The following is a 163,005-nucleotide window of genomic DNA, read 5'->3' on the forward strand; positions in this document are numbered from 1 at the left end:
ACGTCAAGAATTCACAGAAGGATATTAAAAGACTATTCCTGCTCAGTGCACGACAGGAAATTGCTATCAAATCACTTGATAATAAGGTTGAAGTCAGCCAACAAGAAAATCGTGATCGTTTCGACCAGGTTGATCGCCGATTAGATCAGGTTGATAGCCGGTTAGATCTGGTTGACAGTCGGTTAGACCAGGTTGACAGTCGGTTTGACCAACTTGAACTTCTCATCCGCCAACTTATCCCCGATGCCAACAACTGACACGCTACCTGACAATTCGCTCAGCCAGACACCTTGCGGCGTTGGTTAGCTTGAGGTTAGGTGAGACGCTTTTGTTGAAACAATCCAACCAAAACTCGCTGGCTGATTACCTGCATCATTATCATTGATTTTCAAGGGATTAGGTTGCTGTCACACTCCCACTCCCAGATAGACCTGCTTCTTGTCGCCGTCAACAGGTCTGATTCATCCCTCCCTCCTCGTTAAGCCGCTGCATTTTCTATAATGTGCTCATCCATTCCGGCAGGGGTCGCCGATCTCGGCGTCAGGTCAGGGGCTTCTTTCGGTCGCGCCCGAGCTGTCGCTTAAGCTGCCTGCTTCACGGAGTATGGGCCATGTCTTTGTCGAGGGGTGTCGCGGGTGCCATGGCGTTATCGCTTGTTGTCGGTGCGGCAAACCCGGGTCATGCCGATAGCCAGTCCGGAAAACAAACATCACTGGATTCGAACGCGATGAAGCCCGGACTGCGGCAACGTTCCGCAGTCCGGCAACAGGACCTGTTGACGATTGGCCTGGCGCAGGTTGCGCCGGTCTGGCTGGACAGGGCGGCGACCTTAAAAAAGGTCATAGCCCGTGTGTATGAAGCCCGTGACCGGTCGGTGGACCTGCTGGTGTTCGGCGAAGCCCTGGTGCCCGGTTACCCGTTCTGGCTTGAATTAACCGGCGGCGCGCGGTTTAACCATCCCGACCAGAAGCGGATGTTCGCGCACTATTCCCGGGAAGCGGTCAGCATTGAAGACGGCCACCTGGCCCCGCTGAGCGAGGCCATTCGCAAGGCGCAGGTGGCGGTTTACCTGGGCGTCGTGGAGAAAGCGGCGGACCGGAGTCGGCACAGCCTCTATTGCAGCCTGCTGTATTTTGATCAAACCGGCGTCCTGCGCACTGTTCACCGCAAGTTGATGCCAACCTACGAGGAACGGCTGGTCTGGTCGCCGGGGGACGGGCACGGCCTGCGTGTCCATGCTCTCGGGCCGTTCCGGGTTGGCGGCCTCAACTGCTGGGAAAACTGGATGCCCCTGCCGCGGGCGGCGCTGTACGCCCAGGGCGAAGACCTGCACATATCGACCTGGCCCGGCGGTGACCATAACACCCGGGAGTTGCCGGTGTTCCTGGCGAAGGAAGGGCGTTCCTACGTGGCGGCGGTGTCCGGCCTGCTCAGGCCCGCTGACATCCCGGACGATTCGCCACTGTCCGACACCCTCAGGGCCGCCGTCACGGGGACGCACCTGGCCAATGGCGGCTCATGCCTGGCGGCGCCGGACGGCAGCTGGGTGATTCCCCCGCAGGTCGGAGAAGAAGGGCTCTATATTGCCAGGATATCCCATCAGAAGGTACGGATGGAAAGGCAGAACTTTGATCCGGCAGGCCATTATTCCCGCCCTGATATCACGCACCTGACGGTCAACCGCCGTCGTCAGGGCACAGTCACCTTCCACGATGACCAGGAACCGGCGAGTGAGGTTGTTTCGCCGGTAGCGGGTTCAGTGAACGAGTAGGGGGCGTGATGGCGACAGGAACCTGCGATCCGGAACGATGAAGTGCGGGTGGTTTTTTCCGGGTCCCGGTCTGCCGGTTTTCACGTCCGTCTTTCACGGGTTCCCCGGTGAATGAATGTCACATTGCCAGGAAAGGCTGAACAGCCGTGCGGCAACAAGCATCGCTTAAACTGAAATGGAGGGGCATCTTCTGACAGAGACGCATGGTTTGTGGATCACTGATTGAACATCAATATGAAAACCTGTTCGTCAACTGAGCGGGAATAATCTTTTTTAAAACCGCTGATGAAAAAACGCCTGCACGCCGGTTTTCTGGGGTGTTTAGGACTGCCGGTAAGCGCTGCTGAATACCGGCGTAAGTATCACTAACAAAAATGCGCGGAATGTACGTGTTTCGTTGTCGCGAAGTTTTCTGTGGGGCATACTTCGGGGGTCTTCCTCTTGGTAGAGGCGCGGTGCTTAAGAGTAACAGGAAGTAGGGTGACGCCCGAGATCTCCTGTGAAAGGAATCACCGCCGAAGCCGGTCAAGCGAGTCAGCGCCATCGGCTGGTGTGTCGTTTAAGAGACGCCACACTGTCACGGTGTATTCCGCAGACAATCGTCTGCGGTACACATGCCATCAGGTGTAATCCGTTATCGTCTGCTTGTCGCGATGAGAACGGATGGATGCCGGATCCGTGGAGTGCTACCGCTGTGGGAAAAGTGAATGTACTGACTTTTCGGGTGCAGGCCTTTTTTCATCATCAATCGCGCTCCTGATCGTCTATCACCAGGGTGACTGTTTTGGACTACAGTTGTACCTGCTTAAGAGATCAGAAGTTATGGAATTAGCGAGTTTCGAGTTTTCGTCCCTGTCTCTGGCGGCGCCCGCCGTCGCCATTGGTCTGGCAGTGATTACCCGCAAGGTATTGCTGTCATTGGGCGCCGGTATTCTTTGCGGCGCCTTGTTGCTGACAGGTTTTGACCCTGCCCTCTTTGTTAAATACCTTTCTTCCGCCTTTTTGAAAGTGTTCTGGGACGATGGCCTGAACAAGTGGAATGTATTCATTCTGCTGTTTCTGATCCTTCTTGGCGTCATGACCAGTTTCATTACGCTGGCCGGGGGAACCCGTGCTTTTGGAGAATGGGCACGTAAGCGCATACAGACCCGCAAAGGCTCTCAGCTGCTGACGGTTATGCTGGGAATTATCATTTTTATTGATGATTATTTTAACAGCCTTGCTGTTGGTAGCATCAGTCGGCCATTGTCTGACCGTCACCGGATTTCCCGGGCGAAACTGGCGTATCTGCTGGACTCCACTGCAGCGCCAGTCTGTGTCATCACACCAATCTCCAGCTGGGGCGCGTATATCATTGCTTTGATCGGTTCTGTCATGCTGACCCATGGCGTGACGGACATTACCCCGTTTGCCGCTTTTCTCACCATGGTGCCGATGAATCTGTATGCTGTCTTTGCGCTGGCGCTGGTGGTGCTTGCCGCCTGGATGGATCTCAATGTCGGGCCCATGAAGCAGCATGAGCTGTTAGCCCAGGAAGGGCAGCTCTATGATCCTTCCAAGGGCGAACCCCCCGGTGCGACTGAAATCACCGAGTGCGACAAGGGGCATGTGGGTGACCTGGTGATTCCTATTATTGTGCTGGTTGTCGCGACCGTCGGTGCGATTATCTGGACGGGTGCCCAGGCTCAGGCAGAAGCGGGTCAGGCGTTTACGGTAATGGGTGCATTCGAGCATACCGATGTTGCGACTTCGCTGGTTATGGGTGGAACCATAGGTTTGCTGTTTTCTGTCCTGATGTTACTACGTCACCGACTGCCGTCAGGTATGGTGGGACAGGCGTTTGTCGATGGTGCAAAGTCCATGCTGGATGCTATCTATATCCTGGTGCTGGCCTGGGTATTGATTGATGTAATCAGCAACCTGGAAACCGGTAAGTATCTGGCTGGCCTGGTAAGTGGCTCGATTGATGCCTCAATGATTCCGGCCTTGCTGTTTGTGATTTCCGGTATCATGGCTTTTGCCACGGGTACCAGCTGGGGCACCTTCGGCATTATGTTGCCGATTGCAGGCGATATGGCTGCCGGTACAGAGATTGCCCAACTATTGCCGATCATGTCAGCCGTGCTGGCGGGGGCGGTGTTTGGTGATCATTGTTCACCGATCTCAGATACCACCATCTTGTCATCCACAGGGGCATCCTGCCATCATATTGATCACGTAATGACGCAGCTGCCTTACAGTGGTGGAGTCGCACTGGTCGCTTTACTGGGATATCTCGCCATGGGTATGGCCGACTCCATGACGGTGGGCTTCCTGACCTCATTGGTTGCATTCATTGCCCTGATTTTCAGTTTTAAAAAACTGTCCGCAGATATCATGCCCAACGGTGTTCGCCAGTACGCCTGATATTGATATGGATAACCGATGAAAAACCGATCCCGGTGGATCGGTTTTTTTGTTTTGAAGCCGGATAACAGGCTCTTGCTAGACTGTTATAAATATCGAGAAATTTTATACCGCCACATGTGACAGGGATCGTCGCCATGAGTCTGACAGCATTGATGGATGAGTTAAGCAAGGTCAATCAGCTTGACCCGATAACGCCGGAAGAAGGTCGTTATACCCTGAAAATGAATGGGTTTGATGTTCTTTGTTATACCCGGGCCGGACGTATTTATCTTGAGGCGCAGCTCGCGGCTCTGCCGGAAGGGGATGACAAGCGTCGAGAGCTGGCAATGAAGCTGGCGGAAAAAAGCCTGCCCCTGATTCGCGCCCAGCGCGCCTGCCTGAGTATTAATGAAGAAGATGATCATTATTGGCTGCATCGCCGGTTGCCTGAGCCCGGGCTGCAGTTGGATCAATTCCAGCAAGCGGTTGAGAGTTTTGGCAGCTGTTTCTTGTATGTGCGTGACATCATTAATGAACCTGTCGGTGGTGGCGGTATTAACCCCATGATGATGCCGTAACGCCGGTATGGCGAAAAAAGAGATACAGCGTTTTGCAACCATTCTGTCTCCGGCGGAATCGGGCGGGGATGATTACCAGAATGGTTTGCGCGTGGCCAATACCGGCTTTTTGCAGGCGCTGGTTCGATACAGTGAATTCACTGTGTTCCATCTTTTTGTGGTGGCAGACGATTGTCTAACGGTTGAAGCCTATTGGTCTCACTATCAGATGTTGCGTGGTTTGGACAAAGAAATCCGGGTTTATCCCTTGCATCTTCTGCCTGTCTGTTTGTCACAGTATGATTATTCCGTTTTCCATTGTGGTGATCACTATATTGCGCCGCTGTTGGAGTTGCGGGAGTCCTATGCTTCCCGTTTGTTTCCTGTTACCGGGCGAGTTCATTCGCTCTGCCAGGATGTTTCTCTTTCCAGCACCCGGAATCTATGTTTGGCGCCGCAGAAGTACTGTGACGCCCTGCTTTGCGCCAGTGATGCCGCTCAGACGGCTATGGAAAAGCTGTTTCAGACTGTAAGAGAACAGCTCACTGAGCGGCATGGCGTAGCCTTCCGGAAAGGCTGTCGTATCGAGAGGGTGCCGCTGGGAATTGAGCCAGACGATTTTCCGGCCACAGATAAAATGTTCGCACGACAAGCATTAGGGCTTCCGGAAGAAGCGATCATTATTCTGTATCTTGGCAGGATTGATGCCGGTAATAAGATGGATCTGCATCCTTTACTACAGGCATTGAACGATGTTGTTAGCGATGAAACGGCTGGCGCTGCTCAGGATATCGTACTGTATATCTGTGGTCAGTCATCAGCGAGTGATGATTATGTGGTCTCTTTAGCGCGATCTGCTGGTCAGCTGGCTATCGAAGACCGGGTGTTATTCAAGTTTGATCTTGCCCCCGATGAGCGCAGCACTGTTTATGCGGCAGCGGACCTGTTTGTTTCTATTGCCGATAATCCCCAGGAAACGTTTGGTCTTGCCCCGCTGGAAGCCATGGCTGCGGGTTTGCCGGTGATATTGTCAGACTGGGACGGCTATCGCGACCTGGTAGAAGATGGTCATTCGGGTTATCTCATTCCGACGGTTTGGGGTGATGTCAACACCCTGGTCACACCAACAGCCTTTTATGAACCGGAACGCAATCTGCTCGCGTCAGCACAGAGCGTAGCAGTTGATGTTTCAGTCTTGTCCCAACTATTAATCAATCTGATTAATGACAATCAGAAAAGAAAGAAGGTGGGGGCAGCAGGACAACAGCGTGTCGAAGCGTGCTTTACCTGGAATGAATCTGTGTCTCGCTATATGTTGCTGGTCAAAATGCTGAAGCAGCAGGCTGACGCTATCGGGTTTCAGCCGTCTGGTCGTTATCCGGGTTTGCCGGTGGCCTCTGTTTTTAATCATTATGCGTCGGGTCTGCTGGATGATGCTGTGGTTGTTAAAACCCTGCCACGTGGACGTCGGGTGCTGACAGGCTCTGAAACGGCGGTCTGTTTTGACGGGATAAACCACCTGGTTGATGCGCAGCTTCAAACGGCGGTTCTGGAAGGGGCGCTGTTGGGGGCTTCAATCAGCCAATTATGTGAGCATATCTCTCTGGCGAAGCCTCTGGTGCTTTTCAATATCCTGTGGGGATTGAAGCATCATATGTTGGCGATAACGAAAGAAGATCCGGGAATCCGTCCAAGACGCTATGTACGGATCCCAAATGTTCCTGTATCGGAAAAGAAGCATTCTGATAATGAAGTTTGGCAGACGCTGCAGCTGACAGAATACCCTGATGACTGGACTGCAGAACTTATTCAGCCCGTCATGAATCGGTATCTGTATCCGTTATTGAACAGAATGCTGAGTACTGACCTGTACCAGGCTGAAGGTGCGGTATCCGCGTTAACCGTCCCTCTTGTTGATCTTTTATCCCGGAAGCTGGATGCGCTTAAAACCATCTGTTTGAAATCGGCAGTCAATATTGATTTAAGGACTCTCCCTGCGCAGGCGCTGTTGGATCATTTTCCACTGTGGGGGCGGCAGGTTAAAGTTGAACTGGTTGCCTATCTTCAGGCCGTTAAAACGTTACTTCGGCGATTAAACAAGGATAGTCAGTGGCTTGTTCAACAGCTGTTGCATGCAGACTCACAGGATGAATTACGCATAGCAGGACTGGAGCCACTCACCGATCAGCATTATTGGGGAGTCGTTCTTGTCAGGTTTAGCAACGGTGAAACGATTCTCTATAAGCCCAGGGATATGCGTCTTGAAGCCAGGCTGGTGAATCAATCCCGGGATAATGAACCTTATAGCCTGACTGAGCTTTTTAACCAGTGGGTCAATGAGCCAATACTGGGTTGCCTGCGACAAGTCTCAAGAGCCGAAAATCTTGGTATCCGGGAATGCTTTTACGGTTATTCCGAGTATCTGCCTGGTAATACGCCACGGGCTGAATGGACGGATAAGACTTACAGGAGTTTGGGGCTGCTGTCAGCCTTTCTGCTGATAACCGGGCAGGGAGATGCCCATTATAAAAATATCCTTATTCACAATGAGATACCTTATCTCGTGGATGCCAAACGGTCATTATCACAAGGCGTTGTCACCGGTCTGGTGGCGGATCTGGAAGACTCAACAGGTCTGACATGGGAAACATCCGCCCTGTCAAAAACCCGGATCAATGTCTTCTGGGAAGATTCTGAAGACATAGACGATGATCCTGATCGACATGCTCAATATGCTTCTGTAGTTGCAGAAGGGTTTCAGCAGGGGTTGAAGCTAATGGCTGCAAAGACTGACTTTGTGGCCAGTTTTCTACAGGAGCTGGCTGAATTACCCGCTTATTGCTCACTGTTGACCCACCATCAGCACCGCCAGCAGATACAGGATATCGCGAGATACCATGTATTCTGCGAGGCTTCCATTGGCACTTTATTTAAAACGACGAGAACGATGGTCGACCGTTTTATCCGGGAACAGGCACATGTGGAGCGTAGCCATCAACCGGTGATGTGTTGTCGTGATGGCATTATGCGTGCTTGGGTGAGGGGGAATTTTCCTTGTTTTTACCGGTTGCCAGAGGCTACCGCATTGAGAGTTGCCGTCAATGACCGGCCAGACAGGCATGAAAGAGTGAGAATTGATTATTTTCCAATAGCCGTGCTGCCTGAACTGGTTAAGTGTATTGGACATCTGGATCAGGCTACGATCGACAAATGGATGGAAGTTTATGAAAACGGGTTGTTGAATCTAGCGGCTGATGAGCCGCTGGAAGAGAATCTTTTGCAATGGCTGGGAGAGAATCAATAAAGCCCCGCTACTGCTTAATGCGGGGCTTTAGGCGGTGTGCTTTTCTTGTCGGCGTGGTGCTTGAGTTCCTGCAGCAGGTTCTCTGCCAGGTTGGCAGCCAGCGGATCATCGGATTCTGTCAGCGGTGTCAGGAATTTTTCACTTTCGCTGTTGCGGCCCATCAACATCAGTGCCATACCAATAAAGGCACGAACAGTAGGATTGTCTGGCTCGATCTTCAGGGCTTTCTTTTCAAGCACATCCAGCGCATCCTGAAACTGGTTCAGGTTGAGATGGTTCAGCGCCATGCCGATGTGTGGCAGAACACTGTTGGGGCGAATGTGACCGATGGCCTTGAAGATAGACTTGGCCTGGGCTGACATCCCATTGCTGGTAGCCATAAACCCGATATCGGCCAGCAGTCGTAAGGTTTCTACGGTGACCATGTCCCTGGTTCCCCCCTGAATCCCTGGATCAGTTGATCTTCTGAATAATGCCCTGCGCGGTATCCTTGACGGCTTTGACGACCGAGCTGTCGACGCTATAGAGCATGGTGAGTTTATTCACATCCTGCTGCAGTTTGATCATGTCGGCCAGGTTACTGGGATCAAGATCCTGCATCGATGTTTCGAGCTTGCTTTCAAATTCAGACAGCTTGTTGGACAAGCGGTCAGTTGCCTGATCAAAGCTGATGCTGTTGGTGCCGTTATTCAAAACTGACATAAGAACTTCTCCCTGTTCCCAGTGCCTCTTTTAAGTCTAGTCCACAGATATGCCAGTATTCGGTCTGACCGCCGTGGATAAACCCGGTCTTAATGCGTGCCAGAGGCCTTGTGGTATTTGAGCCAGGTCAGTTCGATCACCTTGACGGCGTCATCCAGCGCCTTGATCAGGGCGTCGGTCTGCTCAAATTCTTCGGGAGACAGCCCGCCCTGCTTGCGGCTCTTGAGCTGAGCGGCCTCAGCATTCAGGCTGTCGATCAGTTCCTGTCTGTACTGACCGTCCGTATCGGTACTGAGACGGTCCTCTGTCAGTGACAGGGAGACGTTATCAGCTTCCGCCATGGTTGCCTCCTATGTAGTATTTTATTCTTTCCTGGCCTAGCCGAAGCGTCAGATATTCCAGGGTGATACTTTCAAGTATATATCCGTTTTTCAGCCTGGCGCCTTTCAGGTACTTCTCACCGTTATCGAGGATCACAAAGGGCTCCTTGCCGATGGTGACGCTCTTGATATTGATGATGGGCTGCAGGGTGGCCAGATCGGCGGATGGCAGGGTGACATCAATCACCAGCTCTGGACGCTTGCCGTATTTTTCACGGAAGTTTCGGACCACTTCCTTCAGGTGATACCCCTGAGAGATATCCATGAGACGCCCTTTCATAATCACCTTGCCGGGTTGGTCCAGCAGCTTGATACGCTGACTCAGCGCCTTTTCTTTGAGCATTGAGCGGAGCGTCTTGATGCGGGTATTCTGGAATTCAAGCTGGTCAATGATGGTCTGCAGGCCATGCACTTCCTGATGCAGTAATTCACGGATTTTCGTCAAATCTCTGACGGTGTGCAGGTAACCTCTGAGAATCAGTGTGCCCGGTAGCGTGTCCAGTGCAACGGTCAGTGACTTGTAACCGTGCATTTTCAGCACCGCCATGGCATTTTCCTGCATCTCATCCAGGGCGATGATCTGGTTGTTGAAAAGGACAGATTTCTCGGTGAGCGCATCCAGATAGGCTTGCTTGGTCGTGCCATCGACAATGTAGCCTGTCAGTAACACGGAGCCGTCAGGTAGAGTTTTCAGTGTGACATCTTCAAGGTTTTGCAGGACCCGTAGATTTTCCGCTTCAAGAATATGAGAAATAGGCTTTTCTGCTTCCGCCAGGGCAGGATCAGTGAGTTGCCATAACCAGGAAAAAACGCTGATAAAGCCGACCAACAGTGCAGCTGCGGCACCCACAATAACGATTTTTTTTCCCGATGATGGCAGGAAAGCACGCAGTCTCTGCGTAAAGCTGGGGCTGGAGGAATACTGTTCTTCGAGTTCCGTCAGCTCATCATCGGAGAGTCTGTCGTCCAGAACAGGGATGTTTTCGTCATCATGGTGTTCCTGAGCAGTATCCGAATGAGCGGGTTCTTCTGGTGACGGTGTAGGTGCTGTTGGCGCCGGCGTCGTCAGGTCTGGCATGGTCAGTTCGGGCCATGTTGCTCCTTCCGGTGCCATGGCAAAATGCAGGTTTCCTGCCGTCACGATCACAAAGGGCTGAAGCGTAAACTGGTTTTCCTGAGCCTGACCGTTCAGGTAGACACCCTGACCTTCGGCCAGGTTCCGAATATCAACGCTATCCTCAGAAACCAGAATTTCCAGCTGATAATCGGCGAGGGTGTTATCGGTGAGCACCAGGTCGCACTCTTCGTGCCGGCCCAGTGAGTACTGGCCTGCATCCAGAGTGATTTCTGCGCCGACATGGGGGCCGGACAGAATCTTTAAAACCCAGACCTGGTCTGCCATAAATTGTTGTCCATTACCTGCAGTGGCAGAGCGTCGCCATATTCATTGAAAGAGATGCCTGATGGGGCCTTTCGCCCGCACATGATCCAATCCCTGGAGCGCGGCTGAAAATGGCGTAAACATTGAAACGCTGACTACTAAAAAAAGCGTATGTGATGGTGGGGGATATTTCCACCGGATAGCCTGAGCTGCCCGAAAAAACAATGGGTTATCGTATTTTTAACGGGGGCTTGCGTAATTATTTGACAGATTCGAGCATGCCCGCTTCCGACAGCAGTCAGAAGCGTACTTTTCCGGCACGTATTTTTTCCAGTTCATGGGGTTGCAGAGGCTGATACTGTTGGTTTCCGGGCAGTAATGCCAGCACCGGATCGTCGAATTGGCTGGTATCAAATCCTTCTTTTTTTAATGTGGTCTTTTGGTATTTGAAGGTTGTCGTCATCTGCTGAGAATCGCAGATTCTGAGAAACAGTGGGATGGCATAACCGGGTAGCTGTCTGCGGACATGTTGGGTCAGCGCTTCCAGATTGAGGGTTTCTTTGGCTTCTGAGACGACCAGGGCCGTCATGCCAGCCCGGCCATCCGTTCCTGGCAGGCTTATGCCATATGTGACCGCATGCTCAACAGCAGGAAAGTTGGTAAAGGCCGCTTCAACTTCAGATGTGGCGACATTTTCCCCTTTCCAACGAAAGGTATCCCCAATCCGGTCAGAAAATGCAATGTGCCGCCAGCCTTGGCGGACAACGAGGTCGCCGGTATTGATGTAACAATCCCCCGACCGGAAAACGTCCCGATACAACTTTTTCTGTGATGCATCTTTATCGGTATAACCATCAAACGGCATACGACGGGTAACCTTTGTCAGTAAAAGACCGCTTTCTCCTTTATTGACTTTCTCCATGAAACCCTTGGGCGTTCGAACAGGGCGGTCGTTCTGAACATCGTAACGGACAACCGCATAAGCCATCGGACAGGTGCCTGCTGTCTTGTCCAGATTCAGGGCATTGGTAAACACCAGGTTGACTTCACTGGCGCCATAAAACTCACTGATGGATGGAATCCTGAAGCGTTCCTTGAAGGCTTCCCAGATATCCGGTCGCAGTCCGTTACCGATGATGGTTCTTACCGGGTTATCGGCATCATTGGGTCTGGCGGGGTGATTAAGCAGGTAACGGCAGAATTCACCGATATAACAGAAGCTGGTGGCGCCATAATGGCGGATATCGTCCCAGAACCGGTTAACACTGAATTTCCGGGCAATTGCTAACGATGCTCCGTTTCCCATGACGGCACTCAATGAAACGGTTAGTGCGTTGTTGTGGTAGAGCGGAAGCGCACAATAGAGAATATCGGTTGGTTTGAGTCGCAGGGACATCATGCCAATGCCAGCCATGGCTTTGAACCAGCGATAATGTGACATCACTGAGGCTTTGGGCAGACCGGTTGTGCCGGATGTGAAGATATACAGTGCCGGAGAAGAGAGCTTCAGAGTACGGGTGATATCAGGATTCGTATCTGGCATGTTTGCCGAGACTTCAACGAAATTTTCGTAGTCATCAGGTGTGGGATTATTGCTGTTATCGTTAACGAAGTAATGGGGATGTTCTGACCGTTCGGACAACGTGTGCTTGATACCGTCAAAGGCTTCAATTAATTCTTCACCCACAATACATAACGCTGGTTTTGTAATCGTGAGGCTGTGCAATAAAGCGTTATTACGCTGACTGGTATTAAGCATGGTCGCAATGGCGCCAAGCTTTAAGGCGGCCAGAGTGACCAGCAGTGTTTCAGGACGGTTTTCCATCAGGATCGCAATGCGATCACCCGGTTGAATGCCTCCCTGTGCCAGCGCATGGCTGAAGCGGTTGACCTGTCGATTGGCTGCGTCATATGACCAGACTTTATCCTGATATTTAAGAAATGGACGTTTGCCGTATCGTTGTGCCTGTTTTTCCAGTAATCGCCCAATGGATAACCGTCGTTCCGGATGCAGTGATACCAGCTTCAGCAGACCGGTGGTAATTTGTGGAAGCTCTGGCGTCAGGGCAAGGCCAGAGCGTAGGATATTGGCAAAGCTGACTGTTCGTGTTGGCATTATTGTTATTATTGTGTGGTTGTTACTTCAATTCTGCAGACGATTTATTGAATAGTCGTCGAGCAATAATCAATTGCTGAATCTGCTGGGTACCTTCAAAAATATCAAGGATTTTCGAATCCCGGGACCATTTCTCCAGTAACTCATCTTCGGTGTAGCCGCGTACGGTGCAGAGTTCAGCACACTTCAGGGTTATAGCATTGGCCGTACGACCTGCCTTGGCTTTGGCCATGGAGGCTTCCCTGGAATTGGGTTGGCCGTTATCAGCCATCCATGCAGCCCTGAGCGTAAGCAACCGGGCAGATTCCAGCTCGGCTTCCATGACCAGAAGTTCCTTCTCCAGCGCTGGTCGCTGATAAAGCCCCCCCTTGCAGGAGGGTTCAATACCTTGTGCTTTGAGTAATTCCTGCGTGCGTTCGAGAGCTGCGCGGGCAAGGCCAACGGCCATGGCGGCAACGACGGGGCGGGTATTGTCAAAGGTTTGCATAACGCCACCAAACCCTCGTTGTACGTCAATATTCGGATTACCCAGCAGGTGTGAAGTAGGCACACGACAATTGGTAAAGGTAATCGCCGCAGTATCGGACGCTTTGATGCCAAGTTTTTTCTCCAGCCTTACCACTTCCATGCCGGGTGTGCCTTTTTCAACGACAAAGGATTTAATCGCTGCACGGCCGAGGCTGGGATCAAGACTTGCCCATACCACTACAGCATCAGCCCGCTCACCACTGGTTACATAGATCTTTTCACCATTGATGATGTAGTCGTCGCCATCTTGTTTGGCTGTCGCCCGGATCGCCGCTGAATCAGAACCAGCCCCGGGTTCAGTAATGGCCATGGCGGCCCACAGATGGCCGAATTTTTTCATCTGCTCGTCGTCTGCAACAGCTGCAATAGCGGCATTGCCAAGCCCTTGCCTGGGAAGACTCAGGGATAGACCGACATCTCCCCAACACAGTTCAGTAAGACCCAACACGGTAGAGAGGTTGCTGCCATTAACAACCGTGTGACTGTCGCCTTTAGCAGTATTCAGGCGACCTGCTCCGGTGCCGCTGTCCGCGCCATCATTCATGGCGTCCAGCAGGGATGCCAGCATGTCGAGCTCAACAGGATACTCATGTTCCCTGCGGTCATATTTGCGGGAAATAGGACGAAGAACGGCCTTGGCGACCTGATTGGCCTGGCTCACCAGACCTTTGAATTTTTTGGGTGTTTCCAGATACATACCGTGTCCCTTATACCAGTAGCGAACCGGTGAGGAGCGAAATAGCACGTAAATCACGATACCAACGCTCGACGGGATACTCTTTGACAAAACCGTGGCCGCCGAGCAACTGTACACCATGAGTACCAATCATCATGCCCTTGTCACTGCACTGGGTGTGCGCCAGCCAGGCTTCCCTGTCAAAAGAAAGCTGATGATCACAACGACTGGCGGCTCGCCAGTTCATCAGTCGCATGCCTTCCAGTTCCGTGGCCATGTCTGCCAGCAGGAAGGCGACACCTTGTCGATGACTGATGGGTTCTCCAAATGCCTGACGTTCATTACAGTAGGGAATGGTGAAATCAACGACAGCCTGGGAGGTGCCGCAGGCGAGTGCGGAGGCCGCAATTTGGGAGCGTGAGAGCCAGTCCTCCACTTGAAAATTGCAATCAAGACGGGCGTCTGGGCTGACTTGCACATTAGACAGTGTCAGCGTGCCTAATCCGGCCGACTTCAGACCCATCGCAGGCGCAGCGTCAATTTGAATGCCAGGGTTGTTTCGCTCAACCAGAAACAGGGTTGGCGTATTTTTGTTGGTCTTGGCGCTAACAAGAAAGAATTCTGCCGTTTGCGCCAATGGAACCAGCGTTTTTTGACCGTTCAGACGGTAGCCTTTGCGGTGACGGCTTGCCGTACAGCGACACAGCTCTGGGGAAAAGTCGATCTTATTTTCATGAATGGCCATGGCAGCAGGAAGAAACTGTCCTTCCGCAAAACGGGGTAGCCATTTCTCCTGTAAAGAGGCATTTCCCCAGCGGCTGATTGCCGATAGGCAGGCGGTTGGTGCAAGCAGTGCCAACGCCTGACCCATGTCACCCCATGCCAGTTGCTCAGTGATCAGGGTCATGGTTTCAGCAGGTGCATCAGAGCTAATACCACCCCAGGCTTCAGGAAGTACAAACAGATTGAGGCCCAGGGCTTCTGATTCGGCTAAGACGTCTTTGGTTGGATAACCGGCAATTTCTGCCTGATCGGCCTGTTCTCTCAGCGTGTTGGCAAGTCTTTGCGTGTTTTCAATTATCAGGCGCTGTTCTTCTGAAAGAGAGAGATCGAACAGTTTACGATGGTTGTTGCCTGTTGCTGAAGCTGTGGTGTGACGTTTTTTGGAAAGCGTCTGCTGGCCGGATGACACCAGTCGAAAACCGGTTCTAGTTACGTGGTAGGCCAGTCGTTCCGCGGGTTTGCGCAGTTTGTAGCGGCTGGCAAGTGCCGAGCCTGCGAACCGGTTGACCAGGGAAAGGGCGATCCCTGTGGCGTTCAGTGTCATGGTGTACTCCCCCGGGAAGCTGCCTGCCGTGATAGCGGTTTCTTCAGCCCGCATTCACGAAATACAACAACTTACCCATGAACTGTGTCGCAAATCAGGCTATGATAGGCCGTCGTTGTCTGATTCATCAGGCTGACAAAGAGTCAGGGGACAACCAATGGCTGTCGAACTCGGGGGAGTCGGCAGATATGTCAATGCCGTGACATGTCTGGTCAGAGACAGTAATGTCAGGTTGTCGCATAACTACATAACAAAAAAGTGATAAGAATATGGAAGCGAGTTTCTGGCATGGTAAGCGCGCACCCGGTGTGCCCGATATCATCAACCCGGACGAGTACGGTTCCATACTGGCAGTCTTTGAAGAATCCGTCAGTAAGTATGCCCAACGACCTGCATTCACCGGTATCGGCCATACCCTGACCTTTCAGGATATCGACGACTACAGTACCCGTTTCGCCACCTATCTTCAGACCCAGACCGACCTTAAGCCCGGTGACCGCATCGCGATCCAGATGCCAAACCTTCTGCAGTTTCCCATTGCCGTATATGGCGCGCTCAAGGCTGGTCTGGTTATTGTTAATACCAACCCACTCTACACCGCCCGTGAAATGCATCATCAGTTCAATGATTCCGGTGCCCGTGCACTGGTCTTCATGGATGTGTTCGGGCACCTGGTGGAAGAGATCATCAGCGATACGCCGGTTGAACACCTGATTGTCACCAGTATTGCCGATATGCTGCCGGCACCAAAGCGTCAGTTGATCAATGTGGCAGCCAAATACGTTAAGAAAATGGTACAGCCCTATAAACTGTCTGGTGTCGTTCGTTTCCGGCAGGCGCTGGCAAAAGGGGACGCCGGCAAGTACCGGAAGCCGCCTGCACCGCGACCGGATGATGTGGCTATCCTGCAATACACCGGTGGTACGACAGGTGTTGCCAAAGGCGCGATGCTGACCCATCGGAATATGGTTTCCAACATGCTGCAGGCGCAGGCTATGCTGAGCCAGCAGGATGAGTCAGGCCAGCCCATGCATGAAGCTGGCAAGGAAACCATCGTTGCACCGCTGCCGCTCTACCATATATACGCCTTCACAGTGCATTTGATGGCGATGGTGGAAATGGGGAATCACAGTATCCTCATTGCCAATCCGCGTGATACCGCCATGTTTATCAAGATGATCAAGCCCTGGCGCTTTACGGCGTTCATTGGTTTGAACACCTTGTTTGTCAGCCTGCTGAATCATCCGGAATTCGCCAAGTGTGATTTCAGTGGACTGAAGCTGACCCTCTCTGGTGGTACCGCTCTGCAGGCGGATACAGGACGCCGCTGGAAAGAGTTTACCGGTTGCGGGGTGTCTGAAGCGTATGGGCTGACAGAGTGCTCGCCGGCTGTTTGTATGAACCCGGCAGGCGATCTTGCACAGCCTGGCACAGTTGGATTGCCCGTGCCTAATACCCTGTTGAAGACTGTTGGGGATGATGGCGCCGAAATGGCGGTGGGTGAACGCGGTGAACTTTGTGTGAAAGGTCCTCAGGTCATGAAGGGTTACTGGAAGCGTCCTGATGCCACGGCGGAAATCTTTGATGAAGATGGCTGGCTCAAGACCGGCGATGTTGCTGTCATCAATGAAGACGGTTTTGTGGCCATTGTTGACCGGATCAAGGACATGGTGCTGGTATCAGGTTTCAACGTGTATCCCAATGAGATTGAGGATGTTGTGGCTCAGCATGAGAAGGTTGAGAACTGTGCAGTCATCGGTGTGCCAGACAGTAAAACCGGCGAGGCGGTGAAGCTGTTTGTCATTCCCAGTGACAGCTCCCTGAGTCAGGATGAGATGAAAGAATACTGCCGTATGAACCTGACCGCCTATAAGGTGCCCAAGCAGATTGAGTTCCGTGAAGAACTGCCTATGACGCCTGTTGGCAAAATTCTGCGTAAGGACCTGCGGGCTGAAGAACTGGAAAAGCGCGAAGCCGTTAGCTGATACCTTCCGGATTTACTATCGAAATCAATGCCACCGTACCGGTTACCGGGCGGTGGTATTTTTTTTGTGTTGTCACTGGGCTGGCTGAAAAGTACTTGCTGAGTGACGTTGCAGCCAATCTCAGTGCCTTTCCCTTTCGACAGAATGCTCAGCGTCTAACCACGTTCTCATCAGGAGATGGTCTATGCCTGAGTACAAGGCGCCTGTCAGGGATATGAAATTTCTGGCAGAAGATGTTCTGGATATGCAGGCCCATTATCAAATGCTGCCCAATGGTGAAGAAGCGACGCCTGATCTGGTCGATGCCATTATCAGCGAAGGGGCGAAGTTTGCTGAAAATGTGCTGGCCCCGCTGAACCGCTCGGGTGATGAGGAAGGGTGTCATTTGCAGGATGGCGAAGTTATAACGCCAAAAGGCTTCAAGGCGGCCTATCAGCAATATGTTGCGGGTGGCTGGCAGTCACTTTCCCATCCTCCTGAGTATGGTGGTCAGGGGTTGCCGATGTCTCTGGGAGTCATGATTTCGGAAATGGTCGGTACGGCCAACTGGTCCTGGGGTATGTACCCTGGATTGACGCTTGGCGCCATGAATACCCTGTTTTTACATGGCACCGAAGCGCAGAAACAGACCTGGCTGACGCGTATGACCAGCGGTGAGTGGAGTGGCACCATGTGTCTTACTGAGCCGCAGTGCGGCACGGATTTAGGGCAGGTCAAAACCCGCGCAACACCGAATGGTGATGGGGCTTACCGCCTTTCCGGCACCAAGATTTTTATTTCTGCCGGAGAGCATGATCTTACCGAGAATATTATCCACATTGTTCTCGCCAGACTTCCGGACGCACCTGAAGGCACGCGGGGGATCTCGTTGTTTATTGTGCCCAAGTTCAGGGTGAATCCGGATGGTTCACTGGGTGAACGCAATGGTGTTAGCTGCGGTTCCCTGGAGCACAAGATGGGAATCAAGGCCTCTGCGACCTGTGTTATGAATTTTGATGAGGCGGAGGGCTACCTGATCGGGCCTGAAAATAAAGGTTTGCAGTGCATGTTCACCTTTATGAATACCGCACGGATTGGTACGGGAATACAGGGGCTGGCTTCCGCGGAGCTGGCTTACCAGGGGGCGCTTCCCTATGCACGTGAACGGTTATCCATGCGATCGCTGTCGGGTACCAAGCAGCCTGACAAAGTGGCGGATTCGTTGATCGTCCATCCGGATGTACGTCGTATGTTGTTGACCATGAAAGCGTTTGCTGAGGGCGGCCGTGCCATGCTGTACGATGCGGCCAAGCTGGCTGACCGGATGATTACGGCGGAAACCGAAGCGGAGCGTAACCGGCTTGATGAGGAGTTGGGGATGCTGACGCCAATCCTCAAAGGCTTCCTGACAGAAGCGGGCCTCGAATCAGCGAACCTTGGTGTCCAGGTCTTTGGTGGGCATGGTTATATCCGTGAACATGGTATGGAGCAGATCATTCGGGATGCCCGGATATCTACCCTGTATGAAGGTACAACCGGTATTCAATCGCTGGATTTGTTAGGGCGTAAGGTGTTGCTGTCCAAAGGGAAGGACCTGAATCGACTGGCGGGACAAATACTCGGATATTGTAAGTCGGTATTGACCGATAACAGTGTACCTCGCCTGAAAGTCCTGCCGTTTGTTGGCAAGGTTTCTGCGTTGACGCTGAGATGGCAATACTTGAGTTATCGCCTGGCTTTGAGGGCTGCCCGTAATCGTGATGTGGTGGGTTCGGCGTCAGTCGATTATTTGATGTTTTCCGGTTATGTCGTAATGGCGTATTACTGGTTGAAAATGCTGGTAGCCGCGCAGCGTAAGTTGGCTGAAGGTACCAGTGAGCAGGCTTTTTACAAAGCCAAGGTGCAAACGGCAGAATTCTATTTTTCCCGTATTCTTCCACGCGCTGAAACGCACGCAAAAACAATGCTTGCCTGCCCGCGTACATTGACGCGTATGAAAGAAGAGAGTTTTGCGTTTCTATAGTTTTTGACTTAAACGGTCAGGGGTTCCTGATAGGCGTGAGCCCGGCGGTCTGTCCGGATGGTACGGTTGCAGTAGAAGTTTATCTTGTTGAAATCCTGAGTTTCATCAAGATCTGGAACCGTTCCGCACTCCCGGCTGGAAAAACGCTGATACGGTGGGAAATCAAACGCCTTGATGCGAGAGTCGGCGACCAGTACTTCGGAGGCCATTGAGTGGAATTGTTCCAATAGTGGCAGGTTGTTTCTGTCGTACAGGACGTCGGCTGCGATCAGCAGGTCGAGTGGCTCATCAAAACTGAACAGGTCGTCATGGAGCCGGAAGTTAACCTGGTTGATGTGTGCGTTGAACTGGCAGGCAAGCAGTGCATCCGGATCAATATCGCAGGCAATTACCTCACGTGCTCCTGCGAGACAGGCGGCAATCGCAACAACTCCGGAACCTGCGCCAAAATCCATTACTGTCTTGCCCGCCACCAGTTCTGGCGTATCCAGTATTTGGGCCGTCAGGGCCTGGCCGCTGCCCCAGCAAAATGCCCAGTAAGCCGGATATTCCTGGATAGTTTTGATTTCTTCTTCCGTGAATGGGCGATGCTTCATCGGTGTTGGATCAAGCAACGCCAGCTTTATTTGGGGACAGTCTGGTAGCGGCTGAACCAGCACCCGTGCTTCAGGGTGCATTTTGGTAAGGTTGCGATTGAGCTGGGAGGTGTCGAGCGTTTGTTTCATGCTTCTTTAAAGATGCTCTCGGCATTGAATTGTGTAAGCAGGTTTTGTGCGGCCTGCTTTATGCGCTCTTTGTGCTGTTGTTCCAGTCGTTCACGTTCTGTATCAAGACGGTTGCGTTCGCTCAGTTTCATGGTTTTTCGTGCTTCACCAATCGGCATATGCGTTGTTGCGTCATAGATAGTTGTGAATATCTGGTATTCCTTAGTTTTTCCCAGGGCAGGATCCAGCATATCCAGAATCGTTTTGATCCGGATGCAGCCTTCGGTTGGATTGACCTGCTCATGCACGAGACTCCTGGCCAGAATGGTCAGGCTGGAACAAAGGAACTGGCGGTGTTGTTCATTGGATTTTCGAAGGCTGGCACGGTTTCGAAACACTTCCATCCAGAGTTTGATTGCCCACGCGGACAGGCCGGCAATCGCAAGAATGGCGGCAGCCAGTAAGATCAGAGTTATATCCATTCCGTTGTTTCCTCTGTGGGTACAGCGACATAGCGTCCGCTAAAATTGGCGACACATTCGCCGTCTGCGTGCAGTGACACCGTCAGGTCAAGGCGCGCCCGGCGGCCTGCCTGCAGGCGGCTGGTGAACGTTTCAGGTGTCGTGCACTCACAGATTGCGGTCAGTTCGCTGCGGGCAGGTGTCAGGAATTGCAGGTTTTGCTCAGCAATAACGGCATCGCAATTGACGCCGGCTTCCAGCGCTTTCAGGCTGGTCATGGTCCAGCCGCAGATGGTAGCCAGTGCGCTGATGCTGCCACCAAAGAAGGTGCCTTTGTCATTGATGTTGGGTGACAGTGGGCAGGTAAGCTGCAGCTGTTTGCCATCGTAAAGCCGGTAGTCAACTTCCATGGCGCGAAGCATTGGAATCTTGCGGAGTTTTTCCTGAAGTACGTGAGGGAATGGCGATGTCATCTGTTTTTAGGGTTTTTACTGCTGTCGTGAGGGTAACTATCCGCATTGGTTGTTAGTCTGTCAATTTTATCGCGAAAGGTTGTTGGAAGGGGCGAGTGGATGCCGTGGTGTGCGTGTAGTAAGCGTGAATCGTTGTGGGAGAGCAGCTCCTTTAAGTTCCCCCCTCTCTACTTGCTTCCAGTATTGCTGCTTAGTTGTTGTTGGCAAGCGCAGCTGCGGTGTCGGAAAAAATACCCAGAAAGTCTGTAGCTTCTCGTTCGGTTTGGCCACCGGATTTTAGAAAGGCTTTGATAATTGTTTGTGTTTTTTCTTCTTTGGCGCGTTCGAGAAAGTGCCTTAATTCAAGCTCTACTCCCGCATTTTCATCAATGATTGATGCTGCAATGATCTCTTTATACATTTCTATATCGCGAAGGGAGAGGTTTTGAATAGAGGGAAATAAGTGGCTTGCAAGAAAGTTATCCATTTCTGATTTCGGGACATATTTTGTGATGATATTTAATGCCTCTGCTTCTTGAGCGGTAAAGTCAGAGCCAAGCAGTAATGCCTGAAGTGCTTTGCTCTTGCCCATTCGTCGTCCGTATTGAACGCCACCCTGACCACCAGTGGGTATGTTTACACCAATTTCCGGTTGGGCAAAAAACGCGTTTTCTGTGCCGTAAGCCAGGTCGCAGGCCATCACAAACTCATCACCGCCTCCCCTGGCGTAGCCATCGACAATAGCAATGGAAAGCTGTCTGAGATTTTTAAGGTTTTTGATCATCTGGCTAAATTCACGGCAGGCTGTCTGACCTTCAGGCGTACCGTTAATAACGTTCAGGTCCAGATGTGCTGAAAAAAAGAGAGGGTTCTTTGATGTGAACAGAACGGCTTTGGTATTGCTGTCGTCTGCCAGAGAGGCAAGGTATCTATTGATCTCGTTGATTAAGTCAATGGTCAGAATGTTGGCAGGAGGGTTGTCAATGACTGCTGTTGCGATAGCGTTTTCTGTAGTGACTGCGAACAAGGTCATGATGCTTACATCTCAATGGATGGAATAAAGACAATGAGCTTCTGTCAGGCAGGTGGTAGCGAGTATAGCGTATGGAAGGAAGCGAGGTGCCAGCCTGGGCTGACACCTTTGGAAGGAAATTAGCTTTTTTCTTCGCGACAGGTGCCTGCTTCGTCTTCATCCATGGCTTCCAGTGCCGCTTCAATGGAGACGGGGTTGATTTCAGTATGCACCAGCTTCATGTTCTTGATCTGGGCGTGATACCAGAACCAATGGTTATCTTCTGTCTGGCACAGTGCCTTGATGTCATGGTCAAGAGAAGGAAAGAGAGGCATAAACACGTGCCCAATGTGCTTTTTGCGATGAATGAGTGAGCTTTTGCCGTAGTAGGTTTTGCCGTTGCGGGTTTCAGAAATCTGGTCAAAGGCTTCCCCGGCCATGCGATCGGCGATTTGATCCTGATAACGGTCAAGCCAGTAGAGGGCAGTTGCGCCGGTCAGTAGCCAAACAAGTTCCATAGATACCTCTTTTATTGTTGTTTGCCTTGTGCGTGTTGTGAGATATATCGGCTTGTCATTACTATTTTTTATACGGTGCCAATAAGCCGGTTGCAAGTGCTTTCAGAGCGCCCAGTGGGCGACCATGGCCGTGGCGAGTTCCCGGAAAACGATTTCTCCATACAGTATCTTGGTCAGATTCAGTGAAAAATACATGGCAGTGCCCGGCCCCTGGCTGGTGATGATTTTAGTCTCTTCGTCAATAACCAGTGGTTCGTTGATGGCTATGGCGCCGGTTAATTGTGACTGAAAACTGGGGTGGGCTGTTGCCCGGATACCGTCCAGCAGGCCATGATGCGACAGAACTACGGCGGGCGACGCGCAGATCGCTGCGATCCAGTGCCCCATCTGTTTCTGGCTGATCAGTAAATCGGTGAGGGTCTGGCAGTCTCTCAGATGTTCCGCGCCGGGCATGCCGCCGGGGAGGGCGATAATATCGTAGTGGCTATCAACGCATTCTGTGATAGGGCAGTCCGCCAGCAGACGCACTCCCCTGGAGGCCTCGACATTGATGGAGCCGTCCGCATTGCAGCTCGCGACCGTGACCGTGGCGCCTGCACGGCGAAGGGTATCAATAATGGTGACGGCTTCTATTTCTTCGATGCTGTGTGCGATGGGCACCAGAACACTCTTGGACATGGTGGGACTCAATCGTTCAATCAGGCAGTGACAGACATTTTAGCCGCAAAAAAGTGGTGGATAGCCGCAATTGACCGTTGGCAGGGTTTTTTTCCTGTTCGAACTGGCTATAATACCGCTCCCGTTTCCCATAATGAGTGCCCAATGTTTGAACCGCGGTGGTTTTAAAAGCCCTTGCATTGGTTCGTGGGCTGGCTAAACAGCCGTGATGTTTGAATTCAACTCGCGAAAGCGAGCATTGAGGCGGATAGATAGATGAAAACCTTTAGCGCTAAACCAGAAACCGCTAAGCGCGACTGGTATGTTGTAGACGCTTCCGGGCTGACGCTCGGTCGTTTGGCTACAGAAATTGCCCGTCGTCTGCGTGGTAAGCACAAGCCTGAGTACACTCCTCACGTTGATACCGGCGATTACATCGTTGTCATCAACGCCGAGCAAGTGCGTGTGACCGGTCGCAAGACATCTGACAAGATGTACCACCGCCACACCGGCTTCCCGGGTGGACTGAAGTCAATGAGCTTTGAAAAGCTGATTGCTCACAAGCCTGAGCGTGTCATCGAGCTGGCTGTTAAAGGCATGATGCCCCGTAACCCGCTGGGTCGCGCTATGCAGCGTAAGCTGAAAGTGTATGCCGGATCTGCGCATCCGCATACCGCGCAGCAACCTCAGCAACTGACTATTTAATCGGGGGTCAACATGTCAGTAAGTCAGAACTACGGCACAGGTCGCCGCAAAACCTCTACCGCTCGTGTTTTCCTGCGCAAGGGAACTGGCAGCATTTCCATCAATGGCCGTACGCTTCAGGACTACTTTGGTCGTGAAACGTCCCGCATGATCGTTATGCAGCCGCTTGAGCTGGTTGAGATGACCGACAAGTTTGATCTCATGATCACCGTAAAAGGTGGTGGTGCTAACGGTCAGGCCGGTGCGATCCGTCACGGTATCACCCGCGCCCTGATGGAGTACGATGAAACTTTACGTCCTGCTCTGCGCAAGGCTGGCTACGTCACCCGTGATGCCCGTATGGTTGAGCGGAAGAAAGTTGGTCTGCACAAGGCTCGTAAGCGTCCTCAGTTCTCCAAGCGTTAATTCGTTTTTTGGATTACTGCGAAAGCGTCGATCTTCGGATCGGCGCTTTTTTTATGCCTGCTGTTTTTGTGTTGCAAAACAGGGCGTTTTTTCATCGCAAATTCCAGGAAAGTGCGCCAGTATGATCTCATCCATTTAATTTAGGGGCTAAACCCTATATCATTGCGGTTTGTAGGTGGGGTGCTAAGGGGAATTGCGGTTGCTTGTCAGTAATTCCGAGTTTAACGAATATGCCCACCGCTTTGCCTGGCATGCAGAATAAATGAGCTGATGCTCTGATGGGGAGAAAGCCGAATGAGTCAAGACGGCGTAAATGTGGGCCGGCGCCGCTTTCTGGTTGCAGCTACTTCGGTAGTTGGTGCAGTGGGGGCTGCGGGAGTTGCGACACCGTTTATCAAATCCTGGAATCCAAGCGCCAAGGCCAAGGCGGCGGGCGCACCTGTTAAAGTCAATATATCCAAACTAGAACCCGGGCAGCAGGTCATCGTCGAATGGCGGGGCAAGCCGGTATTTGTCGTGCGTCGTTCAAAGGACATGCTGGATAATATCCGCAAGTTGGATGGCAAGGTCAGGGATCCTCAGTCGAACGAATCAGAACAGCCGGATTATGCTCAAAATGAGTTCCGCTCTACCCGGGAAGACATCCTGGTGCTGGTGGGGCTTTGCACGCACCTGGGCTGCTCGCCGAAATACATTCCCGAAGTCAAGCCGATGGACTTTGACGCCAACTGGGTAGGTGGTTATCACTGTCCGTGTCACGGTTCCAAGTTTGACCTGGCGGGACGGGTGTATAAGGGGGTTCCGGCGCCAACCAACCTGGAAGTGCCGCCTTACTCCTTTGAGGGGGACGACATTCTGACTGTCGGTGTCGATGAGGAGGCTGCCTGATGGGAAATAAATTACTGTCTTGGGTGGATGATCGCTTTCCGCTGACAAAGATGTGGGAAGAGCATCTCAGCAAATACTACGCGCCCAAGAATTTCAATTTCTGGTATTTCTTTGGTTCCCTGGCGCTGCTGGTGCTGGTTAACCAGCTCCTGACCGGGATCTGGCTGACCATGAGCTATGTGCCCAGTGCTGAAGCGGCGTTTGCTTCCGTTGAGTACATCATGCGGGATGTGGAATATGGCTGGTTGATTCGCTACCTCCATTCTACGGGCGCGTCAGCGTTTTTTGTGGTTGTTTACTGTCACATGTTCCGTGCCCTGCTGTATGGGTCATACCGAAAGCCCCGTGAGCTGGTCTGGATTTTCGGAATGGCGATCTACCTGGCGTTGATGGCGGAAGCCTTCATGGGTTATCTGCTGCCTTGGGGACAGATGTCTTACTGGGGCGCACAGGTTATTATTGCCCTGTTTGGTGCGATCCCGGTGATCGGCCCTGATCTGCAGCAGTGGATCCGTGGTGACTACCTGATTTCCGGTATTACCCTGAACCGCTTCTTTGCCCTGCATGTGGTGGCCCTGCCGATTGTTATTCTCGGCCTGGTGGTCATGCATATCATTGCGCTGCACGAAGTGGGTTCCAACAACCCGGACGGTGTGGAGATCAAGAAGAACAAGAATGCGGACGGCGTGCCGGTTGATGGTATTCCTTTCCACCCTTATTACACCGTGAAGGATATCGTCGGTGTCGTGGTATTCCTGTTTGTCTTCTGTGGCGTGGTGTTCTTCTTCCCGGAAATGGGTGGCTTCTTCCTTGAGCATGCGAATTTTGAGCAGGCGAACAGTCTCAAGACGCCGGAGCATATCGCGCCTGTCTGGTACTTTGGTGCGTTCTACGCTATTTTGCGGGCGGTTCCGGACAAGTTGCTGGGCGTCATTGCCATGGGAGCCGCGATTGCGATCCTGTTTGTCCTGCCGTGGCTGGATAGAAGCCCTGTGAAGTCCTGGCGTTACAAGGGGTTGATCAGCAAGACCTGTATCGTTGCCTTTGGTCTGAATTACATTCTGCTGACCTGGCTCGGAACGCAGCCGGCGACGGACTTGCTGACCAATATTGCGCGACTGGCAACAGTGTTCTACTTCGCGTTCTTCCTGCTGATGCCTTTTTACACCCGTATCGAGAAGACTAAAACTGTACCGGAGAGGGTGACCGGCTAATGAAAAAGATACTCATCACATGGCTGTTTGTGTTGCTGCCGGTCACTGCGTTTGCCGCCGGCGGTGGGGGCTATCCGCTGGATCATATCGAAACTGATGTCAGTGATCAGGCGTCACTTCAGCGGGGCGCCAAGTTCTATATGAACTATTGTGCCGGCTGTCACGCGACCCAGTTCCAGCGTTATGAACGGGTTGCCGATGATCTCGGTATTCCTCATGACCTTATGATGGATAATCTGGTTTTTACGGATGCCAAAATTGGTAATCTGATGAAAAACGGTATGGTCGAGAGTGAGGCCAAGCAGTGGTTTGGTGCGGCGCCGCCGGATCTGACCATGGTGGCCAGGGTTCGCGGTACCGACTGGCTTTATACCTATCTGCGGACGTTTTACCTGGATCCCAAGCGACCCTGGGGTGTTAACAATAAAGTCTTCCCGGATGTGGCCATGCCGCATGTGCTGCTTGAATTGCAGGGTGGCTTGATTGATACCTGTGCTGGCGACACAGAGGGTCAGATTGATACGCTGACCGGTGAAAAGCTGTGTGGCCTGGTGCCGGATCCGGAATATAAAGGCAGTATGAGTCCGGAAGAGTATGACCAGGCGATGTATGATCTGGTCAACTTCCTCGATTATAGTGGTGAGCCGATGCAGCTTGATCGCCAGAGAATTGGTGTCTATGTGCTGCTGTTCCTGGCCTTTTTCTTCGTAATCGCTTATTTGCTTAAGCGGGAGTACTGGAAGGACGTTCACTAACTTCTATAATCTGGTAAAATTCGTAATCTGGCGCGTAGTCACTCTTGTGGCTGCGCGCATTTTTGGTTTCATGTATGACCTCAGGTGGGGGTAGATCAATGGGCGTAGTCGCCAAAAGATCCTCAATGACATTTTTTTCTGACCCGGCTGATCACTACTGCCATCGTGTTCGTATTGTGTTGGCGGAAAAAGGCGTCGCTGTCGATATTCAGGATGTCAATCCAGATTCCAGACCGCAGGAACTGGCTGATATCAATCCCTACAATACGCTGCCGACCCTGCTGGATCGTGATCTGGTGCTTTATGAGCCCAATGTCATGATGGAGTATCTGGATGAGCGTTTCCCGCATCCGCCGCTGCTGCCTGTTTACCCGGTGACCCGGGCCCAGAGTCGCCTGATGATGCACCGTATTCAGAAAGACTGGTGTGCACTGGCGGATGTAATTCTGGATCCCAAGACCAAGGATACGGTTGCAGCCAAGGCGCGCAAGGAATTGCGCGAGAGCCTGATCAGTATTGCGCCCATCTTTGCTGAAAAGCCCTTCTTCATGAGTGAAGAATTTACGCTGGTGGATTGCTGTGTTGCCCCGATTCTCTGGCGTCTGGAGGCGATGGATATCCAGCTGCCGCCTCAGGCCAAGGCAATCACGGAGTATGCTGAGCGTTTGTTTGAGCGCGAATCTTTCCGCGAAAGCCTGTCTGATGTTGAGAAGGAAATGCGTATCTGATCGCTGAGATTGGCATACACTAAAGGGGGCAAGCCCCCTTTTTTTACGTGTTTGGAAATGAAGCTGGAGCCCTTCAATGAGTATGACCAGCAGTCGCCCTTATATTGTCAGGGCACTGTATGAATGGATTGTTGATAACGACTGCACCCCTTATCTGCTAGTCGATACGACGGTTCCCGGTGTCGATGTTCCGGATCAGTTTGCCGGTGAGGAACAGGTTGTGCTTAATCTGGCGCCAATGGCTATCCGGGATCTGGATGTCTCTAATGAGGCGGTCATGTTTCTGGCGCGTTTCGGTGGCAGGACGTTCCAGGTGTGTGTGCCTGTGGGGGCTGTCATGGCAATCTATGCCAAGGAAAATGGCCAGGGCATGGTCTTTGAGGTTGAAGCTCAGCCAGAAGGTGTGCACCTGGTAGATTCTGAGGTGAATGAAGAAGAGCCTTCGCCGGAGCCTGATCCCAAAGGGCCGGGCAGGCCGCCAAAAGGGCGTCCCAGTCTCAAAGTGGTCAAGTAGTGACTGCATCATAAAAAAACCGCCATTTCGGCGGTTTTTTTTATGAGAAAGGCTCAGCGTTATATGTATTCAAAAACCTTCACGATTTTTTGCACGCCATAAGACTGCTTTACGATGTTGACCGCTGTGGTTGCCTGCTCCGGTGTCACAAGTCCCATTAGGTATACCGTACCATTTTCGGTAATGACTTTGACATTGCCTGAGGGGAAGTCTTTTTCAGAGACCATTCGCGCTTTGATTTTCGAGGTGATCCAGCTGTCACCCGAGCGAACCAGCATGGTGGTTGGGCCTGAGACCTCCAGTTCGTTATAAACTTTACGAACTTTTTGTACGTTTCTGACGGTATTTCCTGCCAATTCCTTGAGGGCTGTTGAGCCGGTTTGTCCTACCAGAAGCACAATGCCGTTGTGACTGATCACGACAATATGGCTGTTGGCAAACGCGGGATCGGCTTTCTTTATGTTAACGCCGGCCACGGTTTCGATGGTTTGATCGTCAATCCAGGCGCCCCATGAGCGTGAGGATGGGTCCTGTTTAATGGGCTCGCTATTGATTGCTGTCAGCGTGGTGGTGCAGCCTGCCAGGAGTGCGGTCAGCAGAATGGAGATTGTGAAAACTCGCAATCCACGAGCCCTTGTTCTTTGCATGGTCAGGATCCCTTGTGTTTGTACGATGACGCGTCAGGGTGAAGCAGTTAGTTGATAGTGAATAATCGGCAGTTTATTCGACGGCTCCAAAGAGGCATTCGTCAATCAGGTCGCACAGGCAGTGAACAACCAAGAGGTGAACCTCCTGAATGCGTGCCGTGACGGTGCTGGGAGCGCGAATTTCGATATCTTCAGGGTGCAGTAACCTGGCCATGTTGCCGCCGTCTTTTCCGGTTAGTGCGATGACGGTCATTTCGCGGTCATGGGCAGCCTGTACCGCCTGCACGATATTGGGTGATTTGCCGCTGGTAGAGATGGCTAATAGTACATCGCCTGCCTGACCCAGTGCGCGTATCTGTTTGGCAAAAACTTCGTTATAGCTGTAGTCGTTGGCGATGGAGGTGAGGGTTGATGAGTCTGTTGTCAGGGCGATGGCTGGCAGTGAGGGTCTTTCCCGCTCAAAGCGATTCAGCAATTCGGAGGAAAAGTGCTGGGCATCGGCTGCGGAGCCTCCATTGCCACAGGTCAGGATTTTCCCTTCATTGATCAGGGCGTTAACGATCAGTTCTGCAGCCTGGGCGATCAGCGGTGGCAGTGTTTCCGCAGCACGGATTTTGGCATCAATGCTGTCGGAGAAGTGTGAGGTGATGCGTTCAAGCATGGGTTAGTCCTGTCAGGCGCTGAAAGCGTTTTTGATCCACCCGATTTGCAGTGTCCCTTGACGGGATGAATCAGGTTTTGCGGTGATTATATCAAAGCGACAGGCTGACTTGTCAGTTAGTCTGTGCTGTTGAAGAAAATGTTGTGCTGTTCTGATGAGCTTCTGTTGCTTTTGCCAGGTAATGCTTTCGGCTGAGCAGCCAAATGCATCCTGGCTCCGGTAGCGAACTTCAATGAAAACCAGGGTTTCGCTGTCTTTCATGACAAGATCCAGTTCGCCGCCGCACCAGGCGTAATTCCTGGCGACCAGGGTTAATCCCTGTTTCGTCAGGAAACGCTGGGCAGCCTGCTCCGCCCGGTTACCCTTTCGGTTCCTGATCGTTGCTGTCCAGGACGTGTATGGCATGTGTCTTTCTCGCGCTGTATTCCCGGGTGAGTGGTCTGGGGCGGCCATTATCAAAATATTGCCAGGTCAGGCGTCGTTCTACATAGCCCTGTGTATTGATGCTCAATGTGCCGGTGGCGCCGAACATCTGGGCGCCGGCTGAGCGACTCATTTGTTCCATTCTGGGGTACAGGCGCCAGACGTCTGCGCCCAGAGCGTACAGGCTGCCGTATTGTCCCGTGCTTGAGGGCCATTCCCGGGTGATGACATCTTTCAGGGCGGAATCCCGGTTGAGGTACCAGGGCATGACCGGGAAACGGATACCGCTCAGGTCTCGATCTTTCGCGGGATCCTGATGACCGCTGTAGATGCCGGATGTTGTGTAAACCGGCAGGTCGTAGGCGAAGTAAAAGTCCAGTGCAGGTTTTAACTGCCGTCCATTGGCTGCTGAAGCGGCCATGAAAATCATATCGACGTCTTGGCGGCGACGAGGGGTGAAATCCAGTTTTTTACCAAGAATGCGTCGAAGATTATTGGCTCGCTGTTGGCTCTCGTTGACCAGCAATAGTTTGGATGCTGCCTGGTTGAAGTCACCGTTACCGGTGTAGCGAACCGTTGTGAGCACTTCGCCGCCCAGTTCCTGCCACGCCTGAAGGAAGGCATTGGCCACTCGCTGGCCCCAATCGCTGTCAGGGATCAGGATGACAGGGTGTCGGAATCCATCTTTCCAGGCTCTGTCAGCCCCCTGTCTGGCTTCGTCTTCGGCGGCCAGACCGATCTGGTAGATAGGGGAAAGGCTCTCTGATGTATCTGCATAATTCAGTGTCAGTTGCGGGATGGTCAGCTGGCTATTGGACGTTGCACTTTCTACAGCGTTTCGGCCCAGAGGGCCGATCACGAGTCCGGCACCGTCATTTTCAGCAGTTTGTGCCAGCTCTACAGGGTTGCCGGAGGCGGAATTGTAGAATTGGATTTCCGGCACCTGAAGTTTCTTTTTGGCTGCTTCATAGTAAGCTGCCATGAAACCTTCCCTGACGGCTTCACCAGCCTGTGCAAGTGGACCGCTCAACGGTAAAAGTAGGGCTATCTTTTCGGGCTGGTAGGGTTTGGCATTTTTCAGGTCAGTGATGCTTTGTGGTAAATGGCGTACGGCATCGCTGGCAGGCCAGCGCTGTTCCCAGCTTTGCAGTTCAGTCAGCTGGTTTTCCAGTTCGCCAGGGGTGCGATAGATCACTGCAAGCTCAATCCAGGGTTTGAGCGTATCGGGAGGTGTTGCCATCAGGAGATCCAGCAGCTGACTTTCATTCAGCATCAGCAGGTTGTTCCATAATGTCTGGTACAGTGCCGGGTGATCTTCTTTGGGCAGGTGTTTTAAGACTTGTCCCAGTTGTTCAATGTTCTGGCTGAAATTGCCATCCAGTTCAAAGGCTCTGGCTTTGATTTGGTGATATTTAACCCGTTGGGCGCGCTTCAGGTTATAGGTGCTGACGGTTGACAGCCATTCCAGTGCTGAGCGGCTGTCATGGGTCAGGACGGCGTAATCCGCTTCCAGAAGGCTGTAGTTATTCCGATTGTTGCCATCCAGGCGGCCGGGTTCGATGCGGTCAAGCGTATTTCTTGCTCGTTCGAGGTTGTCTTCATCCAGTAGCGTGCCTGCAGCCAAAAGCAAGAGTTTCCCCTTGGCCGGATAAGTGGATTTCTGAGCCTTTAACAGCATGCCGTCTACCGTCATGCGGGAGGTGTCCGGCAGGGTGTCATCATAAGTCGTCTGGCGAGGAGCGGTTGAACAGGCTGCCAGTATCAGGGTCAGTGCAAGTACGCCAATGGATAATCCTGGCCGGGATATGAAACTCACTTATGGGCCACCTTCTGGCAAAAATAGACAGATTGAACGCGTCACGATTTTTTGGGTTGGCAGGCTATCGTTGTCACCTGTACCCTTCGTGGATTTTAACCAAGTGCCGGACGCATCTCTAGCGATCCCGGTTAATAGTTTGAGTAAACCCGATGAATGAAGCCTGTCTGTACATAGTATCCACGCCCATTGGTAATCTGGGGGATATTACCGCCAGGGCTGTCGAGGTGCTGGGTTCGGTCGATGTTATCGCGGCGGAGGATACCCGGCATACGGCGCGGTTGCTCAATCACCTGGGGATCCGCAAGCCCTTGCTGGCCTGTCATGAGCATAATGAGCGTGATCGCAGTGCGCAGATTGTTGCGAAAATGGCAGCCGGTGAGTCGGTAGCGCTGGTCTCAGATGCCGGGACGCCTTTGATCTCTGACCCGGGGTATTTTCTGGTAGCTACAGTGCGAGAGGCCGGGTATCGCGTTGTGCCGGTGCCAGGAGCCTGTGCCTTGATTGCTGCGTTGAGTGTATCGGGTCTGCCTTCTGACCGGTTTTTCTTTGAAGGGTTTCTTCCCGCAAAATCCGTTGCGCGCCGAAAGCGGTTACAGGCATTGTCCGGTTTTGAGCATACCTGGATCTTCTATGAATCAACGCACCGGATTGAAGAATGCCTGGCTGATATGTCGGAGGTTCTGGGGGCTGAACGCAATATCGTTATTGCCCGTGAGTTGACGAAGACATTTGAAACAGTTCTGGCCGGGCAGGTTGATGAATGTTTGTCACGACTAAGAGCAGATGCCAATCAGAAAAAAGGTGAGTTTGTTGTATTGGTGCGTGGTGCTGAATCATCAAAGGAGGGTGGTATTGATGAAAGTAGCGCGAATCTCATGGGGATTTTGCTGGAAGAATTGTCGCTGAAGCAGGCCAGCCAGCTGGCATCAAAAATTACAGGCGTTAAGAAAAAAACACTCTACGAATACGGGTTAACCCTCAAAAGTGATGGCCGCGAATAGTAATTGATGAATGACTGATGAAATTCGCTTGAGTGTCCGGGAGGTTTTGATTATTCTGCGCCGTCGCGAGCTGGCCGGGCAGTCGCTGTCTCATTTCTCTGGAATGAGGTGGAGGAAAGTCCGGGCTCCACAGGGTAAGGCGCCAGGTAACGCCTGGGGGGCGTGAGCCTACGGAAAGTGCAGCAGAGAGTAGACCGCCTAAGTCAACTCCGGCAACGGAGCAGACCGGTAAGGGTGAAAGGGTGCGGTAAGAGCGCACCGCGTGACTGGTAACAGTTCACGGCACGGTAAACCCCGCCTGGAGCAAGGCCAAATAGGGATTCGATGGTGTGACCCGCACTGAATCCGGGTAGGCTGCTAGAGGTGCATGGTGACATGCATCCCAGATGAATGACTGTCAGACCTGTTCGCAGGTGCTACAGAACCCGGCTTACAGGCCAGCTCGCCACTTATACTGAAAATCCTCTCGTCGAACGCTCGACGGGAGGATTTTTTTTGGCGCGTGATTTTTGTATCAGTGCATTTTGCTGGGTGCTGCTATCTTTTCTGGCCGTATGTTTGTGTTGAACGGGCTGTTTCCCCACTTTTTGATCGGAGAGTCAAACTCTGGATTGTCGTCTAACGTGTTCATATTTATAGGTTTTCTAGGTAGTTCCCTGCCTTGACCCGGATTTTGGGGGTTCCTATAGTGTGGCACTGTGGGATAAAGTGGCTAAAAGTGGGATAATCTGGTATTCGGTCCAGGGAAGAAAAGAGGACAGCTGAGTGTTCCGGGGCGTCAACGCGATCAATATGGATGCGAAAGGGCGGTTGGCCATTCCAACACGCTACCGCTCCGTATTGTCGATGCGTTGTGAAGGGCGCCTGGTCGCCACCATTGATACGGAAGAGCGTTGCCTGCTGATCTATCCCGTTGATGAATGGGAGATCATCCAGGCCAAGATTGAGTCCCTGCCCAGTTTTCATCCCTTGAGCCGACGGATTCAGCGGCTCCTGATTGGTCATGCGACGGATCTGGAAATGGATGGCAGCGGCAGGATTTTGATTCCCCCCCTGCTGCGTGATTATGCCGGGCTTGGCAAGAAAACCGTCTTGCTGGGGCAGGGGAAAAAATTTGAACTCTGGGATGAGGTCTGCTGGAACGAACGCCGTGATGCCTATTTGGAGGAAACCGGCGGCGCAGACCAGGTCCCGGAGGAATTGCAGACACTGTCGTTGTGAGTCCTTTGGAAAGTATGAACGAACAATACAGGCATCAGACCGTTTTACTGTCTGAAGCCGTTGAGGCGCTGGTCAGTTCGCCGGAAGGACTGTATGTCGACGGTACCTTTGGTCGTGGCGGTCACAGTCGCGCGGTTCTGGAAAAGTTGTCCTGCGATGGTCGGCTGATTGGTATCGACAAGGACCCGGAAGCGGTTGTCGTGGGTCATGCGTTGACGCAGGCCGATAGCAGGTTCCAGATCTGTCACGGTTCGTTTGCCGAGCTAGAGCAGTTTGTCGGTCAACAGCAGGTTGACGGTGTGTTGCTCGATCTTGGGGTTTCATCCCCGCAGCTTGACAATCCTGAACGAGGTTTCAGCTTCCTTCAGGATGGTCCGCTGGATATGCGCATGAACACCGAACATGGCATCAGCGCGGCTGACTGGATTGCCGAAGCGGATGAAGTTGAAATTGCCGATGTCCTGAAGCGGTTTGGCGAAGAACGTTTTTCCCGACGGATGGCGCGTGCCATCGTGCAGGCGAGGGAGATTGAGCCGATTGTGACCACCGGACGGCTGGCGCATATCATCTCGGAAGCCAATCCGTCCTGGGAAAAAGGCAAGCACCCGGCGACCCGTGCTTTTCAGGGTATCCGGATTTTTGTCAACAGCGAGCTGGATGATCTGAACCGTGTACTGGAGCAGGCGCTTGAGGCGTTGAAGCCCGGCGGCAAGCTGGTTGTTATCAGCTTCCATTCGCTGGAAGACCGGATCGTGAAGCGCTTCATCCGCAAGCATGAGAAGGGTGACACGGATATCCCCAGCTGGGTGCCGCTGACGGAAGACCAGCTGAATGCCTCGCGTCGTCTGAAAAGCTGCGGCAAGGCGGTCAAGTCAGGCAAGGATGAGCTGGATGTTAATCCGCGGGCGCGCAGTGCGGTCATGCGTGTGGCAGTGAAGCTGGGATAAGCGGTATGGACTGGTTACCGCTGAAAGCTGTACTGGCGAGTATCCGACCAGGGCTGATGGCTCTGGTTTTGGCCGTATTTTGTTCAGCGGTAGCCGTAGCTTATGTGGCGCATTTGAACCGTCAGGCGTTTAACCAGTACCAGGCGGAATTGAATCGGAAAAACAAGACGCAGGAGGAGTGGGGACAGCTACTGTTGCAGTACAGCACCTTGACTGCCCATGGCCAGATCGAACGGCAGGCGGTTAAGCAGCTGGGAATGGAGATGCCTCACAAGGACAAGGTGATCCTGGTAGAACCATGAACCGGCGCAGGAAAACAACCCCATACAAAGGGCGCTTCCGTTTTGTTGAAGGCCTGATCGTGCTGCTGATTACCGTCACCATCTGGCGGGTCGCCGAGCTGCAGGTGGTGGATCGTCCTTTTCTCCAGAATGAGGGCGACAAGCGTAGTGTGCGTCATGAAACCATTCCCGCACATCGGGGTATTATTTTTGACCGGAATGGCAAGCCCATTGCCGTCAGTACGCCGGTGGTTTCCATTTGGGCCAATCCTGAAGAGCTGATTACTGCGGGTGCCGATGTGTCCGGGCTTGCGACCGCTCTGGATGTGAAAGCCAAGGATCTGCGCAAAAAACTCAGGGCCAACGCGAAGCGTGAGTTTATCTATCTTAAGCGTCAAATTGAGCCGGCAGAAGCCAAAAAGATCATGGCGTTGAAAGTGCCGGGTGTCTATTCCATTGATGAATACCGTCGTTACTATCCGGCAGGCTCCGTCGCCGCCCAGCTGGTGGGGCTGACCAATATCGATGATCAGGGTCAGGAAGGGATTGAATTAGCCTTCGATGGCTGGTTGTCGGGCGAGCCGGGTAAGTGGCGTGTCCTGAAAGACCGCAGGGGTCACTTGATTCGCGAAGCTGAGGTGGTCAGCAGCGCCAGTCCGGGCAAAGAGCTGATGTTGAGCATTGACCTGAGGCTGCAATACCTTGCCAACAAAGAACTGCAAAAAGCGGTACAGAGCCTGAAGGCCCGTGCCGCTTCCCTCGTTATGCTGGATGTCAAAACCGGTGAAATTCTGGCCATGGCCAACCAGCCGACGTTCAATCCGAATAATCGCAGCCGGCTGAACCCTGCAGGTGTGCGGAACCGTGCAATCACCGACCAGTTTGAGCCCGGATCAGTGATTAAACCCCTGACGGTTGCGGCAGCACTGGAGTCCGGCCGCTATAGTCCACACACCCCGATTGATACCACGCCGGGGAAGATGCGTATCGGGCAAGATACCGTCAGTGATGTCAGGAACTATGGCAAGCTGGATGTGACGAGCGTGATTACCAAGTCCAGCAATATCGGTGTCAGCAAGATTGCGCTGGACCTGGGGCCGGAAACGATTCTCTCCCTGTTTCAGAAGGTCGGGTTCGGGCAATCCACAGGCGTGGCTTTCCCCGGGGAAAGTACTGGCCTGTTGCCTTACCGCATGCAATGGCGACCGATTGAAATCGCGACACTCTCCTATGGTTATGGTCTGACCGTTTCCCCGCTGCAGCTGGCGCAGGCTTACATGGTGCTGGCAAACGGTGGTGTTTTTCGGCCGGTTACCCTGTTGAAGCGTGATATCGCACCGGAAGGAACCAGGGTTATGAGTGCTGATGTGGCCCATCAGGTACTGACCATGATGGAAACCGTGGTTGCCAAAGGGGGGACCGGAACGCGAGCGCAGCTTGATGGTTACGCGGTTGCAGGCAAGACGGGCACGGTGCGGAAGCTGGGGAAAGAAGGTTACACCGATTCGCGGCATATCGGTTCGTTTGTCGGCATAGCGCCGGCGGATGCACCGCGAATCGTCATGGTGGTAGTGATTGACAGCCCTGCCAACGGTAAATATTACGGCGGCCTGGTCGCAGCGCCGGTATTTTCCCGTGTGGCAGGCGAGTCGCTCCGGGTGTTGGGCGTTGCGCCAGATGAGTCGGGTGTAAAGACGCTGGCTGACGTTCAGAAGTACTCCAGGATCAAAGGTTGATGAACAGTATGCAGCATGAGCAGATGACACTGAATCGATTGCTGGAATGGCTGGATCTGCCGCCGGTGGCGGCGGATGTTGCTGTCCGTGATTTGGTGCTAGATAGTCGCAAGGTGGCGGCGGGAGATCTGTTCCTGGCGCTGCCGGGACTGAGTAGTGATGGTCGCCAATATATCGGGCAGGCTGTAGCGGCCGGTGCCTGCGCTGTGCTTGCAGAAGCAGGTGAGGCTTTGCCTGCCACTACTGTGCCGCTTGTAACGGTCGCCAATCTAAAAGATCAGCTCAGTGGACTGGTGAGTCGTTTCTACCGGAATCCCTCTGAGCATGTAAAAGTTATTGGTGTCACAGGCACCAATGGAAAAAGCAGCTGCTGTCATTTTATTGCGCAGTTACTGAGTCGTCTTGATGCATCATGTGGCGTGATGGGCACTCTGGGTCATGGTGTCTTTCCTGACTTGGTGCCTGCCGGAAATACCACGTCCGATAATTTGTCGGTGCAACGGTTTATGGCTGGGCTGGTGGATAAGTCAGTGCCCTGGTTGACGATGGAAGTGTCGTCTCACGGTCTTCATCAAGGTCGAGTTAGCGGTATTGCCTTCAATACGGCTGTGTATACCAACCTGAGTCGCGATCATCTGGATTATCACCAGACGATGGAAGCCTACGCTGCAGCCAAGGCAATGCTTTTCCGTTCGCCAGATTTGCAGCATGCCGTGATCAACCTTGATGATGAGTGGGCAGACCTGATGCTGAGCACGGCGGCAGAGAGTCAGGTGAATTACATCACATATTCCATTGGCTCAGATAAAGCGGATATCTGTCTGTCAGATATTGTATTTTCGCCTGAAGGGATGGAAGCCAATCTCCACACACCGTGGGGAGAAGGACGTTTATGTACCGCTCTGCTGGGTAAATTCAACCTGAGTAACCTGTTGGCGGTCATTGGCGCCTTGTGTCTGCAGGGCTTTGCGCTGGATCGTATTCTGACGCTCATTCCCGGGCTGGATAATGTGCCAGGACGTTTGGAAACGCTCGGTGGTACGGCTCAACCCACTGTCGTCGTGGATTATGCCCACACCCCTGATGCACTTCGCAGTGTGCTGGGGGCGCTTCGTGATCATGGTGGCCAGACGGTGACCTGTGTCTTTGGTTGCGGTGGTGATCGTGACAGTGGTAAGCGACCACTGATGACAGAGGCAGCATTGGCGGGCGCTGATCGTGTTGTGCTGACCAGCGACAACCCCCGTACCGAAGATCCTCTGAAAATCATTGAAGATGCCATGGCGGGCATCCCGACAGAGCTTCGAGATCACAAATTACAAGTTGTGCCAGATCGGGCTGAGGCGATTGCTGTCGCCGTGGCTGAGGCCGGTAATGACGATATCATCCTCGTCGCGGGTAAGGGGCATGAGGATTATCAGGAAATTCACGGTGTTCGTTATCCGTTCAGTGATATGCGTGAAGTCAGGCAGGCGTTGGACAGGAGGGTAATCTGATGATCAATGCAACATTATCAGATCTGGTTCAGCCGCTGGACGCTGAGCTGATCGGAGGTGATGCCTCATTCTCAGATATCAGTATTGATACACGTACCCTTAAGCCGGGGCAGTTGTTTGTAGCTTTAACCGGGCCGAACTTCGATGGCCATGATTATGTTGAAGCGGCGTTGAATGGCGGAGCTGCGGGCGTTGTGGTATCCCGTGTGCTGGAAGGCGTAAAAGGGCCGTTGTTGCTGGTTTCCGATACCCGTCTCGCGTTAGGGCAGGCTGGTGCGTTTAATCGCCAGCGTTTCCATGGCACCGTGATTGGCGTTACGGGCAGCAGTGGCAAGACCTCGACCCGCGAAATGATTGCCGCTATCTGTCGGGAAGCCGGTGAGACGCTGGCTTCGGAAGGGAATCTGAATAATGATCTCGGCGTGCCGGTGATTCTCAGCCGTATTGATGAAACGCATCAGTACGCCGTGATTGAAATGGGAACGAACCAGCCGGGTGATATTGAGTATGTCGCTCAACTCGGTGCGCCGCAGATTGCCCTGATAACCAATGCTTCGGAGGCGCATCTTTCCGGACTGGGTAGCCTTGCCGGTGTTGTGGCTGAAAAAGGTGCGATTTATGACTGTCTGCCGGATGACGGCACTGCAATTCTTAATCTTGATGACCCCGCCTATGGCGAATGGTTGGATCGGGTTCTCCGCAAGCCTGGAAGAAAGACGCTGAGTTTCAGTCTCTTCAATGCGTCGACCGACTGTTACGCGAGTGATATTCAGTCTCTGGAAGATGGCATGCACTTCCATCTGCATATGGCCGGTCAATCCTCGCCAGTGCACCTTCATTTCTGGGGAGAGCATCAAGTCGCCAATGCATGTGCTGCTGCGGCTGTGGCAATGGCGGCAGGTTTGTCGCTGGCGATAGTGGTTCGTGGTTTGGAAAATGCACAACCGTATCTGCGACGTGGTCAGCGCTTCCGGGGCGTCGGTGGCGCATTGGTCATTGATGAAAGCTACAATGGCAACCCTTCATCCACCCGTGCAGCGATTGATGTGCTGGCAGCCTGTCCGGGAGAAAAAATTCTGGTGATGGGCGATATGGTGGAGCTGGGTGACCGGTCAGAGGCCGGGCACCAGGCAATGGGGCAGTATGCCCGAGAGGCCGGTGTGGATATTGTGCTGACCTACGGTGAGCAAACCCAGCTAACACAAGAGTTCTGGAAAGGTGCCGGGGCTCATTTTACGGATAAAACATTACTTATCGAAGATCTGTTGCCTCGCCTGGGGCCGGATTGTGCTGTTTTGGTGAAAGGATCCATGTCCATGGGAATGAATGAAGTGGTCAGGGCTTGTAAAAAGCCGGAAGAGGGGAATCGCTGATGCTGCTATGGCTGGCGGACTATCTCACGCAGTTTTACAGTGGGTTTTCAGTCTTTAAATACCTGACCCTGCGGGGCATCCTGGGAGTTCTCACGGCGCTGGGGATTTCCCTGTACCTCGGCCCTGTGATGATTCGCAAGCTGAGCTTTTACCAGATTGGTCAGGCCGTGCGTGATGATGGACCGCAGTCGCATCTGAGCAAGGCGGGCACCCCGACCATGGGTGGGGCGCTGATCCTGATTGCGATTGCGATCAGTACACTGCTATGGAGTAACCTGCAGAACCAGTATGTTTGGCTGGTGCTGGCGGTCACGCTGGGTTTTGGTGTGATCGGCTGGGTGGATGATTATCGCAAGGTTGTGGAAAAGAACTCACGCGGATTGCCGGCGCGCTGGAAATACTTCTGGCAGTCAGTGCTGGGTGCGGGTGCAGCCATCTATCTCTATTCCCTTGCATCTACACCGCTGGAAACTGCGTTGATTGTCCCTTTCTTCAAGACCGTTGCCTTGAATATGGGACCGTTCTTCATTTTGTTTGCCTACCTGGTCATTGTTGGAACCAGTAATGCCGTCAACCTCACCGATGGCCTTGATGGCCTGGCCATCATGCCGACGGTGCTTGTTGGCTCTGCACTGGGCATCTTTGCTTACCTCAGTGGTCATGCTGAATTCGCCCGTTACCTGCATATTCCCTATATCAGTGGCGCCGGTGAGCTGGTGATCTTTACAGGCGCCCTGGCGGGCGCCGGACTGGGTTTCCTCTGGTTTAACACCTATCCGGCACAGGTGTTTATGGGGGATGTCGGTGCCCTGGCGCTGGGAGCCGCGCTGGGTATTATCGCCGTCATTGTTCGGCAGGAGATTGTGCTGTTCATCATGGGCGGCGTGTTTGTGATGGAAACCGTCTCGGTCATTCTGCAAGTGGCTTCTTACAAGCTTACGGGGCGTCGTATCTTCCGCATGGCGCCTTTACACCACCACTATGAACTGAAGGGCTGGCCAGAGCCCCGGGTCATTGTCCGTTTCTGGATTATTACCCTGATTCTGGTGTTGATTGGTCTTGCAACTCTGAAAATTCGTTAAGGATAGTGCGTTGAACGGGCAGCTGATTGGCAGTGACAAGCGTCGGATCATCATAGGTCTTGGAAAGACCGGGGTAGCCTGTGCCCGCTACCTGGCTGCCAGGCAGTTGCCGTTCTGTGTGGTGGATTCCCGTGAATCACCTCCGGGTCTTGATGCGTTTCGTCAGCAGTTCCCCGATGTAACAGTTGTCACCGGTTCGTTTGATGCAGAACTGCTGGCCTGTGCAGATGAGCTGATTGTCAGTCCGGGTGTTTCCCTTAAGGAACCGGCGATTGCAGCGGCCATTGCCGCCGGTGTTGAAGTCGTCGGTGATATTGAGCTGTTTTGCCGGGATGTCGCTGCACCGGTGATAGCGATCACCGGCTCCAATGGCAAGAGCACGGTAACGACGCTGGTGGGTTTGATGGCTGAAGCGGCAGGTATCAATGTCGGTGTCGGCGGCAACATCGGCGTGCCTGTCCTGGAACTGCTGGAGAATGGGGGGAAATCACTCTATGTGCTTGAGCTCTCCAGTTTCCAGTTGGAAACCACGCACTCATTGCGTGCGCAGGTAGCGGTAATGTTGAACCTGACGCCGGATCATATGGATCGCTACAGCACCGTAGCGGACTATCATCAGGCCAAGCAGGTGATATACCGAGGTTGCCAGTCTGCGGTGTATAACCGCGATGATGCCCTGAGTTATCCACTGGTGCCTGACTCTGTGCCGCAAATCGCTTTCACACTGAAAGAGCCGGATTTGAACCAGTTTGGGCTGCGTCATGAGCAGGGCCGGACTTGGCTGGCTCGTGGTTTTGAATGCCTGATGCCGGTTAGTGAAATCCGTATTCGTGGCCGACATAACCATGCCAATGCGCTGGCTGCACTGGCGATCGGGCGTCAGGCTGGTTTTCCTTTGCCCGCAATGCTGGAGGTGCTTCGCACTTTTCCCGGCTTACCTCATCGGTGCCAATGGGTGTCAGAAAAGGATGGCGTCAGCTGGTTTAATGATTCCAAGGCCACTAATACCGGCGCAGCAATTGCTGCCATTGAAGGGTTGGGTGCGGATATTGAAGGCAGGCTGGTTTTGATTGCCGGAGGCGACGGAAAAGGCGCTGACTTTTCAGAATTACGTGATCCGGTCAATCAATACGTCAAAGCTGTGATTGCGATCGGAGCTGATGGTCCCAGGCTTGCAGAATGCTTGAATGGCTGCGCGACACTGTATTCTGCCTCATCCATGGATGAGGCTGTGACGATGTCCGGTCAAGTGGCAGCAGCGGGAGACGCGGTACTGCTGGCACCCGCCTGCGCCAGCTTCGATATGTTCCGAAGCTTTGAAGAGCGCGGTGAAGTCTTCGCGCACCTGGTGGGGGCTGCCCATGGCTGAGTGGCTTCAGGGTGGCTGGATCAAGCGTCTGCGCTTTCCGCAGCTGGAGCCGTCCTTTCTGGTGGCCGGCAGGGATCGGCAGGTGCTGGATTATCCCTTGATTGCCTGTGTTCTGACATTGTTGCTGATTGGTCTGGTGATGGTCGGATCGGCATCTACGGGTATCTCCAGTGCGCATTACGGTTCAGCGTTTCACTTTTTTCTGAGGCAATGCGTGTTCATGGCTGGCGCCATTGGCGTGATGGCGGCAGTACAGGTTTTCCCGATAGAACTCTGGCAGCGCTGGAGTGTGTTGCTGTTGGCGTTGGGTTTCTCCCTTTTGGTGCTGGTGTTGTTTGTTGGTCGGGAGATCAACGGCAGTGTTCGGTGGATTCCCCTGGGATTCTTTAATTTGCAGGCCTCAGAAGTCGCCAAGCTTTGCATTGTGATTTATATGGCATCGTACTTGTCCCGCCGTCAGGATGAAGTGCGTGATGGCTGGTGGGGGTTTCTCAAGCCGCTGATTATTTTGCTCTTCGCCATGGTGTTACTGCTGGCCGAGCCTGACTTTGGTGCGGTTGTTGTGCTCATGGGGGCTGTGCTGGGTATGGTCTTTTTGGCGGGCGCAAAATTAAGGCAGTACTTTGTTTTGATCCTCGCTTCCCTGGCTGGTATTGCGCTTATCGCAATCAGTCAGCCATACCGGATGCGCCGGTTGACGACGTATATGGATCCCTGGGCCTACCAGTTTGAAAGTGGCTACCAGTTGACGCAATCACTGATTGCCTTTGGCCGCGGTGGTTGGTTTGGTGAAGGTCTCGGCAACAGTATCCAGAAACAGTTTTACCTGCCGGAGGCCCATACCGACTTTATTTTTGCAGTGATTGCGGAAGAGTTCGGATTGCTGGGCAGTGTCTTAGTGATTATGCTGCTCGCTTTTGTCAGCTGGCGGGCCATGCGCATAGGTTTCCTGGCGGAAAAGGCCGGGCAGGTGTTTTCGGGATATATGGCTTACGGTATCGGGTTGTTGCTCGGTATCCAGGTCTTTATCAATATTGGTGTAAGCACCGGGCTATTGCCGACCAAGGGGCTGGCATTACCGTTTTTGAGTTATGGCGGCAGCAGCCTGTTGATCAGTTGTCTGGCCGTGGGGTTGCTGGTGCGGATTGATTATGAACGACGGATCTTCGCCTCCGGGGCAGTCAAGGAGGCCAAACATGACTGAGCAGCGTAAACCGGTTTTTGTCATTATGGCCGGCGGCACCGGTGGCCATATTTTCCCTGCGCTGGCTGTGGCAGAAGAGCTACAGGCTCAGGGTTATGGTATTCACTGGCTGGGAACGCGTGATGGTATGGAGTCCGCTCTCGTTCCTGCCCATGGCTTTGATATTTCCTATATGCCGGTAAAAGGAGTTATGGGGAATGGGATGCGTGCCATGCTGCAGGCGCCTTTTAGAGTCACGGCTTCTGTCCTGAAAGCCATCAAAGTTATGCGTAGCATGAATGTGGTCGGTGTTCTGGGTATGGGCGGTTTTGCGTCGGGACCGGGTGGTGTCGCGGCAAAATTACTGGGTATCCCGCTGGTTATTCATGAGCAGAATGCGGTTCCCGGTTTTACCAATCGTATTGCTTCGCGGTTTGCCTCGCGGGTGCTGGAAGCGTTTCCGGGTACCTTTGATGCCAATGACAAGGCCATTTTTACTGGTAACCCAGTGCGTAATACGATTCTGGCTGAATCTGGAGATGATTCCGAAGCTGGATCATTAAAACTGCTGGTATTAGGGGGGAGTCGTGGCGCGCTGGCGATCAACGAATGTATCCCTGCAGCGCTGGCATTATCCAAGGCGCCGGTAGAGGTCTGGCATCAGACGGGGGCCGGCAAGGTGGATGAAACCCAGGCTATTTATGAACGTTGTGGTGTGACCGGGCGTGTTGAACCCTTTATCGACGATATGGGGGCGGCTTATCGTTGGGCGGACCTTATTGTCTGCCGTTCCGGTGCACTGACTGTGGCTGAGCTGGCCAATGCCGGCAAACCAGCCATCCTGGTGCCATATCCCTGGCACAAAGATCAACAGCAGCTGCGTAATGCCCGTTACCTGGTGGACAGGGGCGCGGCCGTCCTGCTGGAACAAAGCGAATTAAGTGACGTGAAGTTGGCAGAATTACTGGATAAATATGCGCAGGAGCGTGAACTCCTGCGGGACATGCGTCAGGCAGCCCTGGGTTGTGCACGCCCTGAAGCGACCGCTACCGTGGCACAGCAATGTCGGGAGGTGGCTCTTGGCTGATCTTAACGGCCGGTCAGTACCGGTGTTTGCTATTCCCGAGATGCGTCGCATTCGCCGTATTCATTTTATCGGTATTGGCGGTGTCGGTATGTGCGGCATTGCGGAAGTATTGAAAAATCAGGGGTACGACATCTCAGGCTCTGATTTGCGGGAGTCTCGTGTGACGGCGCGCCTGCGTGACCTTGGTATTGAGGTCTTTATCGGCCACGAGCGCGAGCATGTGCAGAAGGCGGATGTCGTAGTGGTGTCGTCAGCGGTGCAGGAAGATAATCCTGAGTTGGTGACTGCCCGTGAACTCCGTATTCCGGTGGTGCCCAGGGCGGAAATGCTCTCTGAGTTGATGCGCTATCGCCATGGTATTGCCGTCGCCGGTACCCATGGAAAGACAACAACAACCAGCCTGATTGCTTCGGTATTGGGGCAGGGCGGACTGGATCCAACCTTTATTATCGGCGGAAAGTTGAACTCAGCCGGTACCAATGCACGGTTGGGTGGTAGTCGTTACCTGGTAGCTGAGGCTGATGAAAGTGATGCATCGTTTCTGCATCTGCAGCCGATGGTAGCGGTTGTCACCAATATCGATGCCGATCATATGATGACTTACGACGGTGACTTCAGTCGCCTGAAGAAGACCTTTGTCGATTTTCTGCATAACCTGCCGTTTTATGGGCTGGCGGTCATGTGTATTGACGACCCGGTCATCCGTGAATTGCTTCCGGAGATCAAGCGACAGGTAATCACTTACGGATTGTCTGAAGATGCAGATTTCCGGGCCATTGATATCGATCAGAACGGGATGGAAAACCGTTTTCGCCTGGTGCGTAAGGATCGTGACGATGTGCTCGATATCCATCTGAATATCCCCGGTGAGCACAATGTGCTGAATGCGCTGGCAACTATTGCTGTGGCCAGTGAAGAGGGCGTCGGTGATGAACAGATCCGTGATGGCCTGATGCAGTTCCAGGGTGTAGGCCGTCGCTTCCAGGTGTATGGGCACTATGAGACCGGTGTCGGCAATGTCATGTTTGTCGATGACTACGGCCATCATCCCCGCGAAGTAGCCGCCACTATCGCGGCGATTCGCAAGGGGTGGCCCGATAAACGACTGGTCATGGTGTACCAGCCGCATCGCTTCTCCAGAACCCGTGATCTGTATGATGACTTCGTCGAAGTGCTCTCACAGGTGGATGTGCTGCTGTTGATGGATGTTTATCCTGCCGGTGAAGAGCCGGTGCCGGGTGCCGATGGTAGAAGTCTGTGTCGCAGTATCCGACAGCGGGGACGTGTTGATCCGGTGTTTATCCCCAGAGGCGAACCCGTAGAGCCGGTTTTGGCTGATTTGTTGCGCGATGATGACCTGCTGATCACCCAGGGGGCGGGTGATATCGGTGTGTTGGCGGCTGACCTTGCGGAGAACGCATTAAAACTGAAGGCGTGAAACTGAATGAGTGAACAATTTGGCAGGGATGAACAAGGGGGCGGTATGGATGCACTGGGGCGTGTGGCCGTTCTTTATGGCGGTACGTCGGCTGAAAGGCAGGTATCGTTGCATTCCGGTGGTCGGATTCATGCAGCGCTTCAGAGTCGTGGTGTCGACAGTATTCTTATCGATACTGAGGACGGGCTTATCAGTCAGTTGCAAACGATCAAGCCTGATCGCGTGTTTCTGGCGCTGCATGGCGGTGATGGCGAAGATGGTACGGTGCAGGGTGTGCTGGAGTATATGGGGATTCCGTATACCGGCAGTGGCGTGAAAGCGTCTGCATTGGCCATGGATAAATACCGCAGCAAGTTGATCTGGCAGAGTATTGGTCTGCCGACCCCGGAATACAAGCTGGTGACCGGGGATGTCGACATGGATGATCTGCCGGTTCCCTGTTTTGTCAAGCCGAACCAGGAAGGCTCCAGTATCGGAATGACCCGGGTAAATACCCGTGATCAACTGGCCGATGCGATTCGCAAAGCGGCAGACCATGGTGAACAGGTGCTGGTTGAGCGTCTCATTGAAGGGGCTGAATTTACCGTTGCCATTCTTAACGGTAGCGCTTTGCCAGCCATACGGCTTGAGACTGACAACGTGTTCTATGACTACGAGGCCAAGTACCTCTCGGATGGAACCCGTTATCATCTCCCTTGCGGCCTCAGTGAGGAAAAGGAGCGCGAATTGCAGGCGCTGGCGCTCCGGGCGTTCAACAGCCTCGGCTGTCATGGATGGGGTCGTGTAGACGTGATGCAGGATGGCGATGGACAGTTCTGGCTGCTGGAAGTGAATACGATCCCTGGCATGACGGACCATAGCCTGGTACCCATGGCGGCCCGTGCGTCAGGGCTGGAGTTTGAAGATCTGGTGCTGGCCTTGTTGCAGGCATCCGGTCAGCAGGAGAACGGGACATGGAAACCCGGTTATACGCCCCGGACCGAGATGGCCGTGACCGACTGAAAAGTCGGGTAGCGGGCAGACCGGCCAGGAAAATCCATGGTGCCAGCCGGTTGGAAGACCGGCAGGCGTCTGTCAGACGCTGGACTCAGCGAGGCGCACAGGCCGCCAAGCTGTTGCTGGCCGGGATGGTGATTGGTGCGTTTGTCTGGTCGTTGCCCTGGCTCTGGAATTGGCTCGACAGACCGATAGTAAGTGTGAAAGTAGAAGGCGAATTTCGCTATCTACCGAAAGAGACGGTACAGGAGCAGGTCACACCATTTTTGGCAGAGCGGTTTTTCCGCCTGGATGTGGCGGGCCTGCAAACCGCTTTGCAGAGCGTGCCGTGGATTAGCCGGGCCAAAGTCCGGAAAGTCTGGCCGGAGACCCTGAACATCCGGATTCAGGAGCAGGTACCGGTAGCTCGCTGGAAGCGGGGCGGTGTTTTGAATGGCGATGGTGAAGTGTTTCGGGTGAATGATCTGAGCCGCTTCAGTGATTTGCCATTGCTCTATGGTAAGGAAGCTGCTGCACCACAGGTGATGCAGCAGTATATGACATTGAACCAGCAGATTCGTCCTTTAGGTCTGGCAATGACAGCCCTGGGGCAGCGAGAGACGGGGAGCTGGTGGTTCCGGGTCGGTGATGTTGAGGTCAACCTTGGGCATCGCGATCTGGTAAAGCGAATGCAACGATTTGTGCGTCTTTATCATGTATTGCTGCAGAAACAGTGGCAAGATGTGCGACGCGTGGACTTGCGCTATCGCGATGGTATAGCGGTTTCCTGGAACACGAATGACGGAAGCAGAGTAAATCGCAGTAACTGATGAACAGGTAAACGTTGAAGCAACAGGCAGGTTACGCATGACGGCGACGGGAAATGGAAGGATGATTGTCGGTCTGGATATCGGGACTTCCAAGGTGGTGGCGCTCGTGGGCGAAATCACGGATAACGGTGATATCGAGGTGATCGGCATTGGCTCGCACCCTTCTCGGGGGTTGCGGCGAGGCGTCGTGGTCAATATTGAGTCAACAGTACAATCTATCCAGCGCGCCATTGAAGAGGCGGAGCTGATGGCGGGCTGCCAGATTCACTCTGTTTATGCCGGTATTGCGGGCAGTCATATCCGTAGCCTCAATTCTCACGGGATTGTAGCCATTCGTGAGCGTGAGGTGACCCGTGCGGATATGGATCGGGTGATTGATGCAGCACAGGCCGTGGCTATCCCGGCCGATCAGCGCATTCTGCATATCCTGCCTCAAGAGTATGTGATCGATACGCAGGAAGGGGTCAAGGAGCCTCTGGGCATGTCTGGGGTGCGGCTGGAGGCCAAGGTGCATCTGGTCACCTGTGCGGTGAACGCTGCGCAGAATATTGAGAAGTGTATCCGTCGCTGTGGCCTGGAAGTCGAGGATATTATTCTTGAGCAGCTGGCTTCAAGTTACTCGGTTCTGACTGAAGACGAGAAAGAGCTGGGCGTCTGCATGGTGGATATCGGTGGTGGCACCACCGATATCGCGATCTTCACGGAAGGTGCGATCCGTCATACGGCGGTGATTCCCATAGCGGGTGACCAGGTCACCAATGATATCGCCATGGCGCTGCGTACCCCGACGCAATTTGCTGAAGAGATCAAAATCAAGTACGCCTGCGCTCTCACCCAGCTCGCGGGTGCCGATGAAACTATTAATGTACCCAGCGTGGGTGAGCGCCCGCCGAGGGAATTGTCACGTCAAGCCCTGGCTGAAGTGGTTGAGCCTCGTTATGACGAACTCTTTACCCTGATTCAGGCGGAGCTGCGTCGCAGCGGTTTTGAAGAGTTAATTGCAGCCGGCATCGTGTTGACCGGCGGCACCTCGAAGATGGAAGGTGTGGTCGAGCTGGCCGAGGAAATCTTCCATATGCCGGTCAGGCTGGGCGTTCCCCAGAGTGTTCGGGGGATGTCTGATGTTGTGCGCAATCCGATTTATGCCACAGGCGTTGGTCTTCTTCACTATGGTCTGAAAATGCAGGGTGAAGGGGATATGGCCTTTGGTTCAAAGAAGCAGGAAGAGCCCATTCTGGCGAAGATAAAACGCTGGTTTCAGGGGAACTTCTGATTGTTTTAGGGAAGTAATTCTATAAAAATGGACAGTTAAGAGAGAAGGAGATTTGTCATGTTCGAACTGGTCGATAATGTGCCGCAAAATGCGGTCATAAAAGTGGTCGGTGTCGGCGGTGGCGGCGGCAATGCCGTTAATCACATGCTCAACAGTCAGGTTGAGGGTGTGGACTTTATTGTAGCCAATACAGATGCCCAGGCGCTGAAGCATCTCAATGCCAGAACCTTGCTGCAGCTGGGTACAGGTATTACAAAAGGTCTCGGTGCTGGCGCAAACCCCGAAATCGGGCGGCAGGCCGCATTGGAGGATCGTGAGCGTCTGGCAGAAGTGCTGTCAGGTGCGGATATGGTTTTCATTACTGCCGGTATGGGTGGTGGTACAGGCACCGGCGCTGCGCCAGTTGTGGCGGAAGTGGCCCGGGAGCTTGGTATTCTGACAGTGGCCGTAGTTACGCGTCCCTTTCCCTTCGAAGGCAGAAAGCGGATGTCTATTGCCGATCAGGGGTTGAAGGAATTGGCTGAGCATGTCGATTCCCTGATCACCATTCCGAATGAAAAGCTGCTGCCAGTACTGGGTAAGGATGCAAGTCTGCTGTCTGCATTCTGTGCCGCGAACGACGTGCTTCAGGGTGCGGTTCAGGGTATTGCGGACCTGATCATTCGCCCCGGTATGATCAATGTCGACTTTGCAGACGTACGGACGGTTATGTCTGAGATGGGCATGGCGATGATGGGTACCGGTAACGCGACGGGTTCCAACCGTGCAGTAGAAGCCGCGGAAGCAGCGATTCGCAGTCCTCTGCTGGAAGATGTGGATCTGCAGGGCGCGCGGGGTATTCTCGTTAACATTACTGCAGGTCTGGATTTCTCCATCGGTGAATTCACAGAAGTGGGCAGTACCGTTGAGCAATTTGCGTCTGATGATGCTACGGTGGTAGTGGGTACTGTTATTGATCCGGAAATGTCGGATGAAATCCGTGTCACGGTAGTGGCGACTGGTCTTGGTAAGCCGGAGCAGAAAGTCAAGAAGGTGGTTGATAATGCTGCCAAGAGTGCTGATGGTAATGTGAACTACAGCGAGCTTGATCGTCCTACCATCCTTCGTAAGAAAGCGGTTGCGGGCAGTGATGTTGATGCAGCGCCCAGCGCTAAGACGGATACGGACTATCTGGATATTCCGGCATTTTTACGCCGCCAGGCTGATTAAAGCCTGCGCGGTCAAGATGTAACACTTTGTAAGGCGAGATTACTCTGCTAGAATGGCCGTTTATTGACTATTTTGTGCAGATGCAAGCTAACGGCTGGGTCATGATTAGACAGCGAACGCTCAAAAATATTATTCGTGCTACAGGAGTAGGGCTTCATTCCGGCGAGAAGGTTTACCTGACGCTGAAGCCTGCGCCTGTCGATACCGGCATTGTATTCTGTCGTACCGATCTGGATCCTGTAGTTGAAATTCCGGCGCGTGCCGAGAACGTAGGGCAGACGACACTCTGCACATCACTGGAAAAAGATGGTGTGCGAGTTGATACCGTTGAACACCTTTTGTCTGCAATGGCAGGTTTGGGTATTGATAACGCTTACGTTGAAGTGACAGCGCATGAAGTGCCTATCATGGATGGCAGTGCGGGTCCCTTCGTCTTTCTGATTCAGTCTGCGGGTATTGAAGAGCAGGCCGCAGCGAAGAAATTTATTCGCATCAAGAAGAAAGTCACCGTAGAAGAAGACGGCAAGACGGCTACCTTTGTTCCCTTTGACGGTTTCAAGGTGACGTTCAGTATTGATTTTGACCATCCTGTCTTCAAGGGCCTGGTGCAGCGTTCCAGTATCGACTTCTCCAGTACGTCCTTTGTTAAGGAAGTGAGTCGGGCTCGTACATTTGGCTTCATGAAAGATATTGAGTATCTGCGTTCGCAAAATCTGGCGCTTGGCGGTAGCGTTGATAACGCCATCGTGGTTGATGAGTACCGCATTCTCAATGAAGACGGTCTTCGCTATGACGATGAGTTTGTGAAACACAAGATGTTGGATGCGATTGGTGACCTGTATCTTCTCGGTACCAGTTTGATCGGTGAATTCATTGGTCATAAGTCTGGCCATTCGCTGAACAACAAGTTATTGCGTGCATTGATTGCTGATGAGTCCGCCTGGGAAATGGTGACATTTGAAGATGCGACCAGTGCACCTATTTCGTATGCTCGGCCAACGTTGGTTGTGGCCTGATACTGTTTTACTTCTCTCTTTTTAAGCCACCTCTTCAGGTGGCTTTTCTTTTTTCTGCCATTGTGGATGACGCTGTTTGAGGTGGCGGAAGTCGGCCAGGGTGTTCTAGATTTAAGTCGTAGTACTCGGTTTTAGTAAGCAATGTTGTGCTCTCGCATTTGAGGTAGACGGTTAGCTTAATGCTTGTGGAGATTGTTTGCCTGTGGTCGTGAGTCCACAATGTGCTGCAGTTGCGGGGGGGGATGGCTAATGCTAGAGTTGGCCGGCTTGATTTTTTATTTGGTACGGTTCCACCGGTTTGGCTGTATACAGGGCTGGGCAGAACTGAACAACATAACTGTATAACAGGTATAGACCCGGTTAATGTGACAATGAAGATAATTGTTGTCAGCCAGCAGCATGGCAAGAGCCAGACTATCAATTTAAAACCACGAAAGCTGGTGTTTTTCGGCTGTCTGGTTGCAGCAGCTCTTTTGTTTTGTGGCTATTTTTTGGCCTGGTCGATGGTCAATGTCAATGTTGGTGGTTCCCTGACGGCCAGAGAGTTGTCGCAATGGCAACAGACCATTGCACGTCAGCAGGATGATATTGATGCAATTCGCGGTAATGCCAGTCTTGAAATTGATGCGCTGGCAGTGCAGTTAGCGCAGATTCAGGGACAAATCCTTCGTCTGGATGCTTTGGGTGAACGCCTGACCGCGATGGCAAAGCTGGATGCAGGTGAATTTGATTTCAGCTCCCCGGCTGCACAGGGGGGGCCTGATGAAATGGTGGAATCAGGCATTAGTTATCAGCCGCCGAATTTTGTTTCGTTAATTGATCAGCTTGCGATGCAGGTTGATAAGCGTGAAGAGCAGCTTAACGTTCTTGAAAACCTGCTGCTGGACCGCAAATTACAGGATGATGTCTATATAGCCGGACGCCCTATCAAAAAAGGGTGGATGTCATCTCCTTTTGGTCGTAGAACCGATCCGTTCAGTGGACGCCCTGCGTGGCACAAAGGGGTTGATTTCGCCGGTAAGGATGGCTCGGATGTTATAGCTGTCGGTTCTGGTGTGGTGACCTGGGCAGGTAAGCGAAGTGGTTATGGCAACCTGGTTGAGATCAATCATGGTAATGGGTATGTCACCCGTTATGGCCATAACAAAGACATTCTGGTGAGTGTTGGCGATATTATCAGCAAGGGACAGACCATAAGCCTGATGGGTAGCACTGGGCGTTCAACCGGCCCGCATGTGCATTTTGAAGTGCTGGTGAATGGTCGTCAGGTAAACCCGGCCCGTTATATATACCGTGCCAGCCGATAATTCATTATTTTTTTCGGGATTCGATCAGTTTAGGCATTACTGAAATTATGTTGGCACCCCTAATTAAGAAAGTTTTTGGTAGTAAAAACGACCGACAACTCAAAAAAATGGGCAAGGTGGTTAAGGCCATCAACGCCCTGGAAGACGGAATTTCCCAGCTGACAGATGAGCAGCTGCAGGCGAAAACCGGTGAGTTCAAGGCGCGCCTTGAAAAAGGGGAAACCCTTGATCAGATCATGTCAGAGGCGTTTGCTGTTTGTCGTGAGGCCAGCAAGCGCATCATGGGTATGCGTCACTTTGATGTGCAGATGATTGGTGGTATCACGCTGCATGAAGGTCGTATTGCTGAGATGCGAACCGGTGAAGGTAAGACACTGGTTGCAACATTACCGGCTTATCTTAATGCGCTGTCTGGCAAAGGTGTTCATGTCGTTACAGTCAACGACTATCTGGCTACCCGTGATGCCAACTGGATGCGACCTCTCTATGAATTCCTTGGGATGACCGTCGGTGTAGTTGTGCCAATGCAGGGGCCGGAAGACAAGCGTGCTGCTTACCAGGCGGATATCACCTACGGAACCAACAACGAATTTGGTTTTGACTTCCTGCGAGACAACATGGCTTTCAGTGCCGAGGACAAGTTCCAGCGCCCACTGAATTTCGCCATCGTGGATGAGGTTGACTCCATCCTGATTGATGAGGCGAGAACGCCGCTTATTATTTCAGGTCCTGCTGAAGACAGTTCTGAACTCTATAAGCGCATAAATCGTTTGATTCCAAAGTTGACGCGCCACTATGAAGAGGGTGAAGAGCAGGGCCACTATCAGGTCGACGAGAAAACCCGGCAGGTAGAGTTAACGGAAGAAGGGCATCAGTTCATTGAGGAGCTGCTGACTCAGGAAGGATTGTTGCCTGAAGGTGAGAGCCTCTATGCATCTAATAACCTGAACCTTCTGCATCATGTTAATGCCGCGTTGAAAGCGCATGTCCTCTTTCACAAGAACGTAGATTATATTGTCAACGGCAACGATATCCTGCTGGTTGACGAGCACACAGGCAGAACCATGCATGGTCGGCGCCTGTCAGAAGGTCTGCATCAGGCCCTGGAAGCTAAAGAAGGTGTCGCTATTCAGGCGGAAAGTCAGACACTGGCTTCTACCACCTTCCAGAATTACTTCCGTTTATATGAAACGCTTTCCGGTATGACGGGTACGGCGGATACCGAAGCGTATGAGTTCCGTCAGATTTATGGACTGGATGTGGTTGTTATTCCGACTAACAAGCCCATGTCTCGTAATGATCTCAATGACCTCGTATTCCTGACGATTCAGGAAAAATACGACGCAATCATTGAAGATATCAAGACTGCAATGAACGAAGGACGACCGATTCTGGTCGGTACTGCGTCCATCGAGTCTTCTGAATTGCTGTCTGCGGCACTGAAAAAAGCCAAGATCAATCATCAGGTTCTGAACGCCAAATACCACGAAAAGGAAGCGGAAATTATTGCCCAGGCAGGGCGTCCTGGTACCGTGACTATCGCTACGAACATGGCTGGCCGTGGCACGGACATTATCCTTGGTGGTAACTGGGAAGCTGAGGTGGCCGCACTCGATAATGCCACTCAGGATGATATAGACGGAATTAAGGCTGAATGGCAAAAGCGCCATCAGCAGGTGCTGGACTCAGGTGGCCTCCATATTATCGGTACCGAGCGTCACGAATCCCGCCGTATTGATAACCAGTTGCGCGGCCGTGCGGGTCGTCAGGGTGATCCCGGTATTTCCCGTTTTTACCTGTCGCTTGAAGATAACCTGATGCGTATTTTCGCTTCAGACAGAGTTAAGAACTTCATGAAAGCGATGGGGATGGAGAAAGGCGAAGCGATTGAACATCGCATGGTCACCAATGCTATTGAAAAGGCCCAGAGAAAGGTCGAGGGCCGTAACTTCGATATTCGTAAGCAGCTGCTGGAATATGATGATGTGGCCAATGACCAACGTAAGGTTGTTTATGCCCAGCGTGATGAGCTGCTTGAAGCGGAAAATGTGGCAGATAGCATTGCCAATATCCGTGAAGAAGTGATTGAAGAAATCATTAATGAATATATTCCGCCGCAAACGTTGGAAGAGCAGTGGGATATTCCTGGTCTGGAAACCCGGATTGCTTCCGAATTTGCTGAAAAGCTGCCGATTGCAGAGTGGTTAGAAGCAGAAGACCACCTGGAAGAGGAAGGCCTGCGTCAGCGGATTCTTGAAAAAGTCGTTGCCTCTTACCAGCAAAAAGAAGAAATGGCTGGTGCCGAAGCGCTGAGAGCGTTTGAGAAGCATATTCTTCTGCGAATTCTGGATGATAAGTGGAAGGAGCATCTGGCGACGATGGACCACCTGCGCCAGGGGATTCATTTGCGTGGCTTTGCGGCCAAGAATCCGAAGCAGGAATACAAGCGTGAAGCCTTCGAGCTGTTCCAGCAAATGCTCAGTGATATCAAGCACGAAGTGATTCGTATCCTGTCCCACGTTCAGGTTCAGGACAACGATCGTACAGAAGAGATGGAACGCCAGCGTCGTGAGGAATTGGCTCGTAGAATGCAATTCCAGCATGAACAGGCCGCCGCTATGGATACACCCGCCGGTGAGCCGCAGCCAGCTGAACAGCCCTCTGCTCAGCCGTTTGTCCGGGATGGCAAGAAGGTCGGGCGTAATGAGCCTTGCCCTTGTGGTTCCGGCAAAAAGTACAAGCAGTGTCATGGCAAGATTGTCTAAATAGAACCTGCTTGAGCGGTGGATTGCAATGCCTCCCTGATGGGGGGCATTGTTTTATTGGGCCGGATGTCCAGGAATAATAATCATTAATTTATCTTTGTTGCCAGATGGTACAAGGCAGTTTTACGAGGAACCTCTGTGATGACGTCAGAACATACCCTTCTTCAGGTAATGTACCCGGTCAAGGGTTTTCGTTTGGGTACAGTGGAAGCGGGTATTCGATACCCGGGGCGCAAAGATCTTGTAGTCATGAAGTGGTCTGAAGATGCTTCGGTTGCTGGTGTTTTTACCCAAAATCGTTTCTGTGCTGCCCCTGTTGATCTGTCACGTCGACGGTTAAAAAATCATCCCTGTGCGTTGGTTGTAAATACCGGGAATGCCAATGCCGGCACAGGTATGCGAGGTTTTAATGATGCTGAAACCTGCACCGCGCGTTTGGCTGAAGAGCTGGGTTGTTTGCCAGATCAGGTATTGTCGTTTTCAACAGGTGTTATTGGTGAATACCTGCCTGTTCCTACGCTACTCGCCGGATTGCCTGGATGTGCTGCCAGGTTGGATGAGGGGGAAGCTGCCTGGCGAGAAGCGGCTGAAGGGATCATGACGACAGATACTCGTCCCAAAGGGGACTCTGTCCAATTTGAGTACGATGGGGCTGTCTATACACTAACAGGTATTGCCAAGGGCGCGGGCATGATAAGGCCAGATATGGCAACCATGTTAGCCTTCATTGCAACGGATGTGTCGATTGATACTGCCTGTCTTCAGCAGATCCTTAACGATGCGGTCAATCAATCTTTCAACCGTATTTCCGTGGATGGTGATACATCAACCAATGATGCATGTTTGTTGGTGGCGACGGGGGCGGCAGGCAATGAAATGATTGCCAGCGCTGATCATCCACTTTACTCCGTATTGAGCTGCCATTTGGTAGAGCTATGCAAGCAATTGGCTCAATCACTGATTCGGGATGCCGAAGGTGCGACCAAGTTCGTCAGTATTGTGGTTGAGCAGGCAGGATCATCCGGCGAAGCATTGGAAGTGGCTTATACCATAGCGCACTCTCCATTAGTGAAAACGGCATGTTTTGCCAGTGATCCGAACTGGGGCCGTATATTGGCGGCTGTTGGGCGTGCCTCTGTGGAAGGGCTCGATATTAATAAGATTGCAATATACCTGGGCGATGTCTGTATTGTATCGGATGGTGGGCTGAGCGCTGGTTATAAGGAGTCAGAAGGCCAGGCCATCATGGATCAGGATGAATTCACTATTCGAATTGTTTTGGGGCGGGGACGCTTTTCTGAAACTGTCTGGACTTCTGATCTTTCACATGAATATGTCAAGATTAATGCCGAATACCGAACGTAATTCGGTTGTTGTCAACTTGTACCATAATATTTGTCATGTCTCAGGCCATATATGTGCAACTTAAAAAGTCTTTGATTTAACGCTCTATGTCATGGGTTTCTGAGCTTGTTCTAGCTATTACGAGCTACAGGTCACTATCTTTATCAAGGGCGTAAGGCACATTTAAATCTGCGTATGGAGTGGTTATCGAAATGAATCACGGTGTTGTACATGTTGCCGCTGCAGTGATTGGACGAGAGGATGGTGCAGTATTGCTCGCGTTACGTCCGACAAATAAGCATCAGGGTGGTTTGTGGGAGTTTCCTGGCGGGAAGGTAGAGCCTGGTGAAAATGTCAGGGATGCCCTTTGTCGTGAGCTTGCCGAAGAGTTAGGTATTCAGGTATTGGAAGCTGCTCCTTTGATCTCTGTTCGACATGATTACGATGACAAATCTGTAAAGCTGGATGTCTGGCGAGTCACAAAATTTTCAGGTGAAGCTAGAGGGTGCGAAGGTCAGGAGGTTCGTTGGGTTCCCCTTTGTGATTTAGGTGCTTATCAGTTTCCTGCGGCTAATCTTCCGATAGTCACGGCTGCAACATTGCCGGATCGCTATTTAATTACAGGCGCTTTTCAGGATCATGCTGAGTTTCTTATGCGCTTGGAGAAGAATCTAAATTCAGGTATTAAGTTGGTGCAGTTCCGAGCCCCCTGGTTGGAAAATGATCAGTATCTAAAGCTGGCAGAAGATGCATCTGAGCTTTGTCGTGCTCATTCTTGCCGGTTTCTGATTAAGGGGGATTTAGTGCTATTGAATGAAGACTGGGTGGACGGTATTCATCTGACGTCAGCTGAGTTATCAATGTGTTACCAGTCTGATTGGCGCCATTCTGGTTCGCCAAAACTGCTTTCAGCTTCCTGTCACAATGAGCGTGAGCTGGCTATGGCCTTAACCATTGGTTGTCAGTTCGCTACTCTCTCGCCTGTATTACCGACTACCAGCCATCCTGATGCCACCCCTTTAGGATGGGAAGAATCGAGTACGCTGACTGAACAAGCCAAGTTGCCCCTGTTTTGGTTAGGTGGGATGGAAACAGACCATATTCCTAACATTAAGGCTAGTGGTGGTCAGGGTGCTGCTGCGCTTTCAGCCTGGTGGTAGGTTTCGTATTCCCTGCAGCTGATTGTGAACTTAATTGAGATTTTTTTGTCTTACTATTTGTAGTTCAACATTGAGCCTTGCGGGGAAATCTATGCCTGAGCTTGTTATCAGCCATCTTCAACGTGCTTTCCCAGGCTTTATAGATCCTCGTAAAAATCGAGATGTTGGGGAAGGTATTAGAGAAAAAGCCAGAAAAAATGGTAAATCTGAAGCTGAAGCAGAAATAGACGCTGAAGCGGAAAAGATGCGTGCCTTTGATAATGTGACGTCTGCGTTTAAGAATATCGGTTGCATGGGCTATCCGACTTGTACAGATTGTAAGAATTTGCATGAAAGGGGGGTTGCGCAATTACAGTTTGAAGGGCCGGAGAAAGGCCGGAGAATTATTGCTGAAATTATTGATGAGGAAACCCATCAAGACCCCTCAATAGGTGTTGATAAAATTCTTGAAGGGATTAATGGCGTTGATGAAAGTGAAGTAGGTCAACGGATTCATAAAAAGTATCATGAAAAAGTGGTGGTGGAATCTCAAAAAGATTGCCCTGAATTCCATCCTGGTAGGTTTGATGCAAAAGAAGTCTTTCGTGGGAAAGTTGTCTCCGATCGGGTTAGGGAGACACAGGACTCATTTACAGACCTTTATATTGACATTGATCGACTTGTAGGAAAAGTGCTGGATGAACTGAGACAAGAAACGGCAGAGATTGCAGCGCTTGATCAGGAGTACGGCTTTCGGTTTTGCTCAGAAGATACCCAGAAAGCATTTGAAGACAAGTTCGAGGAGGAGCTGGGGAATAGCGGTATGTTTGATCGTTTATCCTTTACGGTGCTGGGTGAATCCTCAAGTCCAGAAATTAAAAGAGTCGAATACAACAAGTTAGATCATATTAAGACGGGAAGAGAAAATCTCAATAAGTTTAGACGCGAGCGGGCCATGGGTTTGTTACTTTTTCGTGCCAGATTGGCTCTTCATGCCCGTCTTTTGTGTAAGGGTGAGGACTACAGTTTACAGCGGTCAGAAAATGGCAATCAAGCGGTTGTTAAACTTAAGCTAGCAGAGGCAGCAGGGTCAGAGGCAGAGGTAGAAAACAAGCGTGAGCTTCCAGATGAGCGTTTTTGTGATGGTCTTCATCAGGCCATTGAAGCTAAAGAACGACGTTTGAATGATGGTGCGTCTGTCATTATTCATTCTGAAAAATCTTATATTGTTAAAGATGCTCGTTCGAAAGTGGGTCAAAGTACGGTTTCTATTCTGACGGGACATAAAATAGATCAGCGGGAAGGTGTGAAAAGTAATAAATGCCCTGATGAGAGTGGTGATTTTTATACTAATAAAAATAAGGGCAGTTGGGTTGTGAAATCTGTTGAAGGTGTGTCGTGGCTGGAGAAGATTAAACGTTTTATGCAAATGGTTGTTTATGCAATTGTTTGGCTTGTGTTTTATTTGGTCGGAGATAGAAGTAGGGCAGATTTTTATTGGGGGGTATTGGTTTACTTCTTACGGAAGGATAGGTTAGCTCAACGGGAAGTGGCTTTTTCTAATTTAATGCGCCTTGTTGCAAATCCGGATTTTAAAAACTCGAAAGCTGAAATGCGCATGCACTCTGAATATCTGGAAGATATTTATATTGATAAAAATGGAAAAAAGCATGAGCGGTATTGTATCGCCTCTCGGCATTTGGGTTCTACCTGTGCTGAGGGTGAAGCATGTTTTGATTTGTCGTTTGAAAGCATTAAATCTCATATCGAAGATTATAAGACAAGACATGGCGGCAAAAAGGTTTTGTGGAAAGAGTGTTTTGCGGATGATGGTAATCCGGCGGAAACATTTTTTGAGCGCCGTTTATTGGGTGACAAAGACTGCCTGAAGCTGGACAACTATTTATGGGTTGCAAAGGTAAAGCCTGATGAAGAGGCCAACGTTCTGAATAGTGATCATAAGATAAGCTGTTGTGCAATCGACACAGGGTTGTGTGGTCATTTTGAGGGTGTAGAGTTTGAGTTTGCGGATACGATAGAAGAATTGTTAGAAATGTTGCTTAAACGCACCTGGGAGCATGCAGCGCAATATTTTGGTCGTCCGACGATGCTTGATGTGTTGGCGCTGGCAGATCCCAAATCCTTGTATGCTGCACTTTACAATGTGCTTGAACGCATGGCGCAGGTGAAGAATCGCCAGATACTGGATGCCCTCGCTGTTGTGGCAGATCCTCATGAGCGGGATAGGCTTTACAGGCTGACACATCTCAGGAAAACCCACGCGATCAGATTGTTGAATACCCCTTACGATCCGCCTGCCAAGGGGTGTTGGAAACGTTCCATTGAAGCAATGAAAAACTTCTGTTTTCGTTGGTCGCCAACAGGTGTTCAGCCAAATATGATGCCAGGACACTATGTCGCTATGTGTAGGGAGAATGTAGAGAATGCCACGCCTGAGTTAAGGTTAAGACGAGCGATTAACTGCAACCAGGTGGATCGTGTATACAGTGACGATGAAAAAGAGCAGAAACGTAAGGAGGCAGTTATTTATATGCCTGAAAATACTGTCGATACTGGAGATGTTCCAGGCAATGTGCCGGTAGAGCGGCTTTGGCATTGTGGGGTTATCAGGATGAATTTTGATGACGAATCTCTTTCTTCTGATGACGAATCTCTTTCTTCTGACGGTGAATTTCATTCTGCTAATGAGAATTTGGTTGCAGGCGAAGGTGGTGACGTACCCTGAGTTTGGTTACGTTGGGAGTTATGAGGATAACTCCTGTTTGGTATTCAGCTAAAAGCGCTCATCATAATCGACAGATATATCCAGATCTCCTTCCATCACATCGTCAAACTGGCTATTGCCCGGAATCTTGTGCTCTTCCTTGGCCCAGGCGCCAAGATCAATCAATCGGCAACGTTCGCAGCAGAATGGACGAAATTTATTCTCGGGTTTCCAGATCACTTTTTTGCCGCATGTTGGGCATTTTACTGCAGTAGTCATAGTCATCATTTCTTGCATTGATATAAAGAGAAGGGCCCGCTTATGCGAGCCCTGTTCGTGTTCAGCTGAACTTATTGGCCGGTGGACTGCTCTGGCGGTTTCGGGGCGGTTGCCTCATTGCCGCTGTCGCCCAGCAGGCCGAAGGTGATCACGTTCAACCAGGAGCGGCTTCTGGGAGTGTAAGGATCGGGCTTGATCTCGTCAGCCGGTTTGCCGTCAACCAGGCCGAAAGTGATGATGTTCCAGATGGACGGATCAACATCGGCATAGACCTTGTAACCCGTAAATTCACCGTTCTCGCCAATCAGCTTGCTATCAGGGAAGTTGGTTGTTAAAACTTCCAGTGCTTCGTTAGCCGGCTGTTCCAGGTTCAGATGCTGATAGCCTTCCACCATCATTCCCAGCGCTTCTTCGACGACTGGCGTGCCCTGCATGTGCTCGACAATGTAGCGTCCACGGTTGATGGCGGCGACATAGGCCTTGCGCTTCATATAGTAGTTGGCGACATGCAGCTCGTAGTATGACAGGCGGTTACGCAGGGCGATCATCCGCTGACGGGCGTCGCTGGCGTAAGGGCTGTCCGGGAAGCGTTGCAGCAGCTCAGAGAATTCGTTGAAAGACAGGCGTGCCTGGCCGGGGTCTCGCTTGGACATATCAACCGGTACATACCGCTCAATCAAGCCAAGGTCTGCGGTGTTAGACGCCAGACCACGCATGTAGTAGGCGTAATCCACGTTCGGATGCTGTGGATGCAGTCGGATGAACCGCTCAGCCGAGGCCCGTGCGGCTTCCGGCTCCATGTTCTTGTAGTAGGCATAGACCAGATCCAGCTGCGCCTGTTCGGCGAATGGGCCGAACGGATAGCGGGATTCCAGTGCCCGGAGTTTGTCAACGGCCTGGCTGTAGTTGCTGTTCTCCAGCGATTGCTGGGCCTGACGGTACAACTCGGCTTCAGACAGGTTCTCGGGAACCTTCTCTTTCTCGCTGCTGGCGCAGGCTGTCAGGAATGTGACCAGGGCCAGAATAAAAAATCGTTTGCTCAGTAACATGTTTGCTCAATATCCCTGAGGTTTCCGTCCCCCGGAACCGGACGTGGTGTGATAAACTGCGTGACGTTAATTCTTCGTATTTAAACATAGGTCATAACCTAATCCCAAACGCTAAAATTGTGGATTTTTCTGCAACGCCCAGGCTTGCTGATACAGCGTTTGTGGCGGTTGCCTGTGTTTTCTGAAACCTGTTGATATTTACTGTTCGGCAACTCAATGACAGAACGGATAGAACTCGAAGCCTGCATCCCTGAAGAACTCGGCGGCAAGCGCCTCGACCAGATCGCTGCGGCGGTATTTCCTGATTACTCTCGCTCCAGCCTGCAGTCCTGGATTCGCTCGGGTGATCTGAAGGTGGACGGCAAGGTCTGCAAACCGAAAGAGAAGTTTTTCGGGGGTGAGCTGCTGACACTGGCCACTGAAGTGGAAAATGATGAACGCTGGGAGCCGGAAGCTATCCCGCTGGATGTGATCTATGAAGATGACGCGATAGCGGTGATCAACAAGCCTGCCGGGCTGGTGGTGCATCCGGCGGCGGGTAATTACAGCGGTACACTGCTGAATGCCTTGCTTTACCGGTATCCGGATATTGCCAGTGTGCCTCGGGCGGGTATCGTTCATCGGTTGGACAAGGACACCAGTGGTCTCATGGTGGTGGCGAAAACCCTCGCTGCCCATGCCGATCTGGTGGATCAGCTGCAGGAGCGTACCGTCAGCCGTGAATATGAGGCGGTGGCGATCGGTACGATGACGACCGGCGGTGAAGTTGAGGCGCCGATTGGTCGTAACCCGGCCACCCGATTGAAAATGGCGGTGACCGAGAGCGGCAAGTATGCCCTCACGCACTATCGCATTATCGACAGATACCGTGCCCATACGCATATCCGCCTGCAGCTGGAAACGGGGCGTACCCATCAGATTCGGGTGCATATGGCGCATATCGGTTATCCCCTGGTGGGTGACCCCTTGTACGCGGGGCGTCTGAAGCTGCCCAAAGGTGCGACGCCTGAGCTGGTGGAAATGCTGAGAACATTTGGCCGTCAGGCGTTGCATGCCCGTCGCCTGGGGCTGGTACACCCGGTTTCGGGGGAGTATATGGAGTGGGAGTCCGACTTGCCTGCGGATTTCGTGGAATTGCTCGAAGTGCTGGAGGGGGATCAGCAGGCCTATGTCGACACCACAGAACCCGTCTTCTGACGGTCGTTATCTGCAACCTGACTGGCCAGCGCCCGCCTCGGTGAAAGCCTTTGTGACCACCCGAAGTGGTGGTGTTAGTGACGGTCCCTGGCGAAGTCTGAATCTCGGGCTTCGCTCGGGGGATGACACTGATAAGGTTTTACACAATCGCGCAGTGCTGATGCATGACTGGTCACTCGATCAAATCCAGTGGTTGAAACAGGTGCATGGTGCTGATGTCGTTCAGGCGGATCGGGACTGTGAGGAAAAAGAGGCGGATGCCTGCTGGTCAGCGGTGTCAGAACGCGCCTGTGCCGTGCTGACAGCGGATTGCCTGCCTGTCCTGTTCTGCAACCGCTCCGGTACCCGTGTGGCGGCAGCGCATGCCGGTTGGCGTGGGCTGGCCGGTGGTGTGCTGGAGAATACGGCTGCAGTCTTTGATGATTCGCCGGATGCACTGATGGCATGGCTTGGGCCTGCCATCAGTCAGCCGTGTTTTGAAGTGGGGCCGGAGGTTCGGCAGGCATTCCTGGCGCACGACCCTGAAGCAGAAAGTGCCTTCGTGGCCGGCCAGGGCGATCGCTGGTTTGCCGATATCTACACGCTGGCCCGGCAGCGCCTTGCGACGCTGGGCATCCATGATGTGTATGGCGGGGGCTATTGCACAGTTCGCCAGGAAGACCTGTTTTTTTCTTACCGGCGTGATGGTGCAAAGTCCGGCCGCTTGGCTTCAGTGATCTGGCTGGCCGGAACTGACGCATAACCCTGCCTTGAAAAGGGGTTAGGTCGGCATCATATAGTTCTCATCGAAAGTCAAACGAATCATGCCCGAGGCGTTGTCTCGGGCATTTTGTCGGAGGTAATGATGAGAGCGGATCGACTGACCAGTAAACTCCAGTCAGCCCTTGCCGACGCCCAGTCGCTGGCGATCGGTCGGGATAATAACCAGATTGAACCGGTCCACCTGCTGCAGGCCATGCTGTCCCAGCAGGGGGGCTCCGTCAAACCGCTGCTGATGCAGGTCGGGTTTGATATCGAAGGCCTTCGGGCCGAACTGGAACAGTTGATTGACGAATTGCCGGTGGTGAAAAATCCCACCGGTGATATCCAGCCTTCCCAAAGCCTGCTGCGGATTCTGAATCTTGCAGATAAGCAGGCCCAGCAGAATAAAGACCAGTTTATTGCCAGTGAAATCGTCCTGTTGGCCATGATGGACGACAGTGGACCGTTGGGCAAAGCGCTTAATGGTCAGGGCGTCAGCAAGAAAGCCCTGGAAACCGCCATCAAAAATATTCGTGGTGGTGAATCGGTCAATGACGCCAATGCGGAAGACAGCCGAAATGCGCTGGCGAAGTACACATTGGATCTGACCGAACGGGCCGAACAGGGCAAGCTCGATCCCGTGATTGGGCGTGATGATGAAATTCGTCGCACCATTCAGGTGTTGCAGCGTCGTACTAAAAACAATCCCGTACTGATTGGTGAGCCCGGTGTTGGTAAGACGGCCATTGTCGAAGGTCTGGCGCTGCGCATTGTGAATGGTGAAGTGCCGGAAGGGATTCGGGACAAGCGGGTATTGTCGCTGGATCTGGGCGCCCTGCTGGCGGGTGCCAAATACCGGGGTGAGTTTGAAGAGCGCCTGAAGGCGGTGTTGAATGACCTGGCCAAACAGGAAGGTCGAATTATCCTGTTCATTGATGAGCTCCATACCATGGTGGGCGCTGGTAAGGCGGATGGCGCCATGGATGCCGGTAACATGCTCAAGCCGGCTTTGGCCCGGGGTGAGTTGCACTGTGTTGGCGCTACGACACTGGATGAATACCGTCAGTACATTGAGAAGGATGCCGCGCTTGAACGTCGTTTCCAGAAGGTGCTGGTGGATGAGCCCACGGTGGAAGACACCATCGCGATTCTGCGTGGTCTGAAAGAGAAATATGAAGTTCACCACCATGTGGACATCACTGACCCGGCAATCATTGCGGCTGCCAAGCTCTCCCATCGTTACATTACTGACCGACAGCTGCCTGATAAGGCCATTGACCTGGTTGATGAGGCCGCCAGTCGTATACGCATGGAAATGGATTCCAAGCCTGAATCCATGGATAAACTGGAACGTCGCCTGATTCAGCTGAAGATAGAGCAGCAGGCGCTGAGCAAGGAAGAAGATGCGGCTTCCCGTGAACGGCTGACAGTGCTTGAAGAACAGATCGGCAAGCTGGAGAAAGAGTACTCTGACCTGGAAGATGTCTGGAAGAGTGAGAAAGCCGTTGTTCAGGGTGTCCATAAGCTGAAGGAAGAAAAAGAGCAGCTGTTGTTGGAGCTGGAAGCGGCGAGTCGGAATGGCGATCTCGCGAAAATGTCTGAGATCCAGTATGGCCAGTTGCCTGAAATCGAAAAACGCATGCAGCAGGCGGAAGCGGCTGAAGATGGCCCGATGAAGCTGTTGCGTAACAAGGTCACAGACGAGGAGATTGCCGATGTTGTCTCCCGCTGGACCGGAATACCCGTTTCCCGCATGTTGGAAGGTGAGCGCGACAAACTGCTGAGAATGGAGCAGGCGCTGTACAGTCGTGTAGTGGGTCAGGATGAAGCGGTTGTAGCAGTCGCCAACGCGGTAAGGCGTTCCCGTGCAGGTTTGTCAGATCCCGACAAGCCGAACGGTTCGTTCATGTTTCTTGGTCCCACCGGCGTCGGTAAGACAGAGTTGTGTAAGGCGCTGGCCGAATTCCTGTTTGATACCGAAGATGCCGTGGTTCGGATTGATATGTCCGAATTTATGGAGAAGCATTCTGTTGCCAGGCTGCTGGGTGCGCCTCCGGGGTATGTTGGCTATGAAGAAGGGGGTTATCTGACCGAAGCCATACGTCGCAAACCCTATTCTGTCGTGCTGCTCGATGAGGTGGAAAAAGCACATCCAGATGTCTTCAATATCCTGCTGCAGGTATTGGATGATGGTCGTCTGACCGATGGGCAGGGGCGTACGGTCGATTTCAGAAACACGGTTGTGGTGATGACGTCTAACCTTGGGTCGGACATGATTCAGACTCTCAAGGATGACGATTTCGAAACCCTGAAAAATGCCCTGGTTGAAGTCGTCGGTAACCATTTCAGACCGGAGTTTGTAAACCGGATTGATGAACTGGTCGTATTCCACCCGTTGGCAAAACAACAGATTGCCGGTATTGCCAAGATTCAGCTGGAACAGCTTCGCAAGCGGTTGCATGAGAATGATCTGTCACTGGATCTGGATCAGGCGGCATTGGATAAACTGGTTGAGGCCGGTTTTGACCCTGTCTATGGTGCACGACCACTTAAGCGGTCTATCCAGCGTTACCTGGAAAATCCGTTGGCGCAGGAAATTCTTGCCGGACGGTTCCCTCCGGGGCATACCATCAAGGCATCTGTGGAAGACGATCAGATCGTGTTTGTTTGATCTGACGTCGTCTGATTGCTGGTGTGGGATAGCTTGAGGTTGGTGCTCAATGTTTTTGGTCAAAGACATTGTGCCAGCCAATCTCAAGCCCACCGGCTTCCGCCACTCCGACAGGGCTCCTGCCCTGCGTCGCTACCGCGGCATCCCTGCCGCTGCTGCAGCCGGTGGGCTTGAGATCGGCAACAAACCGCTGAGTATCTGTTGGTTTTCGTGTTGTTTTATGGCTTCGGGTTATACCTTTATGTCTTTCTGGCGATGAAAAGGCTTGACTCTTTCCGGAAAGTTATTATTATTCGCCGCCGTTGAGTGATGCACATCACGGCATCCGAAACGCTGTTCCCCGATAGCTCAGTTGGTAGAGCAAATGACTGTTAATCATTGGGTCGCTGGTTCGAGTCCAGCTCGGGGAGCCAGAATTTAAGATGATCGAAGATCATCGCATGTTGGGTCGTTAGCTCAGTCGGTAGAGCAGTTGGCTTTTAACCAATTGGTCGTAGGTTCGAATCCTACACGACCCACCATTTTCTATTTGTGCGTTGGCACAGGTAGTTCCCCGATAGCTCAGTTGGTAGAGCAAATGACTGTTAATCATTGGGTCGCTGGTTCGAGTCCAGCTCGGGGAGCCAATTTAAAAGTGATGATCGAGCGTTGTCACTTGTTGGGTCGTTAGCTCAGTTGGTAGAGCAGTTGGCTTTTAACCAATTGGTCGTAGGTTCGAATCCTACACGACCCACCATTTTCTAGTGTGCATTGGCACATGCTGTTCCCTGATAGCTCAGTTGGTAGAGCAAATGACTGTTAATCATTGGGTCGCTGGTTCGAGTCCAGCTCGGGGAGCCAATTTAAAGTGATGATCGAGTGTTGTCACTTGTTGGGTCGTTAGCTCAGTTGGTAGAGCAGTTGGCTTTTAACCAATTGGTCGTAGGTTCGAATCCTACACGACCCACCATCTTCCTCTTAAGGCGGGATAGAGTCCGTCGTCCGGTATGGGTCGTTAGCTCAGTCGGTAGAGCAGTTGGCTTTTAACCAATTGGTCGTAGGTTCGAATCCTACACGACCCACCATTTCCTCTTTTATCTCTCTTCGCTATTCGGGCTTCCTTGCCTTCTTTCTCCCTTTAATGCAGTTTCAGTCTTGGCCGTGTCGTGCGCTCAAGCAGATCCTTCACCATGATCAGGCCGGTCCGCCACTTGCCGTAGACGGCCATCTGATGCAGGCGGTAGAGCGAGATATAAAACATTCTTGCCAGAAAACCTTCCAGCATGATGTTTCCGGTGAGGTTGCCCATCAGGTTGCCAACGGCAGTATGGGTGCTCAGTGAAATGAGTGAGCCGTGGTCTTTGTAGCTGAAAGTGCCGGGCGCCTTCCCCTTGAGGCTGTCAATGATGGATCGGGCGACGAGGCTGGCCTGCTGATGTGCCGCCTGAGCGCGAGGGGGGACGGTGTAGTTTTCTCCCTGCTTGTTCTTCAGGGTACATGACGCGCAGTCACCAATGGCAAAAATATTGTCGTCGAGCGTCGTTTGAAGGGTCGGTTTGACGATCAACTGGTTGATTCGGTTGGTTTCCAGCCCATCCAGATGGTTCAGAAAATTGGGTGCTTTAATACCGGCTGCCCAGATTTTCAGTTCCGCTTTAACAAACTCCCCTTGATTGGTTGCCAGTCCATCTTCTGTGACCTCTTTGACGATATGTCCGGTCAGTGTGCGGATGTTTAGTTTGTCGAGTTGCTTTTGCACGCCGACACTGATTCGCATAGGAAGAACTGGCAATACACGATCACTGCCTTCAATAATCGTGATGTTGACGTTTTCCGGTTTGATGGCATCCATACCATAGCGCGCCATGACTTTCGCTGCATAATGCAGTTCTGCGGCCAGCTCAACGCCGGTGGCGCCAGCACCGACAATGGCGATGTTCATCTTTTCGCTGGGATCGTCGGCGGCCTGTGCCCTGAGGTACTCGCTGATGAAGCGGGTGTGCACCTGCTCGGCCTGTTCCCTGCAGTCGAGGGTGAGGCAGTGCTCCTGAACGCCAGGAGTGCCAAAGTCATTCGAATGACTCCCGACGGCAATGACTAGTGTGTCGTATGTCAGTGTGCGCTCAGGCAGCAGTTGCTTGCCATTGGTGTCCACCGTTGCGGCTAAGGTGATTGCCTGTTTCTGGCGATCCAGCTGGATCATTCGGCCGGGCTGGAAGTGGAAATGATTCCAGTTGGCCTGGGCGACATAGTTCAGTTCATCGCTGTAGGAGTTGAGGGAGCCTGCCGCGACTTCATGCAGAAGTGGTTTCCAGATATGCGTCATGCGGGTATCAACCAGCGTGACATGGGCTTGTTTGCGCGCACCGAGTTTTCTGCCAAGGCGGGTTGCCAGTTCCAGGCCAGCGGCACCACCACCGACGACAACGACCTTGTGCAGTTCGTTCTCACTGTTGTTCATGTTGTTTCAGTTCCGGGCTGGCCATTCAATGAGTGGTTGGGTGATCACGGCAGGTACAGCTTGCCGAGGTATCGGGCAATTACGCCGAAGACGACAATCACAACCGCCAGCCACAGCATCATGCGCCATGGGTGGAAGGGTTCCCGTTCGACACTGTTGATACCGGTTGAGGTGACCTCGTCGACGCGACGCTGGTCGGCGTCTGACAGTTTTTTTTGCTCTGTCTGCATAGGGTGTAATCCGCTCAAAAGGCCTGTTTATTATGGTTATAGCGCCACTGTGTGGCGAATGGGTATGGATCATGTGTAAAAAATACTTTACGGGCAAGCTCATGGGCTTGCCAGCTCAGCAGTAATAGGCAGTGTACACTGGTATTCATAATTTTTATGCAACGTGTGTCGTGAGCGTTCAAAGCTGCAGCAGCGCATGATGCCTTGTGTATCAGGATTGCCGGTACAGCTTTCGGTATCAATTGAGAACAGCAGGGGTGAAGGTTCGCTGGCTGTGGCATTAATCTGCAGATGGGTCTGGCGGGTATCTTTGTTGAATTGGTAGTTGAGCTTGAACGGAATGGCGCCCAGGTGTTCTGCAATGAAGGTGAAATCGCCGGAAGGTCCGTGCATGCTGCTTTTGACTGTGCCAACGTAGAGAGTTGTGTGAGGATCAGCGACGCTGGGCTCTTTGACAGTGCAGCGGCTTTTTTTGCCTTCGACAGGATTGCAGCCCGTGAATAGCAGCGTGAACTGGGAGTTGTTGGTGATTGTGATATTGGCCTCGTATTGATCGAGCAGCGCGCGCTCTACGCTTTCCATCTGATCAATGGTGTTGTTGGTTTCAGGGGATGCTGGATTGCCATTGGCTTGGCTATTGATGCTGATCACTGCCGTCAGCAAACATAAAAACAGGGTGTTGATCTTGAGTGGTTTCATGGGATACCTCCTTTTTATTACTCAAATGTGTGGTTTGTGAGTACGTGCTGACCATAGGGATACAGCTAAACTCCATTTAGGAAACGGATTGGCAGTCACAGGTTTTGATTCTTTAGACCTGAGAGGTGCCTTGAGGTTCCGAGTGTTTGTCTGGCTACAGATTTATAGACGATCAGCGGTATTGATGAGGTAAAAAACACCATCCGGGAGAAGGCATGGAAGGCCTACAAGGCAGGCAGATGACATTTTTGGAGCGAGTGAGACTGTTGCCGCTCTCAATACTGGTTTCAGTGCGAGAGGTGCGTCTGGCCCTGCAGGCTCTGCCGTTTGTGATTAACAGGGATTTCCTGCGAGCAGAATTCTGGCGCCGGTTGCTGTTTTCGGGGCGCGATGCCTGGCGATTGAGCCGGGATTATTATTCTGAGCAAGCGACATCAGATGTACATTGCTTTGGTGAAACCCCGCTGCTGACGCTGGCTAGAATCCAAAGACGGGCAGGGATTAATGCTGGCGATGAAGTGCTCGAAGTGGGTGCTGCGACCGGGCGTAATTGTTTCTGGTTGGCAACAGTGATTGGTTGCCGTGTTGTTGGCCTTGAACATATTCCGGAATTTGTCAGTCGGGCTGACAGTGTGGTTAGACGAACTGGCAGTCAGGAAAAGGTGCGCTTCGTTTGTGGTGATATGGGGGAATCACTGCCTGGTGAGCCTGATGTCATTTATCTCTATGGCTCGAACTTGGATGATGACCTGATTACTCGGTTTGCCCAGCGTTGCTGTGAAAAGGGAGAAGGTGTAAGGATCATCACGGTAAGTTATCCCCTGGCAAACTATTTGCGTGGGGCGTTTGAGCTTATTGATGCATTTCCCGCGGTGTTCACCTGGGGGGTGACAACCGTTTATGTACAGAAGGTTGTCCAGGCAGTATAGGCTTGGACAACCCTGTATCTTTCCTAGAGTACTTCAACAGCGACAGCCGTCGCTTCTCCACCGCCAATGCAGAGGCTGGCAATACCTTTCTTCTTACCGTATTGCTTCAGTGCATAGATCAGTGAGAGCAGGATTCTTGAGCCGGTCGAGCCGATGGGGTGACCTTGGGCGCAAGCACCGCCATGCACGTTGACCTTGTTATGATCGAGACCGTGCTCCTGCATGGCAATCATGGTGACCATGGCAAAGGCTTCATTGATCTCGAACAGGTCAACGTCATCTTTGCTCCAGCCGGTTTTGGCTAGCACCTTAGTTAGTGCGCCGACCGGGGCGATGGTGAACTCTGACGGATGCTGGGAGTGGGTGCTGTGCGCGACAATACGGGCCAGTGGTTGCAGGCCGCGCTTCGCAGCTTCGCTTTCCGTCATCAGCAGCAGGGCAGAGGCGCCATCGGAAATGGAGCTGGCGTTGGCGGCGGTGATGGTGCCGTCCTTGCTGAACGCCGGACGCAGGCTGGGGATTTTCTCAATGTTAGCGTTAAAAGGTTGTTCATCCTGGCTAACGGTCTGCTCACCTTTGCGAGTGGTATAGGTGACAGGAATAATCTCAGCCTCCAGTAAACCGTCGTTAGTGGCTTTCTGGGCCCGCTTCAGGGATTCGATGGCAAAGGCGTCCATCGCTTCGCGGGAGAGTTCGTATTTATCTGCGACTTCCTGGGCGAAAGAACCCATCAGTCGACCGGTTTCAGCGTCTTCCAGCCCATCCAGGAACATGTGGTCCATCACCTTGCCGTGCCCCATGCGATAGCCGCTGCGAGCCTTGTCAAGCAGGTAAGGGGCGTTACTCATGCTTTCCATGCCGCCGGCAATCATTATCTGGTTGGTGCCAGCGCGAATCAGGTCGTGTGCCAGCATCACGGCTTTCATGCCGGAGCCGCAGAGTTTGTTGATAGTGGTACAGCCGGTAGCGTCCGGAAGACCGGCTTTGCGGGAAGCCTGTCGGGCGGGGCCCTGTCCAAGGCCTGCAGGCAGGACGCAGCCCATGATCACTTCATCGACTTCTTCAGGGCGGATATTGGCGCGGCTGACGGTCTCTTTGATGGCGATGCTGCCAAGCTCCGGTGCTGTCAGGCTGGACAGCGAGCCTTGCAGGCCGCCCATCGGTGTGCGGGCGCCGCTGACAATTACGATCGATTCCTGGGTCATGTTCGTACCTGTGTAATGGTTGTTGTGTGGTCAGCGGGGAAAAAGTGTAACAGGAAATGACATGCAGGTGCGTATTGCGCAATAAAAGCCTCGGCAGGTGGCGTGACGTGCCGTTTTTGTCTGTTTTTCGGGTTGTATTTATGGGTTTGATTGGGGAATACGACGTTTGTGCGTGGTTCTCTCTTGCATTGTTTTTTTGTCAGGTGGGCGGTCTGCCTGGTTGATGATGTCAGGTGGATGGATGGCGCATGCTTTGATTGTTGTTTTTTTGCAATAATTTGGGAGGGAGTATGAGACGTTGTTTAGGTGCGGTTGGACAAGCTGGTAGATTGTCAGAGGGTTTGCGGTTAAGGGGGTTGGTTGAGAGTCGCACGGATCATGATTCGGCGCATTATCTGAATAGAAAGCTTGCCCGAAATTTATCGGGTGATCAGGGTGTTTTAAAAGATGCCCTGGAATATGATTTGCCCCTGCCAGTTGCTTTGTTCAACAGGAAAATTCTGGTTTTTGTCATTGATAGTTATTTGTGTGGTAAAAGCAGCGATGGCCTGAAACACGATTTTAAAAATAAATTAAAATCCCTGACGGCATGTTTGACCCAGATAACCGATCCTATGAGTGATGCAATTAACGTCAGGTTGCTGGAAGAGAATATGAGAAATCACCCTTTAATGGGGAATGGTGTTCAGTTCAAGGCGTTGTTGAAGCGAGTGATTGACGAGGTTTTTGAAAAAAACAAAGAAATATATGCTGACGCCTATAGCAACTGGCTTCGGATTTTGGCTACCCAGATAGACGAAATGCCAGGCCAGTTTTTTTCCGTCTATCTGTGTAAGCTGTTGGAGCCGGATTCTCATAAGCCTGACCCTTCCTGCTGGGTGGTTGATCCGAAAATTGTGCAGAAATACCCTTCAATTTACCGGCTTCAACGTTTGGGTGCAGTGCTGGGCGTTGTCATTTATGGCTTTTTGACTGTTCTTGTGGGCGCTTATAACGGGAGTACACGAGGTGCATGTGTGATGGATAAGGGGGATGCAAGTAGCATGATCGCCCGACTCTTCTCTGTTGCCGTCACTAAATATAACTATTCAATCGAGCAGGCTTATTCTGAAATTACCCAAAATGCGTCGTTTGTGACGGAGTTGGGGTACGGTTTGGAACCCAAATTTGAGGGGGATGTGCTCGGTACCTTTGAATCAGCCTCAGCCATTTACATGACCCCCCTGGCTTTGTGTGTCCGCAATCATATACCCGAATATATTGGTATATTTTTTGTGATGGCATTGGCGATGGTGTTTAACCTGTTGTTGACCATGCCCTCTCGCATCAGTAACGCCTGCGGTAAAAGAACGCCCGCTGTGGTTCGCTGTGAAGAGGCGCGTCAATTGGTGGGAGTTGCAGCTGCAACCGGTGCCGCCAGTTCTGGAGCGACTGGCAGGGTCGGGCCGGCGCCACTGGCTCAGGCTGAAGAGAGCAGCAGTTAAAAGCGCCTGATAAGCTCATTTCAGACATTTCATGCAGGCACTTTATTATCTGCTGTGTAAAAGCAACGCCAGGGGGCGTGGCTAAGTGAAAAACGGCTATTGACACAGCGCCCCAATATCACCAAAATGCGCCGCATCTCGTCGGGGCTAGGTAGCTCAGTTGGTTAGAGCACAGCACTCATAATGCTGGGGTCGGCAGTTCGAATCTGCCCCTAGCTACCACCGAGGGGATGAACTTTCAGGGGTTGATTTTCAGAACGGAAACGTTACTATACCGGCCTCGATGTCGCCGGGTCTTCTCCGGTGCTTCAAGTTCTCAGTTGGGGTGTCGCCAAGCGGTAAGGCAACGGGTTTTGATCCCGTCATGCGCAGGTTCGAATCCTGCCACCCCAGCCATGTCCTTCCAGGAATGATGGCTAGGTAGCTCAGTTGGTTAGAGCACAGCACTCATAATGCTGGGGTCGGCAGTTCGAATCTGCCCCTAGCTACCACGTTCCTCTGTTGGGGTGTCGCCAAGCGGTAAGGCAACGGGTTTTGATCCCGTCATGCGTAGGTTCGAATCCTGCCACCCCAGCCATCTCCCTTTGTCTTCTGGTTCATTCTGTTTTTTTCTCTTCAAGCGGATCTTCCCTGTTTTCCGTTGTCGCTGTTTCGCATCCTTTTATGCTGTAGTACAGAATGTAGCCATAACAGAGTGCAGATACCCAGAATGCACCCCTGATACCAAAGTGATCGGCAACAATTGCGGCGGTCAGTGGTACGATGCCACCGCCCACTCCGGCGGAGCTGAGAAGTCCCGATGCCTGGGTGGCTGCCATGGGGCTGAGATTCTGCATGGAAAGGCTGTATATCAACGGGTACATCACCGAGTTACACAGTCCTGTCAGTGTGATGGCGATCAGTGCGATGTAGCCATCCGCAAAAATCCCGCATAACACCATCAATAGTGATAGCCACGCGCTGACACCCAGCATGACGCGAGGGCGAACTTCGTGAAGAAACCATGGAGCAAGGAATCGCCCAATTGCAATGCCAAGCCAGTAATAGCCAATAAAGCGAGCCATGGCGGCGGATGTCATGGGCAATGAGAGATCTTTAATAAAGCTCACCATAAAACTGCCCAGCAACACTTCGGTACCGACGTACATGAAAATGGCGATGGTGCCGAGCAGGGTGTGGCGATGGTGCCAGGCTGAATGATTGCCAGTGTGTTGTTTGGAGTCAGTCCCACGTTCTCGTTCATTCTGCAGGATGTCGGGAAGATGCTGTTTTGCGGTCATCATGGCAATGATGCTCAGGCAGATTGCTAACAGCAGGTAGGGCATAACGACGGTGTTAGCGAGAGAAAGGCGATAGGCTGTTGTTACCTGTGTCTCACTGGTGATGGATGGGTAGGATAGAATGGCCGGGCCAGCCATCCAGGGAGTAACGGTCATACCTATTGCGAAAAAACCATGCAGTACCATCAGGCGGCGATGGATGGTTCGGTTATCGCCCAGTGCCGAGGCATAGGGGTTGCTGACCACCACTAAAAAGCACACGCCGGTTCCGATGACAAACAGGGCAATCAGAAAGAGTGGATAGCTTTGTGTCCAGGCGGCGGGTAAAAAGAAAAAGCATCCGGCTGAGGTAAAGCCGTAGCCAATTGTCATCCCTGTTTGGTAAGACGTCCTCCGAATGACCAGGCTGGCGGGGGTTGCAAGCAACAGGAAGACCGAAAACCAGGTGAGTTGGATTAAGAGTGCTCCCTGGTAATTCAGGCTGAAGACTTCTTTCAGGTGGGGAATCAAAACATCATTCAAAGACACTAATACCCCCATGCATGTGAATAGCAGGGCAATGGATAGCAGTGCTCTTGTCTGTGATGTCGGAGACGAATGCCTCTGAGGTGGGTTATTGCCTGTTTTCATCATTTCTGCTCCCTGCAGCCATAGGCTTGGAGTCAGTGGGTGTTGAAATGTTCCAGTACCGAGCCAGAAATTTTCGCCTTGTCGTTCGGGCGACCGTTGAGATGCACTATCGTTTAAGGTGTGAGGTGGGTCGGATGGCCGTATTAGGCGTTGGGTTGGTCGATTTTGGCGGTTTTTCGCGCGATTTTAATGATAAATACATATATCTGTTGCGCTCTTAAGACCAAAAACGCATGTATTCATATATAATGTGCTCCGACAAAGCCTCCATGGACAGGTGAAGGCTCAAGAACAAGGGATAAGAAGAGAGTGGTCGCTAACAAAAATGATTGCTTGCTCCCATCGGGGGGCTGATGAACAGGATTTGTGTCAGAGAGCAGCAACTATGACAGTAAAGAGTTACGATGTACTGATCGTCGGTGGTGGTGTCTCGGGGACTGCCCTTCTGTATGAGCTGGCCCGTTACACGGATCTCGGCCGTGTAGGTCTGGTGGAAAAGTACAGTGATTTTGCCACCGTGAACTCCAAGGGCACCAATAACAGCCAAACCATCCATTGTGGCGATATAGAAACCAATTACACCCTGGAAAAGGCCATCAAGGTCAAGCGTACGGCCAGCATGCTGGTGAATTTTGCCAAGGCGCTGCCAGCGGAGGAGCGTGACGGCATTATCTTCAAATACCCGAAAATGGTGCTGGGGGTTGGTGAGAAAGAAAGCCAGTTTATCCGTGACCGTTTCAAGGTTTTCCGCGAGCACTACCCTGAAATGCAGCTGCTGGATAAAGAGGGTATTGCTGAAATAGAGCCTGCAGTCGCCAAGGTTGGCGATGAATACCGGCCCGAAGAGCTGGCGGCGATTGCTATCACGGATGAGTATACGGCGGTCGATTACAAGGCGCTCTCGGTGGCTTTTGTGAAAAAGGCCAAAGAGGTTGAGGGTAAGACGATCGATGTCCACCTGAATACCCAGGTGCAAAACATAGAGACGTCCGGTGACTTGCACCGTGTTGTGACAGATAACGGTGTCTATGAGGCCAAATTCGTTGTGGTGTGTGCGGGCGGACACAGTCTCCTGCTGGCCCAGCAGATGGGTTACGGTCTCAACTTCTCCTGCTTACCGATGGCAGGTAGCTTTTATTTCACCCCTCGGGTATTAAACGGCAAGGTGTATACCGTTCAGAACGATAAACTGCCGTTTGCCGCGATCCATGGTGATCCTGACGTGCTGGTGGAGGGAAAAACCCGTTTTGGGCCGACTGCACTGATTCTGCCCATGCTGGAGCGCTACAATCCCCGGACCATTCCCGAGTTCTTCAAGGTGCTCAAGCTGGATGGTGCGGTCTTCAAAGTGTTCTGGGACCTGTTCAAGGTGAAGGATATCCGGAACTATATTTTCAAGAACTTCCTGTTTGAGATTCCCTGGGTGCGAAGGCGCCTGTTCCTTAAGGATGCCCGAAAGATTGTGCCATCGCTGCAGCTGAGTGATGTCACCTTTGCGTCTGGTTTCGGGGGGATTCGTCCGCAGTTGATCGATAAAACCAACAAGGAGCTGATGCTGGGTGAAGCCCGGATTAATCCCGGTACCGGCATTATCTTTAATATGACGCCATCACCGGGCGGCACCAGCTGTCTGGGTAACGCAGAAAATGACCTGCGTGAAATCGTGCGTCATCTGGGTTGTCAGTTTGATGAAGCGGCTTTCAATGCAGAAATGCATAATGAGTAAATGAAAATGCCCGCTTATCGTTAGAGGCCGCATTTGCGGCCTCTTTTGTTATTTGGTCGTGTTGTTCATGGCGACCACCTCTCCACCTTCCAGTTTCCAGCCCCTCAGTCCAGCGCTGAAGTGGCGGATGTTCTTAAAGCCTTCTGATGCGGCCCAGTCAGCGGCGCTATGCCAGGCAATGCAGTGGGTACCGCCGCAATAGACAACAACAGTCATGTTTTTGGGATCTTTAAGGTGGGCTTTCAGGCTGGCTTTGTCATTAAAGGAAATGGCGCCGGGAATATGTCCGCTGGCGTATGTTTCAGGGCGGTTGGCATCAACCAGCAGCACTTTGCCTGTAGGTAGCTCTTGTCGCAGTTCCTGATAAGTCATATCCGGATACTGCTGTTGATACTTGGCCAGTGTGGCGATGGTTTGGTTTTCGCTGTCAGGGCAGGGTGCGCTGTTCTTCGCTGTTGTACCTTCGCAGGCCGACAGATGCGCGTTGACTAGCAGGCTGAAGCAGCCGAGTAGTAATGCGTGCTTGATGGATCGATACGGCATGGCTTGAAAATGCGTCTGTAGAAAGAATGAGCTGACAGTATAGGTGTTCCGGTGAAGTTTGCCGGGTGGGGGGGGCGGGATACCCTGCAGGCAGTGCGTCCCGCGCGATGTGGGTCAGGAGATGCTTATTGTCTGTAGAGCCTTCAGGTAGTCGGCGGATTGTTTATGCTGTTTGATCAGGTCGGCAATGGTGCCCTGATCGGGGCCGGGTGCTTGAAGGTTTTTGCCTTCTTCAACAAAAAACTGGAGGAAGCGCTCGAAGTTCTCTGCCGTTAGCGCGCGGTAAGCCCGCAACAGGATGTGGTAATCCGGATGGGTGTGGTCGGCAGGCTCAAGCGCCAGAAAGGTTTTCAGCTGCTCATCGCTCAGGATTTCACCGATGACTTTCTGCTTGTCTTTTTTGTTCATGGGTAGGACTGCCATTGCTTGTGGTATTTATGGTGATCGATTGTATGGCGAAGGAAAAAAACTGCAACCGCGGCATTAAACAGAAAAAACAGTCGTGAAAACCGTTTAAAAACTGCCCTGTGGCTATACTGGACTCATGTCTGCACAAGATTCCCCATCATCAAGTACAGCCTGTTCTGATGAGTCAAAGCGTGAGGTGCTGCGCTGGTCTGGCCGGGATACCGGCTGGTTGTCCAATCTGTTTGGTACGGCGGTAGGGGCGGGTGTCTTGTATCTGCCTATTAATGCCGGGCGTGTCGGGTTTATTCCCCTGGTTGTGATTGCGCTGCTTGCCGGGCCTATGATTTGGTTTGCTCACCGGAATCTGACGCGCTTCTGCCTGGTGGCTGAACGGCCGGATGCGGATATTACCTCGACCATGAGTGATCATTTTGGGCAGCGGTGGGGTAGTCTGTTAACGCTAGCCTACTTTTTGAGTATTTATCCGATCCTCCTGTTGTATGCCATTGGGTTGACCAATGTGACCGAGCAATTCTTCCGCTATCAACTGGAATGGCCAGCGCCTCATCGCAGTGTGATCAGTTTTGTTTTGCTTGCCGTGTTGGTCATTGTTATCAATAAAGGCGAGCGTTGGGTGTTGTCGGCGGTGGAGTCGCTGGTGATGCCGCTGGTGGTTATTCTTGTTGGTATTTCGTTGTATTTGATACCGCAGTGGCATCTGGATCATCTTTTTCTGATGCCTGCACCGACTGAACTGGTCATGTCGGCGTTCGTCGTTATTCCCATGCTGATTTTTTCCTTTAATCATTCGCCGGCCTGTTCAGCTTTTGCACAGGCATATCGCATGGCTTTTCGGGATACAGCATTGTGTGCGCGAAAGACGGATCGAATCCTGGCGGTGAATGCCGGTTTGCTCCTGCTTGTGGTGATGTTGTTTGTGTTTTCCTGTGTCTTGTCGCTGACCCCTGCTGAAATTCAGGTTGCCTTGCAGGAAAACGTCCCTGTCTTGAGTGTGTTTGCCAGCCGTGAAGGCGCAGGTTTTTTCGCGTTAATTGCTTCGGTGATTGCGTTTCTGGCAATCACCAGTTCTTTCTTTGGTGTCTATATGGGGTCTATTGAGGGTGTCGGTGGGTTGTTCTGTTTGCTGGCTAAACGGTTCACGTCCATTCCTGTACACAGTGATGTCAGTACGCGGATTGCCAAGGTGTTGATCTTTTTGAGTTGCTGGTTGGCGGCGTGTATTAATCTTAGTGTGATTGGTGTGATTGAAGGGCTATTGGCACCCCTGCTGGCGGTAATTTTGTTCTTTATGCCGGTCTACGGTTACTACACAATTCCGGCATTGAAGCACTATCGTAATCCGGTGTTTGATGTGTTTACGGTGGCGTCGGGTGTGATAGCGATCAGTGGCTTTATTGTTTCGAAATGGTTTTAGTGTCGGAAAATCGGACATAAAAAAGCCTGCATCAGCAGGCTTTTTTATTGGCGGGTAATTTATGCACCCTTGAGGGCAAAGATGCCCGGCGCATTGCGCCAGTAACCCTGGTAATCCATGCCATAGCCGAACAGGTAGCGGTCTTCGGCATCCAGCCCGGTGAAGTCGCTCTTCATGTTTTCCTGTGCCTTGCGGTCGTGGAGTTTATCGACCAGAACGGCGGTCAGGACTTGCTCAACGCCCTGAGCTTTGCAGAAGTCGACAATGGCGGCGAGGGTGTGACCTTCATCCAGAATGTCATCGATGATCAGCACGGTCCGGCCTTTCATATCCTGTGCAGGTGGGACTTTCCAGTCCAGTTCTCCGCCGCTGGTGGTATTGCGGTAGCGGGTCGCGTGCAGGTAGGACGATTCCAGCGGGAAGTTCAAACGGGTCAGCAGTTTGCCTGCAAACACCAGGCCGCCATTCATGACGGTGTAGACCAGTGGGTTGGTGTCGGCCAGTGTCTCGGTGATTTCGGTGGCAACGCGATCAATCGCGGCTTCCACCTGGGCTTCCGGGAACAGGCAGTCTGCTTCAGCATAGACCGTTTGAATGTGATCCAGGTCGACGGACATGGGAAAAAGAACCTCTATACCGTGTATCAGGCGGCAGCCGCCGCAGGAAAACAGGGAACGATACCGTTGAAGGTTCGGTCATGCAACTGTGGCAAAGGCATATCCTGACACGCAAAAAGTACGAAAACCACGACATTCCCTATGGATATTAGCAGTTTCACTGATCACTGAGAGTCGATAAAATTACCGGTTAACTCACGTCTGGTGAGCGCAGACACTTTCAGGGGTTAAGCATGCGTGTTCATGAAATAAAACATCCACTGGTACAGCACAAACTGGGTCTGATGCGGGTCGAAGGGATCAGTACTAAGGGCTTCAGAACGCTGGCCAGCGAGGTCGGCACTCTGCTGACCTATGAGGCGACCAAGGATCTGGCGCTGGAAGATCACACCATCAAGGGTTGGGCGGGTGACGTCACGGTGCAGCGCCTCAAGGGCAAGAAGATTACCATCGTACCGATCCTGCGTGCCGGTCTGGGTATGCTGGATGGCGTTATGGAGCTGATTCCCAGCGCCCGGATCAGTGTGGTCGGTCTCTACCGCGATGAAGAGACTCTCGAGCCGGTTCCCTATTTCCAAAAGCTGGCCAAAAACATGGATGAGCGTATGGCGCTGGTGGTTGATCCTATGCTGGCGACCGGTGGTTCCATGCTTGCAACCATCGATATGCTCAAGGCGGCGGGTTGTCAGAATATTCGGGTACTGGTGCTGGTGGCTGCACCGGAAGGTCTGAAGAAAGTGACCGATGCCCATCCTGATGTTGAGATCTTCACTGCATCCATTGATGAAGGTCTGAATGACAAGGGTTACATCATGCCGGGTCTGGGCGATGCCGGTGACAAGATTTTTGGAACCACCTGATTTTCAATAGAGCACAAAGGCGCTGCTGGCAGTGGCAGTGCCTGATAATCCTTATAAAAACGACAACGATCCATTAGAGAGTATTTATGACACACGGGACACCGAGTGGCGGATCGCCGGTGCGGACCGCGCTGGCTGGCGGCCAGATGTTATTTGTCGCCTTTGGGGCACTGGTGCTGGTGCCAGTGTTAACGGGGCTTGATCCCAGTGTTGCACTTTTCACCGCCGGTATCGGCACTCTTATTTTCCAGTTCTGCACGGGCAGACAGATTCCCATCTTTCTTGCTTCTTCCTTTGCCTTTATTGCCCCGATTATTTACGGCGTAGAAACCTGGGGTGTACCGGCCACCATGGGCGGGCTGATGGTGGCCGGTGTGTTCTACATGGTGCTGAGCCTGATGGTGCGCCTGTGGGGGACGGGATTCCTTTACCGACTGTTTCCGCCAGTAGTGGTGGGGCCTGTAATCATGGTGATCGGTCTGATTTTGGCGCCGGCTGCGGTGAATATGGCGCTGGGTAAAACCGGGGATGGCGGCATGCAGTTAATTGCCCGTGACAAGGCCATTATTGTTTCTGCTGTCTCGCTGCTTTCGACACTGCTGGTGGCAACCCTGGCTAAAGGGGTTTTCAAGCTGATTCCGATCATGTTCGGGGTGTTGTCAGGCTGTCTTGCGGCCTGGATTGTCGGGGTGACGGATTTCTCTGCCGTGGGAGATGTCGGCTGGTTTCATGTGCCGGCCTTCACGTTGCCGGAATGGAACTGGAATGCGGTGTTGTTCATGGTGCCAGTGGCCATTGCGCCGGCGATTGAGCATATTGGCGATATGCTGGCCATCAGTTCAGTGACAGGTAAGGACTACCTCAAAAAACCAGGCTTGCACCGGACGTTGCTGGGAGACGGTCTGGCAACCTCGACGGCGGCTCTCTTTGGCGGGCCACCCAATACCACCTATTCCGAGGTGACCGGTGCGGTCATGCTGACGAAAGCCTTCAATCCGGCCATCATGACCTGGTCTGCGGTGTTTGCCATCTTGCTGGCATTTGTCGCGAAGCTTGGAGCCGTGCTGCAATCCATCCCGTTACCGGTTATGGGTGGCATTATGATGTTGCTGTTTGGCTCTATCGCAGTGGTGGGGCTTAACACGCTGATCAAGGCGCAGGTGGATTTGAGTCAGCCCAAAAACCTGGCGATTGTTGCGCTGGTGCTGGTCAGTGGTATTGGTAACCTGAGTCTTACCCTGGGCAGTGTGCAGCTGTCGGGTGTGGGGTTGTGTGCGGTGATTGCCATTGTGTTGAACCTGGTGCTTCCTCGTGGAAAGCCTGATGGCTATCCCTCTTCAGAGAATCAGGCCAAGACACGTTAACAGGTTATTGCAGCCATGGATAACGGGGTAGTTTTGCTGCCCCGTTATCCTGCTGTATGGTGCTCTTCTGTCCAATCCAGATCGAGATGGCCGATCTCATTCCGAATGGTTTTCATGGCTGTGTCGCGGCTTTCAACGCAGGGCAGGTAGTGCCCCAGACCGCTGATATCCAGCAAGCCCCTGATGCGTCGGTTGGCATTACACAGGACGATTTTGCCGTTAGGGGGTAGTTCCAGAAACAGGTCGTATAACACGGCCAGACCATCGCTGTTGATGGATTTCAGCTGAGTACAATCGAGAACAAAACGGGAATAACCGTCCCGGGTCAGGGCGTTCAGGCTGTTATGCAGAAAATCGGCGTTATCCGGCTGGACAATGCCATCAAGCGTGATGACCACGATGTCCTGGTACTCTTCCAGTGCTAGCTCCAATGACATCAGTCTACCTCCCTGTAATACCACAAAAACGTTGTGTACATCCTTACTATGCAGACAATGATACCGGGGAAAAGTTCGCATGACCGTTAGACCATGGTCTTTTTGACCATGGTCTAAGAAGGAGGAAGGGTAGAAAAAGGGCCGGTTCACGTCAGCGAGCCGGCCCCTTGGCACAGGGTATGTGTAATTCGGTTACTGACGGGGCTTTTTGGCCTCGCTTTCCAGTTGTATCCCGATCACGGCCAGTTTCAGCAGTTTTACCGGGCTCTTGGTGAACAGGGCATCAATCAGGCGCTGAAACAGGGTGAATTTCTTCTGGGTATAAGGGTACCAGTTTGGTTCCAGCTTATCGCTCTGCTTGTCAATCAGGATGGCCTTGGAGCGGGTGAAGGCGAGCAGGCCTTCCGCGCCCTTTGCCCGACCGAACCCGCTGCTACGCGTGCCGCCAAAAGGCAGTGCCGGATTGCCTTCCGTGAGCATGACATTATTGATGGATACGGCGCCGCAGACCAATGCGCGGGCGACCCGGTCAGCCCGGTCAAGATCCTTGCTCCAGACACTGGCAGACAGGCCAAACTCACTCTGGTTGGAGGTTTCAATGACCTCTTTTTCCGTCGAAAAACGGAATACGGGCAGCGTGGGGCCAAAGGTTTCCTCGTTGGCGAGGAGCATGTCGTCGGTCACATCCGTGATCAGGGTCGGCAGGTAGAACTTGCCCTGGTCGCCAGTCACCATGCCGCCAGTATGGATGGTGGCACCTTTGCTGCGGGCATCCTCAACATGGCGTTTGATGATATCGAGCTGAAAGTCAGCAGTAATGGCGCCAATGTCAGCATCACCCTTGTCACCCGCATTCACCACCAGTGCGTCGAATTGAGCTTTGAGTTCAGTGACAAATTCGTCATAGATGCTGTCATGCACATAGAGGCGTTCGACGGAGGTGCAGGATTGACCGGCATTGGTTAGCGCTCCCCAGACAGCACCGGCGGTGGTGCGTTTGATGTTGACGTCTTCAAAGGCAATCATCTGGTCCTTGCCGCCCAGTTCCACATCAACGGGAATCAGCATATCGGCCGCCTGCTTCAACAGCTTACGACCGGTTGCGCAGGAGCCGGTGAAGAAAATCTTGTCGGGACGTGCGGCTACCAGACGCTGTGCGGTAACACCGGTGCCATAAACCACCTTGACGCTGTTTCTGATGAGCGGAGAGGCTTCAAGAATCTCTTCCAGCAGCCCTTGCATGGGCGTTAGTTCCGACGGTTTGAAGACTACGCTGTTGCCGGCGATAAACGCACTCATCATGAACGTCATGGCAATGTGGAACGGATAGTTCCAGGGTGCAATCACCAGTACTGTTCCGAGACCCTCATGGTAAACGCGGGATTTCTTGCCCATCAGGGTGATGGGTGTGTGAACGGTTTGATCCTTCAGGATTTTCGGGGCGTTATCAATATTCCATTCCAGGTTGTCCAATACGCCGAGAATTTCGGAAACGACTGCGTCAGTCAGGGTTTTACCGGTTTCTTCACAAATGCGTGAAGCAATGCGATCACGGTTCTGTAAGACGTAATCAAGCACCTTGTGCACTTCATGGCAGCGCTCGGCCACTGTGTATTTGCGCAGATCCTGATGGGCGCTGCGACAGGCGGTAAACAGCGCATTTACCTGTTCTTCAGACGTTTCCTGCAGGTTATAGAGCGGACTTTCGGTGATGGCGTCATTGACGTTGATAGCTACGGCCTGGTTCATGGGGATTCCCTTGTTCTTTTATCGCTGTTTATTCGGTCATCGTCGATGGGGAGGTCAGGCGTCTGGCGCGCAATGAACCTGGTAATCCATCACGGTATAAACGCCGCTGTCAGGTTTGTAGACGCTGCCTTTGCCGGAATAATAAAGACTGAAAACAATGCCGCGTAATCCGAACTCCAGCAGTTTGAGCTGGCTGCCCAGAATTTTCGGAAGTCGCTCGCCATAACCCAGCAGGGTCAGAAACCCTTTAAGCAGTGGTATGGGTAGAGTGCCTAGCAGCGACAGTACCATCTTCAGATCCTTGATATCCTGCGGATGTGAAGGCGCGAGTACGGTATCGATATGGGACAGGCAACCCGTTTCAGAGAATGCCGGGAAATCACCATTGCGCGGCAGCAGGATGTCGCCAATGCGTTCAACGGCTGTCAGCTGACGCTGATTCAGAACTCGGGATGTGGCGTACGTCATACAACCTCCTGCAGTCGGGGGGCGGCAATCGATTGCGCGGTTTCCTGGGAGATGGAGCGCTCACCAAATTCGTTAAGGATAGATTCCGCTGCGCGATGGCTCTGGGCCATGATGGTCAGTGACGGGTTGATGCCCGGTGCCATGGGGTAGATGGCGCCATCAGCAATCATCAGGTTCTCAAACCCGTGGACCTGAAACTGTTCATTGACCACCGAGTTCGCAGCGTGCTGACCGATGCTGCAGCCACCCATCAGGTGAAGGGCGATCACCAGCGGGGATTCCATGACTTCCCTGGCGCCAACCGCTGCAAAAATATCCCGGATTTGCTGCAGGCCGGCTTCGGCACGCTGTTTGTCCACATCATCCAGTTTCTTGTCGATTACCAGTCGGCCATTACGGCTATTGCGTAGGGTACCCGGCACTTCATCTCGAACAGCCACTTCGATGCAGGCCATGCGACGGTATTGCTGCATAAAGTTCTGATGCTGTTCTCCGAAGCCCGACTTGAGCAGGGAAACAGCTATAGGACCGGCAAAAACATTTTCCAGCTTAAAGCCTTGTGCGCGGAAGCGGGGATCATCCGACTTGAGGGATTGGAACGCACCTTTATGGGAATCGACAATCTCATCCATCAGGGCTATAGACATGAACTGTGGATGGCAGTGGAAACCCTGTCCCAGTGCGGGCAGTTGATCACCGTAGCCGGAGCGTAGCAGGAGGTCGGTCGATCCAAGCGCGCCTGCAGCGACAATACACTTTCGCGCATACAATGTCTGGCGTTGATTTCCCTGTTGGCCGTGTACGGCAACATGACTTTTACCGTGTACTACCTGGTGCACCTGAAACTGGTCAACCAGTGTCAGTCCTTCTTTCAGGGCTTTGGGAATAAAGGAAACTGCCATGCTTTGCTTGGATTCCCTGGGGCAACCGCCCAGACAGACGATGCAGTCGTTGCGATCATTTTGGCAGTTATGCTGGCCGCGGCGGAGTGGCGCGCGTTTCAGGCCGAGTTTGTCAAAACCTTCTGCGTAAAGTTTGGCGTTGCCGTTCCAGTCGGATGCCTGAATGGTTTCCAGGGAAAGTTGCTGTTCGATGGCGCTGTAGTGGCGATCCATAGTGCCACGCTGGTAAAAATCGACACCGGACTTGTGGCGGAAATCGTCGAGGGCGATGTCGTCGAACCGATCCAGCAGGCAGTTGTTGATGATGGTGCCGCCACCGACAACCTTGCCCCGCAGTAACACCATGCCGGCGTCGCGGGTGGAATCCATGCCGCCGTTCCACATCAGGTTGGCATTGGCTTCCAGTTCATTGTCGGGCCAGGTGTCGGCCTGCCAGGATTTGCCAGCTTCAACCAGACAGACGCTGGCGCCCGCTTTACTCAGGTAATACGACAGAACACTGCCTGATGCGCCTGAGCCGATAACGATAAAGTCGTAGAATTTGCCCATGGACTGACCCTGTTTCAGGAGCTGTATTGTTTTTATGTGGTACTATGGTACTTCTTTGGTGCCTGAATAAGCAACTGTCCTATATAGCAGGGTTGTCGAACTTTTTGAATGGCAATAAAAAAGCGTCGAGAGTATCCCGACGCTTTTTTTCAATCGTTTGTTGTGAGTGGGCGCTTTAACTGGTTCTGGAAACCGCCAGACGGGCAAGTGCTTCCATCGCGTCACGGTGAGGTGAGCTTGGCAGGCTGGCGAGCATGCTGATGGCTCTGTCTGCTTCTGCGCGTGCTTTCTGCTCGGTGTATTCGAGTGCGCCGGATGCTCTTACAATCGCAAGAATTTCTTCGAGTTGATCAAGGCCACCTTTCTGAATGGCTTTGCGAATCAATGCAGCGTCTTCGGCAGAGCCTTCACGCATGGCATAGATCAGTGGCAGGGTAGGTTTGCCTTCGGCCAGGTCGTCGCCAACATTCTTGCCCATTTCGGCGCTGTCGCCGTTGTAATCGAGCAGGTCGTCGATCAACTGGAAGGCCATGCCCAGATGATTACCATAGGCTTGCAGCGCTTGTTCCGTTTTTTCGTCAGCGCCGGCCAGAATGGCTGCGGTGTGACTGGACGCTTCGAACAGCATGGCGGTCTTGCAGCGGATGACATCCATGTATTTGGCTTCAGAAATGGACGCATCACGCACATTCATCAGCTGCATGACTTCCCCTTCCGCGATGACGTTGGTGGCATCGGCCAGCACGTTCATCACCTGCAAATCGCCAATATTGACCATGCATTGAAAGGCGCGGGAATAAAGGAAATCGCCCACCAGGATGCTGGGCGCATTGCCCCACTTGGCGTTCGCGGTGGAGCGTCCGCGGCGCAAATCCGAAGAATCCACGACATCATCATGTAGCAGCGTTGCAGTGTGCAGAAACTCAATAATGGTCGCGAGTTCCACGTGGCGCTCACCGTTATAACCGCAGGCACGGGCAGCCAACAGAACCAGGAGCGGACGCAAACGCTTGCCACCGGCCTCGATAATGTAGTGTCCGATCTTCTCAACCAGCGGTACATCTGACTGCAGTTGCTGGAGGATGCAGGCATTAACGGCCGTGAAGTCGTCTTTGACCGTATCGTAGATGGTGCTGACTGCAGGGTTTTGAGTCATTGAGGCGGGCGCTTATAACTAAAGGTAAATTCCCGCGAATCCTATGGGGTGGCGGGTAGCCTGTCAAGCAAAGGCGGAGAGATTGGGGAAGATCAGGCTTGTGCACTTATTGGACATTCCTTACAATGGCCGCCCCAATCTGGAGATCCCGCCCGTTGCTACTTTGTTATGGTGTGCCGGTTTACCGGAAAGCATCATGCAGCACAGGCACAGGAAACAGTGTTGGTTAACAGAAAATTCCATCCGTCCGGGTGGATGCCTTTAACAAAAAGGCCCAGGATTTTCGGAGACTAAAATGTACGCAGTTATCAAAACTGGTGGCAAGCAGTACCGTGTTGCTGAAGGCGACACACTGAAGATCGAGAAGCTCGATATTGCCACAGGTGAAACCGTTGAATTTGACCAGGTGCTGATGATCGGCAACGGCGACGACGTAAAACTCGGCGCACCCGTTGTTGAAGGCGCTAAAGTAGCCGCTGAAGTGGTTGCTCAGGGCCGTGGCAAGAAAGTCATGATCATCAAGTTCCACCGCCGGAAGCACCATCGCAAGCAGATGGGTCACCGTCAGTGGTTCACCGAAGTGAAGATCACCGGTATCAGCGGCTAATATCAGGAGATTGATCAATGGCACATAAAAAGGCAGGCGGTAGTACTCGTAACGGCCGCGACTCGGAAAGTAAACGCCTTGGTGTGAAGCGCTTTGGTGGTCAGGCCGTTGCTGCGGGTAACATCCTGGTACGTCAGCGCGGCACCCGTTTCCACGCCGGTGAAAACGTAGGTGTTGGCAAGGATCACACTCTGTTTGCTAAGGCAGACGGCAAGGTGGTCTTCGAGGTGAAAGGTCCCAAGAATCGCAAGTACGTGCGAATCGAAGCGGCCTGATCCCGTTGTGAGATAAGCCGTGAGGATTGCGGTGTTTTCACACAGGTGAAGTCAGCGCGTTTTCATGGTTGAAAAGCCCCGCCTACGGTCGGGGCTTTTCTTTTATGTCCGGGTGGTTCGGACCGTTGGGGAAAACGGGGCGCGGATGGCCCGGCAGGTGGAGAGAGAGTTATGAAGTTTGTCGATGAAGCACCGGTCTTCGTGGAAGCGGGCAAAGGCGGCAATGGGTGTGTGAGCTTCCGCCGGGAAAAGTTTATCCCCAAGGGCGGTCCTGACGGCGGCAATGGCGGCAAGGGCGGTCACGTTTATGTCGTGGCGGATAATGACCTGAATACCCTGGTGGATTACCGCTACCAGCGTAAATTCAAGGCGGAAAACGGTGAGCAGGGCCGTGGTAGCAACTGTACCGGCAAGCAGGGTGAAGACCTGGTGCTGAAGGTGCCAGTGGGTACCACTGTCATTGATGAAGATATCGAAGAGGTCATCTGCGACCTGACCCATGCCGGCCAGAAATTCATGGTGGCCAAGGGCGGTCATAATGGCATTGGTAATAGCTGCTTTAAATCCAGTACCAACCGTGCGCCGCGCGAGTCCACGCCGGGTAAGCCGGGTGAAGCGCGTAACATTCGTCTGGAATTGAAGGTGATTGCGGACGTCGGTCTGCTGGGTATGCCGAATGCGGGTAAGTCGACCTTTATCCGTTCCGTATCTCATGCCAAACCGAAAGTGGCGGATTATCCCTTTACGACTCTGGTACCCAACCTGGGCGTGGTAAGCGTCAAGCAACACCAGAGTTTTGTGATTGCGGATATCCCCGGGTTGATCGAAGGCGCGGCGGAAGGTGCCGGTCTGGGTATTCGCTTCCTGAAGCATCTGTCCCGTTGCCGGATTCTGCTGCACCTGGTGGATGTGGCGCCGTTTGATGAGTCTGATCCGGTAGAATCGGCGAAAGCCATTATTCATGAGCTGGAAAGCTTCAGTCCTGCCGTGGCGCAACGCGACCGCTGGCTGGTGCTGAACAAGGTTGACCTGTTGCCAGAGTCCGAGCGTGATGCGATCTGCGATCGTATCGTCAGCGAGATGGGCTGGGAAGGGCCGGTATACCGGACTGCTGCGATCAGCGGACAAGGTACCGAACGTCTCTGTCAGGACATCATGCGTTTCATTGAAGAGAAAAACCTGCAGGAAGCGGAAGACGAAACCTTCGCCCAGGCGGAAGCCGAGCACCGTGCCCGCATGGAAGAGGAAGGCCGTATTCGGATTCACGAGCAGGCTGAACAGCGTCGACTCAAGCGTCGGGCGATGAAAGAAGCGCAGCTGGATGAAGACGACGATGACGGCGAGGTAGAAGTCATTTACGCCCCTTAAGTCTTAGGAGCAAGGAACTAATGTCGAACCGGGAGATGCTGGCCGACACCCGTCGCTGGGTGGTCAAGATTGGCAGCGCATTGCTGACCAATGACGGCCGTGGCCTGAATGCTGAGGGTATTTCCCATTGGGTGGCCCAGATGGCGGCGTTGCGTCGCCATGGCGTGGAAGTGGTGTTAGTGTCGTCCGGTGCGGTGGCAGCGGGTATGTCGCGGCTGGGTTGGAAAGAGCGACCGGCTGCGATGCATGAGTTGCAGGTCGCTGCAGCCGTGGGGCAGATGGAGCTGGCGCAGACCTGGCAGTCGGCGTTTGAAAAGCATGGGATTCAAACCGCACAGGTTCTGCTAACCCATGCTGACCTGTCCAACCGGCAGCGTTATCTGAATGCTCGTAGTGCGTTGGTGACAATGCTGGATCTAGGGGTCATTCCGGTCATCAATGAAAACGATACCGTGGTGACCGATGAGATCCGGTTCGGTGATAACGATACCCTGGGTGCGTTGGTTGCTAACCTGGTGGAAGCGGATGTGCTGACCTTGCTGACGGATCAGAAGGGGATGTTTACGGCAGATCCGCGTACGGATCCTGACGCTGAGTTGATTGATGAAGCCTATGCCTCGGATCGAAAGCTGGATGCCCTAGCGGGGTCTGGTGGCGGCAAGCTGGGTCGTGGTGGTATGGCTACCAAGTTGCGTGCGGCAAGACTGGCGGCCCGCTCAGGTGCGAAAACCGTGATTGTCGGCGGCAGAATCGAGAATGTGCTGGAGCGTCTCTATGGCAGCGAGTCGCTGGGAACCCTGATGTTGCCGGACCATGCGCCGGAAGCGGCACGTAAGCGCTGGCTGGCTGGCCAGCTGCGGGTTCAGGGGCGTCTGGTCATTGATGCCGGGGCGATTAGAGCTCTGCGAGATTCGGGGCGGAGTTTGTTACCGGTCGGTGTGCGTTCTGTTGAAGGCCAATTCCAGCGTGGTGAGATGGTGGCCTGTGTGGATGAATCAGGTAATGAAGTTGCCCGTGGTCTGGTTAATTATGGCAGCGAAGATGCCGTTAAGCTGGCTGGTCATCCGTCACACCAGATTGCCTCGATACTGGGATATATTGATGAGCCGGAGTTGTTGCACCGGGATAACCTGGTGTTGGTCTGAGTCGATCCAGGTCATTGTGCAGATAAAGAAAAAGCCGGCGATTGCCGGCTTTTCTATGAACGGGTATCGGATCAGGCAGTCGCCAGAGCCTTAACCTTGTCGTTCAGACGGCTCTTATGACGAGCAGCCTTGTTCTTGTGGATGATGCCCTTGTCGGCCATGCGGTCGATAACCGGAACAGCAGCGGCGTAAGCGGCCTTGGCGGCTTCTGCATCCTTGCTTTCAACGGCTGCAATCACTTTCTTGATGGATGTGCGAACCATGGAACGCAGGCTTGCATTGTGCTTGCGGCTCTGTTCGGCCTGACGGGCGCGTTTCTTGGCAGAAGGAGAGTTAGCCAACTTTAAGTGCTCCTGAAACTTCGGACTGTATTTTCAAACGCGGAACTATGAAGGCAGAGCCAGTTATTGTCAACAGGGATTTCTCGGTGCCGCGCCGTGCGTGGCCTGCCTTCGCGCGCCATGCGTACTTTTTTCACTGGTCGCTGGTGGCCGTGATTGGGTACACTCAGGGAAAACTCTGCTAATGCACCGTATTCATGTCATCACCCATTGAAGATCCAGGTTCCGGCAAGCCGGAACGGGGGCTGTTGCGCTCCAGTGTTACCGTTGGCTTTATGACCCTGCTGTCCCGCGTGTTGGGGCTGGCCCGTGATGTGGTCATCGCCGTTTATTTCGGTTCCAAGGCGGAAGCCGATGCGTTTTTTGTCGCATTCAAAATTCCGAATTTCCTCCGTCGTTTATTTGCGGAAGGGGCTTTTTCCCAGGCGTTTGTGCCGGTGTTGTCGGAATACCGCACCAAGCGACCTAAGGAGCAGGTGCAGGCACTGGTGAACCATGTGGCAGGTACGCTCGGCTTGACGCTGGTTGGGGTGACCTCTCTGTGTATGCTTGCCTCACCGTTACTGATCATGGTGTTTGCGCCGGGTTTCTATCAGGATACAGCCAAGATGGAACTGGCCGGCAGTATGCTGCGTATTACCTTTCCGTATTTGCTGCTGGTTTCTCTGACAGCGTTTGCCGGTTCGATTCTCAACAGCTATGGACGCTTTGCAGTACCGGCGTTCACACCAGTACTGCTTAATGCCAGTTTGATTGGCGCCACCATCGTGATGAGTCCCTGGTTTGAACAACCGGTCATGGCGCTGGCCTGGGGCGTGGTGATTGCCGGTATTTCCCAGTTGCTGCTGCAGATCCCCTTCCTCTGGCGGATTGATATGCTGCCGACCCCGAAATGGGGCTGGCAGGATGACGGTGTACGCCGCATTTTGACCCTGATGATCCCGGCGCTGTTCAGTGTGTCTGTCAGCCAGATCAACCTGCTGCTGGATACGGTGCTGGCATCCTTCCTGCAAACCGGCAGTGTGTCCTGGCTGTATTATTCTGATCGCCTGTCTGAATTGCCCTTGGGTATTTTTGGTATCGCCATTGCCACGGTGATTTTGCCAAGCCTGTCCCGTAACCATGCCAAGGAGTCTCCGGAAGCGTTTTCAGCGACATTGGACTGGGCGCTGCGTATGGTGCTGCTCATCGGTATTCCTGCCGGTGTTGCTTTGTTTATTCTGGCGGAGCCGTTGATAGCAACGCTGTTCCATCATGGGCAAATGACCGGACGTGATGTCATGATGTCCGCCATGAGCCTGCGCGCCTATGCGTTTGGTTTGACGGCGTTTATGTTGATCAAGGTGTTGGCGCCCGGTTATTTCGCTCGTCAGGATACCAAGACGCCAGTGAAAATCGGTGTCACAGCTATGGTGGCCAATATGGTGTTTAACCTGATTCTGGTTTGGCCGTTAGATCATGTCGGGTTGGCGCTGGCGACGTCCATGTCGGCCTTGTTGAATGCGGGTTTACTGTTCACCGGTTTGCGAAAAGCAGGCGTATTCAAGCCGGCTGCGGGTTGGTCGGTTTATGGATTCCGCCTGATTATGGCGAATGTCGCCATGGGGGCCGTGCTGGTGTGGCTATGTGCAGCCCCTGAACAATGGCTGGATTGGGGCTTGTGGGCGCGTGTTGAGAATATGGTGATTCTCGTAGTCAGCGGTGTGCTGGTTTACGCCATCGGACTACTGATGATGGGTGTGCGTATTCGTCATTTCAGGCATTAATGAAAAGGGCTTTGTTTCGGAAAAGCCCTTCAGCTAAATAAATTATTGATTGAAATGCCTGTGATGGAAGTCCAGGTGTTCCTCTATAAATGAGGCGATGAAGTAATAGCTGTGATCATAACCCTGCTGGTAACGGATTTCGGCAGGGTACTGTTTTCTCTTGCAGGCTGAGATTAGGTTCTCAGTCAGTAACTGCTGTTCGAGAAAGTTGTCTTCAGAGCCTTGGTCGATGAGTACCGGTAATTGGCTCGCTCCTGATGTAATCAGTTCTGTTGTGTCCCAGGTTTTCCAGTATTCCCTGTCATCGCCCAGGTAGTGGCTGAAAGCTTTTTCGCCCCAGGGGCACTGTGTCGGATTGACGATGGGGGCAAAGGCGGTTGCTGAGACATATCTGTCCGGGTTCTTCAGGGCTATCATCAAGGCGCCATGGCCACCCATGGAGTGACCTGAGATTGCGCGCTGTTCCGTTACTGGGAATGTTTGCTCGATCAGTTCCGGCAATTCTTTCGTGATGTAGTCATACATCTGGTAATGGCGGTTCCAGGGCGCCTGAGTGGCATTGATGTAAAACCCTGCGCCGAGACCCAGATCATAAGCCTGGTCTTCAGCATCGGGCACGCCTTCGCCACGGGGGCTGGTATCCGGGATCACCAGCGCCAGACCGAGTTTGGCAGCAATCCGCTGGGCGCCAGCCTTGGTAGAAAAGTTTTCATCGGTACAGGTCAGGCCTGATAACCAATAAACGACAGGCACCTTTTCACCGCCGTTGGTCTGGGGAGGCAGGTAGACAGAAAAGGTCATTGGACAGTGCAGGGTTTTGGATGCATGGCGATACTGTTTCTGCCATCCCTCGAAGGCGCGGCAGCTTGTGAGTAATTCGCGTGGTTCCGGCATGGGGGTCACCTGTGCCGGGATGCATAACATCCCGGCTCTTTCGGTTTATTGATCGAAATGAATTACGCTGCGGATGGACTTGCCTTCGTGCATCAGATCGAAGGCGGTGTTGATATCGTCCAGTCCCATGGTGTGGGTAATGAACGTATCCAGTTCGAACTCGCCATCCATATAACGCTGTACGTAATCCGGTAGTTCAGAGCGCCCTTTAACACCACCGAAGGCAGAGCCTTTCCAGACCCGACCGGTGACCAGCTGGAACGGACGAGTGGAAATCTCTTCGCCGGCGCCAGCCACACCGATAATGACTGATTCGCCCCAGCCCTTATGGCAGCATTCAAGCGCGGAGCGCATCAGGTGGACATTGCCGACACATTCAAAGGAATAGTCCACACCGCCATCAGTCATTTCGACGATAACCTCCTGAATCGGCTTGTCGTAATCCTTGGGGTTTACGACGTCGGTAGCGCCCAGCTGTCGTGCAATCTCAAACTTGCCTTCATTGATATCAATGGCAATGATCCGTCCGGCTTTTGCCATGGTGGCACCAATGATGGCGGACAGGCCGATTCCCCCCAGTCCGAAGATGGCAACGGTATCGCCTTCCTGAACCTTGGCCGTATTCATAACCGCACCCATACCGGTCGTGACACCGCAACCCAGCAGGCAGACTTTCTCCAGCGGGGCATCTTTACGGATTTTTGCCAGTGCGATTTCCGGCACTACGGTGTACTCGGAAAATGTTGATGTACCCATGTAGTGGTAGATGGGTTTGCCGTCTTTATAGAAGCGGGTCGTGCCATCGGGCATCAGGCCTTTACCCTGGGTGGCGCGTATGGCCTGGCAAAGATTGGTCTTGCCGGATTTGCAGAATTTGCATTCGCCGCATTCAGGGGTGTACAGGGGAATAACGTGATCGCCGACGGTCAGGCCGGTAACGCCTTCGCCAACCGCTTCAACGACGCCGCCGCCTTCGTGGCCAAGAATGGCGGGAAAAACGCCTTCCGGGTCGCTGCCTGAGAGCGTGTAGGCATCCGTATGGCAAACACCGGATGCGACAATACGCACCAGCACTTCGCCTTTTTGTGGTGGCATCAAATCGACTTCTTCGATTTTCAGTGGTTCTCCGGGGCCCCAGGCAACGGCGGCGCGTGTCTTGATCATTTCCATTCTGTCATACCCTGTTTGTGAGGTGGGTCGGTCGTGTTGATGCACGTATTGTATTTGTTTCTGATGAAACAATAATTGTCGTTTCAGGTAAATCACTATTACCAGGTGGTAACAATGGAGCGCTGGCAGGGCGTGACAGAATTTGTCGCAGTGGCGGATGCAGGTAGTTTTACGGGCGCTGCCAAGCAGCTGGATGTGTCGGTGGCGCATATCAGCCGCAAGGTGAATGCGCTGGAGAAGCGGCTGGGCGCCAAGCTGTTCTATCGATCCACCCGGAAGGTGACACTGACGGAATCCGGCAACCTGTACTTTCAGCATTGCCGACAGTTGCTGGTGGGGCTGGAGGAGGCTGACAGGGCCGTGGCGGATCTCAACGGTGAACCGCGCGGCTTGCTGAAAATGACGGCGCCGGTTTTCTATGGTGAGCATTTCGTTGCGCCGCTGGTGAACCGGTTTCTCTGTGATCACCCGGAACTGCGGCTGGAGTTTACCCTGACCAATGAAAAGCTGGAGCTGATCAGCCAGGGCTATGACCTCGCCATTCGGCTGGGAAAGTTGGAAGACAGCTCCCTGGTTGCCAGAAAAATAGGTCGTCGTACCCAGTATGTCTGTGGTTCACCCGATTATTTTCATCGTTATGGACAACCGCATACGCTTGCTGAACTCAGTCAGCATCACTGTTTGCATGGTTCTGTGGATGTCTGGCGCTTTCTGGAAAATGGTCAGGAGAAATATTTCCGGGTGCATGGGCAGTGGCGCTGTAATAGTGGCCTCGCGCTAAAAGATGCCGCTTTGCGCGGATTGGGGCTTGTCCAGTTGCCTGATTATTATGTTGAGAAACATTTGAAGCGGGGTGAGTTAGTGTCTGTGCTGGATCAATACCGGTTACCTGATGATGGTATCTGGGCGGTGTATCCCCAGAATCGCCATCTGTCGCCAAAAGTCAGATTACTGGTGGAATTCTTTCTACTTTCTTTTTCCTGACATTGGCGCTTTTATTTTCTCTGCGTCTCGAATATCTTTTTCAATAGAATTGCGAACGGCTTCAGGAATTCGAGCACCTTGACCTTCCAGTCGAGCGATAAGTGTTCTGATTGTATCTATTGCTGCAGGGATCTCTGCTATTCCTTCAGGATTTCGTTTAGCATTCTTCCAAAGGTTGTGCAGCACTGTATGCATCTCTGCGAGTGGTGTTGAATTTTGTATATACACAGCATCGCTAAAGTCTGTGGAAATCTGGCTGGATAATTCTTTTGGGATATCTATATTCATATTGTTGAGCTTTCGCATGAGGTCTCTGATTGTCTTTACCGTTGTCCGGATGTTATCTATTTCTGGATTTGTTTTATTGCACAATTCCTGCAGTTCTCTTTGTTTGTCTTCTAAAGAGCAAACAATGGTTGTTGTTTCATCAAGCCCTGACAAGACTGCTTCAATCTTGTTTTTCAGGTCGGGCGGAATTTCTGTATTGGTTGCTTTCATTGTGTGCATGAGTTCACTAATGTTGTTTGCTATCTGAGTGATTTCTGTTGTTTGATGTGGCTTGGCTTTTTCACGCAGGTCGCGCAGTTTTGTTTGCATATCTGTGAGTAGTGCGATGTTTCTGGTTTTCTCAGAAGTTTGTGAAACTTCTTCAAGCTGCTTGTTTAATGTTTCTGGTATTTTTTCACCTTTTTCAGCAAGTTGTTGGGTTAACGCATGGATATCGTTTACTGTTTCAGTGATTGTTGTTTCTGATGGCATGATGTTACCCATGCACAGGCTATTTAGTATGTTTTGCTTCTCTCTGATTTTTGTCAGTAGGGCTTCTGCAGATTGGGGAACTTCTGGTTCTTTTGAAATGTCTGACCTCAATTGTTTCGTTTGTTTTTCGGTTTCATATTTTGGCTTTTGAGAGGGGTGCTGTGGTTTTTTTGCTCCGGTTTTTATTGCCAGTGATTTTTTCTTGGGTGCTATTGTTGAGGAGCTCTTTTTTATTGTTGTATCTTTTTTCTTTAAAGTTTTTAGCGTGTCGAAGTCTATATGATGAGCGCTACCCCTTTGAAGTCCGCCACGATTTTCAAGTAGAAAATCAACTGTCATGTTTCCTGCTACTGGGGGCGTACTAGGTAGATTGAGTTTTCCCCGTGTTTCTTTGGGTAGCATTTGCCGTGTTTTTGGTTCTCTGTTGAATTGCTGAACTAATAAAGTATTGATTTCCTGCTCAGTGAGGTTTTCAAAAAGGTCGGGTGAGGTGAACTTTTTTGGTTTTCTATCTGAAGTGCATATGGCGATAAGGTGCATATCTCTATCGCTGTGGTGTCTTCTTTGATAATTTAAGTGGTTTCTGAATATTACGATGTCACCTTTTTTTATTCTTTGGCTTGTGCTCGCTTTTAAGATGGTATTAAGAGGGTTTTCATTTTGTTTTTTGGGGGATACTAGTCGAAAAGTGCTTTTCGAATCCAATCCCTGTGTGTATAGAACATTAAAAACTCGAGGTGTTAAATAGTCATGAGCTGCCTGAAAGAGAGCAAGCATTAATGCCTGATAATTGTTAATGAAATTAAATTCCATCTTGAAGCTTAAGAGGGCTTTTGAGGGTTCTGTATTTGGAGTGATTGTGTAATCAAAGTCGTTATCATGGATGATGTCCCCAAATGTATTGACCATGAAGTGTTTTTTTGCTGCTCTATTTTGAGGAGGGTGTCCGTAGTGCCAAGAGCCACTATTAACGAGTGCTTTACGCCGTATCTCAAACATTGCTTTAGCTTTAGATGGTGTCTTCTCTGCTAAACTCAAAAAGTCGTAAAGTTTTTCAGGATTCCACGAGCCTTGATCAATAATCTCAAGTACTTTTTTCTGTGTCTCAGGGTTGTCAGGGTTGTCAAGATAAGCCTGGGTTATGCGGTCTTGTTGTTTACAGACTAATCGCCTGTCTTCGACACATTTCAGGACATAATCAGTAAAACCATCTCGGGTCATGGCTTCAAACATTGTGCTGTCAGCTTCCGCTAAGGGCGTGGATGGCGTTTCAGGATGCCCTGTTTTTGCACTCGAATCCGTTGAGGTGTCTGGCTCGATTGGTTGGTCGATTGAACGCGTTTGGGGTGAATCAGATCTTGTTGATGAGGCTTTATCTGGTAGTTCTCTGTACCCTATTGACTCGCTTGCATCTGGTGTTATGGGAGCAGGTTCTTGCTGTTGCTGAATGCCTTGTTGTGATGCTTTTGGCTTCTCTCTTATTTGGCTGCCTTTGGGAGGCTCCATAGCGCTTGGCGATGTTGGCTCTTTCGTTTTGGAAGTACGTTGGCGCTTTGCCATTTGTTTGGCTTTGAAATCTGCAAGTTGGTCGAAATCGAAATAAGCCGGAGTATTACGCTGTAGCCCTCCTCCATCGTCTGCCAATTGTTCGAGCGACACTCTTGATATGGGTTTGTAGCCGGGTTTTGGAGTAAGTTTAGGGTTGAACTTTGCCCAATCTTCCTGGGTCATTATTAGATTTGTTATTGGCTTTCTATTGTATAGCTTTACAACTTCTGTGTTGACTTCCCTCTGGTTGTATCCTGAAAAGCGTCCGGGTGCGGTATATCTGGCTTGTTCTCTATCGGATATGCAAATCAATAGCATAGAAAATTCTTGCTTGCTTGAGTGTCTGTTAAAGAAATCGCTATGGTTTGATACGTACAATACATAACCACATTTTGGAGGGGCAGCTTTGTTTTCTGTGAGTAGGTAACCTGTAATCAAAGCCCCGCAATCATACATTCGAGAGACTGAGCCAACAAAAAAATTAGGGATAACATCCATTGTCGGGCTGATTGTGTCCTTGAAGAGATTGTCAAAAACAGGTGCGGTAAGATAGTCGAGCATTGCTTGATATAAAGCAAGAAGTGTTGCGCTACTACTATCAATGATATTGAAGTTCGTAAAGAAGCTTCTCAGTGCTGTTGATGGTTGAATGCCTGGTTGAAGGTGAAACTCAATGAATCCGTCAGGTATACGAACAGATTTATTGATCATAAAGGTGCTTTTAGAATCGGGGTTGTACGGTGCGTGACCCAGGTAAAATGCATTGATAGTGATAAGCCAGTTTAGTCTTGAGCGAAAAACATTGTTCTGCCCGGGCGTTTTTTCTGCCGCTTCTGTTAATAGCTCATAAAGATTAGTGCTAATCCATGAACCTTCAAAAATAACCTGCTTTGCTTGATGGAATGCGGATATGTTTTTGGGGTCGCGAATATAGGCCCTGAGAAAGTTTTCCTTTTTTTCATACATGGCGTGAAGTCCATCAGCGCACCGTGCCAGGTGATAACAAAACTCTTCTGAATTCGTAATACGCAAAACCGCCTCTGGCGTATCTAACCACGGGAACGGAAATATGCTCTGACGTTGTTCAGGTATGACATGCTCAAACGCTTCAGTTGCTAATGCGGATGCTCCAGGCATTTTTTCTGGTTCTTTGGTTGTGAGAGGTTTGCGTGAGCCAGGTTCTGGCAAGGGTTTGGTCTTGGGTCTGACATCTGGTGCCTGTGAGGGTAAAGAGTGATCCGTTGTTTCTGATAATGGCGCGGGTACGACTATCGCTGCCTGGCTTGCTGGTGAAGTTTTCTTTTCTGTTGCTGGCGAGGATGGCTCATCTGACAAGGGCTCGGTTACCTCTGACTCTTGCGGAAGTGCTGCCTCAGTGCTGCTCACTGTTAATGCTGCCTTGTCTTCACCCAGCTCCTTAGCTTCTGACATCAATGCCAATACTTCTTGAGCTTGGTCTGAAACCAGGCGTGCTTTTTCGTATAATAGCAAAATGTTCTGGACAGCCGTTTCCTGTTCTTGCACATAGTTTTTCAATTCTGTTTGGGCACGGCTTTCTGGCTCTACGGTGACAGCGGTAACATTTTCCCAATTACATTCAGACCATATCTCATTTAATGTATGTAGAATACTGCAACAGTGAGCCTTTCTTTCACGCTCTTCTGGAGAATCACTTGAGGCGATTATTTTTGACAGAACCTCATCATATCTTTCTTTCAGCATTTCATTTGTAGCACTATCCTCAATCTCCAGGCATTGGCATGTGATACGTTTTGTTAAGGGCAAAATCCGATGTTGAACGGCGGAGTCTAAAGAATAGGAGTGTAATTGATGCACATTATTAATGTTAACGCAGTCGATTAGAACATCGCTTGCATGTTTTGCAAGTATCTGTGATGTTCCTCTTTTTAAGGTGTCAGTAAAAGAATAGGTGATGTGCTCAAAAGGCTTGGTGTTTTCTTTATCCAGCATGGTGGCCAGATTAAGAATGTCGCTAAATTTTATGTTTTCATCTGATATAGTGCGTTTGTACAACCCTATTCTATAAACGCATCGAAGATTATTTCTTAATATTTCTCCTGTGGCCCTTCTTCTCAGGCTGGCTAATTTACTGCTGTCTTCTTTCAGTAGGCATAAAGTGTGACCAAAAATCCATACGTTATTGTCTGGCTTCAGGACAACTGATTTTTCAAAATCCTGTATGCCGAGGATGTCGAATTTTAGACCGTGTGTGTTGAACTTTTGGGTTTCCATGGATAAATACTGTTACTGCATAAGCGTTTTTTATGTTTAAAGTAAACGCGGTTGAATAGTTAAGTGCATCACCTTGGATTCTGCTGGGTTGCATAGGTTCAAGTATGGTATTTAAGTTTTTCTATTTGTTAGTCAAAAAAATACAGCTTGTTAGTCTGGCGTTGGAATGTGATGGTTCTTTTCATGTATCATCGCCATCTAAACTATGCATTTATTGCATGAGTCTAATTCAGGCGGTTCAGCTGAATGGATGCCTTGAGGTGTAGTAATGGTAATTTCAGGTATCTCTCCAGACTATTTCACTTTGCCGTAAGCGCCACTGACCTTTATCATAACCCGGCTTTATAACGCTTCACGAACAGGGTCGGACTACTTTTCAATGCAGTTGATACGGGGCTTTCAGAACATTCAGCCACTGCCGCAAGGCTGTGTCGCGACCATCGGCAATTTTGACGGGATTCACCTGGGGCATCAGGATATCCTGGCCCAGGTCAGGGAGAAGGCGTCTGCGCTGAACCTGCCAGCCTGTGTGGTGCTTTTTGAGCCACAGCCCAGGGAGTTTTTTACCGGGGATAAAGCACCTGCCCGGGTTTATACCTTGCGCGACAAGCTTGACGTGCTGGCCGCTGAAGGTGTCGATACCGTTTTGTGCCTGCCTTTTAATGAAGCCTTTCGATCCCTGACGGCGGATGAATTTATTCAGAAAGTTCTGGTCGATATTCTTGCCGTCCGTCACCTGGTGGTGGGTGATGATTTCCGCTTTGGTTGTGATCGTGCCGGTAACTTTTCCCGGTTGGAAGCGGCTGGTCAGACATATGGGTTCACTGTTGATCATACCCGAACCGTTATGCTGGATAACGAACGTGTCAGCAGTACGCGTATCCGTCAGGCGTTAGTGGCGAGTGACTTTGCTGACGTCAACACGCTGCTGGGACGTACCTGGCTGATTTCCGGTAAAGTCAGCCACGGCCAGCGCCTGGGGCGTTCCATGGGCGTGCCGACCGCCAATATTGTACTCAAGCGCAAGTCGCTGCCGGTTCGAGGCGTCTTTGCCGTCAGGGTGTATGGCCTGGATCAGGTGTACAACGGCGTGGCCAATGTTGGCACCCGACCAACCGTTGCGGGACAGGGCGCCCGACTGGAGGTACACTTGCTCGATTATCAGGGTGATCTCTATGGTCGGCGGATTCAGGTGGAATTTCTTCATAAAATCCGCGATGAGCAGTCCTTCCCGTCCATCGCCGACCTGAAAGCGGCGATCGCAGATGATATAGTTCGGGCTCGGGCGCTTTTGAACGGCTGACAGCCAATCGCCCCAAGTAATACATTCTCGGGAACCTTGCCTGAATGTGAGGTTCCACAATGACGGGGATTGTACTTTTTATGGTGCAATCCCCATTGCTGTTTTTGAACGGCTGCATTCCGCTTAATGTGAACACGGACTCTGTTGCAGTCAGAGCGTGCCGGAGTCCTGTACCGGACTGCCTGTGACCGATGTGATGATGTCAATGCTGGTAGATAACAGATGAGTGACTATAAACAGACGTTAAACCTGCCCCAAACCGGCTTTCCCATGAAAGCCAACCTGCCGCAGCGCGAGCCGCAGATGCTCAAGCGCTGGTACGACATGGATCTGTACGGTGAGATCCGCAAGGCATCTGCCGGCCGGGACAAGTTTATTCTGCACGACGGCCCTCCGTATGCGAACGGCGACATTCACATTGGTCACGCGGTTAACAAGATTCTCAAGGACATCATCGTCAAGTCCCGTACCATGAGCGGTTATGACGCGCCTTATGTCCCGGGCTGGGACTGTCATGGTCTGCCGATTGAGCACAAGGTTGAGCAGAAGGTCGGCAAGGCGGGCGTGAAGGTGGACGTCAAGACCTTCCGCAAGAAGTGCCGTGAGTACGCGGCCAAGCAGGTCAACGGCCAGCGTGAGGATTTCAAACGTCTGGGCGTACTGGGCGAGTGGGACAATCCCTACCTGACCATGGACTACCGGTTCGAAGCGGACATCATCCGTGCCCTGGGCAAGGTGGCGGAGAACGGCCATCTGCACAAAGGTTACAAGCCGGTCTACTGGAGTGTAGTAGGCGCATCCGCACTGGCGGAAGCGGAAGTGGAATACCAGGACAAGACGTCCCTGGCTATTGATGTCCGTTATTCTGTCAGCAATGAAGCTGATTTCCTGACCGCGTTTGGTGGCGACAAGGGTGAAGGCACGATCTCTGTTGTGATCTGGACCACCACACCCTGGACATTGCCTTCCAGCCAGGCAGTTACCCTGGGCGCCGAGCTGGATTATGCGCTGGTTCAGTGTGATGCCGGACAGGGCGCTGAGCGTCTGATCGTTGCACAAGGACTGCTTGAGTCCATCATGCAGCGCTATAGCGTGGAAGATTACACCGTACTGGCAACCACTACCGGCCAGACGCTGGAAAACCTGACCGTTAACCACCCGTTCTATGACAAACAATTGCCGATCCTGCTGGGTGATCACGTCACGCTTGATGCCGGTACCGGCTGTGTTCATACCGCGCCAGACCACGGTGTTGACGACTTTAACGTAGGCCGCAAGTATGGCCTGGGCACCCTGAACTACGTTGACGACAACGGTAACTTCCGCAGTAATGTTGAGCTGTTTGCCGGTGAGCACGTCTACAAGGTCGATCGTCACGTAGTAGAAGTGCTGATGGAAAAAGGCCGTCTGCTGCACGAGAAATCCTTCCAGCACAGCTATCCACACTGCTGGCGGACCAAGACACCGCTGATCTTCCGGGCGACACCGCAATGGTTTGTCAGCATGACCAAGAATGGTTTGCTGGAGCGTGCCAAAAAAGCCATCAAGGATGTTAACTTCACACCGGAATGGGGCCGCAACCGTATGGAAGCGATGCTGGAAGGCAGCCCGGACTGGTGTATCTCCCGTCAGCGGACCTGGGGTGTGCCAATTGCCCTGTTCATCCATAAAGAAACCGAAGAACTGCATCCGGATACGCCGGCGCTGATCGAACAGGTGGCTCTGCGGGTTGAGAAAGAGGGGATGGACGCCTGGTTCGACCTGGAGCCCTCTGATTTGCTCTCCGAAGAAGATGCTGAAAACTACGTCAAAGTGACTGATACGCTGGATGTCTGGTTCGATTCCGGTGTGACACACATGGCTGTATTGGATGCGCGGGATTACCTACAGTTCCCGGCGGATCTCTATCTGGAAGGTTCTGACCAGCATCGTGGCTGGTTCCAGTCTTCACTGAAGACCGGTATTGCTATCAAGAATGTACCGCCTTACAAAACCCTGCTGACACACGGTTTCACGGTGGATGGTCAGGGACGCAAGATGTCCAAGTCTATTGGTAACGTCATTGCACCTCAGTCGGTCATGAATACGCTGGGCGCTGATGTACTGCGTCTGTGGGTTGCCGCGACCGACTACAGCGCCGAGATGACCGTTTCTGACGAGATTCTCAAGCGGAGCTCTGATACCTATCGCCGTATCCGGAATACCGCTCGCTTCCTGCTGTCCAACCTGAACGGCTTTGATCCGGCAACCGATTGCGTGCCTGCATCCGAGATGCTGCCGCTCGATAGCTGGGCCGTTGATCGCGCCCTGCAGTTGCAACAGGAGATCGTCAGCAGCTACCAGAAGTACAACTTCCTGAATGTTTACCAGAAGGTGCAGAACTTCTGTGCGCTGGATCTGGGCAGTTTCTATCTGGATATCATCAAGGATCGCCAGTACACCACCCAGGCGAACAGCCTGGCGCGTCGCAGCTGCCAGACCGCGATGTATCACATCGTTGAGGCGCTGGCACGCTGGATCGCGCCGATCCTGAGCTTCACTGCCGATGAAATCTGGCAGCAGCTGCCGGGTGAGCGCAGTGCATCCATTCATACCGAAACCTGGTATGAAGGCTTGCACGCGCTGGAGCATCCGACCATGGATCGTGAATTCTGGCAGCGGATCATGACGGCGAAAACCGCAGTCAACAAAGCCCTGGAAGAAGCACGTAATGCCGGCGTAATCGGCAGTGGTCTGGAAGCCGAAGTGACCTTGTTTGCTGATGAAGCGCTGATGAAGGATCTGGCTGCGCTGAGTGATGAATTGCGCTTCGTGCTGATCACCTCCCGCGCTGACCTTAAGCCGCTGGCAGACGCAACCGATGCTTATGCAACGGAACTTGAATGTCTCAAGGTGGCGGTTAAGGCTTCCACTTTTGAGAAGTGTGTCCGTTGCTGGCATCGTCGCGAAGATGTGGGTACCAGTGAAGCACATCCTGAGCTGTGTGGCCGTTGTATCGAGAATGTTGAGGGTGAAGGTGAGGTTAGGCATTTTGCCTGATCGTTACTGAACCGGTCTCGTAAGCCGTTCGTACAAAGTAAGCCCCGCTTTATAGCGGGGTTTTTTCTTTCTGTTGTTTGAACAGGTATGGCCTTAGATCACGTCAATGAGTTCTGTTGTTCTGTTTGCGTGCTGTTATCTGGAAATGTGATCTAAAAAATAATGTCGGGTCAGGTACAATATCGCATCTGGCCTCACGGCCTTGTTCGTTACCCTGCTTCCAGGGGATCTACTACAGGATATTGATTCATCAATGGCATCATCAACGAACCCCTCTAAACAGCGCTCTATGCTGCATTGGTTATGGCTGTCTGTGATAGTGATAGTGTTGGATCAGTGCACCAAGTTTTATTTTAATAACCACTTTTCTCTGTATGAGCAGCTGCCCGTTACGCCTTTTTTCAGCTTTACGCTGGCGTATAACACGGGCGCTGCCTTCAGTTTCCTGAGCGATGCATCGGGCTGGCAGCGCTGGTTCTTTATATCGATAGCACTGGTTGTCAGTGTGGTGCTTGTCGTTTGGATTCGAAGACTGAAGTCAGATGAAAAGCTTCAGGCCGTGGCCCTGGCGCTGATTCTGGGGGGAGCGCTTGGCAATGTCTGGGATCGCATTGCCCTGGGCCATGTTGTTGATTTCCTGCTGTTTTATTACGATCGCTACTATTTTCCGGCCTTTAACCTGGCAGATTCTGCCATTACACTGGGCGCGGGCTTACTGATCCTGGATATGTTTATCCATCCCCAGACGACTGATACCGATAAGGACAGGCAGAACTCATGACAATCCCGGTAATTACAGCGGGCAGCAAGGTAACCATGCACTTTGCGCTGCGGCTTGAGAGTGGTGAAGTGGTTGACAGCACCTTTACGGGTAAGCCGGCTTCGTTTGTCGTAGGTGACGGCAATCTGCCTGATGCCTTTGAGGCCTTGCTCCATGGTATGAAGGAAGGTGACGCAGAAACGTTCACGGTATTGCCGGAACAGTCATTCGGTCAACCGAACCCTCAAAATGTTCAGGAACTGCCACGGAGTCAGTTTGATTCGGAAATGGCGCTGTCCGAAGGACTGGTGGTTTCGTTTGCTGACAAGTCTGGCTCGGAACTGCCGGGCGTTGTCACCGCTTTTGACGATGAACGCGTCACGATTGATTTCAATCACCCGCTGGCGGGTAAGGATCTGCTGTTCCAGGTGGAGATCATAGAGATTCTTGACGGTGCTTAATTGGCCTGATCGCCTGAAACCTTTTTCAGGCGATCATTCCAACAGGTAGTCGCAGTTGTCATTTTTATGACACATTCTGTTTTCCTTCTCTTATTCATACCACTTATCTGACTTCTTATAGCGTTAATCTCGTTATTCGGCCGTTTTGATTCTATTCCTTTCTGGTCGTTCTAGATTATGGGAGAGGAATAATGGTCAGGGACCGCTTTGGGCAATAGTTTATGGATGACTGTTGCTGTTAGTGACATCAAGGACGATACATGCCTGAAATGACTTCTCGCCCGCTATCGGCAATGGCAGGTTTCAGCCTCATTGAAAACCTGGTTACGCTCTTCATCCTGACGGTAGGCTTGCTTGGGCTTGCCGGCTTGCAGGCAACATCGTTGCGTATCAACCATCAGGCTTTTTCGCAGCATAAGGCCGTTAGCCTGGCCCTGAATATTGCTGACAGAATGCGGGCGAATCCTGAAGGGGTTGATGGGGGATTTTATTCACTGATCGTCGGTAGTAGTGCGGTGCCCCCCTGTTATACATCCAGTGGATGTTCTCCACAGTTGATGGCGCAAAATGACATTTGGGAATGGAATCAACTGATTCAAAGTCATCTGCCGGGAGGATACGGCATTGTTTGTGCCGATGACACGCCTGCTGATGGCGGTACCGGGTTTGCCAGTTCGACGGCAACCTCTATTGCCAGCCAGGTCGTCAATCTGGCCTCGACGCAAACAGGAACGACACCTGCCATCCAGGCCCAGGCTGCCGATGCCCAGGCCCTTGCCCAGCAGGCCGAGGCCGCTTCTTTAGCAGGGAATGCGGCAGATGCTGCGGACCTGGCGAAACAATCTGCAGAGAAATCCCAGGAGGTTCTGGATGCCCTGTTTCCAATGGGGATGGACTCCGACCCTGTTGCACAAACGGCATCTAATCAGGCACAGCGAGCGATTAGCAGTGCGAATACTGCGAGTAGTGTTGCCAGCGCGTCAGATGCTCAAACCGCTATTTCCGCATCCTGTAGCAATAATGGCTCGGTCTATACCATATGGATTGTCTGGGACACCAATAATGATGGAGTACTGGATAACCCGTTCTCTTTCGATATCAACGGGGATTTAAGTTACATGATGACCTTTGAGCCATAACAAAGGGTGTGTCATTGGATTTCAGGCGTCAACGGACGATAAAACCATCAAAGCAGCCGTCGAGTATTGCTCTATGACATTAATAAAACAACGGGGCTCCAGTCTTGTCGAAGTCATGGTTTCATTGTTGCTCGGTGCAATCATGCTGCTGGGGGCTGTTCAGATACTGGTCAACAGCAAGCGGGATTTCCTGGTCAGGGATGCCATGAGCAGTGTCGAGGAAGCCGGTAATTTTACCTTTGATCTTATCGGTGGAGACTTAAGGGTGGCCGGTTATAAAGGCTGCGTAAGTCAGCGTGATATTAATTTCGACAACCTGATCTCCTCCAGCGGTTCGGTGTTTCAGCCAGAGCGTGGTATTCAGGGGTGGGAAGCGAGTAACACAGGCTATGCGGATACGTTGACCCCTTCAACATGGGGTAATTTAAGTGCGCAGTCCTCATCAAACTGGACAACAACGACCGGTTCGCAAAGTAACAGTATGCCGACGACCAGCACCAGGGCTGCAATAGGCTCGGATATGATACGAATCTGGGGTATTGAACCGTATGTTTTCAATGTTACCAGTGCTACCGCATCGACGTTGACCGTCGATACCAGCTCCGTCATTGGATTTCCCGAAACAGGAACTAATGCGAGCGATGATGACCGAATCCTGATTGTCAGTGATTGTGAAAGAACACTGATTGTTAAGGCAACCCAGTTCAACCGCAGTAGCGGTGTGATTACGTTGTCCGGAAATAGTGCGGGAACATCGCAACTGACATCAATGGATAATATGGAAGCTGTGATTCTTCGCGGTGTTCAATATTACCTCGGCAAAAGAAGTGACGATATTGATAACCCGCCTTCCTTGTACCGTAAGCGCATTTTGGCGGATGGATCATTGAGTACGGAAGAGGAGCTGGTCGAAGGCATTGCCAATATGCAGATTGTGTATGGTGAAACGACCGGTACAACCAGCCAGATAGCCGCCAGTCGCTATGTAACAGCAGACAACGTGACTGACTGGAGCCGGGTGGTCAGTGTCAGAATGTGGTTGCTGGTCGAAACAACCAGCGATTTTATCGTCAGTACAACGGGTCAGAATTACAGTTATATCGGAAAAACCTATACCCCGTCAGACCGGCGATTCCGGCGGGAGATGTCGATGACGATCAACCTCCGTAACAGAACACTGGGGGCCATGCCATGGATGTAGGGAGGCGTGAGTCTGGCAGTGCGCTGATTATGGCATTGATCACCTTGCTGGTGCTTACGCTGCTTGGCACGACCAGCCTGGATAACGCCATCATCGAGCAGCGGATGGCTCGGGGCAACGTGGATCATGAAACGGCATTCCAGAATGCGGAGCTGGGTTTGAGATCCATCGAAAACCGTTTAATGGCTTACACTTCTTTTGCCACACTCTCAAATGAGCTGACAGGTGAGGGTGTCTATTATTCCAGTCTGTCGTCAAACTACCTTAATACCAGCTTCTGGGCCTCTGTTCCGGTTTATGCCAATGGTCAGGTGCTTTCCGGGGCAGAAGCAAACATCGTCGATCAGGCGGGGCAGGGCGTCACCATGGTGATTGTTGAGTACATTAAAGAGGTGAATGATTCGCTGATTGTTGGAAGTGTTGCCGGTTCGAAAATCTATTATTTCCGCGTGACATCGTTGGGTACGGATACCACCTATACAGTCGCGAATGCCAATGCGGGTGATCGTCCCAGAACGCTGACCATGGTACAGAGTATTCTTGCTGTCAGGTTGACGCCCTGAGTAACGGTGGTTTGCTGGGCAGATCATGAAGGATATGCGTTATTTAAATTATGGCGCTAAATGGAAAAGCCACTCTATATTTGTTGAATACAGGGATTAAAGGAATCGTCGGCGCTCAGCGGGTGTGTTGAAAGGGCCGACCAGAGCAAAGTGGAAAGGATTCTGGATATGATGCTAGCTGCAATTCAACCTGTCAGACGGTATTTACACCTCATTGTCGGCGGGTGCCTTTTCTCGGGATACAGCGTCGCCGCAGACTTGGCTATTGCTCAAAAGCCTTTGTTTCTTGTCGAGGCTTCTGCTTCTAACGTCATTATGATGTTGGATGATTCCGGCTCAATGAGAGAGCGTGATTTATGGCAACCAGCCTGGCAGTTATGTGGTTATCATAGCCCGGGATCTGATTCATTTAAGGTGGATTTGGTTTCTTCCCAAACACAAGACAATGTGTGTTTTTACTCTGAGCCAAACTATGGGGGAACCGAAAGGTGTTATTCATTTTCTGAAAGTTTTGCGCCCGGAATGGCTGTTAAGTCGTATCGATTCCGGCCAGGTTTTGGGATAACGGCATTTGACAGTACAAATTTCCTGGGCGACAGCTTCAGCGCAGGTCGTAATAATCCCAGTGCATCTCTTGATGTGAATTCATTCAATTTACATTACACAGATGAAACGGTTACAGATACAGATTGCGGCGCTTTTAATAATCAAAGCGTACGGACTGAAACATTCCGGTTTCAAGATGCAACGGATTTTAACATCTTTACTCAAGATCCTATCAGTGACTGGCGTGGTTTTTCTTCGGATGTTGATGCCAGCTATTATGACCCAACGATAAACTACATACCTTGGACAGGCATGTCTGATGCGGATTTCAGGGCGGTACGTGACCATCCAATAAGTGGTAAGCGAGGTTATTATACGATCGTTGATCTTGTTGACAGGTTTTATATTGTTGCTGAGGATACAGCCGGATTTAACGGAGATCGCCCCCGTCGCTTTGGACTGACTAATTATCAAGCTGGACCCAATAATCAGGTTGACTGGTGGGACAACCATACCATTTTTCAGATAGGGGAAGACAGTATTCGTTCTTGGCGAGTGACGTATGAATATCGCGACGGACCCTTGGGGCCGGAAGTTATACAACGTATTTCGCGCTTGGTTGACATTACAGATAGTGCAGACGTTCAGGAAATCCAACAAAACTACGCGAACTGGTATCTATATTACCGAACCAGAATGTTTAGTGTTGTTGCCTCTGCAACCAAGGTCGTTGAATCATTTCCCAGTGTTCGATACGCCTTGGGTTATATTAATAGCGATACCCTCACGGTGGATTTTCCTTCGACTCAGTTTGGTAATGCGGTTCATAATCAATCCATCATTGATGCCTTGATTGAGAACAGTGATCCCAATGGGGAGACGCCGTTGCCGGCAGCGTTACATCGGTCTGGCAATATCTACAGGCAAACCGGTAGTGATGCACCGATCATCAGTGAATGTCAGCTCAATTACACGATGCTGCTGACTGATGGCGCCTGGCATGGCGCGCAAAGTCAATTGGGGGATCTCGATGCTGATGGTCGAAGAGGCTGGTTATCTGATGTGGCGCTTTACCATTATCAAAATGACCTTCGTACCGACCTTGCTGATGAAGTACCCCTTGGTGACAGCAATACGAACAATAAGCAGCATATGAAAACGATTGGAATCACTTTTGGGCAAATTGGCAACCTGGCTGATACCAATGATGATGGCTGGCCAGATCCTCCCCTGCAGGTCGGAGATGATTGGGGAAACAATGGATATGATGATCTCTGGCACGCCAGTTTTAATTCTGGAGGCGCTTATTTTTCCGCCAGTAATTATTTTACGCTGTTACGGCAGTTAAACGGCGTATTTCAGAATATCGTTAATGTCACCAGTTCTGTTGCTCAGTTAGCTGTAGGCTCCACTTCATTGCAAACGGAACGCCGTATATTTCAGGCGCGTTTTGACTCACAGGACTGGGCTGGTGATTTGGTGGCTATTCATATTAATGGTGAGGGCAAGGTTGTAACAAATCCTGATGGCACCATGAGAAACGACTGGTCAGCCAAAAGTCGTCTGGCGTCGCTCGGTAGCAATGGGCATACACGGCGTGTGATTATTACAAGGAAACCCACGGCGGATGGTTCAACCACTGAAGGGAGTCCATTTACCAATTCTGCTGGAAATACTGAGCTTTATGATGCTTTGAATGTTCCCGCCAACCGTCGGGTTCCGCTTGATTTAAGTACCAGTACAGCGTCTTCCGACCCCTATCGCCATGAGGTGCTTGATTATATCCGGGGTAATCAGGCATTCGAAGGTGAGAATGGTTTTCGGCAGAGATCCAGTCTGATAGGGGATGTTGTTAATTCATCCCCGGCTTATGTTGGATATCCCAATTTCCAATATCCAGACAGTATTGCTCGTGGCAGCCTCTACTCTGACTTTAAGAAAGATAATAAGAGCAGAAAGCCAATGGTCTATGTCGGCGCCAATGATGGTATGGTGCATGGCTTTGATGCTACAACCGGTGATGAGAAATTAGGCTATATCTCTCCGGTCTTGTATCCACATCTGCATGAACTGGTTTTACCGGGCTATTCACATCGCTATTTTGTTGATGCAAACCCAAATGCGGTGGACGCATTCTTTTATACCGATGCCGGTCAGACGTCAGGAGAATGGAAGACGGTTCTTGTTGGTGGTCTGGGAGCCGGTGGCAAGTCTGTCTATGCGCTGGATGTGACGGATCCTGACCAGTTCAGTGAAGCGAATGCAAAGAACATTGCCTTATGGGAGTTTACGACCAGCAATGACGCTGATCTGGGTTATACCTTTGGTAAGCCTATGGTAACCAAGTTGATTAATGGTGACTGGGTTGCCATTTTTGGCAATGGCTATAACAGTACGGAAGACAATACACAGGCCAGTGGTGAGGCTGTGCTTTATATTGTAGATATCAAAACTGGGAATTTAATCCGTAAAATCAGTACCAAATCTGGTGATAGAACAAACCCTAATGGGCTGTCATCCGTCGCATCAGTTGATACCAATGGGGATTTTGTTACCGATTATGTCTATGCCGGTGATCTTAATGGTGATCTTTGGAAATTCGACTTAACCAACGCAGTCTCAGCTTATTGGAACGTGGCCCTTGGTGATAATGCGAGCCCCAGGCCGCTATTCCGTGCCGGTTCGTCTAAACCAATAACATCTACCCCTACGGTTGGAATTCATCCTGACAAAGGATTCCTGATTTACTTTGGAACCGGGCGTTACTTTGCTGAAGGGGATAATGCCAGGAATGGGCAGAGTACTCAGAGTGTTTATGCGGTCTGGGATAAATATAGCGGTATCGGCATGGTGCCAACTCTAGAGGACGATGATTTACTTGAGCAAAAAATCATTACCGAATTTGATGTGGAAGTACAGTCAAAGAATGTCTCATTACGTCAGACCACGGACAATTCGATTGACTGGAGTAGTCACCAGGGCTGGAAGATGGATCTGATATTACAGCAATCCGGGGTGAACAACTTTAATAATGGTGAGCGGGCTGTGTCGCAGGCAGTGCTTCGAAACGGGAATGTTATTTTCCTGACACAGATGCCAACCGGAGGGATGTGTGAATCAGGGGGGGATAGCTGGATAATGGAAGTGAATGCCTATTCCGGAGCACGCCTGGAGGAGAATGTATTCGATATTAATGATGATGGTAAGTTTGATGAGAGCGATAGTACCTATAGTAACCTGGGGATGACATTGAACCCATCAGATCCTAATTATCCAGTAGATGATGTCGTATCTTCAGGTATTAAAAATGAGGGCATTGTCCAGCAGCCAACCATTATTCCCTGCCAGAACTCTGAATGTAAGTTAATGAGTGGTCCAGGGGGAAGTCTTAATACCGTTTATGAGAATGACGGGCAACAGACAACTGGCCGACAGTCATGGCGTCAAATTCTTTTGGAGGAGTGATAATGCGAGCATTCATACTGGCGCTCATGATGACCATGATTTCTCTTGCATCATGGGCAGACGCTTTGAGATACCAAGGTTCTGGTCGTATTGATAGTCTGGATTTCAAAACCGGAAAAATTACGATCAGCAACAAGCAATACGCCATGGATCCCTATTCTTTCAAGGCTGAAGTTGATGGGCGTGAGTTAGAGCTGCAGTGGCTGAAAAAGGGGATTATGGTCAAATTTTTTGTCACAAAGTCCGGAAATATCGGACTCGTTAAGATTATTGGAAGTTCACAGTTTAAACGGCAACTATTGAATCACTAAGTCAGAAAACGGAAACGTCATATATTCTTGTAACAGGCATGGGCAATGGAGAAACCCGTGAAAAAAAACAGTGGTTATACACTCATTGAGCTGCTGGTCGTCATGATGATTATCGGAATTTTGACGGCAATAGCATTTCCTGCCTATAACAGTTACGTGCGTATTTCTAATCGGTCAGATGCTCATATCACTATCCAGAATGTGGCTGTGCTTCAGGAGCGCTGGATGGCACAGTTCAATAGTTACACTGACAATGTGTCTAACCTGATATCAGGGACTACATCGACAGAGCAGCATTACACAATCAAGGTTGTTTATGATCAGTTAGCCAACGGTGCAGATTGTCCGGCTGCGACATCACCTTCGTCACCCAATCAGCGTCAATATACGATCATTGCAACACCACTGTCGACTTCCCAACAGGCAGATGGTGAATGTACCTGTATTTTTATGACAAATGTCGGGTTTCGGGGGTCATCAGGCACAAGAACCGATCCGGCTGATTGCTGGTAGCAAAACCCTGTCCCCAAGCTGCACTAGACTTTATAGAGTACAGCAATAAACAGGTTTGTCAGGGGGTCGGTTCATGAGGTATGAGCCGTATGAATGAAGTACCTTCAGAGTTCGAATCCTATGAACGCATGATTCTGGATTCGTCTTCACTGGCTATTGTTCAGGTTCAGGAAGGCTGCATTACTTATGCTAATCCTGAAGCCCGGATGTTACTTGCCGGCGATAAAGACGCGACGCTTGATGGACAGGCGATTGATAGCCGTCTGCGGTGTAAGGGCGCGGATCTCAAAGCAGTGCTGGATAATTCTCTGACAAGTCATGCGGTTGAAGAGCATAAAGAGTGCGCCGTTGTTGACAGTGACGGTAATGAAATTCCAGTTCAGCTCGCTATTTTGCCATTAATGCATAAGCAGCAGGGCCTGTTGCGAATTATCGTTGAAAAAATGACGGAAACGGCCATAGAGGCAAATAAAAGTAATAGTCCTGCCGAGGTAGAACAAGCTGCCCCAACGTCGCCTGAGGCTTCACGCTCTTCATCTGAAGAACCCGAACCGGTAAAGAAAAATAATACAGATCACCCGGTTATATTGAGAAAGGCACTGGCCAATGCGGCTAAAGGCAAGCTAATCACACTGCTAACTATCCGTCTGGAAAATCTTGAACAACTTGAACAGGCACTGGGTGAGAATAATCTCCATCAGATTGCCAATGATGTGATCGATAAATTAAAAAGTGTATTGGGAAAAGAAGTCTTGCTCGAAAACCCCTTGCCGTCTTTGTTCCATATTCTGGTGGGTACACAGAACCGGGCTAAGTTGAAGCAAGTTGCTGATAATTTGTCCCACGCAATGGATGAACTGGTTATTGAAGTGTCTGAGCAGGTTGTCCAGGTTGCTACTGCGATCAGCGTCTTACCTGTCGATCAGGAGACGGATGCCGACTTGCTGCAGGCGAGAATCAAGAAAACGTTATCGAAGGCGGGCAGTAAAGGGCTGAATCATTGGCATCTTTTTGACTTTAAGGAAGAGTTGGCTGAGCTGGCTTCCCAGGGGGATGCATCAGCACTGGTTCGCTATGCCCTGGAAAATAATCGGTTCAAGCTGCTCTATCAGCCGGTCATCAGCCTGACTGGCGATAAGGAAGAGCATTATGCTGTGCTTCTACGTATTGTTGATCCCAATGATAAAGAGGTTCTGGCTGGACAATTTGTGGCTGATATTGATCAATTGCCGCTGGCAGCCAAAATGGATCGGTGGGTGATATTACAAAGTATCAAACAGCTGGTCATGCATAAAAAGAAAACACGTAAGAAGGCGCATTTATTTATTCATCTCAGCTCCGTATCGTTACAGGACAAAAAATTGTTGCCCTGGGTGTTAGGGGTCTTACAGAAAATTCCCGTTGGTGCGGACTCACTGGTATTTCAGTTCTCAGAAAAAAATGCCATGCGATATCGGGAGGATATACAGCGTTTACTGCAAGGTGCGAAGAAAATCGGTTTCAGGACATCGATTTGTGATTTTGGTCTTAGTCTGAAACCCATAAAGACCGCAGAAGAATTATCGACCGACTACATCCGTTTGGATGCTTCATTGAGCAATAATCTGGAAGACGACAAGCAGCAGGAAGAGAGTATGTCTGAAATGATACAGTCTCTTTCAAAGCTGAATCGAAAAACCATTGCCGTTCCGGTAGAAAACCCCAACGCGCTCAGTGCATTCTGGCGTACACAAATCGACTATGTTCAGGGCTTCTTTGTTCAGCAGCCCAAGCCGGACATGGATTATGATTTCTCCATGGGCGAATGAGCTGCCAACCCTGCTGATTCGCGGTATTCAATCAGTTACATCACTTTCAGGGCCATCCAGGTCCAGCTTCTTGAGTCGATAGCGTAGTGCCCGGAAGGTAATCCCTAGTTTCTTCGCTGCTGCGGTTCTGTTCCAGCGAGTGCTCTCCAGCGTTTGTACGATAACCTGTTTTTCAAGGTCTTCAAGATAACTTTCCAGGTTGTCTACTTCACCGGTCTGATTGAGGTTGGGTTGCGCCCCCGGGGGCAGGGCGGAGGTCTGCAGTTGTAAATCCTGCAATGTGATCACCTCGTCTTCACAGAGTGTGAAGGCGCGCTCAAGGATATTTTCCAGTTCACGCACATTGCCGGGAAACGCGTAAGTCTCAAGGTGGCTTTGCGCTTCTTCTGACAGGGTGACATCCGGTAAATCACACACCAGGCTTTGTCGGTGAAGGAAATGTCGAGCGAGCAGAATGATATCGCTGCCGCGATCTCTTAATGGCGGCACCAGTAGTTCAATGACATTAATGCGGTAGAACAAATCCTGCCTGAAGCGCCCATCCTGTACCTCAAATCCAAGGTCTTTGTGGGTGGCGCTCAGGATTCTGACATCGACAGGAACTTCCTGTTGACTGCCGACCGGACGAATGCTTTTTTCCTGAATGGCCCGGAGTAGCTTGACTTGCATATGGAGTGGCAGGTCTGCGACTTCATCAAGAAAAAGCGTGCCCCCGTCGGCGGCCTGAAACAGGCCGGGCTTATCACTCACAGCCCCGGTAAAACTGCCTTTCTTGTGACCGAAAAACTCGCTCTCCATCAGTTCTGCGGGAATAGCGCCGCAGTTTACCGGTACAAACGCATGATTGTTGCGGGGCCCCTGTTCATGGATCATGCGGGCGACAACCTCTTTACCGGTGCCCGATTCTCCACTGATGTAAACAGGCGCCTGACTCCTGGCCAGCTTGCGAATTTTTTTCTTGAGCTGGCGCATGGCTTCCGATTCGCCCAGCAGTTCAACCTTGTTGCCTTCACTGTTATCAGGTGAGGTGTTCACTTTCATGGCATTGCTGACCAGTTCTCTCAGTCTCGAGAGGTCAACGGGTTTGGATACAAAGTCAAACGCGCCGGCTTTTAATGCCTGAATCGCCGTATCCATCGAACCATAAGCGGTGATGACAGCCACTGGTGTCTGTGGGGTCTTGCGCTGGATGTGGGCAACCAGGTCAATACCATTGCCATCCGGCAGGTTCATATCTGTCAGGCACAGATCATAATGGCACTGGTTTAAGCGCTCATTGGCTTCGCTGAGCGTGGCGACGGCATTGGTTGTCAGTTTCATCCGTCCCAGGGTGATTTCCAGTAACTCCCGGATATCCGGCTCATCATCAACGATCAATACATTGGTATGGGTCATCATCGTCAGCTTATTAGTTTTTTCGGGTGAGCGAACGAGATATGGAAAACACTGCCCCGCTCTTCCTGGTATGGCAACAGCCTCAAACTGGCCTGATTGATTTCACACAGTTCCCTGCAAATATAAAGGCCGAGTCCTGTCCCTTTCTTGTCAGTGGTGTAGAAGGGTTCGAAGACGGTGTCGGAGGCGTTATCGGGAATGCCGGCCCCGAAATCTTCCACTTCCAGCCAGGGATGCTCAGAGGCGCTCACACCAGAGCGCAAAATTAAACAGGGTTTGCCTGAGTGTTGCTGACTGTAACGCAAGCCATTTTGACAAAGGTTGTGCAGTACCTGCTGTAACTGGGAAAGGTCAACATTGACGGTAACCGGGGTAGACGGCACATCCAGATGAATATCAGGGGACTCAATACCCTGAAAATGTTCTGTATCAATAAACTCTCTTAACCAGGTATTCAGGTTGACAGCTTCAGGGTGAATATCCTGTTTCCGTGAGAGTTGCAGGATGTTTTTGATAATGTCATTGACCCGCGTGCAGTGCTTGTGAATGATGCTCAGCAGGCGCAGGTCGGTATCCCTGATGTTCTCAGATTCGGAGAGTAGTTGGGCTGAGTGGCTGATAGCTCCCAACGGATTGCGGATTTCATGGGCAATACTGGCCGTCAGTTGACCTAAAGAAGCCAGCTTCAGTTGCTGGGCCTGTTGTGAAAGCACAGCTTTATCGTCCAGAAAGATCAGGACGTAACTGGACTGTTCGAATTCCTGCCGACTGAAATTGGGTAATATCTCGGGGGCATCGGGTGCGGCGCAGAAGCTGGTGGGGCGCAGATGAGGGTTGTCCAGCCATTGCAGATAGCTCGACATGAGCGTTGGTGAAAGGCTTTCAAGGTTCCCTTTCGTTTCATCGGTGGACAGTAGGTACCGGGCTGACTCGTTCATCATGACAATTGTGCCCGGCTCCTGCAGTACCAAGATACCGGTGCGCATCCGTTGCATGATGCTGGCGCTCAGTCGTTCAAGGTTGAAAGCGTGCGTACTGCTCAGGCGTTCTGCCAGTGCGGAGGATTGCAGGCGAACCCTTACACTTTGGACAAACAGCGCGGTGGCAAAAAAGAGCAAACCACTCAGGCCGGCATCGACATGTTGTGACACCCTGCCCAGTAAAGCATGGTGAATATCAATACTGAGCAGGAACAGTGTGGCCATCGCCGAGAGTAATATGCCCAGCCGTCCCTTGAGCAAAATGTTACCAATGACGATCGGGACAAAATAGAGGTTCGCCAGTCCGTTATCTTCAAAACCAACCATGTGCATCAGGACGCTGAGCATCATGATGTCCAGGGCGATAACACAAAAGGTGTAGGTTATCCCGGGTTTGTTACGAAAGGTCAGTACAACCCAGAGAATGAAATTGACTGTCAGGTAAGCGTTCAGGTACCACCCGACTTCCCGGGGCGGCACGTAACTGAACAGCCATTCTGAAACAGGGGTTAACGACAGGCCCAGCAGTATGAGGCCCAGCAGGCAGCGATAGAGATTGTAAAGCCTGAGCAGACGGTATCGGCTTCCCCAATCAAAGAGAGGGGTTTCAGACTGGTGGAATAGCGTCGACCAGGTGACTTTCTCCCGCAGTACCTGGCCGGTTGGCTCGCTATGCTGCAACGATGCCCCCGAAAACTTCTATTCTGTTATTAGGGTTGATTGTACACATGTCGTTGTGATGCAGGAAAGTTTCACGGAAAATACCCTGCCTTTCTAGTCCGTTAGTCAGAGGTTTTACATGGCACCGACGCTGCGTGTCGTTTCAGCACAACTCAACTTGCTGGTGGGTGATATTGATGGCAACACCCGCAAGGTTATCGAATGCGCACAAAAGGCCCGCAGTGAGCACCAGGCCGATATCATCGTTTTCCCGGAACTGACGTTGTGCGGATATCCGCCGGAAGATCTGTTGTTACGGGAAAGCCTGGCGCTGCGGATTGATAAGGCGCTTGAGCAGTTGGCGGTGGTCAGCGGTATCGATATGGTCCTGGGACTGCCGGCGCTGGGTGACAACGGTCTGGAGAATCAGGCAGTTGTCATACGTGATGGCAAGATCATCTGCCGCCATGCCAAGCGCCATTTGCCGAATTACCAGGTGTTTGATGAAAAACGGTATTTTGTGCCGGGTACGGGTTACGGGGTGTTTGAGTGCCAGGGCGTCAAAATCGGTCTGACGGTTTGTGAAGATATCTGGTTCCCGGATCCTGCTGCTGATGTGGCGGCTGCCGGCGCCCGGTTTATCCTGAACCTGAATGCTTCGCCTTTCCATCTCTATAAACATGACTACCGTCTGGACGTTGTGAGCCAGCGTGTGCGGGAGACAGGGTTGCCGGTGGTTTATGTTAACCAGGTGGGCGGTCAGGATGAGCTGGTCTTTGATGGTGGTTCATTTGTCATGAATCCGGATGCTTCTCTGGCGGTGATGGCGGTCAGCCATGAAGAATCCCTGTCGCTGGCTGAGTTTGATAGTGCCAGTGGTCAGTTTCTTCCGGGTGAGTCAAACGACAGTAAAATTCTGGATGCAAGGGTGTACGACAGCCTGGTTTTGGGCGTCAGGGACTATGTGAACAAGAATGGTTTTAAGGGCGTTGTGCTGGGGCTTTCAGGGGGAATTGACTCGGCGCTGGTGCTCGCTGTTGCGGTTGATGCCCTGGGCAGTGATCGTGTAGAGGCGGTCATGATGCCTTTCCGATACACCTCGCAGATGAGCCTGGAGGATGCGGAGGCCGAGGCCAAGACACTGGGCGTTAATTACAAGGTTTTGCCCATTGAACCCATGTTCAATGGCTTTATGGAAACCCTGAAAGAAGAGTTCGAGGGAACCGCCAGGGATACCACCGAGGAAAACCTGCAATCCCGCTGTCGCGGTGTGTTGCTGATGGCGATTTCCAATAAGAAGGGTTACCTCGTTCTGACCACCGGCAACAAGAGCGAAATGGCAGTGGGGTATGCAACACTGTATGGCGATATGGCCGGTGGGTTTGATGTCCTGAAGGATGTGCCTAAAACGCTGGTGTATCGTTTGTCCCGTTACCGTAACAGTCTTTCACCGGCTATTCCTCAGCGAGTTATTGATCGTCCTCCTTCGGCCGAACTGGCGCCGGATCAGGTCGATGAAGACAGTCTTCCACCTTACGATGATCTGGATCGCATTCTGGAACTTTATATTGAGCAGGATCGCAGTGCGGAATATATCATCGACCAGGGATTTGAACGGGGCACGGTTTATCGCGTTCTGAGACTTGTTGATATCAACGAGTACAAACGACGTCAGGCGCCGGTTGGTGTGCGTATAACACCTCGGGGGTTTGGTCGGGATCGGCGTTATCCGATCACATCTGGCTGGAAACCGGGTATCTAAACAGCTTTCACAGCAATAAAAAAACGGCAGCGATTGTTTATCGCTGCCGTTTTTTTATATCAGATTACTCCCGTGTCCAATTCTGGCTGGCATCGCCATTGGCATTCCAGACCACCACGTTACCCCCATCGCTGGCTTGTGACGCCGTGACGGCATAACCGGTGTTCTTGCGGGTTCTGAGGGTATTGTCGACCTTGTTGAAGCGCTGGTTCTCATGGTCATTACACTCCCAGACCACAACACCGCCACCATTCCAGGTCTCACCCTTGTAATCCAGGCAGACATTGGGATTACTTTGCAGGTGGAAGCGACCGCTGCCATCATCCCACCACTTTTGTGACGTCAGGTTACGGCAAGCGCTGACAACAACATTACTATTGGAGGCATTGCCGGTGGCGGTCAGGCAACCATAGGCACCATTGCGTAGCTGGACAAAGTCCGTGTTATTGACATACCAGCGCTGGTTGGCGCTGCCGCTGGCTTGCCACATACCGACTTGCCAGACACCACCTTTGTAATCATCCGCTACATACTGGGGATGTTCTTTTAACCGCAGCTGGCTGCCATTGAATTCCCATTTCTGGTAACTGCTGTCACTGCACCGGGTCAGGTAGAACCAGCCTCTATTCCAGGGCTGACCGGTTGCGCAGTAGTCTTCGTTCAGTTTTGTGTGCAGTCGCCCCTGGGCGTCCTGATACCAGAACTGATCGTCATAACTGCCACAGTACCAGTGCTCGATGTTGGCACCTTCATTGGCGCCCCGGGCAACCAGGCAGTGACCATCGCCGTTGTGGATGCGCATGTACTGTTTGTCATTGCCATCCAGTGAACCAACGTAGTTGACCAGTAATTGCAGATCCGGATCTGTCAGGCCGGCAGTATTACCATGACCGCTGCGGAAAACGTCAAGCAGTGTTTCCGCCTGACCGTTATGGAAATAAGGCGCGGTATTGTGGACGCCCAGCAAGGTTGGGGTTTCAAAACCAACACCTGCCAGCGGCTGGCCGATACCCTGTCCGGAAGAGGGCTGAATGGTGCCCACATCGTGACGCTGGCCATCGGTGAAGATTGAACCACTGTGGCAGGATGCACAGTTCAGCGTATCAAACACCAGTTTGCCAAGTCGCGCATCGTCGGTCAGTCCACCGCTGTCTTTGCGCAGACCGCTGCGTGGGTAATCTTCCCGGGAGGCAACATAGGCTGCCAGGGCATCCAGTTCGGCATTACGACCTGCCTTAGGTGTGCCAAGAGGGTTAGCCGTTGCGGCGAATTCCGCATCACTCAGGAAACCACTGCCGCCAAAGGCATTGCGGATATCGTTTTCGAAATCCTGGATTTCATCAAAGTTTGCAGTCCAGTGGACATTGCCGTGGGCATCACCCATGCGGCCCCGAAGGGAAATGGTGTTTCTCAGGCCTTCACCACGGTCAGTGAAGTCCCAGACAATACCATCCTCACCGCCATCATCGTGGCAACTGGCGCAGCTGATGTAGCCGTCACGACTCATGCGCTGATCACGGGCGTTATAGAAAATCTGTTTGCCCTGAAGCACCTGCGCCGTCAGCTTTTCACTGCCAACTGTTTTGACCTCAGCCAGTTTCACCGGAGCAAAACCCGTTGATTCGATCACATCGGTAATGTCATATACCGAGACAGTTCGCGATGTGAAGTTATAGACGAACAAGGTTTTGTTATCCGGACCTACAACGACACCCTGAGGTGCCAGTCCGCTGTTGTCGATGGCTCCCCGGCTGGCGCTGTTGTATGCATCAATGATTTCAACGCTGTTGGAACCCTGCAGGGCAACAAAGGCATAGTCACCCATTGCCGTAAAGGCCACGGCCCGTGCCGAGTCACGGTCGTTGAAATCAATCTGCTCCTCAAACAGCTCTTTACCCGTTACTGGATCAATCCGTGTCACAATCGTACGAACACTACTGTCCTGGGTCAGGGCCTGACCATCCCGGTAGGTGCCACGAACAATGTTGTCTTTCTTGGACGGTACCCAGAGGCGGTAACCATCCGGTGACATGGCGACACTGTGGAGATAATTGGGGATTCCACGGCTACGGTCTTCAGCATCGACAGTTGTGGTGTCCACCGCCAGAGGAATGCGTCGGATGACGCTCATTGAGGCAGCGGAAACTTCTGTTACTTCACCGTTGGTCATGGCTGAACGGAAACGGGTGACATAGACCTGCTCCCCATTGCCAGCAATGGCAATCGCTCGCGGATCCTGGTTGACTGCCACGCGTCCCGTGATGGTTCCGCTGGCCGTATCGAACCGGACCAGCTCATTGGTTCCCTGCAGCGTGACATAGAGACTGCTGCCATCCGGGCTACCGACAATGGCATAAGGCCTGCTGCCATAAGGGAGGTAGAGGTTTTCTACAAGGCGACCGCTGCTGTCCAGTGCAACCAGTCGGTCTTCGCCTTCAACGGTGACCCACAGTCGTCCATCGGGCAAGGCAGCGATACTTCTCGGATGCTCGCCCACACGTACTTCCCAGGCTTTGCCATAGGAAAAGGCATCAATGGCGGTTACTGTGCCATTGTCGGGGTTGATGTTATAGACCTTGTTGCCATCCCGCGTTATGGGACCGCTGTTGACTGGCTGGACCGGCGTCAGAGGACGAGTCACGGTCTTGACGAAGGACGTGGAATAACTGCTGTTGCCATCTGTTACGGTCAGGATGACCTGATAATGGCCGGGTGTCATCCAGGTATGGGATACCGAGGCGTTGTTGCCGGAATCAATAATGGTTCCGTCGCCCAGGTCCCAACGATATTGGAGATTACTGCCGCGACCTGTGGCCGTGATAACCGTTGCATCACCTGTTTCGACAGCATTGCTGGCGATGGGTTTATCGAGGCTTACCACCATACGCTCAGCTAGTGTGCGCACTTCCCCGGCGCTTAACACCCGGTTATACACCTTGAGGTCATCCAGGCTGCCAGCCAATTTGGCGGAGTTGCCGCTGATCTGACCAATGGTATCGAAGCTATAGCCGCCACCGAAAATACCGCTGCGTGCTGATCCTTGACCACTCAGCTCGCCATCAACATAAATCTTGACGGAGCCATTACCGGCATCCCGGGTCATGACGACATGGTGCCATTGTCCGTCGTTGATGGCGGAGGATGTAGCAACACCGGCATCATTGCCGGCAGACAGCCGCAAACGACCATTGCCGTCAATCCAGCCCCAGAAAACATCACCCGTGCCGCCATTCTGATCGCGTCCCATCAGACCGGGTGCCTGCCAGGGATTGTTATTACCGTTCTGGCTGGTTTTCAGATAGAGGCTAACGGTGCCAGTCCCGCCTAACACGTTGGACAGTGCAACATCGGTGCGAATGGATTGCTGACCAGATAAACGAATACCGCCGTCTTCATAATTCACGGTGCCTGAGAGGGAACCGGTATTTCCACTCCAGACATCATTCAGGTGGCCATCGAACGTCCAGTGATAGACCAGTCCGCGATCATTCTCCTGCCCCGTGGTAAACGTAGACCGAAAAGCTTGATCAACAGCATTGCCGGCATAGTCGCGTATACCACCGGCGGGAATAATGACTTCATACGTTGTATTGGGTGCTAATACCTGCTCCGGCGCAAAGTTAACAATCCCGAGTTGCGCACTGTAGCGTCCGTTGACAGGTGTCCCGTCCAGTGTTTGGACAATAAAGGTGTCGCTGTTAACGGTTTCCAGATCAATACTGTCGGAGAAGCCAATGCCAATCCGGGAGGTAATTGCCTGATTCTCTGCCTGGGGCCTTGGCGACACCTGGCGAATAACCGGTGGTGTAGTATCAGGATCCAGATCATGGACCATAAAGGCATTACCAGTGCCATGGTCGTTACCGATAAACACCAGGTTGCCAAAAGGGAAAACCTGGCCATGATCTGCATTACTGACGTTCAGACTACCGCTACCCACATCACGGTAAGCGCCGGTGTTGCTGATATCGACCTTGTGGACACTCTCTTCGGTTCCCTGGAAGACGTAATCATCCTGCATGCTGCAGTAAAGTTGTTCATTAATGACCAGCGAATTGTTCTCTAGTACAAAGCGCGCCGGGTCATCCAGGTTATACGTCACCATGCGTGCGCCACTGCCCCGTACGGAAGCAACCACTTTCTTACCATCAAAACAGGTGGCGTAGTAGGTTTGTGGCAGGTCGGGGGTTTTGTCCAGCAACAAGGGGTTAAGTGGATCGCTGATATCGAGGCTGGCAAAGCCATCCTGCTGATCCATGGAGCTGATCACCAGCTGGTTACCCATGGTGAAGATAGGGCCGACTCTGAAACCGCCCAGTTCTGCCGGCGGTACCGGATTGGGGCGATTTCCGCCACGGTTCGCGATGCGCGGGTTGGCCGGATCGGTCGCATCCACAATGTAGATACCCTGGTTAGCCACCGCGACATACACATAGGGCGCCTGCCACCAGAGCTGCCAGGCGACACTGGTATAGTCACCAGCATTCACTCCGGGCAGTGACAGTTTTGAAACCTGCTGAATATTGTTGATATCGGTGAAGTCCCAGAACTCGATGCCTTTTGTGGTCTGGATAGTGATATACCGACGTCCATTCAGGTTGGTCGCGCCGATTGCATGGGCTTCACGGAATTCACTGGTACGTCCGTTGGGCTCATAAATGCGCTTAACCAGTTTGATGTTACGGGGATCTGAGACGTCGTATAACAGGAAGCCACCGGGACCCCAGCCGCTGTCCGGAGCAAACAATGTCAGAAAATACCCGTTGTGCATGATGCCAACGTTAGTGCCGAAGGCTTTTCGAAACGGGTAGGTGGATGGAATACCGTTGTCCCGGTTAATCCATGAAACGGGTTTAAATAGCTCGGATGCATTGTACGAGAGATTGCCGAGGCCAGGGCCACTACCCCAGGCCAGACCAGGCAGCAAGGCGCTGACCAGCCAGATGAACAGAACATGCCTGCGCATGATGGACTCCAGTTTGTTGTTATTGTTGTTATTAGCGAGGCAATGGTATCAATACTTCCCTTTATTGACACTATGGTTCTATTTTTGGGCCTTGAGTGTGTTGCTATCAATTCCCTGGTCAAAATGAGGGTAGTGTACGCCCCTGTCATGGGAATATTCGCTCCACAGTTCCCCCCCCAAGTATTCATATTGCGCTTCATTGCCTGCGGGGTAACTGGTACTACCTGTAACAGGCAAGTCGACTGGAGAATGTCAGGGGGGTGGGTTGTTCCGGAAAGTCTGGCCAAGGCTGAGTTGATAATGTTGAAACGGGTGATTCGGGGATATGACCCAGAGCCCGGATGTTCCATCCTGGGCAATTCGGCTGATAAAATCTGCCCGTTTAACGAAGAGCAAAGCGGAACACGCATGAATCAAACGCCAGGAATGATAAGGGAAACGTTTCCAGTCGGCCCCCTGCAATGTAACTGCACGATTATAGGTGACCCGGTGACGGGAAAAGGGATTGTGGTGGATCCCGGTGGTGATGCGGAGTTAATTCTTGAAAAGGTCAAGGCGCATAACCTGCAGATTATCGCCCTGATCCATACTCATGCTCACCTGGATCATTTCCTGGCCAGTGGTGAACTGAAAGAAAAGACCGGCGCGCCCATTCATCTGCACAAAGAAGATAAATTCCTGTGGGATAACCTGGAAACCCAGTGTCGGATGTTTGGTGTGCCGTATCGTCCCGTGCCAGGTCCTGACTTCTGGCTGCATGATGATGAAGAACTGGCCTGTTGTCGTGGCGTTGCCATGCACACGCCGGGCCACAGCCCGGGTTCCATGAGTTTCTGGTTTGCTGATCACAAGCTTTTGATTGCCGGCGACACCCTGTTTCGTCGTGCGATCGGCAGAACTGACCTCTGGGGCGGTGATTACCCAACAATTGAACGCTCCATTCGTCAGCGACTTTATACACTGGATGAAGAAGCCGTGGTGGTTGCCGGGCATGGTCCCGATACGACCATTGGTGAAGAGATCCGCGAGAATATGGTTATCAGAGGTTAAAGAACGATGATGGTTGCCAAATCACGGTTTGCATTGAAGAAACTGACAGCTGTCGCTTTGGTCGGCGCTGTACTGGCGGGTTGCCAAACCACTAACCCGTATACGGGTGAGCAGCAAACCCAGAAATCAGCCAAGTACAGTGGTCTGGGTGCGCTGGCTGGTGCCGTTGTTGGCGGGCTGGCTGATGGTAAAGATGGTGCGTTGGCCGGTGCTGCACTGGGTGCCGTTGCTGGTGGTGGATACGGTTACTATGTGGATCAGCAGGAAAACAAACTACGTGCTGAACTGCAGGGTACAGGGGTTCAGGTTCAGCGTGTCGGTAATCAGCTGAATCTGATTATGCCCGGTAATATTACCTTTGCTTCCAGCTCAGCCAATATCCGTGCGGATTTCTACCCGGTGCTGGGCTCTGTAGCGAGAGTGATGAAAGAGTACGACAACAATACCATTGTTGTGGTTGGTCATACCGACTCAACCGGTGATGAAAAGCGCATCAATCTGCCACTGTCGCAGAACCGGGCGAACAGTGTGGCAGATTACCTGATCGGACAGGGCATCTCTCCCACTCGCATTACAGCCTATGGTGTAGGATCCAGTCAGCCGATCGCTTCCAATAAAACACCGGAAGGACGCGCTGAAAATCGTCGGGTTACGATTGCACTCAAGCCGCCGGCTAATCAATAAGATGTAAAGAAAAAGGGACAGTGAATGCTGTCCCTTTTTTATCAGCTAGCTTCTGCGTAGGTGGCTTGTTTTGGCGATGATTCGCTGCTCATGGATTTCAGTAGGCTGTCTTTGTCCGTCCACAGCTCGTTAACCCAATGCTGAAACTGTTCACGGAATTTCGTGTCGTTACTGTAATCCTTGCCAAGGTATTGAGCCGGAATTGGCAACAGTTCAATGGCAATGCTGACGTTATCGCCTTTTCCGCAGAGAAAACCCCAGAAAGTGGGTGTTGGCCCGTTATAGGAAATGGTGATATTCACCATGGTATTCAGTTGGCTGCCCATAGCCCCTAATACAAAGGCGGTGCCGCCTGCGCGGGGTTTGAGCAGATGACGGAATGGCGACTGCTGTTGTTTATGCTTGGCTTCGGTGTAGCGGGTGCCTTCCATAAAGTTAAAGACGGAAACCGGTACTTCCCGGAATTTCTCGCAAGCCTTGCGGGTTGCCTTGAGGTCTTCACCCCGTTTCTCGGGATGTTTATCCAGGTAAGCCTTGGAATAGCGCTTCATGAAAGGGAAATCCAACGCCCACCAACACTGACCGATAATGGGAACCCAGATCAGTTCCTGTTTGAGGAAAAACTTTAGCATGGGGATACGGCGATTCAGCAGGTGCTGGACAATAAAGATATCAGCCCATGACTGATGGTTGCAGGTCACCAGGTACCAGCCGTCTTTCTTAAGACCTTCAAGTCCATTGACCTGCCAGTCCATAGGGCGGGTCAGTTTCATCCAGCCACTGTTGATACTGATCCAGAACTCCGCAATGGCAATGCAGATCTGCGTGCTGAGTCGGTGCCACGCTTTCACGGGAATCAGAAACCGGCTCACACTGAAAAGTATCAGCGGCAAACACAGTAACAGGGTATTCAATCCCAGCAGCAGGGCTGAGAGGCAACCACGCAGAAAAGGAGGCAGAAATGACAGCATTGCTATGGGTCTATTGTCCGATCTGATTATTCACTGTTGGCAATTCTACGTATCTCCCGTCGCTTGGCAAACGTGCATTGTCAGCACGACTCACCAAACCGGAATTTTTTTCTGACATTTACAGATTCTTTGCATTTTTTTTGTCCGGACTCAGGTACGATGCGAGCATGTTTAATAGTATGAGGATGCCCTCTTGTTACTGCTGGTAGTGTTTGCACTGGTAGCCATTCTTGTTTCATTTCTGTGCTCAGTATTCGAAGCCGTACTTCTTAGCATCACGCCGTCCTGGCTGGCTGGTATTGAGCAGAAAGGTGATCGTTCCGCCAAGCGTATCAAAGCGCTGAAGGACAACATTGACCGACCCCTTGCCGCAATCCTGACCCTGAATACCGTGGCGCACACCGCCGGTGCCGCAGGTGTTGGTGCGCAGGCGGCTGTCGTATTTGGCAACCAGTATCTTGGCCTTGTGTCTGCAGTGATGACGGTGCTGATCCTCGTACTTTCCGAGATCATTCCTAAAACCATTGGCGCTACCTGGTGGCGACAACTGGCACCGATGACTGCGATCTGTCTGAATTGGATGGTGCGTATCCTGTCGCCGGTGATCTGGTGTCTTGAGTTGCTGACGTCTCGCATGACCCACGGTCATGGTAATGACAGTGAACTCCGGGCGGAGATTTCTGCACTGGCTGAACTGGGTCGTCGTCAGGGTGAGCTGGCTTCAGAAGAAAACCAGATTCTCCAGAGTTTGCTGCGTTTCCGTGATGGACGACTCAATACCATCATGACGCCGCGAACCGTGGTTTTCTCTCTGGCTGAATCCGTGACCACAGCGGAGTACCTCGAAAAGTACAGTGATAAGGGTTTCTCCCGTATCCCTGTGTATGAAGGTGAACCGGATGATATCACTGGCTTTGTGCTGCGTGCCGAAGTGCTGGCGGCGCATCATCAGTCCGGTGGTACCGCGACATTAGGTAGCCTTCGTCGTCCGATCATCCGCGTGCTGGATCGTGAGCGTGTGGATAGTCTGTTTTCCCGGCTTGTGGTCGAGCGTTCCCATATCGCGCTGGTCGTGGATGAATACGGCGACATGCAGGGCGTGGCGACGCTCGAAGATTTGATCGAAACGCTGCTGGGCATGGAAATCGTCGACGAATGTGACCGTGATGTGGATATGCAGAGTGTTGCCCGCCGCCGCCGTATGCGCTGGCTAAAGAAGCACAGTCTGCAGATGTTCGGTGCTTCCGGAAAACTGGAACCGGCCAATATGACCCCGGTTAACAAGGCGGATGCGGCAGCTTCCTGAACCTCTGACCGGTGTGCTTGAACGTGAGCACCAGACCATGACCGCGATGGTCAGGCTCTGGTGCCGCGATCGCCATGAGAGTGGTGATGACCTCTGTTCGGAATGCCGTGAATTTCTGGATTTTGCGGCATTCCGTTTACACAAATGCCCTTATGGCCCCGCCAAACCCACTTGTTCCCGTTGCCCCATCCATTGCTACAAGCCAGCCATGCGCGACAAGGCCAAAACCATTATGCGTTATGCCGGGCCGCGCATGCTGTTCAAACATCCGTTCATGACCCTGCGTCACCTGTTGCATGAACGCAGGGCTGTTCCACCGTTACCGTCGAAACGCAAATCGCAGCGTTAGTTGCTGGCGGCCTGTATGGCTGTCAGGGCGATGGTGTAGACAATATCGTCAACCAGTGCGCCACGTGAAAGGTCATTCACAGGTTTACGCAATCCCTGCAGCATCGGGCCAACACTGATGACATTGGCGCTGCGTTGTACGGCTTTATACGTCGTGTTACCGGTGTTCAGATCAGGGAAGACAAACACAGTCGCTTTACCGGCGACCGGGCTGTCGGGCGCTTTGCTGCCGGCAACGGAAGCGATGGCGGCGGCGTCATACTGGAGCGGACCATCAATCAAAAGATCTGGTCGTTTTTCCCGCGCCAGTCGTGTTGCTTCACGGACCTTTTCTACATCTGTGCCATGGCCCGATGAACCTGTACTGTAACTGATCATGGCCACACGGGGTGAAATGCCAAAGCGGGCTGCGGAGTCTGCACTCTGGATCGCAATGTCAGCCAGGGCGCTGGCGTCAGGATCGGGGTTGACTGCACAGTCACCATAGACCAGCACTTGGTCCGGCAAAAGCATAAAAAATATTGACGACACTATGCTGGTATCTGGGCGCGCCTTGATTAACTGAAAGGCGGGTCGAATGGTGTTGGCGGTTGTATGGACAGCACCGGATACCAACCCATCCACATCATCCATTGCCAGCATCATGGTGCCCAGTACCACGTTGTCTTCCAGCTGAGCTTCTGCCATGGGTTCGGTCAACCCCTTGCTACGGCGCAGCTCGACCATTGGTTCGACATACTGTGGCCTGAGTGTGTCGGGATCAAGAATTTCCAGATCATCTGGCAGGGTAATGCCCAGGTCGCTGGCCACCTGTTGCACGCTTTCCGTTCGGGCAAGCAGCACACAACGCGCAATACCACGTTGTTGGCACAGAATGGCAGCCTGGATCGTTCTCGGCTCATCCCCCTCGGGTAATACGATCCGTTTATTGGCCTTACGGGCATTTTCGACCAGCTGATGGCGAAAGGCAGGCGGTGACAGGCGGGGTTCGACCGGCTCGCCACAACGATCCTGGAGCCAGCCAATATTAAGGTGTTCCGCGACATCATCCATGACTTTCCGGAGTCGTTCCTGATCGTCCAGGGGAACCTCGGTATTCATCCGGTCAAGGCGGGTTGCTGTCGTGTAGGAATTGCTGTCGGTGATCAGAATTGGCAGGCCGGTTTCCTGGATAGCCCGACGACAGAGTGTAGCGATCTGCTCCTGTGGAGGCAGCCCGTTCGTCAGTAACAGGCCAGCTAAAGGGACCCCGTTCAGTGCGGCCAGACAGGTGGCCATGATGATGTCATCGCGATCGCCCGGGGCAATAATCAACGCGTCAGGACGCAGATGCCGTACGATGTGTGCTGCTGTGCGGGCGCAGAGCACACGGTGTGCTACACGACGGTTGTCAATATCACCTTCATTCAGAACCTCGGCTTGCAGCAGTGTGGCAACATCCCGGGTTCTTGGTGCTGACAGGGTGTTGTTCCAGGGAATATGACCAATCGCTTTAAACGCTTTGCGCCGAAAGGATGGCAATGTCTGATACTCGCCGTTTTGGTCAGTCACACAGGCAAGGTAGTCGGGTTGAACCTTGTTCAGGATATAACCAATGACATTCGGATTACCGGTTCCGCCGAACGTGTCAGCAGTAATCTGTAGTTTGTCTGCGGTGTCATGGAGTGTTTCATTGTCCGGCGCGTGGACGATGATGATGTCGGCATTCAGGCTTCGGGCAATATCGACATTCAGTCGTCCGGCGTAGGGCATGGTGCGACTGGGTACCAGGCCTTCAACCACTACAACGTCGGCATCTTTTGCCGCCTGGGCCAGTTGGTTGACCACCCTTTCGAGTAGCTCATCGCGTTTGTTGTCACCGAGGAGGTTTTCGACCCTGGACAGTGGGACCGGATCAGGTGGTGTGAGTGAAGTGGCTGCCCGAACCTGTTGGGTGGAGCGTTCCGGACCCGTATCTGAGCGATGCTGTTGTGCCACCGGCTTGAGAAAGCCAACCCTCAGCCCCAGCTTATCGAGCGCATGTACCAGTCCCAATGTGATGGAGGTCAGGCCAACGCCATAGCTGGTTGGGGCGATGTAAAAGACATGCATGCTGGCTCTCCTGCCGGTTCCGTTGTTTTTGGTCTTCAGGTTGGGATTTAGTGTATCCGAGATTCACTACCTCATAAGAACGTTTTCTGATTTCTGGTATTGCTGCCTGGATAAAAAACTCAGCTCCCTTATAACTTAAGGGGTGCATATTGATGATCCGAAGAGAAAGCATCCTCTCACTGGCAAAACAGGCGGGTTCAAGACGACTTCATTCAATCACCGCCTCAAAAACACTAATGCGGTGGCACAATCCAGACAGTTTCATATCAGTGAAGCTGATATTGGCTGCACCCAACCAGACTATGGATCCCATGATTGCATCCCCCCTGATTCTGCTCTGTTTGAACAGCACACTTCATGACACGGCAACCAGAACGAGGGTGTATCAGAAGGTGCGGTTTTCGGGGAAATCTACCGACTGTAGAGCACCTCGCTCCTGCACCCCGTGTGGGGATGCATATCCTTGTCAGCCATCACAGGCAACAGCCAGCAGGTAAGGACTACCTGTGAACAGGTTTGCCTGCATCACTTGCGACGAAAGAATGGTATTCATCTCATTCTTTCGAAGTGTCTTCGGAACGAGGTGAATTATCGTGTTCGTCGCCTTGGCTGCTGCCTTCATCACCACGCCACGTGCTAACAGATGGTGGCATGTAGCTAGCAGGAGGGCCATCCCATTGAGTCCCCCAAGTTTCATATGATTCACAGTTTGACGCCAGGTTTGAGTGTTGGGCGTAGATTTGAGGATGGAGGTCTGGTTGGTTTTGTTTCTCCTGATACTTTGCCATGTGGTTTTTTAAAGACCGCTGCATTGTCGTCAACGACTGAATTGGCGCAGCATCAAGTTTTTCGTTTTCTGGTCTTGGAGACCTTATAATGCTTACAAAATTATCTTCACTGCCGCTGTCAGAGTCGGCTTCGATTTGGCATTGCGTTGTTATGGTGTTAGCTGGTAGCGCAGAGGGCTGAAGGTGCATTTCTTTGGTTGCACCATTTCCACTGGTTTCTTGATTCCCCTGGCAGAGATGTTGGTCACCAGCAGCTTTGTCCAAAGTTGATGGTTGAGAGTCCGTAAGTTTGTCTGTAGTGCTTGTCATTTTAGATTTTTCTTTTTTCAGGTTTTTGTTTTCTTCTTGCAGTTTTTTATAATCTTCTTTCAGTTTTTCGTATTTGGCTTTGTATTTTTTGCCTTTATCCGCATTTTTGTTGCAAGCTTTATAGGCTTCATCGTTTTCCACTGTTAGTTCATTATATTTTTCTAATAGTTTTTTATATTGTATGTTTAGATGCTCAATCTCAATGTCTTTTTTGAAAATAGCAAGTTTGATCCTCGTTTCCATTGAGTCTGATTGTCTGGTTTGATGTTTTTTTTGAGTCGGAGATGGATAGGTTGTCGTTTTTCTTGAGGTCATTCCAGTGTTTGCTTGTTTGGCTGATTGAATGCCCGAATGCCCCTGAAGATATGGAGTTTTTTGTTCTTGGTTGGGCTGAGATGCTGAGGTTTTACTTTCTTGGTTTTCTGGTCTGAATTGATTCGCTCCAGTTGTCTTGTTTGCTAAAGAATCCATAGTTAATTAATCCTTTGTATATATTAAAAATCCTGTGTTAATAATTTCTTTTAAATTATTACTCGTATCTATTGATCAATATTTTGTGATTTTGTTCAAAAGATAGTTTTCGTATTTGACTGTTTTATTGTCGGGGGGCAGTGATTGATGCAGGTCAGTTGTAAATTAATATTTTTTATATGTTTTTATTATATAAAACGTGCACATATCACCTGTCAGATGGTTTTCTGGCTAAGACATTTGTGAGGGCGGCGGTCAAGGTAGCTATTTATGTTAATCAATATGGGTTAATGCGGGAGTATATTGATCTGTTTATTAGGATCACAGTCTATTCAAACAGGGAAAATTCATTTTCCCTGTTTGAATAGGCATGAAGCATCAATGTTGTCTGTCAATCCATAAAAGCGTTGCGCCAATGACCGCGGCAGGCATAACAATCAGGTTAATCAATGGAATAATCGTAAATAAGGCCACAATGCCACCAAAAGCGAGCAATTGTGTACGCTGACGGCTTTTGAGTTGTGTCAGCATATCCTTGAAACGAACCTGCTGGTTATCCGCTGGATAATCCACATATTGAACCGCCATCATCCAGGCGGAAAACAGCGCCCAGAGAAAGGGAGCGGCCAGGTTGATCACTGGAATGAACGTCAGTATCAGCAATCCCAGCGCCCGGGGCAGGTAATAAACGAGTTTCTGGCCTTCCCGGGCGAGACTGCGGGGAACGATGGCGACGAGGTCTTTCCAGCCATTGTCCTCCGGCAGCAGGTGGGGGGTGCGTTCACGCTGAATCTTTTCCGCCAGGAAACCATTGAAGGGCGCGGCGATAAAATTGGCCACCAGGGTAAAGGTGAAAAACACCACCAGGGCGATTGTGAGAGCAAACAATGGCCATAACAGAATGTGCAGAAACGACAACCAGTCCGGCAGCCAGGCTACGGCCTGGTCAACCCACACGGAAAACTGTTGACCTGCCCACCAGATCAGCAGGCCAAACACCAGGATGTTGATGGCCAATGGAATGGCAATAAAGGGCAAAACCGCCGGTTCCTTCAGGCGCTTGAGGCCCCGGAGGAAGTAATCGAGTCCACCGACTGGCGAGGGCAGGGGGTTGGGCATTGGGTTACCTGTCTGTCAGCACAATTGAAAGGATACACTGGTTCAGATATTCGCAGACCGTTATGATGTCTGCCACAGTTTTTCGCCGCACAATGGTAACGGAATTCGGAGCGATTGATGAGTGAAGTGAAACATGCCCGCCTGCTGATCCTGGGTTCTGGCCCGGCCGGTTATACCGCCGCGGTTTATGCCGCCCGGGCAAACCTGAGCCCGGTGATGATCACCGGCATGCAAATGGGTGGGCAGCTGACCACCACCACGGAAGTGGATAACTGGCCCGGTGACGTGGAAGGCCTGCAGGGTCCCGCACTGATGGAGCGGATGAAAGCCCATGCCGAGCGGTTTGATACCGAGATCATTTTCGACCATATCCATACGGCTGACCTGCAAACGCGCCCTTTCCGGCTGGAAGGTGACAGTGGTGTCTATACCTGTGACGCCCTGGTCATCGCGACCGGCGCCAGCGCCCGTTACCTGGGGCTGGACAGTGAAGAAGCCTTCAAGGGCCGCGGTGTATCCGCCTGTGCGACCTGTGACGGGTTTTTCTACCGCAAGCAGCATGTCGCGGTTGTCGGCGGCGGCAATACCGCGGTGGAAGAGGCGCTGTATCTGTCCAATATCGCGGAAACGGTGACCGTGATTCACCGTCGCGACCAGTTCCGTTCAGAAAAAATCCTGCAGGATAAACTCTACGACAAGGTTCAGAATGGCAACATCCGTCTGGTGCTGGATTCCGTGCTGGAAGAAGTGCTCGGGGATGATGCCGGTGTGACCGGTGTGCGGGTGAAAAACGTCAAGACCGGTGAAACCTCCGACATCGATGTAATGGGTGTCTTTATCGCCATCGGCCATAGCCCGAATACAGAGATTTTTGCCGACCAGCTGGATATGAAAGACGGTTATATCAAGGTGCACAGTGGTACCGAAGGTAATGCGACGCAAACCTCCATCCCCGGTGTATTTGCGGCGGGTGATGTCATGGATCATATCTACCGTCAGGCAATTACGTCTGCCGGTACCGGTTGCATGGCGGCACTGGATGCTGAGCGTTTTCTTGATAACGAACAGGAAGGCCGGTAAATCGCTTTGCCTGTTGTGGCGTGAGGTGTAACGGGATTGGCTGCCAGTGCACCCGGTCGCTGGCAGCGTCCGGGTGTTTATACCCTGTCACCGAAGAGTATGGCCATTTCATCACTGATCTGCTTGCGCATATCCATCAGTTTGATGGCAGTATCCTTGAGCCGGATGTCTTCTTCGGTTTCCGGCACCCACTCGGGGATACTCACCGGGTGACCTGATTCGTCGACAGCTACCATGATGAGAATGCAGTGGGTGGTCTGGCGACGATCACCGGACTTAGGGTCACAGGCCAGTACATTGATATCGATGTGCATGGAGCTGCGACCGGTGTAGATGACCCGGGCTTCCACCTCAACCAGGTTGCCGACATGGATCGGGGAAACAAACCGGATGCCGCCGACATACGCGGTGACGCAGTAGCGTCCACTCCAGCCTGCGGCGCAGGCGTAACCGGCGAGGTCAATCCATTTCATCACGGCGCCGCCGTGGACCTTGCCGCCGAAGTTAACGTCTGCAGGTTCTGCCAGAAAGCGTAAGTTGAGTGTGCGTTGGTTGCTCATGGTGGTATTCCTGTCCCTGGTTCATGAATCCGTTGATCAGTCGGCGCGAGAGCGGATTTTTTCCAATATTTTCAACCAGCCGTCTTTGCCATAGGCGACGTCTTCCATTTTGAATCGCACCAGTACCCGTAAGTCATCCCGTTCTTCCACGGTTTGGATATCGCTGGCGGCGTTGTCGAGTACGTGCTCGTGGCCTTCATTATCCTTGTAGAGCGTGATCAGGTGGCCTTCGCCGTTCAACTTGCCGTAGGCCAGTGACAGTCGATCCTCGCTCACACCGCGTTCCTGCAGGATCTGGTATTTCAGCAGGGCGAAATCCTCGCAGTCTCCCGCCATGTTCTGTTTCATTTCTTCCGGTGTCTGCCAGTAGTCGGTGGTCTGGAACTGCCGGGAATCCCGCACGTAGTGGAAATTCTTGTTTACCAGGTTGTTGACCATAAAGACCTGGTCGGGGACGGGTTTTGCTGCCTGATTGCCCTGTCCCGGTTTGCTGATCGCCGAGGGAGAAGATTCTGCCGGCGGTTCCTGATCTGTTCCCATGTAGCGGGAAAATTCATCGGCATGCTTTCGCTCTACCGGTTTTTTGTTTTGTGTTGATTCAGACCGGGTGTTCAGCAGGTTGCCCTGCGTTCCCTGTCCGGACGTTCTTTGTGTGCCAGACATACATCACAGCGATTTGTCGGGTCTATACCCTCAAGTCTAGTAGGCAGGTGTCGGCGGTCTGTGTGCTGGTTGCAAGGAAGCGGGCGTGTTTATGGCTAATCCTGATAAAGTGGGGGCCATATTCTGTGAAAGGTTATATTAAGAGCGGGCAGGTACAGTGACCTGCCCGAAAGAGGATGAAATCAGGCGTTGTTAACGGCTTTCTTGGTGCTATCCAGGCCAAAGTTATCCGCCAGGGTGCCGGCTTCTTCCGGATCGCTCTTGAGGGCGTAATCCTTGGGGGCTTCAACCATCCCCTGTGACGCTTTTTCGTCGCTATTGCCTGAAAGCAGGCTGTTGCTGCCCAGCAGGGCGTCGTTCAGGCGCTGGCGGGTCAGCTCATCGGTGCACAGTTCATTGGCGCTGGCGGCCATATGCTCGTGTACATCGCGATAGCTTTCCGTCATGCGGTTGACCAGGTGCGCGGTGGTGCTGAAATGATCCGCGACTTTTTCCTTGTATTCATTGAGTTCGGCCTCGGCCTTGTCCAGTTGCTTGCGCAGCTGGCTGTTCCCGGTGCGGGAACCACCCAGGAGGTGATTGATGACCATTCCCATCACCAGGCCGGTAAAGAAGGCCAGTCCACCCGTCATCCACAACAAGTTCGCTGTTTCCAAAATAAGCCTCTTAGATTCGTCAGTAGTTCCCGGCTGAGACTCTAACTTATAATCTTTTATCCCGGCTGTATAGAGCGGTGCGGTTACCATCTGTGGCAAATTGTTGCCACTATTGATACAGGCCGGTAAAGTGTCGCGCCTGCGGGGCAAGGGCCTGGAAGCCTGTCGCAGGCCGTGCAGCAGTCACAAAAAACATCAGCGCAGGGATTACCATGACACCCAGTGAGCGGACACCCATTGAGCGTTATCGTCTGGATCTCCAGCGGGAGGGCTTTGTCCATGATGAGGCCCAGGAAAACGCGGTCCATCACCTGCAGCGGCTTTATGATGACCTGCTGGCCGCGGATGCGCGTCAGTCATCGGGTCTGAAACGCCTCGTTTCCAAGTTACAACGGCGTCAACCAGAACCTTTGCAGGGACTGTATTTCTGGGGTGGTGTCGGCCGGGGCAAGACGTATCTGGTGGATACGTTCTTCGATAGTCTGCCATTTCCTGACAAGATGCGAACCCATTTCCACCGGTTCATGCGGCGGGTCCATGATGAGCTGAAATCCCTGGAGGGTGAAAAGAACCCCTTGGTGATTGTGGGGCAGCGGTTGGCGGCTGAAGCCAGAATTATCTGTTTTGATGAGTTTTTCGTTTCTGATATTACCGATGCCATGATCCTTGGCGGCTTGCTGGAACAATTGTTCAAAAACGGTGTCACCCTGGTGGCAACCAGCAATATTGTTCCGGATGAGCTATATAAAGACGGCCTTCAGCGTGCCCGTTTTCTTCCGGCGATTGATTTGCTGAACCGGTATACTGATGTCGTCAATGTCGACAGCGGTGTGGATTATCGGTTGCGGGTGCTGGAGCAGGCGCAGATCTACCATCATCCACTGGATGAAATAGCGAGGGACAGTCTGCATGACAGCTTCTGCAAGCTGGTGGCGGATAGTGCCCATATCCAGGAAGGGCGGGTGCTGGAGATCGAAGGGCGTCCGATCCGGACTATCCGGGTCTGTGATGATATTGGCTGGTTCACTTTTGTTGCCCTCTGTGATGGTCCGCGGAGCCAGAATGACTATATTGAGCTGGCTCGAGAGTTTCACACGGTGCTCATTGAACAGGTGCCTCAGCTCAATGGCAGCATGGATGATCAGGCGCGGCGCTTTATCAACCTGGTGGATGAATTCTATGATCGGGGGGTGAACCTGATTATGTCGGGCGAAACGGCGCTGGAATCCCTGTACCGTGACGGACGACTGGAGTTTGAGTTCAAACGGACGTTGAGCCGGTTGCAGGAAATGCAATCACGAGAATACCTGGCCAGGCCCCATAACCCCTGACCCCTGGCAGAATGAATAACCATCACTCTTTGTTGAAAATCGACTTATGACCTCTGACAGCATTTCACTGAATCCGGACCAGCACAGTGCGCTGGCCGGCCTGTTCAAACAGTTGGGGGATGAGGGCCGGCTGAAACTGGTACTGGCCTGTATGGTGGAACCCCAGCCGGTTGCCCGGTTGTCGGAGTTGGCGGGCATGTCCCAGTCGCTGACCAGCCATCACCTCAAGGGGCTGCGTGATGCCCGTATTCTCAAGGCCGACCGCCAGGGTAAGCAAGTCCTCTACGCCCTGGATGATGACCATATCCGTTGTGTGCTTAATGATCTGATCCAGCATGTTCGGGAGTAGTCACTGCGGAAATGTCGCTTGAGGTTATGTTTGATGGCGGGCCTGTGACTGAAAAGTGTGTTGCTTCCGTATACAAATAAATTATAATTCATATGAAATATAATTTATTTGAGGAGGATGTCATGAAGTCTTGCTGTTCAAATCATCGCTGCAATGCGCATGTCAGCAGCGCTGATGCCGTGCAGATGACTGCTGCAGTCAGTTCCTGCTGCCAGCAGGCTGCAGAAAACGTTGATGGATGTTGTGGATCCAGTGTCGAAGCCAGTGGTTTCAGCAGTGCCAGTACCGGGCAGGCTGAAGACGACGACGAAGGAGACAGTCCACCCGCCCGACAAACCTGGACAATCAGTGGTATTGATTGCCCCAGTTGTATCAGCAAAGTAGAAACCGCTCTCCATCGCCTGGAGGGTATGATCAAAGCACATATTACCTTCGCCACGTTGCGGCTCACCGTCGAATTTGACCCCTCCCGCCTGACCCTTTCCCAGATAGAAAACACCGTAACTGAGCTGGGTTATGGCTTGTCTGGTGTCAATGGAAATGCTTCGCCCCAATCCTCACTGACTGAAAAAATACGGCAGCATCGGCAGTTGCTGATTCTCTCAGGGCTGATGATTGCCGGAGGTATTAGCCGGGTCATTGCGCCTGAATGGGGAGCTTGGGCTTTCTGGCCTGCAACCCTTTGGGGGCTTTTCCCGATCATGCAGGGCGTGGTGCGTCAGGCCGGGCGCGGCAACTTTTTTGGTATGGAAACCCTGATGACCGTTGCCGTGATCGGCGCGCTGGCATTGGGAGAAAGTTTCGAAGCTGCCATGGTCGTGTTTCTCTTCATGATTGGCGAGAAACTGGAGAGCCTGGCGGCTGATCGGGCCCGCAGCGGCGTTAAGGCGCTGATGGCGCTGACGCCGGATACCGCCCTCCTGGTTAACGGTGATGAACGCAGGGAAGTGATGGCAGACAGCCTCCGGCCCGGTGATCTCATTGAAGTGCGGCCGGGTGACCGGTTACCGGTGGATGCAGCGTTGCTCACCGAGGCTGGCAGTTTCGACGAAAGCGCGCTCACGGGCGAATCGCTCCCGGTTGAGCATGTTTCGGGTGATCGGATACTGGCAGGCAGTCTGGCTACGGATCGGCTGGTGCAACTGAGGGTTCAATCCGAACCGGGTGAGAATGCCATTGACCGTATTCTGTCCCTGATTGAAGAGGCTGAAGTCCACAAGGCGCCAGTAGAGCGATTCATTGACCGGTTCAGCCGCTGGTATACCCCGTTGATGATGGTGATTGCAGGACTGGTCATTATTTTGCCCCCGCTCCTGGCCGGACAGCCCTGGGATGTCTGGGTCTATCGCGGACTGGCTTTGCTGCTGATTGCCTGCCCCTGCGCCCTGATTATCTCGACGCCTGCTGCTGTGACCTCAGCCCTGGCCGCTGCGACACGCAAGGGTATTCTCATTAAAGGTGGTGCGGCGCTTGAACAGTTGGCAGGTATTCGGCAAGTCGCATTTGACAAGACAGGCACGTTGACACTGGGGAAACCGGACGTTACTGCCATGGTCAGCTTTGGCTCACCGGAAGATGAATGGCTACCCCTGGTGGCAGCGGTCGAAAAAGGCACGAGTCATCCGCTGGCGCTGGCTATACTGGCGGAGGCTGAGCGGCGAGGTGTTTCAGTTGAGACAGCGGAAAACATCACGGTACTTGCCGGGCATGGTATTGACGGCATCGTAAATGGGCAGAGAGTCAGGATCGGGTCTCCTTCCGTTATGGCTGAGGCGGTGACCCGGATGATGAATGCAGACAATGAGGTGATCCGTCTCGAGGAGCAGGGCAATACTGTCGTTTGTGCCACCGTGAATGGTGAACTGTCGGGGTTGATTGCGTTGAGCGATACCCTGCGCAGCGATAGCGGTGAAGCCATTGAACGCCTTCGTACCATCGGTGTCGACAGTGTCATGCTCACGGGTGATAACCCCCGTGCGGCCAGCGCTATAGCCAGCCAGCTTGGGATGGGCTTTCGAGCCGGATTGCTGCCGGAAGACAAGGTTAATGCGATTCGTGCGTTACAGGCGTCCGCACCCGTTGCCATGGTTGGAGACGGCATCAATGATGCGCCGGCGCTTCGCACCGCTGATATCGGTATTGCCATGGGGCAGGGCTCCGATGTTGCGCTGGAAACTGCGGATGCTGCATTGACCCATGACCGTGTCCGCGAAGTGGGGGATGTTATCTGCCTGTCTCGTCGCGCCATGGCCATTATCCGGCAAAATATTGCGCTGGCATTAGGGCTGAAGGTGGTTTTCCTGGTGACCAGTCTCATGGGGGTGACCGGTCTGATGGTAGCGGTCCTCGCAGATAGTGGCGCTACTGCGCTGGTGACAGCCAATGCACTACGGTTGTTACGACAATCCAAAGACTGATCTTGTCGAAGGCGTCTGATTGTCTTTCAGGAATGGGTGACAGGGAGGTTATTTCTCTGGAATACCTGGGATTATCCTTGATGAAAAATCGATTTCTGGCAGTAATCGGCAGTTTGTTGGTGAGTGTTTCTGTTTCTGTTTCTGTTTCTGCTGATAGCGATGCATTGCTGCGTTTTAATCAGAAAAACCTGACAGAGGCACAGCTCGCACCCTGGGTTCAGCAATCGCTTTATGACATCCGCCATGAAGCGTGGGAAAGTCAGCAGGCGCTGCTGGAGCAGGGAGCGTTGGATCGATATATCAAGGAGCAGGCTGTAATCCAGGGGAAGAGCGTTAATGAGATAAGAACGGCGCTTTTGTCCACAGCGCCGGTATCAGACCAGGATATCCAGTCGTTTTATGATAATTACCGCGCTCACATCCAGGCGCCATTGAGTGAGGTTCGGGATGCTATCCGTGAGCAGCTTGAAAGTATGCGTGAGCAACAGCAACTGGCTGTTGTCATGGAGAAGCTCCGGCAGGAACATGGGGTGAAAGTTTTGGTGCCGGAGCCCGAAGCGCCTGTCTTTAAGCTGCCACTGGAGGGGTATCCGGTCAAAGGTAAGGCCGATGCGCCTTTCACGCTGGTCGAGTTTGCAGACTACCGTTGCCCTTATTGCAAGAAAGGTGCTGAGATGGTCAGCCGTCTCATGGAGGCTTTTCCCGGCAGTCTCAAAGTCTATTATGTGGATTTCCCCGTGGTTGATCCGGCCTCCGGCATATCAACCACGGTGATGCGTGGTGCATGGTGTGCCGGACAACAGGATAAATACTGGGATTACCACGGTCTTGCCTATGCACAGCAGGGCGCATTGTCTAAAACTGCACCGGGGGCCATTGCGGCCAAACTGGGGTTGAACACCAGAGCATTCGAGGACTGCATGGCATCGAAAGAATCGCAGGCTTTTGTGGATAAGGCAACCGACTTTGGCCGCCGTTATGGTGTATCCAGCACCCCGACGTATTTCCTCAATGGAAAAAGATTTTCAGGTGCGGACATTGAAAGCCAGATTCAGCGACAGCTTAATCCGTCAAAATCATCCTGAGCCAGATTAATCTGGCTGGCTATAGATTGATTGACCTGCCACGGGAATACCTGCCGGTGCCCAGGTGTTCCGGCCCCGGGGGCAGACGGAGAGGCTGTCAAAGAGGCACCGGTTGTCTTCCATGATCCGAATATGGCTGAAATGAGCACTGTTGCAGTAGTCCGGGAAGGTGGCGCACAGCAGGCACTGGATCAGACTTTTCAGGGACTGATTCAGGCCATCGAGAATCATGCTGCAGCGAATCAGACCGATGTCTTCTGACTGGTCAGCCAGTTCAATGGCTGTCTGGCGCTGGATGGCTTCCATCTGCTGCCTTAGCAGGTGCAGGGCCAGAAGGGTTCCCTGTTTCAGATTCCCCGGTTGGCGGTCAACCTTGAATGCACCGTTATAGGTCAGGTCAGACAGTTCCACTCCGTGTCGGATACTGGCTTCTGCCGTCACACCATTACCCGCGTTGTTTTTGGTCACAATATTCGTGTGCAGGGCAATAATCGCCTTGGTGATGGGCGGAAGTATCAGGGTTTTGAGAAAACCGTTCATCTGTGTGGCATGCCACTGGCCGGTTTCATCCAGCATGTCGAGAACCTGACGGCCGTCACCCTGCTGAAGGTACTGGAGGTTCTGCATGAGTTGGTCACGGAAACCATCACAGAGCAGGTTTATGCTGTCCCGGGCGGTGGCAGCGGGCTGGTTCAGGGCATCCTTACTGTCCGACATGATGCTGTATCCTCCTGCATTCTGGTTGTGATTCTGCCGTGGCGCATTGGTTTATCTAGCTAATCATATCGGCATAGTGGGCGGGAATAATAAAACATCGCTGTCAGATAGCCTGACAAAGCCCCGGGGCATGCACTTCTGCCACTCTATAGAATCCCATGGGGGTTGTCAGCGAAAGCAACCAAATTGTTCATCATTGCTGACACTTTTGGTCTGCCTCGCCGGATATGTGATAACAGGCAGAATAGAAGGCTTGACAGCACCGTCGGCAACACTTAGCCTCGCGACATGGCGCTGATTTGTATTTCGGCTTGCGGGCGCATTATAAATATCGCTAAAGAGAAAGGTTGACGACGGGATTCGTGAAAACCACTCTCTGAACAGAGTGGTTTTTTATACCCTGACCGGCGGGTAGGCCGGTACCTCTTCTTCTCTTTTAGCGCCGCAGGACGAGCAGTATGCGGAGCTGAAATGATCGAACTCAGACAGATAACAAAACAGTTTGGTCAGGGCGCATCAGCGGTGCGGGCCCTTGACTCAATCTCCCTTCATGTACCGGAAGGCTGTATTTACGGTGTGGTCGGCTCCAGTGGCGCCGGCAAAAGTACCCTGATCCGTTGTGTGAACCTGCTGGAACGTCCGACGTCTGGCCAGGTCATCGTCGCGGGTAAGGATCTGACCGCCATGGCCGAGAGTGACCTGCGCCGGGAACGTCGGCATATCGGCATGATTTTCCAGCATTTTAACCTGCTTTCCAGCCGTACGGTCTTTGGCAATATTGCGTTGTCGCTGGAATTGGCCGGCATGTCCAGCGCAGAAATCGAAAAAATGGTGCTGCCACTGCTGGAGCTGACTGGTCTCAGCGATAAACGCAACAGTTACCCGTCCCAATTGAGTGGAGGCCAGAAACAGCGGGTCGCTATTGCCCGGGCATTGGCCAGCCGTCCCCGTGTATTGCTCTGTGATGAGGCAACCTCTGCACTTGATCCGGCGACCACCGTTGCCATCCTCAACCTGCTGAAAGACATTAATCGCAAGCTTGGGCTCACGATCCTGATGATTACCCATGAAATGGATGTGGTGAAATCCATCTGCGACCGTGTGGCTATTCTCAGCCAGGGACAGCTGATCGAAGAAAATGATGTTGAGCAGTTCTTTTTAAGCCCGAAAACAGCGCTTGCCCGTGAGTTTGTGCGGACGGCTATTCATGAGAAACGGCCCAATGATCTGGAATCCGGTTTTCAAACGGAACCTGCGCCGGGTGCGCGGCCTGTTATTCGTATCACCTTCGTCGGCCGCACCGTGGGTCAACCTCTGATCACCAAGGCGTCTCGCCAGTTTGGGGTAGATTTCAGCATCATGCAGGCGGATATCGAGACCGTGAACGGTAAAAGCATGGGCTTCCTCATGGTGGAACTGTTCGGTTCCGAGGCAGCGGTTGATGAGGCGATTAAATATCTCCGAAGCCAGGAGGTTAGCGTGGAGGTGGTAGGTTATGTCCATTAATGCCTGGTTGATGCTCGGGGAAGCCCTCTGGGAAACGGTTTACATGGTGGCGGTGGCGGGTGCCCTAAGCTTTGTCTTTGGGATTCCGCTCGGTGTGCTGCTTCATGTGAGTCGTCCCGGGAAGATCATGGAAAACCGGCTGTTAAACCAGTTGTTGGGTAGTGTGGTGAATGCGGGACGTTCCATTCCTTTCATTATCCTGATGGTAGCGATTGTGCCTTTCACCCGGTTGCTGGTGGGGACTTCCATTGGCACCAGCGCGGCGATTGTGCCGCTGACTATTGCAGCGATTCCGTTTGTGGCGCGAATCGTGGAAGGTTCTCTGAATGAGGTGCCGGCAGGATTGGTCGAAGCTGCCCAGAGCATGGGGGCATCGCCCTTGCAGATTGTGACCCGTGTCCTGTTACCGGAGGCTTTACCCGGATTAATCCATGGTATGACACTGACGCTGGTGACCCTGGTGGGTTATTCCGCTATGGCGGGCGCCATTGGCGGCGGTGGTCTGGGCGATCTCGGTATCCGATACGGTTATCAGCGGTTTGACGGCGTCATCATGCTGGCAACTGTCGTAGTATTGATCGTGCTGGTTCAATTGATCCAGTGGGCAGGTGAAATCCTGCAGGCCCGTTTTGAACACAAACAGGCCTGATCGGTTCAGGTAACGCAACTTGTGCGTACCGGTTGATTCAAAGAAATGTGTGATAGCGCACGGTATAAAACACTGTAGTCAGGAGGCGTTCGATGATACCTGTAGTGAAATCGGTCAGTAAGTGGCTGGCGGCAGCTGTTGCCTGTACGGGCCTGGTGCTGGGAGGGTGCAGCAGTGACAGCGGTGATGCAGCACTGAAAGTAGGCGTGATTGCCGGTCCTGAGGCAGACCTGATGCGCACTGCCGTTGAGCAGGCCAAACAAAACTACAACCTGGATGTTGAGCTGGTTGAGTTCCAGGATTACGTGGCGCCCAATATTGCCCTGTCTGACGGCAGTATTGATATCAATGCCTTCCAGCACAAGCCTTACCTGGATCGAATGGTTAATGACCGTGGCTTCAAACTGGAAATTGTGGGCAATACCTTTGTCTACCCCATTGGTGGCTATTCCCGGACGCTGACCAGTCTGGAAGATCTGCCCAATGGCTCCAGGGTGGCGATTCCCAATGATCCCAGCAATGAAGGCCGTACCCTGCTCCTGATGCACAAAGCGGGATTGATCACCCTGAAGGATCCCTCAAATCTGGAAGCAACACCGGTTGATATCATCGATAACCCCCATGACTTGAGCTTCATCGAGCTGGATGCTGCCCAGCTGCCCCGCTCTCTGGATGATGTCGATCTGGCGTTCATTAATTCCACTTACTCTGTCGCATCCGGCCTTCTGCCGACACGGGATTCACTGCTGATGGAGGATAAGGACTCGCCTTACGTCAACATCATTGTTTCCCGTCAGGACAACAGCAAGGATCCTCGCATCGAACAGCTGGTGGCTTCCTTCCAGTCAGAAGCGGTAGAACAGAAAGCTGAAGAACTGTTCAAAGGTGGCGCCGTCCAGGGCTGGCGCTAAGTTGTGAATGAAATAAAAAGCCCTGTGTCTGAATGGCACAGGGCTTTTTTTATAGCTCTGTGTGTTCAGACAGGGTTCGGGTGACCATTGACCGGATGGCCTGGCTGACAGCAATCAGGCCATCATCATCCACATAAGGTCCATGACCCGAAGGCAGGAAGCGCATATCTACCCGTGACGGGTCAATGCCGGGCCGGGAAAGGACATACTCAATGGCCCGAAAGGGAATCTGCAGGTCATAGATCCCGGCCAGCGCCAGTATGCGCAGTTGTCGCTGGGCCATCATGCTGGCAGTGATATCTTCGATGATGACATTCATGGTGTCGCCGGTCAGCTGTTGCCAGTCAACCAGTATTTTCGGGTTGAAGCTGACATAGGGTTGCTCTTTCTCTGGTTTCAGCTCGGTATGCAGGTACTCGCTGAACAGTGGGATATAGGTCTGGTTGATCAGGATGATCGGATTGATCAACGTACGGGCGCCGGTATAGACCTCGAAAGGAATATGAAACCGGCTGTCTTTCAGTGCGGGAATAATCTGGGCATTGCGCAGGGTGCTTTCAATAAAGTCGGTGGGCGAGGGACAGTAGCCATACGTCTGGAAATCCTGTTCAGTCATTCCGGTATAGCGAACCAGTGTACTGGAGAGGCTGACCGGGTACGGGGGGCGGCCATGGTATCCATTGATCATGGCAGGCAGGTAGGTATTGTCGCTGAAACTTTTCAGGTTGTTCAGGAACCGGTCAAGGCTCGTGTTTTGTTCCGCAGACAACCCGTGATACCGGGCGGTTACCGCATAGGACTGCAGGTTCCAGTTACAACACAGGGCATCCACCGTATCGGTGCAGCTGTAGAACAGGTGAGGCGCCAGCAGAATCATGCCGGAAACCGGTAATCCCTGCTGAATCAGCTCCCGTGTCACTTTGACCGCCCGGGCGCCGCCATAACTTTCTCCCAGCACAAAGCGTGGCTGGCGCCAGAGGTGGTAGCGTTTGACATATTGGCTGATGGTGTCGGCCAGTACTTTGGCATCACGGTCGCTGTTGAAGTAGTACTGGAGATTGTCTTTGTCCGTTGAGCCTGAAAATCCCGTACCCGGCGGGTCGATCAGGACAATGTCCACGATATCCAGCAGGCATTCCGGGTTATCTTCCAGGCTGGCGGCCAGTGGGTCACCCGTATCAGGGCTGTTCCTGAGGTTGATGCGTTTTGGTCCCAGCAGGCCCATATGCAGAGTCATGCCGGAAGCCCCGGGGCCGCCACTCCAGGCAAAGAGTGTGGGCCGGTTTGTCTGCTCACTCTCAGCGTTGTCGGCGGGAACCTGGTGATAGCGCCAGGCATGGATGTCGACAGCGGGACGAATGCCCAGGGCCGGTATCGCAAAAGATTCCAGTGTGACCTGGTAAGCCACCTGTTGCCCTCCGCAATGGGCATAGCGCACATTGTCTTCTTTTTCAGGTGGTATCACTTCTTCTTCTGCAGTCACCGCAGGTTGATAGAAACAAAATAAGAGTGTCAGGCTGGCAGCAGCCATCGCTGGCAGGCGCATCAATGAAGACCTCACGGAATATATGGATACTGGTGTGTCAGGAAGCCATTGCCTGAAAGGTGTCTGGCATGAGCACTGCAACAGCATAGTTCAGCACGTGCAATTTGCCCTTCATGCGGAAATATCGGAGGAATATGCTGGTGGCGACTGTCCGGCACGGAGGTATGTCGATATGATCCGGGGAGGGAGAAAGCTCCGATAAAGCCAGCAGGGGCTGGCTGGAACAATAAACATAACTATCCAATGGAAGTCATAAGTCGTATATGAAAAAAAGCACGCTCGCATCCGACGGTCTGCTGATCGTGACAGCCGCTATCTGGGGACTGGCGTTTGTTGCCCAGCGGGTCGGGATGGACCACATGGGGCCCTACGCATTCAATGCCATCCGTTTTTTTGTTGGCGCCTGTTCACTGCTGCCTGTGCTTGTCTGGCTGCGACGACGGGAGCAGGGCGGCAACCTGGTTGTCAGTAAATCCCTGCTACTGGGAGGGGTGGCAATGGGGGGGCTGCTGTTTGCGGGGGCGTCATTGCAGCAGGTCGGGCTTTTGTATACAACGGCTGGCAACGCCGGTTTTATTACCGGGCTTTACATTGTGCTGGTGCCGGTGATCGGGTTACTTTGGGGACAGAAAACCGGCCTGAATACCTGGGTGGGTATGGTACTGGCAATGATCGGGCTTTACCTCCTGACCCTGCATGGTGATGTCACCCTCAACAAAGGTGACCTTTTGATGCTGATCGGTGCGTTATTCTGGGCTCTGCATGTATTGTTGATTGGCTGGCTGGCGCCCCGGCACAGCGGGTTGCTGCTGGCTGTCATCCAGTTTCTGACCTGTTCAGGGCTCAGTCTCGCCGTTGCCCTGACAACAGAAGAGATCACCATGAGCGGTGTTCAGGGCGCGTGGGCGGCTATTGCCTTTGCCGGCATCATGTCGACAGGCGTGGCGTATACCCTGCAGATTATTGCCCAGAAAAAAGCACCGGCAGCGCACGCTTCCATCATCCTTAGTCTGGAAGCTGTTTTTGCAGTACTGGGCGGTTGGTGGCTGCTGGATGAAACCGTTACGCTGCAAACCTTTACCGGTTGCGCAGTGATGCTGGCAGGTATGTTGATATCACAGGTTAATGTGCAGCTGCTGAGACGCTGGCTGAGCAAAACGCCCGCCGCGTCAGCCAGCTGATCAGTTGAAGTAATTCTCCAGCTTTTCTGCTGACAGTGACGGGCTGCCCTTGCCATTGGCATGGGCGGCCCGCATAAGCCGGGTAATTGTCTGGTTAGCGGGTGTGGCAACACCGATCTTTTCACCCAGGCGAATGACTGCGCCATTGATGTAATCCACTTCCGGCTCCCGTCCCCGCTGCAGGTCTTCCCACATGGAGGACCGGGCGTTGTCATCCATTTTCAGCATGGCGCCGGCGATTTTTCTGAACAGGGGATCCGGTAGCGTCAGAATCAGTGGTAGCAGGTTCGGGATCACCTTGCCGGTTTTTGCCGGTCGGATATTGGCCACGCGCAATACCGTGAGTGTTTCACGGATACAGGCCGCAAGCACTCTGCGGTAAGCCTGTTGTGCCAGTTGCTGCCTCAGTGGCAGTCCTGACAGGGCGTTAATGGCGTTATTCAGGTTGAGCAGTAATTTACCCCAGAGAATGCTGCTGATGTCCCTGTGTGTTTCGGTTGTTAATCCTGCCTTATCCAGCGCGTGTTGCAGTGGCAGCGTATCTGTCGACTCTTCCAGTATGATGGTGCCCTCTGTGCCACGGTGAAACGTGGTCTGGTTCACTTGGATAATGTTGAACGGCACCATGCCGCCAGTGACCCGGTAACCAGGCAGCAGCCGACGCAATATCGCTGTATTCTCAATACCGTTCTGCAGGCTGATAACCGCCGGGTAGTGGCCGCAGTAGTCCCGTATTGTTGATCCTGCTGTCTCGGTATCACGGCTTTTGACGGTGACCAGGATCAGGTCGGCATCCGATAAAATGGCAGGGTCTGTGCTGAAGGTAATGTGTTCCGGAGGCAGATGGGTTTCTGTTCCGTCCAGTTCTGACAGGCGCACTCCGGACGCCATGATGGCCTTCTGTAGCGCAGGGCGACCGTAAAAAATGACATCATAACCGGCGGCAAGGAGCTTACCGCCAATGAAACAGCCGATGGAGCCGGCTCCAAATATCGCAATGCGTGACGTCATGTCGTGGCTCTCTGTCAGATCCGTTGTCCATTGCTGCAGTGACGATGGCCATCTGCCGACAATTGGGAGGGTACATCGTTGTTGTTTGTGTATCGGTATAGAAACGAAATTCAGCGTAGCAGGATTTCCTGGGGGATGTCACCACCAGGGTGACAGGTACGCTTTCGGCATTTGTGCACGCCCGGATGATTTCATCCCATCATAGACGCTGGATCTGGCATCACCGTTCGTTAATGCGTATTTTTAAATGATCACAGGGGGATGAATGATCCAGCCGGCAGTTTTGTCGGTTAGCCCGGATAACCGGTTCAGGTGAGGCAAACAGAATGACACTGGCAATTTTTTCACAGCTTGGTTCAGGGTATGCAACGGAAAAGGCATTTGTCGCCATCGCGGGGGATGGCGCCATGCCCGGAGATGGCAATGCATTAACCGTTACTTCACCGATTGATGGCAAAGACCTCACCCGGGGAAACATGGCCAGTGCGCAACAGGTCGACAGCGTCATCCGGCAGGCACAGCATGCTTTTGAGCGCTTGCGGACAGTGCCTGCCCCCGTGCGAGGGGAGTTCGTCCGCCGTATTGGTGAAGTGGCCCGCGAGCACAAAGAGGCGCTGGCAGAAGTCATCAGTCTTGAAGCTGGCAAAATTACCCAGGAAGCCTTGGGTGAAGTCCAGGAATGGATCGATATCTGTGATTTTGCCACCGGGCTTTCCCGTCAATTATACGGTTTGACCATTGCCAGTGAACGGCCGGGACACCGGATGATGGAACAATGGCACCCATTGGGGCCGGTGGCGGTGATTACGGCGTTCAATTTTCCCATGGCGGTCTGGGCATGGAACGCCATGCTGGGGATTGTTTGTGGCAACACGATGATCTGGAAACCGTCCGAGAAAACCCCGCTGTGCGCGCTGGCGGTACAGGCCGTGGTCGACAAGGTGCTGGATTCCATGCCGGAGATTCCCCGTTCTGTTTCAACGGTGGTTGTGGGTGACCGGGACGTGGGGGAACAACTCAGCGCAGATAACCGGATTCCCCTGGTGTCGGCCACGGGTTCCATTCCCATGGGCAAAAAAGTGGCGCAGACCGTCGGCGCCAGGCTGGGGCGGTCTTTACTCGAGCTTGGGGGGAACAATGCCATGATTCTTGCCCCGTCGGCTGACATGGACCTGGCGCTCCGGGCGATCGTTTTTTCTGCGGTCGGAACGGCTGGGCAACGCTGCACCAGTCTGCGTCGGTTGATCTGTCACAGTTCATTGGTTGACAAGGTCTGCCATCGCCTGGTCAAAGCCTATCAGACATTACCGATTGGCGATCCGATGGCGGCGGGTACCCTGGTCGGCCCTTTGATTGATCAGCAATCTTTCAACGCCATGCAACTGGCATTGGGGGAAGCCCAACGGGAAGGCGGGCAGTTGCTGTTTGGTGGTGACCAGGTATTGCATGATGTGCCGGCAGGCGGCTTCTATGTACGCCCTGCCATTGTGAAGATCCGGCATGATGCAGACATTGTTCACCATGAGACATTTGCACCGATTCTGTATGTCATGGAATACGACGATATGGATGAAGCCATTGCTATCCATAACGGCGTCCCTCAAGGATTGTCTTCGGCGATCTTTACCGAAAACCTGCGGGAGGCAGAACAGTTCCTTTCGCCAGCGGGCTCTGACTGCGGTATCGCCAATGTGAATATTGGTACGTCTGGCGCCGAAATTGGCGGTGCGTTTGGCGGTGAGAAGGAAACCGGTGGTGGTCGGGAGTCAGGCAGTGATGCATGGAAAAACTACATGCGTCGTGCCACAAACACGATCAACTATGGTGGTGAATTACCGCTTGCCCAGGGTATTGAGTTTGGTTGACAGGGGCTAAGACGCCTGGCAGATAAGCGCCGCCAGGCGTCAGTCTTTGTGCTTACAGCGTGTTTTTGTAAATATGCCCATCCTTCATGATGACTTTCAGGTTGTGTTCCGGCTGTTGCAATACGTCGATGTCTTCCAGCGGGTTGCCATCCAGCATCAGCAGGTCTGCCCGGTAGCCTGCCGCCAGGGTGCCGATCTGATCGGACAGGTTAAATAACTCAGCAGCTTTTACGGTCGCGGACTGTATCAGTGCAGCGGGGGGGATGATCGCTTTGCGAAGCGTGAATTCCTGAAGTTGTGACTTATGCATGCTGCCCAGCAAGTCGGTGCCGAAGACAATGTTCACCTTCGCCTGCCAGGCTGCCTCCAATGCCTCCAGGCCCGCATCCAGAACCCGGTAAACTTTCTTCTGCAGCGCTTCAGGCATGCCCGCTTCCACACCTTCTCGCGCCAGCCGGTCATAGGTTGACAGGGTGGGTACCAGGAAGGCTTTTTTTTGTTTGAGCAGTGCTAACCCGTCCTGTTCTATCAGGTTGCCATGTTCGATGGAGCGAACACCGCATTCCAGTGCCCGCACAATGGCCCGGTTGGTGTAGGCATGGGCCATTACATAAAGGTTGGCGGCCTCTGCCTCCTCGACAGCCGCCTGAATTTCATCCTCTGAAAACTGGGTGCTGGTGATGCGGTCTGTTGGCGATGCGACGCCTCCGGATACCATGAGTTTGATCTGGTGAGCGCCTTTGCGGATTTCATCACGACAGGTGCGACGTACATCGGCAACACCATCGCAGACTCTCCCGAGGCCCGCGCAGCAGAAGCAGTGGTCGGCCTGATCGTCACCCGGCAGGCGCATATCACCATGCCCGCCTGTCTGGGAGATGGCATGGCCACAAAAGAGCAGGCGGGGGCCGATCATCAGGCCTTCTTCAATGGCTTTTGCAAAACCGTAATCCGCACCGCCAGCATCCCGTACTGTGGTAAAGCCCCGCATAAGCATATCGTGCACAATGCCGGCAGCATGGGCGGCCACGTAAGAGGTTGGCCAGTGGCGCAGTGCGACAAAGTTCGGTGTCGCCGCTGTAATATGCACATGGGCATCGCAGAGGCCCGGCATGACGACGCGTCCTGCGGCATCAAGGGTCATAGCCGCCGGGGAGTCGGGAACGTCATCGCTGACGGCATGAATGCGGCCCCCTTGAATGTCCAGACATTGTTTTGGCTGCAGACAGCCATTTGCAGCATCCAGAATATGAGCGTTGGTAATTCGAATGATTGCCAAGGATATGCTCCTGCAGACGGTTAACGATCAGATTGATCTGGCGCCCTGCAGGATAGTTCATGGAGGAGCGGGCCTGTTTTTATCCCTTTATGACCGGAAGGTCGAGCATTGTGGTCATGGTGTCCCGGTGGTTCCGTGGAATAATACGCAGCGTAAAAACAAGAATAATGACAGAGACCGTTGTATGGATTTTGATATCAACCTTCTGCTGTTGCTGTTGACACCGCTTTACCTGGTGACCATCGGTGCAGAGTTTCTTTATCTTCGCAGGCGCCGGAATGATTTTCCGGAAAGCGCCCGCTATTCGCTGGCGGATACCGTGTCCAACGCCATGCTGGCAGGCATGTATCAGCTGGTGGAGGCGCTCACCGGTGTGATGGTCATTGCTGTCTACTACTGGCTATTTGACTTCCGTCTGTTCGAGATCCCGGTGGCAGCCTGGTCGATTGCCCTGTTGTTTGTGCTGCAGGATTTCTTCTACTACTGGTTTCATCGTGCCTGCCATAACATCCGCTGGATGTGGGCGGCGCATGTCGTCCATCATTCGTCGGAGAAACTGAATTTTTCCACGGCGTTCCGTCAGAGCCTGATGTATCCGGTAGCGGGGATGTGGGTATTCTGGACACCGATGGTGGTGTTAGGGTTTCCACCGGAGACAGTGATAGCCGTCGTACTGATGAACCTGTTCTACCAGTTCTTTATTCATACCCAGGTAATTCCCAGGCTGGGTTGGTTTGAGTGGATCTTTAATACACCTGGCCATCATCGTCTGCATCATGCACGTAATCCGTCGTATATTGACCGAAACTTCGGCGGCATCCTGATTATCTGGGATCGGTTGTTCGGCACCTTTGTCGATGAGAAACCGGGTGAAGCCTGCGAATATGGTATTACCCGCCAGATCCATTCCCATAATCCCATCACACTGTCGTTTCATGAATGGCGCGACATGCTGAGAGATGCCTTTGCGCCGGGAAAGCGCATGGGGCAGCGGCTCAGGCACCTTTTTGGTTATCCGGACTGGCAGCCGGATGACACATCGCCTGAACAATCGCAGACGTCCACACTGGAGAAGGTGGAACCAAGGCTTTAAATCGGTGCGTTGATTGTGCCATTATGAATTCCCTGTGCAGAAACGATGCTGCACCCAGGCTTTAATCATGGGCAGTTTGCCCGGATCCGCCGCCACGGGTTGATCTGGTGTGAAACTTGCTCATGAGCTCCCCCGGATGGCCGTGGGAGTGCCGGCGGTCATAACAACAATAAAGCAAGCAGGGAATTATCATGAGCAAGACTCTTCTGAAGCAGAGCCTCCTGTCTGTCGCTGTAGCCGGCGCCATGGGCATGGCCAGTGTGGCCCAGGCCGATGTGGTGATTGGCGTAGCCGGCCCCCATACGGGTGCTTATGCGGCTTTTGGTGAACAGCTATGGAAAGGTGCGGAACAGGCCGCCAGGGATATCAATGCGAAAGGGGGCATTAACGGGGAGCCGATCAAACTGGTCAAGGCCGATGATGCCTGTGAGCCCAAACAGGCGATCAACGTGGCTAACCGGCTGGTCGATTCCGACGGCGTCGATTTTGTTATTGGTCACTTCTGCTCATCATCCAGTATCCCTGCTTCGAAGATTTACGATGAAGCGGGCGTCTTGATGATCACGCCGGCTTCCACCAATCCAAAACTCACGGAACAGGATTTTGACCAGGTCTTCCGTATCTGTGGTCGGGATGACCAGCAGGGAACGGTTGCCGCTGAACACATTGTCAACGAACTGGGCGCGACCAGGGTTGCCGTACTTCACGACAAGGACACCTATGGTCAGGGTCTGGCAGACGCCATGAAAGCCCATATGAACAAGCTGGGTGTGAAGGAAGTGCTGTACGAAGGCCTGACCCGTGGTGAGAAAGACTTCAATGCCCTGGTCACCAAGATCCGCTCCAGTAAGGCAGAAGTCGTCTACTTCGGTGGTTTACACTCGGAAGCAGGTCCGCTGGTGCGCCAGATGCGAGAGCAGGGCGTGGAAGCCGAGTTTATCTCCGGCGATGGCATTGTGTCTGAAGATTTTCTCAAGGCCGCCGGTGGTGCGACCTTTGTCAATGGCGTGCTGATGACCTTCGGTGCGGATCCCCGTCAGATCCCCGATGGCAGGGATGTCGTCAGTACTTTCCAGGAAACCGGCTACGAGCCTGAAGGTTACACCCTCTATTCCTATGCGGCGATGCAGGCTATTGTCGCAGGCGCAACGGCTGTTGACAGCACGGATGGCGCCGAGGTGGCTGCCTGGCTGAAGAACAACACCGTCTCTACCGTGCTCGGCAAGAAAGCCTTTGATGACAAGGGTGACCTGAAAGTCTCTGATTACGTCATGTACCAGTGGGGCAGTGACGGTTCTTACGGTCAGCTCTGATCCGGCCCGGGGCGCCGGGTAATCCCCTGTGCCCCGGCAGTTATACGACCGGGTGAGACGACCCGTCTATCCGGTAATAATAATTCAAGTCGTAACCGGTTAACGTATGGATCCCTCAATTATTCTTCAGCAGCTGATCAACGGGCTCACCCTGGGTTCTGTTTATGGGCTGATCGCCATCGGGTATACGATGGTTTACGGCATCATTGGCATGATTAATTTTGCCCATGGTGATGTTTATATGATCTCTGCTTACCTGACCGCCATCATCATTGCCATCCTGGCTTTCTTTGGTATTGAGTCTTTCCCCGTTATTTTGCTGGCGACACTGGCCTTTACCATTGTGATCAACGGGGTTTACGGCTGGACCATTGAGCGGGTGGCCTACCGGCCACTGCGCAGTTCTACACGACTTGCGCCGTTGATATCGGCCATCGGCATGTCGCTGGTGCTACAGAATTATGTGCAGATCAGCCAGGGCGCCAGGAACCAGGGCGTACCGGTTCTGCTGGAAGGCAGCATCCGCATCAATATGGGGGATGGTTTTATCCAGATGTCTTATATCCAGATGCTGATCGTCATCGCTGCATTGCTTGGAATGGGCGTGCTGACCTGGCTGATTCATCGAACCAGCCTGGGGCGTAAGTGCCGGGCAACCCAGCAGGACCGGAAGATGGCTTCGATCCTCGGCATCGATACCGACAAGGTGATCTCAACGGTATTTGTGATCGGTGCAGCCATGGCGGCGCTGGCCGGTGTGCTGGTGACCATGAACTATGGAACCTTCGACTTTTATGTCGGCTTTATTACCGGGATCAAGGCGTTTACCGCGGCTGTTCTCGGGGGAATCGGTTCGTTACCCGGCGCCATGCTGGGCGGTATTATCCTCGGGCTGTCGGAATCCCTGTTCTCCGGCATGATCAATACGGATTACAAGGATGTCTTTGCGTTCAGCCTGCTGGTGCTGATCATGATTTTCAAGCCAAGTGGTCTGCTGGGTAAGCCGGAAGTGGAGAAAGTCTGATGCAGTCAAGCGCACAAACCACCACCGCATCAGGCGCCATTGACTGGAAACGCAGCCTGATTGATACATCCGCGGCGGCATTACTGTCGCTGGTCATCTTCGGGCCGATGATCGGCTTTCTGCTGGACGGTTATGACTTCAGGTTACGGATGGAAACCCTGTTTGCTGTTGTCGGTGTGATTGCCATTGGGCGATTGGCGATGTCGCTGTTTGTTCAGACGGCAACGGGTCAATCACTGCTGCAGCGCTTTGGTGATCGAAAAACCGGTGTGTATGTCAAACCGGTCGGTGAAAAAAGCCATCTGCGCTATATCGTTCCACTGTTGTTTATTGCCGGTTTGATCTTTCCCTTTGTGGCAACTAAGTACTGGATCACCGTGGTGATTCTTGGCTTGATTTACGTACTGCTGGGTTTGGGGCTCAATATTGTGGTGGGTCTGGCAGGCCTGCTGGATCTGGGGTTTGTGGCCTTTTATGCCATCGGCGCCTATGGGTTGGCATTAGGCTATGAATACCTTGGGTTAGGGTTCTGGGCCATGCTACCCCTGGCAGCATTAATGGCTGCGGTGTTCGGTGCTTTGCTGGGGTTTCCGGTTCTGCGCATGCATGGGGATTACCTGGCGATCGTCACCCTTGGTTTCGGTGAAATTATCCGGCTGGTGCTGAATAACTGGACCGCCTTTACCGGCGGTCCCAATGGCATGTCAGCCCCTGCGCCAACCTTGTTTGGATTGGAATTCAAACGACGGGTCAAGGAGGGGACGCCGTTCCATGAGTTCTTTGGCCTGGAATACAGTTCCAACTACAAGTTTATCTTTATTTTCCTGGTCCTGCTGGCGTTGGTTTGGGTGGTGTTGCATATCAACCGTCGCCTTACGCGCATGCCGCTGGGTCGTGCCTGGGAAGCCCTGCGTGAGGATGAGATTGCCTGTCGCTCACTGGGGATCAACCACGTGGTGGTCAAGCTGTCAGCGTTCATGACGGGGGCGGCCATTGGCGGGATTGCCGGCGTTTTTTTTGCGACTTACCAGGGGTTTGTTAATCCTTCGTCGTTTACCTTCTTTGAATCCGCCCTGATTCTGGCCATTGTCGTATTGGGCGGGCTGGGATCTACCCGCGGTGTTGTCGTGGCGGCATTTGTGTTGACGATCCTGCCAGAGGTGTTGCGTGATTTCGCCGAATTCCGGGTGCTGATGTTCGGCGCATTGATGGTGCTGATGATGATCTGGCGGCCCCGTGGCCTGGTGCGGTTAAGCCGTGAAGCCCATGCCCGCCCTGAGGGGCAATCGCCTGCCGGTATGACGCCCGCGATGGGAGGTACGCAATGAGCACGGATATTCTCAAAGTCGATCAGCTGTCGATGCGGTTTGGTGGTATCAAGGCGCTGAGTGATGTGTCCTTTTCTGTCCGGCGGGGCAGTATAACTGCGCTGATTGGTCCCAATGGCGCGGGTAAAACCACGGTGTTCAATTGCCTGACCGGTTTTTACAAAGCGACAGAGGGTCGCATTGCACTCCATGCCAAAGGACGGGAGACCGATATTGGGCAGGTCCTGGGTGAAGCGTTTCGTCCTGGTGATTTTTTGAATCCGGCCCAACTGGGTTCACGGCTTTATTTCAAGATGTTCGGTGGGTCACACCAGGTCAACCGGGCGGGTATGGCCCGTACGTTCCAGAATATCCGCCTGTTCAAGGAAATGACGGTGCTGGAAAACCTGCTGGTCGCCATGCATATGCAGATGAATCGTGGCATGGTTTCCGGTCTGTTGAATACGGCGGGTTTTCAGCAATCCGAGACCAAAGGTCTGGAGAAGGCCTGGTACTGGTTGGGCATCATGAATCTTGCTGATCAGGCAAACCGACTGGCGGGCGAACTTCCCTATGGACAGCAGCGAAGGCTGGAGATTGCCCGCGCCATGTGCACAGGGCCGGACTTGGTTTGTCTGGATGAACCGGCGGCAGGTCTCAATCCTAACGAGACCGTGGAGCTGAGTGCCATGATTCGCCAGCTGCGTGATGACTTCGGCGTGACCGTCCTGCTGATTGAACACGATATGGGAATGGTCATGAACATATCAGACCATATTGTGGTACTGGATCATGGTGAGGTGATTGCCAGTGGCAAGCCCGCCGATATTCGCGATGATCCCCATGTGATTGGCGCCTACCTCGGCACAGACGAGGATGAATTGCTGGAAGCGGCTGTTTAAGGAGGGAATTATGAACACAACCCCAGCCCTGCTGGATATCCGCAATGTGGATACGTTTTACGGCCCGATTCAGGCGCTCCGAGATGTCTCATTAACGGTGCAGGAAGGTGAGATCGTCAGCCTGATTGGCGCCAATGGTGCCGGTAAGTCAACACTGTTGATGACGCTGTTTGCCCAGCCCAGGGCGTCCTCTGGCCAGATTCTGTTTGCCGGGGAAGATCTCCGCGATGTCAAAACACCGGATATCGCCAGTAAAGGGATCGCACTGGTGCCGGAAGGGCGTCATGTCTTCCCCCATATGACGGTGGAAGAGAACCTGATGATGGGAACCGTTGCCATAGGCACAGAACATGCTGAGGAAGACAAGGTGCGGATGTATGAGCTGTTCCCACGGCTCCGGGAGCGGTCAGGCCAGCGGGCTTCGACACTTTCTGGAGGCGAGCAGCAGATGCTGGCGATTGCCCGTGGCCTGATGAGCCGGCCTCGCCTGTTGTTACTGGATGAACCAAGCCTTGGGCTTGCGCCCATTATCGTCAAACAGATTTTCAGGATTCTTCGTGAGGTCGCCCGGCAGGGTATGACCATCTTTCTGGTGGAACAGAATGCCAACCATGCCCTGAAACTCGCTGATCGTGGTTATGTCATGGTTAATGGCGTGATACGGATGACGGGGACAGGGGCTGATCTGTTAACGAACAGTGAAGTCAGGGAAGCCTATCTCGGAGGTCATCAGGCAGCTTGATGAAGGGCTGCTAATTCATTAGCAGCGTCAGTTTTGTTGCTGGCGCTGCTGTCTTTTAATAATCATTGGATATGATGTAGTGAATGAGTGACTGAATGTGTTGGTTATGCTAACTGATGGAATTATTTTGTATTGAGAAATGAACTCTCTATATGTATTGAGTCAAATAAAGTGAATGGGTGAAAGATTCTTATTTTTAAATAATCTTTGGTTTTTGTTGTACGGAGATATTAATATGGCAAGTGCGATAGGTCCTACTGCAAATGGTACTGCTGGTATAGATCCTTCTACGGATGATAATAAATGCTGTTGTTTCGGGAGGACAGTTAAATCGGTCGGTGCAGTTTTATTTGGTATTTTGTTGTTTCCTATAGCAGGTATTGTTAACGGGATAGCTTATTGTAATCAAGAAAGACAAGACTCTCCTAATAAAAGTGGTGCTGAGGTCAGGTGGGAAGGATTTCAAGTATTCCTGATGTGTTTGCCAATTATAGGTTCCGCCGTTATTTTTGCAACACTGATTAAAGAGAACTATGAAGGCGGTGCATGCGCACAGGTAACAGCATTTTTTGCCGGTTTGTTAATCCTGCCAGCACTTATTGGTGTGGCAATTATCGGAGCAGAGAAAGCTGGTAGCAAATGTGAAGCATTTGGCTGGTTTTTATTTAGTATTCCAATTGTTGGGCCTGGTTTTCTCACGAAATCTTTTTTGGTTGATGGTGACAGTGATTAAGACTTTGTGTCGTATCCTGAGTGCTTATTTATAAAGAGTGTTTGTGAAAGATGGATGCAACAATTACTGTTAATGACAATAATATAAGTAATGTTAATAGCGAAAATAGTGGGCCGTCTTGTCGTGAGAAAACGGCTCTCTTTTTTAAGCGAACAGCTAAAGTTTTGGCGGTGGTCTCGATTTTTATTTTGAGTTTTGTGCTTTTTCCTGTTGTCGGTATTATTTGTGCTGTTGAACAATATAAGCAACACATTGATAAGAAACCCGAAGAACGTTGCGTTGCTCTTATTCTCGCAATAAGGCATTTTTTCCTACCCGTTCCAGTTCTCGGCTCGATTGTTTATGGAATTAGTCGTTGTATCCATGCAAGAAATCCAGACGCTGCCTGTGCACTGGATAAAGAATACAGCACGGCAGCTGAAGTGTTTGCTTATATTCCACTTTTGAACTCTGGCCTCCATGGAATGAATGCGCTCTTCTATCTGGGAATGCCAGATAGGGCATTAGATCTGTAATTGCGTTCTATACTGGCTTGTCTCATATTTCTTATCGTATGAAAGTCAGCCATGCCCTTGAATCTTCCTGATGTCAATATTAAAGCGGAAACGAGAGCGTTATATTCTGCAAGAACGCGTTTGCCACAGCCTGCCGGTACCGAGTTTTATGGTTTGGAACCTGTCCCTGTAAACCTCAGGGTGGGCGGTGTTTGGCCTCTGTTTAATATTTTTTCCAACCTTTTCATCAATCCGGGGACACTGATTACCTCCGGTATGATGATCATGGCTGGGTTGTCATTTCAGGCGACGGTCCTGCTTCAGGTGGTTTCGGTAATGCTGGGGATGATTCCTTTTCTGCTCTTTGCCCGGGCCGGCGTCAGGTATGGTATACCCGGGCAGGTATTATGCCGGGCAGTGTTCGGTATCCGTGGCTCAAAATGGCTGACATCGCTATTGCGTCTGCTGTGCTCGATTTACTGGTTTGCCTTTCAGACCGCCGCCGGTTCTCTGGCCATAGAGGCGATCTTGCGAAACTGCTTCCAGCTGTACCTGCCGCTTTGGGTCATTTCCCTGAATTTCGCGCTGTTTCAAGGTGTGGTGGCCATCGTGGGTTATTCCTGGTTGAAGGGGGTGTCAACGTTGGCCTTTCCCCTGAAGTTGGCCTGTTTTTCGGTACTCAGTCTCTATCTGTACCGCTATGGTGGCGAAGAAGCCAGTATCGAAGTCGTCTTGCAGTGGCCGGGTTACCATTGGCACTGGCCTTTGATTGCGACCTGGCTAAATACCATTGTCAGTACATGCTTTACCTGTGTCACGGATGCCTCAGATTTTACGCGTTATACCCGTTCTGAAAGGTCGCTTTGGGTGGGTACGCTGACCGGTTCCCTCGTGGGTATTATTATTGGTGCAGCGTTTGGCGCTTATGCCGTGGTGGCAGGTAAGGCGACGAGTATCAACCCGTTTGAAACCGTCACCCAGCTGCAGCCGGGGGGGCTTATTATCCTGTTGATCATGCTGGTGATTTTTCTGGATAACTGGACGATCAATGTCATTAATCTTTATACCGGTGGGCTTTCATTATGTAACAGTGTTGAGTGGCTTGGTCGTTTCTGGGCAACCGCAATTGTTGTGTTGGTGGCATCTGCATTATCATGTTTTCCCTTTCTGATTCATCGCTATACGGACGTTATGGCGCATGTTGGTGCCTTTTTTGCGCCAATTACAGCGGTTATGCTGGTCTGGTATTTTTATGGATTCTCACGATTGAATGTCACGGCTCTTTATCAGAAGAGCGGTGATTACTGGTACAGATCAGGATTTAATCTTTTTGCCTGTTTATTGGCTCCTTTAGGATTGCTAGTTAAATTATGGATGCCTGTAACTGTTCTACCTTCAATTCTTATATTATGCATCGTAATGATGATTTATGGGGTAGCTATTCATTGGCGAGAGTCGGTTAATGAGTCGCGCTGAGAATCTTTATTTTTTAAATTCAGGTTTTTTATCTGTCAGTTGATTGCTGAGTTATTGCAATAAACTGAGGAGTCATTGAATTGATATTGGATTCTTTGGCGGCAATAACATCTTTAAGTGATGTTATGCGTCATCTGAATGGATTGGTAGCGGGGGCCGGATTTGAACCGACGACCTTCGGGTTATGAGCCCGACGAGCTACCAGGCTGCTCCACCCCGCACCGAAAAAGACAAGACGCACATTGTGTTGGTAGCGGGGGCCGGATTTGAACCGACGACCTTCGGGTTATGAGCCCGACGAGCTACCAGGCTGCTCCACCCCGCACCGAAAAGATAAAACGCACATTGTGTTGGTAGCGGGGGCCGGATTTGAACCGACGACCTTCGGGTTATGAGCCCGACGAGCTACCAGGCTGCTCCACCCCGCACCGAAAAAGACAAGACGCACAATGTGTTGGTAGCGGGGGCCGG

136 protein-coding genes, 14 tRNA genes, 1 other RNA gene, 1 pseudogene and 2 riboswitches are annotated in these 163,005 nt (G+C 52.2%); of the genes and pseudogenes, 99 read left to right on the forward strand and 53 right to left on the reverse strand.

What is annotated here, in order from left to right; translation table 11 throughout:
* The 5 genes and pseudogenes from AC27K1_RS16000 to AC27K1_RS16020 form a co-directional block, all read left to right on the forward strand.
* Nucleotides 1-257: pseudogene (locus AC27K1_RS16000) on the forward strand (hypothetical protein); the annotation flags it as partial.
* Nucleotides 258-610: 353 nt separating this feature from the next.
* Nucleotides 611-1,771 carry a carbon-nitrogen hydrolase family protein gene (locus AC27K1_RS16005; protein ID WP_487151825.1) on the forward strand — a complete coding sequence of 387 codons (1,161 nt, stop codon included), beginning with the start codon at nucleotides 611-613 and terminating at the stop codon, nucleotides 1,769-1,771.
* 437 nt (nucleotides 1,772-2,208) lie between these two features.
* A riboswitch (Lysine riboswitch) is annotated at nucleotides 2,209-2,468 on the forward strand.
* Nucleotides 2,469-2,593: 125 nt separating this feature from the next.
* The gene (locus tag AC27K1_RS16010; RefSeq protein ID WP_487151826.1) at nucleotides 2,594-4,177 is read left to right on the forward strand and encodes a Na+/H+ antiporter NhaC family protein; all 1,584 of its coding nucleotides are present in this window, start codon (nucleotides 2,594-2,596) and stop codon (nucleotides 4,175-4,177) included.
* A gap of 137 nt (nucleotides 4,178-4,314) precedes the next feature.
* Nucleotides 4,315-4,737 (forward strand): CesT family type III secretion system chaperone, encoded by a 423-nt coding sequence (locus tag AC27K1_RS16015; RefSeq protein ID WP_487151827.1) that lies wholly within the window; start codon nucleotides 4,315-4,317, stop codon nucleotides 4,735-4,737.
* A gap of 7 nt (nucleotides 4,738-4,744) precedes the next feature.
* Nucleotides 4,745-8,020 (forward strand): glycosyltransferase family 4 protein, encoded by a 3,276-nt coding sequence (locus tag AC27K1_RS16020; RefSeq protein ID WP_487151828.1) that lies wholly within the window; start codon nucleotides 4,745-4,747, stop codon nucleotides 8,018-8,020.
* A 14-nt stretch (nucleotides 8,021-8,034) separates the two neighbouring features.
* On the opposite strand, the gene AC27K1_RS16025 is transcribed toward AC27K1_RS16020, so the two are convergent.
* The 7 genes from AC27K1_RS16025 to AC27K1_RS16055 form a co-directional block, all read right to left on the reverse strand.
* The gene (locus tag AC27K1_RS16025; protein ID WP_487151829.1) at nucleotides 8,035-8,445 is read right to left on the reverse strand and encodes a tetratricopeptide repeat protein; all 411 of its coding nucleotides are present in this window, start codon (nucleotides 8,443-8,445) and stop codon (nucleotides 8,035-8,037) included.
* Nucleotides 8,446-8,473: 28 nt separating this feature from the next.
* The gene (locus tag AC27K1_RS16030) at nucleotides 8,474-8,722 is read right to left on the reverse strand and encodes an EscF/YscF/HrpA family type III secretion system needle major subunit (protein ID WP_395179296.1); all 249 of its coding nucleotides are present in this window, start codon (nucleotides 8,720-8,722) and stop codon (nucleotides 8,474-8,476) included.
* Between the two features lie 89 nt (nucleotides 8,723-8,811).
* Nucleotides 8,812-9,063, reverse strand: a complete 252-nt coding sequence (locus AC27K1_RS16035; RefSeq protein WP_487151830.1) for an EscE/YscE/SsaE family type III secretion system needle protein co-chaperone — start codon at nucleotides 9,061-9,063, stop codon at nucleotides 8,812-8,814.
* The gene (gene sctD / locus AC27K1_RS16040; protein WP_487151831.1) at nucleotides 9,050-10,504 is read right to left on the reverse strand and encodes a type III secretion system inner membrane ring subunit SctD; all 1,455 of its coding nucleotides are present in this window, start codon (nucleotides 10,502-10,504) and stop codon (nucleotides 9,050-9,052) included. Before sctD ends, AC27K1_RS16035 begins: the two co-directional genes overlap by 14 nt.
* Before the next feature lie 277 nt (nucleotides 10,505-10,781).
* Nucleotides 10,782-12,599 carry a long-chain-acyl-CoA synthetase gene (locus AC27K1_RS16045; protein WP_487151832.1) on the reverse strand — a complete coding sequence of 606 codons (1,818 nt, stop codon included), beginning with the start codon at nucleotides 12,597-12,599 and terminating at the stop codon, nucleotides 10,782-10,784.
* A gap of 22 nt (nucleotides 12,600-12,621) precedes the next feature.
* On the reverse strand, nucleotides 12,622-13,824 hold the full coding sequence (locus AC27K1_RS16050) for an acyl-CoA dehydrogenase family protein (RefSeq protein WP_487151833.1): 1,203 nt from the start codon (nucleotides 13,822-13,824) through the stop codon (nucleotides 12,622-12,624).
* A gap of 10 nt (nucleotides 13,825-13,834) precedes the next feature.
* Nucleotides 13,835-15,184 (reverse strand): acyl-CoA dehydrogenase family protein, encoded by a 1,350-nt coding sequence (locus tag AC27K1_RS16055; protein WP_487151834.1) that lies wholly within the window; start codon nucleotides 15,182-15,184, stop codon nucleotides 13,835-13,837.
* A 215-nt stretch (nucleotides 15,185-15,399) separates the two neighbouring features.
* Here AC27K1_RS16055 and AC27K1_RS16060 point away from each other — a divergent pair, with 215 nt between their 5' ends.
* Nucleotides 15,400-17,115 (forward strand): AMP-binding protein, encoded by a 1,716-nt coding sequence (locus AC27K1_RS16060; RefSeq protein WP_487151835.1) that lies wholly within the window; start codon nucleotides 15,400-15,402, stop codon nucleotides 17,113-17,115.
* 184 nt (nucleotides 17,116-17,299) lie between these two features.
* On the forward strand, nucleotides 17,300-19,117 hold the full coding sequence (locus AC27K1_RS16065; protein ID WP_487151836.1) for an acyl-CoA dehydrogenase C-terminal domain-containing protein: 1,818 nt from the start codon (nucleotides 17,300-17,302) through the stop codon (nucleotides 19,115-19,117).
* An 8-nt stretch (nucleotides 19,118-19,125) separates the two neighbouring features.
* On the opposite strand, the gene AC27K1_RS16070 is transcribed toward AC27K1_RS16065, so the two are convergent.
* The 6 genes from AC27K1_RS16070 to AC27K1_RS16095 all read right to left on the reverse strand — a co-directional run bounded on the left by AC27K1_RS16070 (nucleotide 19,126) and on the right by AC27K1_RS16095 (nucleotide 22,942).
* Complete coding sequence (locus tag AC27K1_RS16070) at nucleotides 19,126-19,842, reverse strand: class I SAM-dependent methyltransferase (RefSeq protein WP_487151837.1); 717 nt, start codon at nucleotides 19,840-19,842, stop codon at nucleotides 19,126-19,128.
* Nucleotides 19,839-20,303: a DUF2489 domain-containing protein gene (locus AC27K1_RS16075; protein WP_487151838.1), complete on the reverse strand. Its 465-nt coding sequence runs from the start codon at nucleotides 20,301-20,303 to the stop codon at nucleotides 19,839-19,841. Before AC27K1_RS16075 ends, AC27K1_RS16070 begins: the two co-directional genes overlap by 4 nt.
* Nucleotides 20,294-20,755, reverse strand: coding sequence for a YiiD C-terminal domain-containing protein (locus AC27K1_RS16080; protein ID WP_487151839.1), 462 nt, complete (start codon nucleotides 20,753-20,755; stop codon nucleotides 20,294-20,296). Before AC27K1_RS16080 ends, AC27K1_RS16075 begins: the two co-directional genes overlap by 10 nt.
* A 190-nt stretch (nucleotides 20,756-20,945) precedes the next feature.
* Entirely contained in the window at nucleotides 20,946-21,767 is an 822-nt protein-coding gene (locus AC27K1_RS16085; RefSeq protein WP_487151840.1) for an enoyl-CoA hydratase/isomerase family protein, read from the reverse strand.
* Nucleotides 21,768-21,886: 119 nt separating this feature from the next.
* On the reverse strand, nucleotides 21,887-22,264 hold the full coding sequence (locus tag AC27K1_RS16090) for a hypothetical protein (RefSeq protein WP_487151841.1): 378 nt from the start codon (nucleotides 22,262-22,264) through the stop codon (nucleotides 21,887-21,889).
* A gap of 102 nt (nucleotides 22,265-22,366) precedes the next feature.
* A complete protein-coding gene (locus tag AC27K1_RS16095; protein WP_487151842.1) occupies nucleotides 22,367-22,942 on the reverse strand; it encodes a DJ-1 family glyoxalase III in 576 nt (191 codons plus the stop codon).
* Between the two features lie 255 nt (nucleotides 22,943-23,197).
* Between AC27K1_RS16095 and rplM the strand changes: the two genes are divergently transcribed.
* The 7 genes from rplM (at nucleotide 23,198) to AC27K1_RS16130 (ending at nucleotide 28,130) form a co-directional block, all read left to right on the forward strand.
* Complete coding sequence (rplM, locus tag AC27K1_RS16100; RefSeq protein WP_395179283.1) at nucleotides 23,198-23,626, forward strand: 50S ribosomal protein L13; 429 nt, start codon at nucleotides 23,198-23,200, stop codon at nucleotides 23,624-23,626.
* A 12-nt stretch (nucleotides 23,627-23,638) separates the two neighbouring features.
* On the forward strand, nucleotides 23,639-24,031 hold the full coding sequence (gene rpsI, locus AC27K1_RS16105) for a 30S ribosomal protein S9 (RefSeq protein WP_487151843.1): 393 nt from the start codon (nucleotides 23,639-23,641) through the stop codon (nucleotides 24,029-24,031).
* Nucleotides 24,032-24,325: 294 nt separating this feature from the next.
* Nucleotides 24,326-24,919 (forward strand): ubiquinol-cytochrome c reductase iron-sulfur subunit, encoded by a 594-nt coding sequence (gene petA / locus AC27K1_RS16110; RefSeq protein ID WP_487151844.1) that lies wholly within the window; start codon nucleotides 24,326-24,328, stop codon nucleotides 24,917-24,919.
* Nucleotides 24,919-26,133 carry a cytochrome b gene (locus tag AC27K1_RS16115; RefSeq protein WP_487151845.1) on the forward strand — a complete coding sequence of 405 codons (1,215 nt, stop codon included), beginning with the start codon at nucleotides 24,919-24,921 and terminating at the stop codon, nucleotides 26,131-26,133. The genes petA and AC27K1_RS16115 overlap by 1 nt, the downstream gene beginning before the upstream one ends.
* Nucleotides 26,133-26,888, forward strand: a complete 756-nt coding sequence (locus tag AC27K1_RS16120; protein ID WP_487151846.1) for a cytochrome c1 — start codon at nucleotides 26,133-26,135, stop codon at nucleotides 26,886-26,888. Before AC27K1_RS16115 ends, AC27K1_RS16120 begins: the two co-directional genes overlap by 1 nt.
* A 98-nt stretch (nucleotides 26,889-26,986) precedes the next feature.
* Nucleotides 26,987-27,616, forward strand: coding sequence for a glutathione S-transferase N-terminal domain-containing protein (locus tag AC27K1_RS16125; RefSeq protein ID WP_345194223.1), 630 nt, complete (start codon nucleotides 26,987-26,989; stop codon nucleotides 27,614-27,616).
* Nucleotides 27,617-27,692: 76 nt separating this feature from the next.
* Nucleotides 27,693-28,130, forward strand: coding sequence for a ClpXP protease specificity-enhancing factor (locus AC27K1_RS16130; protein ID WP_487151847.1), 438 nt, complete (start codon nucleotides 27,693-27,695; stop codon nucleotides 28,128-28,130).
* 59 nt (nucleotides 28,131-28,189) lie between these two features.
* On the opposite strand, the gene AC27K1_RS16135 is transcribed toward AC27K1_RS16130, so the two are convergent.
* The 4 genes from AC27K1_RS16135 to AC27K1_RS16150 all read right to left on the reverse strand — a co-directional run bounded on the left by AC27K1_RS16135 (nucleotide 28,190) and on the right by AC27K1_RS16150 (nucleotide 31,677).
* Nucleotides 28,190-28,777 (reverse strand): BON domain-containing protein, encoded by a 588-nt coding sequence (locus AC27K1_RS16135; RefSeq protein ID WP_487151848.1) that lies wholly within the window; start codon nucleotides 28,775-28,777, stop codon nucleotides 28,190-28,192.
* Between the two features lie 73 nt (nucleotides 28,778-28,850).
* Nucleotides 28,851-29,438 carry a phosphoheptose isomerase gene (locus AC27K1_RS16140; protein WP_395179275.1) on the reverse strand — a complete coding sequence of 196 codons (588 nt, stop codon included), beginning with the start codon at nucleotides 29,436-29,438 and terminating at the stop codon, nucleotides 28,851-28,853.
* A 12-nt stretch (nucleotides 29,439-29,450) separates the two neighbouring features.
* Complete coding sequence (locus tag AC27K1_RS16145) at nucleotides 29,451-29,843, reverse strand: YraN family protein (protein ID WP_487151849.1); 393 nt, start codon at nucleotides 29,841-29,843, stop codon at nucleotides 29,451-29,453.
* Complete coding sequence (locus AC27K1_RS16150) at nucleotides 29,797-31,677, reverse strand: penicillin-binding protein activator (RefSeq protein WP_487151850.1); 1,881 nt, start codon at nucleotides 31,675-31,677, stop codon at nucleotides 29,797-29,799. The genes AC27K1_RS16145 and AC27K1_RS16150 overlap by 47 nt, the downstream gene beginning before the upstream one ends.
* Before the next feature lie 152 nt (nucleotides 31,678-31,829).
* On the opposite strand from AC27K1_RS16150, the gene rsmI reads away from it, so the two are divergent.
* The 23 genes from rsmI (at nucleotide 31,830) to AC27K1_RS16265 (ending at nucleotide 60,498) form a co-directional block, all read left to right on the forward strand.
* Nucleotides 31,830-32,681: a 16S rRNA (cytidine(1402)-2'-O)-methyltransferase gene (gene rsmI / locus AC27K1_RS16155; RefSeq protein WP_487151851.1), complete on the forward strand. Its 852-nt coding sequence runs from the start codon at nucleotides 31,830-31,832 to the stop codon at nucleotides 32,679-32,681.
* Nucleotides 32,682-32,747: 66 nt separating this feature from the next.
* Nucleotides 32,748-33,130: RNase P RNA component class A (gene rnpB / locus AC27K1_RS16160), an RNA gene on the forward strand.
* Nucleotides 33,131-33,446: 316 nt separating this feature from the next.
* On the forward strand, nucleotides 33,447-33,902 hold the full coding sequence (gene mraZ, locus AC27K1_RS16165; RefSeq protein ID WP_487151852.1) for a division/cell wall cluster transcriptional repressor MraZ: 456 nt from the start codon (nucleotides 33,447-33,449) through the stop codon (nucleotides 33,900-33,902).
* A 14-nt stretch (nucleotides 33,903-33,916) separates the two neighbouring features.
* Complete coding sequence (gene rsmH / locus AC27K1_RS16170; protein ID WP_487151853.1) at nucleotides 33,917-34,849, forward strand: 16S rRNA (cytosine(1402)-N(4))-methyltransferase RsmH; 933 nt, start codon at nucleotides 33,917-33,919, stop codon at nucleotides 34,847-34,849.
* Between the two features lie 5 nt (nucleotides 34,850-34,854).
* The gene (gene ftsL, locus AC27K1_RS16175; RefSeq protein ID WP_487151854.1) at nucleotides 34,855-35,151 is read left to right on the forward strand and encodes a cell division protein FtsL; all 297 of its coding nucleotides are present in this window, start codon (nucleotides 34,855-34,857) and stop codon (nucleotides 35,149-35,151) included.
* Nucleotides 35,148-36,866 (forward strand): peptidoglycan D,D-transpeptidase FtsI family protein, encoded by a 1,719-nt coding sequence (locus AC27K1_RS16180; protein ID WP_487151855.1) that lies wholly within the window; start codon nucleotides 35,148-35,150, stop codon nucleotides 36,864-36,866. The genes ftsL and AC27K1_RS16180 overlap by 4 nt, the downstream gene beginning before the upstream one ends.
* Complete coding sequence (locus AC27K1_RS16185) at nucleotides 36,866-38,362, forward strand: UDP-N-acetylmuramoyl-L-alanyl-D-glutamate--2,6-diaminopimelate ligase (RefSeq protein WP_487151856.1); 1,497 nt, start codon at nucleotides 36,866-36,868, stop codon at nucleotides 38,360-38,362. The genes AC27K1_RS16180 and AC27K1_RS16185 overlap by 1 nt, the downstream gene beginning before the upstream one ends.
* Nucleotides 38,362-39,735 carry a UDP-N-acetylmuramoyl-tripeptide--D-alanyl-D-alanine ligase gene (locus AC27K1_RS16190; protein WP_487151857.1) on the forward strand — a complete coding sequence of 458 codons (1,374 nt, stop codon included), beginning with the start codon at nucleotides 38,362-38,364 and terminating at the stop codon, nucleotides 39,733-39,735. Before AC27K1_RS16185 ends, AC27K1_RS16190 begins: the two co-directional genes overlap by 1 nt.
* The gene (gene mraY, locus AC27K1_RS16195; protein WP_487151858.1) at nucleotides 39,735-40,817 is read left to right on the forward strand and encodes a phospho-N-acetylmuramoyl-pentapeptide-transferase; all 1,083 of its coding nucleotides are present in this window, start codon (nucleotides 39,735-39,737) and stop codon (nucleotides 40,815-40,817) included. Before AC27K1_RS16190 ends, mraY begins: the two co-directional genes overlap by 1 nt.
* Nucleotides 40,818-40,827: 10 nt before the next feature.
* A complete protein-coding gene (murD, locus tag AC27K1_RS16200) occupies nucleotides 40,828-42,186 on the forward strand; it encodes a UDP-N-acetylmuramoyl-L-alanine--D-glutamate ligase (RefSeq protein WP_487151859.1) in 1,359 nt (452 codons plus the stop codon).
* Complete coding sequence (ftsW, locus tag AC27K1_RS16205; protein WP_487151860.1) at nucleotides 42,179-43,390, forward strand: putative lipid II flippase FtsW; 1,212 nt, start codon at nucleotides 42,179-42,181, stop codon at nucleotides 43,388-43,390. Before murD ends, ftsW begins: the two co-directional genes overlap by 8 nt.
* Nucleotides 43,383-44,456 (forward strand): undecaprenyldiphospho-muramoylpentapeptide beta-N-acetylglucosaminyltransferase, encoded by a 1,074-nt coding sequence (gene murG / locus AC27K1_RS16210; RefSeq protein WP_487151861.1) that lies wholly within the window; start codon nucleotides 43,383-43,385, stop codon nucleotides 44,454-44,456. The genes ftsW and murG overlap by 8 nt, the downstream gene beginning before the upstream one ends.
* The gene (gene murC, locus AC27K1_RS16215) at nucleotides 44,449-45,894 is read left to right on the forward strand and encodes a UDP-N-acetylmuramate--L-alanine ligase (RefSeq protein WP_487151862.1); all 1,446 of its coding nucleotides are present in this window, start codon (nucleotides 44,449-44,451) and stop codon (nucleotides 45,892-45,894) included. The genes murG and murC overlap by 8 nt, the downstream gene beginning before the upstream one ends.
* Before the next feature lie 6 nt (nucleotides 45,895-45,900).
* Complete coding sequence (locus AC27K1_RS16220) at nucleotides 45,901-46,896, forward strand: D-alanine--D-alanine ligase (RefSeq protein ID WP_487151863.1); 996 nt, start codon at nucleotides 45,901-45,903, stop codon at nucleotides 46,894-46,896.
* Nucleotides 46,848-47,699 (forward strand): cell division protein FtsQ/DivIB, encoded by an 852-nt coding sequence (locus tag AC27K1_RS16225; protein ID WP_487151864.1) that lies wholly within the window; start codon nucleotides 46,848-46,850, stop codon nucleotides 47,697-47,699. Before AC27K1_RS16220 ends, AC27K1_RS16225 begins: the two co-directional genes overlap by 49 nt.
* A 37-nt stretch (nucleotides 47,700-47,736) precedes the next feature.
* Nucleotides 47,737-48,972, forward strand: coding sequence for a cell division protein FtsA (gene ftsA, locus AC27K1_RS16230; RefSeq protein ID WP_487151865.1), 1,236 nt, complete (start codon nucleotides 47,737-47,739; stop codon nucleotides 48,970-48,972).
* A gap of 57 nt (nucleotides 48,973-49,029) precedes the next feature.
* A complete protein-coding gene (gene ftsZ / locus AC27K1_RS16235) occupies nucleotides 49,030-50,181 on the forward strand; it encodes a cell division protein FtsZ (RefSeq protein ID WP_395179257.1) in 1,152 nt (383 codons plus the stop codon).
* Between the two features lie 101 nt (nucleotides 50,182-50,282).
* Complete coding sequence (gene lpxC, locus AC27K1_RS16240; RefSeq protein WP_487151866.1) at nucleotides 50,283-51,197, forward strand: UDP-3-O-acyl-N-acetylglucosamine deacetylase; 915 nt, start codon at nucleotides 50,283-50,285, stop codon at nucleotides 51,195-51,197.
* A 371-nt stretch (nucleotides 51,198-51,568) separates the two neighbouring features.
* Complete coding sequence (locus AC27K1_RS16245) at nucleotides 51,569-52,504, forward strand: peptidoglycan DD-metalloendopeptidase family protein (protein WP_487151867.1); 936 nt, start codon at nucleotides 51,569-51,571, stop codon at nucleotides 52,502-52,504.
* Nucleotides 52,505-52,551: 47 nt separating this feature from the next.
* Entirely contained in the window at nucleotides 52,552-55,269 is a 2,718-nt protein-coding gene (gene secA / locus AC27K1_RS16250) for a preprotein translocase subunit SecA (protein ID WP_487151868.1), read from the forward strand.
* 141 nt (nucleotides 55,270-55,410) lie between these two features.
* Nucleotides 55,411-56,634, forward strand: coding sequence for a bifunctional glutamate N-acetyltransferase/amino-acid acetyltransferase ArgJ (gene argJ / locus AC27K1_RS16255; RefSeq protein WP_487151869.1), 1,224 nt, complete (start codon nucleotides 55,411-55,413; stop codon nucleotides 56,632-56,634).
* Between the two features lie 191 nt (nucleotides 56,635-56,825).
* On the forward strand, nucleotides 56,826-57,773 hold the full coding sequence (locus tag AC27K1_RS16260) for a Nudix family hydrolase (RefSeq protein WP_487151870.1): 948 nt from the start codon (nucleotides 56,826-56,828) through the stop codon (nucleotides 57,771-57,773).
* Nucleotides 57,774-57,864: 91 nt separating this feature from the next.
* Nucleotides 57,865-60,498 carry a hypothetical protein gene (locus tag AC27K1_RS16265; RefSeq protein ID WP_487151871.1) on the forward strand — a complete coding sequence of 878 codons (2,634 nt, stop codon included), beginning with the start codon at nucleotides 57,865-57,867 and terminating at the stop codon, nucleotides 60,496-60,498.
* Nucleotides 60,499-60,546: 48 nt separating this feature from the next.
* Here the strand turns inward: AC27K1_RS16265 and yacG are convergent, their stop codons facing one another.
* Nucleotides 60,547-60,756 carry a DNA gyrase inhibitor YacG gene (yacG, locus tag AC27K1_RS16270; protein ID WP_487151872.1) on the reverse strand — a complete coding sequence of 70 codons (210 nt, stop codon included), beginning with the start codon at nucleotides 60,754-60,756 and terminating at the stop codon, nucleotides 60,547-60,549.
* A gap of 71 nt (nucleotides 60,757-60,827) precedes the next feature.
* On the reverse strand, nucleotides 60,828-61,805 hold the full coding sequence (locus tag AC27K1_RS16275; protein WP_487151873.1) for an outer membrane protein assembly factor BamD: 978 nt from the start codon (nucleotides 61,803-61,805) through the stop codon (nucleotides 60,828-60,830).
* A 216-nt stretch (nucleotides 61,806-62,021) separates the two neighbouring features.
* Here AC27K1_RS16275 and rluD point away from each other — a divergent pair, with 216 nt between their 5' ends.
* The 11 genes from rluD (at nucleotide 62,022) to AC27K1_RS16330 (ending at nucleotide 67,478) form a co-directional block, all read left to right on the forward strand.
* Nucleotides 62,022-63,002, forward strand: a complete 981-nt coding sequence (gene rluD / locus AC27K1_RS16280; RefSeq protein WP_487151874.1) for a 23S rRNA pseudouridine(1911/1915/1917) synthase RluD — start codon at nucleotides 62,022-62,024, stop codon at nucleotides 63,000-63,002.
* On the forward strand, nucleotides 62,974-63,744 hold the full coding sequence (gene pgeF, locus AC27K1_RS16285; protein ID WP_487151875.1) for a peptidoglycan editing factor PgeF: 771 nt from the start codon (nucleotides 62,974-62,976) through the stop codon (nucleotides 63,742-63,744). The genes rluD and pgeF overlap by 29 nt, the downstream gene beginning before the upstream one ends.
* A 102-nt stretch (nucleotides 63,745-63,846) precedes the next feature.
* Nucleotides 63,847-66,414, forward strand: coding sequence for an ATP-dependent chaperone ClpB (gene clpB / locus AC27K1_RS16290; protein WP_487151949.1), 2,568 nt, complete (start codon nucleotides 63,847-63,849; stop codon nucleotides 66,412-66,414).
* A 49-nt stretch (nucleotides 66,415-66,463) separates the two neighbouring features.
* On the forward strand, nucleotides 66,464-66,673 hold the full coding sequence (locus AC27K1_RS16295; RefSeq protein ID WP_487151876.1) for a hypothetical protein: 210 nt from the start codon (nucleotides 66,464-66,466) through the stop codon (nucleotides 66,671-66,673).
* 78 nt (nucleotides 66,674-66,751) lie between these two features.
* Nucleotides 66,752-66,827, forward strand: a tRNA-Asn gene (locus tag AC27K1_RS16300).
* Between the two features lie 32 nt (nucleotides 66,828-66,859).
* Nucleotides 66,860-66,935: transfer RNA gene (locus AC27K1_RS16305), tRNA-Lys, on the forward strand.
* A gap of 29 nt (nucleotides 66,936-66,964) precedes the next feature.
* Nucleotides 66,965-67,040 (forward strand) — tRNA-Asn (locus AC27K1_RS16310).
* Nucleotides 67,041-67,074: 34 nt separating this feature from the next.
* Nucleotides 67,075-67,150 (forward strand) — tRNA-Lys (locus AC27K1_RS16315).
* A 28-nt stretch (nucleotides 67,151-67,178) separates the two neighbouring features.
* A tRNA-Asn gene (locus tag AC27K1_RS16320) sits at nucleotides 67,179-67,254 on the forward strand.
* A gap of 33 nt (nucleotides 67,255-67,287) precedes the next feature.
* Nucleotides 67,288-67,363: transfer RNA gene (locus tag AC27K1_RS16325), tRNA-Lys, on the forward strand.
* A gap of 39 nt (nucleotides 67,364-67,402) precedes the next feature.
* Nucleotides 67,403-67,478, forward strand: a tRNA-Lys gene (locus AC27K1_RS16330).
* A gap of 53 nt (nucleotides 67,479-67,531) precedes the next feature.
* Here the strand turns inward: AC27K1_RS16330 and AC27K1_RS16335 are convergent.
* The 3 genes from AC27K1_RS16335 to AC27K1_RS16345 form a co-directional block, all read right to left on the reverse strand.
* Complete coding sequence (locus AC27K1_RS16335) at nucleotides 67,532-68,854, reverse strand: NAD(P)/FAD-dependent oxidoreductase (protein ID WP_487151877.1); 1,323 nt, start codon at nucleotides 68,852-68,854, stop codon at nucleotides 67,532-67,534.
* 44 nt (nucleotides 68,855-68,898) lie between these two features.
* The gene (locus AC27K1_RS16340; RefSeq protein WP_395184245.1) at nucleotides 68,899-69,084 is read right to left on the reverse strand and encodes a DUF3094 family protein; all 186 of its coding nucleotides are present in this window, start codon (nucleotides 69,082-69,084) and stop codon (nucleotides 68,899-68,901) included.
* 99 nt (nucleotides 69,085-69,183) lie between these two features.
* Nucleotides 69,184-69,783, reverse strand: a complete 600-nt coding sequence (locus tag AC27K1_RS16345; RefSeq protein WP_487151878.1) for a hypothetical protein — start codon at nucleotides 69,781-69,783, stop codon at nucleotides 69,184-69,186.
* A gap of 215 nt (nucleotides 69,784-69,998) precedes the next feature.
* Here AC27K1_RS16345 and AC27K1_RS16350 point away from each other — a divergent pair, with 215 nt between their 5' ends.
* The gene (locus tag AC27K1_RS16350; protein WP_487151879.1) at nucleotides 69,999-70,712 is read left to right on the forward strand and encodes an SAM-dependent methyltransferase; all 714 of its coding nucleotides are present in this window, start codon (nucleotides 69,999-70,001) and stop codon (nucleotides 70,710-70,712) included.
* 23 nt (nucleotides 70,713-70,735) lie between these two features.
* Here AC27K1_RS16350 and AC27K1_RS16355 read toward each other — a convergent pair whose 3' ends face one another.
* Nucleotides 70,736-71,917 carry an acetyl-CoA C-acyltransferase gene (locus AC27K1_RS16355; protein ID WP_487151880.1) on the reverse strand — a complete coding sequence of 394 codons (1,182 nt, stop codon included), beginning with the start codon at nucleotides 71,915-71,917 and terminating at the stop codon, nucleotides 70,736-70,738.
* Between the two features lie 290 nt (nucleotides 71,918-72,207).
* Between AC27K1_RS16355 and AC27K1_RS16360 the strand changes: the two genes are divergently transcribed.
* The 5 genes from AC27K1_RS16360 (at nucleotide 72,208) to AC27K1_RS16380 (ending at nucleotide 73,978) form a co-directional block, all read left to right on the forward strand.
* Nucleotides 72,208-73,401, forward strand: a complete 1,194-nt coding sequence (locus AC27K1_RS16360) for a hypothetical protein (protein ID WP_487151881.1) — start codon at nucleotides 72,208-72,210, stop codon at nucleotides 73,399-73,401.
* Between the two features lie 145 nt (nucleotides 73,402-73,546).
* Nucleotides 73,547-73,623, forward strand: a tRNA-Met gene (locus AC27K1_RS16365).
* 99 nt (nucleotides 73,624-73,722) lie between these two features.
* Nucleotides 73,723-73,797: transfer RNA gene (locus AC27K1_RS16370), tRNA-Gln, on the forward strand.
* 18 nt (nucleotides 73,798-73,815) lie between these two features.
* Nucleotides 73,816-73,892: transfer RNA gene (locus AC27K1_RS16375), tRNA-Met, on the forward strand.
* An 11-nt stretch (nucleotides 73,893-73,903) separates the two neighbouring features.
* Nucleotides 73,904-73,978 (forward strand) — tRNA-Gln (locus AC27K1_RS16380).
* 19 nt (nucleotides 73,979-73,997) lie between these two features.
* Here AC27K1_RS16380 and AC27K1_RS16385 read toward each other — a convergent pair.
* Nucleotides 73,998-75,209, reverse strand: a complete 1,212-nt coding sequence (locus AC27K1_RS16385) for a sugar MFS transporter (protein WP_487151882.1) — start codon at nucleotides 75,207-75,209, stop codon at nucleotides 73,998-74,000.
* 487 nt (nucleotides 75,210-75,696) lie between these two features.
* Here AC27K1_RS16385 and AC27K1_RS16390 point away from each other — a divergent pair, with 487 nt between their 5' ends.
* Nucleotides 75,697-77,037, forward strand: coding sequence for an FAD-dependent oxidoreductase (locus AC27K1_RS16390; RefSeq protein ID WP_487151883.1), 1,341 nt, complete (start codon nucleotides 75,697-75,699; stop codon nucleotides 77,035-77,037).
* Nucleotides 77,038-77,085: 48 nt separating this feature from the next.
* On the opposite strand, the gene AC27K1_RS16395 is transcribed toward AC27K1_RS16390, so the two are convergent.
* Both AC27K1_RS16395 and AC27K1_RS16400 read right to left on the reverse strand, forming a co-directional pair.
* Complete coding sequence (locus AC27K1_RS16395; protein ID WP_487151884.1) at nucleotides 77,086-77,580, reverse strand: rhodanese-like domain-containing protein; 495 nt, start codon at nucleotides 77,578-77,580, stop codon at nucleotides 77,086-77,088.
* Nucleotides 77,581-77,694: 114 nt separating this feature from the next.
* A complete protein-coding gene (locus AC27K1_RS16400; protein WP_487151885.1) occupies nucleotides 77,695-77,988 on the reverse strand; it encodes a PA4642 family protein in 294 nt (97 codons plus the stop codon).
* 136 nt (nucleotides 77,989-78,124) lie between these two features.
* Here AC27K1_RS16400 and AC27K1_RS16405 point away from each other — a divergent pair, with 136 nt between their 5' ends.
* Nucleotides 78,125-79,423, forward strand: a complete 1,299-nt coding sequence (locus AC27K1_RS16405) for an amino acid permease (protein WP_487151886.1) — start codon at nucleotides 78,125-78,127, stop codon at nucleotides 79,421-79,423.
* Nucleotides 79,424-79,482: 59 nt separating this feature from the next.
* Here AC27K1_RS16405 and AC27K1_RS16410 read toward each other — a convergent pair whose 3' ends face one another.
* Nucleotides 79,483-80,040: a hypoxanthine-guanine phosphoribosyltransferase gene (locus tag AC27K1_RS16410; protein WP_487151887.1), complete on the reverse strand. Its 558-nt coding sequence runs from the start codon at nucleotides 80,038-80,040 to the stop codon at nucleotides 79,483-79,485.
* Between the two features lie 233 nt (nucleotides 80,041-80,273).
* Between AC27K1_RS16410 and upp the strand changes: the two genes are divergently transcribed.
* Nucleotides 80,274-80,900, forward strand: a complete 627-nt coding sequence (upp, locus tag AC27K1_RS16415) for a uracil phosphoribosyltransferase (RefSeq protein ID WP_395184234.1) — start codon at nucleotides 80,274-80,276, stop codon at nucleotides 80,898-80,900.
* A gap of 86 nt (nucleotides 80,901-80,986) precedes the next feature.
* The gene (locus AC27K1_RS16420; protein WP_487151888.1) at nucleotides 80,987-82,264 is read left to right on the forward strand and encodes a uracil-xanthine permease family protein; all 1,278 of its coding nucleotides are present in this window, start codon (nucleotides 80,987-80,989) and stop codon (nucleotides 82,262-82,264) included.
* 44 nt (nucleotides 82,265-82,308) lie between these two features.
* On the opposite strand, the gene AC27K1_RS16425 is transcribed toward AC27K1_RS16420, so the two are convergent.
* The 5 genes from AC27K1_RS16425 to ispB form a co-directional block, all read right to left on the reverse strand.
* On the reverse strand, nucleotides 82,309-82,701 hold the full coding sequence (locus AC27K1_RS16425) for an anti-sigma factor antagonist (protein WP_345197349.1): 393 nt from the start codon (nucleotides 82,699-82,701) through the stop codon (nucleotides 82,309-82,311).
* Nucleotides 82,702-82,893: 192 nt separating this feature from the next.
* Nucleotides 82,894-84,450: an aldehyde dehydrogenase family protein gene (locus AC27K1_RS16430; RefSeq protein ID WP_487151889.1), complete on the reverse strand. Its 1,557-nt coding sequence runs from the start codon at nucleotides 84,448-84,450 to the stop codon at nucleotides 82,894-82,896.
* A 54-nt stretch (nucleotides 84,451-84,504) separates the two neighbouring features.
* Nucleotides 84,505-84,918, reverse strand: coding sequence for a hypothetical protein (locus tag AC27K1_RS16435; RefSeq protein ID WP_487151890.1), 414 nt, complete (start codon nucleotides 84,916-84,918; stop codon nucleotides 84,505-84,507).
* On the reverse strand, nucleotides 84,915-86,369 hold the full coding sequence (locus tag AC27K1_RS16440; RefSeq protein WP_487151891.1) for a GMC family oxidoreductase N-terminal domain-containing protein: 1,455 nt from the start codon (nucleotides 86,367-86,369) through the stop codon (nucleotides 84,915-84,917). Before AC27K1_RS16440 ends, AC27K1_RS16435 begins: the two co-directional genes overlap by 4 nt.
* 175 nt (nucleotides 86,370-86,544) lie before the next feature.
* Nucleotides 86,545-87,525 (reverse strand): octaprenyl diphosphate synthase, encoded by a 981-nt coding sequence (gene ispB / locus AC27K1_RS16445; protein WP_487151892.1) that lies wholly within the window; start codon nucleotides 87,523-87,525, stop codon nucleotides 86,545-86,547.
* A gap of 295 nt (nucleotides 87,526-87,820) precedes the next feature.
* Here ispB and rplU point away from each other — a divergent pair, with 295 nt between their 5' ends.
* The 4 genes from rplU to proB all read left to right on the forward strand — a co-directional run bounded on the left by rplU (nucleotide 87,821) and on the right by proB (nucleotide 90,920).
* Nucleotides 87,821-88,132, forward strand: a complete 312-nt coding sequence (rplU, locus tag AC27K1_RS16450; protein ID WP_345196046.1) for a 50S ribosomal protein L21 — start codon at nucleotides 87,821-87,823, stop codon at nucleotides 88,130-88,132.
* A gap of 17 nt (nucleotides 88,133-88,149) precedes the next feature.
* On the forward strand, nucleotides 88,150-88,407 hold the full coding sequence (gene rpmA / locus AC27K1_RS16455) for a 50S ribosomal protein L27 (protein WP_395184227.1): 258 nt from the start codon (nucleotides 88,150-88,152) through the stop codon (nucleotides 88,405-88,407).
* 171 nt (nucleotides 88,408-88,578) lie between these two features.
* On the forward strand, nucleotides 88,579-89,775 hold the full coding sequence (gene cgtA, locus AC27K1_RS16460) for an Obg family GTPase CgtA (protein WP_487151893.1): 1,197 nt from the start codon (nucleotides 88,579-88,581) through the stop codon (nucleotides 89,773-89,775).
* A gap of 20 nt (nucleotides 89,776-89,795) precedes the next feature.
* A complete protein-coding gene (gene proB / locus AC27K1_RS16465; RefSeq protein ID WP_487151894.1) occupies nucleotides 89,796-90,920 on the forward strand; it encodes a glutamate 5-kinase in 1,125 nt (374 codons plus the stop codon).
* Nucleotides 90,921-90,991: 71 nt separating this feature from the next.
* On the opposite strand, the gene rpsT is transcribed toward proB, so the two are convergent.
* Nucleotides 90,992-91,261: a 30S ribosomal protein S20 gene (rpsT, locus tag AC27K1_RS16470; RefSeq protein WP_345196041.1), complete on the reverse strand. Its 270-nt coding sequence runs from the start codon at nucleotides 91,259-91,261 to the stop codon at nucleotides 90,992-90,994.
* A gap of 197 nt (nucleotides 91,262-91,458) precedes the next feature.
* Here rpsT and murJ point away from each other — a divergent pair, with 197 nt between their 5' ends.
* Complete coding sequence (murJ, locus tag AC27K1_RS16475; RefSeq protein WP_487151895.1) at nucleotides 91,459-93,027, forward strand: murein biosynthesis integral membrane protein MurJ; 1,569 nt, start codon at nucleotides 91,459-91,461, stop codon at nucleotides 93,025-93,027.
* 42 nt (nucleotides 93,028-93,069) lie between these two features.
* Here murJ and fghA read toward each other — a convergent pair whose 3' ends face one another.
* Both fghA and AC27K1_RS16485 read right to left on the reverse strand, forming a co-directional pair.
* Nucleotides 93,070-93,921, reverse strand: coding sequence for an S-formylglutathione hydrolase (gene fghA / locus AC27K1_RS16480; protein WP_487151896.1), 852 nt, complete (start codon nucleotides 93,919-93,921; stop codon nucleotides 93,070-93,072).
* Between the two features lie 45 nt (nucleotides 93,922-93,966).
* Nucleotides 93,967-95,091 carry an S-(hydroxymethyl)glutathione dehydrogenase/class III alcohol dehydrogenase gene (locus AC27K1_RS16485; RefSeq protein ID WP_487151897.1) on the reverse strand — a complete coding sequence of 375 codons (1,125 nt, stop codon included), beginning with the start codon at nucleotides 95,089-95,091 and terminating at the stop codon, nucleotides 93,967-93,969.
* Nucleotides 95,092-95,205: 114 nt separating this feature from the next.
* Between AC27K1_RS16485 and AC27K1_RS16490 the strand changes: the two genes are divergently transcribed.
* Nucleotides 95,206-96,075: a LysR substrate-binding domain-containing protein gene (locus AC27K1_RS16490; RefSeq protein ID WP_487151898.1), complete on the forward strand. Its 870-nt coding sequence runs from the start codon at nucleotides 95,206-95,208 to the stop codon at nucleotides 96,073-96,075.
* Here the strand turns inward: AC27K1_RS16490 and AC27K1_RS16495 are convergent.
* Nucleotides 96,058-100,635, reverse strand: a complete 4,578-nt coding sequence (locus AC27K1_RS16495; protein WP_487151899.1) for a spectrin repeat-containing protein — start codon at nucleotides 100,633-100,635, stop codon at nucleotides 96,058-96,060. The genes AC27K1_RS16490 and AC27K1_RS16495 overlap by 18 nt on opposite strands.
* Nucleotides 100,636-101,014: 379 nt before the next feature.
* Here AC27K1_RS16495 and ribF point away from each other — a divergent pair, with 379 nt between their 5' ends.
* The 11 genes from ribF (at nucleotide 101,015) to AC27K1_RS16550 (ending at nucleotide 115,744) form a co-directional block, all read left to right on the forward strand.
* Nucleotides 101,015-101,938, forward strand: a complete 924-nt coding sequence (ribF, locus tag AC27K1_RS16500) for a bifunctional riboflavin kinase/FAD synthetase (RefSeq protein ID WP_487151900.1) — start codon at nucleotides 101,015-101,017, stop codon at nucleotides 101,936-101,938.
* A gap of 222 nt (nucleotides 101,939-102,160) precedes the next feature.
* Nucleotides 102,161-104,977 carry an isoleucine--tRNA ligase gene (gene ileS, locus AC27K1_RS16505; RefSeq protein ID WP_487151901.1) on the forward strand — a complete coding sequence of 939 codons (2,817 nt, stop codon included), beginning with the start codon at nucleotides 102,161-102,163 and terminating at the stop codon, nucleotides 104,975-104,977.
* Between the two features lie 253 nt (nucleotides 104,978-105,230).
* On the forward strand, nucleotides 105,231-105,758 hold the full coding sequence (gene lspA / locus AC27K1_RS16510) for a signal peptidase II (protein ID WP_487151902.1): 528 nt from the start codon (nucleotides 105,231-105,233) through the stop codon (nucleotides 105,756-105,758).
* The gene (locus AC27K1_RS16515) at nucleotides 105,755-106,198 is read left to right on the forward strand and encodes an FKBP-type peptidyl-prolyl cis-trans isomerase (protein ID WP_487151903.1); all 444 of its coding nucleotides are present in this window, start codon (nucleotides 105,755-105,757) and stop codon (nucleotides 106,196-106,198) included. Before lspA ends, AC27K1_RS16515 begins: the two co-directional genes overlap by 4 nt.
* Nucleotides 106,199-106,458: 260 nt before the next feature.
* Nucleotides 106,459-107,337 (forward strand): type IV pilus modification protein PilV, encoded by an 879-nt coding sequence (pilV, locus tag AC27K1_RS16520; RefSeq protein ID WP_487151904.1) that lies wholly within the window; start codon nucleotides 106,459-106,461, stop codon nucleotides 107,335-107,337.
* The gene (locus AC27K1_RS16525) at nucleotides 107,327-108,538 is read left to right on the forward strand and encodes a PilW family protein (RefSeq protein ID WP_487151905.1); all 1,212 of its coding nucleotides are present in this window, start codon (nucleotides 107,327-107,329) and stop codon (nucleotides 108,536-108,538) included. The genes pilV and AC27K1_RS16525 overlap by 11 nt, the downstream gene beginning before the upstream one ends.
* Complete coding sequence (locus AC27K1_RS16530) at nucleotides 108,529-109,101, forward strand: pilus assembly PilX family protein (protein WP_487151906.1); 573 nt, start codon at nucleotides 108,529-108,531, stop codon at nucleotides 109,099-109,101. Before AC27K1_RS16525 ends, AC27K1_RS16530 begins: the two co-directional genes overlap by 10 nt.
* A 168-nt stretch (nucleotides 109,102-109,269) precedes the next feature.
* Nucleotides 109,270-113,112 carry a pilus assembly protein gene (locus AC27K1_RS16535; protein WP_487151907.1) on the forward strand — a complete coding sequence of 1,281 codons (3,843 nt, stop codon included), beginning with the start codon at nucleotides 109,270-109,272 and terminating at the stop codon, nucleotides 113,110-113,112.
* A gap of 2 nt (nucleotides 113,113-113,114) precedes the next feature.
* Nucleotides 113,115-113,423, forward strand: coding sequence for a hypothetical protein (locus tag AC27K1_RS16540; protein WP_487151908.1), 309 nt, complete (start codon nucleotides 113,115-113,117; stop codon nucleotides 113,421-113,423).
* 57 nt (nucleotides 113,424-113,480) lie between these two features.
* Nucleotides 113,481-113,936 (forward strand): type IV pilin protein, encoded by a 456-nt coding sequence (locus AC27K1_RS16545; RefSeq protein WP_487151909.1) that lies wholly within the window; start codon nucleotides 113,481-113,483, stop codon nucleotides 113,934-113,936.
* An 89-nt stretch (nucleotides 113,937-114,025) separates the two neighbouring features.
* Nucleotides 114,026-115,744: an EAL domain-containing protein gene (locus AC27K1_RS16550; RefSeq protein WP_487151910.1), complete on the forward strand. Its 1,719-nt coding sequence runs from the start codon at nucleotides 114,026-114,028 to the stop codon at nucleotides 115,742-115,744.
* Between the two features lie 27 nt (nucleotides 115,745-115,771).
* Here the strand turns inward: AC27K1_RS16550 and AC27K1_RS16555 are convergent, their stop codons facing one another.
* Nucleotides 115,772-117,142, reverse strand: coding sequence for a sigma-54-dependent transcriptional regulator (locus AC27K1_RS16555; RefSeq protein WP_487151911.1), 1,371 nt, complete (start codon nucleotides 117,140-117,142; stop codon nucleotides 115,772-115,774).
* A gap of 2 nt (nucleotides 117,143-117,144) precedes the next feature.
* The gene (locus AC27K1_RS16560; protein ID WP_487151912.1) at nucleotides 117,145-118,800 is read right to left on the reverse strand and encodes a sensor histidine kinase; all 1,656 of its coding nucleotides are present in this window, start codon (nucleotides 118,798-118,800) and stop codon (nucleotides 117,145-117,147) included.
* A 118-nt stretch (nucleotides 118,801-118,918) separates the two neighbouring features.
* Between AC27K1_RS16560 and AC27K1_RS16565 the strand changes: the two genes are divergently transcribed.
* A complete protein-coding gene (locus AC27K1_RS16565) occupies nucleotides 118,919-120,541 on the forward strand; it encodes an NAD+ synthase (RefSeq protein ID WP_487151913.1) in 1,623 nt (540 codons plus the stop codon).
* Nucleotides 120,542-120,605: 64 nt separating this feature from the next.
* On the opposite strand, the gene AC27K1_RS16570 is transcribed toward AC27K1_RS16565, so the two are convergent.
* Nucleotides 120,606-125,507, reverse strand: a complete 4,902-nt coding sequence (locus tag AC27K1_RS16570) for a ricin-type beta-trefoil lectin domain protein (protein ID WP_487151914.1) — start codon at nucleotides 125,505-125,507, stop codon at nucleotides 120,606-120,608.
* A 408-nt stretch (nucleotides 125,508-125,915) separates the two neighbouring features.
* On the opposite strand from AC27K1_RS16570, the gene AC27K1_RS16575 reads away from it, so the two are divergent.
* The gene (locus AC27K1_RS16575) at nucleotides 125,916-126,557 is read left to right on the forward strand and encodes an MBL fold metallo-hydrolase (RefSeq protein WP_487151915.1); all 642 of its coding nucleotides are present in this window, start codon (nucleotides 125,916-125,918) and stop codon (nucleotides 126,555-126,557) included.
* A 6-nt stretch (nucleotides 126,558-126,563) separates the two neighbouring features.
* Nucleotides 126,564-127,241: a YiaD family glycine zipper/OmpA-like lipoprotein gene (locus AC27K1_RS16580; RefSeq protein ID WP_487151916.1), complete on the forward strand. Its 678-nt coding sequence runs from the start codon at nucleotides 126,564-126,566 to the stop codon at nucleotides 127,239-127,241.
* 41 nt (nucleotides 127,242-127,282) lie between these two features.
* Here the strand turns inward: AC27K1_RS16580 and AC27K1_RS16585 are convergent, their stop codons facing one another.
* Nucleotides 127,283-128,212 (reverse strand): acyltransferase, encoded by a 930-nt coding sequence (locus tag AC27K1_RS16585; protein WP_487151917.1) that lies wholly within the window; start codon nucleotides 128,210-128,212, stop codon nucleotides 127,283-127,285.
* A 193-nt stretch (nucleotides 128,213-128,405) separates the two neighbouring features.
* On the opposite strand from AC27K1_RS16585, the gene AC27K1_RS16590 reads away from it, so the two are divergent.
* Both AC27K1_RS16590 and AC27K1_RS16595 read left to right on the forward strand, forming a co-directional pair.
* Nucleotides 128,406-129,518 carry a CNNM domain-containing protein gene (locus tag AC27K1_RS16590; RefSeq protein WP_487151918.1) on the forward strand — a complete coding sequence of 371 codons (1,113 nt, stop codon included), beginning with the start codon at nucleotides 128,406-128,408 and terminating at the stop codon, nucleotides 129,516-129,518.
* Nucleotides 129,502-129,867, forward strand: coding sequence for a nitrous oxide-stimulated promoter family protein (locus AC27K1_RS16595; protein ID WP_487151919.1), 366 nt, complete (start codon nucleotides 129,502-129,504; stop codon nucleotides 129,865-129,867). The genes AC27K1_RS16590 and AC27K1_RS16595 overlap by 17 nt, the downstream gene beginning before the upstream one ends.
* Here AC27K1_RS16595 and pta read toward each other — a convergent pair.
* From pta to cysZ, 3 genes are all read right to left on the reverse strand, one after another.
* The gene (gene pta / locus AC27K1_RS16600; RefSeq protein ID WP_487151920.1) at nucleotides 129,864-131,957 is read right to left on the reverse strand and encodes a phosphate acetyltransferase; all 2,094 of its coding nucleotides are present in this window, start codon (nucleotides 131,955-131,957) and stop codon (nucleotides 129,864-129,866) included. The two genes, AC27K1_RS16595 and pta, sit on opposite strands and share 4 nt — an antisense overlap.
* 554 nt (nucleotides 131,958-132,511) lie before the next feature.
* Nucleotides 132,512-133,525 carry a hypothetical protein gene (locus AC27K1_RS16605; protein ID WP_487151921.1) on the reverse strand — a complete coding sequence of 338 codons (1,014 nt, stop codon included), beginning with the start codon at nucleotides 133,523-133,525 and terminating at the stop codon, nucleotides 132,512-132,514.
* A 378-nt stretch (nucleotides 133,526-133,903) separates the two neighbouring features.
* Nucleotides 133,904-134,644, reverse strand: a complete 741-nt coding sequence (cysZ, locus tag AC27K1_RS16610) for a sulfate transporter CysZ (RefSeq protein ID WP_487151922.1) — start codon at nucleotides 134,642-134,644, stop codon at nucleotides 133,904-133,906.
* Nucleotides 134,645-134,761: 117 nt separating this feature from the next.
* Here cysZ and trxB point away from each other — a divergent pair, with 117 nt between their 5' ends.
* Nucleotides 134,762-135,724, forward strand: a complete 963-nt coding sequence (gene trxB / locus AC27K1_RS16615; protein ID WP_487151923.1) for a thioredoxin-disulfide reductase — start codon at nucleotides 134,762-134,764, stop codon at nucleotides 135,722-135,724.
* A 77-nt stretch (nucleotides 135,725-135,801) separates the two neighbouring features.
* Here the strand turns inward: trxB and AC27K1_RS16620 are convergent, their stop codons facing one another.
* From AC27K1_RS16620 to AC27K1_RS16630, 3 genes are all read right to left on the reverse strand, one after another.
* Nucleotides 135,802-136,284 (reverse strand): acyl-CoA thioesterase, encoded by a 483-nt coding sequence (locus AC27K1_RS16620; protein ID WP_487151924.1) that lies wholly within the window; start codon nucleotides 136,282-136,284, stop codon nucleotides 135,802-135,804.
* A 36-nt stretch (nucleotides 136,285-136,320) separates the two neighbouring features.
* Nucleotides 136,321-136,947 carry a transglutaminase-like cysteine peptidase gene (locus tag AC27K1_RS16625; RefSeq protein ID WP_487151925.1) on the reverse strand — a complete coding sequence of 209 codons (627 nt, stop codon included), beginning with the start codon at nucleotides 136,945-136,947 and terminating at the stop codon, nucleotides 136,321-136,323.
* 182 nt (nucleotides 136,948-137,129) lie between these two features.
* Entirely contained in the window at nucleotides 137,130-137,603 is a 474-nt protein-coding gene (locus tag AC27K1_RS16630) for a Z-ring associated ZapG family protein (RefSeq protein WP_487151926.1), read from the reverse strand.
* 212 nt (nucleotides 137,604-137,815) lie between these two features.
* Here AC27K1_RS16630 and zapE point away from each other — a divergent pair, with 212 nt between their 5' ends.
* The 4 genes from zapE to AC27K1_RS16650 all read left to right on the forward strand — a co-directional run bounded on the left by zapE (nucleotide 137,816) and on the right by AC27K1_RS16650 (nucleotide 142,785).
* Nucleotides 137,816-138,934, forward strand: a complete 1,119-nt coding sequence (gene zapE / locus AC27K1_RS16635; RefSeq protein WP_487151927.1) for a cell division protein ZapE — start codon at nucleotides 137,816-137,818, stop codon at nucleotides 138,932-138,934.
* 46 nt (nucleotides 138,935-138,980) lie between these two features.
* Nucleotides 138,981-139,283, forward strand: a complete 303-nt coding sequence (locus AC27K1_RS16640; protein ID WP_487151928.1) for an ArsR/SmtB family transcription factor — start codon at nucleotides 138,981-138,983, stop codon at nucleotides 139,281-139,283.
* Nucleotides 139,284-139,405: 122 nt separating this feature from the next.
* On the forward strand, nucleotides 139,406-141,700 hold the full coding sequence (locus AC27K1_RS16645; RefSeq protein ID WP_487151929.1) for a heavy metal translocating P-type ATPase: 2,295 nt from the start codon (nucleotides 139,406-139,408) through the stop codon (nucleotides 141,698-141,700).
* 80 nt (nucleotides 141,701-141,780) lie between these two features.
* Nucleotides 141,781-142,785 (forward strand): DsbA family protein, encoded by a 1,005-nt coding sequence (locus AC27K1_RS16650; protein WP_487151930.1) that lies wholly within the window; start codon nucleotides 141,781-141,783, stop codon nucleotides 142,783-142,785.
* Between the two features lie 6 nt (nucleotides 142,786-142,791).
* On the opposite strand, the gene AC27K1_RS16655 is transcribed toward AC27K1_RS16650, so the two are convergent.
* Nucleotides 142,792-143,502 carry a hypothetical protein gene (locus AC27K1_RS16655; RefSeq protein WP_487151931.1) on the reverse strand — a complete coding sequence of 237 codons (711 nt, stop codon included), beginning with the start codon at nucleotides 143,500-143,502 and terminating at the stop codon, nucleotides 142,792-142,794.
* A gap of 281 nt (nucleotides 143,503-143,783) precedes the next feature.
* A riboswitch (SAM riboswitch) is annotated at nucleotides 143,784-143,861 on the forward strand.
* Between the two features lie 112 nt (nucleotides 143,862-143,973).
* Here AC27K1_RS16655 and metN point away from each other — a divergent pair.
* From metN to AC27K1_RS16670, 3 genes are all read left to right on the forward strand, one after another.
* Nucleotides 143,974-145,008, forward strand: a complete 1,035-nt coding sequence (gene metN / locus AC27K1_RS16660) for a methionine ABC transporter ATP-binding protein MetN (protein WP_487151932.1) — start codon at nucleotides 143,974-143,976, stop codon at nucleotides 145,006-145,008.
* Nucleotides 144,998-145,657: a methionine ABC transporter permease gene (locus AC27K1_RS16665; RefSeq protein ID WP_487151933.1), complete on the forward strand. Its 660-nt coding sequence runs from the start codon at nucleotides 144,998-145,000 to the stop codon at nucleotides 145,655-145,657. Before metN ends, AC27K1_RS16665 begins: the two co-directional genes overlap by 11 nt.
* A 92-nt stretch (nucleotides 145,658-145,749) precedes the next feature.
* Nucleotides 145,750-146,568: a MetQ/NlpA family ABC transporter substrate-binding protein gene (locus AC27K1_RS16670; RefSeq protein ID WP_487151934.1), complete on the forward strand. Its 819-nt coding sequence runs from the start codon at nucleotides 145,750-145,752 to the stop codon at nucleotides 146,566-146,568.
* 49 nt (nucleotides 146,569-146,617) lie between these two features.
* Here the strand turns inward: AC27K1_RS16670 and AC27K1_RS16675 are convergent, their stop codons facing one another.
* The gene (locus AC27K1_RS16675; protein WP_487151935.1) at nucleotides 146,618-148,114 is read right to left on the reverse strand and encodes a S10 family serine carboxypeptidase-like protein; all 1,497 of its coding nucleotides are present in this window, start codon (nucleotides 148,112-148,114) and stop codon (nucleotides 146,618-146,620) included.
* Nucleotides 148,115-148,377: 263 nt separating this feature from the next.
* On the opposite strand from AC27K1_RS16675, the gene AC27K1_RS16680 reads away from it, so the two are divergent.
* Entirely contained in the window at nucleotides 148,378-149,295 is a 918-nt protein-coding gene (locus tag AC27K1_RS16680; protein ID WP_487151936.1) for a DMT family transporter, read from the forward strand.
* On the opposite strand, the gene AC27K1_RS16685 is transcribed toward AC27K1_RS16680, so the two are convergent.
* On the reverse strand, nucleotides 149,296-150,306 hold the full coding sequence (locus AC27K1_RS16685) for a 2-dehydropantoate 2-reductase (RefSeq protein WP_487151937.1): 1,011 nt from the start codon (nucleotides 150,304-150,306) through the stop codon (nucleotides 149,296-149,298).
* A gap of 326 nt (nucleotides 150,307-150,632) precedes the next feature.
* Between AC27K1_RS16685 and amaB the strand changes: the two genes are divergently transcribed.
* Nucleotides 150,633-152,171 carry an L-piperidine-6-carboxylate dehydrogenase gene (amaB, locus tag AC27K1_RS16690; protein WP_487151938.1) on the forward strand — a complete coding sequence of 513 codons (1,539 nt, stop codon included), beginning with the start codon at nucleotides 150,633-150,635 and terminating at the stop codon, nucleotides 152,169-152,171.
* Between the two features lie 52 nt (nucleotides 152,172-152,223).
* On the opposite strand, the gene AC27K1_RS16695 is transcribed toward amaB, so the two are convergent.
* Nucleotides 152,224-153,450, reverse strand: coding sequence for a metal-dependent hydrolase family protein (locus AC27K1_RS16695; RefSeq protein WP_487151939.1), 1,227 nt, complete (start codon nucleotides 153,448-153,450; stop codon nucleotides 152,224-152,226).
* On the opposite strand from AC27K1_RS16695, the gene AC27K1_RS16700 reads away from it, so the two are divergent.
* The 9 genes from AC27K1_RS16700 to AC27K1_RS16740 all read left to right on the forward strand — a co-directional run bounded on the left by AC27K1_RS16700 (nucleotide 153,440) and on the right by AC27K1_RS16740 (nucleotide 162,534).
* Nucleotides 153,440-154,543 (forward strand): sterol desaturase family protein, encoded by a 1,104-nt coding sequence (locus tag AC27K1_RS16700; protein WP_487151940.1) that lies wholly within the window; start codon nucleotides 153,440-153,442, stop codon nucleotides 154,541-154,543. The two genes, AC27K1_RS16695 and AC27K1_RS16700, sit on opposite strands and share 11 nt — an antisense overlap.
* 191 nt (nucleotides 154,544-154,734) lie before the next feature.
* The gene (locus tag AC27K1_RS16705; RefSeq protein WP_487151941.1) at nucleotides 154,735-155,856 is read left to right on the forward strand and encodes a branched-chain amino acid ABC transporter substrate-binding protein; all 1,122 of its coding nucleotides are present in this window, start codon (nucleotides 154,735-154,737) and stop codon (nucleotides 155,854-155,856) included.
* A 106-nt stretch (nucleotides 155,857-155,962) separates the two neighbouring features.
* The gene (locus AC27K1_RS16710; RefSeq protein WP_487151942.1) at nucleotides 155,963-156,880 is read left to right on the forward strand and encodes an ABC transporter permease subunit; all 918 of its coding nucleotides are present in this window, start codon (nucleotides 155,963-155,965) and stop codon (nucleotides 156,878-156,880) included.
* Nucleotides 156,880-158,208 carry a high-affinity branched-chain amino acid ABC transporter permease LivM gene (gene livM / locus AC27K1_RS16715; protein WP_487151943.1) on the forward strand — a complete coding sequence of 443 codons (1,329 nt, stop codon included), beginning with the start codon at nucleotides 156,880-156,882 and terminating at the stop codon, nucleotides 158,206-158,208. The genes AC27K1_RS16710 and livM overlap by 1 nt, the downstream gene beginning before the upstream one ends.
* A complete protein-coding gene (locus AC27K1_RS16720) occupies nucleotides 158,205-159,089 on the forward strand; it encodes an ABC transporter ATP-binding protein (RefSeq protein WP_487151944.1) in 885 nt (294 codons plus the stop codon). The genes livM and AC27K1_RS16720 overlap by 4 nt, the downstream gene beginning before the upstream one ends.
* 10 nt (nucleotides 159,090-159,099) lie before the next feature.
* Nucleotides 159,100-159,831, forward strand: a complete 732-nt coding sequence (locus tag AC27K1_RS16725) for an ABC transporter ATP-binding protein (protein ID WP_487151945.1) — start codon at nucleotides 159,100-159,102, stop codon at nucleotides 159,829-159,831.
* Between the two features lie 175 nt (nucleotides 159,832-160,006).
* Nucleotides 160,007-160,564 (forward strand): hypothetical protein, encoded by a 558-nt coding sequence (locus AC27K1_RS16730; RefSeq protein ID WP_487151946.1) that lies wholly within the window; start codon nucleotides 160,007-160,009, stop codon nucleotides 160,562-160,564.
* Between the two features lie 50 nt (nucleotides 160,565-160,614).
* Complete coding sequence (locus AC27K1_RS16735; RefSeq protein ID WP_487151947.1) at nucleotides 160,615-161,079, forward strand: hypothetical protein; 465 nt, start codon at nucleotides 160,615-160,617, stop codon at nucleotides 161,077-161,079.
* A 51-nt stretch (nucleotides 161,080-161,130) separates the two neighbouring features.
* The gene (locus tag AC27K1_RS16740; protein WP_487151948.1) at nucleotides 161,131-162,534 is read left to right on the forward strand and encodes a purine-cytosine permease family protein; all 1,404 of its coding nucleotides are present in this window, start codon (nucleotides 161,131-161,133) and stop codon (nucleotides 162,532-162,534) included.
* Between the two features lie 144 nt (nucleotides 162,535-162,678).
* Here AC27K1_RS16740 and AC27K1_RS16745 read toward each other — a convergent pair.
* The 3 genes from AC27K1_RS16745 to AC27K1_RS16755 all read right to left on the reverse strand — a co-directional run bounded on the left by AC27K1_RS16745 (nucleotide 162,679) and on the right by AC27K1_RS16755 (nucleotide 162,962).
* Nucleotides 162,679-162,755 (reverse strand) — tRNA-Met (locus tag AC27K1_RS16745).
* A gap of 27 nt (nucleotides 162,756-162,782) precedes the next feature.
* Nucleotides 162,783-162,859 (reverse strand) — tRNA-Met (locus tag AC27K1_RS16750).
* 26 nt (nucleotides 162,860-162,885) lie between these two features.
* A tRNA-Met gene (locus tag AC27K1_RS16755) sits at nucleotides 162,886-162,962 on the reverse strand.
* Between the last annotated feature and the right edge of the window lie 43 nt (nucleotides 162,963-163,005).

This window comes from Kistimonas ophiarachnellae, assembly GCF_057552235.1.

Excerpts from the sequence above, each read along its gene's own strand:
- AC27K1_RS16005 (WP_487151825.1), top strand. The coding sequence starts at position 611 with ATGTCTTTGTCGAGGGGTGTCGCGGGTGCCATGGCGTTATCGCTTGTT.
- AC27K1_RS16010 (WP_487151826.1), top strand. The coding sequence starts at position 2,594 with ATGGAATTAGCGAGTTTCGAGTTTTCGTCCCTGTCTCTGGCGGCGCCC.
- AC27K1_RS16015 (WP_487151827.1), top strand. The coding sequence starts at position 4,315 with ATGAGTCTGACAGCATTGATGGATGAGTTAAGCAAGGTCAATCAGCTT.
- AC27K1_RS16020 (WP_487151828.1), top strand. The coding sequence starts at position 4,745 with ATGGCGAAAAAAGAGATACAGCGTTTTGCAACCATTCTGTCTCCGGCG.
- AC27K1_RS16025 (WP_487151829.1), bottom strand. The coding sequence starts at position 8,445 with ATGGTCACCGTAGAAACCTTACGACTGCTGGCCGATATCGGGTTTATG.
- AC27K1_RS16030 (WP_395179296.1), bottom strand. The coding sequence starts at position 8,722 with ATGTCAGTTTTGAATAACGGCACCAACAGCATCAGCTTTGATCAGGCA.
- AC27K1_RS16035 (WP_487151830.1), bottom strand. The coding sequence starts at position 9,063 with ATGGCGGAAGCTGATAACGTCTCCCTGTCACTGACAGAGGACCGTCTC.
- sctD (WP_487151831.1), bottom strand. The coding sequence starts at position 10,504 with ATGGCAGACCAGGTCTGGGTTTTAAAGATTCTGTCCGGCCCCCATGTC.
- AC27K1_RS16045 (WP_487151832.1), bottom strand. The coding sequence starts at position 12,599 with ATGCCAACACGAACAGTCAGCTTTGCCAATATCCTACGCTCTGGCCTT.
- AC27K1_RS16050 (WP_487151833.1), bottom strand. The coding sequence starts at position 13,824 with ATGTATCTGGAAACACCCAAAAAATTCAAAGGTCTGGTGAGCCAGGCC.
- AC27K1_RS16055 (WP_487151834.1), bottom strand. The coding sequence starts at position 15,184 with ATGCGGGCTGAAGAAACCGCTATCACGGCAGGCAGCTTCCCGGGGGAG.
- AC27K1_RS16060 (WP_487151835.1), top strand. The coding sequence starts at position 15,400 with ATGGAAGCGAGTTTCTGGCATGGTAAGCGCGCACCCGGTGTGCCCGAT.
- AC27K1_RS16065 (WP_487151836.1), top strand. The coding sequence starts at position 17,300 with ATGCCTGAGTACAAGGCGCCTGTCAGGGATATGAAATTTCTGGCAGAA.
- AC27K1_RS16070 (WP_487151837.1), bottom strand. The coding sequence starts at position 19,842 with ATGAAACAAACGCTCGACACCTCCCAGCTCAATCGCAACCTTACCAAA.
- AC27K1_RS16075 (WP_487151838.1), bottom strand. The coding sequence starts at position 20,303 with ATGGATATAACTCTGATCTTACTGGCTGCCGCCATTCTTGCGATTGCC.
- AC27K1_RS16080 (WP_487151839.1), bottom strand. The coding sequence starts at position 20,755 with ATGACATCGCCATTCCCTCACGTACTTCAGGAAAAACTCCGCAAGATT.
- AC27K1_RS16085 (WP_487151840.1), bottom strand. The coding sequence starts at position 21,767 with ATGACCTTGTTCGCAGTCACTACAGAAAACGCTATCGCAACAGCAGTC.
- AC27K1_RS16090 (WP_487151841.1), bottom strand. The coding sequence starts at position 22,264 with ATGGAACTTGTTTGGCTACTGACCGGCGCAACTGCCCTCTACTGGCTT.
- AC27K1_RS16095 (WP_487151842.1), bottom strand. The coding sequence starts at position 22,942 with ATGTCCAAGAGTGTTCTGGTGCCCATCGCACACAGCATCGAAGAAATA.
- rplM (WP_395179283.1), top strand. The coding sequence starts at position 23,198 with ATGAAAACCTTTAGCGCTAAACCAGAAACCGCTAAGCGCGACTGGTAT.
- rpsI (WP_487151843.1), top strand. The coding sequence starts at position 23,639 with ATGTCAGTAAGTCAGAACTACGGCACAGGTCGCCGCAAAACCTCTACC.
- petA (WP_487151844.1), top strand. The coding sequence starts at position 24,326 with ATGAGTCAAGACGGCGTAAATGTGGGCCGGCGCCGCTTTCTGGTTGCA.
- AC27K1_RS16115 (WP_487151845.1), top strand. The coding sequence starts at position 24,919 with ATGGGAAATAAATTACTGTCTTGGGTGGATGATCGCTTTCCGCTGACA.
- AC27K1_RS16120 (WP_487151846.1), top strand. The coding sequence starts at position 26,133 with ATGAAAAAGATACTCATCACATGGCTGTTTGTGTTGCTGCCGGTCACT.
- AC27K1_RS16125 (WP_345194223.1), top strand. The coding sequence starts at position 26,987 with ATGGGCGTAGTCGCCAAAAGATCCTCAATGACATTTTTTTCTGACCCG.
- AC27K1_RS16130 (WP_487151847.1), top strand. The coding sequence starts at position 27,693 with ATGAGTATGACCAGCAGTCGCCCTTATATTGTCAGGGCACTGTATGAA.
- AC27K1_RS16135 (WP_487151848.1), bottom strand. The coding sequence starts at position 28,777 with ATGCAAAGAACAAGGGCTCGTGGATTGCGAGTTTTCACAATCTCCATT.
- AC27K1_RS16140 (WP_395179275.1), bottom strand. The coding sequence starts at position 29,438 with ATGCTTGAACGCATCACCTCACACTTCTCCGACAGCATTGATGCCAAA.
- AC27K1_RS16145 (WP_487151849.1), bottom strand. The coding sequence starts at position 29,843 with ATGCCATACACGTCCTGGACAGCAACGATCAGGAACCGAAAGGGTAAC.
- rsmI (WP_487151851.1), top strand. The coding sequence starts at position 31,830 with ATGAATGAAGCCTGTCTGTACATAGTATCCACGCCCATTGGTAATCTG.
- rsmH (WP_487151853.1), top strand. The coding sequence starts at position 33,917 with ATGAACGAACAATACAGGCATCAGACCGTTTTACTGTCTGAAGCCGTT.
- ftsL (WP_487151854.1), top strand. The coding sequence starts at position 34,855 with ATGGACTGGTTACCGCTGAAAGCTGTACTGGCGAGTATCCGACCAGGG.
- AC27K1_RS16180 (WP_487151855.1), top strand. The coding sequence starts at position 35,148 with ATGAACCGGCGCAGGAAAACAACCCCATACAAAGGGCGCTTCCGTTTT.
- AC27K1_RS16185 (WP_487151856.1), top strand. The coding sequence starts at position 36,866 with ATGAACAGTATGCAGCATGAGCAGATGACACTGAATCGATTGCTGGAA.
- AC27K1_RS16190 (WP_487151857.1), top strand. The coding sequence starts at position 38,362 with ATGATCAATGCAACATTATCAGATCTGGTTCAGCCGCTGGACGCTGAG.
- mraY (WP_487151858.1), top strand. The coding sequence starts at position 39,735 with ATGCTGCTATGGCTGGCGGACTATCTCACGCAGTTTTACAGTGGGTTT.
- ftsW (WP_487151860.1), top strand. The coding sequence starts at position 42,179 with ATGGCTGAGTGGCTTCAGGGTGGCTGGATCAAGCGTCTGCGCTTTCCG.
- murG (WP_487151861.1), top strand. The coding sequence starts at position 43,383 with ATGACTGAGCAGCGTAAACCGGTTTTTGTCATTATGGCCGGCGGCACC.
- AC27K1_RS16220 (WP_487151863.1), top strand. The coding sequence starts at position 45,901 with ATGAGTGAACAATTTGGCAGGGATGAACAAGGGGGCGGTATGGATGCA.
- AC27K1_RS16225 (WP_487151864.1), top strand. The coding sequence starts at position 46,848 with ATGGAAACCCGGTTATACGCCCCGGACCGAGATGGCCGTGACCGACTG.
- ftsA (WP_487151865.1), top strand. The coding sequence starts at position 47,737 with ATGACGGCGACGGGAAATGGAAGGATGATTGTCGGTCTGGATATCGGG.
- ftsZ (WP_395179257.1), top strand. The coding sequence starts at position 49,030 with ATGTTCGAACTGGTCGATAATGTGCCGCAAAATGCGGTCATAAAAGTG.
- lpxC (WP_487151866.1), top strand. The coding sequence starts at position 50,283 with ATGATTAGACAGCGAACGCTCAAAAATATTATTCGTGCTACAGGAGTA.
- AC27K1_RS16245 (WP_487151867.1), top strand. The coding sequence starts at position 51,569 with ATGAAGATAATTGTTGTCAGCCAGCAGCATGGCAAGAGCCAGACTATC.
- secA (WP_487151868.1), top strand. The coding sequence starts at position 52,552 with ATGTTGGCACCCCTAATTAAGAAAGTTTTTGGTAGTAAAAACGACCGA.
- argJ (WP_487151869.1), top strand. The coding sequence starts at position 55,411 with ATGACGTCAGAACATACCCTTCTTCAGGTAATGTACCCGGTCAAGGGT.
- AC27K1_RS16260 (WP_487151870.1), top strand. The coding sequence starts at position 56,826 with ATGAATCACGGTGTTGTACATGTTGCCGCTGCAGTGATTGGACGAGAG.
- AC27K1_RS16265 (WP_487151871.1), top strand. The coding sequence starts at position 57,865 with ATGCCTGAGCTTGTTATCAGCCATCTTCAACGTGCTTTCCCAGGCTTT.
- yacG (WP_487151872.1), bottom strand. The coding sequence starts at position 60,756 with ATGACTACTGCAGTAAAATGCCCAACATGCGGCAAAAAAGTGATCTGG.
- AC27K1_RS16275 (WP_487151873.1), bottom strand. The coding sequence starts at position 61,805 with ATGTTACTGAGCAAACGATTTTTTATTCTGGCCCTGGTCACATTCCTG.
- rluD (WP_487151874.1), top strand. The coding sequence starts at position 62,022 with ATGACAGAACGGATAGAACTCGAAGCCTGCATCCCTGAAGAACTCGGC.
- pgeF (WP_487151875.1), top strand. The coding sequence starts at position 62,974 with ATGTCGACACCACAGAACCCGTCTTCTGACGGTCGTTATCTGCAACCT.
- clpB (WP_487151949.1), top strand. The coding sequence starts at position 63,847 with ATGAGAGCGGATCGACTGACCAGTAAACTCCAGTCAGCCCTTGCCGAC.
- AC27K1_RS16295 (WP_487151876.1), top strand. The coding sequence starts at position 66,464 with ATGTTTTTGGTCAAAGACATTGTGCCAGCCAATCTCAAGCCCACCGGC.
- AC27K1_RS16335 (WP_487151877.1), bottom strand. The coding sequence starts at position 68,854 with ATGAACAACAGTGAGAACGAACTGCACAAGGTCGTTGTCGTCGGTGGT.
- AC27K1_RS16340 (WP_395184245.1), bottom strand. The coding sequence starts at position 69,084 with ATGCAGACAGAGCAAAAAAAACTGTCAGACGCCGACCAGCGTCGCGTC.
- AC27K1_RS16345 (WP_487151878.1), bottom strand. The coding sequence starts at position 69,783 with ATGAAACCACTCAAGATCAACACCCTGTTTTTATGTTTGCTGACGGCA.
- AC27K1_RS16350 (WP_487151879.1), top strand. The coding sequence starts at position 69,999 with ATGGAAGGCCTACAAGGCAGGCAGATGACATTTTTGGAGCGAGTGAGA.
- AC27K1_RS16355 (WP_487151880.1), bottom strand. The coding sequence starts at position 71,917 with ATGACCCAGGAATCGATCGTAATTGTCAGCGGCGCCCGCACACCGATG.
- AC27K1_RS16360 (WP_487151881.1), top strand. The coding sequence starts at position 72,208 with ATGAGACGTTGTTTAGGTGCGGTTGGACAAGCTGGTAGATTGTCAGAG.
- AC27K1_RS16390 (WP_487151883.1), top strand. The coding sequence starts at position 75,697 with ATGACAGTAAAGAGTTACGATGTACTGATCGTCGGTGGTGGTGTCTCG.
- AC27K1_RS16395 (WP_487151884.1), bottom strand. The coding sequence starts at position 77,580 with ATGCCGTATCGATCCATCAAGCACGCATTACTACTCGGCTGCTTCAGC.
- AC27K1_RS16400 (WP_487151885.1), bottom strand. The coding sequence starts at position 77,988 with ATGAACAAAAAAGACAAGCAGAAAGTCATCGGTGAAATCCTGAGCGAT.
- AC27K1_RS16405 (WP_487151886.1), top strand. The coding sequence starts at position 78,125 with ATGTCTGCACAAGATTCCCCATCATCAAGTACAGCCTGTTCTGATGAG.
- AC27K1_RS16410 (WP_487151887.1), bottom strand. The coding sequence starts at position 80,040 with ATGTCCGTCGACCTGGATCACATTCAAACGGTCTATGCTGAAGCAGAC.
- upp (WP_395184234.1), top strand. The coding sequence starts at position 80,274 with ATGCGTGTTCATGAAATAAAACATCCACTGGTACAGCACAAACTGGGT.
- AC27K1_RS16420 (WP_487151888.1), top strand. The coding sequence starts at position 80,987 with ATGACACACGGGACACCGAGTGGCGGATCGCCGGTGCGGACCGCGCTG.
- AC27K1_RS16425 (WP_345197349.1), bottom strand. The coding sequence starts at position 82,701 with ATGTCATTGGAGCTAGCACTGGAAGAGTACCAGGACATCGTGGTCATC.
- AC27K1_RS16430 (WP_487151889.1), bottom strand. The coding sequence starts at position 84,450 with ATGAACCAGGCCGTAGCTATCAACGTCAATGACGCCATCACCGAAAGT.
- AC27K1_RS16435 (WP_487151890.1), bottom strand. The coding sequence starts at position 84,918 with ATGACGTACGCCACATCCCGAGTTCTGAATCAGCGTCAGCTGACAGCC.
- AC27K1_RS16440 (WP_487151891.1), bottom strand. The coding sequence starts at position 86,369 with ATGGGCAAATTCTACGACTTTATCGTTATCGGCTCAGGCGCATCAGGC.
- ispB (WP_487151892.1), bottom strand. The coding sequence starts at position 87,525 with ATGACTCAAAACCCTGCAGTCAGCACCATCTACGATACGGTCAAAGAC.
- rplU (WP_345196046.1), top strand. The coding sequence starts at position 87,821 with ATGTACGCAGTTATCAAAACTGGTGGCAAGCAGTACCGTGTTGCTGAA.
- rpmA (WP_395184227.1), top strand. The coding sequence starts at position 88,150 with ATGGCACATAAAAAGGCAGGCGGTAGTACTCGTAACGGCCGCGACTCG.
- cgtA (WP_487151893.1), top strand. The coding sequence starts at position 88,579 with ATGAAGTTTGTCGATGAAGCACCGGTCTTCGTGGAAGCGGGCAAAGGC.
- proB (WP_487151894.1), top strand. The coding sequence starts at position 89,796 with ATGTCGAACCGGGAGATGCTGGCCGACACCCGTCGCTGGGTGGTCAAG.
- murJ (WP_487151895.1), top strand. The coding sequence starts at position 91,459 with ATGTCATCACCCATTGAAGATCCAGGTTCCGGCAAGCCGGAACGGGGG.
- fghA (WP_487151896.1), bottom strand. The coding sequence starts at position 93,921 with ATGCCGGAACCACGCGAATTACTCACAAGCTGCCGCGCCTTCGAGGGA.
- AC27K1_RS16485 (WP_487151897.1), bottom strand. The coding sequence starts at position 95,091 with ATGGAAATGATCAAGACACGCGCCGCCGTTGCCTGGGGCCCCGGAGAA.
- AC27K1_RS16490 (WP_487151898.1), top strand. The coding sequence starts at position 95,206 with ATGGAGCGCTGGCAGGGCGTGACAGAATTTGTCGCAGTGGCGGATGCA.
- AC27K1_RS16495 (WP_487151899.1), bottom strand. The coding sequence starts at position 100,635 with ATGGAAACCCAAAAGTTCAACACACACGGTCTAAAATTCGACATCCTC.
- ribF (WP_487151900.1), top strand. The coding sequence starts at position 101,015 with ATGCAGTTGATACGGGGCTTTCAGAACATTCAGCCACTGCCGCAAGGC.
- ileS (WP_487151901.1), top strand. The coding sequence starts at position 102,161 with ATGAGTGACTATAAACAGACGTTAAACCTGCCCCAAACCGGCTTTCCC.
- lspA (WP_487151902.1), top strand. The coding sequence starts at position 105,231 with ATGGCATCATCAACGAACCCCTCTAAACAGCGCTCTATGCTGCATTGG.
- AC27K1_RS16515 (WP_487151903.1), top strand. The coding sequence starts at position 105,755 with ATGACAATCCCGGTAATTACAGCGGGCAGCAAGGTAACCATGCACTTT.
- pilV (WP_487151904.1), top strand. The coding sequence starts at position 106,459 with ATGCCTGAAATGACTTCTCGCCCGCTATCGGCAATGGCAGGTTTCAGC.
- AC27K1_RS16530 (WP_487151906.1), top strand. The coding sequence starts at position 108,529 with ATGGATGTAGGGAGGCGTGAGTCTGGCAGTGCGCTGATTATGGCATTG.
- AC27K1_RS16535 (WP_487151907.1), top strand. The coding sequence starts at position 109,270 with ATGATGCTAGCTGCAATTCAACCTGTCAGACGGTATTTACACCTCATT.
- AC27K1_RS16540 (WP_487151908.1), top strand. The coding sequence starts at position 113,115 with ATGCGAGCATTCATACTGGCGCTCATGATGACCATGATTTCTCTTGCA.
- AC27K1_RS16550 (WP_487151910.1), top strand. The coding sequence starts at position 114,026 with ATGAATGAAGTACCTTCAGAGTTCGAATCCTATGAACGCATGATTCTG.
- AC27K1_RS16555 (WP_487151911.1), bottom strand. The coding sequence starts at position 117,142 with ATGATGACCCATACCAATGTATTGATCGTTGATGATGAGCCGGATATC.
- AC27K1_RS16565 (WP_487151913.1), top strand. The coding sequence starts at position 118,919 with ATGGCACCGACGCTGCGTGTCGTTTCAGCACAACTCAACTTGCTGGTG.
- AC27K1_RS16570 (WP_487151914.1), bottom strand. The coding sequence starts at position 125,507 with ATGCGCAGGCATGTTCTGTTCATCTGGCTGGTCAGCGCCTTGCTGCCT.
- AC27K1_RS16575 (WP_487151915.1), top strand. The coding sequence starts at position 125,916 with ATGAATCAAACGCCAGGAATGATAAGGGAAACGTTTCCAGTCGGCCCC.
- AC27K1_RS16580 (WP_487151916.1), top strand. The coding sequence starts at position 126,564 with ATGATGGTTGCCAAATCACGGTTTGCATTGAAGAAACTGACAGCTGTC.
- AC27K1_RS16585 (WP_487151917.1), bottom strand. The coding sequence starts at position 128,212 with ATGCTGTCATTTCTGCCTCCTTTTCTGCGTGGTTGCCTCTCAGCCCTG.
- AC27K1_RS16595 (WP_487151919.1), top strand. The coding sequence starts at position 129,502 with ATGCGGCAGCTTCCTGAACCTCTGACCGGTGTGCTTGAACGTGAGCAC.
- pta (WP_487151920.1), bottom strand. The coding sequence starts at position 131,957 with ATGCATGTCTTTTACATCGCCCCAACCAGCTATGGCGTTGGCCTGACC.
- AC27K1_RS16605 (WP_487151921.1), bottom strand. The coding sequence starts at position 133,525 with ATGGATTCTTTAGCAAACAAGACAACTGGAGCGAATCAATTCAGACCA.
- cysZ (WP_487151922.1), bottom strand. The coding sequence starts at position 134,644 with ATGCCCAACCCCCTGCCCTCGCCAGTCGGTGGACTCGATTACTTCCTC.
- trxB (WP_487151923.1), top strand. The coding sequence starts at position 134,762 with ATGAGTGAAGTGAAACATGCCCGCCTGCTGATCCTGGGTTCTGGCCCG.
- AC27K1_RS16620 (WP_487151924.1), bottom strand. The coding sequence starts at position 136,284 with ATGAGCAACCAACGCACACTCAACTTACGCTTTCTGGCAGAACCTGCA.
- AC27K1_RS16625 (WP_487151925.1), bottom strand. The coding sequence starts at position 136,947 with ATGTCTGGCACACAAAGAACGTCCGGACAGGGAACGCAGGGCAACCTG.
- zapE (WP_487151927.1), top strand. The coding sequence starts at position 137,816 with ATGACACCCAGTGAGCGGACACCCATTGAGCGTTATCGTCTGGATCTC.
- AC27K1_RS16640 (WP_487151928.1), top strand. The coding sequence starts at position 138,981 with ATGACCTCTGACAGCATTTCACTGAATCCGGACCAGCACAGTGCGCTG.
- AC27K1_RS16645 (WP_487151929.1), top strand. The coding sequence starts at position 139,406 with ATGAAGTCTTGCTGTTCAAATCATCGCTGCAATGCGCATGTCAGCAGC.
- AC27K1_RS16650 (WP_487151930.1), top strand. The coding sequence starts at position 141,781 with ATGAAAAATCGATTTCTGGCAGTAATCGGCAGTTTGTTGGTGAGTGTT.
- AC27K1_RS16655 (WP_487151931.1), bottom strand. The coding sequence starts at position 143,502 with ATGTCGGACAGTAAGGATGCCCTGAACCAGCCCGCTGCCACCGCCCGG.
- metN (WP_487151932.1), top strand. The coding sequence starts at position 143,974 with ATGATCGAACTCAGACAGATAACAAAACAGTTTGGTCAGGGCGCATCA.
- AC27K1_RS16665 (WP_487151933.1), top strand. The coding sequence starts at position 144,998 with ATGTCCATTAATGCCTGGTTGATGCTCGGGGAAGCCCTCTGGGAAACG.
- AC27K1_RS16670 (WP_487151934.1), top strand. The coding sequence starts at position 145,750 with ATGATACCTGTAGTGAAATCGGTCAGTAAGTGGCTGGCGGCAGCTGTT.
- AC27K1_RS16675 (WP_487151935.1), bottom strand. The coding sequence starts at position 148,114 with ATGCGCCTGCCAGCGATGGCTGCTGCCAGCCTGACACTCTTATTTTGT.
- AC27K1_RS16680 (WP_487151936.1), top strand. The coding sequence starts at position 148,378 with ATGAAAAAAAGCACGCTCGCATCCGACGGTCTGCTGATCGTGACAGCC.
- AC27K1_RS16685 (WP_487151937.1), bottom strand. The coding sequence starts at position 150,306 with ATGACGTCACGCATTGCGATATTTGGAGCCGGCTCCATCGGCTGTTTC.
- amaB (WP_487151938.1), top strand. The coding sequence starts at position 150,633 with ATGACACTGGCAATTTTTTCACAGCTTGGTTCAGGGTATGCAACGGAA.
- AC27K1_RS16700 (WP_487151940.1), top strand. The coding sequence starts at position 153,440 with ATGATTGCCAAGGATATGCTCCTGCAGACGGTTAACGATCAGATTGAT.
- AC27K1_RS16705 (WP_487151941.1), top strand. The coding sequence starts at position 154,735 with ATGAGCAAGACTCTTCTGAAGCAGAGCCTCCTGTCTGTCGCTGTAGCC.
- AC27K1_RS16710 (WP_487151942.1), top strand. The coding sequence starts at position 155,963 with ATGGATCCCTCAATTATTCTTCAGCAGCTGATCAACGGGCTCACCCTG.
- livM (WP_487151943.1), top strand. The coding sequence starts at position 156,880 with ATGCAGTCAAGCGCACAAACCACCACCGCATCAGGCGCCATTGACTGG.
- AC27K1_RS16720 (WP_487151944.1), top strand. The coding sequence starts at position 158,205 with ATGAGCACGGATATTCTCAAAGTCGATCAGCTGTCGATGCGGTTTGGT.
- AC27K1_RS16725 (WP_487151945.1), top strand. The coding sequence starts at position 159,100 with ATGAACACAACCCCAGCCCTGCTGGATATCCGCAATGTGGATACGTTT.
- AC27K1_RS16730 (WP_487151946.1), top strand. The coding sequence starts at position 160,007 with ATGGGTGAAAGATTCTTATTTTTAAATAATCTTTGGTTTTTGTTGTAC.
- AC27K1_RS16735 (WP_487151947.1), top strand. The coding sequence starts at position 160,615 with ATGGATGCAACAATTACTGTTAATGACAATAATATAAGTAATGTTAAT.
- AC27K1_RS16740 (WP_487151948.1), top strand. The coding sequence starts at position 161,131 with ATGCCCTTGAATCTTCCTGATGTCAATATTAAAGCGGAAACGAGAGCG.